A 218,745-nucleotide genomic window follows, 5' to 3' on the forward strand; every position below is an offset into this window, starting at 1 on the left:
TGATCCGCGAAGCCCGCGTTGGAGATGAAGGTCTTCGCGCCGTCGATCACAAAATCGTCGCCGTCCCGCGTGGCGGTGGTGGCGGTGGCGGCCACGTCAGATCCGCCGTCCGGCTCGGTCAGTGCGAACGCGGCGACGGCCTCGCCACGGCGGCAGCGATCGAGATAGCGGGCCTTCTGCGCATCGGTGCCATGCTGCTGGATGGCGAGCGTGCCGATCCCCTGCATTGTGAACAGCGCATCGAACAGCGCCTCGTCATAGGTTAGCGCCTCGCGGATCACGCACAGCGAGCGCACGTCGAACGCATCGAATGCGGGCGGCACGACATGCGCGAGCAACCCCGCCTCGCCCAGCGAGCGGACGATTGCCCGGTTGCGCGCCAGTGGATCGCCATCGCCTTCGAAGCGGCCATGCGCGTCGGCCAGCCAGCGCTGCACCTGTTGGGCCAGCCCATAGTGGGCGGGCTCGAAGAAGGGCCAGTCCCACAGCGTCCAACGCTGGTCGGGCAATGTGTCGGTCATTATCGCACCGCCTCGGGCGCGCCCTTGAAGTTCGCGTCGTAACGCCCTCCCGCCGCGCCACCCACCGGCAGGATGTCGTCGAGCCGCGCGAGCGCCTCCGCATCCAGTGAGACGTTCACCGCGCCGACATTCTCCTCCAGATATTTGATGCGCTTGGTGCCCGGGATCGGGATCACGTCCTGCCCGCGATGGAGCAGCCACGCGATCGCCACCTGACCCGCGGTGCAGCCCCGTTCCTCAGCCAGCGCGCGGACCTGCGCCACCAACGCCTGGTTGCGATCGAAATTCTCGCCCTGGAAACGCGGCGATGTGAGGCGGAAATCATCCTGCGCCAGCGCCCCGGCAGATGGGATCGCCCCGGTCAGGAAACCGCGGCCGAGGGGACTGTACGCGACGAAGGCGATGCCGAGTTCGCGGCACGCGGGGAGCACGTCCAGCTCGGGCTCACGCGTCCACAGCGAATATTCGGATTGCAGCGCCGCGATCGGATGCGTGGCCTGCGCGCGGCGCAGCACATCCTCGGTCACTTCGGAAAGGCCGATGCCGCGGATCTTGCCTTCGTCCTTCAGCCGGGCAAGCGCGCCCACCGTCTCCTCGATCGGCACGGCGGGATCGGCGCGGTGGACATAATAGAGGTCGATCGTCTCGACGCCGAGCCGGGCGAGCGACTCCTCGCAGCATTGCCGCATATAGGCCGGCGAATTGTCGATCCCGCGGTCATAGGTGCTGCCTTCCGGCCCTTCCGGATCGCGTACCACGCCGAACTTGCTGGCGATGGTGATGCGGTCGCGCTTGTCGGCGGCGAACCGGCCGACCAGCTGCTCGTTATGCCCGCGGCCATAGACATTCGACGTATCGTAATGGGTGATGCCCAGCTCGAAAGCGCGTTCCAGCGTGCGCAGCGATTCCGTGTCGTCATGCGATCCATAGAATTCGGACATGCCCATGCAGCCGAACCCCAGGATCGAGCTCGACACGCCGGATTGGCCCAGCTTCAGCTCACGCACCGATACTCTCCCTCAATCCAGCCGTTCGATCACGGTCGCAGTGCCCAGCCCGCCCGCGCAGCAGATCGCCTGGCAGCCATAGCGCGCGCCGCGCCGTTCCAGCTCGTTCAGCAGCGTCGTCATGATACGGGCACCGGTGGCACCCAGCGGGTGGCCGAGCGCAATCGCGCCGCCATTAACGTTCAGCCGATCATGGCCGACGTCCAGCTCCTTCATCCACAACAGGGGTACCGATGCGAACGCCTCGTTGACCTCGAACAGATCGATTTCGTCCAGCGTCAGCCCGGCCCGGTCCAGCGCCTTGCGGGTGGCCGCGATCGGTCCGGTCAGCATCAGTTCGGGATCGGAGCCGACGACCGCCACCGACCGGATCCGCGCACGCGGGCGCAGGCCGAGTTCGGCCGCCTTGTCAGCGGACATCAGCAGCAGCGCCGCCGCCCCGTCGCAGATCTGCGATGCGTTGCCGGCGGAAACGCGCCCGCCATCGGGGCGGAACACCGTCTTCAGCGTCGCAAGCTTCTCGGCGGTGGTGCCGCGGCGGATCGTCTCGTCGGCGGCCAGCGTGCCGCGCGGCGCATCGGCCGGCGCTTCGGCGACATGATCGATCGGCACCTGCACGATCTGGCTGTCGAACCACCCGGCGTCGGCCGCTGCCGCCGCCCGCCGATGGCTTTCCATCGCGTAAGCGTCATGATCGGCGCGCGTGAAGCCGGCCTGATCGGAGATCACCTCGGCTGCCTCGCCCTGCGATGTCAGGTCGAACCGCTCGGTCAGCATCCGGCCGAAAGTCTCGCCATGCACGTCGCGATTGCCGCCCATCGGCACGCGCGTCATGCTTTCCGCGCCGCCCGCCACCATCACGTCGGATACGCCCGCCTTGATCGCCGCATAGGCGACGTGGATCGCGGCTTCGGACGATCCGCACTTCCGATCGACCGTCATGCCCGGGATCTTGTCCGGCCAGCCGGCGGACAGCAGCGCAGTGCGCGCGATATTGCCGCACTGTTCGCCCACCTGGGTGACGCAGCCGAATACGACATCGTCGATCAGCGCGGGATCGACGCCATTGCGCTCCGCCAAGCCGTTCAGGACGACGGTTGCCAGATGATCGGCGCGAACATCGGACAGGGCTCCCTTGAACTTGCCGATCGGCGTGCGCAGCGCATCGACGATGACGACGTCCGTCACAGGCCCACCTTCAGGCCGGAGCCCGGAATCTTCGCGCCGCTGGCGTCATACTCGTAAACGCCGCGGCCGACTTTGCGGCCGTGGCGGCCCGATTTCACCATCTTGATGATCAGCGGGCACGGGCGGAATTTCTCGCCCAGCACCGTGTGCAGATATTGCAGCACCTTCAGCCGCGTATCCCAGCCGGTCAAGTCGCCCAGCTCGAGCGGGCCCATCGGATGATTGAACGCCATCCGCATCGCCTTGTCGACATCCTCGGCGGATGCCACGCCTTCGGCCAGCATGTACATGGCCTCGTTGCCCATCAGCGCGGACATACGGCTGGTGGTAAAGCCCGGTGCTTCGGCCACCACGATATGATCCTTGCCGAGCCCACCGATCCAGCCCTTGGCCACGGCCAGCGCCTCGTCGCTCGTCTCCAGCCCTCGGATCAACTCGACCAGCTTCATCTTGGGTACGGGATTGAAGAAATGCATGCCGATCACGCGGCTGGCATCGCCCACGACGCTCGCGATCTCGCTGATGCTGAGTGCCGAGGTGTTGGTGGCGATCAGGGCGTCGGCGGGCAGCACCGCCTCCGCCGCCCGCAGGATGGCGTGCTTGATTTCCAGTTGCTCGGTCGCGGTCTCGATCAGCAGCGCGGCATCCGCCGCTTGCGCGTCGATCTGCGCGGTGGCCGTGATCCGGGCGCGGGCCGCAGCGGCATCGCTATCGGCGATCTTGCCGCGCGCGACCCCGTCGTCCAGCAGCTTCGCGATCGCGGCTACCGCCTTGTCGCGCTGTTCGCCGCTGGTGTCGACCAGCAGCACCGGATGCCCCGCCACCGCGAAGCCGTGCGCGATGCCGGTGCCCATCAGCCCCGCGCCGACGACGACGACCTGTCCCTCAGTCCTCATTCGATCCCCCGCTGCGGGACGCCCCGGCCCGCCATCATGATCCCGTGAAATTGGGCGGCCGCTTCTCGCGGAACGCCGCCGCCGCCTCGACCCGGTCCGCCGTCCCGGTCAGCAGCGCGAACAGGCTCTTCTCGATCCGGAGACCGGTCGCCAGATCGGTCTCGCTGCCGGTGATCGCGGCTTCCTTGACGTAAGCAATCGCCGCCGGCGGCCGCGATCCGATCAGCTCCGCCAGCCGCAGCGCCTCCGCGATGGCACTGCTGCGATCGTCGGCAAGCCGAGTGACGAGCCCGATGCGGTGCGCTTCCGTCGCATCGATCCGCTCGCCGGTCAGCAGCATGTCGAGCGCGCGCGACAAGCCGATCAGGCGCGGCAGCCGCTGCGTGCCGCCCCCGCCCGGGATCAGCCCCAGCGCAGTTTCGGGAAGCGCGAACCGCGCATTGGCAGCGGCCACGCGGATGTCGCATGCCAGCGCGATTTCCATGCCCCCGCCCAGGCACATGCCGTGCACCGCGGCGATCACCGGCTTCGTCACCCGATCGATCGCCTCGATCCAGCTCGCCGGCATCAGCCGCTTGCGCTCAGCTGCCGGCGATCCGATCGCGCGACCCTCCTTGATGTCCGCGCCCGCGCAGAAGCCGCGCTCGCCCGCGCCGCAGATCACGATCGCGCGAACCGCGGCATCCGCCTCCAGCTCGGCCATCAGCACCGGAAAGCCGGTGCGGATCGCATCGTTAAAGGCGTTGATCACGTCTGGCCGATTGAGCGTGACGAGCGCGGTCGCGCCCCGCCGCTCGATCAGGATCGGGGCATCGCCGTCGCTCATGCTGCCGCCTGCCCCGCGCCGGCATTGAGCCGATCCCAGGTGCCGGCACCTATGCCGCGCTCGCGCAGCTCCTTCTTGCGTACCTTCTCGGTCGCGGTCTGCGGCAGCGCATCGATATATTCGATGTAGCGCGGCACCATGAAGGCGGGCAGCTGGCGTTCGCAATTCGCGATCAGTTCGGCTTGGGCGACGCTTGCGCCGGGCTTCAGCACGACGAACGCCATCACCTCATCCTCGCCCGCCGCTTCGTCCGCGCGGACGCCGACGACTGCGCACTCGGCGACCGCGGGATGCGCGCGCACGCCCGCCTCGACTTCGAACGACGAGATGTTCTCGCCGCGGCGGCGCAGCGCATCCTTCACCCGGTCCACGAAATAATACCAGCCGTCGGCGTCGCGGCGCAGCCCGTCGCCGGTGTGGAACCACAGGTCCCGCCAGGCTTCGACCGTCTTTTCGGGCATGCCGAGATATTCGCTGCAGATGATGCCGGGCGCCTTCGGCCGCACAAGCAGCTCGCCAGATTGCCCCTCGGGAACGTCCAGTCCGGTCTCGGGATCGGCCAGCCGCACCTCGAACCACTGATCGACCAGCACGCCCGATGCGCCGTCCGGCCGCGGCGCGCCAAGCGGCGTCATGAAGACGTTCGAGATCTCGGTCTGGCCGAAGCCGTCGACATAGTCGGACACGCCGAACCGCTCGGTAAAGCGTCGGCCGAGTTCGGGCGCGAGCGGTGCCGCATAGATGGTGCGCACTTTGTGGGTGCGGTCATCATTGCTTGGCGGTTGCGCGAGGATGAAGGCCATCGTCGCGCCGAGCAGGTTGGTAACGGTGGCCCCGGACGTGCGCGCCCGCGACGCCCACTGCGATGCGCTGAACTTTGGATAGAGCACCACCCGCGCGCCTGCGATCAGCGCGGGATAGACCGTAAGGAACTGCGCGTTGCCGTGGAACAGCGGGAACGCCGTCATATACACGTCGTCCGGCCCCAGCCGGGTCAGCTGCACATCTTCCTCGGCGAAGAAATAGAATTGGGAGTGCGGCATCAGCACGCCCTTCGACACGCCGGTCGTGCCCGATGTCATCAGCACCGCCGCCGGATCGGACGGCGTGATCGTGACGCCGGGATCGGAGGCGTCGTCGGACACGATCGCGTCGAAGCCGATGGTACGGATCCGCGCGAACGAAGGAGCCGACACGGGCGAGCCAGCCTCCACCAGCACGATCGTGTGCAGCAGCGGCAGATCATCCTCGATCTCGACCAGCCGGGCGGCGAGATCGGCCGTGCTGACGAGGATGCCCGCGCTGCTCAGCTGAAGCGGATGCGCCAGGAACCGCCCCTTGTAGGCGTCGCTAATCGCAACCTCGACCGCCCCGAGCTTCGCCAGCGCGAACCAGGCCTGGATGAATTCGAGGCAATTCGGCAGCAGCAGGCCGACCATGGCTCCCTTGCCGACGCCAAGCGAGGACAGGCCGTTCGCGATGCGGTTGGTCAGCGTATCGATCTGCTCATAGCTGAGCGTCTCGCCAGTCTCGCCCCATGTCAGGAAAGGGGAAGCGCCGCGTGCCGCGACCTGCGCACGCAGAACGGCCGGCAGCGTCCAGCGATCACGCGGGAAGTGCGGCTCGAAATGCGGGAAGGTCAACATGGCAACGGCATCCTCTGCAGGCCTCGTCGCGAAGCTCGATATATTTTCGATTGGCATTCGTATACGCCGATACGCCGGACGCAAGCAAAAACTCCGGCCGTGCTCCGGTTTCGAGACGAAACTGCCCGGATCTATTCGGTGTCGAGGCTGATCCCGCCGATCGCCATATATTCGGCCAGCACATCGCCCTGCACGGTGACGTGGCGGCGCATGATTTCCGCCGCCAGCGTGCCATTGCCTTCCAGGATCGCCTCCAGGATCCGGCCGTGATCGATCTGGTTGGCATCGGACCGCGCAGGCTGGCGCAGCTGGAAGCGGCGATAGGGCAAGGTATGCAGGGCCAGCTTGTCGGTCGTCTCGATCAGCACGCTGTTATGCGTCGCGCGCATGATCGTGTGGTGGAATCGGCGGCCGAGCCGCGCATATTCCGCCTCGTCCCCCCGCTCCAGCGCCACCGCCGCCTGCTCGTGCGCCTCGATCAGCTGCTTGCGCTCCTCCGGCCGGATGCGGGTCGCAGCGAAGCGCGCGCACAGCGCTTCCAGTTCGGAAATCGTTTCGAACATATGGATCAACCGGGGAAGGTGCAGTCGCGCCACGATCGCCCCGCGGCGCGCGCGCTTCTCGATCAGACCGCTCTGGATCAGCTGCAGCATCGCCTCGCGCACCGGCGTGCGCGACACGCCGAACCGTTCGGCCAGTGCGTCCTCGTCGATCGGGGTGCCGGGCAGCAGCCGCCCGGTGAAGATGTCGCCCTCGATCGCCATCCGCACCGCGCTGGCATGCGTGATGCGCCCCTGCGGCTTGCCGTTGGTTTCGCTGACGGACGCGCTCGACGGGAAATCGCGCTCGGCGTGCGTCAATCCGGTATCGAGGTCGGTCATCGTCGCATCCCGTGCGTCTGGTCTCATGGCTGTTTATACGCGCGCAGCGCCAGAATGCGAGCAGCGACCGGGGCCGGCATGCCGATCTCCACCCCCGCTGCACGGGCCAGCGCATTGGCCGCGCTGATCGCGCCGTCATGATAGCTCGACAGGCCATCACCCATCCGCGCGCCGCGCGCATCCACGGTGGCGCCGGCCAACCCGTCCGCCTCCACCATCTCCAGGCCGGCCATGCCCGAACGCTCGCGCCCGCCGCCGCCATCCGAACAGATGAAGCCGAACGGGCGCACCTGCCGCAGATACGGCACCGCGCTGCGCCCGGTGTGGCCCGCCGTCACCAGCACGTTGTTGACATCCTCGGGCAGCCCGAACGCGATCGAATCGGTGCAGATCACCTGCCGCCCGTTCGCCAGCGTCTCCATCACCGTGCGGTTGGTGACCTGGCCCGCATCGGGTGCGCCCGGCCGGTTGGCGAGCATCAACCGCGCGGCCTCCGCCACCGGCATGCCCACCGCCACGCCGCAATCCTGCGCCGGGCGGTTGACGAAACTCAGCACGCCGCGATCATGCAGATCGGCCCCGTCGCCCAGCCGTACCGTCATCACGTCCGCCACCGCAGCGGGAATGTTCAGCGCTTCCAGATACCAGAGCCCGGCGATCCCCGCCCCCGCCGGTCCGACCGCGCAATCGACGCCGATCGCCCCGCGCGGCCCCTGCGCCCCGATGAAACGCGCCGGCAGCACGCCGCAATAGGAAGCGTTGACGACGACGTCGCGACCGCGATTGGCGGGCTCGACATGATAGGCCGAATCCATCGCCATCACGCGCCCGTCCGCGCCCTGCTGCATCATCCGCTGGTTGGTCATGCGCTGCGCCTCAATCGAATGCGAAGCCGGTGGCGCGCGCATGGAAGAACAGCCCGCTATCCTGCACGATGAACGCCCGCGCCTGACGAGGTCCGCGGTTATGGATGGTATGCCGTGCCGCCGGTGGCGTAATCGTGACGAGGAAAGGCTGCCAATCGAACCGCGCGTCACCGGCGGTGGCATAGGTTTCGTCGCCAACCAGGACCAGCGAGATGGCCGCGGCGTTGTGCCGGTGGGCGCGCTGGTCGCCGCCAGCTTCCAGCGTGTTGATCGCAGCCACCATCGATGGCGTGATCGTGCCGTAAGCGCCCCCGCCCGGCCGGCTGAGGAACAGCGCCTTGCCGGTCAGATCCTCATCGGGATCGCGCTGATAGATGCCGCTCAGCTGCTCCTCGATCTCGGCCGCCGGAAAATGGGTCGCGGCGATCGCACCCGGCTGCGGCTGCGCCCCGTAGAAGCGCAGCGCGGGCGAATCGTCGGCCGCGAACAAGCGCGCCCCATCCGGCCCGGCATGGTGCGTGGCCGGCACCCCGCCCGGCAGCAGGAAGGCATCGCCCGCCGCCCAGCATATCTCGGCTCCACCGGCCCGGCTCGTGCCGCTGCCCGTCATGACATAGTGGATCACGCCGCTTGCCGCCGCTTCGTGCGTCAGCGATTCACCCGGTCTGATCGCCAGATAGGCAGTCATCATCATCGGCGTGGTGGCGGGCCCGTCCGTCTCCAGCGTTTCGCCCAGATCGAGCGGGATCACGCCCGTCTCGACCTCGGGGTCCATCACCCGCGCATGTTCGTCGACAAAGGCGTGGGGCGGCACCGCCGCCTGGCGCGTGCGGAACACGTTGATCGGTGTCAGGTAGCGCGGTTCGGATATCATGGCTGCTCCTCGGCACAACGGCGATAGCCCTCGATCGATCGGCTGAGCATTACCAGCGACAGCGCCCCCGCGGTGCCGACGACCAGCGCCAGCGACAGACCCACTTGCTGCGGGTCGGCGAACACCCGGTCGGTCACGAAGCCGACCAGCGTCGGCGCGAGCGCCAGCCCGGCCAGGCTGGCCGCGACGAAATAGATCGCACCGACGAAGCCGCGCATGCGATCATGCGTCACTTCCTGCAGCGCGGACGAGGCCAGCGACAGCGGCAGCGTGTAGGCAAAGGTCAGCAGGAACAGCAGCACAAGCAGCGCATTGGCCGACGGCATGAACGGGATCAGCACGACCAGCGGCAATGTCATCGCCACACCCATGCGCGCGCCCCTTACCGATGCCTCGCGGTGGCCGCGGCGCTTGGCCAGCGCGCCAAGATAAGGTCCGCACAGCATGCCCGACACACCGGCCACCAGCGAAACCAGGCCCAGCTGCACGCCCACCTGCTCGGTCGTGAGATCGAACCGGCGCGCCAGCAGCGACGGCGCCCAGGCGGGCACCGCATAGATCGCCATGACGTGCAGGCCGATGCCAATGTAGAAATTGCCGTAGAAGCGCGCCCGGTCCCGCAGATAACGGAACGCCGGTGCGAAGCCGGGCGCCGCCACGCCGCCTGTGTCGACCGCGCGTTCGCGCGGGGGTTCGCGCACTGTAAGGATCAGCAGCACCGGCAGCACGCCGCTCGCGCTGATGATGATGAGGGTCATCTGCCACGGGGCCAGCACGCCGACCAGCGGCAGCACGATCGGCCCGGCCCGTTCCAGCGCGCCGATCACCAGCCCGCCGAACAGCAGCGAAAGCCCACCGCCCACGAACGGGCCCAGCAGCATGATGCTCATCGCCCGCGGCAGCCTGTCGCGCGTGAAATAGGCGGCGACCAGTGCCGCACAGGCGGGATAGATGCCGGCTTCCGCCGCACCCACGCCCATCCGCGTGATGAACAGCTGTTCGTAGGTCTGTGCCAGGCCACCGGCCATCGAGCACAGGCTCCACAGCACGCCGCAGCCCAGGATGATCATCCGGCGATTGCCATGATCGATCCAGCGCCCGAACGGGATCGCCAGCAGGATGTGGATGCTGGCGAAGGCAAAGCCGATCAGCATGCTGACGGAAGTGTCGCTCAGCCCGAAATCCGCCTTGATGGGCCCGACCAGCAGATTGATCAGCTGGCGATCGATGAACGACACCATCTGGCACAGCGCCAGTACGCCGGCCGCATACCAGGCGCGCGCATCATCACGCACGAACGGGCGCACGGTTCGTGCCGGCGCTGGGTCGGAAACGGGCAGGACCGCGGCGTCGACGGGCGCGATCATCTGGTCTGGGGTGTTGCGCATGCGGGCGCCATCATCCTCTCCGTCCCGTCGCCCGTCCACTGCAGGCTTGCCGCGCTCTAACAATTTTTACGCGATCGGTGCAAGCACCGTATAAGCTTATTGCCCTTTGCGTATATTTTCGTCATGAGTCGCGCCACAGGCGCCCAAGAAGCGTCGACCAGCGAGAGGACACTATGACCACGATCAGCCGCGTTGCCGCCCTCAGCCTTGCCCTGCTGTCCACAACGACGCTCGCGCAGACCGTGGATGCGCCGGCGACCCCCGCCGATGCAACACCGGCCGAGGCGGATGCGGCAGCGGCCGGCGGCATCGAGGACATCGTCGTCACCGCGCGCCGCCGCGAGGAGTCGTCGCAGAACATCCCGGTCGCCGTCACCGCATTGACCGGCAAGCAGATCGACCAGCAGAATCTGACCAGCTTCGAAAAGCTTGGCGCCTACACGCCGCAGCTGACGATCGCGCGCTCGGCAAACGGATCGGGAGGGCAGATCACGTTGCGCGGTATCGGGTCCAATCCGGGCTCGATCGGCATCGAACAGTCGGTCGCCGTGATCGTCGATGGCGTCTATTATGGTCAGGGCCGGATCATCAATGAAGGCTTCTTCGATCTGGCCGGTCTGGAGATCTTGAAGGGTCCACAATCGCTTTTCTACGGCAAGAATGCCACTGCCGGCGTGATCTCGCTCACGACAGCCAACCCCACCGATACGTTCCAGGCCCGTGCGCGACTGGGTTATGAGTTCAACGCCCAGCAAGTCTACACTGAGGGCTTTGTCTCCGGCCCGATCGGCGAGGATCTGGGCATCCGCGTCGCCGCGCGCGCGTCGAAGATGTTCGGCGGGCTGATCAAGAATGTGTCCAACACGACCAGCTTCAATCTACGCGACGTTGCCACCGGCGCGCTGATCCCGACCACGGCCCCGCCCGGTATCCGCGACGTGCCCGGCGAGCGCGAACTGCTCGGCCGCGTCACGCTGCAGTGGCAGGCCAGCGACGATCTGACCGCAACCTTGAAGCTGAGCGCCAACAGCAACAATACCAACAACCCCGCCTGGAACGGGGTGATTGCGCGCTGTGCGAACGGGTTCAGCTTCCTCGACAAGGTCACGCCCTGCGAGCGCAAGTTCGTGATCCACCAAAATCGTTTTCCGGTGGGCGTTGGCGATAGTTTCCCGATCGTCGGTGCCGATGGCGATACCTTCAACCGGTATCAGAGCTACAATGCCACCGGCACGCTGGAATATGCGGGCGACGCGATCGGGATCACGGGCGTCGTCAACTACAACAAGAATATCAACAAGCTGGCTGTGGATGCCGACAATCAGTCGTTCGGCGCGGTCAACGTTTATGCGACCGAACGCGTTGCCTATAATGCCTTCTCGGCGGAAGTTCGCGCGCTCACCAAGTCCGAAGGTCCGGTCAACGTGCTGCTCGGCGGCTATTATCAGAGCACAAAGCGCGACTTCGACCAGTTCGCCTTCAACGCGAATTTGATGAACAGCGCAGCCCCGGATCCCAAATATACCTATGTCGCCTTCTCCAAGGATTCGGAAACCGAAGGCGAGACACTGTCCGCCTATGGCCAGCTGATCTGGGAAGTGGTGCCGCGCGTCGAGCTCACCGGCGGCGTGCGTTACATTCACGAGACGAAGGACAGCTATTTCTTCCAGCCCTACGTCAATCCCGCGCTCCGCGCACCGACCGGTCGGTTCGTGCAGGGCACGCGCGACACGAACGTGATCGAGGCCGCCCAGACCTTCAACAACTGGTCGCCCGAAGCCACGATCACCTGGCGCCCGACCGACGACCTGACGCTCTATGCCAACTACAAGACCGCCTATAAGTCCGGGGGCTTTTCCAACAGCGCGCTCAACACCGTACTGGGATCGCCGAGCGATCTCGTCTTCGAGCCCGAAAAGGTGAAGGGCTTCGAAGGTGGCGTGAAGAGCACCCTGGCGGACCGTCAGCTGCGCGCCAATCTGGCGATCTACAGCTATAGGTATGACGGCTTCCAGATCGATTTTCAGAACTCGCAGACCTTTGCCTTCGTCACCACCAACGCCGGTTCGGTGAAGGCCCGCGGTGCGGAGCTGGAGCTGCAGTTCCAGCCGCGCGCGGTGCCCGAAGTGACGCTGCGGAGCGCGATCAACTATAACCGTGCGCGCTACGGCGACTTCCTGGCGCCATGCTATTCCGGCCAGTCGCTCGCGATGGGATGCACGCCGGGCTCCTATCGCGGGGGCAATGGCCAGCAGCTGCGCGGCAAGCCCACAACAAATTCGCCCGAATGGACCGCATCGCTCGGCGGCTCCTATGAAACCGATGTCGGCCAGGGCAACATGCTGCAGCTGACGATCGACAGCCGTTACAGCGACAGCTATTTCGCCTCCGCCTTCAACAGCCCGCTGTCACGTCAGGGCTCCTATGTGAACCTCGATGCTTCTTTGCGACTGCGCACACCCGACAATCGCTGGGAATTCGCGGTGATCGGCAAGAATCTGACCAACAATTTCGTGATCACCGGCGCGCAGGATGCGCCCTCCACCGGATCGGGTACCGGCACCAACAATGCGGTGTTGGCTGATCAGCGCAGCTATGTATCGCTGCCGCGCACGGTGCAGGCGCAGGTCACCTTCAATTTCTGATGGCAGCGGCAGGGGCGCTGGCGCAGGATCGAAGGGCATGACCGATCATCCCCTTCGCGATCGCACCGCGATCGTCGGCGTCGGCGCCACGCGCTATTGGAAGCGCGGCCGCAGCGCTCCGCAGACGCTGGACGAACTGATCGGCCAAGCGATCATCGCCGCGGCCGACGATGCCGGCCTGGCCGTGCCCGCGATCGACGGCTTCGCTTATTATGCCGGCGGCTTCGATACCGCGCTGCTGGCTGAGACGTTGGGCATCCCCGAGATCCGCTTCACTGCATCGCTGACCGGATCGGGCGGCGGATCGGCAGGTGCGGTCGGACTGGCGGCGGCCGCGATCGTGGCGGGCATGGCCGAGACGATCGTGGTGGTCGGTGCCAACCAGCAGGGCGCGCAGCGGTTCGGTTCGATCACCGCCAGCTATCCGCCAACGCCCGAGAACGCCTTTTTCGCGACATCCGGGCTGGTCGGTCCGGGCCATATGTTCGCCTTGCTCGCCCGCCGCCACATGCATCTTTACGGCACGACGCGCGAACAGTTTGCCGAAGTAGCGCTTTCGACCCGCCACAATGCTGTCACCAATCCCGAAGCGGTGATGCGCACGCCACTGACGCTGGACGATTATCTCGCTGCGCCGATGATCGCCGATCCGCACTGCCTGTACGACTTCTGCCTGGAAACGGACGGTGCGGTTGCCGTGATCATCACGTCGGCCGAACGCGCGCGCGATCTGCGCCGCCCGCCCGTGTCGGTGCTGGCCAGCACGCATGGCGGGTCGCGCGAATGGGGCAGATCACTCTACTGGATGAACATGCCCGACGAGACGTTCGCGTCCTCCGGTCATGCGCCCGTCGCGCGCAGGCTGTGGGACGCAGCGGGCATTGGGCCGCATGAAGTCGATGTCGCGCAGATCTACGATCATTTCACGTCGCAGGTGATCATGCAGCTCGAGGATTACGGCTTCTGCCCCAAGGGCGAAGGCGGCCGCTTCGTGGCCGATGGCGCGATCCGGCGGGAAGGCGGATCGATCCCGACCAACACCGACGGCGGCCAGCTTTCGGCGGGCTATGTCTGGGGCATGACGCATGTCCGCGAGGCGGTCGAGCAGCTGCGCGGCACCGCGGTGAACCAGGTGCCCGATGCCGATGTCGCGCTCGTCACCGGCGGGCCGTCCTCGCTGCCGCTGAGCGGCCTGCTGCTGAGGCGCGCATGATCGACGACCGCATCGCCCTGCCCCCGCCCGATCTGGGCGTTCCGATCGACATGAACCGCTGGACCGAGCCGTTCTGGGCGGCCGCCGATCGCGAGGCACTCGCGATCCCACGCTGCTCGGCGTGCGGCACTTGGCGGATGCCGCCGACGCCGTTCTGCCCTGCGTGTCGGTCGCAGGCGATCGACTGGGTCGAGATATCGGGCGACGGCATCCTGTTCAGCTATACGATCGTCGAGCGCGCGATCATGCCCGGCACCGAGGCGAGCCTGCCCTATGTACCTGCGATCGTGGCCTTGCCGCAGGCCGGCGGGGTCCGCCTGATCACCAACATCGTCGGCAGCGAGATTGGCCGGTTGCGGATCGACGCCCCCGTGAACCTGATCTGGTACCGGCTGGCGAGCGGACGGAGGCTGCCACAATACCGGCTGGCATGAACCGTTGCGAAATATACGCCCGAAAGGGTATGAATATTCGGATCGAGGAGTAGCGATGTGAAGCGATCGAACGATGCGACCGAGCTGGCGAAGCGCGCGCTCGTCCATTTCCGCGAAGGCACCACCGATCAGGCCGATGCCACGATGCCACTGCCGGTCGATGCCTATCTCGATGGGGATCGCTTCGCGCGCGAGTTCGACGCGATCTTCCTGCGCAAGCCTCAGGCGCTGCTGCTGTCGATCGAGATCCCCGAACCCGGCGACTATGTCGCGCGCACGATCATGGAAAAGCCGCTGCTGTTCGTGCGCGGCAAGGACGGCGTGGCGCGCGTGTTCCTCAACGTCTGCCGCCACCGCGGGGCAAAGCTCTGCGCGGACGGCAAGGGCCGCGCGCCGCGGTTCGTCTGCCCCTATCATGCCTGGAGCTATGATCGGCAGGGCAAGCTGGTCGGCATGTACGGGAAAGACAAGTTCGGCGATGCCGACACCGACGATCTGGGCCTGACCGAGCTGGCATCCGCCGAGCGCGCCGGCGTCGTCTGGGCCACGCTCACGCCGGGTGAGTCGTTCGACATCGACGAATGGCTCGGCGATTTCGCAGCCGAGCTCGAGAAGATGGAACTGGCCGACTGGTATCTGTTCGATCAGCGCACCCTGCCCGGCCCCGGCTGGAAGGTGACGATGGACGGCTATCTGGAAGCCTATCATCACGACAATGTCCACGCCAACACGCTGTCCAAGCACACGATCGGCAACCTGCTGGTGCATGACGTGTTCGGCCGTCACCAGCTGCTGACGATGGCGCGCCGCAACCTGCCCGAACTCGATGCTATGCCCGAGGCGGAATGGGATGCCGGCAGCTATATCCGCCAGATCCACTGCACCTTTCCCAATTTCCAGCTGTCGGGAATCCGCGGCGGGCATTGCCTGGTCAGCCAGATCTTCCCCGGGCCTACGCCGACCGAGTCGGTCACGATCCAGACCATCCTCTCAGCGCGCAAGCCCGAGACGCCCGAGCAGCAGGCGGACAGCGAGGCGTTCAGCGCGATGGCGCTCGAAGCGGTGGGATCGGAGGATTATCCGATCGGCTTCGGCATTCAGGCGGGTCTGTCGTCGGGCGCGAACCGTGCTTTCCTGATCGGCCGCAACGAACCCGGGCTGCAGCATTATCACCGCATGGTCGCACGCGAGGCGGGCGGCGACATCGCGCCGGCGACCCGGCCGACCCCCATCCTGGAAGGAGCAAGCGCATGAGCGTGATGGAACAACGCCAGCAGGTGCTGGATGCGTGCCGCGGCCTGGCCGCCTATGGGCTGGGCAGCGGCATCGGCGGCCATGTCAGCGTCCGCATTCCCGGCAAGGAGCTGTACTGGACGAACGCGCTCGACCGCTCATTCGAGGAGATGACCGCGGACGACCTGTTCCTGCTAGATTTCGAGGGCCGCCCGGTCGATGCCGCGCGCCAGATCAGCCCTGGCATCGATTTCCATCAGGGCATCTACAAGCTGCGCCCGGATGTGAACGCGATCGTGCACACCCATGGCTACTGGATCACCGCCCAGTCCGCCTTCGGCCGCGCGCCGAAAATCTGGCACAATCTGAGCACCTATTTCTACAACCGCACCGCCGTCAGCCCCGACGATACCGTTGCGGCGATCGCCCCCGCCCTCGAACAGAATTGCGCGATCGTGATCCCGTGGCACGGGGCGATCACGATCGGCGCATCGATCGCCGAGGCAGCGGCGCTGCACGTCACGTTCGATTATGCCTGCCGTCTCGACATCACCATGGCCAACAGCGGCGCCGAACCGATGCCAGACGAAGCCTGCCAGCGGATGCAGGGGCTGCTCAAGAAAGCCAATTATCTCGACCACACCTGGGATCTTATGAAGCGCAAGGCCGTGCGCGCGTGGGATGGGGAAGTCATCCACCCGATGCTTGCCGCCTGATCCGAACGCGGGGCTTCAACCCCGATAGGTCAGCGTCCAGCGCTGCGGTACCTTGGTGCCTGCATGATCCGGTGGCGATGCGGCGAGCAACCCGGGCCGGAGCAGCGCCTGGCGCACGATTTCCGGCACCATCGCGCTGGCAATCGCGCGGCCCAGGCATTCGTGGATACCCTGGCCCAGCGTGAACGCATCGCCGAGATCGCGCCCCGGATCGAAACGGTCCGGATCGGGGAAGCCCGCGGGATCGAACATCGCGGCATGGGTCACAGCCAGCACCGTGCGGCCCCGGGGAACGACGCGCGCATGCGGCGTACCGCCAGCCAGTTCGGTATCGCGCGTCGCGGTGCGGAAGAAATAGGGAAAGGCCGGGCGGAAGCGGAGCGCTTCAAAGACATGGCCGTCGAAGCCCGCCCCGCCCCGGGCCGCCGCTTCGGCCGCCTGGCGCCGGGCGGGGTCGGCCAGCAGGAAGGCCAGCGCATTGACCACGGCATGGCTGGTCGTCTCGACCGCGCCGATCAGCAGGCCGCCGGTATTGAACAGGATCTGCTTCAGGTTGATGCGCAGCGCATCCGCACGGTTCAGGCGGATCAGCCGCGACATCGGATCCTCGCCCTCCAGCCCGATCCCCGCGGCGATCGATCGGCGTGCCAGCAGCCGACCGAGATAGAGCGCCATGTGGAACCCGGCCCGCTTGCGATTGGCGATGATCGTCTCCGGCGGCACCGGCCCGGGCGCATCGAACGCCTGATTGTGGAAGGCATCCTGCTGGTTCCAATAGGACCAGTCGATCAGCCGATCGGGATCGCAGTCGCGAAAGCCGAAGAAGCGCTGGACCATCGCAGTCGGCACTCCTCGCCCGATCTGCCGCACGAATTCGATCGATCCGCCGGCTGCCTCTAGCCGGCGCCGCGTCTCGTCGGCGATGAAGGCGCGGATCTCGGGCACGTCTTCGAAATCGAGGATCGATCGCATGATCGATTTCTCGCGCCAGTGCCGGGGGGTATCGTCCTGCGCCATGAAGAAGTCGCCCTGCTTGGGCTCGTATAGCGCGACCGAGAAGCTCTGATGGCGGCGCAGGATCAGCGTGCAATCCGCATGGCGGGTCACGAAATCGAGCTCCGGCAGTTCGAGCACGGGCCGGTCGCGCCGCAGTTCCTCGAACAGCGGCAGCGGTTCGCGATAGAGCCAGTCGCGCACCAGCGGCCAGCGCTGCGCCGGCGGGGCTGCTTCGATCCGGGCCAGATAGCTCATGGCGCGGTCAGCTCCGCCAGCAGATCGGGGCGGGCGGCCCCGATATCGTCATAGATGCTCGCCATCGTCGTCGCCTTGTTCAACCGATCGGTCGGGCATTGCGGGCCGCCACCCTCGAAACCGAGATGGTGGAGCGCGATCATTCGCCCTGTGGTATCGAACAGAGGCGCGCCTGACGCGCCCGGTTCGGTATCGCAGCGGTGGGTGATGTCCGGCCCTGATGTGGCGCTGCGATCATCGGTCCAGGCGCGGTGGCTGCGGCTGACGATCTCGCATCCCGAAAAGCTGACCAGCTTCGGCTTGCACTGCGCGTGATGGATCAGGAATGCGGCATTGCCTGCCGGCAGAACGCGCGAAACAGGCAGCGGTGGCGCGCGCCCGGTCGCGGCGCCCGGCCCGACGATGGGGCGCACGCGCAACAGCGCATAATCGAGCCGCCGGTTCTGGTGCAGCACCGCCGAGCAGGCATATTGGCGGCGGGCGGCGGTCTGTTCGTGCCAGCCCAGATCCAGCACCGTATTGGCGCAGATATCCTGGTTCCAATAGGCGGCGTCCGGAATGCCCTTCGCGCCGCCGCAATGCCAGTTGGTGATATAGATATCCGATGTCAGCATCGCGCCCGAGCAGCACCAGCTCTGCTTGCGCGGGATGCCCTGTTCGTCGATCTGCTGTGCGCCGGTCACCAGCATCCCGACCGCTTCGGCCGCCTTCCGGTAGATAATCTCGGGCCGGGTATAGGGATCGACCCAGTTCGGCGTCGCGCTCTGCGCGGAAAAGACGTTCACCCCCGCGCTGTTGCGGGGCAGCGCCATGCCTGCCACGAACGCCGCGCGCAGCCCGGCCCCGCCGCCGACCAGTTCGGCACCGACCTGAGGGGATTCCAGCCGACCGGTCCACTGCGTCGCCGAACCTTCGCCGGCGAAATCGCGCTCGTCGAGGATCGCCAGCACGCGCAGCGCCGGATCGCGCAAGATCAGTGACCAGCGCTGGCCCGCCGGCGCCGTCACCCGGATCTGCAGCCGCACGCCGACGGCATTGGCGGCGGCGGCATCGGGCACCAGTTTGCGCGCGCTGCGCGTGGCGACATCCAGCGTGACCGCCGGCGAGAACCATTCGCCGAACGACGTCACCGATTCGCCCTTGCTGCACTGCGCGGCGGGCTGCGCGACGGCCGGCCAGCAGCAGAGTGCGGCCACCGCCAGCGCGACTCCACCAGCGGTGGCGTTCACGGCCCGCATGCCGCTGGGCCGAAACCGGCATTGGCGATCACCAGATCGTCGATTTCGGACAGCGGGATCGGCGGGCCCTGGCAGGGCAGCAGCGTCACGTCCGCCGGTGGCTCGAGCGGGCCGTCGCGCTGCACGTCACCCAGGCGATCGATCGAATCGCGCTTGGCCATATCGGTGTAGACGATCCAGCGCCCCGGCTGACCGGACTGCGATATCCTTACGAAGCGCGCGACCGACTTGGCCGGCACCAGCACTTCCGATCCGCCGCCGCCCCGAAAGCTGAGCGCAGGCGAGGAAAAGCCCTTGAGCTGGATCTCTCGCCAGCCGTTGGCGTCCTTGATCCAGTGTACGCGCGGGTTGAGCAGCGCGAGCGCGGGATCGACGATGCCGGTCGCCAGCCGGTTATAGTCGTCGTCGGTATGGCCGGGCCGCTTGTAGATCGGCCATGCCGTCGTCTGGATGCGCTTCTTGACCAGGTCGGCATCGCGATAGCTGTCGCTCCAGCGCCCGATCATCTCCGCGATCACGCCGGCGGTGTAGGCAGCAGCCTGCGACGTGCCATGCGCCTCTCCGACGCCGACGCCATCGAGCCAGCCGACCATCGGCGCGCCGCCTGGCGCCGCGACGTGGACATAGCGTCCATCCGTGCCGAAATTGGCATCGGGCATCAGATGCGCATCGTGGCGGGTGCAATCCTCGCACGCCGTGACCACGAGCACGTTGCGCAGGTCGCCGAGATTCTGCGGCGAGATCGGCGTGGTCGGCGATAGCGCGACCGGCCGATCGGTCTGCCCGGCGGCGACCACGAACAGCGGGCGGAGCTGATCGATACGCCGTTCCACCTGCCGCAGATCGTCGAACCGCACGCGCTTGTCGATCTGGCCGAAGCGATTGATCAGCTCCGCCTGATATTCGGGCAGGCTGGCGGCGATCAGGTACAGGTGCGGTTCGGGCAGGCTGCGATTCTCGCCGATCATATCGGCCAGCCATTCGTTGCGGCCGGGCGGAATCGATAGCCCGCTTTCCGCAGTCGCATCGGGCTGCAGCAATTCATAGGGCACGATGATCGAGCTTGGCGACAGGCCGACGAAGCCCGATCCATTGTCGCGACTGGCGATGATTCCGGCCAGGTGGGTGGCATGCTGCTGGACCGATGCCGCGCCGATCCAGGCACAGCGGCCGGTCGATGCCGGAGGATCACCGGTCGCACCTTCGACTGCGCCGGCAAGGTTCGGGCTCAAGATCAGCTTCACGTCGATCAGGATCACCTTGGCGGGCCGCGCCCCGGGCGGGCGCGTGCCCACGATCGACTTCAGATCGCCGTCGACATCGGCATAGGCCTGGTAATCCACCTTGGGCGGGGTCGGCGGGGTCAGGCTGCAATCGCGCTGATAGAGCGCAGGCGTGGTGGAATAGGCCTTGGCCGCGGCCGCCCGGAAACCGATCGCAGTCACCCGCACGTTCAGCGATCGAAACGGGGTCAGCCGTTCCATCAGCTTCTGCTGGCGGTCGGCATCATTGTTGCCCAGGATCAGTTCATAGGCGTCGAACTCGATCTGCTCGCTGCGCGGCGATTTGGCGGTGCCGGTGCGCAGATGAGACCAGCTTCTCTGGATGGTGGCGGCGCGCGCCTGTTCGTGCGGGATCGCGTTGGAAAAGGTCCGCGCGGTGCGATAGCTGCGTACCCAGACGTCTGGCAGCAGGATCGTCTGCCCGACGCTCAGCCGACCGGACGATGGCCGCAGCTTGGGGTTCAGAAGATCGAGCGCCTTCAGGAACTGCGCGCTGCACGGCCGGGGGATGTTGATCTCGCGGCCCGCCATCAGGCACGGTGTGTCGCCCGGCCCGACGATATAGGGCCGGGTCCCGATCAGGGTTTCGCCTTTCGCCAGCGCCAGCACGACCGCGCCCAGTTCCTCGCCGACCAGCCCCCCCTCGATCGCGACGATGATGTTGCCGGGCTGATATTTCTCGACCGGGGCGACGGCCGCCATCGCCGGCTGGGTCAGCAGCAGGGCAGCGAGATACGCGAACTGGCGCAACCACATGGCGTCCTGTCCTTTCAGGGTCTCCGATAGAGCTGGCGGTGGCCGGCAATGTCGGACGCGGTGAGCTGCAGCGCGCGGGTGCCGCCGCCGCCGCAGAAATAATGCATCACCGATTTCGGATCATAGGGCGTCAGCGCTACCCAGCGGTCATCCTCGAAATGGCAGCCGGTCAGCGCGCGGTTATGCTCGTGGCGATAGCCCAGCACATGGCCAATCTCGTGCCGCAGGATGCCCGCATTGTCGAAGCTCGTCGAGAAGAAGCCGGGCGTCACCGAGACGAACCGCTTGAAGGCGGGATCGTTGGCGAAGAAAGCGATCGCGAGATAATCGAATTGGTCCGGCTGATAGCGCAGCACCAACGTCGGCTGCCCCGCGCCGTCGCCGGGCTGGATCCGGGCAGCGCCCGCCACCTCCCGAAAGCTCAGTCCGCACCCGCCGCAGGCCCGCACCCAATCGCGCGCGGCGGTGGTGAAGAGCTGGCGGGCGGTCGCACACTGCGCCGACGTCTCGAAAGACGCGCAATCCGCCGCCCAGCTGAGGGTGCGCTTGCCGCGCATCCAGTACCCGGGTTGCCCATCGCTGCGCAGCTGCAGCAGCAGCTCCTGCGGTCCGCGCGCCGGCTCCACCCCGGCCTTGCGCGCGAAGATAATCGCGCGGATCTCCTCCGCGCTCAGGGCCATGTCACCTTCCCACACATAGAAGGTCCGCGGCGTGCCGTCGTCGTCGAAGCGGATCTGCGGCAATCCCGACAGCAGCCGATCGAAGGCCGCCTGATCCGCGACATTGGCGTCGACCGCCGCGAAATCGCTGCGTCCGGCGCGCGGCGTATCGTTCATCGCCGCCGCCAGCAGCACAGCGATCGCCGGCGCGAGGGCGGCCTTCACAGCGTTTTCATATATTCGACGAGCGCCCATCGCTGCTCCTCACTGAGCGGGCCGTAATCATGGCCGGCATTGTCGTTGCCCGGGATCGGCTCGCCGGCATCGTCATGCGTGCGGAAAGCGAACGGGTTGTCCGCCGCCTGCTCGGTCGCATAGCCCACCTTGCGCGGATCGAACCGCCGCGAGCCGACATAGAAGAGCCGGGGCCGCTTTGCCGGCGGCTGCAACAGATCGTAGAGCGTCGGCACGGATCCGTTGTGGAGATAGGGTGCCGTGGCCCAGATGCCGGTCAGCGGTCGCGCCTTGTACGCCAGCAGCGGATTGTCGGTCGTCATGCAGATCCGTAGCCGGCGGGCACGCTCCAGTTCCGGATCCACGAATGCGCCGGGCGTTTCGGGCCGCGGAAACGGCGCGCTGTTGAAGATCGCCTTGGCAGCGGCCGTGATCAGCTCGGCTTTCTGCCCGGCCAGCTCACCCTTCACGACGGTTTCCAGCACCTTGGCGGTCGGCTCCACGGCGGCCAGCGGCGGTCCGCTCACCAAGCCAGTCTTGGTGCCCTGCAGGCGCCCGGTGCGGATCTGGTAGGTGAATGCGTTGCACGCCATCCAGGGATCGGTTCCGGGCGGACGGTTGTCCGGCGCATCGGCGCGCAGCAGGCTCATCTTCGCGGCATAGCGCGTCTTCAGGTCGTCGGGCGCCAGATGTTCGTGGCAGGTCGCGCAACGCTCGGCGAACAGCGCCTTGCCGATCGCGGCGCGGCTGTCCGGCCCAGTCGCGATCGGATCCAGCGGCCAGCGCGGTGGGCGCAGCCGGGCCAGCAGCCGTTCCAGTTCGGTCAGCCGCTGCACCTGGATGCTCGACCTGTATCCGCGCAAACCTGCATTCTCGGTGAGCGCGATATCGCCGAACACGCCGGTCACTTCGCCCGCATTGCGGCCGAGCGCACCATAATCGAACCGCTCGGCCCCCGGGATCGGCAGCGTCTGGTTGGTGACGATGCCGTTCCACTGCACCCGATCGGTCTGCGCGATGTTCCAGAGGAAGGGATAGCTGACCGGGGCGGTGGCGGCATTGAAGGTCTGCGCATCCGCCCCCACGAACAGCGCCACCTTGTTGAAGATATGGCGGACGCATCCAGCCGGGCCGGCCCGAAGCGCGGGCCGGGATGCGCCTCCGCGCCGCCATTGTTGGCCAGCCGGACCCGGTCCTCCCAACCGATCAGCCGATCCATCGCGGTCCGCAGCAGATTGCGATTGGCGGCAGCGCGCGCCGGATCGGGGCGCTGTTCCGGCTTTTCGCGCAGCACGATCGCGGCGAAGCGTTCGAATTTGGCCGGATCGGCGCGCGTCGCCTTCAGCGCACGATCGAAATCGATGATGAGTGCCTGGAAATCGGCGGTCGTCGGCCCACCATCCACCCGCACGCGGCGATCGCCCACGCTCAGCTCGGCCGTGTGGCACGCCGAACAGTTCATGCCGACCCAAGGTTCGCGGTCGGTCTGTCCAGCGTACCAGCGCAGCGCACTGTTGACGAAGCCCTCGTCGCGCTGGCGATCGATCGCGAACCCGACCGGAAGCTTGCTCTTGGAAGTCGGTTCCGGCGGCAGATAGCCATAGCGAGCCATGTTCACCGGTGAGAAGAAGCGCACCTCGCCGTCCGCCCGTTCCAGCGCGACCGCCCACCAATAGGGCAGCAGCCGCGATCCCTGGGTCTGTTCGTACCAGAGGTCGCGATCGGCCTGGCTCCAGCCCTGGCCCAAGTCCGCGGTCGCCGCCGGCCGCTGCCAGGCGCAGGAGCCCGCCAGCAGCAGCGCCGCGATCGGCAGCAGGGCGCGGCGCGGCATCACGGCGTGCCCAGCCGGCGCTGATAGGCGCGCACCAGCGACATGTACGGCGTCACATGGCGTAGCCCACTGCCATTGATGTTCTGCAGCATCTCGAAATGCAGGTGGACCGGGGTCGGCGTGCCGCCGAATTCGTCCGCCACCAGCCCGATCCTGTCGCCGGGTTGCACCGCTTGCCCCTGCGTCACCCGCAGCGATCGCTTGCGCAGGTGGAGATAGCGATAGCGTGTGCCGCTCGTACCGGTCAGCTCCACCGAATAGAGCCCGACATTGCTGATCCGGCCGGCTTCGGCCGCGACCGCCCAGAACTTGTCCTTCTCGCCAAGCCCGACGCGGATGTCCTGGCCCTGATGGCCGACGCCGGCGGGGCATGCCGGCGTGCGCCGCGACCGGGTTTCGCAGAAATTGTCCGACCATGGGTAGGTGAAGTTGCGACGGTCCTTCCAGCTGCCGGGCGGGCCGTTGCTGCCGCCGATCATCCAGACCTGCGAGTTGGCATAGGATGGCGTGTGATCGACCGGGAAGACGATGCCGGGCGCATAGACGGTGCCATCGGTTACGCCGCGGGCGCGGGCATTCTGCAGCTTGCCGGCCGGGTTGAACTCGAAGGTCTGCGCCGGCAGCGCCGTGGCGGCCATCAGTGTTGCAGCCAGCGCGATCGCGGGGCGGATCATTGCGAGCCTCCGAACACGCGTAGCGTCCGTTCGAGTTCGGCCAAGCCTTGGTCCGAACAATTGCGGTCACTGGCCTTCACGCATTCGGCCGAGATGACATAGCCGGCGCCATAGCGCGTGAAGCGGCGATCGAGCGTGACGGGACCGGGCGGGTCGGGCTCGACGAAGGCACCGGGATCGGGCTCGTTATCCTGCGCGGCCATTGCACCGGGCGGGGGCAGCACTTCCTGGCGCGATCCGTTGATCCACAGCTTGGCGCCAGGCAGCAGGATTGAAGCGGTGTAGTCGTAGGGCCCGGTGCTGACCACGTCGAAGCTGCGATAGCGCGCAAACCCCGCGGGGATCAAAACGGGCAATCGAACCTGGCGGATCACCGCAGCGATGCGGGCCGGATGCGGCGGGGGCGGTTCGGCAAAGCCGGCCTGCGACCAGTCGACCTCGGCCACGCGACGAGATGGCACCGCATCCTGCGCGGATGCGATGGCAGGCCAGCTGCTGGCTGCCAAAAGAAAGATCGACGCGAAAAGACGGCACCCATTCATGGATCGCCCCCGTGTTCACACGTTAAACGCAAGCGAACCCGTCTTTTCTGTCCCGTTTCTGTACAATACGGGCGCTGCTCTGTCCAGCGGAGGAAGATCTAGCTCCGACAGATCGGTCCTGCTGTGATCCAGCGCATTGTTTGCCGGCTTTCCGTGAGGCCGCCGGCTAGCGGCCGACGACCGCCACCATCGCGCCATCGATCGCGAAACTGCTGCGCAGCGGCGCGGCCGCTATGCGCACTGCGCGCTCGCCGCCATTGTTTACCAGCAGGGCACTGTCCCAGGCCACCGCCGGGCCACCGGTCAGCACGCCTTCGATCGCGGCCGCTGCGGCGACCCGCCGGCCGAGCGGCAGGATATCCACCAGCCGCACCTGCAACAGGCTGGCGCGAACGAACCCGGCCAGGCCGGCAAGCGCAGGATCGACATCGCAGAACGTGGCGCGCAACGTGAGCTGGCCGATGCCGATCTCGCCTTCGGCCGCCAGTGTTGCGCGCAGCGCAGTCTCCACCTCGGCGATGCGGTGCATCTCATGTTCCGCGCCGATCGACCGGAACAGGCAGGCGGCGCCATCCCCATACGGAAAGCTGCGCACGCGGAGCCAGCCGCCCGGGTGGCTGATCGACGGTAGATCGACCTGCGCGACCTCACCTGCCGACAGCGCCCGCGCCAGATGGCCGCGCGCCACGCTTTCGGCCAGATCGCGGCAATGCGCATCGATCGGCCGGCCGATCGCGGCATCACGGCTGATCCGGAAATAGCTCGCCGCCGCGGCGTTCAACTGCACCACCCGCAAGTCTCCATCGACCGCGACGAGGCCGGCATCCAGCTGGTCGAGCAGGATATCGTGGCGGACTGCCAGCGCGCTGTCGTCGTCATCGGGGGCCGGCGCCGCGTCGACCAGCCGATCATAGCTGGCGGCCGACAGCATCACGAGCCGGCGCCGGCCATGATGCGTGACGAACAATGGATCGGCAGAGATCTGTTCCTGCCACGTGCCGAACCGGCGCACGAATTCTGCAGAGGATACGCTGAGGGCTTGTCCCATCTGATCTGCTCCTGATTCTCCTGATTATCCGCAGTGCTAGCTGCGATGATCGTCAAGCGGCGCCGGACCTGATCCGAATCGGAGGGTCGACGGCCGGCTGCACGCCTGGCGGACAGACTTGGGCTGCGGATTGTGTGTATCGCGCGTGGCGACGGGGCGGGAAGCGTCCGCGGTGCATGATGGCGGCATGGCCCAGCAACTGCCCGCACGCCGACACCGCCCACTGGCCCGCGATACACGCGGGGCAGTGCTCGTCGAATTCGCTCTCGCCGCGCCGATCCTGCTGATGATCCTGATGGGAATCATCGGCTATGGCGGCTATTTCTGGCGGGCTCACGCCTTGCAGCAGGCTGCCAACGACGGCGCCCGCGCGGCGCTGGGCGGGCTGACCGCCGCCGAGCGCGCGTCAATCGCGCGCGACACGATCCGATCCGATCTGGCGGCGCTTGGCTCGATCGCGCCGGCCCGCGTCGCCATCCAAGTCGCCGAGCGCAGCGGCACGATCGACGTGGCGATCGCCTATGATGGCTCCGCGGAACCCTTTCTCGCGCTCGGGCTGGTGCCGTTGCCCGATCCGGTGATCCGGCGCGAGGCCTCCGTCCGGCTGGGCGGCCTGTGAGACGCCTCGTGCGCGATACGCGCGGCGCGGTCGGGCTGATCGGCGCGGCCGGGCTCGGCGTCGGGATCGGCTGCCTCGCGCTGGCCGTCGATCTCGGCCAGATCTATGCCGCGAGCCGCGAACTTCAGGGCATCGCCGATGCTGCGGCGCTGTCAGCCGCGGGCAACCCGGCCGCCCCCCGCGCCGCCGCCACGGCGACGATCGCGGCCAACCATGGTGGCAATGTCGCGCTGACGCTGGAGACTGGTCGCTATGCCGCCAACCCCGCGCACACCGCCGCTGCCCGCTTCACCACCGGCGCCGAAGCGGCCGGGGCGGCATCTTCGGACGCGGCGCGCGTGACGCTGACCCGGCCGGTGCCGCTGGTGTTCGGCATCGCGGCGCTTGGCCGTGATCATCTCACGATCAGCCGCAGCGCGACGGCCGCACGCACCGATCTCGCAAGCTTCTCGATCGGATCGCGGCTCGCAGCGCTCGACGGCGGGCTGGCCAACGCCCTGCTGGGCGCGCTGACCGGATCGACGGTGTCGCTGTCCGTCATGGATCATCAGGCGCTGCTCGGCAGCGACGTCGACCTGTTCGCCTTTTCCGATGCGCTGCGGACGTCCGCGAACCTGCAAGCGGCGTCGTTCGATCAGGCGCTGGCCGCGCAGGTGAAGCCGGCGACGGCGCTGTCGGCGCTGACGCTTGCGTTGGATCGGCAAGGTTCCGGCGATGCCGCGGCGGCGATGCGCAAGCTGGTAACCGCCGCCGCCCGGCGCGAGGATCGCATCAGCCTCGATCGGCTACTCAACCTTGGCCCGATCGGCTCCCAGGACCGCGTCGCTCCTGGCCAAGCGATCCGCGTCTCCGCCTTCGATCTGGCGCGCGGGACGCTGGAGCTGGCCAACGCCAACCGCCAGCTCGCGCTCGATCTCGGGGCCGACGTGCCGGGCGTCACGCGGACCCGGGTGACGCTGGCGATCGGTGAACGCGTCGCGACTTCGCCCTGGCTCGCGGTCACCGATCGCGGCGATCCGGTGATCCGCACGGCTCAGTCGCGGCTTTACATCGATGCCACGATCCCGCCCGTCGCCGGGCTTGCCGTCGCCAGCGTGCGGCTGCCGATCTATCTCGAGCTAGCGGAAGCGGAAGCGCGGCTGACGGCGATCTCGTGTCGCGCGAACGGCGCCACCCGCGCGGTGTCGCTCGGCGTGCGGCCATCGCCTGGCCATGCCGCGATCGCGGAGGTCGCGCCGGCCGCGCTGGCCGACCACCGCAGTGCGCCGGCAGAGGGGCCGGCACGGATCGTGTCGGCACCGCTGATCAGCGTCACCGGACAGGCGCGGATCGATCTCGCCAATGGCGGCTGGCAGGCCGTAGCGTTCGACGAGCCGGCGATCGCGGCGCGCAGCTGGCGCGCCGTCTCGTCGAACTCGTTGGTACAGGGCGTCGTCGCATCGCTAGTCTCGCGGCTGGCGCTCAACGTCTCGGTTGCCGGAATAGGGCTCGGCACCGGCGCGGTCGGCCAGGCCGTCGGCGCGACCCTCACCCCGGTCGCGCCGGCGCTGGACGGTCTCGTCAACCGCCTGACCGGGCTGCTCGGGATCCATCTCGGCCAGGCCGACGTGCGCATCAACGGCGTCCGCTGTGGGCAGGCGCGCCTGGTTGGCTAACGGGCGAGCCGGATCGATACCGCCCGTTCATCGCTCCGCCCGCCGCAGCGTTCAGCCAGCTTCCCCAGCGAAGCGTGCGAAGCGGATCTCGATCATCAGGCCGGGGGCGTTGTCGGCCATCCGCACCGAGGCGCCGTGTCGCTTGGCCACCGCCGACACCAGCGCCAGCCCCAGGCCGTGTCCACGGACGTGGCGGGTAGTCTCGCTGCGCGCGAAGCGGGTCATGACCAGATCGCGTTCGCCATCGGCCACCCCCGGGCCGTGATCGGCCACCCGCAGCACCGCCTGGCTTTGCTCGATCGCCACCATGACCAGCACCGCCGATCCCGCCGGTGAGAATTTGATCGCATTGTCGATGATGTTCGCCGCCAGCCGCACGATCAGCATCCGTTCGCCGATGATCGCGGCCGGCGCCAATTCGAGGTCCAGCGCGATCTCCGCCGCTTCCGCCACCGTCGCATAGAGCTCGGCCGCGGCACCGGCCGCCTCATCGAGCCGCATCGGCCGCAGCCCACCCGCACCGCCCGCCTCCACCTCGGCGATATCGAGCAGCGCCTCGAACGTCTGCAGGATCTCGTCGGTCTCGGCCGCGGCCGCGCCGGCATATTCGCGCGCCGATCGCAAGTCCCGCGCATCGGCAGCCATCTCGATATCGCTCTTCAGCCGGGCGACGGGCGTGCGCAGGTCATGCGCGATCCGGTTGGATACGTCGCGCAGCCCCATCACCAGCGTGTCGATCCGTTCCAGCATCGCATTCACGTGCGCAGCGAGCGCCGCGAACTCGTCATCATCGCCTGGCGGCAGCGGCGCGCGTGCGCCAAGATCGCCCAGCCGGACGCGATCGCAGGCGGCGTTGATCGCGGCCACCCGCGCGGTCAGCCGCCGGCCGACCACCAGGCCGATCGCAGCGGCGGACAGCAGCGCCAGCAGCAGCAGCATCGCCGCCACCGCCAGCAACTGCCGCGTGAGCGACCCCTGTGCAAGCTGCCGCCCCACGAGCAGTTCCACCCCCGGCTGGATGGTCACCACCCGCGCGATGGCATTGGTGCCGTTCGCTTCCCAATAGCCGTCGCCGGCCGCATGGAAGCGCAGCGAAGTGGGCGCGCCGGCCAGCACCACCCCGCCTTCGCTCAGCCGATAGATCCGCTCCCCGCCGAGCGCGGTGCGCGCCATCACGATCGCCAGCGCCTTGTCGCGCCGGAGCGCGGGCGGCCCGGCCAGCTTGTCGATCGTATCGCCGAGATCGCCCTCGATCAACGCCGCCGCGCGCTCGCGATCCGCCGCCGCCACGATCGCGACTGCCGCCAGCGCGAAGCCGCCCCCCAGCAGCCCCACGATCACCAGATAGCCGATCAGGATGCGGCGCAGCGCCGACCGGCGCGGTTCCAACGCGACGGCCGGTGCGTTCACGGCTCGGCGCGCGGATCGCTGTCGATCACGAAACCCTGCTTGCGGATGGTGCGCACCAGGGGCGCGCCCGCCACCGCATCCAATTTGGCGCGCAGGCGCGACAGATTGACGTCGATGACGTTGATCTGCGGCGGGATCCGATATTCTGGCCAGCAGGCATTCCAGATCATCTGGCGCGAGACAACATCGTCGGCATTCTCGGCAAGGAAGCGGAGGATCTCGAACTCTTTCGGGCTCAGATCGACATGTTCGTTGCGCCAGTGCACGGTCCGCGCCTTTACACGAATCTCGAGATCGCCCAGCACCAGCACTTCCGGATGCGGGTCGGCGCGGGCCCGGCGTACCAGCGCGTTCAGCCGTGCGATCAGCTCCTCGGCGTCGAACGGCTTGGCCAGATAATCGTCCGCGCCCGCCTCCAATCCCTCGATCCGGTGACGGGTATTACCGAGGTTGGACAATGTCAGCACGGGCGTGCGCACGTCCAGCGCGCGCAGCCTCTGCAGCGCTTCCAGACCGTCCAGCCCATCGTTCATCCGATCCAGGATCAGCACGTCGAACGGCGTGCCGGCCGCCAGGCGCACCGCTTCCTCCCCGCGTGTCACGCTGGTCAGCTGGTGCCCGCCCGCGCGCTCGAGCGCTGCTGCAACCCGCGCCACCGCATCATGATCGTCCTCGAGCAGCAACACCCGCATCGCCACCTCCCCCAAAGCATCGTTGCAGATGTACCAGCCGGAGACACCTCTCCATCTGACATAGACGGTAAGTTGTCTCGCAAGTCGGTGATGTTAAGTTGCCGGCGGCTTCATGGTGGGGGTGGGATGCGAAAGCGGAGTGGCATGCGGATCGTGGCGATCGCTCTGGCGGCGGTGCTGGCCGGCGGGGCCGCGCCTGCACCGCGCGCCGCCGACACCGATCTCGCCACGTTCGAGACGCTGCGCCTATCGGCCGAGCTGGCACGCGCGGCGGAGCGGCGCGGCGATCCGCTGCTGATGCTGGCAGCCGCCCGGCTGCGCCGCAGCGCCGCGGTTCGTCTCGCATCTGCCGATGCGGATCGGAGCCTCGCGTGGATCGCGCAGGCGGAACGGATGGGCAGCGCAGATCCGCGCGTGCTCAGCCTGGCGGCAGACCTGCGGACGGAGGCGACGAAGGGGCGCGCCTCCGGCCCGCGTGTTTCGGCAACCGTGCTGCGCGGGGGCGAGCAGCGCGCCTTTGTCGAACGGTTCGCCGCCGGGCGCCCTGCCGTCGTCTATCTCGAAGGCGATGGTGACAGCGATCTGGCGCTGCGCGTCGGCACGGCCAGCGCGGTCGCGTGCCGCGATCTCAACCCCGGAGACGTCAAGATCTGCGCCTGGACGCCGCGCGGGGCCGATCCGGTGAAGGTAGAAGTCGTCAATGTCGGCACCGTCCAGAACCGCTTCATCCTCGGCACCAATTAAGCGCCGCGCCCGACTGGCGGCGCTCGCCTGCGCCGCGCTGGCATGGGCGGCACCGGCGCTGGCTGATCGCGCGCTGCTGATCGGCACCGGCGATTATCCCGCGCTCGCAGCGGACCTCCGCCTGGCCGCCCCGGCCGAGGATGCCACGCAGCTGCGCGCGGCACTTGTCCGCGCCGGGCTCCCGGCTGCGAACATCGCAATGATGACCGATCGCGAAGGCCCATCGCCGACGCGTACAGCAGTGCTGGCCGCGCTCGACGGGCTGGCGGGCACGGCCCGGACCGGCGAGCAGATCCTCGTCTATTTCTCGGGTCATGGCAGCCAGGCGCCCGCGCAGGACCCAGCGGCCGAGCCCGATGGGCTCGACGAACTCTATCTGATGCGTGATGCCGCAGGCTGGGACGGCGGTCAGGGCCGCGTGCCGGGCGCGATCACCGATTCCGAACTTGCCGCAGCGATCGATCGGATCCGCGCGCGCGGGGCTGATGTCTGGCTGGTGGCAGATACCTGTCATGCCGCCGGCGTCTATCGATCGGGGCTTCCGGCCGGCGTGCGACCCAAGAGCGTGCCGGCCGCCGCGCTGAACATCCCCGCGGCCCGACCCGCATCAGCGCGGTCGACCAGCGTTGCGCGCCCCGAGCCCGGTGGCGGCTTCGCAGGCTTCTACGCAGCCGCGCCCGGATCGCTGGCGATCGAGCGCCGCCTGCCGCTCGGCGCGCCCGAAGCCGTGACGCGGTCGCAGTTCAGCTTCGCGCTGGTGCGGGCGCTCGATTCTGGTCGACTGCGCTCGCTGCGCGACCTGGCGATCGCGCTCAACGCGGCGGACGACATGCTGGGCGGCGGCGCGCCGCAGCCCAGTTTCGAAGGCGCGCTGGGTCGATCGGTGCTAGGCCTGGCAGCGGATCGCCCGCGCCGTTTCCTGGCTGCGCGCGACGGCGATGCGCTGATGCTTTCCGCAGGGGTCGAGGAGGGGCTTGCGCCCGGTATGCGGATGCGGCTGACGGACGCCGCCGATGGCCAGCCCGTCGGCCACGCCACCGTCGCCAGCGCGATGCTCGGCCGTGCCGTACTGCACACCGACGGGGCGGTGGCCGCGGTAATGCTGGAAGCGGAGGCGATCGGCCCGGTCACTGCCGGGGCATCCGGACGCAACGGACTGCTAGCGGAAGTTGCTCCGATCGCAGGCAGCGGGGTCACGCGCGATCTGGTCGTCGAGGCACGGCTCTGGCGGCCGGGTCCGCGCCGAATCTGTCCCGATCTACCCGACCCGGTGCCCGCCGATACCCGGCCGATCGATCTGCTGACCCCGCCGGCGCTGCGCCAGTGCGACGTGGTGCTGGCGACGGTGCGCAACACCGGCAGCGCCCCGATCGATATCTCGCCTTTCTATGTCGATGCCGGCGGCCGGCTGGTGGCGCTGGGTTTTGTCGAGATGGGCGATGTCCGGCTCGCGCCCGGCGAACGGCGCGGCGTCGCGGTGCGCCTGCTGAGTGAGGACCGCGCGGGACGGGCGCTGCCGACCGGCAGTGAGCGGCTGCTGTTCGTCGCCCTGCCCGCCGGCCGCGGATCGCCGGTCGATCTGCGCGGCGCCGCCGATGCCGCGCTCCGTGCCGCCGCCCCCGATCCCGCCGCCGTCGATGGCGCGGGGGCGCTGGTCTACCGCTGGACGGTGGTGCCCGCGCGGCGCTAGCCCCGCCCAGCAATCAGCGCCCGTCGCCCGCGATCACGAATGGTGCCCACAGTGCCGGATCGGCGCGCTCGGGATGCGCGGCATCGTCGATCGCCGCCAACATCGCGGCGCGCAGCGCGGCTGCACGGCCCGCCGCCGGATCCCGTGCCTCGGCAGCCAGCGTACCGGCCGTCAACGCCACTGCCATGTCGTCGCGCACGCGCCAGTGCGACACCAGCATCGCCCGCGCGCCGGCTGAGAAGAAGCCGCGCGCCAGGCCCGATAGCCCCTCCCCCCGCGCCGTCGTCCGCTGCGGTGTTGCAGGCGGACAGGATCACCCAATCCGCCGCCAATGACAGGGTCGATGCCTCGGATGCAGTCAACAGCCCGTCATCCGCGCTGTCGCCGCCAGACCCGGGGGTGAACACCAGCGCAGGCTCGGCCCCCTCCCCCAACTCGCCGGCCAGCAACCCGTGAGTGGCGAACGCCACCACTCTCCGCGCCGACAGATCGGCACTGCGCACCGCAGCCTCCGTCGCCGCGTCGCCGGCCACGATCGCCGTGCTGCCGCCGTCGAATATCGCGGCCAGCCGTTCCAGTTCGGGCCGGGCGCCGGGCAATGATGCGAGCCGACCGATCGGCCCGCCCGCGCCCGACAGCACGGGATCGCCGAACCCCGCGAAGCCCTTGGTCGCGCGGCGCGCGGGCGCGGCACGCAGCGCACGCAGGCTGCCGATCGAAGGCAGCGTCACCAGTGCGTGCCGACGGACCAGCCAGTCGGTCCGCCGCAGTTCGGCCGGATCGCGATCGTCACCGCGCGGCTGGCTGCCCACCAGCACGGACAACGGCAATCCGCCCAGCGCACCGCCCGGCACGACATAGACGGTGCGCGCATCGCCGATGAAGCGTGCGACCGGTGCCCACAGCAGCCGATAGGCCGCATGCGCGAGCGCCCGATCAAATGCCGAGCGGACCCGCCGACGCGCAGGGGCGGCATCCTCGCCACCGCGCGCCGGCCCGCCGGGATCCAGACCGACCCGTAGCCGGCGTACCGTCTCCGCCAGTTCTACCTCGCTGATCGCAGCGCGCTGCCAGCCGCGCCCGCCCGGCCCGATCGCGAACACATAGGTCGCGCCGGCCGTGGGATAGACCAGCAGCAGCGCTTCCTGCCGATCGAGCAGCGCCGCAGCAGAATCGGCATCGACCGGGGCGATGCTGGTCAGCTGCACATAGGCGGGTGCGCGTTCCGCCAGCCCGGCATCGATTGCCGCCAGCAGGATGCGCGCGCGTTCGCCCCGGCCAGCCGCAGCCTTGATCGTCGATCGGTCCGGACGATCTGCCGCGCGAAGGCGGACTTCCTCGGCCTCGGCCGCCTGCAACGCCCGCGCCACGGTCTGCCGTTGGCGGATTAGCGTGCCGATCTCGGGAGTGGCCGCCGCCAGCCGTGCGGCCCCGCGCGAAAGCGACAGGGCGGTGCGCGATCCGATCGCCATCTGCGCATCCTGGAACGCGCTGTCGAACAGCGGCCGATCGCCCGCGCCCGGCGCGGCGAAGGCCGGCCCGGCGACCATCAGAAGCAGCCAGCGGGCGATCCGGCCCCGCCATCCCAATCGCACGCGACACGACCCCACGACTTGCCCTCAATTTGTGAGGCATAAGCGATTTACCGAGCGAGTCGAGCAGGCGGGCAATGGTGCGGATGAGGTGGCAGGCGGGGTTTGCGCTGGCGGTTGCGATCGCGGCGTTGCCCGCGCGTGCCGCCCCGCCCGCCGATCCCGAAGCGGCGCTTGCCGCGGCGCGGACGGCCGGCGATCAGGCCGCGCTGGCGACGGCATTGATGAAAGCAGCCGACGCCCGCCTGGTCGGCGCGCCCGCCGGCGCTGAGTCGGCCGCGCTCGAGGCGGTCGCGATCCGCGATCGTCTCTTCGGCCGCGCAAGCTATGAATCCGCGATCGCCCGCACGATGCTGGCGGTCACGCGCGCGCTGGGCGGCGATCGCGCCGGCCAGATCGAGCCGATGGGCGATGCCGCCCGTGCCGCCGCTGCCGCCGCGCGCTTGCCGGCGGAACGCGAGGAAGCCGCCGTGGCACTGTTGACCGCGGCGCAGTTCGCCGACAGCGGTGGCCGGCGTGAGGCCGCGCAGGCGGCGCGACGGCGGGGGCTGGACCTGCTTGCCCGTGCCGACACCGCCAGCGGATCAAACGCCGCGCAGGCCTATGATATCGCCGCCGATCTCGCGATGCGGTGGGGACGGTTCGATGACTCGCTGACGATGTCGACCCGCGCGATCACGATCTGGCAGGGCGTTGCGGTGGGCGATGCCGAACTCAGCCGATCACTGGGCAATGCGGCGCAGGCGCTGATGCGGCTCGGCCGCCATGCCGACGCCGAACCGCTGCTGCGCCGCGCGCTGGAGGTGGCGGACGAAGCGAAGCCGGCCGGCGTGCACCTGCAGGTACTGGCCTTGCAGAAACTCGCCGCCTTTTACCGCGAGACTGCCCGCCCCGAGCTTGCGGACGCCCTGTTGCAGCGCGCACTGGGGATCGCCGAAGCGATGCCGCGCGGCTTCCGCTATGCGCTGGCGATCGACACTGATCTCGCGACGCTCGCGTTGGAACGCGGACGCCCTGCCGCCGCCCGGCCCTATGCGGCACGCGCGGCGGAACTGGCCGAAGTGGTGCTGGGCACCGATTCGGGGGAGCGCGGCGCGCTGCTCCTGCTACTGGCCGAGATCGATCTGCAGCTCGGCGATCCGACGCGCGCCGAAATTTCGACCCAGCTGGCCGGCGAGGCGTTCGCACGCGCGCTCACCAGCGATGATCCGCGTCATGGCGATCTGCTGGCGGCACGCGCCCGGATCATGGCAGCGCGCGGCGACCCACGCGGCGCTGCCAAGGCGTTCGCGCTGGCAATAGCGGCGATGCAGGAGCGCCCCGCGAGCCATCCCGCGCTGCTTGCCGCCCGGCGTGATATCGCACGCCAGTTGTTGAAGGCAGGTGATGCGACGCAGGGCTGGCCGCAAGCCCGGGCTGCTGCCGATATGCTGACCCGCAGGCTGATCGATCAGGCGCGCCTGATCGATCAGGCCGCGCCGCTCGACGACGCCGCGCGCGCCACCTATGCGGTGTCGGTCGATCTTGCCTGGGCGCGGGCCCGGGGTTCGCGCGGTCAGTAACCCATCAGTTTCAGCACTTCCTGGCGCGAACGCTCGTCATCGCGGAACACGCCCATCATCCGGCTGGTCGTCATCGCGACACCGGGGGTGCGCACCCCGCGCGCGGTCATGCAGGCATGGCTCGCCTCGATCACCACGGCCACGCCTTGCGGCTTCAGATGCTCCCAGATGCAGTTGGCGACTTCGGCCGTCAGCCGTTCCTGGATCTGCAGCCGGCGCGCGAAGCCGTGCAGCACGCGCGCGAGCTTGGAGATGCCGACGACCCAGTTGGTCGGCAGATAGGCGATGTGCGCACGCCCGATGATCGGCGCCATGTGATGCTCGCAATGCGACTGGAACGGGATGTCCTTCAACAACACGATCTCGTCATAGCCGCCGACTTCCTCGAAGATACGGCTCAGGTGGATCGCGGGATCCTCGGCATAGCCCTGGCAATATTCCTTCCAGGCGCGCGCCACCCGCAGCGGCGTATCGAGCAACCCCTCGCGGTCGGGGTCATCACCCGTCCAGCGGATCAGCGTGCGGATCGCGGCCTGCACCTCGTCCGGCACCGCCACCTTGGGCGGCGGGGCGATCAGGTCGCCGTCGCTTTCCCGCTTGTCATCCTCAGCTGTCATCCGCGGCCCTCCTTGCTCCAGCCGGGTGCCACGCGGCCGGGGCCGCGCCAAGAGAAAAGGGCGGCGAGGTCATCGCCCCGCCGCCCTTCTAGCAATGAAGCTGGGTCAGAATCAGGCCTGCTGATCGACCCAGATCGTCCAGTAGCGCGCCAGGCCGGCACGCGGACCGGTAACCGCCGCAAACGCCGCCTTGGCGCCGGCCTTGTCACCGGAGCGGGCGAGCGCCATGCCGAGACGGGTGTTGGCGACGTTGGCGTCGATCCCACCCTTGGCGATCGCCGCCTTGTAGAAGGTCGCGGCATTCGCCCAATCGGCATAACCCAGATACGCGTCGCCGAAGTTCATCAGCGCCTTGCCGGTGGCCGAGGCCGCCGGCGTCTTCGGCAGCGATGCCTTGTCAGCGGCGACCTTGCCCGAGACGATCGTGTTGATCTCACGCGCGTTCTGGCTGGATGCGGTATTGACGAAGCCCGCCTTCACGCCCTCATCCAGCACGGCCTTCGCCTCGCCGGGGTTCCGCAGATAGGTGGCGTTGACATATTCCATATAGTCGGCCTGCCCCTTCAGCGCGCCGGCCGAACGCATCAGGCGATAGATGTCGAGTTCGGTATCCGCATCGACCTTGTTCAGGTCACGCCAGGTGATCAGCGAGTCGCGCCAGTTGGTCGGCTCGCCCGGATAGGCCAGCAGCCACTCCTGGGTCAGCTTCTCCGTCTGCTGCGGCAGCTTGGCCGCATAGCCGATCGCGATGCCGCGGCCGTACCATTCCTTGGGCGCGGGCTTGCCGGTCGCCTTCTGCTTGTCGATGCCAGCCTGCAGCGTCTGCAGCGCCTCCGGGGTCTTGCCCAGCTTCTGCTTGGATTCGACTAGCAGCGCGAACACATTGGGATCGGGCGCACCCGCATCGACCGCAGCCTGCAGATGGCGCTCGGCCTTCTGGAAATCATTGCCCTGATAGGCGATCTGGCCAACGACGGTATTGAAGGTCGCGATCTGATCCGGCGCAACCTTGCCGCTGGACAACATCATCTCGATGGCGGCGCTCTGCGCCTTCGTGTCGTTCGTCTTGCGGCTCACCTCATAATCGACCGAGCCGGTCACAAATTTGTCGTCCGGCGTGGTCGCGGCGGCCTTCGCTTCGGCAACCTTGGCGGCGGCGGTCGCGGTGTCGCCTGCGGCCAGCGCAGTCTGCGCGGCAGAAACCGCCTCGCGCACCGGCTTGCTCAGGTCGTATTTCTGGCCCGCGGCCTTCTTGTCCTTCTTCTGGGCAAGGGCGGGGTTGGTGCCCACGACGGCGGTAGTGCCCAGCGCGAGCGCCATGCCCAGCGCGATCGTCGATACGATTTTCATGCGTTTCAAGCCTCCTCGATGCGGCCGGGGGTGAGCCGCAGTCCCGGCAACGCCTAATCCGCCCCGATACGGGGCACAAGCATCGGCGGCCGCTGACGATCCCCTGTCAGCCAACCGCTGAACCGGCGTTGAACACGGCTCGTCCCGATTGGCACGCCGGCTTTGACCCCCGCCCCGGCGCTGCGCTAACGGCCCGATCATGATCGCCCTGCTCTCGCCCGCCAAGTCGCTCGACTATCAGAGCCCGCTTCCGGCGGTCGATCCGAGCGTGCCCCGCTTCGCCTCCGAGGCGGAAACGCTCGCCGGAGCAGCGGCGAAGCTGGGTCCCAAGAAGCTCGCCGCGCTGATGCATATTTCGCCTAAGCTCGCGAAGCTGAACGCCGATCGCTTCAAGGGTTTCGGCGACGCGCAGGCGCGGCCCGCGCTCTACGCGTTCGCCGGCGATGTCTATCGCGGGTTCGAGGCGGCGACACTCGATCCGCCCGCGATCGCATTCGCGCAGGATCATGTCCGCATCCTGTCCGGCCTTTACGGCCTGTTGCGCCCGCTGGATGCGATCCGGCCGTACCGGCTGGAAATGGGCACGCCATGGGCGCCGGGCCGCAAGAAGACCCTCTATGATTGGTGGGGCACCTATGTGTCCGATGCACTGTCGGCGGAGCTTTCGGCGGAAGGCAGCGGCACGGTGATCAACCTGGCCAGCCAGGAATATTGGCACGTCATCGCGCAGGCGCCGCCCGCCGGCACCCGCATCGTGACGATCGATTTCCGTGACGATGGCCCCGATGGCCCGAAGTTCAACAGCTTCGCCGCCAAGCGCGCACGCGGCATGATGGCACGCTATCTGTGCGAACATCGGCTGGACGACGTCGAGGCGCTGAAAGGCTTCGACTCCGACGGCTATCGCTTCGATGCCGAGACGTCAGAGCCCGATCTCTGGCGCTTCCTGCGCGCCAGGTGAATGCGCTTATCCCCGGCTTGATCCGGGATTCACTTGCCTTGCCTGTCGGGTCGAAAACGGAGCTGAAGCCCGGATCAACCCCGGGATGACGCATTGATGGTTATTCCACCCGCGCCAGCAGCCCGGCGATAGCCGCGCGCACTTCGGGTTCGTCCAGCGTCGGCGCATGGCCGGTGCCGGGCACTACGATTTCTTCCAGCCCCGGCAGCCGCACCGCCATCTCGGCGGCGGTTTCGGCAGACAGCAGGTCGGAAATCGCCCCGCGCACCAGCAGCACGGGCACGTCGCGCAAGCTTTCGAACGCAGGCCACAGGTCGAAGCCCGCTTCCCCGCCAGGCACACGGAACGGCTCCGCGATCTTCATGTCATAATCGAACACGATGCGCCCGGCAGGCGTCAGCCGGCACAGGCGCTTGGCCATCGCCAGCCAGTCCTCGATCGCATAGCCGGGGAAGGCCGCGGCATTGGTTTCCGCGATCGCGCGCGCGGCGTGCAGCCAGGTCGGCCAGCTGCCGCCCCGGCCGACATAGGTCTTGATGCGGCCGAGCCCCGCTTCGTCCAGCCGCGGGCCGATATCGTTCAGCACCGCCGCCGCGATCCGCCCCGGGCCCGCCGCCGACAACAGCATCGTCAGCATTCCGCCAAGCGAGGTGCCGATGGCCGCGAACCGGCCGATCGCCTGATCATCCAGCAGCGCTTCCAGATCCTGCAGATAGACGAGCGGCACATAGCTCATCGGATCCTTGGCGTAGCCGCTGTCGCCGCGGCCGCGCATTTCCGGGCAGATCACGCGCCAGCCCTGCTCCGCCAGCCATTCCGCCAGCGACGCCGCATCGCGCGCGTTGCGGGTCAGCCCATGCAGGCACAGGATCGGCGGCCGGCCCGCCGGCGCATCGGTTGTAGGCAGATAATCGCGATAATGGAGACGGATGCCGTCCTTCGACCACCAATATCCGTCATTCCATGCCGCCATGCTTGCACGCTCCTGCCCCGCACACCCATATCGCGGCATGTCCCGCCCCCCGCAACCCGCCGCCTTCCGCCCCGAAACGCGTATCCTGGCGCTCGCCGACCGCATCGCCGATCCCGTCCGCGCGGCCGACTTCCCGGAAGCGATCCTGCGCTTCCGCAATGATCGCTGGGCGGCCGCTGTCGGCCTGTCCGACCTCCCCGATGATCGCTGGATCGATCATTTCGCTCGTTTTCAGCAGCTGCCCGGATCGCTGCCGCAACCGTTGGCGCTGCGCTATCACGGTCATCAGTTCCGCCAGTACAATCCCGATCTGGGTGATGGCCGCGGATTCTTGTTCGCGCAGTTGCGCGATGCGGAGGGGCGGCTGCTGGATCTCGGCACCAAGGGATCGGGCCAGACCCCCTACAGCCGGTTCGGTGACGGTCGGCTGACGCTGAAAGGCGGCGTGCGCGAGATCCTGGCGACCGAGATGCTGGAGGCGCTGGGCGTCGAGACGTCCAAGACCTTCTCGCTGATCGAGACGGGAGAGCAGCTGCACCGCGGCGATGAGCCGTCGCCGACGCGATCCGCTGTGCTAGTCCGGCTCGGCCATGGCCATATCCGGATCGGCAGCTTCCAGCGGCTGGCGTGGGAACGCGACGCCGATACGATGACGGCGCTCGCAGGTTATTGCCTGGCGGAGCTCTACGGCGTCGAGCCGGGCAATGCGCCCGCCATCGGCCTGCTCGACCGGGTCGTGGCGGGCACCGCACGGCTGGCGGCATCCTACATGGCGGCGAGCTTCGTCCACGGCGTGCTCAACAGCGACAATATCGCGATCACTGCCGAAAGCTTTGACTATGGCCCATGGCGCTTCACCCCGCACTGGCAGCCGGGCTTCACGGCCGCCTATTTCGATCACCAGGGGCTCTATGCGTTCGGACGGCAAGCCGAGGCGATCCATTGGGACGTCGCGCAACTGGCGATCGCGCTGACGACGATCGCCGATGCCGAAACGCTGGCTCCCGTGCTCGACGGCTTTGCCGCTGCCTATGAAACCGCGTTCCGCGACGCGATCTTCGCGCGGCTCGGCATCGCCAGCCGTGGCGACGAAGCCGATCTCGACTTGCTGGCCGCGCTGGAGGCAGCGCTGGTCGACGGACCGGTCGGGATCGATCGCTTCTTCTTCGATTGGCGCGGCGGGCGTCGGCGGGGGCCATCGCCTGCCGATCCTGAATATGCCGGCGAACGCTTCGCGCCATTCGTGGCCGCGATCGCCGACTTCGCGCCCAGTGTCACCCTCGATCACCCCTATTGGTCCGATGCCGAGCCATGTTCGATGCACATCGCGGAGGTCGAGGCGATCTGGAAGCGGATCGCCGAGGGAGACGACTGGAGCGCCCTGGAGTCCAAGATCGGTGCAATTCGGCGGATGGGCGATGCGATGCAGGCTGCAGGCTGACTTGCGCCCGCCGCCCCGCCACGGCAGACAGGCGCGCAGATGACCGCCGAGCTGATCTCCACCGAACCCGCCACCGGCGCCACGCTGTGGCGTGGATCGATCGGGGATGCCGCCGCCGAAGTCGCCGCCGCCCGCGTCGGCTGGCGCGATTGGGCCGCGCGCCCGCTGACCGTACGGGTCGAAACACTGCGACGCTTCGCCAATGTCTTGCGGCAGAAGCAGGATGGCTTCGCCGATCTGATCGCCCGCGAGACCGGCAAGCCGCTGTGGGAAGCGCGCACCGAAGTCGAAAGCGTGATCAACAAGGTCGATATCTCGGTATCGGCCTATGCCGAACGGACCCCGCAGCGCCGGCTTGAAGGCGCAATGGGCGCCAAGAATGCACTGCGCCACAAGCCGCACGGCGTGCTGGCCGTGCTGGGGCCGTTCAACTTCCCGGCGCATTTGCCCAACGGCCATATTGTGCCCGCGCTGCTCGCGGGCAACGCAGTCGTCTTCAAGCCGTCTGAAAAGACCCCCGCGACAGGCGCCTTCCTGGTCGATTGCTATCGCGAGGCCGGCGTGCCCGCCGCCGCGATCCGGCTGCTGGTCGGCGGCCCTGATACAGGCCGGGCGCTGGCCGGCGATCCGGGCATCGACGGCCTGCTGTTCACCGGATCGCCGCGGGCGGGGCTGGCGTTGCATCGCCAGTTCGCCGACACTCCGAACAAAATCCTGGCGCTGGAACTGGGCGGCAATAACCCGCTCGTCGTCTGGGATACGGTCCATATCCCCGCCGCCGCCATCCTTTGCGCGCAATCCGCTTTTCTTTCCGCCGGTCAGCGCTGCACCGCCGCGCGCCGCCTGATCGTGCGCGACGGCGCTTGCGACCAGCTTGTCGAGGAACTGGGCAAGCTGATCGATCGGTTGATCGTGGGCGGCCCGCACGATGATCCGCAGCCGTTCATGGGCCCGGTGATCGACAACGAGACGGCGGACATGGTTCAGGAACGGTTCCTGGATCTGCTGCTGGCCGGCGGCCGCCCGATCAAGCAGCTCGCCCGCCCGCTGGCCGATCGCCCGTTCCTGAGCCCCGCGCTGATCGACGTGACGAACGTGGCCGAACGGCCGGATGCGGAAATCTTCGGCCCGGTGCTGCAACTGGTCCGCGTGCCCGATTTCGATGCCGCGATCGCCGAGGCGAACAATACCCGCTTCGGTCTTGCAGCCTCGCTGATCGCGGATGATCCCGCGCATTATGATCGCTTCTGGTCGAATATCAGGGCCGGCGTGGTCAACTGGAACCGGCCCACCAACGGCGCGCCGTCCAACGCCCCGTTCGGCGGCGTCGGCCTGTCGGGCAATCATCGGCCCAGTGCCTATTACGCGGCGGATTATTGCGCCTATCCGGTCACTTCGTCCGAAACCGAGCAGCCGCGCGCCTCGATCGGCATCGGGCTTCGAGATCAGTAGCGGCGGCGAAAGCACCGCTTCCACCACCCCAAGCAACCGTCGATTGCACCGGGCGCGGGCGCGGCCCATCTGCCTGCCATGGCAAGCTTGCTCGATCCAGCTGCGCACGGGCGCGTGATCCTCGTCGGTGCGGGCCCGGGCGACCCCGGCCTGCTGACGGTGCGCGCGGTCGAGGCGCTGGCCCAGGCGGATGTCGTCGTCCATGACGGGTTGATCGACATGCGCGTGCTCGATCTGGCCCCGGCCGATGCGCAGCGCATCTCGGTCGCCAAGCAGCGCGATCGCCACACCCTGCCGCAGGATTCGATCAACGCGCTGATCGTGGCGCATGTCCGCGCCGGGTCGGTAGTGGTGCGGCTCAAGGGCGGCGATCCCTTCGTGTTCGGCCGTGGCGGCGAGGAGGTGGAGGCGGTCCGCGCAGCCGGCCTGCCGGTCGAAGTTGTCCCCGGCGTCTCGGCGGCACTGGGCTGTGCTGCCGAAGCGATGCTGCCGCTCACCCATCGCGATTGGGCGTCTGCGGTCAGCTTCGTGGCGGGCACCTGCCAGGGATTGAGCGAGCAGGACTGGTCGGGCCTGGCCGGCACTGGCCGCACGCTCGTGATCTACATGGGCGTCACCAATGCCGGCGCGATCGCGGACAAGCTGATGGCGGACGGCGTTTCCCCCGGTTTGCCGGTGGCGGTGCTGGAACGCGGCACGATGGAAGGATCGCGCGCGCTGCGCACTCTGTTGGCCGATCTCGGCGACATGGTAACGCGCGAAGCCGTGAAGAGTCCGGCGATCCTGGTGGTGGGCGAAGTGGTGCTGCTGTCCGATGCGGAGAACCGGCTCGGCTTGCTCGCGCAGACCGCGGAGGCGATGGCGTGAAGATCCTCACCGGAAATGATCTGGTAACGGGCGACGTCATCTGGTGGACGGGCAGCGACTGGTCGCGCCACGTGGCGGATGCGGCCGATGTCGGCGCTGCTGGCGAGGCGATCCTGGCGCGCGAGGAAGCCGCACGCCGCGTCAACGCCAGCTATGCGATCGACGCGGAGCCGACGCCCGATGGCCCCCGCCCCGCCCATATCAAGGACCGCATCCGTGCCGCCGGCCCGACCGTACGGCCCGACCTCTGTCTCAAGCCGGCCGACCCTTCGTCCGGCAGTTGGGTGATCTGATGTACCGCTACGATCAGTATGACCATGCGATGGTCGCCGCCCGCGTCGATGAATTCGCAGATCAGGTCCGCCGCCGCCTGGCCGGCGAGATGACCGAGGATCAGTTCAAGCCGCTGCGGCTGATGAACGGCCTCTATCTGCAGCTGCACGCCTATATGCTGCGCGTCGCGGTGCCCTATGGCACGCTCGACAGCCGGCAATTGCGCATGCTGGCGCACATCGCGCGCAAATATGATCGCGATTACGGGCATTTCACCACCCGCCAGAACATCCAGTACAACTGGATCAAGCTGGAGGATGCGCCTGCTATCCTGGCCGATCTGGCCTCGGTCGAGATGCATGCCATCCAGACCAGCGGCAACTGCATCCGCAACATCTCGTCCGACCAATATGCGGGCGCGGCCGCCGACGAAGTCACCGATCCGCGCATCTGGGCGGAGCTGCTGCGCCAATGGTCCAGCTTCCACCCGGAATTCACCTATCTGCCGCGCAAGTTCAAGATTGCCGTCATTGCCTCCGACGAAGATCGCGCCGCGGTTCAGCTGCACGACATCGGCCTGCAGATGGTGCAGGGTGAAGCCGGCGCGCTCGGGGCCCGCGTGTTCGTGGGCGGTGGCATGGGCCGCACGCCGATGATCGCACCGGTGATCCGGGATTTCGTGCCCGTCGACGATCTGTTGAGCTATATGGAAGCGTGCCTGCGCGTCTATAATCGCTACGGCCGGCGCGACAATATCTACAAGGCGCGGATCAAGATCCTGGTCCACGAAATCGGCGCGGACGAGTATCGCCGTCAGGTCGAGGAAGAGTTCATCGCGGTCAAGGCGCTCGGGATCGATCCCCCGCAGGCCGAATATGATCGCATCGCCGCCTTCTTCGCGCCGCCCGCATTCGAAACCGGGCTGGGCGACGGCGTCGATCGCAGCGATCCCGATTTCGCGCTGTGGCTCGATCAGAACGTCAAACCACACAAGCAACCCGGCTATGCGATCGTAAATATCAGCCTGAAGCCGATCGGTGGCATTCCTGGAGATGCCTCGTCCGCGCAGATCGATCTGATCGCCGACCTTGCCGAGCGCTACAGCTTCGATGAAGCGCGCGTCACCCATGCGCAGAACATCGTGCTGCCCCATGTCCGCAAGGCTGATCTCCATGCCATCTGGCAGGCGCTCGACGGCGCGGATCTCGCGACTGCCAATCTCGACCTGATCAGCGACATCATCGCCTGCCCGGGGCTCGATTATTGCAGCCTCGCCAATGCCCGATCGATCCCGCTGGCACAGAAGATCGCGAACCGCTTCGCCGATGCCGATCGCCAGCGCGATCTTGGGGAACTGAAGCTGAAGATCTCGGGCTGCATCAACGCCTGCGGCCACCATCATGCCGGCCATATCGGCATCCTGGGCGTCGATCGGAAAGGCACCGAGAATTATCAGCTGCTGCTGGGCGGATCGGGTGCCGAGGATGCCAGCCTCGCGCGCATCGCCGGCCCGGGCTTTTCCGAAGATGGCATCGTTGACGCGATCGAGCGCACGGTGGAGCGCTACCGCGCCGAGCGCGAGCCTGGCGAACGCTTCCTCGATACCTATCGCCGCGTCGGCTTCGCACCGTTCAAGGAGGCGATCTATGGCTGATCCGCTCCGCTTCCGCGATGACGAGCCGCACGAGGAACCGGCGGTCACGCTCGACGCCTTTCTCGGCCAGACCAACGCCACCGCCGTCCGCCTGGAATCGGACGAGGATGCCCGCAAGCTGCTGCCGCATCTCGGCCAGCTCGCGCTGATCGAGATCGCCTTTCCCAAGTTTCGCGATGGCCGCGGCTATTCAGCCGGCCGGATCCTGCGTGAAGCCGGTTATACCGGCGAACTGCGTGCGCAGGGCGATGTACTCGTCGATCAGATCCCGCTGATGCGCCGCTGCGGCTTCGACAGTTTCGCACCCGAAGCGGCGATCGACGAAGCCGTGCTGGCCCGCTCGCTCGCGCGCTACGATCATGCCTACCAGCGCGCTGCGGACGATACGCGGCCGATCTGGGCTCTGCGCCATGGGTGAACCGGCGCGTATTCCCGATCTGATCGATACCACGCCGGCCTTCGTGGAGGCAGACGCGGCCGTGCTGAACGCGCGTTTCGCCGGCGTTTCGACCCAGGACATGCTGGCCGAACTGCTGACCGGCGAACTCAGGGGCCGGATTGCCGCCGTGTCCTCGTTCGGCGCGGAATCGGCGGTGCTGCTGCACATGATCGCCGCCGTCGATCGCGACGTGCCGGTGATCTTCACCAATACGCAGAAGATGTTCGGCGAGACGCTGGCCTATCGCGATACGCTCGCCGAGCAGCTCGGCCTGACCGATCTGCGCGTCTATCGCCCCGATCCACGCCTGATCGCGGAGCGCGACAAGACCGGGCTGCGCTGGTCCTACGATCCCGACGGCTGCTGCGCGATCCGCAAGGTCGAGCCGCTGCGCCGCGCACTGGCGCCGTTCGATGCCTGGATCTCGGGCCGCAAGGGTTTCCAGGCCAGGACCCGCGCCACGCTGCCGCGGTTCGAGATCGACGCCGACAATGGCGGCGGCCGCCTGAAGATCAATCCGCTGGCCGATTGGGACAAGCCGCGGCTCGATGCCTATTTCGCCGAGCATGATCTGCCGCGCCATCCGCTGGAGGCCGACGGCTATCCCTCGATCGGCTGCGCGCCGTGCACCAGCAAGGTCCTGCCCGGCGAAGACCCGCGCGCCGGTCGCTGGCGGGGGTGGGACAAGGTCGAATGCGGGATCCACGTGCCCGAGAAGCCGGGCGAGGAACCGGTCTTCTGAAACTTCCACGGCGTTCCCGTTTCCCAAACGACACTGGCAATCGGCAGATAACAGGCATAGCCTCCGTGTCTCACGATGGGAGTGCATTCGATGGCACGGTGGCTTGTCGCGACTTCGCTCGGCGGCCTGGCTCTGGCAGCGCAGGCACAGACACCGCCCGGCCTATCCGATCTTGTGGGCGCCCGCGCGGCAGGGGGCGAGACTCAGCTCGAAGCGCGTGGCTTTCGATCGATCCGAACCAGCACCGATGATGACCGCAAATATTCGAGCTGGTGGAATGCCGAACGTCGGCAGTGCGTCATGGTCGCCACGTCGGACGGACGCTACGCCTCGATCACCACTACGCCAGCAGCGGATTGCGACCAGCGAACCGCCGCGGTCGACCGGCGCGACGACCGCTATCGACCCCAGCCGATCGCACAACGCGGGGCATCGGGCATCCGCCAGTCGCCGAGCTATGCGCAGGATCGCGGAGCGATCCAAGTCGGCGGCAATGAGGTCGATCTCGGTCTGGTTTGCTTCGGCGATGGCCAACGGCCGGGCCTGGCCACCACCTATGGCTGGTCCTGGAACAGCCGACGCGACCGTTACGATTATGGCAACCGCACGGAACTGGAGCCGCAGCAGTTCGACGCATCGGTGATGATCCAGCTGTGGGGGGATGGCGGCCGGATCAGCCTGCCGAAGAAGCTGATCCCGCCGATCAACACGCGCGGGCAGGACGGTTGGTGGGATCTCTATGATGTCGAGACCGGGCCGGATCTGATCCGCGCCAGATATCGGCTCAACGGCCTCAACAAACCCAGCATCACGATCAACCGACGCAGCGGGCAGATCACGATCGTCGGCACGCAGCCCTATGGATTTCGCGGCACCTGCGACCTCATCGACGGAGACGATCATCGCCGGTTCTGAACGCGCCGGTCAATGTACGACGATCAGCGCAATCGCGAGAAAGGCGACTAGCCCCTGCGCGAAAGCCAGCAGGGCCGAGCCGAACCCGCGCAGCAGGCCCCCGCCCAGCACCGCAAACCAGCGCGCCTCGACAAGCAGATAGATAAGTGGCGCAATCACGAAGATCGCGCTTCCGGCCGTACGCAGCGCCGGCAAATGCGCTTGGCTGGCACTGCCGCCGATGCTGATCGCGAGCGCGAAGGCGGCTGTCGGATAGCATTGCGCATAAAAGGGCAGCCGCAAGGTCGATCGGTCCAGTGCGAGTTTGCGGCTGCGCACGGATCGCAGCGCCATCGCCAGCGGGAAGATCGCGAACAGCAGCAATCGCAGCAACAGCAGGCTACTGTCGTCCTTGATCAGCGCCGCCAGTCCGTGGCGACTGGTCACCAAAGCATTCGTGTCTCCCAGTGCCAGTTCGATGGTGTGTGCCAGCAGCAGGCACAGCGCAAGGAACAGCGGCGGGCTGAGCGCTTCCTGATATTGCTCGGTATCCGGCAGGCCGAGCTGGCTGTCGGCATAGGCCATCATCGACAAAGGTCCGGTCAGTACACGCCAGAGCGTGACCGGCAGGAACAACACCCAGCTCATGACTTCGTAGAGCAGTTCGTCGAGCGAGCTCAGCCATTGCATGAAGTTCATGGCGCATCCTTGCGCAGCCGGGGTGTGGGAGCAACGCCGTTTCAGGCGCGCGTTCCAGCCCCTGGCAACGGCGTCGATCGAAATCAGCCCATCGATTCCGGTCGATAGCTGTCGTCAATGTAGTCACTGAACCGCGTGATCCGGCTCTCGAACTTCAGCTTCACCTTGCCGGTGGCCCCGTGGCGCTGCTTGGCGATGATCAGTTCGGACAGGCCGAACGCGCGCTCCATGTCGCGTGCCCAGGCTTCGTGCGCCTCGAATGTCTTGGCATCGTCGCCGTCCATCGGCCGCTTCGGCTCGCGCCCCGCGACATAATATTCCTCGCGGTAGACGAACCACACCATGTCGGCGTCCTGCTCGATCGATCCCGATTCGCGCAGATCCGAAAGCTGCGGTCGCTTGTCCTCGCGCTGCTCGACCGCGCGGCTGAGCTGCGAGAGCGCGATCACCGGCACGTGCAGTTCCTTCGCCAGCGTCTTCAGGCCACGGCTGATCTCGGAGATTTCCTGGACGCGATTGCCGTCGGAGCTGCGACCCGACCCCTGCAGCAGCTGCAGATAATCGACTACGACCAGATTGATGCCGCGCTGCCGCTTCAGCCGGCGCGCGCGCGTGCGCAGCGCCGCGATCGTCAGCCCGGGCGTGTCGTCGATATAGAGCGGCAGCTGCTCGAGCTCGGCCGCAGCCCGCGCCAGGTTGCGGAAATCGATCTGGCTGATCTTGCCCATGCGCAGATTTTCGGAGCTGATCCCCGACTGTTCGGACAGGATGCGCGTCGCCAGCTGATCGGCCGACATTTCGAGACTGAAGAAGGCGACAGCGGCCCCGACCGATTTCTCCTCTTCGATCCCGTCCTCCTTGTCGCGCATCAGCCGCTGGGCCGCGTTAAAGGCGATGTTGGTAGCAAGCGACGTCTTGCCCATACCCGGCCGCCCGGCGAGGATCACGAGATCGGATCGGTGCAAGCCGCCGATCTTGCTGTTCACCGAATCGAGCCCGGTGGTGAAGCCGGACAGGTGCCCGCCCGAGTTCAGCGCGCGCTGCGCCTGTTCCACCGCCAGCCGGGTCGCTTGCCCGAAACTCTTGACGCTGCCGGTCTCGCCGCCCTGTTCGGCCACGCGATACAGCGCGACTTCGGCGTCCTCGATCTGGCTCTTGGGATCGACGGTCTGGCTGGTGTCGACCGCCTTTTCCACCATCTCGCGGCCGACGCCGATCAGTTCACGCAGCAGCGCCAGATCATAGATCTGCTCCGCGAAATCGCGCGCGCCGATCAGCGCCGCGCCCGATCCGGTCAGCTGCGCCAGATAGGCCGGGCCGCCCAGCTCGCGCATATCGGCGTCGGCCTCGAACATGGGCTTCAGCGTGACGGGATTCGCCACCATGTTGCGATCCGCCAGCCGCAGGATCGCTTCGTAGACGCGACCGTGCACGGCTTCGAAGAAATGCTCCGGCCGCAACCGGATCTGGATATCCTCGACCAGCCGGTTGTCGATCATCAGCGCGCCCAGCAGCGCGGCTTCCGCCTCGGCATTGGCGGGCAGCGACGGCGGGGTGCCCCCGGGGGGCTCGGGAATCAATCGGAGCGGTTCGGCCATCCCCCTTCATCGGCGCTCGCGCGGCGCGGCTCAACCGCTTTGCGCCGGGCATCCACAGCCGATCGCCGGGCTGTGGATAAGGCGAGCTTGCAAAGCGTACAGCAAGTCCCGATATTGTAACTATGCTTACAGAACCTCACCAGTCGCTCGGCTTTCTCGCGCATGACGTCGCCCGCCAGTTCCGGCAGCGTTTCGATGAGGAAGCGCGCTCGCTCGGCGTGACGCGGCAGCAGTGGCGGGCGCTGATCCATCTGGCGCGGGTCGAAGGGCAGACCCAGACCGAATTGGCCGACCGGCTGGAAGTGGAGCGGATCACACTTTGCCGGATGATCGATCGGCTGGCCGAAGCGGGGCTGGTCGAGCGTCGCGCCGATCCGTCCGACCGCCGCGTCTGGCGGCTGCACCTGATGCCGGCCGCGCACCAGATCGTCGATCGTCTGGCGGAGATCGGCCGCGGTGTGGAGGCGGAGGCGACTGCGATCCTGTCGACGGCGGAACGGGTCGAGTTGCACCGATTGCTGGGCCGCGTGCTGCAGGGCATGCGCCGGTCGGGCGACGATGATCGGGAGGATGCGGCGTGAACAAGATGACCAGCATCGCCGGCGAGGCTGCCGAACCCGTCGACGCGCCTGCCGTGCGTACCGGTCGCGTCCGCCGCATCGCGATCATGGCATCGGTGCCGCTACTGCTGGCGCTGGTAGGGCTCTATTTCTGGATGACGGGCGGCCGTACGGTCTCCACCGACAACGCGCAGGTCGGCGCGCACGTCGTCAACATCGCGCCCGAAGTCACTGGCCGCATCACCGAAGTGGCGGTGACCGAGAACCAGACGGTGAAGGCCGGCGACCTCCTCTACCGGATCGATCCCGCGCCGTACCGGATCGCACTGCTGCAGGCCGATGCCGCGGTCGGCAATGCCCAGCTGCAGATCGCGCAGATGCAGGGCGATTACGCCGCCAGATCGGCCGATATCGGCATGCGCGCATCGGACGTGGAGCTGGCGCAGGAGACGTTCCGCCGGCAGCAGGAACTGCTCGACCGCGGGTTCACCACCCGCGCCCGTTATGACGAGGCGCGTGCCGCGCTTGCCTCCGCCCGCGCGCAGCGGACCTCGGCCGTATCCGAAGCGCGATCGGCGGGCGCGATGCTCGCGGCCTCGCCGCGCGGGGGTCACCCGCAGGTCGAAGCCGCGCTGGCGATGCGCGACAAGGCCGCGCTCGATCTGTCGCGTACCGAGATCCGTGCGCCGATCGCCGGCCTCGTCAGCCAGGCCGACCGGCTGTCGCCCGGGGCGATGGCCACGCAGATGCTGCCCAACGTCAGCATCGTCGGCGCGGGGGATTACTGGATCGAAGCCAATTTCAAGGAAACCCAGCTCGCCAAGATCCGCCCCGGCCAGCGCGCCGAGGTCGCGATCGATGCGATTCCCGGCCGCCGGTTCAAGGCGCATGTCACGGGTATCGGATCCGGCACCGGGTCCGAATTCTCGCTGCTGCCGGCGCAGAACGCCACCGGCAACTGGGTGAAGGTCACCCAGCGGGTGCCCGTGCGGCTGATGCTGGACGAGCGGCCCGATCGCCAGCTTGTCGCCGGGTGGAGCGCGCATGTCACGGTGCGCGTCGCGGATTGATCGCGGGGCCGGCCCCCTCTCGCCAATCGCGCCGCCCTCGGCTAACCGCGCAGACGTGGCCGATCCGCGTATCATCGCCGTCGATCTCGACGAGAAGACGATCATCTGGCGCAATGCCGATGTCGAGCAGGAACGCCGTATCGCGATCTTCGACCTGCTCGAAGGCAATCATTTCCGGCCGCTGAAGGATTATCCGGGCGGCTATGCCGGGCCGTACCGCGTCACACTGCGGGTCGAGGAAGGGCGGCTTGCGATCGACATCGCTGCCGAGACGGGTGAGCTGCTGGAAACGCTGGTGCTCGGGCTCGCCCGCTTCCGTCGCCCGATCAAGGACTATTTCGCGATCTGCGACAGCTATTTCCAAGCGATCCGCGCGTCCACGCCGCAGCAGATCGAGACGATCGACATGGCCAGGCGCGGCATCCACAACGACGCCGCCGATCTGCTGAAGGAACGGCTGGACGGCAAGATCGAGATCGACTTCGATACCGCACGCCGCCTCTTCACCCTGATCTGCGTGCTTCACATCCGGGGATGACGATGGCCGAGGTTCCGATCGACGAAGTGGCCGGCCACATCCTGATCGATGCCGCGCGCGAGGCGGCCGTGCATGCCCATGCCCCCTATTCGCGCTTCGGGGTCGGTGCGGCGCTGCTGATGGCGGACGGATCGATCGTAACCGGCACCAATTTTGAAAATGCCAGCTACGGCCTGTCGCTGTGCGCGGAGACGGTCGCAGTCGCCACCGCCAACGCCCAGGGCCGGCTGCGCGAAATCGTCGCGGTCGGCGTGATCGGCGGGCGGATCGGACCCAACGGGCTTGAAGGCGATGCGGCGGTCCGCCCCTGCGGCCGCTGCCGCCAGATATTGAACGAGGCGGCGCAGCTGGGTGGTCGTACCGATTTCCTGGTCTACTCCGCCTCGGCCGACGGCAGCGTGATCGAAAAGCGCACCCTGGCGCAGTTGCTGCCAGACGCGTTCGGCCCGGCCGATCTGGGAATCGGCTGAGGGGGAACCTGCTCGCACGCCGGCGATTGATCGTCGGAGACGAGGAGCAAGATGATGGGTGATCCGGACGACAAGCGCGGCAGCGCGGATATCGACCTGCCGATCCGTGAGATTGGTGAGGGCAGCCCCTCCCCCGCCGATGCCCCCGACACGCCGGCCGAAGGCGGCCCGGCCAATCGCATCGGCCCCGGCGGCGACACCGCCAATCAAGACATCGACGCGATCGAATCGGGTCAGCCAGCCGGCGGCCCCTATGATCTGGGCGAGAAGGCGCACGAGCAGGCCCCCGACTGACTGTATCACTTTACTAATACACCAGGGTCTCCTATCCCGTCTCGAACAGGTGGGAGACGGTGATGAAGATTGTTGGGATCATGCTCGGATTGGCACTGGGCGCCGTGGCGACCGCTGCGGCCGCCGTACCCTACAAGCCGGCCTATGATCCGAAGCTCGCGCCGGGGCGGGTGGCCGGCGGCAAGACCCCGCTGCTCGTGCTCGGCACCGCGCATCTGAGCGAATTCAAGCAGATCCGCCCGGATTGGCTGGAACCGCTGCTGACGCGCCTGGCCGCTTTCAAGCCTGCCGTCATCACGATCGAGGGTTTGTCAGGACAGGATTGCGATCGGCTACGGCGCTATTCGGCGCTCTATCCCGAAGTCGCGGACGATTATTGCGCCGATCCGACGCCCGCGCAGAAATCGCTCGGACTGGACGGTCCGGGCGCCGAGGCCGAGATCGCGCGGCTGCTGGCCGCCTGGCCGGCCGCGCCGACCCCGGCCGAGCGGCGGCGGCTGGCCGCCCTGTTCGTGGCTTCAGGCGATCGCGCATCCGCGCTGGTCCAATGGCTGCGGCTGCCCCCCGCCGATCGCATTGCCGCCGATGGCCTCGACGCCGCGAGCCGCACCGTGCTGGACGAGCGGATCGCCTCCAAGCCCAACGAGAATTATTGGATCGCGGCCACGCTGGCCGCCCGGCTCGGCCTGGAGCGCGTCTATCCGACCGACGATCACAGCGCGGACGGCATCGTCGCCACGCTGCCCGCGGCCTATGGGGAAGCGATCCAGAAGGCGTGGAGCGCGCCGAACCCCTATCTCGATCGCTACCGCGCGCGTACCGCGAAGCTGGCCGGCCCGGCGGACATGCTCGATCTTTACCGCTTCCTGAACCGGCCCGAGAACCAGCTCGCCGCCGTCTCCGGCGATTTCAATGCCAACATGGCGGCCCAGTCGGACAAATTGTGGGGTCGGCGCTATTATGCGTGGTGGCAGGCGCGCAACCTGCGGATGGTCGCCAATATCGTCGCGGCATCCGGCACCGATCCGGGCGCGCGCGTGCTTTCCATCGTCGGCGTCTCGCACAAGCCCTATTTCGAGCTCTATCTTGACCGGGTCGAGGATATCGAACTGGTGGATGCGGCGACGATCCTGAAATAGCCGGACCCTTGCAGCCGGCGGCGTGACCGGCGAAAGCGGTGGCTGAGCCGCAACCGGGAGCCTGCATGTCCATCCTGTCCGACCGCTGGATCCGCGAGCAGGCGCAGGCCAGCGGCATGATCGAGCCGTTCGTCGAAAGCCAGCGGCGCGAGGGCTGCATCAGCTATGGCCTGTCGTCCTACGGCTATGATGCGCGGGTGGCGGACGAGTTCAAGATCTTCACCAATGTCGACAGCGCGGTGGTGGACCCCAAGGACTTTGCCGCCAACAGCTTCGTCGATCGCAAGACCGATTGCTGCATCATCCCGCCGAACAGCTTCGCGCTGGCCCGGACGATCGAATATTTCCGCGTGCCGCGCGACGTACTGGTGATCTGCCTCGGCAAATCCACCTATGCCCGCTGCGGCATCATCGTGAACGTGACCCCGCTCGAGCCGGGCTGGGAAGGCCATGTCACGCTCGAATTCTCAAACACGACACCGCTGCCGGCCAAGATCTATGCCAACGAGGGCGCCTGCCAGTTCCTGTTCCTGAAGGGCAACGAGCCGTGCGAGGTCAGCTATGCCGATCGCGCGGGCAAATATATGGGCCAGCAGGGCGTTACCTTGCCTCGGCTGTAAGCCGGTGCGGATCGGCATCGTCACCGGTATGCCGCAGGAACTGGCGGCCTTCGCGCCGGGGGCCGAGATCGACATTGAAGCGATCGGCGGCGTCCATCTGCGCCGATTGCGCTTCGCCGGGCATGAGATCACACTCGCCTGCGCGGGCATCGGGAAGGTCGCGGCCGCCACCGCCGCGACCTTGCTGCAGGCGCGTGGCGCCGAATGGCTGGTGGTGATCGGCACCGCCGCCGCGATCGGCGATGCGCCTGCGCAGGCCTGGGCGATCAGCCATGCGGTCCAGCATGATTATGGCGCGCGTCGGCCGAACGGTTTCGGGCGCTACAGTGCCGGCACCATCCCGGTCGGGCCGGAACGGATCGCGCCGTTCGCGGCCACGCCGCTGCCCGGCCCCACCCTGCCCTCCGCGCGCATCGCCAGCGGTGACATGTTCGTCGAAAGCGCGGCGCATGCCGCCGAAATCGCGCGCGCGCTGGATTGCCGGCTCATCGACATGGAAACCGCCGCGGTCGCACAGGTGGCGCTGCTGACCGGGCTGCCCTGGTCCGCGATCAAAGCAACTACCGATGCCGCGGACGAAGACAGTGCCGTCACCTTCGAAGCAAATCTGCTGGTCGCCGCCGATCGCGCCGCGCGCGCTGCCGAAGCCGCAATGGCGGCGCTGCCGGCACAATTGGTTGATGCCGACTTAATTTCGTAATTCCGCTGTCGCATCCGCCGCTTAGGCCCGCCCCCGGCAACCGCCGATCAAATCGAATCCAATAAGGGGTCTCCCATGCACTTCACCCTCCGCGCGGCCGCGCTGGCCGCCACCACCCTGCTCGTGCCAGTTGCGGCGCAGGCCGTCGTCTATCCTGCCAATCCCACCCCCGTCAGCCTGACCACGCTCAGCTACACCCAGGATTTCGACACGCTGTCCTCGACCAGCGCTTCGTCGGTGCTGCCCGCGGGCTGGCAGGTGTCGGAACTCGGCGGCAACGCGAACGGCACCTATGCCGTCAGCACCGGCAGCAGCGATACCGGCAATGCCTACAGCTTCGGCGCCGCCAGCAGCAGCGAGCGGGCGCTCGGCAGCCTGACCAGCGGCAATCTCAACCCAGTCAGCTACGGTGCCTTCTTCACCAACGATCTGGGTGGCACGATCAATTCGCTGACCATCGCCTATACCGGTGAACAGTGGCGCAACGGCACCACCCCGAACGCCGACACGCTGGCCTTCGAATATTCGCTCGATGCCACTAGCCTGACCGGCGGCACCTGGACGGCGCTGACCAACCTGAACTTCACCGGCCCGGTCACGGGCACCACAGCGGGCGCGATCAACGGCAATCTGGCCGCCAACCGCCTCACGCTGTCCGATACGCTGGCCGGCCTGGGAATCGCCGATGGCGGCAGCTTCGCGATCCGCTGGACCGATCGCACTGCCGCGACGGGCAGCAATGACGGTCTCGCGGTCGACGATTTCTCGCTGACCGCCACGCTCGAAGCCGTCACCGCGGTGCCGGAGCCGGCAAGCTGGGCACTGATGATCGGCGGCTTCGGCTTTATCGGTTCGGCCATGCGCCGTCGGCGGGTTCTCATCCAAGCCTGAGACTTATGGCCCCCGTCGCCAATGACGGGGGCCATAATCATTGTCCCATATCGGGACTAGGGATTAAAACGGGTATTGTGCGTCGCGGTCAATCGGCAGAGCATCTCTGTGCAATCGAAGGGGAATCAGAATGCGCCCGATGCACTACCTTGCTGCACTTGCACCCATCGCCATCGCGCTCGCCAGCCCGGCTGTCGCTGCCACGCTCGTGGTCAGCGGCGATACCACGGGTGAGCCAACCTACAATCGGCCGGTGACCACGACTGCGCTGTCCGGTGTCGGCACCGACGTCAATTACGAAGCCACTGGCTTCTCAGTCGATACGTCCGGCAGCTATTCGCTCGAAATCACCGCGACCGGCTTTCCTGACGGAGACAGCTATCTGTCGCTCTACAGCGGCAGCTTTGATGCCTCCGATCCACTGACGAACCTGATTGCGGTGGATGACGATAGCGGCACCGATCTCCTGTCGCTGATCAATTTCACGCTGACAGCGGGCACCTCCTACATCGCCGTGGTCACTTCGTTCGATAATGGCGTGTTCGGAACCTATGATCTCACGATCAGCGGCCCCGGCGCGATCACGCTGGCGGGCGGCCCGGCCGTGCCGGAACCGGCTGCCTGGGCGCTGATGATCGGCGGCTTCGGCATGGTCGGCGGGGCGATGCGCCGCCGCCAGACGGTCAAAGTCACCTACGCCTGATCGATCGACAGGAAAGGGGCGCTGCCTGATCGCAGGCGGCGCCCCTATTTTGTCAGCGCTTCCGCCCCTGATGGCGGATATTCGCAGGCCGGCCGCGCCGCCCGATCGGTGTGCGCCGATCCTTGCCGCCCCGCCGCGGCGCAAAGCCAGGCCCGCCTTCCGGCAGTTCGAACCGCAGCGATCCGGTGATCGGGTTCGCCTCCGCTAGCCGCAGCGTCAGCAACTGGCCGCGGACATAGCGGGTGCCGCTGTCTTCCCCCTCCAGCGCCTGCGCGGCTTCGTCATAGCGGAAGCGCTCGTCGCCCAGCGTCGAGACCGGCACCAGCCCGTCCCCGCCGAAATCGACCACGGTCGCGAAAAAGCCGAAATTCTGCACCCCGCTGATCTTCGTTTCCAGTAGTTCGCCGACACGCGTCGACAGATAGGCGGCCACATAGCGATCGATGGTCTCGCGCTCGGCCTCCATCGCGCGGCGCTCCGCCCGGCTGATCGTCTCGCCCAGCACGTCCATCCGTTCGGCATCGGCTTCGCTCAGCCGCGTCGGTTCGGCCGCAGGATCTAGCCGATAGGCGCCCACCAGCGATCGGTGCACCAGCAGATCCGCATAGCGGCGGATCGGCGAGGTGAAATGCGCATAGCTGCCGAGCGAAAGCCCGAAATGTCCGGCATTGGCGGGTGCGTAATAGGCCTGGGTCTGCGACCTGAGGATCTGCTCCATGATCTCGGGTCGATGATCGGCCTCACCGACCTGTGCGATGATCCGGTTGAAGGTCGCGGGCTTGACCACCTGGCCCAGCGCGAACGGGATCTCGAACGTCTCGAGATAATCCTTGAGGCTGACCAATTTCTCGCGGCTCGGCGGTTCGTGCACGCGGTACATCACCGGCGCCTTCTTCGCCTCCAGCGCCTTCGCCGCGGCCACGTTCGCCGCGATCATGTAATCCTCGATCAGGCGGTGCGCATCGAGCCGCTCGCGCGGGGCGACCGACAGGATCCGCCCCTTCTCGTCCAGCATCACGCGCCGCTCGGGTAGGTCCAGATCCAGCGGCTCGCGCGCATCGCGGGCGCGCGAGAGCGCCGCCCAGCAATCCCACAGGGGGCGCAGCGTCGCGGCCATGTCCGCGCCTTCGCCCGCATAGGTGCCGTCGATCATCGCCTGCGCGTCTTCGTAGGCGATGTTGGCCGCCAGCCGCACGACCGCGCGGGAGAAGCGCCAGTCCTTCAGCTTGCCATCCTTCGCGATCGTCAGGTGGCAGGCCAGCGCCGCCCGATCGACGCCTTGCTTCAGCGAGCAGACATCGGCCGACAGGATCTCGGGCAGCATCGGCACCACCCGGTCGGGGAAATAGACGCTGTTGCCGCGCTTGCGCGCCTCGCGGTCGAGATGCGATCCCGGGCGAACGTAAAAGCTCACATCCGCGATCGCCACGATCGCCTTGAACCCGCCGGGATTGGCAGGATCGTCGTCGAGCTCGGCCCAGACCGCATCGTCATGGTCGCGCGCATCCGCCGGATCGATCGCCACGATCGGCAGGTCGCGCAGATCCTCGCGCCCCTCGCCCAGCGGCAGCCTTGCCATCCGCTCCGCCTCGGCCAGCAGATCCTCCGAAAATACATCGGGGATGCCATGCTTGTGGATCGCGATCAGGCTGAAGCTGCGCGGCGCGAACGGATCGCCCAGCCGCTCGGTCACCTTCACCGTGATCCGCGGCGGCCGCCCGGTCTTCTCCGCCAGCACCAGATCACCGACATCGGCCTCGCCCGCGTCGGAGACCATCCAGTCACGCCGCTCGCGCTTGTCGACCGGCTTCAGCCACAGCCGGTCACCCTCGCGGTGGAGCACGCCGAGCACCAGTTCTTCGCCGCGTGCCAGCGTTTTCATCGGATGCGCGCGCCAGCCGGCGCCGGCTTCCTCGGTCCGCGCCAGGATGCGGTCGCCCACGCCCAGCGCCGGGCGCTTGCCGCGCTGCTCCATCACGCGCAGCTTGGGTGGCGGCTGATCACTCTCCCAGCGTTCGGGCGTGGCGAAGGCGATGCCTTCGTCGCTCACGTCCACGATCCGCAGCACCGTCACCTTCGGCACCCCGCCCATCTTGTGGAAGGCGCGGCCAGGCGCGCTGTCGATCAGCCCCTCGTCCGCCATGTCCTTCAGCAGCGCCTTCAGCACGATCTTCTCGTTGCCGTGCAGACCGAAGGCGCGCGCGATCTCGCGCTTGCCGGCGGGCGTATCGCTCGATGTGATGAAGTCCAGGATCTGCTGGCGGGTGGGAAGGCCGGGGGGCGGGCGCTTGGGCATCGCTTGCAGATAGGCGCGCGCGCACGTTCCGGCTAGAAGCGATGGCGATGTACGATCTTCTCGTCATCGGCGGCGGCATCAACGGCGCCGCCATCGCCCGTGATGCCGCCGGCCGCGGCCTGAAGGTGCTGCTCGTCGAGCGGGACGATCTGGCGCAGCACACCTCATCCGCCTCGTCCAAGCTGATCCATGGCGGGCTGCGCTATCTGGAAATGGGCGACATCCGCCTGGTGCGGGAGGCGCTGGCCGAACGCGAGACGTTGCTGCGCACCGCGCCGCACCTCGTCCATCCCTTGCGCTTCCTGCTGCCGCGCGGACCGGGATCGCGCAGCTGGCCGGTGCTGCGCGCAGGCCTGCTGCTCTATGATCTGCTGGCGATCGGCGGCAGCCTGCCGCGCTCGCGCGCGCTGTCGTTCCCCGAAGCCGGGCTTAAACCCGCTCACGCCCGCGGTTTCGCCTATTGGGATGCCTGGGTGGACGATGCCCGGCTGGTGATCCTAAACGCGCGCGATGCCGCCGATCGCGGCGCCGATGTCCGCACCCGGACGACGCTCGTCGCGGCTCGGCGCGACGGCGATCGCTGGCTCGCCACGCTGGACGGGTCCGCCGGCCGAACCGAAGTCGCCGCCCTGGCGATCGTCAACGCCGCCGGACCGTGGGTGGCGGAGGTGCTGGGCGGCCGGCTCGGCGATGCCGCGCCGCCCGTGCGCTTGATCCGCGGCAGTCATCTCGTCGTGTCGCGCTTGCCTGCCGGTAACGATGCCGTCCTGCTGCAACAGCCTGACGGTCGCGTCGTCTTCCTGCTGCCTCACGAGGAGGCCTTCACGCTGGTCGGCACCACCGATGCCGCCACAGACGATCCCGCCGCCGCGCATATGTCGGTCGAGGAGCGCGCGTATCTGCTTGCAGCTGCCAACCGCTATCTCGCCGCCCCGATCTCAGCGCCGGACATCGTCGCTGAATATTCCGGCATCCGATCGCTGCATGACGACGGCAAGGCGGAAGCCCGCGCGGTCAGCCGCGATTACACCTTGGTGATAGATGCCGCCGGCCCGCCGCTGCTGTCGGTCTATGGCGGCAAGATCACCACCGCCCGGGCGCTGGCAGAGGAAGCGATGGCCCGGCTGGCGCGCGCCCGGCTGTCCGCCGGGCCGGCCTGGACCGCCCGCAGCCCACTGCCGGGCGGCGATCTCGGCACCGATTTCGACAGCTTCGCGGCCGATTTCGCCGCCCGCCATCCGCTGCTGGATGCCGCCACCACGCGCCGGGTCTCACGTGCCTACGGCAGCCGCGCCGAGGCCGTTTTCGCGCAAGGCACCGGACGGCTGCTGATGCCGGGCCTCTGGGAAGCCGAGGTCGATCATCTGCGTCGCAACGAATGGGCGCGAACCGCAGACGATATACTGTGGCGGCGCACGAAGCTCGGCCTTCGCGCCCTGCCCGGCATGGCTGTCGCACTCGCCGCCCATATGGAGACATCGTGACCCGCACCATCCTCGCCCTCGATCAGGGTACCACCTCCACCCGCGCGATCCGCTTCGATGCCCATGGCCGCCCGCTGCAAATCGCGGCGCGCGAACTGCCGCAGTATTATCCGCGCGCGGGCTGGGTCGAGCATGATCCGGAAGACATCTGGCGCGATGCGCAGGCCGTGATCCGCGAGGCGATCGACGACAGCGTCGCCGCGATCGGCATCACCAATCAGCGCGAGACGATCCTGCTGTGGGATCGTCAGACCGGCAAATGCCTGCACAACGCCATCGTCTGGCAGGACCGCCGCACAGCCGACCTGTGCGCGCAACTGCGTGCCGATGGCGTCGAGCCGATGGTGCGGGGTAAGACCGGGCTGCTGCTCGATCCCTATTTCTCCGCCACCAAGCTCGCCTGGCTGCTCGATCATGTCGATGGCGCACGCGCGCGTGCCGATCGGGGCGAACTCGCCGCCGGCACGATCGACAGCTTCCTGCTCTGGCGGCTGACGGGCGGCGCGGTGCACGCCACCGATGTCACCAATGCCGGCCGCACGATGCTGTTCGATATCGTGCGAATGGACTGGGACGACGAACTGCTTCGGCTGTTCCAAATCCCACGGTCGCTGCTGCCGGAGGTGCGCGGCAATGCCGAGATATTCGGCGAGACGACGCTGTTCGGGCGCGCGCTACCGATCGCTGGCATGGCGGGCGATCAGCAGGCCGCGCTGATCGGGCAGGCCTGCTTCTCCCCCGGCATGGTGAAATCAACCTATGGCACCGGCTGCTTCCTGCTCAGCCATACGGGCGCGGAGCCTGTTATCTCGGACAACCGCCTGCTCGCCACGCCGGCCTACCGGATCGGCGGCGAGACGGCCTATGCGCTCGAAGGATCGATCTTCGTGGCGGGCGCCGCCGTCAAATGGCTGCGTGACGGGATCGGGCTGATCGCGGATGCTGCCGAAAGCGCGGATGTGGCGGCACAGGTGCCGGACGATCATGCGGTCGTGCTGGTGCCCGCCTTCGTCGGCCTCGGCGCGCCGCACTGGGCGCCGCATGCGCGGGGGCTGATCGCGGGGCTGACGCTGGATACCTCGGCGCAGATGATCGTGCGCGCCACGCTCGAATCGATCGCCTTCCAGACCCGCGACCTGATCGATGCGATGGCCGCCGAAGGTGCCGCCCGCCCGCCTGCGATCCGGATCGACGGTGGCATGGCGGCGAACGACTGGTTCGCGAGTTTCCTCGCGGACATGCTGGACGCTACGGTGGAGCGCCCCGCCTGCACCGAAACGACCGCGCTCGGGGCCGCCACCCTCGCCGGCCTCGCCATCGGCCTTCGCCCCGACATCGCCAGCGTCGCCGCCCACTGGCACGCCGATGCGACCTTCGAGCCGACGATGCCGGCCGCCCACCGCGACGATTTGCTGGCGGCGTGGCACAAGGCGCTAGAACGCGCGCTGCTCTAATCCCGTCGCCCCTGCCCTCGCGGCGGTGACAATTGGAAATCCTAAGCCGCCGCGCGCGCCTCGCGTCCCATCCGCCGGCGCAGATCGTTGAGGCAGCGTACCGCTGTCCGCCCGTCCCACAGTGCCGGGCGCTTGCGATCGGCGTGCGGCGTCGCCAGCGCGTCGGCGAGCTCGGCGGCCAGCGTGGCGGGCTTCACCAGTCGGCTGGTACCTTCGCTGATCGTGATGGGCCGCTCGGTATTGTCGCGCAGCGTGAGGCAGAGGATGCCGAGATAGGTCGTCTCTTCCTGCAACCCGCCCGAATCGGTCACGATCGCCGCGGCGGAGGACACCAAACTCATGAAGCGGATATAGGGGATCGGCCCGGTCAGCCGCACACCTGCGTCCTTGAGCGCCTCATCCAGCCCCACCGCTGCCAGCGCTTTCGCCGTGCGCGGATGGACCGGGAACACCAGCGGCAGCTGCGTCTGGCAGGCGATCAGCGCCGCCACCAGCGTGCGCAGCTGGGCGGGATCGTCGACGTTGGAAGGCCGGTGCAGCGTCACCACGCCATAGCCGCCGGGGGCCAGACCCAGCGCGCCCGGCTCGTCCGCCGCCAGGATCGCGGGGCGGACCAGTTCGTAGCTGTCCATCATGATGTTGCCCACGCGGCTGATGCGGTGCGCAGGGATGCCTTCGGCCGCAAGGTTCGTATCGGCATCGGGCGAAGGTGTCCAAAGCACGTCGGCCAGCACGTCGGTGACGAGCCGGTTCAGCTCCTCGGGCATGTCGCGGTCGAAGCTGCGCAGGCCGGCTTCCAGGTGGACAGTCGGCACGCGCAGCTTGGCGGCGGCCAGGCTGCACGCCGCGGTCGAATTGACGTCGCCCACCACCACCAGCCAATCGGGCCGGTCGGCCATCGCCACCGCTTCATAGGCGATCATCACCCGCCCGGTCTGTTCGGCATGGCTGCCCGATCCGATGCCGAGATGATGGTCGGGCGCGGGCAGCGACAGATCGGCGAGGATATCGTCGGACATCGCCGCATCATAATGCTGGCCGGTATGGATCAGCACCGGCGTGAAATCGGGCGCGGCGCTCAGCGCGTGCCACAGCGGCGCCACCTTCATGAAGTTGGGCCGCGCAGCGGCGATCAGGTGGACGCGGGCGGGGCTGGTCATGCCGCCGCTCTAGCAGTGCGCGGTTAAGCATCCCTTGTCTCCACGCTCCACCTGGATGGTGGCGTGGCCGATCCCGAAGCGATGATCCAGATCGTGCGCGATCCGCGCCAGCATCGCGTCGTCCGCCCCGCCCGGCATCACGAGATGCGCGGTCAGCGCGACGTCGCTGGTGCTGGGCGCCCAGATATGGATGTGGTGGACACGCGCCACGCCCGGCATCGCCGCCAGTGCCGCGGTAACCGCGGCCGGATCGATCCCCGCCGGTACCGCGTTCAACGCCAGCGCGAGTGCCTCGCGCAGCAGCCCCCAGCTCGACCACAGGATCACCGCCACGATCACTAGGCTTGTCGCCGGATCGATCCAGCGCACGCCGGTCTGCAGCGTCAGCAGTCCAGCGATCACCACGCCGGCCGAGACGGCAGCGTCGGCGGCCATGTGGAGATAGGCGCCGCGGATGTTGATGTCGCGCTTGCCGCCCTTGGCGAAGAGCAGGGCAGTACCCAGGTTCACGGCGATGCCGATCGCGGCCACCGCCATCACGGTGGTGCTGGCCACCGCGGGCGGATCGGCGAAGCGGCGGATCGCCTCCCAACCGATCGCGCCGCAGGCCACCAGCAGCAGGATGCCGTTGGCCATCGCGGCCAGGATCGACGATCCGCGCAGGCCATAGGTGAAGCGCGGCGAAGGCTTGCGCTTGCCCAGCTGCCAGGCGGCCCAGGCCACCGCCAGCCCCAGCACATCAGAAAGATTGTGGCCGGCATCGGCCAGCAGCGCCATCGAATCGGCGATCAGGCCATAGACCGCCTCGATCGCCACGAACGCGATATTCAGCCCGATCCCGATCGCGAACGCGCGACCGAAGCTGGCGGGGGCGTGGGCGTGCCCGCCGCCATGGCCGGCATGGCCGTGATCATGATGATGGTCGTGCGCGATCGACATCGGGGCTCCTTGCCGGATGCGGCCACGTTCGCCAGAGCGGCGCAATGGTCAAGACCGCGCTCGCCTATCTGCTCGCCGCGCTTGCCGAAATCGGCGGCTGCTTCGCGGTGTGGGCAGTGCTGCGGCAGGGTGCGCATCCGGCATGGCTGGCAGTCGGCGCGCTCGCGCTCGGCCTGTTCGCCTGGGCGCTGACGCTCAGCCCGGCTGCCGCCGCGGGCCGGGCGTTCGCCGCTTATGGCGGGGTCTATATCGCCGCTTCGCTCGGCTGGCTGTGGGCCGTCGAAGGCACCCGCCCCGATCGCTGGGATGCGGCGGGCGGCGCGCTGGCGCTGGCCGGCGCGGCCGTGATCCTGCTGGCACCGCGCGGGTAGATGCCGGCCCCTTACCCGAACCGCGCCCTGAGCGCCTTCTTGTCGATCTTGCCCACGCTCGTGCGGGGCAGCGCATCAACCAGTTCTATCCGGTCGAGCAGCGCGAACTTGCTGATCGCGCCGCTGTCCACCGAATGCCGCAGCAGCCCGTTCACTCCGTCGCGATCCACTGACCCTCCGCTCGACGGCACGATCACCGCCAGCGGCCGCTCGCTCCATTTCGGGCAGGGCACGCCCACCACAGCCACTTCGGCCACTGCGTCATGCTCGGCGATCAGGGCCTCCAGTGCCAGCGAGGACAGCCATTCGCCGCCGGTCTTGATCACGTCCTTCAGCCGATCCCGGATCACCAGATAGCCGTCGGCATCGATCGTGCCGATATCCTGCGTGTGCAGCCAGCCGCCCCGCCACAGCTCGGCCGAGGCAGCATCGTTGCCGACATAGCCCTGCGTCAGCCACGGCGATCGCACCACCACTTCGCCCTGCGTCACACCATCGTGCGGCACGTCACGCATCTCGCCGTCGACCACGCGCAGATCGATCAGCGGCACCGGCACGCCGGCGCGGCACAGCGTCTCCACCGCAGTCGCCTCGTCGGGTTCGTCGCCGCAAGGCCGGGTGATCGTGATCAGTGGCGCGGTTTCCGACATGCCGTAACCGCTGACGACGGACATGCCGTGCGCGCGCGCCTCGGCGCACAGCGCGGGCGTCATCGCCGCCCCGCCGATGATCATCATCCAGCCGGCCAGATCGGCGCCGGTGCGACCCGCCTCCGCCAGCACCATCTGCAGGATTGTTGGCACGCAGTGCGAAAAGCTCACGCCATGCTCCTGCCGCAGCCGGCAGATCAGCTCGGGCTCGTAGCGGCCGGGATAGACCTGCGTCACCCCCAGCATCGTCGCGATATAGGGCATGCCCCAGGCGTGGACGTGGAACATCGGTGTCAGCGGCATATAGACGTCGCCATGGCCGAAGCCACGATCGCCGGTCACACCGAACGGCGCGTTGCCGGCCAGCGCCTGTAGTACGATCTGGCGGTGGCTAAATTCGACACCCTTCGGATCGCCGGTGGTGCCGGTAGTGTAGAAGGTCGTCGCGATCGCATTCTCGTCGAAATCGACGAACTCGAACGGCTCGGCCGACGCCAGCAACGCCTCATACTCGCCGGCGAAGTCCGCGTCCGTGCCCTGCCCCGTCTCGTCGATCAGGATCATCGCGCGTAGACCGGGCAACGGGCCGATCTGCGCGAGCAGCCCCAGGAAATCGCGGTTCACGATCAGCACTTCGGCGCGGGCATGCTCCAGCGTGTAGCGGATCTGCTCAGCGCTCAGCCGCACGTTCACCGTCTGCAGCACCGCGCCCATCATCGGGATCGCGAAATAGCATTCCAGATAGCGGTGGCTGTCCCAGTCCATCACCGCCACGGTCGCACCTTCGCGAACGCCCAACGCCGCCAACGCGCCCGCCAGCCGCGCCAGCCGGCGGTTCATTTCGGCATAGGTGTAGCGATGCGTGTCGCGATAGATGATCTCGCGGTCGGCCGCAGTCGTCAGCGCCGCGTGCAGCAGGTGGCGGATCGTCAGCGGATAATCATAGGCTTCGGGCGTGCGCCGGGCGAAGCGAAGCGGCATGTCAGTTCCTCTCGTCGCGCGCCTCTTGCGGGCGCTGGCGGGGGGGCGGTGGGCCCGGCAGATAAGCTACTTTCCAGCAAATTCAAAGATGACCGAGCGGCTAACCCCCTCCTAACCGCCACGGCGGGATGCGGGGTCGCGCGCCACTTGGCTAACCGATTGGGAGGTCTTGGAAATGGGTGACGCCACGCCAAAGCAACTGTTGCGCTACTTCTATGAACCGAACGATCGCGCCATGCCGTGGGACAGCCCGCGCTTCGTCTACTTCGCTCGCGGCACCGATGGCCTGATCAAGATCGGCTGCGGCTATGTTCCGCGCAATCGGATCAAGGCTGTCCGCGATGCGAATGGCGCGCGGCCGGAGTTCTTGGCAGCCATGCCCGGCAGCTTCGCGCTCGAAAAGCGGGTACACAGTGCGTTTTGGCAAGAGCGACAGCATGGCGAGTGGTTCACCGCCACGCCTCAACTCGAAGCCCTGATCGCGCACATCCGGGATGAGTTTGGCGAACCCGCCAAGCCATCACGCAAGCCGCGCTTTGCCCCCGCCCGCCTCACAAACACGGGGGATGGGAAGTGAGCGAGCTACAGACGCGAGAGCAGATGCTGGCCGAGCTGGAGCGGGCAAAGGTGCTGTTCCAAGCACGCGCGCTGGCAGCCGCCATGGGGTTGCCGCAGCCCGACAAACGCCCCCTCTCCCCTAGCGAGCCGTCGCGATGACCGGCGTAGACAGCGATCTTGGCGAAATCCTAATCGAGGTTTGGCCGCCGCGACAGACTGGCGGGCAGATATGCGGTCCGGGGTCGAGTGGGATCAAAATCACGCATCTTGCCAGCGGCATTGTTGCAATCTGTGAGACCGAGAGAAGCCAGCACGTCAACAAGATGATTGCGGTCAATATGATCGAAGCGGCTATCACTCACCCGCGCTATCGGGGGCCGTCGCGATGACCCCGCCAGACGATATCGCGGCGATCGCGAAGGGGCTGAACAGCTATTTCGGCCTGCGGATCGTCGAAAGCCCGCTCCTAACGATTGGGCCATTCGAGGACTGGTCTGACGTTCGGTCGCCTTCAAGGGCGGCAAGGCGTCGCAAGAAGCACCGGCAGCGCATCCGCTTCTACAGCAAGCCTGATCCCAAATTCTACCGGATCGGCGACACGATCACGGCTCATCCTGCCTCTGTCGCCGCTCTCCGCGCCTACCTGGAGCAACACCCCCATGACTGACACGGATAGCCTGGAAGCGCTGGCGGGACGGCGCGATCGTCGGAGGCCGTCGTCTCGCAGGCCCGTCGAGCCACCACCGCCTCTCATGAGCGGAGTACTTATCGCGGGGCTGAAGCGCGCTCTCCGCGGTGAGCCGATCGTTGCCAGTGCGAAACGCAGGCTCACTGAAATGGGAATGATCGAGAAAGTCCCTGATCGATTTTCAAAACTGACAGCGAAAGGGCTCGCCACCCTCCGCGCCCATCAGGAGCAACAATCATGACCGATACGCGAGCGGTGGAAGTGCCTGCGGGCATGAAGTCCTGGGATGGTGGCGATGCCGCGCCGACCGATTTTGACTGGAAAGAGCCCGCCCTTACCCGGCGCGGGCATGTAATTCTCGGCTTATACGGTCAGCCTCCTAGCCGTTGGAAGCATCTGGGCAGCGTAGATGACATCATAGCCTACACCCCCATCGCACCTGCTGCGGACAGCCGGCCGGTAGGGGGCGAGGATGACCTAAGGAAGAAGATTTCCGGAATACTGCTTGGCTTCCATGTTCGGGGCATTGACGCCCATGACGAATACACGGACGCCATCCTCGTCGCCCTCCGCCCCACCGACGCCACCCGGATCGAGGCGGAAGTCGTGGAGCGGTGCGCGCGGTTAGCCGAGAAATGGCGCGACGAGAACAAGGCGTCGGCAGCGAAGGCTCGGAAGTCGCACAGCGAAGGTTCGCGTAGCATGGCCGAAATGCTCGATGGTGCCGCTATCGAGTGCAACGCTATCGCACAGGCCATCCGCGCCACGCTGACCGAGGGGAGGTGAGGATGGGCGAAAAGCTGACAGTCGGCCAGAAGCTGTGGTTCGTGCCGTTCCAGCCTCGACACATGAGCCCGAGCGAGATCACGATCAGGAAGATCGGCCGCAAATGGGTTTACGCCGATCGGATGCGGATCAACCCCGAAACGCTGGAAGTCGATGGCGGCGGCTATACTTCGCCCGGTTCCTGCTGGTTGAGCGAAGCCGATTGGCAGGCCAACACCATGCGCTCTGAGGCTTGGGACCGCCTGCGCCAGATGATCCGCGGTCAGTGGCGCGCGCCTGACAACCTATCGGCCGACGACATTCTCGACATGATCGATCGCTTCAAGGAACCCCGCCCATGAGCGCCCCTCCCCAACCCGACGAACGGATCGAGGCTATGGCGCGGAGGCTGTCCTTCGCCGAGATGGCTGCGCTCCAACAAGCGATCAGCGACCCCGGCTCGCGCGTTCCTCGCCTACGGGCAACCGACGGTAGCGTTGAGTTGCTGTCTCACTGGCAGGCCCGCGCCGCCCTATCAGCCATCCCCGCGACCACGCGAGACGAGGTGCTGGAGGAAGCGGCGAAGGTAGCGGAGAGCGCCTTCTCTGACATCGCGATACCGGCGTCGTGGGCTGCCGCTGGCGACTCGATCGCCGCCGATGTTCGCGCGCTCAAATCCACCCCCGACGATCTACAGAAGGGAGGCGACCATGCCAGGTGATCTCGTGGAGCGGCTTAACGGTGCGCCAGAATGGGGCTATCGCTGTGTTGCGGAAGGCACGTTCATTTCGGACGATGCGCCTTTCACAGCCGCCGACCACATCGCCGCCCTGCAAGCGCGGGTCGAAAGGTTGGAGGGGGCTTTGACCTACGTTGGCGAGTGCTTCGATGCTGCCGTATCCGAGGGGCTTTACGAACGCATAGCGGAGGCCAGCGACAGCGAGGAACCGGGGTCGCTCGCGGGTCTGTTCGCCCGCCGCATCAATCACGGCTATGAGGCCGTCCGTGCCGCCCTCGCCGAGCCCACCGAAGGAGTGCGGGAGTGAGCGACAAACCGAGGATACGGCCGAATTTCCGCCCTGACGGGAGGTGCTATTGGTTCAAGATATTTAGAGGCGATGGCTGGGTGTGGAGCGTTGATGTTGACGGGTTCCCATCGCCAGAACAGGCATGGGCGGAGGCGCTCGCTTGGTATCGGGGCGGCCAACCGCCGATGGGCCACAGGAACATCGACCGATGACGACCGGCGAACTTTGGGCGGCCTGCATCTTGATGGTAACCGTTGGTGGCTTGCTGGGCCATACGATTGGGTTTAGCCGTGGCATCTGGCGGGAGCGCGAACGCAGATGGAAGGACCGCCTATGACTCTGCTGGACGCCGCGAAGCAATCCCGCCCGGTATATCAGCAGATGACCGTTCCTAACCCGGAGCGGCGTTGGTATACTCCGTGGCGCGATAAGCAGGTTGTGGTCAATGGACCATTGCTGGCGGTCGAAACGATGCGGGACACGATCGTTCGCGGCCTCAGCGAGGAAAGCCCGTTCGCTGCCTACATGGAGCACCCATGACAGACCTATCCACCGCCATCGTCGTCACTTAGCCGCCAGCGCCTGATCGACCGCCTTATCGCGTGCCTCGCGTTTGGCCTTGTAATCGCGGCGGTTCAGCATTTGCTCTCGGGGAGTTGCCCAGCGGCAATTCTCTGGCGAGTATCCTCCATCACCGTCGATGCGATCAATCGTTAGCTCGGGCGAATAGCCGCTACTGCGCGCCCATTCCTCAAACGACTCAAAAGCCTGCCACGCATCGCAAACCGTTATCCCTCGCCCACCGTATAGCGCCCAGTGGGAGTGCTTCGGTCGTGAACAGCGCGATTTCATGCTTTGCCAGATGCTGTAGATTCGAGTGTTTCGCATCCCATGCTTGGCATGCCCGCATGATTTGCAATGCTTAGACTGCCCCGCTCGCAAAACGCCGGTGGTCGCTCGCGTTTCAGCGCCGCAGTCGCAAATCAACATCCAAGATGGCTGGCCATTCCCGTAACGCGGCCCATGGCCGATCACTACTAGCGAACCAAACCTGTGCCCGATAAGATCATATTTAGCTGCCATGCTACTAGCCCTAGATGGTGGTTAGGGTCGGCCCGGTGTGTCCAGCACCGCGTCGACCCGTATTACCTATCATATCTTTAGAATATTTGCCACCATTTGCGAGTTTTAAGCGCAGCGTCGATTTGCTGGTCGCGGGCCTCACAAGCCTTTACGATAGATATGGCTGCCCCCTTGAATGCGTTCGACTTGTCCAACTGGGCGGACTGAGCATCGGCGAACGAGATCCAATCTCCTGCTGTGTTTCCTTCTGGTATAGGAGCGCTCGGCACGTCATCGCTGATTTGCGGTGGGACCAGGGTTGAGCAAGCGAGCGCAGACCGGATCACGAGCGGCTGCCCGGCGCATGCAGACAGCCCGCCGGCCAGCATCGGCAACGCCGACATCGAGAATAGCTTCCGCACCTGGCGCGCGTCGTATCGCATTTTCGCTTTCCCTCGTCTGTTGGTCGATCGCGGCGGAATTGGTCAACACGTCGGCTGTGATGCCCGTGGCGTCGGTCGCGGCTTTTACTTGCCCGTCAGCGCGCGCTGTGTCGGCTTGCGCCTGTGCGGCCTCTTGGCGGGGTTTCTCGGCACCGCAGGATCGCAGGTAGAAGATGATGCCGACCACCAGCACTGCGAGGATGATCCAGCGGGCGATACGCCAAGCGTTCACCATTCGTCGTTCCTTCCGAAACCGATCGGATTGGGATCGCGCCAGATCGTTGACCCGTCCGCCCAAAGCAGCCCGGTATCGACCGACTCATGATCCGGCACGGTCAGATCCGGGATCAGCGGGGGATCGTAATCCTCGTCATCGCAGGCGCGCGGGGGACGGCGGCTGTAGCGGCTCATGGCTGCGGCTCCACAGGAATGGGATCGCTCGGCGGGTTCGTCACCGTCACCGCCTGCGCTTGATCCGGCGCGGTGCTGCGCGGCTTGAATGTGCCGCCCAGACCGATCAATCCGGTGATCGCGCCACCCAGCGTTGCCAGCGCGGCGGCCATACTCGCGTCCGGTTCCTTGACCAGCAACACGACAGCGACCGCGACCAGCGACATCACGACGATGGCGATGATGACCGACAGGAAGGCGATCAGGCTGTGGCGGTCGCTCATGTCGCGCTCTCCAGCTGCGCTTCATAATCGCGCTGGATTTCCGCCATCGTGCTATTGGGGAAAGCCAGCAGCCGCGTGCCGTTCATGTTCATCGACACCGGGATATCGAGGCGCTTGGACACAGCGATCATGTCACGAGCGATGTCCTTCACGGACGAACCTGCGAGCCCCTCTAGCGGCAGGATTAGGTTGTAGCGGCTCATACCCCCCACTCCCGCCACCATGCCGTGCCGGGCAGGAAGGACCGCGAACGGCTGTTCCAACCCTTCAGGAACTGCGGCTGCCCCAGTGACGTGTCGAACTTGATCCGCACGTCGGCCCATTGGTGGGCGGCGGCTTCCTCGCCATGTCGGCCAAGCCAATCGCGATAGGCCGATGCCGTAGCCGGGCCCATCTTGCCGTCATCGGCCACGCCTACCATGCGCTGGAGCAGCTTGATCGCCTGCGCCGGTCCCGAGCCCCAGCCCTTGTCCACCACGCTGGCCGTCACCCGGTTCCAAGGCAGCAGGTCGAACCGCGGGCGTTCGTAATAGCCTCGCACGCCCACCTTGATCGCTTCTTCGATGGTCAGGTTCGCGATGTCGTCGGCAGTGATGCTGTAAGGATCGACGCCGCGATAGGCCGCCAGCGCGGGGCCCGTCACACCGAACTTGCTGCCGATCAGCTTGCCGACGCCGCGCCTCCCTCCCTGGTAATTCCCGTTGTCATCGGCGCGCATGGATAGCCCGCCCTCGTGCGCCCGGATGAAGCCGCCGATGAACTCCGCAACCGTAGGCGGCGGCTTGTCGGCCACCAGCCCCAGCGCGCGGTTGATCTCCAGCACATCCTCTGTAGACAGCGGCCCGCCCTTCACCGTGCGGATCGCGTCGAACAGGCGCTTTTGGTCCAGGATCGCTGTCATGGCATTCTATCCAGTAGATCACGCATATCTTCCGGCGTCTCGGTGCGGGCGCGATATGCTTGGTGGAGGGCATGGGCGACGTTCATGAAGGCCCCCGCGGCCAAGCGAACATCGAACACGGCTGTCGTCATCAACAGCGTGCCCAGCACGATCAGCAGGGTTGCCATCATTTCGGCTTCCTCTGTTCCATGAGAAAATCGAGCTTGGCTTCGATCCGGGCGGTGCGGACGTTCATTGCGCTGATCGCGTCGGTCCGCGCTTCCTCGCTGGCTTCCAGCTTGGAAATCCGCTCAGTGCTGCGGTTCACCTCGCCGGTGATCTGCCCACCCTGATAGACGATGCCAGCGACTGCAAGAAACAGGCCTGCCCACGGCACCCATTCCTTCTTTTGCTCTACGCGACTCATGGGTTTAGGTCTCTTGCTCTTCGGAACTGGACAACCACCGGATCAGGCAGTTCAGGAACAGTAGATATGCCCCGCCTGCGATGATGACGACCGATATAGTCTCGATAACCCCCATGGCCGATCCACCCAAGCATGACCAATGCCTGACAACAGGCGAGTATGAAGAGCCGCCACCACCAGTCATACTGCGCGTGATCGCCCATAGAGGATGCCCCGAACGCGCAATGGATCACGAGTTCGAGGCCATAGATTGATGAAATCATAATCGGGAAGCGCGAGTTGGCGCGCTCCAATATAAAAGCGCCCGTTGCGAAATCGACCGCAGCGAACGCTTGCCAGGCGTATGGATTGCCTGTTGCTTCGACGATCGCGGTGTTGACGAACCAGTTTGCCAGCAGCGCAATCGCGACCCGCCGCCGCTCCCATGACCGCCCCGAAAGGAGGCAGAGCGCGAACAGCGTAGCCGCCAGCGCAAATGGGAGGGGCAGCATGGTGCGTCACTTGTCCTTAGGGGGTGGCGGTGGTGGAGAATTGCCACCACTGTTCTGCGGCTGCGGGGGCTTCACCGTCTTCAGATATTCCGCCTGCAGGTCGTCGATCGCCGCGCGGACGCTCGCCAGCTTCTTCATCACCTGGTCGGCCATGTTCAGTCCTCCTGTTGGATTTGCGAGCAAATGAGGATGGGGATCATCATGGCTTCGTGACCCGGACACGCACGGTCCCGCTGGCCAGATCGACCGTGGTATTGTTGTTGTTGTCGAACCGGAAGGCGACGGTATCGGCCGCGCTCACATAGGCGGACAGGCGCACGCCCTGCAGGCTGTTCGAAAAGGACGCCTGCACGAAATCGCCCAGCGCAGCGCCAGCGACGGTGATCGTCCCGGCGGACGCCGAATTGTTGATCAGGCTCGGCGGATCATAGGTCGTCGACCCGTTCAGCACGACCGCGGCCATCAGCTGTTTCCAACCGGTGTTGCCGTTCGTCGTCTTGGTGTATTGGCCGCCGGCGGAGAGATCGCGATAGGTCGAGCCGATTCCGCCGGTCACCACGCCTTCGGGCGATCCGAACCCGGCGGCATCGATCGTGCCCTTCAGGTAGCGGCGGCCCTGTACATAGTCCTGCACCGTGGCGTCATCGATCGTGGTCGCGGTCAGGTTGTCGACGATGGTGTGGACCGAGCCGCCCTTCACGATGTTGCGCAGTGTCCAGGCCTCGGTCCCGCCGTTGAAGAAAACGACCGTGTTGACGTTGTTGTCGGTGGTGAAGCCGTCCACCGTGTCGAGCGTGCCGCCGCTGTTCGACAGGCAGGCGACGACGGTGTTGCAGCGCTCGCCGTGCAGGCCTTTCGCGCTGATCGTGGTGCAGGTGGAAAATTCGAACGCATTCTGCATCTTGAACGCGTTTTCGCCCAAGCCATCGAACGGCGAGGCATCGTTGCCGCGCGCGCCGACGACCGTGATGTTCGCCAGCGAGATGCCGGCGGTGGCTTCAACCTTCACCCCGGTGGAAGTCGTCTGCTGCTGGGTCGCGGACGGGTAGCATTCGACATCACGGATGCCGAGGCCGACGAATGAACCCTGCACATGCACGCCATGCTTGCCATAGTTGCGGATCAGCACGTCTTCGATCCGGCAGCCTTCGTTGGCCTTCGTCGTCCAGATGCCGGTGGTGCCTGGCCGGTTATTGCCGTCCAGCACCAGGTTGACCGCCTGCACCCGGAACACGATCGCCTCGCCCACGCCGAGCTTGACCATCGCAGTCGCAGGAAAGGTGGACGAAGCGATCAGGCCACCTTGCTCACGCTGCGCGCCGACCAGCTTCACCTGGTGCGGGATCGAGATCATCGCATCAATCGGGAAGATCCCGACAAGCTGGACCGTGCCGCCGCCCTTGTTCGTCGCGACCCAGTCTAGTGCCGCCTGGATCGCAGCGCGGTTGGTCGCAGCAGACGCACCGACCGATGCGCCGAACTGGCGCGCATCGACCGTGATCAGGAAATTGTCGAGGGACAGGGCCGTCGATCCGCCCGCGCCCTTGTTGGCGATCGCGACCAGCGACGTGCCGCCGGTGCCGGCTGATAGCCCCAGCTTGCCGACGATCGCGGTCGCCTCGGCCGCCTTGATCTCGTCGACGCCCACCGTTTCGTCGGCCAGCGGGCCGCTCGGCAACCCGCGCGGTCCCGGCGGCCCACCGATCGTGACCGCGATGATGCTCTCGCCGACCTTGATCACCGCATCGCTCATTGCGTCACCCCCGCGCGAACCGTGAATGTGCCGGCCAGCCAGCGTTGCTTGAGGCCGCCGGAAGGCGTGACGTGCATGTCCCAGTAGAGCAGTGCGTCGGCACCGATCTCATCAGGCAGAGGCAGACCCTCCATCGTGGTCTCGTTGATGCGGATGCCGACGATCGAGGTGGTGACCCCGCCGGTGGTGGCCACGCTGATCAGCCGCAGCCCTTCGGTGCTAGCGGACGTGACGGTCGGCAGGTCCACCAGCGGCGTGCCAGCAATGTCAGGCAAAAGCCGAACCTGAGCGCGCAGTGTTGCTCCGGTCAGATCAAATCCTTCGAACGAAAGCGTCGCCACGAACGCCGTCCATCGGTCCGCCACAAGGGGCAGACTTCCAACCTGTCGCATCTATGTTCCTTGAGGCTAAGCGTTGATCCGCACGACCGAGCAAGTCAGCGCGTAGCTGTTGCCGATCGCGAGTAGCGGGGCGTTCAGGCTGATCGTGATCTGGCCGGCGGTATTGCAGACGGCATCAATCAGGGCGTAGCCGGCGGGCCGACCGACAACCGAGGCAGCGCCATTCAGCCGGTAGCTATCGCAGAACGCAAGATAGCGACCGCCCTTGACCGTGCCCGCCAGCGCGACAGTCACCTCTCGAATGCCGAGCGCGATGGCAACCGTGGCAGTCTGGGCCAGCGTGACCGTGCCGACCAAGGTTGCGCCTGCTGGGCCCACTGCCCCCTGCGACCCAGTTGCCCCAGCCGCACCAGTTGGCCCCGTGTCACCCTTGTCGCCCTTCGCCCCCTTCAGCGTCGGGTCAGCAGACGGATCGGTCACAACCTCGACCTCGACCGGCCAGCCTTCGGGCAGCACACCGCGCGAAAATAGGATCGCCATCATCGGCGCGCTCTCGTCAGGCGGCTGCCGGGACAAGCCCAGCTCGAACCGACCCGCATTACTGGACGGGCGCAGCGTAAGGTAGAGCCGCGCATAGCGAGGCGGTGGTGGAGGCGGTGCAGGCATTGTCAGGGTTCCTGCTCGTAAGAGCCGGTGCCGCCCCAACCACCGCCCGGCGACGGCGACGCAGGATAGACACCGCCATCGGACGTGGCCTGCCGCCCAAGGAACACATATTTCGATTGCGCCATTAGCGTTGCCGCCGGCGAGATCTCGGTTTCGTAAGCGTCAGTTTCGAGGTTGTAGAACACACCGTAAGGCGTGCCCGCAGCCAGGCCAGGAATGGTGCCCGCCGGAAAGCTCACCGTCTGGCCGTCGTCGATCACGCCTGAGAATGCGACGATCGTGATCGTGTCGTCGTCGGCGGACACTGGATAGGGCACGGTCTGGCTTAGGATGCGGTAGGCACCGCGGGCACTGACCTGTTCGATGGCCTGCACGAGCGGGGAATTGAGCGGATCATAGACGGTCGGGTCGGCCGGTTCGACGGCCGGCGCTTCTTCAGCGTCCCACGCATAGATATCAGGATGCTCTTCGCGCAGCACCATCGGCACACGGCCATCAACCCGAATGTCACGCGCCTCCACGCGGAACAGCTTGTTGACGAAGCCGAGCGCCGGGAAGGTCAGCGTCACTACGCTGCCCCGCGGACAAGCCCAGCCCCGCGCGTTGAACTCAGCCGAAAACCGACCCTGATATTGGTTGCGCTGCAACTCCTGCTTCGAAAGCCTCTGGGCCTGCGATGGCGACTGCACAGTCGTATAGTCCAGCGTCGTCGGGCGATCCTTCCCGTCCAAGCTCGCAATGGCAATCTCGGGGTAATCGACGAGCTGGTAGAGGCTCTTGTCGGACGGATCGACGAACCGCCCGCGCACGACGTTGAAGCTTTCGTCGATTGGCCCGATCGGCTCCCAGTTGAACGGCCCCAGCACATCATCCGGCCCGAACGCCATCACCGGTGTCGCCAGATCGTTGTGCAGGACCGCTAGGGTCAGCTTACCATTCAGGTCGCGCAGCCGCCCATTCATGGCGGCTTCCAGCGTTGAGATGACGACTGTCGGCTCGTCATCCTCACTGAACACGCCATCGCTGCGGTAGCGCGGCTCCGTTCCGCCGATCGCCAGAGAGACGGGCTCGTCGCATAGGTTGGCCGCGGTAATAAAGCTGTCCAAGTCGATCCGATCGACCGGCGTCCCGCTACCGACTGCCAGCTTGCCGTTGATCCGCCAGCCGAGAAGCCACCAAAGCATCTGGAGGGCAGGGTTGCGGGCGGCGTCATCGTCCCACGTCCAGGTCGTCTGATCCTCTGCGTCCTGCCCTGCTTCCCGCGGGTCAAACACCAGCGCAGACTTGCCGATGATCGTCATCCGCGTGGGGATAGAACTGGCGAACGGGCTTTCGGCCTTCTTGCTGTTGCCCGTCCGCTTGAAGATGAAATGGACATAGGCGCAGCCGGTATAGCGGCGCGTGCTGCCCATCCGCGCCGAAATGTTGATCGCGTTAGCGGCCGAGCCCTCTTCGCGCGTGGCAACAGTTAGATACCCGACGTAATCGCCCTGCACCCCGCCGCTGGAGGTCCAAGCCTTCTTGTCCTCGAACCAGATTTCGTCATGGCTTTGGGTCTTGTGCGAAGCCGTCACGATGAAGAGGTGACAAAACTCCTGATCCGTGCCGAGATATTCCATGTCGCGAATGTCGGTGTTGAGCGCGGTGCGTCCGAAAGCGATCTTGCGAGGTGTGGCAGGGACGATGCTTGCATTGAGCCGGTCAGTCGTTGCGCGGCTCGCCTTTGCCGCCTTCGGACCAATGCCGACGCCCTTGACGATATCGCCTATGCCCGACGCGATCAGTGCCGACGAAATGAAGGGGCCAACCACTGGGATTTGGCTCGCGAGGATAGCCAACCCGATTTTGGCGACGCCCCGAACGATCTTGCCCATTTAGACCGCCCAAGCCTTTATCCAGCGCGAGCGTGGTTCGCGGACCAGTGTGGGCCCGTCTTCCTCGCCTACGAACAATGCTTCACCGCCGATGCACACACCGATCGCAGCCGTGCCGTCGCTGGCCTCGCCCATCACAAGATCGCCCCGCTTGGCCTTGAACGGCGAGATGGCCGGAAAGCGATCGTCCACCATCGCCTCCAGCCCGCCATGCTCGGCGAGGATGCGGACCCTGCCTGTCCCTGTCTGCGCACGTCGCCGCAGACCCTTCATCGGATCACGCCCCGTCACTGCCCGCGCCGCGCCAGCCGCGAAGAAAGCGCAATGCTCCAGTTCACCGTCGCGGGCATAGGTCATCGCCCCGGCGAGATACTCTGCCAGGCGCGCTTCCCAGTCCGGCCGCCGCATTAGACCGCGTTGACCTTCGTCTGATTGATGACGAAGTTCAGCAGACCGCTGGAACCCCCACTAGTGAGCCCGGCCGTGCCGCCCGCCTGCGACGTGCCGTTTGCAATCGCAATGGCCGCGCGCGCAGATTGGTCACCTGCATCGAATTGAGCCGCATCAAGATAGGTGCGACGGCTTGGGGCCGAGAGTGCCGCCAGATAGCTTTCGATCGACAGGCTTACGGTCTGTGTCGCATCGTCACCGTCGATGATGAAGCTCGTCATCCGGCCGGTATAGTAGGGCCAGACTGCGCCCTGCTGGACGCCCCCCATGTTTCGCACCGCTTGCCACAAGCGAGCCGTGCGCAGACGCCAAGAAGCAGGATCTCCCAACAGGTTCAGCAGATCGCTGTCCGGCCCGATGATCCCCGATAGGGTCGCGGTCAGCGTTTCCTGCCCCCCTTCCTGTTCGCGAAGCTCGCCGACCTCCACCAGCCGCGGATCGATCGCCTCGAACGTGTAACCGTCCAAATCATCGTCGCCGGTGCCGCTGAAGGTCACGTCGCTGCCCCAGGTCGTTACGCGCACCGGGTCCCCATCAATGTCCAGCCAGCAAAAGAACGCGGGACGAATGTCGCCGGCGAGCGCCGCAATGGCGGTTGTATCAGGCCCCGCCATCAAACCAGTTCCTCTAGCGACACCGACTGCGAATAGACCTGTCCCGGCTCGACGGTCCAAGCGACCATCGGCTCTGCCAACGTCATCTCGCACCAAGGCCGCACGGCTTCGATATCGGCGTTGTCAGCGGGAACTGAGCGCAGGCCAGGCGCAAATGCGATTGTGGCCTCACCGGCGGCACTGGCAACGAAAGGCGCAATCAGAACCACGAGTTGCCCGGCGATCGTCAGCAAGTTGCCTTCCAGCATCTGCATGTTCGGGTGCCATCCGTCTGTCGCCAGCGTGCCGGTCAACGCCGCGGTCTGCCCTCCACCGTTCACCTTAGGCGCGATCGAGAGATTGAATTGCGGCCCCTCGGTCGCCGGCACCCGGAAGCTATTCTGGATACCGCGCAACTGCATCCAGAACGACCGCAAAGGCCGCTGATTGCGTTCGCCGACGATTGCCACGAACTCGCCTTCAGCCATCCACATCGTGGCGCCTGGCAGGCCCACCACCTGCCGCTTGCTCGTCCAAATCGAGCGGTTTGCCTGGGCTGGTGTCCGGTGCGTCCAGCGCAGGTTGCGAAACTTCGCCCCTTCCGGCAGCGCGATGGTCGCCATTAACTGCTCATCCGCTTGCGGCTCGTTGCGGCCATGGTGTTGCGGGTCGCGGCCTGGACGATCTGGGGGGCGGCGTTGGCAAGCTCGCGCCGGATCATGCTGACAGTCTCCGCGGTCGCGCCGGGCGCGTTGATCGTCAAATTGACTGACGCGCCCGCGCCGCCATTGTCATTGCGCGGCACGACGCTGATCATCTCCCCGCGCGAAACACGCGCAACCGGCCGACCGTTGATGCTCATCAGATTTGTATCGATGCCGGGGTTCATACGGATCACCCCGCCGACTGCCAGACCGGGCGTCTTCTTCCCGAAAATGCTGCCGACCGCACCGGCGATCAGTCCGCCAATGCCTCCACCACCGTTCGCGCCCTGAAGCGGAGACAGCACGTTTTTGATCAGCGCATTGCCGATGCTGAAGATGACTTGGAGCGCTACGTCTTTCCATGACAGAAAGCCGCGCATCACCCCTTCAAGCCCCCGGCTCAGATCATCGTTAATCGTGCGAGCCAGATCAAACACCGCTTCAGTTGAAAACTTCCATCCCGCGTTCATCGCGTCGATCTGGCCGCCGACCTCAGCGATAGTGCCACCCAGGCTATCCATCACCGCGCCACTTTCCAGCAGCGAAGGTGTATCGATCACTTTGATCGGCTCGGCTTGGCCGGCGTCTACCATGCCCTTCAGCTGGGCGCGGATATTCTCAATCGCGGTCGCGTGTTCGTCCGCGGTGATGCGGCCAGATGCAAGCGCCTTGTTAAAGGTCTGTTCGGCAGCGTTAGCCGCCTCGATCGCGGAACGCAGCGGGAGATATTGCTCGAGAAGTCCCGCCAGCGGGTCGGCTGCTCTAGCGCCACCCGATGAACTACCCGGCCCCTTCGGGTTCGATGGCAGCTTGGGCAGTGCCGCGCCCCCACCCCCACGCGTCCCAAACATTTTATTTAGCCCGGCCGCACCACCAAACATGCCATTCACGATGGACGATTGGGTCGCTCGGTTCTGGCTCTCCCATTGGCGTTGCTGTTCTGGCGTCACACCTGTCAAGACAGCCGCCATGCCGGGCATCGCCCCAAGCTTCAGCAGCATGTCACGGCGGGCAATTGCTGCCACCTGAGCGGCCTTTGCCTCCTCATACAGCTGCGAGGTGCGGGCTACGCTCTGCTGGATCGCCGAATTAGACGCCGAACTGTCAGCTAGTACCCCATTTAGTAGTTCAGTCTGGCTCTTAAGGGCCGAAACTGCCTTCTCTGCCTCATTCGCGCGCTGATGCAACAGGTGGAAAGCTGCCGCTACTCCAAGAATAGTTGCGCCGATCGGACCGCCAATCAGCAGCAACGCACCGCGCAACAGGGCCATAGCGCCGGCTGCTGAAGTCGCGGCTGCGGCCATCGCCGTGAGCGCGCCGGTGACGAGTGCGATAGCGCGCATGGCAAGCGCAACAGTCACAAACCGAGCCATCAGCGCGACGACAGTCGCCATTGGATTGATCAGTAGACCCAGAGCAATAGCAAAGGGCCCAAGCCGTGCCAGCACAAGGGGTAAAACAACTGACCCGACTGTGCCGAGGACCGCCAGCAATGGTCCGATCGCAGCGGTAACAGCACCAACCACAGTACCAATCTTTAGAAAAATCGGCTCGATTTGCGCGAGCCCACCAGCAACGCGCGCCAAGGCGTTGTTGAAGGCCGTAAGCGCTTGGTTCAGACCGGCATTGCCGATCGCAATCTTCAGTGTCTCAAAGGCCGCTGCCCGGCGTCTAGCTGACGCTTCCAGGCCTTCGGTCATCTTGTTAACCTGAGTGTCGGCAGAGGATGCCTCGATCGTATTCCGCAGATCAACGAAGCCGTCTTTGCCGCGCTTCATAAGCTCGATGGCGGTGCGCATCGCATCAGTGCCAAAGAGCGTTTTCAGCGCGTCGTTCTGCGCCTCTTGGTTGAGCCCGCCCAGCCGCGACTTCAGGATGCCCGAAATCTCGGCAAGATCCTTCATGTTGCCCTGCGCATCGAAGAACTTGATGCCCAGCGACTCCATAAGGGCCGCCGCCTCCTTCGACGTTGGGTTGAGCGAGGTTAGGAACGTCTTGAACGACGTGCCCGCGTCAGAACCTGACGAGAATGACGAACTGGTGGCCGCGATCGCAGTTGCGAAATCAGTGAAATTGACGCCCAGACCGCCGGCCACACCACCAGCCTGTCCCACCGCCTGCTGAAAATCCTCAAAGCCGAACTTGGACGCATTCATCGCGCCCGTCACCTGATCGACCACCCGCGGCAGTTCGCCGGCCGATTTGCCGAACTGCTGCATTACGTCGGTCGTCAGGTCGGCAGCCGGTGCAAGCTCAGCGTTGCCAGCCGTCGCCAGCTTCAGCGACGCGGACAGCGCCCCACCCATGATCTGGGACGCGCTCAGGCCATTCTTCGCCAGCATCTCAATGCCGGACGCCGCCTCGATCGCGCCGCGAGCCATGGATGGGCCAAGTTCCTTGGCGCTAGCCGCCAGCTTGTCGAGTGCAGCTGGATCGGCGCTCCCGATAGCGGCTTCAACCCGCTTCATCGCGGCCTCGAACGATCCAGACGCCTGCGTCGCACTGCGAGCGACAAGACCCAATGGGGCCGTTACCCCGACAGTCAGGCCGACACCGACTTTGGCGATCGTGCGCCCAAGGTCGCGGACCTGATCCTGCAACTGGCGCAGCGCGGCGCTTGCGCTGCCGATCCCGTCGTCCCAAGCTCGGCTGTCGAGCCCAAGGGTGACGCGGAGGGCTCCGATAGTATCGACCATGGGAGTCTCCAATGAACAGTGCTACGGCCCATCCGCCATCGCAGGCGTGGAACATCTGGGGATCGCTGCTGATTTTGGCCGGGCTAGGCCTGGTTGGTTATGCTTTCCTAATGCCAGTCGGAGTGACTTCCGGGTCAATTTACGGCCCCAGCGAAGTCATCAATATTGGCAAGATAGCAGACCGCGATTTGGCTTTTGGCGGAGGCGCACTGTGCCTACTGCTTGGCCTTATCTGTTGGGGCATCAGCGAGATTGCTGAACGCCTTCATCGTGTTTCCCTGGCGATCTATCATGGGCAAGCCGCTAACCGCGCGTCTGCCGAACCCATGCCCGCATCGCCGCCAGCAACTGATCAGACGACTGGGCGGCAGCAGCCGGACGCTTGATCCCCATCAGCTTGTCGAGGGTCGGGAATTTCTTCCCTGGCATCTGGGCCAGCGCTCCCGAATGCCAAGCCAGCCACGCGCGCCCTTGCTGTTCGCGCTCCGCAGCCCGCCGCCTGCCTGCCATGATCGCGCCGTAACTGGCCGGGGTCTGCCGCCAGAACTGATCAGGTGGCAAACCCTCTTCCGCCCATACGCTGATTAGGCTGAACCAGTCCCACCCGGAAGCGTCGCCGCGGGCTTCCGGGCCTTGGGAGGGCGCGCCGTATCGGCCTTCGGCATCACCGCTGCAAACAGGCGATTGAAGGCGTCCCCGAACCCATCGAGGCCGATGGCGGAGATGAGCCGGCCAGCATCCCGCGGCGTCACGTCCGGGTGTTGGTCGAGCAGCGTTGCCCAAAACACTGTCTGAACCAGCTTCGCGCTGGGACTGTCGCTCAGCGCCGGACCCAAAGCCTGCATATCCAGCCCGGTCGCTTCCTCGATCTCGACGAAGGTGTTGAAATCGAGAGTGAGCGTGTAGCGCTGGCCGTCAGCCTCGATATCGATCGCGCCGCGGAAGGGGTTACCCATTAGGCAGCTGCCGCCTGAGTCACGGCACCCGCGATGCGAACCGTCAACGTCGCCATCTGGGCTTCGTCAGCGACCAGGCCCGAACGCTCATAACCCTTGATGATGCCGTTGAACGTGAACTGCTGATCGCCACCCGTCGCCGGGACGACGATCTTCATCGCCACCGCCACCGCATCGGCTTTCGCCTCGGAAATAAGATCGTCGCTAGCCGAGCCGGCGATATAGTTCATCTCGATCGTGATCTCGCCCGGATCGATCATGCCAGCGATATACTCGCGCGTCCGGTTCGGGCTTTCGAGGTGAGTGACCTCGACGTCATCAACCTGCTCGTTCGGCAGGCTGATACTCGTCACCTCGGCAATCTTGGTGAGCGCCGTGCCATTGTGGATCCAGAACTGGCCACCATAGCCGATCTTCGCGTCCGACATTTCTTCCTCCTTCAGATAGGTGAGTGCCAGACCGAAAGGTCGAGCATGGTGCGATAGGTTGTGCCGCCGGGTTCTCCGGAGACTTCTTTGCGCCGGTCACTGTCCCCCCGGCGATTGGCGATGAACGAGCGATCGACGCGCACGCCGGCCGCTTCAAAAGTAGCTTCCACGGCCGCGACCACCGCGTCCGCCAGATCATCCGCCGCGCCCCGGCCTGCTGCGAAACAGTCGATCTGAATGCGCGACCGCTGGTAATCCCGGCGTCCGTCCAAGGTCGACACCGCGGGCGATGAAACGAGGTAGATCACCGCCGCTGGAAGAGCGGTTCCTTCCGGCCTTTCGTCACGATAGACGCGTCCGCCCGCTACCGACTGAGCTTTCAGCCGATCGCGGATCGCAGCCGTGATAGACATCTACGCGTCCGCCGCTCGCTTGACGCTTCCCCGCATGTGCTTTGAGACAATGCGCTGCGCGTCGTCGCGCTGTTCTTCCCAAGCTGGGCGAAGGAACGGCTGCGGCGGCATGTTCACGGTTCCGAACTCGATATAATTGTCATAGAAACCCTGCGGCTCGCGTGCGCCGACAATGGCGGTGGGCGCGTTCCCGCTGGGCAACTGGACTTCGATACTGTCCCGCAAAGCGCCCGTATCGACCGGCACCAACTCCTTTGCCCGGCTCGCGATTACCTCGCCACCTGCCTTCAGAGCTGCCCGAACCTCGCCAGCGGCAGCGGCGCTGCGGAGCTTTTCGAGCCGCGCCTCAACATCCTTCAGCCCATCGATCCGAACGGACATGCGCATCAGTCCGCCCTCCGATCACCGATAATTTCCAGCGCCACACGCCGACCGAGCGGGCTAACGGACCGCACATCATATTCGACACCATCGCACCTGACGCGATCCTTGGGGCTGATGTCTTCCGTCAGGCTCGACCAGCGGACCGTGAACACCATCGGCGCAATCGCCCCGGTCTGCGCACTGCTGAAGCGCTCACTCCCCGGCGAAGGCCGCTGCTTTGCCGACACCGTGGCGGCCTCTGTGTATCCGGGGCGATCGTCACCGTAGCTATCGGCCGCTGTCCCGAACTTCAGGATCGTCAGTCGCCGGTCCAATTCCCCCGACTTCAGCACATATTCGGCCATGCCACCTCCCTAGAGGAGCCGTGGCACCTCCATCTCCCAAGGCATCTTCGCGTTCTTCCGCTGATTGCACTGTGGGCACGAAATCACGATATTCTCAGGTCCGTTCGATCCACCCCGCGCTAGCGGGATACGGTGATCGACATGGTATTTTCCAACCTTACGGCAGCACCACCAACACAGGCCTCGCTGGCCGGCTAACTGCCGTTTGATGTCGGCGTCGGTGTGCCGTCCGGCCGCGCCGCGCTTCCTCGCTCGGTAGGCCCTAACCCTCGCCATCGCCTTTTCGGGAAAAGCCAGGCGGTAAGCCCGCCCCCATGCCAGCAACGCTTCACGGTTTCGGACATACGATCGGCGGCTTGACGCGCGAACCTTGTCCGGGTTGGCCGCCGCCCAATTCCTCCAATACTCCCTGATCTCGTCTCTGCGATCCTCACGCCGCCGCCGTGCAGCCTCACGATGGCGCTCGATATCTCGGTCCCGCCATGCCCGCTTACGCTCGTTGCAGACTTCCCGATTGTCTTTCTGATACTCTGCGACACGCTGGATCACCGCATCGCGGTTGCGTTCGTATTTGGCGCGATCGGCGGCTTGAGCCTTTTCCGGGTTCTCCATTCGCCAAGACAGAACATGAGCCCGGTTACATGGGTGGCAAGGCCCTTCCCATCGTCCCGACCTACCCTTGCGCGGCTTCCTCCAACTGAAGTTTCCCGCCGTGGCTTCCCGTTCGATCCCGCATTTACTGCAGCGCTTTGTCAGCACGGTTTCGATCGTAAGCATGTTGCCAAATGTTACTTCGTCGGGCGACTCTGGTCTAGCTAAACAGCAATCCGCCGATGCCGTTCAAGCAGCCAGTCGAGCGTCCGCCCTGCGTCATCCGGGATCGCGCCGCGGTTGTCGTAAATCGCGCTCACCAAAATCTTGACCGCCAGCCGGATATCGTCGGGCACGTCAGCCGGATCGCCGAACCCGACCACCGCAGTTACCGTGATCTGGCTGCCATATTGCCGGTTCGGCCACGTCGCGTTGCTCGCCAGCACGATCGACGGATACATGCCGGTCTTGCGCACCACGTAGCTGTCCGGGTCCACCGTGCCGGTCGTTCCAGCCGTGTCGATATACTCGATACCGGTAACGTTTTGGATGGGCGAGACCGGCAGCCGCCATAGCTGTTCGGTCGTGTCGGTCGTGAAGCTGACTGTCTGCGTGACAAGCCGCTGGCCGGTGTAGGTTTCGATCCAGTGGGTGGCCGCGTTGATCGCCTGTTCCAGGAAGGCATCTTCGCCGGTGCCGTCGATGCGGCACTGCTCGCGCGCTTCCTCGACCGAGATTGGGGTGTCGGTAGGCGGGGTGATTAGGGTGATCACGCGGCGATCAGCGCTTGCTTGGCGGCGATCATGCCGGGGGCGTTCATCACCTCAAACCGATACCGGGCAGTGGGATGTGTGCCGTCCGCCGTTTCAATGAACACGACCGGCGTCCCGATCGGGTGCGCCTTCACAATCTTGACGTTGCTCTGGTTGCCCACCACCCAGTTGCCCCCCGAGGGAGTGGCGGCATTGGCAACGCTCGTGCGGAATGGGCCTTCCTGATTGGCCCCGCCCGGATCGATCACGTAATACTCGCCCTTCAAAGGCTGGACGCCGGTCAACGTGATAGTCGAGGGGCCGTTAGCGTCGTCGATCGTGGCGACTGCCATCGTTGCGGTCGGGCCGACCTTCCACAGTCGCTGGTTCGGCGAAGCCGGAGCCAGATTTACATCGTGATCAAAGACACCGCGATAGCGCCCACCCAACAGCGACCGGGTTTGCGTCATGAAGGTGTCGCGTTCGGCAACGCCCTGCGGGATGACCGCCTGCATGTCAGCGGTAACTGCGAACTGCGTTGCCGGCGTCGTGCCGCTGATCCCGGTGCCCTGCACATACGGGTAAGGTGTGTGCCCCCAGATGCGAACAGTCGGGTCCTTCGCCCAGATCAGATCGATGAAGGCGTTGGTGACGGTCGCAGCGGTCCCGCTCATGTTGCGGAAATGCTCATTGATCGCGTCGGTAAACGGCCAATAATTCTGGTTCGCGCCGGGGATCGCCGCCAGCACCGCCTCCTGGAACTGTGCCCCGTTCATGTAGGTAGCCAGAGGCGTGGTCAGGAAAGTCGAGAGATTGGATTGCGACAGGCAGTCGCCGGAAACCGCCACACGCCCGCCATTGCTCGCCAGCGTCAACAGCTCGCGGATCGGCCCGTGATTGTAATTGTTGTTCGAGCTGTCCGAGAAGCGATCCTCGATGCTGTCACCCAGCACCAGCACGGCCTTGCCAGTCTTCAGCACTGCCAAGAATGCGGACGGCGCAGTCGTGTGGCTGAATACGCGGCCGGTGGGGATCGTCCCATCGAAAGGCGTGGCCGATGCGCCGCTCGTTTCGCCCGTCACCATGCCGGAGCTCGGGGCGACTGAAATGGTCCGCTGGCCGCCGACCGGCACATAGTCATGGCCGCGCCAGAGATATTCGCCAGCCGCTAGAGCGCCGACACGAACTGCGCGGATGCTATTCGCCGGACGCGTCCAGACGTTGCCGGGGCCGATGGGGTTGCCATTATCGGGGTGCTGAACCTGTGTGATAGCACCACCCGCCACAGCCTCGACAGTCATCACCCGCCAGTCCTGCGCGGTGTTGCCGGGCGCGACGTGCACATTCGCACCAGCGCCGTTCAGAGCCTTGTCGCAGAAAATGAAATAGCCGTGGTCGCAGGCTTCCGGCAGCGCAAACCACTTCTTCATGAAGCTGTATTCGGTGCCGGACGTGACGGCCTGGAAGGCAATAGGCGGGTTGAGGCCAGCAGCCGCGTAGACATAGCGAGGCAATGCCCCAGCCCCACCGCCACCCGCGGCAAACACAGCGCGTGAGTAAGCCTTCCGCCCCTGCGTGCCAAAGCGGGCGTAACGCTGCGATCGTGCCATATCAGCTCACCACGACAGGGCCGACCGGGAGGGTCGCCACGCCACCGCGCGCGTCCGTCACCCGGAGGGTATAGTTGAATGTGCCAGCGCCGCTGTGCGTGCCGGTAACGGACAGGCCGACGATCGATCGGCCAGTGGGCAGCGCGCCGCTCGCCAGTGTCATCGTGAACGGCGCAAGGCCGCCTGCGATGGTGGGCGTGAACGCTGCCGAGGAATTGAGCGCGACTGCCGTCTGGTTACCGGACAGTCGCAGGCCGGTAGAGGCCGCGCGGGCATAAGCCTTTCGGCCGGGTGAGCCGAATTTAGCGTAACGCACGGCCCTTGCCATTACTTGGCGGCCGACTTCGCGGAAGGCTTTCGCGCGGTAGGCTTCGCCGGCTTTTCTTCGCGCGAGACATCCTTGGCGTCAGCCGGCGGATCGACCGGATCGGTCTGAGCGACCACCTTGGCGCCGTCATCAGCATCGGGCGCTTCGTCGCTGACCGGCTCAACCGCGCCAAGCCCGACAAGATAGTTGTAGTCGTGCTTCGAAAGCTCGACTTCCGCGCCGGCATCCTCGCCGTTCAGCGGCTTCTTCGTGACCGTCTTGATCATCGCTTCTCTCCCAACAGGAAAGGTTGGGGAGGGATCGAAACCCCTCCCCGTTCAGGCTCAGGGAACGCGACCCAGATCGCCGTAGACCAGCGCGGTCGTGCGGTAGATCGCGAGCGCGAGCCGCTCTTCCGCGCGGATGGTCACCTTGTTCTTGACGAAGTTGTCCTGATCCTCGGTCGAAACCTCGACCGTCGCGTCCTGGCGATCGAAGATCTGGGCAGCGAGGTTGAACGCGCCGACCAGCGCCTTGTCGACGCCGATCGCCTGCGTCTCGACCACCGGCAGGCCCCACAGGGTCTTCTGGATCATGCCCTGCGGCTGACCGATGATGTAGCCACCGGCCGAGTCCTTCGCGATCTCGATCGCCGCCATGTCGATCGGGTTCATCACGATGCCGTTCGCCGGATATTCGGCCAGCGCTACCTGCAGGATCATCAGGCGAACCACATCCAGCGGCGTGGCAGCGGTGATGCTGCCCGGTGCCGAGTATGCAGCCGCGTTGGTGATCAGGCCGGGAAGGTTCTGGCCGGTGCCGGAACCCGTCAGCAGCTGGACTTCCTCGGCGTAGGCCAGGCCATAGCGCAGCCGCTGGTCGATCATCGAGCGCAGGCCCGGCGCGTCGGCCAGGATCTGCACCGATGCCCGCATCCAGTGCGCAATCGTTCGCACGCTGGCGGTGACCTCTTCCACCTGCAGTTCGGACTGCGGCTTCAGCACGCCTTCAGCGACCGGCGCAGCAGCGTTCGTGAACGCCTTCTCGCGATCATATTCGATCGACGAACTGCTGGTCGTGCCGGGCGCGAGCAGCGAGCGGATCGTCATGCGGCGCTGCTGGAGCATCACCGGGCCGACCTGCTGCGGCTCGACCATCGCACCGACCGAACCGGCGGCGTCGGTCGTCAGCGAGGTGATGTCCTTCACCTCGATAATGCAGCGCCCACGCGGATGCGCTTGGCCGGCGAACGACTTGAAGCCGTCGCTTTCGATGAACCGCTGGCCGGCCGAAGTCGGACCACGCTGCTCGGTCTGTTCGGACGCGATGCGCTGCTCCAGCTGCGCCAGCAGGCCTTTCGCCTCGTTCGCAGTGGTGAGCGCTTCGTCAGCCTTCGCCTTGAAGTCGGCGGAAAGCTGCTCGCCCTTCTCGGTCATGCCGATCGCACGTTCGGCAATCGCCTTCACTTCGTCGAACTTCTTCTCGACAAGCGTCTTCGTTTCGGCCGCCAGCTCGGCGACCGACTTGGTCTCGGTAGTCATCTTGGTGCCCTTTCGGCAAATGGTGATGTCAGACGCGCAGCGCTTCCAGGAAAGCCCGCGCTTCGTCGTTCGCCGTGCCGTCAGGCTCCCCCTGACCCGTCTTGAGGTTGATGCGCACGGCGCGCTCAGCCTCGCTGTTCGAAAGCCCAAGCGCCTTGAAGAAGGCGTCGAACTCCCGCTCCGTCAGCCGATCCCCGGCTGCAAGTCTTGCCCTGGCGTCCTCGATCCCCTTCACGCTGGTGATCAGCGCCTTCGCGTTCATGGGGATGGTCACCAGGCTGATTTCGTGGAGAGCGACTTCAAGCAGATGCCGAGCCTTGCCCACCAGCTTGTCGCGCAGCGTGCGGTAGCCGATCGACAGGCCGCCGTAGGCGCCGTCCTTCGCCATCGCATGAGCCTCGCGACCGTCGACGGTCGACATGGCAAATCGGCCCTTGGATAGCAGGCCATCGGAGGTTTCTTCGAAGCCCGTCCACACGCCCACTGGCCGGCGCTGATCGTGGAACAGCAGCATCGGAAGCGACTTACGGCCATCCAGCGACTTGGTCGCCGAGCCCGGCAGCAGAACGTCGCCGCCATAATCAACATTGCCATAACCCGCGGCCAAGCCAACGATTGTGCCGTCAGCGTCGATCTGCTTCAAGTCGAGCGGGAAGTCGAACTCGTTCATACGACGGCCTCCTCGCCGCTTTGTGTGATTGCTACGTTCTGTGATTGCATCCGGGGCACGTCACCGCCCGGAACTGGCGGCATGTTTTCCAACCGGCGGACCTCGTTGATTGTCATCCAGCCATTGTTGAGACCGGACTGGTAGAAGGACGCGCGACCAGCGCTATCGCCGCGCAGCAAACCTTCAAGATTGAACTCGATTGTGATGCCAGCGATACGATCTGCAGGTGTTAGGAGCTGCTTTTCGACAGCCTGCTCGATCCGCTTGAGCCGGCGGCGAAGCGAAAATTTGACGAAACCCAAGGTCTGCTGTTCGAGCCCGGTGCCCCAGCTGGTGCTATTCTCGGTGTGGCCCACCATGTGGGGTGGAACCCCAAACACGCGACATATTTCCTCAACAGAAAACCGCCTGCTTTCAAGCATTTGCGCATCGACCGGATCGATAGTCAGCTGGTCCCACTTCAGTGCGTTATCCAGCAACATGGGCCGGCCTGCATTGATCGAACCGACGAATTTCTCCTGCAGCAGCGCCTCCAGTTCGCGGCGCTGGTCGCCATTCAGCGACTTATCAGTGGACAACACGCCGCTCGGCCGCGCTCCATTCCGGAACACGGTCCCGGCAGCCGAGTCCGCCGACTGCGCGGTATCGAACGCCCCCCGGCAAGCGGACAGGGTGGAAAGCCCGGATAGCGCATCGCCCAAAGGTCCGCGGATGTGCAGAACGTCAGTGCCGGCGCGAATAATCGCTCCGTCTTTGCCGTTCCAGGTGTAGCGCAACCGGCCGCCAACACGCTCTGCGCGCACCAGATCCGGGCGAACCGGCGTCAACGAATAGACAGAACCGTCCGCGCGCTTCTCGATCGTCGCATAGGCATTGCCCTGCAACTCGACCGCCGCCGCCATATACTCCCAGAAATCAAGGGCTGTTTGATCGAAATTCGGGCTATCGTGCAGCACGTAATACAGCGGATGCTGGCGCGCGACGCTGCGGACGCCCTGTGTATCCGTCTGATAGACCATGAGCGGCAAGCTGGAGATTGTGCCCGCCAGCAGATTGACGCACGCCCAGGTTGCGGAATGACCAAGCGCGCCGCCCCCGGCACTCGCGCGCCAGTCGGCATAGTCGGCAACCGTCACCTGGTTGGTGACGAAGTTATTGCCATTCTCCGAAGACGCAGCGCCCCCCCGCCACGGCTCGATATCCTTGGTTTCTACCTCGTTCAGGCCAACGAGCTTGCGCCACCAGCTCACGCGGCGAAGCTCTTGATCCAGTCGTCCACGCTCGCTTCCGGGATCGTCATTGCTTCAATCCCTTCCGCCATCGCCAACGCCACCATGCCGTCGATCCGGCCCGTCGCCTTGCCCTTCACCAGCTTCCGGTTTCCCGCCGGGTCCGCTGTCACCACCGCGTTCGCGGCGCACATCGTCAGCACCGGGTTGCCCCCATGCCGTAGTCGGCCCTGCAGCAAGTCCGCTTCCAGCGCGTCCAGCGCCGGCGACATATCCTTGAAGCCTTGCCCGTATGGCTGAAGCGGCAGCACGATACCCAAGCGGTCCAGTTCAGCCTTCAGCCGATCCATCCGCCAGCGGTCGAACGCGACCGTCGCCACGTTCAGGCCCGCGCAGATCACCGCAATATCGTTCGCCACGAACTCGTAATCGACCACCGGGCCGGGCGTCAGCCGGATCAGTCCGTCCCGCGCCCACACGTCATACGGTGCCCGGTCGCGCTTCGCCGCGGCCTTCACGGTCGCTTCCGGCATCCAGAACCACGAACGGACGTGCAGCAGGCCATCCTGTCGGCTCGTCAGCACCAGCGCGGTCAAGTCGGTCGTCGATGACAGGTCCAGCCCGCCATAGACGGCGCATGTCCCGAACTCTGCTGGCTCGTCGTTCCCCGCCTTCCAAACGCTCGCCGAAACGAACGGGCTCATCATGTTCACACGCTGGTTGAGGTAGAGAACGCGGAAAGCGGATTCGCCGGACGGCATCCGCTTCGCTTTCTCAGCCTTGTCCGCCACGTCAGCCTTAGACCTGAAGAGACCCAGCGCTGGGTTGGCAGCTTTCCAGGCAGCCTCGTCATCCAACTCGCAATCTTTCGGCGCGCGGTAGACGTGGCAAACAATCGAAGGATCTTCGGATCGCTCGGCATCGTCAATCATGATGCTGAGCATGTCAGCATCCGTTGGCGCTTGCGTCGAAATGACGATCAGTAATGGGTTTTCGTAAGCTCCCTGAGACGTGATGATAGCATCGACGAAATCGTCTTGCGGGCCTTTTACCTGACCAAGCTCATCCAAGATCGCTACGATGGGCGAACCGCCGTGAGCCGTCTTACCTTCCGCGGCGAGCGCTTCGTATTCGACGTTCATTAGCAGGCCGATCAAGCGCTTCCCGCTCGGCACTGGCTTGATGATCGGCCGAAGAGTGTCGCTCAGCGCGACCATCTTTGATGCGTAATTGTAAACTTCCGCTGCCTGCTTCCGCGACCGGGCACCTGAGCTGATACGACTGTTCTGAACAGCCTCAGGTCCAGCAATATGAATGATGACGATCAGCGCGATCGTAGCTGTTTTCGAGTTCTTCCTGGCCATCGACAAGATGGCTGTCCGGGTCAGAACCTCATTGTCATAAACCGCGTAGAAGAAATCTTCCTGGAAATCCGCGAGTCGGATTTTCTGACCGACCTTATCGCCCTCCGGCACCCGGCAGTGGTTTTCAGCGAACCTCATATTCTTCTCAGCGCGGGTCAGCTTACCCAACGGCAGACTGCGCCACTCGCGCCGAACCGGCACTGGGCCGGACAAAAACGGACTAATGAGTCGTGGGGCGTGCGATGAGGTCGTCTTCGTCCGCGACTCTTGTAGCCGCATCTTCGCTCACCCTTGCTTGGCTGCGGCGCTTATCCACGTCCCGCTGCTCGCCATTCTTTCCGCGGTTATGAATGCCTAGCGTCTGCCGGTATTTCATCACGCGCGAATGAAGATCAGAAACGATGCGGAGCCGGGGGTTTGCCGCCAAATTGCCGCCAGTAGTCGTCACCACCGCATCCTCGCCGCTCAGTGCGAGTTCTTCGTCGCGCAGCCGGCGCATTGCGATGGCAAGCATGGCGGCCAGTTCAAGATCGTGCCCGGTCCACTCAGCCTTGGTCTTTTCAGAAAGAATGGAACACCAGAAGGGCTGATCAGCTTCGACTAATGGAACGTGAGCAGGTGCCTCGATGGTCACGACCGCAGCCTGCATCACCTCGACCTGCGCGGTTACGCTATCGACCCGCTGGCGGCGCTTGGTCATCAAACCTCCATCGCGCGGGCGAGAAACTGTGTTAGCGATAAGAGAAAGTTATGCGGCGGTGTCGAGCAATGAAGACTGTGGAGAATAACCCTCCCGCCCCCTATGCAGCGACACTGAACAGGCTTGGTTGTCCGTACACCCGATCAGACTTCGCCCCATTGCACTGCCTACAAGCGCAGGCGGTGTTTGCCCGCGTGTGCGAGCCACCCTTCGCTAGAGGAACGATGTGATCAAGCTCTGGTGCGCTCGGCTTGTATGAGCCGCGCAACCTCTTGGGGGTTGAACGATGGCACAGATGGCAGCGCCAGCCGTCACGCTCAAACACCTCAAACGGATCAAAGCGTTCAGCATCCGCGCCTCGCTCTATCGCCCTACGTTCAGCACGATGTTTGCGCTTGGCAATCCTGTAAGCTTCTGACCCTCTGTTCTTCAAACGGACAGTTGTAGACGCTTGCAATCGACAATCACCACAGCGCTGCTGCCACTTGTCGACCTGAGTGCCACAATCTCGGCATCTCTTACCTGCCTGCGCTGCCTTAGCCTCAGCACGTGCCCTAGCCTTCACTGCGCGAGACCATCTGGCGAACTCGACCTTAGCCGCTTGCACCCGCCTCGATTGCTCGCCCCGCATTCTGATCAGCGCGAACCCGCATTCACGCGAGCAGCACAGCCCAGCGTCACGATTGATTGAGCTTCGGCGAAATAGTGCAGAGCAGACTACACAAACCCGCTCGACCTTTTGACGCAACACCCTGGCGACAGAGCCATTCGCTCTTGCCCGAAACGTTTCGCCGCATTTTAACGAGCAGAAGATTCTCTTCCGGCCTGGTTTATTTAGAACAGTCTCAAACGGAGCGGCACATTGCGCGCACGTATGCGTCACCGCTATGGGGACAGAAGCCATATCGAACCTCGCACGTTCGGTTGGTTAGGCCCGGCTTGGTGTTACAGCACCTTGCCGGGCCGCTTATTTCTAGCCGACTTCGTGCCAACCATCCAGGCCAATGCGAACCACCTTGCGATGACCAAACTGGGCAGCGGTGGCGTCTCGATCGCATTCCCTGCACAAGTTGCGCGTGTTGCTGTCGTTGTCGCTGCCACCATGGGCAAGGGGCACGATGTGATCGACCACTGTGGCGATGGTCGCGATGCCCTTGGCCCTGCAATGCTCGCATAGGCCCTGAGTGCGTTCGAGCCGGCGCAGGCGTTGCGCCTTGCCAGCGCTCCCACGTAACCGCTTGATCACCTCCCCTCCATCCTGAACGCGATCGATCTGACCTCGTGGGCCAGTTCGTTCTTCTCAAGCAGGTAGCGTTCGGGATCGCCTCGATATGGGGTGAGACGATCGATGCGCTTGGCGATGACGTGAAGGTATGCCGCATCAGACGCAAGTCTGGAGCATGACGGATAGCTGCCATGAACGCGCCGCTGTGTCAACGGTCTTCATTCGCAGGGATCAGCAGGAAGTCAGCAAGCCGGGAAAGGGCCACGGCCAGATCCTTCAGCGTGCGCTGCCCTGCCCTGTTGCGCCTGTCTGGCATGGCGTCGTGCAGCAGGAGTCGATCGACATAGCCGAGCATGTGGGCCGGGATGTGCCGCCGTGCGTCGTGCAGCACCTTGCGCGCCTGAACCTGCTTCTCAGTGCGTGCCAGGCCATAGGACGGCTCGCCATTGCTGGTCATGCCGCCATAGTTCGCCACCACGCTGGACGTGAACCGGCAGGCCTCGTGCTGTCGCTGATACCATCCGCCCGCATACCAGCAGCGCCAGTCGATCCGGTCCGCCTTGTAGAGCCGGTCGAGATGGGATGCTGCAAACCGGCGGGTCAGACCGATTGGTTGTTCGGCGCTGTCGATCTCGGCCGGGTTCACGAATGCGAAGTCGTCGCCCTTGGCTAGTCGCTCGGGTGTCGCGTCGATATGCTCGGCCGTGATGATGATCCGGCGCTTCCGTTGCGAACGCTGCTTGGCCATCACCATTCCCCCACAGGAAGATCGCGGTAGGCGGGGATGTCGAAGGGATTTGTATCGACCATTCCCGCTTCTCCGATTTTGCCCCACCTGCGCATCACCAGCGGTTCCGCGCCACCACACCTGCCCCACCTGCCCCACCCACCCCCCTTTAGGGGGGGGGTGGAGAGGGGCTGTGGGGTGCGGTGAGGCATGTGATTTGCCCCACCTGCCACACCTTGCCCCACCTGCTGTTTTTCGAGGTGGGGCATCACAATTGAGCCCAGTTTCCGACGACCACGAACGGCCGTTTGTTACGCTTGCTGTCTTCCATTTCGACGATCTCGAGCGCACCTTCGCGGACCCAGGCTTTAATCAGGGCGGCGACGCGGCTGCGCTGTTTGCGATCGTTCAAGTCCAGCCCAAGAGCTTCCGAAACGGGCTTTCCGACCCATGCGAGAGCCTGGCTGTTTTCCCGCCATTCACCGGCCCCAACGGCCTTCTGAACGCGGATCAGGTCGTGGACCGAGATGCCCTCGAAGACGTCTGGGGCAGTCCACGGGCAGGCAACGCCGACGCTATCCCCATTGGGTAGATCGACGTTGTTCATGCGATACCAGGTCGTCGAACCGGGCGGCGCAAGATTGGCTTTGTCGTTATCGACGCGGAAGTAGAAGCGGGCCTCGTCCTCTGCGACCTGGACCTTCTCCGCCTCTTCCTTGGACATGCGGTTGAAGACCATGACGGAGCGCGCCGCGCCGATCAGCGATGACGCGCCGCGCGCGCTGTCCGCGGTCGCTTCGGACCCGTTCTGCTTGCGGACGTGATGCACCAGGTTGATGCTACAATTGCAGACATCGGCGATGCGCGCCCATTCCTTCACGACGACATCGATCGCCATGTTGTCATTCTCTGACACAGCGTGCGAGCTGACGAACGGATCGATAATCAGAACGTCGATCTTCCGATCGAGGATCTCTGCGATGATCGCATCGACGACCGGGCGCACGACCTGCACGCCTCCCTGCGTTTCCTCTGCGATGACACAGCGCTGATCGCGGCCGCTATCGACATAGAGACGCTGACCGAACACCTGCGGTTCGAGTTTGAACCGATCGGCTGTCGCATAGATGCGGCGCTCGGTTTCCTCGGTCGGGTCCTCGAGGTTGTAGAGCCAGACGGTGTGTGGCCCGCCGTGGAGCCCCTGCGCATAGAGATCGCGTCCGGACGCCATCGCCAGCGCCTCACCGATCTTCAGCGATGATTTGCCGACACCACCAGCCGCCACGTCCACAGAGACGAACTTGCGCAGCAGATGCTTGCCGTAGATCCATTCACGCTTAGGAACGGTCGCCGGGTCACGCCACACGAACGGAGAGGCCCGCACAGGCCGATCGCTGGATACCAGCGGCTCCGGCGCACGAAACATCGCCGCCACATCCTCGAGCCCATAGTGCCCGGCCTGATCGTTGAAATCGGTGCCGTCCGCGCCTTGCAGGTCCGGCACGATCACACGGCCTGACACTGCCTTGGCCGCAGCCTCCGCGGCCTCGAGGCCATTGGTATCCGCGGCAATGATGATCTCGCGGCCGGGATAGCGACGCTGCGCGATCTGGGCCGTCCGCTTCAGCGCGCCCTTGGAGAAACCGACCAGCACCAGCAGCCCGGATGCAGCCTGGATTGTCGCGCCGGTGGCAAATCCTTCGACAATGACGATCGGGCCCTGGTCCGCATCACCGAGCGCGAGCGTGCCGCCGGCAACAGGCGCACCGGCATGAAACAGTTTGCGCGCACCGGGTTCGGCAGGGATCGACTGCACCGACATGATAAGGCCGGCGTCATCATAAATCGGCACCAGCAGGTTATCGCCTTCACAGCGCGTACCGTAGGGCGCGACACCCTTGCGCTCGAGATAGGCGTTGCCCTTGCCGTTGATCGCGTGCGCGCGTGCCCAGCGGGCTCGAGCGTCCAGCGTGGCATTTTCCTGCCGCTTCTTCTGTTGCGCTTCGCGGTGACGGGCTTCGCGTTCACGGCGTTCGCGGTCTGCGTCGTCAAGCCGCGGGGCTTGGCCGCCAGTCAGAAAGCGGATGCTTTCGCCGATCGACAGATGCTGGGTGCCAGCGACGAAATCAATCACGTCGCCATGCGCGCCGCAGCCAAAGCAATGATAGGTGTCATCCTTGTAGATGACGAGGCTGGGGCTCCGGTCCGGATGGAACGGGCACACCGCCACCTTGTTCGCGCCGGCTCGCTTCAACGGCAGCGCCTGGGACACGACCTGCTCGAGCGGATATTCGCGCCGGATCGCGTCGAAATCGATCGCCATGGTCATGCGGTCTCCAGCATGTTCGCCGAGATCATGAGCGTCGCATCCTCTCGAGAGATTGCCTCGCAGGCCCCCGCCGTCACGATCAGCGCCTTGCGGTCCTCTGCCGTGGGGCAGCGGTTCACCAGTAGTTGCAGCGCCTCGAGATGTTTAGGCAGGCAGGTCGCGATGGCATTGATGTTCACGCCGCGATCTCCCCGATGAACGGGGCGCCGGCGCTGCGCAGGAAGGCCAGCGCATGGTCTGGGTCGCGGGAAACGGTGGCCGGAAAGCCGAGCGCGGTGAGCCGGTCCAGCCATTCGGATTGATTGTCCGACAGCCTACCCTTAGCCGACTTGAATTCGACGAAAGCGATCCCGCCCGGCCAGATGCACATCACATCCGGGAAGCCGGTTGCCATGCCTTCGCGCTTGGCCTGCTGTGCTGCCCACCGGGTGCGCTTGGCAGCGTTCGGAATGGCGACGATATGCACGCGCGGGCACAGCATCCGGGCGCGGCCGCGGAACTGCGTCTGGATGACGATCTCGGAGCGGGTGTCAGCCGGCACGGGCGCGCCTCCCCTGCTCGAGTGTCAGAAGATATTCCGCCGTCTTGGGCTTCAGCCGATAGAAGTGGGCGAGCCGGTCCACGTCCCAGCCCTCGAGCGAGCGCGCGTTGCACAGGAACGTCTTGGCGTTTGCCTGCGCAGTCGGGCTGTCGATCGACGGCATCTGATATTCGGGGCGGTACTGCCTACGCATCGGCCACCTCCACCACACCCGACGCTTCCCGCTCCGCCACGACCTCAGCCATGAGCGCGCGGATATCGGCTTCCTGGCGTCCAAAGTTGGCGGCCCAGAGATGAGGCTGAATGACACCCCAGCGCTCGTCAGGGATCTGGGACAGCATGGTGCGGATGGTGGGATCGCCGGTCATGCCGCGATGCCGATCGGCTGTGCGAGAATACCAAGGCCGGCGCTTTCAGCCCGCCGCAAAGCCAGCACTCCGCGGTTGCCGCTGGCGAACAGCGCTGTCCCGCACGACGGGCTTTTGCCTTCCGTCCCGTCCGGACGAATAAACCGGATCTTGCGCGTGAACAGCACGGCGTCAGCCTTGCGCCATGCCTCCCAGAACCACGGCGCGGACGTGCGGTCCGGCGTCAGCGCGATGCCGTTGCCATGCGCGAAGAACCGATCGAGCCAAGGGACGATGGCGTTGCGGCCACCGAAAGGCGGGTTCATCCAGACGAAGCCGCGCCACGGTGCGTCGAGGCTTCCAGCGCAAATAAAACCGTCCGCCGGAACATGGGTCGGCTGTGCGGGGGCGGCTACGTCCAGATCGAAGCGACACCCCAGCGCTTCGAAGACGTGCGGCGGGGTATACCACTCGTCAGATCCCCCCTGATTTTCCCACGCGCTCACAGCGCCACCTCTTCACTGCGCAGCTTGGCGATCATGTCGGCGTTGGTGGCGGACTTGCGGCGGCGGTCACGATCGCGGCGCATGGCGAGGCGCAGTTCTTCCCGGCGCTTAGCTTCGCGCAATTCTTGATCCGCCTTCGCCCACTTGTCGGCGATCATGGTGGCGCTTTCGCAATGGAACGCGGCCAGTTCACGCAGCCGGGCGAACTCGTTCCACGGCCAGATGTTGGACAGCACCCCCATCACGCCACCTGCCGCATATGATCGCAGCCAATGTCGCGGCGGACGCCACAGCACGGGCATGGATCGCGATCGATATAGGTGCCGGCGGGCTTCGAAATGTCGCGCGGGTGTAGCCGGTTCGGGCGCGTCGGCATCGAAGCGCGAACCCGAGCAACGCGAGCAACGTCCACGTCTAGGCCGCGGCTGAACCGCAGATAGTTCGCGACCGACCTGTCAGACGTTAGCGTCCGGCACAGATGCTCGATCTCGCTGCGAGCAGCGGTCATAGCCCGCGCTCCCGCATGATCATCCTGACACGGGCTTTCGTGGTGTTTGCGTCGCGACCGATGCGATGAGCGATCTTGCTCCAGGTCAGCCCATCGACACGCATGGCGATAACGGCCTCGAGCAGATCAGCCGGCCAAGCCGATACGGGGCGGCCCATCATGCGACCACACTCAGCGACCGCGGAGAATGCAGCCGAGCGCGCAAAGCATCGATCGCATCGCCCAAGCGCTCAATCTCGGGTGCCATGTCTGCGAGCTCGTCGTCGTCGATCAGGCCGTCGTTTTCGAGCGCGATGGCGACTTTCAGGCTGACTTCGGCCAGCTTGGTCGAGATGCCCTTAGAGGCCTCTTCGGATGTCTGGATGCGAACCGCTTTGCAATTGGCGAGGGCCAGCACCTTGTTCGCGAACCGGCCGTTCCAGGTGTTCAGCGCCGAGATGAACGACACCAGCCCCATGTCGGCTTCAGCCAGTGTATAGGCGCGGGCGCGATCCTCGCTCTTGCCGAGAGCGCGGCCGAGGTCGGAGAAAGTGAGCGAGTCTTCCTTGCGGATGGCGCTCAGACTTTCACCGGCAGCCTCAAGGATCAAAGACGCGGGAATTAGGACCCGCTTGCCGTGGAATTGCGGTGCCGTACTCACTTATCCACTCCTTCATGTTCGAAGCTCGCCACATCGCCGACCTGATTGCCGAGCTGCTGGCGGGTGTTGTCGTCTGCGAGGAACTGGGCGATGCGGTCGTCAGCCCGGCGTGCAGCGAGGCACAGCGCGAAGGCGAAGATCGCGATGACGAAGAATGTGATGCCGAGCGCCCAGGCCATTATGCGGCCTCCCTGTCGGAGCGGCGGATATGAGCGCCCCACTGATCCGCCATCGCATCTGCAATGCCGGCGAAGGTGCGGCTGCGCTCCTTCCAGCGATTGGGGCCCGGGGGCATCTTGTGAATGCGTGCCTCACGACCCTCGACGATGTTGGTGGGCAGCAGCTTGGGGAGGCCCTTCAGCCAGAGGCAGGTCGCCTTCGTCTCGCCATGCCCGAACTGCCATGGCTGGATGATCTGGTCGGGCTTGCGGATCGCGCTGCTGATGATGCTGATCGGGTTCTCGACCGCGATATGCGGGACAGGTGCTTCCATGAGCAGCCGCACGAACTCGAGAGAGCGCTGTTGCCGACCGTCCGCGCGCTTGGCCGGGAAATGCCGGGCGCCGCTGACAGCCAGATCGGTGCAGGGCGGATGGCCAATCAGCAGATCCCATCCATCGCGCAGGATCGCGGAAACATCGTCCTGGATGTGCCAGCGGGGATCGCCCTCGGTCGGCAGAAGGTCGCACGACCACGCATCGAACCCCTGGGCACGGAAGGCATCGCGCACGGTCGCGCTGTATTCGCAGGCGATCAGGACGCGCATCTACCGCCCTCCCCCACGAACCGAGACGGGCACGACCTTCATGTTGGCCACGTCCCATTCGGTGGTGCGGGGCTTTACGGGGATGAAGATCATCGGCTGCGGAGTGGCGGGCTCGAGCCGGGTCACGCGGCTTGGCCTTGTTCGGGGGTGGTGGGGCGGCGGGCGGCGGGTCGCGTCTTGTATGTGTATGGCTTGTGATAGCGTGCGCGCTCAGCGACGTAGTTTGGATGCGCTGGCCGACGCTTCAGTTCGGCCGCATAGTCCAGCAAAACGGCTTCGTGATCGGTCATGCCCGACGTGTCGGACGATGCTCGCCATTCCTTCAGAATGCGGTTGATGTGCGCGGGACGGTCGGGATTGTCGCCGTAAGGGCAGGCTCCGAACGCGCGCTTTTCCGCCCATATTACAGTGACGGTGACGCCCTGCTTCCGCGCTGTGATGCCGCTTTTCGAACGATTGAGACGATCGCCGGCCGACAGATCGATCGCCTCTTCCACTGGACACCCTGCTGCCAGCTTCACGATAAGCGCGCGAAGTTCGGGCGTCGGCCGAAACCACTCATTGCGCAGGAAATGGTTCTGGAAATGACCGTGGAGGGCGCGCTCCAGATCAAAGCCGCCCGGCGTGGTCGCGACGATCTCAAGCGGAAACGGCGACCAATTCATGATCGACCGCAGCCGGTTCTCAGGCTGATCGGAGCATCCGATCTTGATCGGGCCGTCCATACCGACCGGCTTGATGAAATAGACGTAGCGGGTGCGGTCACGATCGCGTGCGTAGAAGTTGCTCATGCCGCGACCCCAAGGCCAAACCGGCGCACGATCTCCGATTGCCATAGCTCCATCGGAACAGCGCCGCCGGTCGCGGCTGCAATCTTCTCCGCGATCTCGCGTGTGGGGAGGCGGCCGTTAGCCCAGCGATGGACGTTCGGCTGCGAGGTGCCGATCGCGCTGGCAAGGCCCGCTTGGGAGTTGCCATCTGCTTCGACATACCGCTTTAGGGCGCTGCAGTAGTTCGTCATGCCATGTGCATATACCGATATGGCATATCGACGCAATACCGGATCGGATATTCCGCTGCGCTTTCTTTCAGGCCAACCGATGCCAATGGGGTATCTCGATCGCCTAGCCGAATTGCGGAAGAAGCGCGGTTTCACGCAAGCATCGCTGGCCGAACGCTTGGGCGTCGAGCAGCCGACAGTTCAGCGTTGGGAAAAGGGCAAGCGCGAACCGGATTTGAAACAGCTGATCGAACTAGCAGCGGTGTTAGGTGTCGAGCCGGGCAATCTACTTGGAGGCGACGAAGCCGCGCCGATTGGTCCACGTCTTTTCGTGAAGGGCGAGGTTGCCGCAGGGGTGTGGAGGGCCGCAATTGAGCTGCCCGAAGATGAATGGCAGACGTTTAATGGGCGCTCCGACGTGACGACCGATATTCAACATCGGTTCGGTCTGCGCGTAGTCTCGGACAGCATGGACCAGGTTTATCCGATCGGGACGATCGTTGAATGTGTGTCGCTTTTCGGTCGTGCTGAGGCCGTCCCAGGCAAGCGCGTAGTCGTGGTTCGCATGAATGACGACGGCGAATATGAAGCCACCATCAAGGAACTGGTTGAGAAAGACGGCGAGCTTTGGCTGGTGCCCCGGTCCAGCAACCCCGCCCACGTTCCGTTCCGACTATCCGATCGCGCTCCGGGCATCATCGAAACGCGGATCGCTGCCGTCGTCGTATCGTCGGTCAGACCAGAATAGCAAAATAATATGCCAAAGCGGTATTGACCGCTAATACCGTTTCGGCATATCACACCTCCATCGCCGGTGACCCCCGGCATGGAGATAGACGATGGCGACCTCGCCCTCCCCGCCGCCGACCTTCAGCTACGAAGACGCTCGCCGGTTAAAGCGCGAATGCCTCGGCGATCCGCGCGACCATAAGGCTGTGATCGACTGCCAGCGCGAGACGCAGGCCATGATCGACATGATCTGGAAGGCGTCGTTCGCCTCGCTGCGCTCGGGAAGCCTTGGCCTCACCGAATGCCACGGCGATCCGCTGCGGAGGGTGGCGTGATGGTGCGCTTTGCCGAAGAGCGCGCTGCTGCTGCGCTTGCTGATCTATGCGGCTGTCCGGGCTTGTTCGCTGGGCAATACGAAGATCTGGACCTTGTTCCGGCTGAATATGTCGAGCGTCGCTATGATGGCGCTGCTGGCTTCATGGGTTTGGCGAAGGCTTACCCCACCTCGGCAGGCCTAGCCGCCCTCACCGAATGCCACGGCGACCCGCTGCGGAGGGTGGCGTGAGCGCGCTGCTGGACCTCGCCGATCGCGTGGAGGGTTTGGAGGGCCCGGATCGTGACATTGATCGCGAGATCATGGCCCTCTTGCGACTGCCGCCTGACTATGCCGCAGACTGGGGGCCACAAGACAACTGCAGGCCCGCACCCTTCGCCTACACCGCCTCGATCGATGCCGCTATAGCCCTTCTCGATCAGTACGGTGTGCTGCTCCACCTTTCCGACATTGGCGCAGACGGTCTGCCGTTGGCACGAGTTGGCAGGCCTGATCTGGATCAGGTTCCGATTTTCACAGGTATCTCTTCGCAGATAGCACTTAAAGCCACGCCGGCCAGTGGATTGGCAATCGCCCTCTGCGCCGCTGCCCTTCGCGCTCGTGCCGCACAGGTGCCGGAATGACCCTCCCCGCCCTACCCATCGCACCCCGGCGCGCGGTGATCGCTGCCGCCATTCAATTCAACAGGAGAAACCCCAATGCTGACTGACACCATTGTTGCGCCCAGCGACGTGAAAGCTTTCATGCTCGGCTGCGATATTCCTGATCTGTCTATTCGCCTTAGCGGCTCGCAGATTTCGGCAAGTTGCACCTGGCCTCATGGCGATGTGGTGCGCGGCAAGTTCTGTCACGGACAGAGCGTCGACCTTGCCGAAGCTATCGCACAGCTGCGCGCCGAACTCGACAAGGCAAAGCTCGCCGCCAAGAAGCTCAAGACCGCCGCCGAATGCAAGGAAGCGGTTCTCGACCTGATCCGCGAGCATGACGCCGCGCCCGCATCGTTCCGCGATGCCGTCGATCAGCTGCAGGTGCAGTGATGGAAGACGAGTTGCATCAGGCGCTTAGCGTCGCCGAGCGATGGGCACAGATGGCCATGGATGAGTGCCGCCCCAACAGCGATCGATACGAGACTGCCCGCTACGATCGCGACTGGGCCCGGCGGATTAAAGCCGAGCACCTCCGCCGAGCCTTGGCCCGATGACCCGCTATTTCGAGGCCCGCGACGACGCGCGGCCTGCTCAAGATAGGGAGACGAGGTGATGGCGACGCATACGCCGGGGCCGTGGTTTCCGCACGGGTTCACATATCCTGAGGGCGTGGTGGGCGACGTATTCGCACACGACCACACCAACGTTCTAGCTTGCACGCCGATCTGCCGGGTCGTCGAGCCAGTTTCGAAAATGGATAGCGATCTTCGTCGCCCTCCAATCGACGCGCTGCGGGCTGTGGCCAGAAAAGAAGCGGCACGCCCTGTAATTGAAGCCAACGCCCGCCTGATTGCCGCCGCGCCGGAATTGGCGAAGGCGCTGGCCCCGTTCGCCGCAATTGCTGCTGTCGATATCGGTGACGATGAACACGACAGCGATCTGGTGCGGCCGATGAAGCACAATCACGCGCCTAACATAACTGTCGGTATGATCCGCGAAGCCCGCGCCGCCCTCCAGAAAGCAGGTGTGGCATGAGCGCGGCAAAGGCCAAGACCACTGTTATCGGCATCGAGATACCGCGCGATCAGCTGGCACTCGAAATCGCGATTGCCTGTCTTGGAATGAAGCCCCCGGCAGGGGCTACTCCTAAGCAAGCCTTCGACCAAATGGCGAGGGTTGAGCCTGCCATGGTGTCAGGTTTCTACGCGGCTGCCGATCGCGCGGTGATGTTCTTTCACCAGTGCGTGAACGACGCGAGGCAGCCGTCATGACCGCCCGCACCCCCTGGACAGCACAGCGCACCCGAGACGCGGAAATCGCCCGGATGCCGATGGCCAACGTCTCGCGATCCGAAGCGATCGGGACGCCGCTTATCACCGCACTGTTCCTGGTGATCGGCATCTTCGCTCTTGTGATTGGAGGATAACCATGGGCGTCACCTATCACGCGGATCTGATCCAGGGCTCGGACGAATGGCTTGCCGCGCGCTGTGGCCTGCTGACCGCCAGCGAGATGAAGCTGATCCTGACGCCGACGTTAAAGGTCGCGAACAACGACAAGACGCGGGCGCACATGTGGGAACTGCTGGCACAGCGGATCACCGGCTATGTCGAGCCGCACTATGTCAGCGACGACATGCTGCGCGGGCAGGAAGACGAGTGGGAAGCGCGCCGTCTTTATGGCGAACACTTTGCGCCGGTCGAGACGACGGGCTTCATCACGAACGACAAGTGGGGCTTCACGCTCGGCTATTCGCCCGACGGCTTGGTGGGTGATCATGGCCTGATCGAGTGCAAGTCACGCCGGCAGAAGTTCCAGATCCAGACAATCGCGGCCGGCGATGTGCCGGACGATTTCTGGATGCAGGTCCAGACCGGGCTGCTGGTCTCCGAACGCGAGTGGCTGGACTTCGTCAGCTATTCCGGCGGCCTGCCTATGTTCGTGATGCGCGTCGAGCCGGACGAACACACGCAAGGTGCGATCATCGAAGCCGCCGCCGAGTTCGAGGCGCGCCTAGCCGATGCCGAGAATGATTACCGCGGCGCGCTTGCCGCGATGCCCAAACTGATCCCGACCGAACGGCGGGTAGAACAGGAGATGTTCGTATGAACGATATGAGCGCAGTGATCGTGCCGAAGTCCGATCAGGTCACCGCCGAGGATTTCATCGCCGGGCCACGCACCTTCACGATCGAAGGCGTCGCGATCAACGCCGGCACAGAACAGCCGGTGTCGATCAAGCTGGCAGGCGAGCCCCGCGTGTTTCGGCCGTGCAAGAGTATGTCGCGCGTGCTGGTCGGCGCGTGGGGAGCGGATGCCAGCAAGTATGTCGGTCGATCGTTCACGCTCTACCGTGACCCCAAGGTGAAGTGGGGCGGCATGGAAGTGGGCGGCATCCGGATCAGCCACATGACCGACATCGAGCGCGAGATGATCATGGCGCTCACCGCGACGAAGGGGAAGCGCGCGCCACATGTCGTGAAGCCGCTGACCGCACCTGCTGCCAACAAGCCGGCGCCCGCCCGCCAGTCGCCTGCTGATTGGGCCTGCGCTGCAATCGCGCGGATCGAAGCCTGCGAGACGACCGAGGAACTGGACGCGCGCCGAAAGAAGGACGAGCGCGCTATGGCGAAGCTCGAAGCGGAACACCCCGACCTGCACAAGCGAGTCGAGCAGGCCGATACCGCCCGGTTCATCGCGCTGTCGGCCGAACGCAAGCCGGACGCGGATCATGGCGACGGGTTCGACGGTGGCGACATGATCACCGACGATCTGGTTGAGGCGGATCAATGAGCTTCGACCACCTGAAGCGCGAGGCCCACCACAACGCCAAGCTGCGCGAACCGGATATCGTCGTGATCCGCAAGCGTCGGGCTGCCGGGGAAAGCCAGCCTCGCATTGCCCGCGACTTCAATGTGTCGGCCATGCAGATCAGCCGGATCGTCCGCGGTCTGCACTGGCCGGGCTAACCTCCACGCGCCCGGAGCAACAAATCTAGGGTCAGCCTCTCCGGGAATTACGGGGCTGCCCTGGTAGGGATAGAGAGATGCAGAAGCTGATTAGCATAGCCGCAGGCGGGCTTGGTGTTTCCCTAGCAGGCATTGGTCACGCGATCGAAGAGGGTACGCGCTGGCCAACTAATGACACCAAGCGCGATTTGCGTGGACGCAGCAGCTTCGATCCGCGGGTCAGCCGCTGGACCGGCAAGCCACACGAACACAAGCGCGAGATTGCTCGCCGTCTTCACCAGCAGGCCAAGCGCGAACAGGTGCCCGCATGACGCGCCCTGCAACCCCGATGGGGGAGGGGAGCCTGGATTACCGGGTTAGCTGGCCGCGACCGGCGACACCGTGCGATCTGGTGCCGCTCTGGAAGGGCGAGTTCGCCAGTCATGCCGATTGGGTGAACTTTGCCACCAAGCGCCTCACCGGCACGCACAATGGCCGCTCGGAGGTAAAGGCGATCTGCGTCGATGCTTTCGGCCGGCGGTGCCACGATGGCGGCGACTTCATGCGAGCCGATCAGGATGGAGCGTTCCCTGTCCGCTATTTTTGGGAATGCGTCCCCACGTCCAAGGACACCCCCAATGACTAGCCCCACGATCGACCGGACGCGGGAGGCAGCGCCTTGCATGATCTGTGGCGGGCCTGTCAGGGCTGACCGCTACGATCCCGATGATGCGCATCCTGAGATGGCGATGAATTGCGAGGGTTCATGCCAGAGCATCTTCATCCTGCCAGAAGTGAAGGCGTATGATGACGCGGGCTTACTCGCCGCCTGGAACACCCGCGCCACCCCCGCTGTGCCCGAAGGCATGGTGCTGGTGCCGAGGGAGCCGACAGAGGCGATGATCGAAGCTGCGCGTATCGACATCCAGTGCCGCCGTGACTGTATTGTCTCGAAATGCACCGCTAAAGCCGCCTACGCCGCAATGATCGCAGCCGCTCCCCCCGCCCCCGCTGTGCAGGGCTGGCAGCCGATCGAGACTGCGCCGAAGGATGGGACGGCCTTTCTATTCTGTATGGCTGGCTCAAGTCCAACCTACATTGGCAGATATGGCCGGCCGCAGGTTAGCGATGTCACGCACGAAAGATGCTTGTGCTACCTGTCGTATACCCCGACGCATGATCGAAATTTCTTTCGCCTCGGCGGGATGATCAAGTGCGGTATTCAAGCCACCCACTGGATGCCCCTCCCCGCTCCCCCCGCCCCTCTCGATCGGGAAGGACAGGCGGATGGGTGAACAATCGTTCGCGCGCTTCAAGCAAGCCGATCTGACCCGCGCCGTGAAGGGCGTGGAGGCTGCCGGTATGCGCGTGGGGCGTGTGGAGATTGATCCCACCGGCAACATCGTCATCATCGCGGCAGATGCGGCACCGGCCCGCCGCGGCAACAGCCTGGATCGCTTTCTGTGAGGAAACGCCTCTACCCGCCCAACGTCACGTCGTTCAAGGATCGCCACGGGCGCGAGAGGCTGCGCTATCGCAAGACCGGGCAGCCGGCCTACTATTTCAAGCATCGGTTCGGCACCGCGGAGTTCGCAGCCGAGCTGGACGCGTGCAAGAAGGGTGAACCGCTGCCGGCTGTTCCGATCGGGCAGTCCCGCATCCGCCCCGGCACGGTCAACGATCTGATAGCCCGCTATTACCGATCGGGCACGTTCAACGCTGGCGGCGCGACGACGCAGGAAAAGAACCGCGGCATCTTCGAAGGCTTCCGCGCGCTGTGCGGCAACGACATGGTTCGCGACTTCAAGTTCCAGCATCTGGACGCGATCATCACCGAGAAAGCCAAGCGGTATCCGGCCGCGGCGCGCAACCTACGCAAGCAGCTTCGCCGGCTGTTCGAATATGCGGTCAAGATTGAGATGCGCGCCGACAACCCGGTTGAAAAAACCGACCGCGTGAAGGTCAAGACGAAGGGGCACCACACCTGGACCGAGGATGAGATCGCAGCCTATCAGGCGCGGCATCCGGTCGGCACCATGCCCCGGCTCGCACTCGAATTGATGCTGTGGACCGCCGCCCGCAAAGGTGACGCAACGAAGCTCGGCATGGCGAATGTCGAGGATGGCTTCCTGACCTATGTGCAGGACAAGACCAGTAAGACGATCAAGCTGCCAGTTGCCGAGGATCTGCGCCAGGCCATCGTTGCGATCGAGCCCATGCCCGACGTGCCGACGTTCCTGCGGACCAGCTTCGGCAAGTCGTTCACGGTGGACGGGTTCGGCGGCTATTTCCGTCGCCAGTGCGATGCCGCCGGTCTGAAGCACTGTTCGGCTCACGGGCTGCGCAAGGCCATATCGCGCCGCCTCGCCGAAATCGGGATGAGCAATCAGGCGATCAAGGCCATCACCGGGCACAGCGGAGACGCGGAAGTGGCCCTCTACACACGCGGAGTCGAGCAGGCGAAGCTCGCCCGTGATTCGATGGGGGCACTTGAGAATTGGGCTAACCCCCAAAACGGGGTAGCCAAAACACGCTCGGAAACCCGCAGAAATCTGCGAAAAGGAGTAGACAGCGGTGGGCCCGGCAGGATTCGAACCCGCAACCTAGCCGTTATGAGCGGCCGGCTCTACCATTGAGCTACAGGCCCCCCGCCACCGCTGGCGATAGCGGGCGATGGGCGATGCTGGCAAGCGTCAGCCGCGGCGCGCGGCAGCAAGGATATCCTGCGGGCGCGCGCCCGCGATGCCGTGCCGGGCGAAGCGATCGAACACCCCGTCCCACCAGGCCCAGAAGGTCGCCAACTCGCCCGCGTCGCGCACATAGGGGGTGTGGCCGGGCACCAGCGATGGCGTGTGGAACGACAGGCTGAACAGCTGCACGCCATCGTCGATCAGCGCCTCGATCGCATCCAGCGCATCGGCCAGCGGCACGTCCTCCGGCGTCAGTGGCACGCGCTGCGCCAGCCGCGTGCGCGCCAACACGCCGCGCAGGCTGGGCAACCGCGGGAACCGCACCCGCCGCCGCATCGCGCCGACCATCGCGACACTTAACGGCACTTCCAGCAGCGGCCCCGCCCACCAGGGCCGCACCGGATGGTCCGAGAAGTCGGGCCCGCCCTCGGCCGAATAGTCGAACAGCGGTCGGGTCGAGACATCGATCCCGTACCCCGCCTCCGCGATCAGCCGGCCGGTGTTCGGCCCCACACCATAGCGCCCGGCACGGAAGGCGAGCGGCGATCGCCCAAACCGCCGCGCCAGCAGACCGGTCAGCGCAGTGATCTTCGCTCGCTCCAAATCGATCGCAAGATTGCCCGCAAAACTATTGTGCCGGTTGACTTCTTCCTCGTGCGGCGGCGTGACCCACGGGTGCAACTGCGCCCCGACGTCGCAGCGATCGTCCGTCACCAGATCGACGATCGCGTCGCCCGCTTCCGCCACCGGCCAGTCGATCATCCAGGTCGGCACCACCCCCATCGCATTGAAGCGCAGATTGGCAGCGGGCAGCGCCACAAGCGATGTCGTGGCGGTCTGCGATCGATCGAGCGGCCGTTCCCAGTCAAACTCCTCCTCGGCATCGGCCAGCACGCAGAAGCGCCGGCCGAACCCGCGGTCCAGCCTGGCGATCGCCTCACGGGGCGGTGGCCGATCGAGGCGGATCGCCCGCGGCGGCCGATCCGGCGAACGCGCGATCGGCCTTACCCCTGCCGCTCTTCCTCGCCGCGCACCGGCGCGGATTGCATCGGCAGCCGCAGGACGAACTGGTCCGGCTCGATCGCCAGTGTGCCATGCGCGGCATCGGCGATATTGCGCACCAGCCGCAGCGCGAAGCCCAGCCCCAGCAGCGGCGCATCCGGCCAGTCGCCATCCGGCGAATAGCCGGGATCGAGCAGCGCATGATCGTCGCGCCCCGCCAGCGCGGCCGGCCGGTCGACCGCAAAGATCATGTCCCCGCCATCACGCGTCAGCGTCGCGGTAACCGTCTCGCCGGCACCGGCGACGGCGATCGCGGAGGCGAGCAACCGGCCCAGCATCCGCTCCACTGCGACCGGATCCGCGCCGACCGGCGCCGCATCGGTCGCGATCCGCAGCGTCAGCCGCACGCCGCGCCCGGCGGCCAGCGTCTCGTGCGCATCGTGCAGGCGGGCTAGAATGCGGGCAGGATCGGTGCTGCCGGCCGCAACGTCCCACCGCCGCGTATCGACCCGCGCCGCGGCATCGAGGTCGTCGACCGCATCGAGCAGCCTGCGACCCTCGCTGGCGATCTCACGCGCACGATCTCGATAGAGCGCTGCGGCCGGGCCGAGCACTTGACGATCGATCATCTCGGCAAAGCCTACGATCGCGTTGATCGGGGTGCGCAGTTCATGGACCAGCTGGCGCAACGAATCGGGGGCAAAGCCGACGCCGGGCATCGTCGCCTGGGAATTGACGGGCGCCGCGCTTTCATCCGCGCGCGGACGGCGTGCGGTGCCGCGATAGCCCGTGAAGCGCCCACCGGCGGGATCGAAGAACGGCACCGCCGAGATCCGCCATTCGCCCGCGGTCGGCCCGTCTCCCGCTACCGACAGTCGCGCATCGCGGAACGGCGCGCGGTGCCGGAACGCGCCTGCCACCTGCCCGTCCACGCCCTGCCCGGAACTCGTTGCGGCAATCGCGAGCGTTTCGCCGACCAGCGCCTCGCGCGGCGCGCCCTCCACCCAACGCAGCACGCCATCGGCGCCGGTTTCGAAGCGAAAGCTCTCGGCCCGCGTCTCGCGATCGATCGCCGGCTCGCCAGCAAGCGGTGCGCCGGGAAACGGCTTGCGACGGCGAAACGCGTCGATCCGCGCCACCAGATCGCGGATCTGGGCATCGCCGCCCGGTGTCGGCGTACGATCATCCTCGATGCGCGGCGCCTCAGGCTCCAGCAGCTCGGCGACCGGGCCCGACATCACGAGATCGATGGCGCCGAACGCGCCTAGCGCCTGCACCACGGCCAGCGGCAGATCGCGCCGGTTGCGGACCACGCCGCGCGTTGTCGGCCCAAGCGCTGGCAGCAGCGCCATCCAGGCCGCGGCCGGCAGGGTCACCCCGGCCAGCAGCGGCGCAGCGATCGCGGGGGGTTCCTCGGCGAACAGCCGTACCAGCGCTTCCGGTATCTGCCGCCCGGCGAGCCCGGCGGCGACCGCGGCGCGCACGCTCAGGGGTACCTCGTCGCGCAACGCGCGCAGCCGATCATAGGCGTCATCGGTCGCCGCCCCGCCGCGACCCTGCGCGAGGACATCGACGATCTGGACCCACGCCGCGCGCTTGGCGGCGGCAGAATCCAGTCGCTGCGCGAGCAGGGTCGCGAGCATGTCGTCGAAACGCACTGTGGATGATCTCCCGGTTCTCGGCGACCCGCTTGATTACGGTTCCGTTGCGATCACGTATCAGTTCGTTAACGCGCGAGCTGCCCTTGGGGAAGCATCCAATTTGGGGCGTTGCAATGTGGGACAATTGCCAAGACCCGCAATAATATTCTAACAAGCTGATACACGGCTGAAGGGATGTGGCGTGGCCGCACAATATCCGCTCGATTCGATCGATCGCATCATATTGCGCTCGCTGCAGGAAGATGGCCGCATCACCAATGTGGACCTTGCGAAGCGCGCCGGGCTCACTGCGCCGCCTTGCTTGCGGCGCGTGCGTGCGCTGGAACAGGCCGGCGTGATCGAAAGCTATCATGCCAAGCTGGGGGCGGCGGCACTCGGCTATGGCATCATGGTGTTCGCGCTAGTCAGCCTGCGCAGCCAGGCGGAAGAGGATCTGCGCGCGTTCGAGGCGCATGTCGCCGTGCTGCCCGAAGTGCGCGAATGCCATATGCTGAATGGTGAGATCGATTTCATTCTGAAGATTGTGGCGCACGATCTGCAAGGCTTCCAGTCCTTCCTCACCTCGCAACTGACCACCGCTCCGAATGTCGCGAGCGTGAAGACATCGCTCACCATCCGCACCTCCAAGGATGCGTCCGGCATCCCCGTCGACACGGATTAGCGGGGGAACCTCGTCGCCGGACAGGCGTCTCTGGATTTGACCAGGAGACGCCCCATGACGCTGACTGTCCAGCCGATCAATTGTACGCTGAAAGCTTCCGGCGAGAGTTCGACCGATGCGATGATCACGGTGCTCGCCGATCAGTTCAAGAGCCTGGATGTTACGGTGGCCGACACGATCCGCATCGCCGAACATAATGTGCTGCCGGGCGTGAAGTCGGACGAAGGCGATGGCGATGAATGGCCTGCGATCCGCGAGAAAATCCTGGCAGCGGACATATTGGTGTTCGGCGGCCCGATCTGGATGGGTCAGATCGGCAGCGTCGCCAAGCGCGTGCTGGAACGGATGGACGCGTTCCTCAGCGAGACCGACGATCGCGGCCGCATGCCCAGCTACGGCAAGGTGGCGGTGGCCGCGATCGTGGGTAATGAGGACGGCGCGCACTGGTCGTCCGCGCAGCTGTTCCAGAGCCTGAACGATACCGGCTGGACGATACCGGCGGTCGCCGCCTGTTACTGGGTGGGCGAAGCGATGGGCTCGGTCGACTTCAAGGATCTTGACGCTACGCCGAAGAAGGTCAGCGAAACCGCCAAGATGGTGGCGGGAAATGCGGCCCATCTGGCGCGCCTGCTCAAGGACGAACCCTATCCAGGCTGATCCCGGTCAGGCGGCCCACTCCGCGCGCGGATAGCCCTGCGCGTAGAGCAGGGTCGTCAGGTCGCCATGCTCGATTCGGGCGTCGGCTGCGGCCGCCGTGCGGGGCTTGGCGTGATAGGCTACGCCCAGCCCCGCCGCCTCGATCATCGGAATGTCGTTCGCGCCGTCGCCGATCGCGAGCGTCTCGGCCATCGCGATTCCCATGCTCGCCGCTTCGGACAGCAACGTCGCCCGCTTGGTCTCGGCGCCCACGATCGGCCGGGCGACCGTTCCCGCCAACCCGCTCCCGTCGATCTCGAGCCGGTTCGACAGCGCATGATCGAAGCCGATCCGCGCCGCCACCGGATCGGCGAAGGCGGTGAACCCGCCGGAGACCAGCACCGCCCGCGCGCCGTTGGCCCGCATCGTACGCACCAGCGCCTCGGCCCCGGGCATGATCCGCACCCGCTCCGCCAGGCAGCGCGCCAGCACGCCGGCATCCAGCCCCTTCAGCAGCGCCACCCGCGCTTCGAGCGCCGCCTCGAAATCCAGCTCGCCGCGCATCGCGCGCTCGGTCACCTCGGCCACCTGCGCCTTGATACCGCCGTAGTCGGCCAGCTCGTCGATGCATTCGACCGTGATCATGGTCGAATCCATGTCGGCGACAAGCAGCCGCTTGGCCCGCCCCACCGCGGGCTGCACGACGATGTCGACGCCCGCGATCAAGCCTTCCAGCGCCGCGCGGACATTGGCGGAGTCGGCACGCGCGAAGCCAAGGTCACAGGCGCTGCCGGGCTCGATCCAGCGCGCTTCGCCCGGCACGCCGCCGACACCGGCGATCGCATCGCGCGCCTTTTCGATGGCCGCGTCGCGCAGCGCATCCGCTGCTATCAGTGTCGCGATGAACATTGCCGAATCCCCCGCGCCCAAGCCGGTCGCGCTCATCGCAGGGCCGACTGCCAGCGGCAAGTCGGCGCTGGCGATCGCGCTGGCCGAAGCGGTGAGCGGCACCGTCATCAATGCGGACGCATCTCAGCTCTATGCCGATCTGCGCGTGCTGAGCGCCCGGCCGTCGCCAGAGGAAGAGGCGCGTGTGCCGCACCGCCTGTTCGGCACGCGCGACGGTGCCGATCCCGCCTCCGCCGCCGATTGGGCGGAAGATGCGCGCGGTGCGATCGACGAGGCCCATGCCGCTGGCCGCGTGCCGATCCTTGTCGGCGGCACCGGTCTGTATCTGCGCACTTTGATCGATGGGATCGCACCGGTCCCGCCGGTCGACCCCGATGTGCGCTCCGCGGTGCGCGCGCTGGCCGTGGCCGATGCCCACGCGGCGCTGATGCAGGAAGATCCTGCCGCCGCCGCTCGGCTGCGTGCCAGCGATACGACGCGGGTCGCGCGCGCGCTCGAAGTCGTGCGCTCATCCGGTCGCCCGCTTTCGGACTGGCAGCTTGAGCGGCAGGGCGGGATCGGCGATCGCATCACGCTTGCCGCGACCATATTGCTGCCCCCGCGCGAATGGCTGCGCGCGCGCTGCGACGCCCGGTTCGAGACGATGCTGTCAGCCGGCGCTATCGACGAGGTGCGCGCGCTGCTCGCCCGTGATCTAGATCCCGCAACACCGGTGATGCGCGCGATCGGGGTGCGTGAGATCAGCGATTGGCTGACCGGCACGATCGATCGTGATGCGATGGTGGCACGGGCCACGGCCGCCACGCGCCAATATGCCAAGCGCCAACATACCTGGTTCGCCAATCAGCCGCCTCCATCATGGCAACGTCAGGCCGCGCAACTCGATGAGGATTCTATGCGGTATCTCGTAAGAAAGTTGCGCGAAAGGCTGTTGACCTATTAGTTTGATGCTTATAGACGCGCAGCCTCGCCGCCCCGAGCATCCGATGCTAGGGCGGCGCATCATTGTTGGCCGGGATCCAGCCGGCGCTGCGGGACGAGCGTGATGACGACCGAGTTGAGCGGAGCCGAGATCCTGATCGAGACGCTGACCGAGCTCGGCGTCGAGGTCGTGTTCGGCTATCCCGGCGGCGCCGTGCTTCCGATCTACGATGCGCTGTTCAAGCAGAAGCGCATCCGCCACATCCTCGTTCGCCAGGAAGGCGGCGCGGCGCATGCGGCCGAGGGCTATGCCCGCTCCACCGGAAAGCTCGGCGTCGTGCTCGTCACCTCCGGCCCGGGGGCCACCAACGCCGTCACCGGCATCGTCGATGCGCTGATGGACTCGATCCCGATGCTGGTCATCACCGGCCAGGTGCCGACCGCGCTGATCGGCACCGATGCCTTCCAGGAATGCGATACGATCGGCATCACCCGGCACTGCACCAAGCATAATTATCTGGTGAAGGATCCGGCGAAACTGGCCGAGGTCGTTCACGAGGCGCATCATATCGCGACCTCCGGCCGCCCCGGCCCGGTGGTGATCGATCTGCCCAAGGACGTGCAGGTCGCTTCCGCCCCGTTCCGTCGCGGCGCGGCGGGCGGCACCCAGCAGCATCGTTCCTATCGCCCGCAGGTCAAGCCCGATGCCAAGCTGATCGAGGCCGCGGTCGAGATGATGGCGGCCGCCGAACGGCCGATCCTCTATACCGGCGGCGGCATCATCAATGCCGGCCCCGCCGCCAGCCAAATGCTGCGCGAACTGCAACGCATCACCGGCGCGCCGGTCACCTCCACGCTGATGGGGCTCGGCTGCTTCCCGGCCAGCCATCCGGACTGGCTGGGCATGCTGGGCATGCACGGCACCTATGAAGCCAATATGGCGATGAACCAGGCCGATCTGATCGTCTGCCTGGGGGCGCGTTTCGATGATCGCGTGACCGGCCGGCTCGATGCGTTCAGCCCGAAATCGAAGAAGATCCACGTCGATATCGATCGGTCTTCGATCAACAAGAATGTCCGCGTCGACCTGCCGATCGTCGGCGATGCCGGCCGCGCGATGGAAGACATGGTCAAGCTGTGGAAGGCGCGTCAGCACCAACCCGCCGATCAGGCCGAATGGCGATCGCGCATCGCCGGCTGGCGGCTGGTCAAGTGCCTCGAGTTCAATCAGCAGGGCTCGGACATCCTGCCCCAGCATGCGATTCGCCGGCTGTGGGAAGCGACCCACGCGAAGAAGCCGATCATTTCGACCGAAGTCGGCCAGCACCAGATGTGGGCCGCCCAGCATTTCGGCTTCGAGGCGCCCAACAAGTGGCTCACCTCAGGCGGGCTGGGCACGATGGGCTATGGTCTGCCCGCCGCAATCGGCGCGCAGCTCGGCAATCCCAACGCGCTGGTAATCGACATCGCGGGCGAGGCTTCGATCCTGATGAACATCCAGGAGATGTCGACCGCCACCCAGTACAATCTGCCGGTCAAGGTCTTCATCCTCAACAACGAATATATGGGCATGGTCCGTCAGTGGCAGGACCTGACCTATGCCGGCCGCCATTCGCAAAGCTATTCCGAAGCGCTGCCCGATTTCGTGAAGCTGGCCGAGGCCTATGGCTGGACCGGCCTGCGCATCGAGAAAGCGGACGAGCTGGACGACGGCATCGCCGCGATGCTGGCCGTCGACGGACCGGTGATGGTCGATTGTCGCGTGTCGAAGCTCACCAACTGCTTCCCGATGATCCCGAGCGGGGCCGCCCATACCGAGATGATCCTGCAGGCCAACGAAGTCTCGGGCGAGATGGACGACGAGGCGAAGGCACTGGTGTAGGGACTGGCGTCATCCCGGCGAAAGCCGGGATCTCCCGGAAATTAATGCCCTTGCGGCACCAGTCCCGGCTTCCGCCGGGATGACGAAAGCGAGACGATGCGTATCAGAACCGAAGCTGCGGAGCGCCACACGCTCTCCGTGATCGTCGACAACGAGGCGGGCATCCTCGCCCGGATCGCGGGCATGTTCGCGGGTCGCGGCTACAATATCGAGAGCCTGACGGTGGCCGACGTCACCGAGGACGAGAAGATCAGCCGCATCACCATCGTGACCAGCGGCCCGCCCGCGGTGATCGATCAGGTGGTGGCGCAGCTCGATCGGCTGGTGCCGGTCCACAAGGTGACCGATCTCACCGAGCTCGGGCCCCATGTCGAACGCGAGCTGGCATTGGTGAAGGTGAAAGGCGTCGGCGATCACCGGATAGAGGCGCTGCGCCTAGCCGAGGTCTACCGCGCCCGCGTGGTCGATGCCACCACCACCAGCTTCGTATTCGAAGTGACCGGCGGCAGCGAAAAGATCGACAAATTCACCGAACTGATGCGCGAGGTCGGCCTGATCGAGGTCGCGCGCACCGGCGTCGTCGCGATCTCGCGGGGGAACGAGCCGGCCTGACCAGCGGATATTTTCAGCCGTCACCCCGGCGAACGCTGGGGTCCAGAGCCACAAGCGCCGCCGTCCGCGGCCCTGGATCCCGGCTTCCGCCGGGATGACGAGCGGCACGAAAGGGAAGAACATGCGCGTCTATTATGATTCCGATGCCGATATCGGCCTGATCAAGGGCAAGAAGGTCGCGATCGTCGGCTATGGAAGTCAGGGCCATGCCCATGCCCAGAATCTGCGCGACAGCGGCGTCTCCGAAGTGGCGGTCGCGCTCCGCCCCGGCTCGGCGACCGCGCAAAAGGCCGAGGGCGCCGGCTTCAAGGTGCTGAGCGGAGCCGAGGCCGCCAAGTGGGCCGACATCATCATGGTGCTGGCGCCCGACGAGTTGCAGGCCGCGATCTACAAGGACGATCTGCATGACAATATGAAGCCCGGTGCGGCGCTCGCCTTCGCGCATGGCCTGAACGTGCATTTCGGGCTGATCGAGCCGCGCGCCGATATCGACGTGTTCATGATCGCGCCCAAGGGCCCGGGTCACACCGTGCGGTCCGAATATCAGCGCGGCGGCGGCGTGCCCTGCCTGATCGCGATCCATCAGGATGCCAGCGGTAACGCGCATGATGTTGCGCTGTCCTATGCATCCGCTGTCGGCGGCGGCCGTTCGGGCGTGATCGAGACGACCTTCAAGGAGGAATGCGAGACCGATCTGTTCGGCGAGCAGGCGGTGCTGTGCGGCGGCCTCACCCACCTGATCCAGGCCGGGTTCGAGACGCTGACCGAGGCGGGCTACGCCCCAGAGATGGCCTATTTCGAGTGCCTCCACGAAGTGAAACTGATCGTCGACCTGATGTATGAGGGCGGCATCGCCAACATGCGCTATTCGATCTCGAATACCGCCGAATATGGCGACATCACGACTGGCCCCCGCATCATCACCGACGAGACCAAGGCCGAGATGAAGCGCGTGCTGGCCGATATCCAGCAGGGTCGCTTCGTGTCGAAGTTCGTGCTCGACAACCGCGCCGGCCAGCCGGAACTTAAGGCCAGCCGCAAGCTCGCCGCGGAGCATCCGATCGAAAAGGTCGGCGCCGAACTGCGCGCGATGATGCCGTGGATCGCCAAGAACCAGCTGGTCGACAAGGCGAAGAACTGATCATCGGCGCGTTCCCGCGCAGATGATCACCCCGGCGAAGGCCGGGGTCCAGCGTCTAAATCGCCGCCGCAGCGGGGGAGGTCCGTCGCCCCTGCGTAGGCAGGGGCCCATGGCTGGCCGATGTGCCACGCGAGATAGCCATGGGCTCCTGCCTGCGCAGGGGCGACGATTTCCAAAACCCGACCCTTCCGTTAACCCTCTTTCCGCCGACGCGGCGGCGCTCTAGCGTCGCGCTCCTCAACAGGAGTCGTCCCCATGCGCAAAGCCCCGTTCGTCGCCTTCGCCATCGTCGCCGGCACCGCCGCCATCGCCCAGCAGGCGATGCAGGCCCCCGGTACGCCAGATCCGTCGCGCATCACCGGCGGCACCTACACCGCCGATGCCGGTCACACGCTGGTCGGCTGGCGCGTCAACCATCTCGGCTTCAACGATTATTTCGGCATCTTCGGCGATGTCGCCGGCACGCTGGTGCTGGATCCGAAGAAACCCGCCGCGGCGAAGGTCGATGTCACTATCCCCGTGGCAAAGGTCACCACTGCCAATGCCGGGCTGACCAGCCATCTGCTGCGCGCGGGCAAGGATGGCGGCAAGCCCGATTTCTTCGGCCCCTCGCCGGCCGACGCGCGCTTCGTGTCGACTTCCGTGGCAGTCAGCGGCACCACCGCGAAGATCAGCGGCAATCTCACGCTGAATGGCGTCACCAAGCCGGTCGTGCTCGATGCCAAGTTCACCGGCGCGGGCCCCAGCCCGATGGGCGGCGCGGAAACGGTCGGTTTCGAGGCGACGACGACAATCAAGCGCGGCGAATTCGGGATCGGCTACGGCATCCCGATGGTGTCGGACGAGGTCGAACTCGACATCACCGCCGCGTTCGAAAAAAAGGGCTGATCGCAGTCGGCCGAGCGCTCAGGCGGTCTTGAGCTTCGCAAAGCCGCGGAACAGCTCGCGCGTGTTCAGGTCCGGCACCGTGTCGGTCAGCCGGTGGATCGCCTCGGCAAGGCTGCCCTGCTGCTGCGGGGCCGCCACCTGCTGGCACGCCATCGCCCATTCGCCGAATTCACGCGCGTCGATCTGGCGCTCCGAAAGCCGTACGATCGCGCGGTGGCGCGGATCGGCCGCGATCCGATCGAACGTGATCCGCACGGCATCCGGCTCGCCTTCCAGCGCCTGCAGGAAGCGGCGCCCGTCGAACAGCAGCAGCCCGGTCACACCGGCGGCGGCGTTGCGGCGGCGCGATGCCGCCAGGATTGGTTCGACGATTGTGTCGCCGAGCCCCCGCGTGATCGTACTGATATAGGTCAATTGCAGCATGGCAGGCCTCGATCGCTTTCGATTCCGGCCTAGGCTCAATATCTTACCCGCCCGTAAAGCGCCCGACGCGAAAAGGCGTTGCACTTCGTAAACCATTGCGGGATAGGCTCGGGCCATGACGTCGCATCGCGGCCTGCTCCTGCTTCGACTTACCCGCCCTTAGGCGGGATCGGACCTGCGCGCCCTCTGCGGCCGCGCACCTCGCCTAAGGGCCAAGCCCCCTTCCCCGCCACCCACGGTGGCGCGTCTGCGAGTTGAACCCATGTTGCGCGATCCTTCCGTCAAGTACCGCCCCTTCCCCCAGATCGACATTCCCGATCGCACCTGGCCTTCGAAGATCATTGATCGCGCGCCACGCTGGCTGTCGACCGACATGCGCGATGGCAACCAGGCGCTGATCGATCCGATGGATGCGGAGAAAAAGCAGCGCTTCTTCGATCTGCTGGTGAAGGTCGGCGTCAAGGAGATCGAGGTCGGCTTCCCCTCCGCCGGCGCCACTGAGTTTGATTTCATCTCGGGCCTGGTCCGCTCCGGCGCGATCCCAGACGATGTCACCGTGCAGGTGCTTACCCAGTCCCGCCGCGAACTGATCGAAAAGAGCTTCGAAAGTCTAGAAGGCGCGCGCACCGCGATCGTCCACCTCTACAACGCGATCTCGCCCGCCTGGCGCCGGATCGTCTTCCAGATGGAAAAGTCGGAGATCCGCCAGATCGCGATCGACGGGGCCAAGCTGCTCCGCGACGAGGCAGCCAAGCGCCCCGAAACCGACTGGCGCTTCGAATACAGCCCCGAGACCTTTTCCACCGCCGAGACCGATTTCGCCGTCGAGGTGTGCGCATCGGTGATGGATGTGCTGCGGCCCACGCCCGAAAAGCCGATCATCTTCAACCTGCCCGCCACCGTCGAATGCGCCACACCCAATGTCTATGCGGATCAGATCGAATTCTTCTGCCGCAACATTCCGAACCGCGATGCGGTGATCGTCAGCCTCCACACCCACAATGATCGCGGCACCGGCGTCGCCGCCACCGAACTCGGCCTGCTGGCCGGGGCGGACCGGGTCGAAGGCTGCCTGTTCGGCAATGGCGAGCGCACCGGCAATGTCGATCTCGTGACGGTCGCCCTCAACATGTACACGCAGGGCGTCGATCCGGGGCTCGACTTCTCGGATATCGATGCGGTCATCAAGACGGTCGAATATTGCAACGCGCTGCCCGTCCACCCGCGTCATCCCTATGCAGGCGATCTGGTGTTCACCGCCTTTTCCGGATCGCACCAGGATGCCATCAAGAAGGGGTTCGCCGCGCAGGCCGCGCGCAATGATCAGCTGTGGGACGTGCCCTATCTGCCGATCGATCCAGCCGATCTCGGCCGCAGCTACGAAGCCGTCATCCGCGTCAATTCGCAATCGGGTAAGGGCGGCGTCGCCTGGGTGCTCGAGCAGGACAAGGGGCTGAAACTGCCCAAGCGGATGCAGGCTAGTTTCTCGACCGTGGTGCAGGCGCTGGCCGACGAGACCAGCCGCGAGCTCAACGCGGCCGATATCTGGCAGGCGTTCCAGCGCCATTACCGGCTTGGCGGCGGCGCGATCGAGCTGGTCGACTATCAGGAAAGCGGCTTGGCCACCGATCGCATCTTCGTGGGCCGCATCCGCCAGGATGGTGTCGATCGCTCGATCAGTGGGCGCGGCAACGGCCTGATCTCGAGCGTGATCGGCGCGCTGGCGGACGAATGCGGCATCGCGATCGACGTGGTCGACTATAACGAGCACGCGATCGGCCACGGCACGGATGCCCAGGCCGCCGCCTATGTCGAGGCGAAGACCGCCGATGGCCGCACCGTGTTCGGGGTCGGCATCGATCACGACGTGGCCACGGCCTCGGTCCGCGCGGTGCTGAGCGCGGCCAACTCGACGCTGGGATGATCGCCGAGCTCTAATCCTCCCAGGCGAACAGCGCGTCGATTGGAAGGGCGAAGACGCGCGCCAGCCTGAATGCGGATTCCAGCGACGGGGAATAGCGCCGCTGCTCGATGGCCGCGATCGTCTGGCGGGTCATGCCGATCTCGGCCCCGAGATCCGCCTGCGTCATCCCGCGCGCCTCGCGTTCTTCGCGCACGCGGTTGCGGATCGGCAACGTCACAGCGTGCGGTGGTGCAGCGCGAGGAACATCGCCTGTCGCCCGCATTCGGCGATCACGATCGCCAGCAGGATCGCGTTGGCCATCCGCGATGCCCCCGCTCCCACATGCACCAGCGCCGCGGCCGCCAGCGCCGCTACGATCAGCAGATAATAGCCGACCGCCGTCGCGCGCCGGTCGATCGCGCGTTCGCGCTCATCCATCGGGGCATGGCAGTCGGGCGAAGTTGCCGCCAGCAGGATATGGCCGATCACCAGCACCACCACGAGGGCGATCACGGTGCCGAGCAGCAGCGGCACTGCCTGCTCACGGGCCACGCCATTCGCGACCCGAGCGAAATACCAGGCATAGACCGCGATCATGCTGATCAGCGTGACCAGCGCACTCTTGTAGCGAAACGACATCGCCCCCTCCGATGTTAAGAATCTATAACATCGCGCTACCCTCGGGCAGCCGTGATGTCAAACATCTTTGACATGACGGCCAGGGCTGGACGCATCCCGCCCACGCGCTACGATCCCGCGCATGACCCTTGCCGATTTCATCGCAGGCCTGCCCAAGGCCGAGCTGCACCTTCATATCGAGGGCAGCCTCGAGCCTGAGCTGATGTTCGCGCTGGCCAAGCGCAACAAGGTGGCGATCCCCTATCGGTCCGTGGCCGAGGTCCGCGCGGCCTATGCCTTCTCCAACCTGCAGGATTTCCTCGACATCTATTATGCGGGGGCAGACGTGCTGCGGACGCAGGAGGATTTCCACGATCTGGCCTGCGCCTATTTCGATCGTGCTGCCGCCGATGGCGTGCGCCATGCCGAGATCTTCTTTGATCCGCAGACCCACACCGATCGCGGCGTGCCGTTTGCGGCCGTGATCGAAGGGCTGCTCGCCGCGATGGCAGACGCCGAGAGCCGCCACGGCCTGACCTCGCGGCTGATCCTCTGCTTCCTGCGCCATCTCGACGAAGACGCCGCATTTGCCACGCTGAAGGCGGCCGAGCCCTGGCTGCACCGCATCGCCGGGGTCGGGCTGGATTCATCGGAGGTCGGACACCCGCCGTCCAAGTTCGCGCGTGTGTTCGATGCGGCCGGCGCGCTCGGCCTGAAGCGCGTTGCCCATGCCGGCGAGGAGGGTCCGCCGGCCTATGTCCACGAGGCGCTCGATCTGCTCGGGATCGACCGGCTCGATCATGGCAATCGCGCGCTGGAGGATCCCGCGCTCGTCGATCGGCTGCGCGCCGAAGGCATGACGCTCACCGTCTGCCCCTTGTCCAACCTCAAGCTCTGCGTTGTGGATAGCATCGCCAACCACCCGATCCCAAAAATGCTTGAACTGGGCCTGCGCGCGACGGTCAATTCGGACGATCCCGCCTATTTCGGCGGTTATGTAAACGATAATTTCCGCGCGCTGGCCGCGGACAGCAGCCTCACTCGCGACGATTTCGCCACGCTTGCGCGCAACAGCTTCACCGGTTCGTTCCTGCCCGAAGACAAGATCGCGGACCATGTCGCTGCGGTCGACGCCTATCTGGCGGCGAACCCGGCATGACGCCGACGCTCACCCCCGTCCCCTACGAACAGTTCCTCGCCGATGTCCGCGCGCTAGCCGTGATAATCCGCGATGGCGGCTGGCGGCCCGACTATATCGTCGGCATCGGCCGCGGCGGTCTCGTACCGGCCGCCTATCTCAGCCACGCGCTCGATCTGCCGCTTCTCTCGGTGGATTTTAGCGCGGGCGTGCCCTGTTTCGGCCAGGATCTGCTGGTCCGCATCGCGGAACGCAGCCATGGCGGTGAAAAGCTGCTGATCGTCGACGACATCAACGACAGCGGCCGCACGCTGGCCGCGCTTCGGGCCGCGGTCGATGCCGCCGGTGGCGATCCCGCCAACCTGCGCACCGCCGTCACCATCACCAATATCCGGTCAACCCAGCAGGTCGATTACGCCGCCCGCCAGATCGATCGCGATGTGGTGAAGGACTGGTTCGTGTTCCCGTGGGAAGCGATGAAGGACGATGGCGCACTGATTGCGGATGCCAATGCGGTGCCCGAACGGATCGCCTGATCAGAATCCCATCCGCACCGAGAGCCGCACCTGCCGCGGCTCGACCGGATGGATGTGCCGGTCCTCCACGCCCTCGGACGGTTCGCCCGGCAGCCGCGATGCATAGAAATAGCTGATGTCGGCGTCACGCGCGCCGAACAGGTTCAGCACGTCGATCCCGATCTTGAAGCGGCGCGCGGTGTAATAGCTGCCGAGGTTCACCAGCGTCGTCGCGCGCGATCGCACGCTGCCATCCTCGATCAGCGGGGCCGAGCCGAAGTGCCGCAGCCGGATCGATCCGCTGAAGCCGTTTCCCAGATCCACCGCCGCCCCGCCCGCGATCACTTCGTTCACCGCCCCCGGGATGCGCGTGAAGCCCGGCTCCACCCCGCGGAAGCGCGCATGGGTCAGCGCGGCGGAGGCATCCAGCGTCAGCCAGCCAGTCGGCCGCCAGAATAGGCTCGCCTCGCCACCGAACCGCCGGGTGGCGTCGTTCGGCTCGGTCGATCCGCCGTCGCCCACGAATACCAGCTCCGATCCCAGCGACAGCCAGAAGCCCACGATCGATGCCGTCAGCCGTGGCGTTTCCAACCGCGCGCCGAGCTCCGCCCCGCGCGCCTTCACCAGCACCGGCACCCGCTCCACCGGGTCCAGCGTCACCGGATCGAACCGGATGCTGGCCCCGCGCACATCGTTGGAATGAAAGCTCTCGCCATAATTCGCATAGAGCTCGATCGTGTCGGTCGCGCGCCAGGCTAGCGCCGCCTTCGGGCTCAGCATCGCGTCCGATCCGCTGCCCGAATTCGCCGCCAGCGTCTGCGCGGTCACGTCATACCCATAGAGATCGCCGCGCAGGCCCAGCGTCAGCCGCAGCCGGTCGGTCAGCTTGGCGGTGCCTTCCGCGAAGATCGCGCCGCTATATTCGTCCAGCCGGTCCTGCCGCACCGTGCCGATCGTGACGTCGCGCGCCGATGCATAGAGCCCGACCCGGCCGACATGATCCCACCGCGCATCACCGCCGATCGCCAGCGCCACCGGCATCCCGCCGATCATGATCGCGCTGTCGTGCCGCACCGATCCGCCGAACACGCCGCGCCGGTCCCGCTGCTGGAACTCGTCGCCATTCACCGGGTCGTTCAGGAAATAGGTGAAATTCGATGTCAGGCCGAAGCGATAATAGGTCGCGAACAGGTTGATGCTGGTATCGCCGAGCTTCGCGTTCCCGGTCAGCCCCAGCCGCGTCGTCCGCCCGCCCAGAAACGGATCGATGTTGCCGAACCGGCCAATCAACCCGCTTTCAATCGCGCGTTCGGGTACCTGGTCGGTCGCGTTCCAGGTCGCGTGATAGCCGCTCAGCCCCAGGCTCCAGTCGCGTCCCGATAGCTTCACCAGCGCGTTGATCTTCTCGAGATCCTCATCGAGATCCCAGGGTCCGTTGGAAAGCGTGCCGTCCACCGCCACCAGCAGATCGCCCGCGCCCGTCGCCATGCTGCCCGCCGCGAGCGCCCGATAGTAGCCGTAGCTGCCCACCGTCGCCTCGATCAGCGGCGCCGGCAGCCGATCGAGCGTCTTGAAGCGCACCGTGCCGGCAGCAGAAAAATCGCCGACGTCGGCGAAATAGGGGCCCTTGCGATAATCGATCCGTTCGACGAGCTCGGGGATCAGAAAATTCAGGTCCAGATAGCCCTGGCCGTGGCCGTGGCTGCGCATGTTGATCGGCACGCCATCGACAAAGCCGGCGAAATCGGTGCCATGATCCAGGTTGAAGCCGCGCAGGAAATACTGGTTCGCCTTGCCCGTGCCCGAATGCTGCGTCGCGATCACGCCCGACACATTCTCCACCAGCTCGCCCACCCGGCCGAGCGGCTTGTCCTCGAAATCGAGATAGCCGACCACGCCCTGCGACCCTGAAATCGCGGTGCCGATCTGCGCCAGTCCCCTGCCATAGACGATGATGTCGCTGTCGGCCGGCGGCCGGTCCTGCGCCAGTGCCGGCACTGTCACGCACAGTAAAGCGCAAGCAAGCCATGTCCGCACGACTATTCCCCCCGGAAGTGCGGACTGCTAATGCGAGCAAAACATCAGCTTTGGCTACTCGCATTTGGAAGACGCCATCGATGGACGTGCAACCGCGCAAACAGCCGCGCCAGGATCGCGCCAAGGCCACTGTCGATGCGATTCTCGATGCCGCCGCTCACATCCTGGCCGCGCAGGGGCGTGAGGCGGCGACCACCAACGCGGTCGCCGCGCGCGCGGGCGTCAGCATCGGCTCGCTCTACCAGTATTTTCCGAACCGCGATGCCGTGCTCGGCGCGGTCGTCCACCGCCACGGCCACCGCATTCACCGCATGGTCGCCGAATGCCTGGCCGATCCGCCGCCGGCCACGCTGGCCGATGCGGTCGCGCGGATCGTGGCGGCGGTGTTCGATGCCCACCGGCTCGATCCGCATCTCCACGGCGCGCTCGATCATGATTTCAACGCCGCGCACGACCACGGCCACGGCCATCCTTCCACCAAGACCGCGGTGCGCCAGCTTTTCGCTACGCTGCCACCGCCCGTCGCGGCCGAGATCGGGGTCCGCTCTCCCGATGCGGCGCTGGTCGTCACCGAGACGATTCACGGCCTGGCCCATGCCGCCTATGTCCACCCTGGGCCGGGCGCGGACGCCGCGGCGCTGCGCACGCAGGCGGCGGCGGTGGCGCTAGCCTATCTGCGCCACGGCTGATCGCGATCCGCGCCTATCCTGCGGCGCGATGGCTCCAACCGCGCGCATCGGCGTTCCTTCAGCCGAACCTTGATCCCGCAGCGAAGGAGTAACCAATGCCCGTAGACGTCAAGTACAGCACCAAGGCCACCGCCACCGGCGGCCGAGACGGCACCGCCAAATCGGAAGATGGCAAGGTCGATCTGACGCTGTCGACGCCGAAGGAACTTGGCGGCGCCGGCGGAGACGGCACCAATCCCGAACAGCTGTTCGCTGCGGGCTATTCGGCCTGCTTCATCGGCGCGCTGAAGGTTGCGGGTCAGCAACTGAAGATCAAGGTGCCGGATGATACGCGCGTCACCGCCACGGTCGGCATCGGCCCGCGCTCCGAAGGCGGCTTCGGCATCACTGCCGATCTCGAAGTCGACCTCCCCGGCCTCGACCGCGAAGAGGCGCAGAAGCTGGTCGACACCGCCCACCAGATCTGTCCCTATTCCAACGCCACCCGCAATAATGTCGACGTCGGCCTGACGGTGGCCTGATCTAGGATCGGCGCCCGATCGCCGGGCGGGCGTCGAAACGTCGCGCGAAGGCTGCGAGAGGCCGCATCACTCCACCGTCACCGATTTCGCCAGGTTGCGCGGCTGATCGACGTCCGTGCCCTTCGCGACTGCGACATGATAGGCAAGCAGCTGCACCGGCACCGCATAGACGAGCGGGGCAATCAGCGGGTGGACGGCAGGCATCTCGATCGTGGCGATCGCGCCTTCGCCGGCCGCGGCGATCCCGTCAGCGTCGGAGATCAGCACCACCTGCCCGCCGCGCGCCTGCACTTCCTGCATGTTGGAGACGGTCTTTTCGAACAGCGGGCCCGATGGCGCTATCACGATTACCGGCACCGCCTTGTCGATCAGCGCGATCGGGCCATGCTTCATCTCGCCGGCCGCATAGCCTTCGGCGTGGATGTAGCTGATTTCCTTCAGTTTCAGCGCGCCTTCCAGCGCCATCGGATAATCGGGCCCGCGGCCCAGATAGAGCACGTCTCGCGCTTCCGCGATCAGCGGGGCCATCGCCTCGATCTCGGCATCATGCGCCAGCGCCGCGTTCATCGCCGCCGGTGCCTCGGCCAGATGGCCGACGATCTCGCGTTCCTCGTCCGCGCTCAGCCGGCCGCGGGCGCGCGCCAGGTTCGCGGCCAGCGCCGCCAGCACCGCCAGCTGGCAGGTGAACGCCTTGGTCGATGCCACGCCGATCTCGGGCCCGGCATGGGTCGGCAGCAGCAGATCGGCCTCGCGCGCCATCGAACTGGTCGGCACGTTGACGACGACCGCGATCTTCTGGCCGCCTTCGCGCGCGTGGCGCAGCGCCGCCAGCGTGTCCGCAGTCTCGCCGGACTGGCTGATGAACAGCGCCAGCCCGCCATCCTCCATCACCGGATCGCGATACCGATATTCGGACGCCACATCGAGCTCGCAGGGCAGCCGCGCGAACCGCTCGAACCAGTATTTCGCGACCATGCCGGCATAGAAGCTGGTGCCGCACGCCACGATCGTCACGCGGCGGATCTCGGCGAAGTCGAACTCGGGGATCGGCAGCGCAACCTGCCCGTCGAGCGGGCGGAGATAGCTCTGAAGCGTCTGCGCCACCACCACCGGCTGCTCGAAGATCTCCTTCTGCATGAAGTGGCGGTGATTGCCCTTGTCGATCAGCGCGCCGGTCACGCCGGAAATCGTGATCGCGCGCTCGACCGGCCGGTCGTTCTTATCGAAGATCTCGGCGCCGTCGCTGGTGACGATCACCCAATCGCCTTCTTCCAGATAGGCGATCCGCTGGGTCAGCGGCGCCAGCGCCAGCGCGTCCGACCCGAGATAGGTCTCGCCGTCGCCATAGCCGACCACGAGCGGCGATCCGAGCCGCGCTCCGATCAGCATGTCCGGATGCTGGCGGAACAGGATGGCAAGCGCGAACGCGCCGTGCAGCCGCTTCAGCACGCCGGCGGTGGCGGTGCGGGGGTCGTCGCCCGCCTCGATCCGCTCGGAGATCAGGTGCGCCACCACTTCGGTATCGGTCTGGCTCTCGAAGGTGCGGCCGCGCGCGATCAGCTCGTCGCGCAGCGGCTTGAAATTCTCGATGATGCCGTTGTGGACCAGCGCCACCTGTTCGGTGGCATGCGGGTGGGCGTTGCTGGTCGTCGGCCCGCCATGCGTGGCCCAGCGCGTGTGTGCGATGCCGGTATCGCCCGGCAGCGGATCGGCCGCCAGCACGCGCGCCAGGTTGGCCAGCTTGCCCTCGGCGCGCCGCCGCTCGATCCGCCCGGCCTCGATCGTCGCGATCCCGGCGGAGTCATAACCGCGATATTCCAGCCGCTTCAGCCCGTCGAGCAGCCGGTCCGCCACGGGTTCGCGCCCGACGATGCCGATGATTCCGCACATATCAGCTCTTCGCCTTCTTCCGGGCCGTCATGATCTCGCGAAAGCGGGCCGCCCAGCCCGGCTTCTCGCGCTGCTCGGGCCGCACCAGCACCAGCGCGTCGGCCGCTACGTCCGCCGTCACGACCGATCCCGCCCCCACGATCGCGCCGGCGCCGATTGCAACCGGTGCCACCAGCGCGCTGTTCGATCCGATGAAGGCCCCCGCGCCGATCACGGTGCGATATTTTAGGAAGCCATCATAATTGCAGGTGATCGTGCCCGCGCCGATATTCGCCTTCGCGCCAACCTCGGCATCGCCGATGTAGGACAGGTGATTGGCCTTCGCCCCCGGCCCCAGCCGCGCCTTCTTGATCTCGACGAAATTGCCCACCTTGGCCCCCTCGCCGATCTCCGCGCCGGGCCGCAGCCGCGCATAGGGGCCGATCTCCGCCCCCGGCCCGATCGCGCAGCCCTCCAGATGGCTGAAACCGCGGATCATGGCCCCGTCCGCCACCGTCACGCCCGGGCCGAAAATCACGTTCGGCTCGATCGTGACGTCGCGACCGATGGCCGTATCATGCGCGAACCACACCGTATCGGGCGCGATCAGCGTCGCGCCCTCCGCCATCGCCTGCGCGCGCCGCCGCCGCTGCCAGCCGGCCTCGACCTCCGCCAACTCGCCGCGGCTGTTGACCCCCGCCACCTGCCAGTCGTCCGCCTCGATCACGGCGGAGGCGCGGCCGTCCGCCTGCGCCAGCATCACGATATCGGGCAGGTAATATTCGCCGGCCGCATTGTCGTTGCCGACACGCGCCAGCAAAGGCCACAGATCGGCGGCACGCACCGCCATCAGGCCGGAATTGCACAAGGTCACCGCGCGTTCGGCCGCGCTGGCATCCTTATATTCCACCATTTTGGCGATCGTACCGTCGTCATCGGCCAGGATCCGGCCATAGGCCAGCGGATCAGGCGGACGGAAGCCCAGCACCACCACCGCCGGTGCATCCGCAGCATGCAGGCGGGCAAGCATCCGCGCGATCGTATCCGCAGGCACCAGCGGCACATCGCCGTAGAGGATCACGACATCGCCCGTGAACCCGGCCAGCGCGGCTTCCGCCTGCTGCACGGCATGCGCAGTGCCCAGCTGCGATTCCTGCACGGCCAGCGCCGCTGATCCGGCTAGGAACGTCTCCACCTGCTCGCGCCCCGCGCCCGTCACCACCACCTTGGCGGCGGGCCCGAGCGCATCGACGCTGGCCAACAGATGGCCCAGCATCGGCCGGCCCGCGATCGCGTGCAGCACCTTGTGACGGTCGGATCTGATGCGCGTGCCCTTGCCGGCAGCGAGGATCACGGCAGCGAAGGGGCGGTTCATGCCGCGGCCTCTGCCACGAAAATCTTGCCACTTCCATACGAGCGGGGCCAAGGCGGCGCGCATGACAGGCTTTCCCTTCCGCACCGTCGCCTTCGATCTCGATGGCACGCTGGCCGATACCGCGCCCGATCTCACGGCGGCGCTCAATCATGCGCTGGTCGAACTCGGCCGCACGCCCGTTCCGGAGGATTCGGTCCGCCACATGGTCGGCCACGGCGCGCGCGCGCTGCTGACCAAGGGGCTTGCTGCCACCGGCATCATGACCCCTGATCTGGTCGAGCAGGGCTTCCCGATCTTCCTTGATCACTACACCGCCCACATCGCCGATCGCACCCGCCCCTTCCCCGGTGTCGATGCCGCGCTCGACGATCTCGCAGGGCGAGGCGTCGCACTCTCGGTCTGCACCAACAAGCTCGAGGGCTTGGCGCGGGAACTGATCGACGCGCTTGGCTGGCGTGATCGCTTCGCCGCGATCGTCGGCGGCGACACGCTGCCGGTGCGCAAGCCCGATCCCGCGCCGCTGTTCGCCGCGATCGATCGTGCGGGCGGCGGGCCGGCCGCCTTCGTGGGCGATTCGATCACCGATACCGATACCGCGCGCGCTGCCGCCATCCCGTGCGTCGCGGTCAGCTTCGGCTTCTCCGATCGCCCGCCCGATCAGCTGGGCGCGACCGTGTTGATCGATCATTTCGACGATCTCGTGCCTGCGCTTTCGCGGCTCTAGCTCCGTCGCGGCAGATGGATCATCGGATCGACTGGCTTGCGGCCCTGTCGGATCTCGAAATGCAGCTGCGGCTCGCGCACCGTGCCGGTCTCACCTGCGCGCGCGATGATCTGGCCGCGCTTCACTGCCTGCCCCCGTGTCACCAGCAGCTCGCTGGCATGGCCATAGGTGGTGATCCAGTTGTCGCCATGCTTGATCAGGATCAGACCGCCGAACACCGCAATTTCCGATCCGGCATAGGCCACCACGCCATCGGCAGAGGCGCGGATCGGCGTGCCGACCGCGGCGCGGATGTTGATGCCGTCGTTGATCCGGCCGCTGCCATAGGGGCCGAACCGGTTGATGATTGCGCCATCCAGCGGCCAGTCGAACCGGCCGGTAAAGCGCGTCGGCGGCGCGACCGGGCGGGCGGACGGCACCGGGCGGCGTGCGGTCTGCACCGGCGGGGCGGGCCTGGCATTGCTCGCCAGCGCCGGCTCGCCTCCGGTGATCAGGTCGTCGATGTCGAGCATGAAGGCAGCGGCCCTCTGCTCGAGCGACATGTCGCGCACTTCGCCCGTACTCGGCAGCAGCAGGCGCTGACCGGTCCGCAGGATATATGGCTCCTCGAGATCGTTCAGCGCCACGATCCGCGCCCACTCCACGCCATAGGCGCGCGCGATCGCGATGCCCGACTGGCCGGCGCGCACTAGATGATAGCGCCCGGGGGGGATCCGCAGCCGCTGTCCGGCACGGATCAGGAAAGGCGGGGCCAACCCGTTCTCACGCGCGATCGCTTCCGATGCGGCGCCGGTCCGGTCCGAAATCCTGCGCAGCGTATCGCCGGGCTGCACGCGATAGCTGGACGCGGCCACGTCGCGTGCATCGGCTTCGACAGGCGCGGCCGACCAGGCCGGTCGCGCGGCCGCCACTTGCGGTGGCACACTGGCGCGATCCTCGGCCGGATAGGCGATCGAAGGCGGGGGCGCTTGATCGGGGCGGGCCGCCGGTAGCGGCGGCGCGGCCGGCGCATCATAACCGCCGGGCGGATCGGGCTCGTTACCGGGAATGCAGGCCGCAGCCAGCAAAACGATCAGGGGGGAGAAGCGGCGCATCGGGCGAAGCGTATCGATGCCGTGCCGCATCGCCAACCGGATCAGCCAATATGCGCCGCGAGCGCGGCCAGCGTGCTGTCGTCGGTCATGTCGAGCTGGATCGGGGTGACGGAGACAAAGCCGTCCGCGATCGCCTCCAGATCGGTCTGGTGGCCGGGCGTATGCGGCATGTCGCCCAGCGCGTACCAGTAATAATCATAACCGCGCGGATCGGTGCCCTTGACGATCTGCGCGCGCCCATAATCGCGCAGGCCCTGCCGCACCACGCGCACGCCGTGCACCTGATCGGGCGCGAGCGCGGGGAAATTCACGTTCACAAGCGTGCGCGGCGCCACCGGCGCCTCGATCAGCGGGGCCAGCACGCGCGGCCCCCAGGCGGCGGCCGTCTCGAACGGCACCGCATCGCCCAGGCCCTGGCGGCTGTAGACCTGGCTCAGCGCGATCGATCGTACCCCCGCCAGCGCGCCTTCCATCGCGGCGGAAACGGTGCCTGAATAGGTCACATCCTCAGCCAGGTTCGCGCCGCGGTTGACGCCGGATAGGATCAGGTCCGGCTTGGCATCCTTCATGATATGCGCCAGCGCCATCATCACCGCATCGGTCGGCGTGCCCGTCACCGCGAACCGCGTCTCGCCCAGCCGGCGGAGTCGTACAGGCCGTGACAGCGTCAGCGAATGGCCCGCGCCCGACTGTTCCTCGGTCGGCGCGACCACGGTGACGTCGTCGGAGAAGTGCGCCGCGATCTCTTCAAGAACCTTCAACCCGCGCGCGTTGATGCCGTCGTCGTTGGTGATCAGGATGCGCATCAGGCGGGCTCGATCCGGTCGAAGGGCAGATAGGGTTTCAGGGCATCGGGCATCGTCACAGATCCGTCGGCCTGTTGATAATTCTCCAGCACCGCCACCAGCGTGCGGCCGACCGCCAGCCCCGATCCGTTCAGCGTATGGACGAAGCGCGTGCCCTTCACTTCGCCGACGGGGCGATAGCGCGCATTCATCCGCCGCGCCTGGAAATCGCCGCAGGTAGATACGCTGCTGATCTCCCGGTAGCAGCGCTGCGCCGGCAGCCAGACTTCGAGATCATAGGTCCGGGCAGCGGTGAACCCCATGTCGCCCGCGCATAGCAGCATCCGGCGATAGGGCAGGTCGAGCGCTTCCAGCACCGCTTCCGCCGCCGCAAGCATCTCCAGCTGCATCGCATCCGACGTCTCGGGCGTGGTGATCGCCACCAGCTCCACCTTGTCGAACTGGTGCTGCCGGATCAGGCCGCGCGTGTCGCGCCCGGCCGCCCCCGCCTCGGAGCGGAAGCACGGGGTCAGCGCAGTCATCCGCAGCGGCAGTTGGGCTTCGTCCAGGATCTGCTCGCGCACCAGGTTTGTCAGGCTCACCTCGGCGGTCGGGATCAGCCAGCGGCCGTCGGTCGTGCGGAACAGATCCTCGGCGAACTTCGGCAGCTGCCCGGTGCCGAACAGCGCCTCGTCGCGCACCAGCACCGGCGGCGCCATCTCCTCGAACCCGGCCGCCGTCTGCATGTCCAGCATCAGCTGGCCCAGCGCGCGGTTCAGCCGCGCGATCCGCCCGCGCAGGACGGTGAAGCGCGCGCCCGAAATCCGCGCCCCGCCTTCGAAATCCAGCCCCAGCGCCGGCCCGAAATCAGCATGGTCGCGCGGGTCGAAAGTGAAGTCGCGCGGACTGCCCCAACGCTTGACCTCGACATTGCCGCTCTCGTCCTCGCCATCGGGCACATCCGATGCCGGCAGGTTCGGCAGCGAGGCAAGCCGTTGATCGAGCGCCGTACCAAGCGCCGCCTCCTCCGCCTCGATCTCGGGCAGTCGCGCCTTGAGGGCAGCAACTTCTGCCATCAGCGCCTGCGCGGTTGCCTCGTCGCGCTGCGCCTTGGCCTGGCCGATCGCCTTGGAAGCCTCGTTGCGCCTCGATTGGGCAGTCTGCAGCTCGGTCGTGAGTGCGCGGCGGCGCGCATCCTGCGCCACGATCGCCGCTGCAACCGGCACATGTCCACGCCGGGACAGCCCGGCATCGAAGGCTTCGGGGGCGTCGCGGATCAGGCGGATGTCGTGCATGGCCGGCCTATGGCGGCAGCCGCAGAGCGGCGCAACCCGGCCCGCCCCGCGGCGTTGGGAAAGGATCGGCCATGCTACAGGAGATCATCATGAACGTTCCGCACGACAGCCATGTGCTTGTTGCCGATGGCCGGAAGCTGCTTTTCCTGCGCAACGCCGGCGATGCTGCCGCGCCAAACCTGGAGGTGGTCCGCAAGCGCGAGCAGGACAATCCGCCGACCCGCGAGCAGGGTACCGATCAGCCGGGCCGCGCATTCGCCAGCAACGGCAGCGGGCGCAATGCCTATGAACAGACCGACTTTCACGAGATCGAGGAGCAGCGCTTCGCCGCAGAAGTTGCCGACATGCTCAAGCGCCGCGCTCTGGCGAATGAATTCGAGAAGCTGATCATCATTGCCCCGCCATCGACGCTCGGCGAACTGCGCAAACATTACCACAAGGAAGTGCAGGCGCGGATCACCGGTGAGCTGGCAAAAGACCTGACCGGCCATCCGATCGACGAGATCGAACGGTTGCTGATCGCGGCAGAGTGATCGGCGCAAATCACGCCGTCCCGCCAACGCCTCGATTCGTCGGAACCGCAATGACCGGATCCGGGTTTTGAGTGTTGATGCGACTGACAATGCTTTTCCCCAAGGGTTTTCCAAGGAGTTTGTTATGAATTGCAAGATGTTGCTGCTCGCCGGCTTCGCGAGCCTGGCTGCCGCGCCGCTGATGGCTCAGGAAACTGCGCCTTCTCCCACTGCCCCGCCCGCGGCTACTACGCCGGGCGCCACAACGCCCTCGCCTGCCGCCGGTGCGACGGCCGGCACGACCGCCAAGGTGACCGCAGGCGCATCGGTCAGCGATGCGCAGGGTGGTGCGGTGGGCACCGTGGAGTCGATCGATGGTGAGTTCGCCGTCCTGTCCACCGGAACGAACAAGGTCCGGCTTCCGGTCACATCCTTCGCTCAGGGCACGACCGGGCTGGTAATCGGCATGACCAAGGCCGAGGTCGACGCCGCCGCATCAGGTGCCGCCGCCAGCACTGCCGCCGATGCGAAGGCGCAGGTAACCGCTGGCGCATCGGTCAGCGACGCCAAGGGTGGTGCGGTCGGCAAAATCGAATCGGTCGATGGCGAATTCGCGACCGTCGCCACCGCGAACAGCAAGGTGAAGCTGCCGCTGACGGCATTCGCAAAGGGCACCACGGGCCCGGTAATCGCGATGACCGCGGCCGAGCTGGATGCGGCGGCCAAGTCGGCCGCGCCCACCGGCACCAACTGATCCCGCCTGTCGGGTCGCAGGGTGGCTCGCCTCGGAAGAGGCGGGCCATTTTGCTGTCAGGCGATCCCCTCGGAATCCAAGGCATACCCTGCCGAGCGGACCGTGCGGATTACGTCGGGCAGCCCCTCCAGGTTCACGGCCTTTCGTAGCCGTCGGATATGGACGTCGACGGTGCGCGGCTCGATATCTGAATCGCGCCCCCAAACCGAATCCAGCAGCCGTTCGCGGCTGAACACACGGCCTGGATGTTCAAGGAAATGCTTGAGCAGCCGGAATTCGGTCGGGCCAAGCGGCACGGTCGATCCACCGCGCCGCACCTTGTGGCTGACGGTATCCATCTCGATATCCGAATAGATCAGCCGTTCGCCGGCCAGCGCCGGGCGCACCCGCCGCAATACGGCACCGACGCGCGCGACCAGTTCGCGTGGCGAGAAGGGCTTGGTGACATAATCGTCCGCCCCGGTTTCCAGTCCACGCACCCGATCCTCTTCCTCGCCGCGCGCGGTGAGCATGATGATCGGCACGTTTGCGGTATCCGGCATCCGCCGCAGGCGCCGGCACACCTCGATTCCCGACAGCCCCTCGATCATCCAGTCGAGCAGCACCAGATCGGGCGGGCTTTCCTGCGCCAGCAGCAGCGCTTCCTCACCGTCGCCGGTCCGTTCGACTTCGAATTCCTCGCGTTCGAAATGCCAGGCGACGAGTTCGGCAAGCGCCGCATCATCTTCAACCAGCAGCAGGCGGGCGCGGGGCATAAGCTTACTCCGGATCTCGGGCAAAGGGATCGTCGCCGCGCGGCCGCTCGGTCATCTGATGGCCAGTCGCGGCGAAATAGACCATCTCGGCGACGTTGGTGGCATGATCGCCGATCCGCTCGAGATTCTTGGCGATGAACAGCAGATGCGCCGATGCGGTGATGGTGTGGGGATTTTCCATCATGTGGGTCAGCAGAGTGCGGAAGATGGAATTGTAGAAATCGTCGACCGCGCGGTCGCGCTCGCACACCCGGATCGCCGCTTCGGGGTCTCGCGCGGAAAAGGCATCGAGCACGCTGTGCACCATCTCGGATACGACCCGGCCCATCGCCGGCAGGATCGACAGCGGTTCGATCCCCTTCGCATCCTGAAGCACCGTCACCCGTTTCGCGATGTTCTTGGCGTAATCGCCCATCCGCTCGATCACGCCGGAAATCTTGAGCGCGGCCAGCACGTCGCGCAGATCGTCCGCCATCGGCGCGCGCAGCGCGATGAGGCGGATCGCGGCGCGTTCGATATCGGCTTCGAGCGCATCGATCTTCTTGTCGTCCTCTACGATGCGGGCCGCGGCATCGAGATCACGGCGTACCAGTGCCTGCAGCGAATCGGTGATGGCGGCTTCCGCACGCCCGCCCATTTCCGAAACCAGCGCGCGAAGCTCGCCCAGATCGTCGTCGAATGCCTTGACCGTGTGGCCCGTCGTCGTCGCCATGCTGCCGCTCCTCAGCCGTACCGGCCGGTGATGTAATCCTTGGTCCGCGTCTGGCGGGGATTGGTGAAAATGTCGGACGTGTCGCCATATTCGACGAGCGTGCCGAGGTGGAAGAAGGCGGTCTTCTGGCTTACGCGCGCTGCCTGTTGCATGTTGTGCGTGACGATCACGATTGCATAACGGCCGCGCAGTTCGTGGATCAGTTCCTCGATCCGGGCCGTCGCGATTGGATCGAGCGCCGAACAGGGCTCGTCCATCAGGATGACTTCCGGGTCGACCGCAATCGCGCGCGCGATGCACAGCCGCTGCTGCTGTCCGCCCGAAAGCGCCGTGCCGCTTTCCTGCAACCGGTCCTTCACTTCCTCCCACAAGCCCGCGCGCTTCAAGGATTTCTCGACGATCTGGTCCATCTCGGCCTTGCCCGCGGCCAGCCCGTGGATGCGCGGACCATAGGCAACATTCTCGTAGATCGACTTGGGAAACGGGTTCGGCTTCTGGAAGACCATGCCGACCCGCGCGCGCAGCTGCACGACATCCATGTCCGAGGAATAGATGTCTTCGCCGTCCAGCGTGATCTGGCCTTCCACACGTGCCGAGGCGACGGTGTCGTTCATCCGGTTCATGGTGCGCAGGAAGGTGGATTTGCCGCAGCCGGACGGTCCGATGAACGCCGTGACGTTATCCATGCCGACATCGATCGACACGTCCTTGATCGCCTGCTTGGCGCCGTAGAACACGTTCACGTTGCGCGCCGTCATCTTGGGCGCATCCGGCACCGCGGCTTGATGCGCGGCGACTTGGTTCAGGCTTTGATCGTTCATGTCACCAGCGCCGTTCGAAGCGGTTGCGAAGATAGATGGCGATCCCGTTCATCGCGAGCAGGAACACCAGCAGCACGATGATCGCAGCGGACGTCTTCTCGACGAACCCGCGGCTCACTTCGTCCGCCCACAGGAAGATCTGCACCGGCAGCACCGTCGCCGGGCTGTCCAGCCCTGCCGGCGGAGCGGAGATGAAGGCGCGCATGCCGATCATCAGCAGCGGCGCAGTCTCGCCCAGCGCGCGCGCCATGCCGATGATCGTGCCGGTCAGGATGCCGGGCAGCGCCAGCGGCAACACATGGTGGAACACCACCTGTACGCGGCTCGCGCCGATCCCCAGCGCCGCATCGCGGATCGACGGCGGCACGGCCTTGATCGCGTTGCGCCCGGCGATTACGATCACCGGCATCGTCATCAGCGCCAGCGTCATGCCGCCCACGATCGGAGCCGATCGCGGCAGGTGCATTACATTCAGGAACACCGCCAGGCCGAGCAGGCCGAAGATGATCGAGGGTACCGCCGCCAGATTGTTGATCGAAACCTCGATCAGATCGGTCCAGCGGTTCCGCGGCGCATATTCCTCCAGATAGAGCGCCGAAAGCACTCCGATCGGAAAGGCCAGCGCCAGCGTGATCGCCATCGTCAGCAGCGATCCCTTGAACGCGCCCCAGATGCCGACCAGCGTCGGATCAGTCGAATCCGCCGCGCTCAGAAACGGCCAGTTGATGCCGGTGCGCACCGCGCCGGCCTGCGCCAGCCGATCATGCCGCGCGCGCGCCTCAGGCGGGGCGTCGCCCTTGGCGGCCAGGTCGATCGCGGTCGCGGCCGGCACCCACAATTCAGCGCGGCGCGTCACCAGCGTGGGATCGGCCACGATCGCGCTGCGCACCGCCAGCCAGGCACCGTCGGACAGCAGCCGCGCGCCATCCTTGCCATAGGCCTTCACCGCGGCCGCCGCCGTCACGCCTTCGAGGTCCGCCCCCGCCAACGCCGCCCGCGCGCCATCGCCGCGCAGCACCGCCGGCTCGATCGACAGGCCGGACTGCGCGAAATCGATCGGCAGCCTGAGTTCGGTCTGGGTGAAGCCGCGCGCGCCCTGCCCGATCATCGTGACGAGCAGGAAGGCGAGGAAGCCGACCGACAGCAGCACCGAAACCAGCCCCAGCAGGCGGAACCGGCGCTCGGCCGCATAGCGGCGGCGGATGCGGGTCTGCATCGCCGATGTCTTCCAGTCGGTCGGGACGCGCGCCGCGACGGGATGGCCCTCGGCCTGCGATCCGGGCACGAGCACGCTATTCATACGCTTCCCGATACTTCTTCACGACGCGCAGCGCGACGATGTTGAGCGCAAGCGTGACGATGAACAGCACCAGCCCAAGCGCGAACGCCGCCAGCGTCTTGGCGCTGTCGAATTCCTGGTCGCCGGTCAGCAACTGTACGATCTGCGTCGTCACCGTCGTCACGCTGGCGAACGGATTTGCGGTCAGGTTGGCCGAAAGGCCGGCCGCCATCACCACGATCATCGTCTCGCCGATCGCGCGGCTCACGGCCAGCAGCACGCCGCCCACCACGCCGGGCAGCGCGGCCGGCACCAGCACCTTGCGGATCGTCTCCGAAGTGGTGGCGCCCATCGCCAGGCTGCCGTCGCGCATCGATTGCGGCACCGCGGCGATCGAATCGTCCGCCATCGACGAAACGAATGGGATGATCATCACGCCCATCACCACGCCCGCCGCCAGCGCGCTTTCCGATGACGCGCCCGAGATCCCGATCGCGGCGGCGAAGTCGCGGATGGCGGGCGCCACCGTCAGCGCGGCGAAATAGCCGTAGACCACGGTTGGCACGCCCGCGAGCACCTCGAGGATCGGCTTCAGCCAGCGGCGCGCGGCGGGGCTGGCATATTGCGTCAGATAGATCGCGCTCATCAGGCCGAGCGGGATCGCCACGATCATCGCGATGATCGCGCCGATGAACACCGTGCCCCAGAACAGCGGCACAGCGCCGAACGCGCCCGACGATCCCACCTGATCCGCCCGGATCGCCGTCTGCGGGGACCAGCTCGTGCCAAACAGGAACTCGACCGGCGACACGCGCGAGAAGAAACGCAGCGATTCGAACAGCAGCGAACTGACGATGCCGAGCGTCGTCAGGATCGCGATCAGCGATGCGATCAGCAGTGCGGCCATCACCACCCGCTCCACGCGGGTGCGCGCCCGGAACCGCGGCGACAGGCGCGAGAAGGCCAGCGCCCCGGCCGCGAACGCCAGCATCGCCATCAGCGCCGCGCCGATCCAGCCGAACCGCGCCATCGCCACCGAATAGGCCGGCAGGATCGCCTCGGCACGCGGATCGAACGCCGCCGGTAGTGCGCCGGAATGCAGCGCGCGGATTTCGGACAGCACGGCGATCCGCGCCGGCCCGTCCGCCGGCAGCGCAACGTGCGATTGCTCGAGCGCGGCCCCCATCGCCAGGCCCGGCATCAGATAGAGCCACACCGCCAGGAAAGGCAGCGCCGCCAGCAGCGCCCACAAGGCGACATACCAGCCATGCTGCGCGGGGCGGCTGTGCGGCCGCTGATCGGCGGAAACGCCCACGGTCGGGAACTGCGCGGCGCGTGCGCGGCCGGCGATCCATGCGATCGCGGCCAGGCCGATGGCGAGAAGCAGGAGAGCGCTGGTCATCGGATCAGCTGATCGTCGACAGGTCGAGCGGCGCGAACCTCGCCGCCACCGCCGCATTCTTCGCGCGGATGTCGTCTGGCGCGGGAATCAGGCCCCGTCGCGTCAGATAGCCGCCGGGGTTCCAGGCGCGGGCATATTCGGTCACGAACGCGCGCAGCCCCGGCACCGCATCCAGATGCGCCGCCTTGATATAGACATAGAGCGGACGTGCCCCCGGATAGGTATAGTCGGCGATCGTCTGGTAGCTCGGCGCCACGCCCTGCAGCGGGATGCCCCTGATCCTGTCGCCATTCTCCTCGATAAAGCTGTACCCGAAGATGCCGATCGCATCCGGATTTGCAGCCAGCTTCTGCACGATCAGATTGTCGTTCTCGCCCGCTTCGATGAACGCGCCGTCCTCGCGGATCCGCGTGCACAACTGCTTGTGGCGGTCCTCGTCCGATTTTTTCAGCGCCTTCATCGCCGGATCGGCATCGCAGCCCTTCTCCAGGATCAGCTCGACGAACGCGTCTCGCGTGCCCGATGTCGGCGGCGGGCCATAGACGCGGATCGGCAGCGCGGGCAGCGCCGGGTTCACGTCGCGCCAAGACTGCGCGGTCTGCGGGCGGCCATAGGGTGTCGCCGCCAGCGCACGATAGACGTCGGCCTCGGTCAGTTCGAACCGGTTGCCGCGCACGCTTTCGCCCAGCGCGATGCCGTCGATGCCCACCTGCAGCTCGATAATGCCGGCAACGCCGTTCTTGACGCAGTCCTCCACCTCGGACTTCTTGATCCGGCGCGAGGCATTCTCGACATCGGGATAGCGCGCACCCACCCCCTGGCAGAACAGCTTCATGCCCGCGCCCGTGCCCGTCGATTCGACGATCGGGGCCAGCGTATCGGGCAGCCGGCGGCCAAGCTGCTCGGCCACCGCGGTGGTGAACGGATAGACGGTCGACGATCCCACGATCCGTACCTGCGAGCGCGCCGCACCGGCATTCCCGCCGGGCTCATAGGCGCAGCCGGCCATGCCCATCAGGGCCAGACCGGCCAGTATCGCGGTTGCGCGCATCGATCCTCCGAGATGCCGGACGGTCGTCCGACGCAGCCGTCCGCTAGGACGCTTCGATGCGCTCCCCTGTGACGGTTCCGTGACTGTTTGATGACAACGGGGCCGGCGCTGCCGGCAACACCACACTCACCTTCGTGCCGCGGCCGACCACGCTGCTGATATCCAGCCGGCCGCGATGCCGCTCCACGATATGCTTGACGATCGCCAGCCCCAGCCCGGTCCCGCCCAAAGCACGGCTACGGCCGGGATCGGCGCGATAGAATCGCTCGGTAAGCCGCGGGATATGCTCGGGTGCGATGCCCTCGCCCTCGTCGGCCACGATCAGCTGGACCATGTTGCCCGGCGCGCGGCGGATCGAGACTGCGACCGGCGTCCCCGGGCGACCATATTTCAACGCGTTGCCGACCAGATTCTGCACCAGCTGCGAAAGCTGCGCCTTGTCCCCCAGCACCGCCGGTGCCTCTTCGGTCAATTCGATGCGGATGCGCGCGCCATCGTCGCCGGCCGGTGAGCGCGCGGCACCGCGCGCCTCTTCCACAAGCGCCGCCAGTGGCACCGGTTGCTGCGGCACCGAATATTTCTCGGCTTCGATCCGCGACAGCGACATCAGATCTTCGACCAGACGCTGCATCCGCTTGGCCTCACCCAGCATGATCTTGAGGAATCGCGCGCGCGTCGCAGCGTCCTCCGCTGCGTTGCGATCCTCGAGCGTCTCGATGAAGCCGAGCAGCGTCGCCAGGGGCGTGCGCAGCTCATGGCTGGCATTGGCCACGAAATCGACCCGCATTTGCTCGGCGGCGTGCGCGCCGGTTCGATCCGCCAGCCGCACCAGCCGGCGATCATCGTCCAGCCGCCGGATGCTCAGTTCCCAACGCCGCTCATGCTCACCGATCCCCATCAGCGGGATCGGCGGCAGCGCCGCCTCGCCGGGGGCGAGCCGGCCGACCAGCCGTTCCGCCGCCGCCGGGTGGCGGATCGCCAGCCGAACGTCCTGCCCGATCGCGTGGTCGCCCAGCAGGCGCAGGGCGGCGGCATTGGCCGAACTCACCCGCTGGCGATCCACCAGCAGCACCGGATCGTCGATCGCCTCGATCAGATCGGATACCGACAAGGCGGCGTCGTCCGGCTCGCTGGCAGCGATTGCTATCTGGGATGGCGCGGCCGGGCGGGCCAGCGCATAGCCTGCCGCCGCCCCCAGCACCGCACACAGGCCGGCGGCAGCCGGCGGCGCGGCCAGCACCAGCGCCGCCACCGCGGCTGCGACCGCCGCCAGGATCGAGATCAGCACATGCATCGCCAGCACCGGTTGCATCGAAGGAGTCCCGCATAGGGCCGCTCCGGGTTGACCGCCAAATGTTTCAGAATGGCGGCGGCAGACCTTTACGCTTATGAAAGCCAAAGCAGGGCAAGAGGGCGCGATGGACGAGACGGGTTCGGGCGAGGCCGCTGCGGCGGACAAGGGCGGCGGGGCGGATGCCGGCCGCCGTGCGCTGATGCTGGGCGCGCTCGGTGCGTCCACCGTCGTCACCATCCGCCCCGCGCTCGCGCAGGCCACCGGTTCGGTGCTCAATTGCGAGATTCCAGTGCCCGATCCCGCCCGTGCCGGCCAGTGGATCGCGCAGGATGGCACACTGGTGCCGCCGAACAGCGAAGGCGCCTTCCCGCCCGCCGTCCGCCCGTTCAAAGGCGAGGATGTGAAGGCCGCACTGCAAGGCCGCTCGCTTCCGGGCGTCGATTATCGCACCAGCCAGGCCTACACCAACTATATCCGGCGGCTGCAGCAGGGCACCAGCGGCTTCACCTGCTACGCATCGCTGCAGATGCCGCGCGGCTGACCGGCCGGCCGTGCCGATCCGCTATCGCGCCGATCCGCCCGGCGCGTGCCACAGCGTCGCGATCGACGGGCTGACGCTCCTCTATCATCGCCCATCCGGCCAGACCCATATCTTGGCGGACCCCGCCCCCGCGCTGCTTGCCATGCTGGCCGATATGCCGGCCGACGCAGAGGCGATCGCCTGCCGGATGGGCTTTGCCGACGATGCGGCCATGATCGCCGCAATCGTCGAGCGGCTGGCCGAGTTGGAGGCCAGCGGCCTCGTCACGCGCGCATGAGGCACAGCTTCGCGGTCCGGATCGGCCCGGCAGGGTTCCGGGTCGGGTCGGCCTGGCGCGCGCCGATCGTGGCGCTGGAACACCTCTATCGCGGCTATCCCCGCCCGCCCGTGCCGCAGTTCACCGTCCGGCTCGAACCCGAACGGCCGTGGCGGCGCTTCATCCGGCCGTCGGTCGCGATCCGCGGCGATTTCATGCTGCCCGATGCGCTGCCGATGGCGCTGGCGCATGGGCTGCTGGCCGCCGAAATGGCGATGAACCTGCAGCTCGCGCTGGGCGAACGACGCTTCCTGCTGCTCCACGCGGCCAGTGTCGAGCGCGGTGGCCGCGCGCTGATCCTGACGGGCGAAAGCGGGGCGGGCAAATCCACGCTGGCGGCGCTGTTGTCACTGCGCGGCTGGCGGCTAATGGGCGATGAATTCGCGCTGCTCGATCCCAAAACCGGCCTGCTCCACGCCTTTCCCCGCCCCGTCAGCCTGAAGAACGCTTCGGTTGCGGTGGTGGCGGCGGAAGCGGGCGCGGCGCGGATGGGCCCCGCGCTGGCCGGCACGCCGAAGGGCCTGATCCGCCACCTGATCCCCGATGCCACCGCGATCGCGCGGATGGACGAGCCCGCTCGCCCCGCCGCGATCCTGTTCCCCCGCTTCGGCCACGAGACCGCGATCCGTGCCGTCGGCGGCGCGGAGGCATTCGTACGGTTGACCCAGGCATCGACCAACTATGTCGCGCTGGGCGAGGCCGGCTTCGCCGCGCTGACCGGTCTGGTCGCCGCCGCGCCCGCAGTCGCGATCGATTATCCCGATACCACCGCCGCGATCGATCTGGTCGAGCGCATCGCCGCCGAGCTGCCATGACCGCGGCCTTGCTCGTGCGCGCTTTGGCGGATCCCGCCACGACCGCCGGCCTTTCGCCCAATGGATGGACCGCGCTGCTCTGCGCCGCGCGGGCAGAGCAGATGGCCGGCACACTCGCGGATCGGCTCGACGGCCAGCCGGTGCCGGCCGAGGTCGCAGCCATCCTCGCGGCAGCCCGCATATCCGCCGAGGAAGCGCGCCGCGCGGCCTTGTGGGAAGCGGAGATGGCCCGCCGCGCGCTCGCCCCGCTCGCGGTGCCGCTGGTCCTGCTGAAAGGAACCGCCTTCGCCGCCGCTGATCTCGACGCCGCGCGCGGCCGCGCGATCGGCGATCTCGATATCCTGGTGCCCCGCGATAGGCTCGATGCCGTCGAGGCAGCGCTGATTTCGGCCGGCTGGGAATGGGTCAAGGACGATCCCTACGACCAGCTCTATTACCGCCGCTGGATGCATGAACTGCCGCCGCTGATCCACCGTGCGCGCGATCGCATGATCGACGTGCATCACACCATCCTGCCACCCACCGCCCGCCCGAAGCCCTGCGCCGATCTGCTGATCGCGGAAGCCCGTCCCATCGAAAGCGGCCTTCCCGTCCTCCATCCGGCGGACATGATCGTCCACGCGGCGGCGCATCTGTTTGCCGATGGCGATCTCGCCGGCGGCCTGCGCAACCTGTGGGACATCGATCGGCTGCTGCGCCAGCTCCGCACCGATCCCGCCTTCGACATCGAACTGCGCGAACGCGCCATGGCGCATGATCTCGTGCCGCATGTCGCCCGGGCGCTCAGGCTGTCGGCATCGCTCTACGGCACCCCGGTCGATGCCGCGCTGGCCGGCCGCGCCCGACCGGCCGACCGCCTCTACCGACGCCGCCTGCTGGCGCGCGACGGCTGGGGCCGCGCCACCCGCCCCGCCACCCGCCTCGCCTTCTATGTCCGCAGCCACGCGATCCGGATGCCGCCTGCGATGCTGGCGCGCCATCTTTGGATCAAGTGGCGCAAGGCCGGCTGACCGGAACCCGCCTTGCCCCGGAACGTAGGATGAGCGAGCGGAGGGCGAATGGACGATTATCTGATCTTCGGACCCGACGACGTCGATCTCGCGCGCTCCCCGCTGCGCCGATCCTTTCCCGATCCGACATTCGTTCTCGGCGCCTTCAATCCGGGGCTCGCGGTCCTGCCGTCGGGCAACCTGCTGCTGATGGTGCGCGTGGCGGAGGCGCTGCTTCATCCGATTGCCGGTGATCATGTCCGCGCGGTCCGCTGGGAGGCGGGGCATTACCGGCTGGACGCGCATCCGCTATCAGGCGTCGACATGCGCGATCCGCGCCAGTTCAGCCTGCCCGGCGGCCGCCACCGCCTGCTCGCGCTGACGTCGCTGAGCTGGCTGTTGCCGGTCGAGCTGACGCCGGACGGGCGCGAGATCGTCGCCATCCACTATGATCGCGCGCTGCAACCGCCCGCCGACTGGGCCTGCTACGGGATCGAGGATGCCCGCATCAGCCGCATCGACGGCACCTATTGGATGACGGTCTGCGCCGTCAGCCCTGAACGCCACGGCACCGCGATATACAGCTCGCAGGACGGCTCCGACTGGACCTGCCATGGCTTGGTGCTCGATCATCAGAACAAGGACATGATCCTGTTCGAAGGCCGCATCGCCGGGCGCTATTGGGCGCTAACCCGGCCACTCGGCGAGCTTTATTTCGCCTATCCGCCGGGCAGCGAGTGGCTCGGCGGCCCCTCGATCAATCTCGCCACCTCGCCGGACGGGCTGCACTGGAAGCCGGTCGACGCCCCGTTCATCCGCCCGCGTCGCGGAACGCCCGGCGCCATGAAGGTCGGCGGCGGCAGCCAGCCGGTGCTGACCGACGCCGGCTGGATGATGATCTGGCATGGGGTGGAGCAACAGGGGGAGGTCGGGGTCTATCGCAGCTTCTGGTCGCTGCTCGATCGCGACGATCCCACTCACATTCTGCGAATGGAGGACCGCACGCCGTTGCTCGAGGCGAATCCCGCGCTCACCGCGCCGATCGCCGACCGGCTCTACCTGCCGAGCGAGGTTGTCTTCACCACCGGCATCGCCAATGGCGGCGATCACTGGATCGTGGCATCGGGCGAGGCCGATCTCGCCTGCCGCATCACACATATTCCGAAGGAGCGCTTCGCATGACCCGGCCCTGGTGGCAGTCCGCGGTGATCTACCAGGTCTATCCGCGCTCGTTTCAGGACAGCGATGGCGATGGCATTGGCGATCTGGCAGGCATCATCGGCCGGCTCGATCATTTCGCTACGCTCGGCGTCGACGCGATCTGGCTCTCGCCGGTCTATCCGTCGCCCATGGCGGATTTCGGTTATGACGTATCGGATTATCGCGGCATCGATCCGCGCTTCGGCACGATCGAGGATTTCGACCGGCTGGTCGGCGAGACGCATGCCCGCGGCCTGAAGGTCCTGATGGATTTCGTGCCCAACCATAGTTCGGACCAGCATCCCTGGTTCGTCGCCAGCCGTTCCTCGCGCGATGATCCGAAGCGCGACTGGTATATCTGGGCCGATCCGGCCACGGATGGCGGCCCGCCCAACAATTGGATTAGCGATTTCGGCGGCCCCGCGTGGGAGTGGGATGAGGCGAGCGGGCAATATTACGCCCATGCCTTCCTTAAGGAGCAGCCCGATCTCAACTGGCGCAACCCCGACCTGCGCCGGGAAATGCTGGAGACGCTGGACTGGTGGTTCCGGCGCGGTGTCGATGGGTTCCGCATCGACGTGCTCTGGCACATGGTGAAATCGGCTGAATTGAAGGACAACCCGCCAAATCCGGACTGGCGGCCCGGCATGGCGGACATGCTGCGCGTCCACCAGACCGAGAGCACCGATCAGCCCGAAGTCCACGAGATCGCAGCAGAGATGCGCGCGCTGGCCGATCGTCATGGCGATCGTCTCCTGGTCGGCGAGATCTATCTGCCGAACGATCGGCTGATGGCCTATTACGGCACCCGGGATGCCCCCGGCGTGCACCTGCCGTTCAACTTCGCGCTGATCGAGGCGGAATGGACCGCGCCCGCGCTCAGCCGGATCATCGGCGACTATGAAGCCGCACTGCCGCCGGGGGGCTGGCCCAACTGGGTGCTCGGCAATCATGATCGGCCCCGCATCGCCAGCCGCGTCGGCCCGGCGCAGGCGCGGGTTGCTGCGATGCTGCTGCTCACCCTGCGCGGCACGCCCACCCTCTATCAGGGAGACGAGATCGGGCTGACTGATGTCGACGTGCCAGCCGACCGGATCCAGGATCCACGCGAGCTGCGCGAGCCCGGCCTCGGCCTTGGCCGCGATCCGGTCCGTACGCCGATGGCTTGGGATGGCAGCCCGAACGGCGGCTTCACGACCGGCGATCCGTGGCTGCCGCTGCATCTCGACTGGCCGTCACGCAATGTCGCCGCTCAATCGGCCGATCCCCAATCTATGCTGTCGCTCTATCGGCGATTGATTGCGCTCAGGCAGATCGAACCGGCACTGTCGGTCGGGGCGATCCACCTCGTTCCCGCCGCCGCCCCAAGCGAGGGCCGCAACGGCCTGTTGGGCTATGTCCGCGAAACTGGCGGGCGCCGGGTGATCGTGCTGCTCAACCTGGACGATGCCTATGTCCATATCGATCTGCCGCCCTGGGCAAAGGACCACAAGCTGGCCGCGACCACGCTGTCCGGCGTGCCGCTTGCCGCCGGCTCGACACTGGAACTGCGCCCGAACGAGGGCGTAGTGTTCATACCCCCGCGCGACGTTTCATGAGGATCGCGATGCTCGCGCCGATCAGTTGGCGCACCCCGCCCCGCCATTACGGGCCGTGGGAATTGGTCACGAGCCTGTTGACCGAGGCGCTGTTCGCGCGCGGGGTCGATGTCACGCTGTTCGCAACGCTCGACAGTCTCACTGCCGCCCGGCTGGATGGCGTGGTGCCCGCGCCCTATTCGGAAGATCCATCGATCGATGCCAAGGTCTGGGAAGCGCTGCATATCGCCAATGTGTTCGAGCGTGCGGCCGAATTCGACATCATCCACAATCAGGCCGATTTCATGCCGCTGGCCTTTTCCGGCCTCGTCGATACGCCGGTCGTCACCACGATCCACGGCTTCTCGTCCGATCGAATCATGCCTGTCTATCGGCGCTACGACTCGACGACGCATTATGTCGCGATCAGCGATTCCGATCGTGCGCCCGGGCTCGACTACGCTGCCACCATCCATCACGGCATTCCGATCGGCGATTTCGCGTTCGATCCGATCGGCGCGGACCGGCTGCTGTTCTTCGGCCGCTTCCATCCCGACAAGGGCGCTGCAGAGGCGATCGCAGTCGCCCGCGCCACCGATCACGAGCTCGCCATGTACGGCATCGTACAGGACGAAGGCTATTATGCGCGCGAGGTGGCGCCGCATCTCGCGGGCGGGCGCATCCGCCATCCCGGGACCGTCGGCGGTGCAGAGCGGGTGCGCGCGCTGGGCGCGGCCAAGTGTCTGTTGCACCTCATCAATTTTGATGAGCCCTTCGGCCTTTCGGTCATCGAGGCGCTCGCCTGCGGAACCCCGGTAATTGCCATTCGGCGCGGATCGATGCCCGAGCTGATCGACGATGGCGTCACCGGCTTCCTGGTCGATGACGTCGACGGTGCGATCGCCGCGATCGGACGCCTGGGTGAGATCGATCGCATCGCCTGCCGCCAGGCTGCCGAGGCGCGTTTTTCGATTGATCGCATGGCCGACGCCTATCTCGCGCTTTACCGTGAGATACTTGGCGGCTCCGCGAAGCCGTCTTGACCGCGCGCCCGCTTTGCGGGAAGCCCGCCTCTCCAAAACAAGTGGAGGACGTACATGGCGAAGACACCGGCTAAGGCCGCTGGCGAAAAGAAGGCCACTGGCGCGAAGAAGGCCGATGGCCTGTCCAAGCCGCTGACCCCCTCGGCAGAGCTCGGCGCGATCGTCGGCACCGGCGCGATCTCGCGCAGCGACGTCGTGAGCAAGGTCTGGGAGTACATCAAGAAGAACAATCTCCAGAACCCGGAAAACAAGCGCGAGATTCTGGCCGACGACAAGCTCGAGAAGGTCTTCGGCAAGAAGAAGGTCACCATGTTCGAGATGAACAAGCATTTCTCGGCCCATCTGAAGGCCTGATGCGGGATCGGCCGGGCCGGCGGGCGCACTGCCCCCGGCCCGGCAAGCCTCAAGCGGTCAGCCCAGCCTGATCGCCTCGAACGCGGCCCGCCACACAGGCGGGATCGGCACCGGCCGCCGGGTCGCCCGGTCGACATGGACATGGACGAAGAAGCCTTCGGCCGCCGCCGTCTCCGCCTCTTCCGCGAAGATGCCGATCGCATAGCGCACGCTCGATCCGCCGATCGTGTCCACCGCCAGACCAACCTCGACCCGACCCGGATAGGCCAGCGGCTGCGCATAGCGGCACCCCGTCTCGATCACGAGGCCGATCGGGTCGCCCGTTTCCACATCCAGCAGCCCACAATCGATCAGCCAGCCGTTCACCGCGCTGTCGAACCACTGATAGTGCACGGTGTTGTTGACGTGGCCGTACACGTCATTGTCCGCCCAGCGCGTGTCGATCCTGCGCCACTGGCGATAGGCGGCACGCGGTCGGAACGGCGTACGGCTCACAGCGCAGCCTCGTAGATGCGCCGCGCGTCGGCGAGGTCGATCGGGCAGGGATTATTCGCCAGCAACCGCTCCTGCTTCATCGCCTCGCCCGCCAGAAGCTCCAGGTCGCCGCGCCCGATCCCGAGCGCGCTCAGCCGCTGCGGCAATCCGACCGCGATCGACAGCGTCCGCACCGCTTCCACCAGGCCCTGCGCCGCCGCCTGGGTGCCGAGCCGGGCCAGCGACGGATCGACCAGTGGCCCAAGCTCCGCATAGAGCGGCATCGCAGCCCCCATATTGTGGCCCAGCACATGCGGCAGCATCAGCGCGTTCGACAGCCCGTGCGGCAGATGGAAATGCCCGCCCAGCGGATAGGCCAGCGCATGGACGCCCGCCACCGGGGCGTTGGCGAAGGCGACGCCGGCGAGATGGCTCGCGCGCAGCATCGCTTCGCGCGCGGCAAGATCGTCCGGCGCATCGCAGGCGCGGCGCAGATTGGCTGCGATGAGACCGATCGCCTCGCGCGCCAGCAGGTCCGACATCGGATTCTTCAACCGCGCGGACGTATAGGCTTCGATCGCGTGGACCATCGCATCGATGCCAGTCGCGGCCGTCGCATCTCGCGGCAGGCCGATCGTCAATATGGGATCGAGTAGCGCGGTATCGGGAACCAGTGCCGCGCTGCTTACCCCCCGCTTTTCAGCCCCGCCGACAGTGATGACGGTGACCGGCGTCGCTTCGGAACCCGTCCCCGCCGTCGTCGGCACGAGCGTCAGCGGCAGCCGTCGCCCGGTTGCACGCCCGACACCCCAAATGTCGTCGAGCAGGTCGCCCGATCCGATCAGATAGGCGGCCAGCTTGGCGACATCCATCGGGCTGCCGCCACCGAAACCAATCACCCCATCGGCGCCGTGCCCGGCCGCCACCGCGGCCATCACGGTATCGCGAGAGGGATCGGGCTCGACCGCGTCGAAGATCGTGACGTCGCGACCGTCGCGCCGCAGACCCTCTAGCGCGGCATCCGCCAGGCCGAGTCCACGCACGCCCGCATCGGTAACGAACAGGATCCGTTGGCCGGACAGGTGCTCCACCAGCCGCTCGGCAACGCCGGCCCCGGAAACCAGCCGCGGCCCATAGTTGAAGACAAAATGCTCGGGCACTTTACGCTCCCGTCAACCTGCTCCCGGTTAGGGCGCGGAGACGCCGGGCGCAAGCATCAGAAGGCGCGCTCGAGCCTCGTCAGCAAGGTTCGTGCGGGGCTAGACGGCGGCGCCGGCGCGTCGATCTCCTGTTCGAGCCGGCCCACCCGCGCATATAGATCACGGCTTGCCTCGATCAGCTGTCGCGCCGGCGCGGGCAGTTGCGCCACCAGTTCATGATCGCTGTCGGCTGCCTCGCCCAACCGCCGGGTCCGGCCGCTGGTCTGTGCCGCACCAAGTTCCCCAGCATAGACCGCGCGGCGCGCCAGCAGCCAAGCGATGACGTGCATCAGCCGCGTCGTGACCTTCAGCGATTCACAGCTGAAGCCGACCCGCAGGCCGGGCGGCAGCGCATCCCGATCCGCACGCCCGGTCTCATCGAAATAGGCGCGCACCTCATCGGCCAGCAGCATGGCTTCGACGTGCAGCGCATTAACTACGCGGATCGTCAACCTTCCGCTGCTATGCGGCATCTGATCCGGTACATTTCCCATGCCTGATCATCGCACAGCCCGCGCGTGGCCGGAACCGGCAAAAAGGGTGAATTCCGCGCGCACCGTTCCCTCTTGAAACAAGCGACGACGAAACCAGATTCTCCATCGGGACGGCCGCGTCGCCCTTTGCGGGGCGCGGCCGGCCCGGTCCGGCGGCCTGCCGCGGGCCTTCACTCGCTCTGCTTATGAAGGGACTGAGACCTATGCGTACTCTCGATTTTGCGCCCCTGCTGCGCTCCTCGATCGGGTTCGAGAATTTGAACCGGCTCGTCGATTTCGCGACCCGCGGCGAAGGCGATGCCTATCCGCCCTACAATATCGAGAAGATCGGCGACGGCACCTATCGCATCCAGATGGCGGTCGCCGGCTTTGACCGGTCCGAACTTGACCTGACCGTCCAGGAAAATGTCCTGATTGTGGTCGGGCGCACCGGTGACGACAAGGATGCCCCCGAACGCCAGTTCCTGCATCGCGGCATCGCCAAGCGCGCGTTCGAACGCCGGTTCCAGCTAGCCGACACGATCAAGGTGACGGCCGCCAGCTATGACCGCGGACTGCTGAACATCGATCTGGTCCGCGAGATTCCCGAGCACAAGAAGCCGCGCCGGATCGCGATCGATGGCGAAGAAACTCCCGGCGTGATTGAAGCCGACACCAAGTCGCTCGAGATCGCCTGAACCGGCCAGCGCGGCCGGCACATTGCCGGCCGCGCTTTCTTTCCGGAATATTTTGGAACCATCTGGAAAAGGCGCTTCAACGCTACTGACAAGTGCGTATGACAAGGCTATTAAGGTTAAACGACAACCGGGTCGTCGGCGCATGCGAAACCTGGAACGAGAGGATATCGATGCGATCGCGCTCCATCTTTTCTCTTGCCTCGCCGGCCGGCCTTGATGCCGCGCTGGGCCGCGCGCGGCGCGCCGCGGACGACGTCGATCCTCCTCATCCCAATGGATCGTGGAGCGCAGCGCGCGCCTTCATTGTGGCCGGTGTGCTTGCGACGGCGATCTGGGGCGCCTTATTGTTTGCGCTGATCTGATCAGTAGGAACCGCGCACCAGCAGCACGCTGGGGACGGTCATCAACAGGATCCGGAAATAGAGCCGCAGATCGAGCGCGCGGGCGAATGCGACGTCGCATGCGACACGGCGCCGATAAGATACCATATTGCGGCCGCTGATCTGCCAGAGGCCCGTGATGCCCGGCCGGACAGCGCAATAATTGGTATAGTAATGGCCGTAGCGGACGATCTCGGCCTCCACGATCGGCCGTGGCCCGACCAAACTCATCTCGCCTCGCAGGACGTTGAAGAGCTGGGGCAGCTCATCGAGACTGCTCTTGCGGAGCAATCGGCCGATACCGACGATCCGCGGATCGTTCCGCAATTTCTGGTCACGCGCCCATTCAGCGGCCGCCAGCGGATCGTTGCGCAATAGCTCTGCCAGTCGCGCCTCCGCATCGACGGCCATTGTCCGGAACTTGAAGCATCGGAATGATCGGCCACCATGGCCCAGCCGTCGTTGCGCAAACAATATGGGACCGGGATCGATCGCCACCACGAACAGCGCGATCAGCAGGAAGACGGGGGCAAGAAGCACGATCCCGAACAGCGACAGCATGATGTCACACGTCCTGATCGAAACCGCGATCGGACGTGCTTCCCAGCTTGCGGCCGGTGCCGACACCATATGCGGAACCGTATGCACTCGCGACTCCCCAAAACACTCGCGTCGGGCTCGCGCCTGTCCCTACCGCAGTGCAACATACGCCGAATGGGTCGGCCTGTCCAAAGGATCACCGGCCCGTTACCAACGAGCCAACGTCCCCAGCAGCCGGTTCGACGCGGATGCTTAGGTCTGAGGTTCAGAAAATCAGGTTAATACGGAGAATCGGCTGTCGTCAGACTAAGAGCCCGAACAGCGCTGCCCATACCGAGACTGCGATCGTCGTGGCGAGAGCGAAGCCTCTGGCCGGTGCCAATGGATCCAGGTGTCGCTCGGACGTCGCGGCCGCGTGGCGCCCCCGCCCGAATGACAATCTTGTTGACTGAAACGTCGTCATCACTCCGCTCCTGCGAATTGCCCCGTGGACATCGCTCGAAGTGAAACGCTCGACCGTGAATATGGGTTCGGTCTGCGCGTCGCCGGTCAGGTTCCGCGGACGAGAAGAACCGCCGGTACCGTCAGGACAAGAATGCGCAGGTACAGGAGCAGCGATACACCACGGCTGAAACGAACATCGTACGCGACCCGGCGCCGATAGCTGCACGTGTTGCGCGCGCTGATCTGCCAGAGACCGGTGATCCCGGGCCGCACTGCGCAGTAAGCGGAGAAGTAGCGCCCATACCGGGGCACCTCCGCCATGACGATCGGCCGTGGGCCGACCAAGCTCATATCACCGCGCAGCACGTTCCAGAGCTGCGGCAGCTCATCGAGGCTGCTCTGACGCATGAATTTGCCCACGCCGACGATGCGCGGATCATTGCGCAGCTTGTGGCTGCTCTCCCATTCCTGGCGAGCCGCGGGGTCGTTGGAGAGCAATTCGTGAAGCCGCGCCTCCGCATCGATCCGCATCGTACGAAACTTGTAGCAATCGAAGATGCGGCCGCCCGCGCCGACGCGGCGCTGCGCGAAAAAGATCGGCCCCGGTGCCGTTGCCCGCACGATCATGGCGATTACGAACATGATCGGCGCCAAGATCACGAGCCCGATCGCCGACAGGATGATGTCGCAGGCCCGGATCATATGCTGGTGGCGACTGGTCAGTGGAATCGCGTCGGGGCGGACATAGACATCCGCGCGTACCCGCGCCCTCTCTTCCCAGACCAACGGCCGCATTGGATCATTCCCCCAAACCGAGGCAGCGACGCCGCGGCGCAACATAGGCCGATTCGATTGGCGATACAGTGATGAATCGCACTGGAGGGCGTATGGCGGGTATCAAATCGAGACATTTGCCCGCGCAAATCGGTCGTCCCACCGATCGGACGCGCACGCGCCCTTTCCCAGCGACGACGCGCCCGTCGCCGCGCCTCGCGAGTCGCGATCAGGTTTCGGCCGTTCGGTGGGGTCACTTCGGGGTGGCGGGGAACGGCTTCAGGATGAAAATGATGTAGGCCAGCGTCGCGGCGAATACGACGATCGCGATGATCGGCTGCCCCTCATTGCCCGCATAATTGGCAAGTGCGCAGCCGACACATGGCGGCAGATAGGCCAGGATCCCCCCGTCACGCGGATCATCCATCATCGATCGCTGCAGGAACAGCACCACGATACCGGCGAAGATCGCCACGGCCAGCCAATCGAAAACGGTTTCCATCTCATCCCCGCTTTGCGCGCAACGCCATCTGCGCGGTTAGCGCCTTGTAAAGGGCTCGTCGCGCCAAGGTAAGGCGCAAAGATGGTGACCGGAACCGAGCGCGGGTTGGCGGCTGGACCGGGGGGATGTAGATGCCGGCAGGCAGGACCGCTGTCGCGTGGTCCGGCTTGTTGGGAGCGTGCATGGTCACGATGCTTGGTGATCTCGGCCATATCCGCGTTGCGGATGCCCCGCCGACGGACGTGCGTCCGGCGATGGCCGCCCCGTCGGGTGCGACGCACGACGGGTCGGACGCATCCCCGCTTATGACCCATGCGACTGGCTTGCGGGCCTTCGCCTATGCGGGGCTGCTCGGCTGGGTCGTGATGATGTTCAGCAACTACCTGTTCCTCGAAGGCCAGCCGATCGCGATCGATATCCGCGTCTATGTCCGCTATCTGATGTGGCCTGCGATCCTGCTTGCAGCGGCTTTGCACTTCGCTCGGCCGACGCCATCCACAGCGGGACGCGCAATGGGCATGGTCATGCCCTATTTCATCGTGGGCGTGATCGCGGGCGCGGTCGGCGTCTGGCCGATCGGTGCCGCACGATCGCTCATTTTCTGGCTGTTCGGCGTGCTCGCCGCGGCAGTGATCGGCGCGGAACTCAGCCAGCGGACGATGCTGCGCTTCCTGTTCTGGCTCTACGCCATCATGATCGCCACATCGATTGCGGCGGCCGTCGCGCTGCCGGAAATCGGCACCATGGCCGATGGCCGCGCGATCCTGGGCGATGCGTGGCGCGGCCTGTTCAATTCCAAGAACACGGTCGGCCCGATCTGCCTGTTCGGGGCGCTCTGGGCGGTGCTGGCGCCCGACCTGCGGCTGATCGTGCGGCTGGCGGGCGTGGCGCTGGCGATCGTCCTGGTCGTTTTCTCAAACGCGCAGAGCGCCTGGCTCAGCATGATCGCGCTCGCCGGCTATCTCGGCGTCGTGCTCGGGCTTCGGCGATTCTCGATGCCGGCGGGCGCGAAAGCCCTGATTCTGATCGTCGGCATCGCTGCCGGGATCGGCGCGGTGATCGCAGGTCTGCAGCCGTTGCTCGAAGCGCTCGGCCGCGATCCGACGCTGACCGGCCGGACCACGATCTGGTCGACGTGGCTGGATCGCGCGCTGGATCACCCGGTGCTGGGTACCGGCCCCGGATCCTTCACCGAATTGTCGATCACGACGATCGATCTCACCATCAGCCAGCTCTATCTCGGGCGGATCACTTCGCCTCACAACATGTTCATCGCCATCTTCGGCGAAACCGGCGCGATCGGATTGCTTGTCTTCCTGGTCACGGTCGGCCGCGTGGCTTTCCTGCTGCCGTTCAGCAGCGACCGTCGCGAGGCGCTCGTCGCCGGCTCGGTTGCCTTCTCGATGTTCGCGCTGGGCTTTGCCGAGACCCGTGAGGTCTTCAGCCTCGGGCTCAACATGGTGTTCCTCGTCGCGACCTATGCCGGCTATCTTTCGGCGACTGCAGCCGGACGGGATACCGAAGGTCTGCCGCAGCCCGCGCCAGCGCCAATCAATCTCAAGCCCGAGCTTCAGCCGGCCAACGGTCCGAGATTGCTCGGCTGATTAAGATTCGCGGCCCGCGATCCGATTCGCGAGCCTCCGTGACCTTCGAAAAGCTCTAATCCGGCCGCCCCGCCCCGCGCTTTCCCGCGGCCTGCCAAGGTAAAGGCCGCGTCAACCGCGCTGCATTACCTTATCTGAATAGCCGACCGCCATTTTGGCCTCGAAATCAGGATCGAGGCGCGAGATTCATGGCGATCATCAACTACTTCGGAAAGACTCTCGCGGCCAGCACCTGGTCGCGCGTGACGTATACGGCAACGTCCCTAGTCAATTCGACCGTTACGGGTACAAATCAACATGAAGGTTTTTCGGTTGGCGTAGGCAACTATACGCTGGCCGGTGGCGGCGGCGACGATCAATATTATGGCGTCAACAATTCCTACCGCATCGTCGAGCTCGACGACGGCGGGATCGACACTGTCTGGCTGTCGTACAGCTATGTGGCCGCGCCCAATATCGAGAACATCATCGTCGGCTGGGCTCCTGGCGTGGTCGGCAACGCGCAGGACAACTACATCAAGGGCGACGGTCGCTTCTCCCAGATCGAGGGCGGCGCGGGCAACGACGTGCTGACCGGCGGCGGCGGCGGTGATCGGTTCGAATTCAATCGCGGCTCCGGCTATGATGTCATCACCGATTTCCGCACCGGCGCCAGCAGCAGCACGGCAGTATCGCCGGATACGGTGCGGCTCGCGGGTTACACCGGCTTCCAGGATTTCGACGATGTCCGCGCCGCCCTCACCCAGTCGGGCAGCGATGTCGTCCTGACGCTGGCACCCGATGCCGCGATCAAGTTCACCGGCACCCGTGTCGCGGACTTCACTGCCGACAATTTTCTGCTGGCGTTCGATCCCTCGGGCCTGACCAAGACCTTCGAGGATAATTTCGACAGCCTGAGCCTGTGGGATGGCCTCGCCAGTGGCACGTGGCGGACCGATTATGGCTGGGGCAATGATCGCAACGCCCCGATGGCGCGCACCTTGTCCACCAACGGCGAGAAGCAGATCTACGTCGATACCGAGATGACCGGCCGCAATGGGGTCGACATCAACATCAATCCGTTCAGCGTGAACAACGGCATCCTGACCATCGAGGCGGATACCACGCCGGTCGGCATGCAGGATGCGCTGTACGGCTACAAATATACCTCGGGCCTGCTCACCACCCGCAACAGCTTCACGCAGACCTACGGCTATTTCGAAGCCCGCATGGAACTGCCCGCTGAAAAGGGCGCGTGGCCGGCCTTCTGGCTGTACACCACCGGCACCAACGGTTCCGAACTGGACGTGATGGAGAGCCGCGGGACCGACTATACCACGGTCAACGCGCATGATTACTCGACCGGCACTCACCAGGCGCCCGGCAGCTGGATCTACCAGCCGGACCTGGCGACCGGCTTCCACACCTATGGCGTGCTGTGGACGGCCGAGAAGGTGACTTGGTATCTCGACGGGGTCGCTGTGCGCAGCATCGATACGCCGGGCGACATGCACGGTCCGATGTATCTGTTGATCAACCTCGCGCTCGATTCATCGGTGCCGAACGATTTCGACGGTGCCGAAGTGAAGATCGACTATGTCCGCGCATACAGCCTGGACAATCTGCCGGCCGGCCTCGCGGCCGGCGGTACGACGGCCCCTGCGAAGTTCTGGGAATATACCGGCACCGCGGGCAATGATCGCTTCACGATCATCACGCCGCAGGACCGGATCCACGAGGCGGCGAACGGCGGCATCGATCATGTCACGGCCGAGAGCGATTATGTGCTGCCGGCGAATGTCGAGAACATGACGCTGAAGGACTTGGCCAAGATCGGCACCGGTAATGCGCTGGCCAACCGGATCGAAGGCAATGCGCTCGACAATGTCCTGACGGGCTATGACGGCAATGACACGCTGTTCGGCGGCTATGGCGCCGATCGCATGATCGGCGGCATGGGCAATGACACCTATGAGGTGGATAATGTCCGCGACGTCGTGGTCGAGCTGGCCGATCAGGGCACCGACGTCGTCTATTCATCGATCAACTATACGCTCGGCGCGCATCTCGAGCAGTTGATCCTGACCGGATCGGCGATCAATGGCACCGGCAACGATCTGGCCAACAGCATCACTGGCAATGCCATGGCCAACCGTCTGACGGGTGGCGGCGGCAATGACTGGATCGACGGCGGCGCGGGTGCGGACACCATGATTGGCGGCGCGGGCAACGACTCCTACGTTGTCGACAACAAGTCCGACGTCGTGATCGAGCAGGCGGGGTCCGATCAGGACATCATCTATTCCAGCGTCGACTATAATCTTCCCGCCAATGTCGAGCGGCTCGTTCTGCAGGGCAATGCGCTGCGCGGCGGCACGCTCGCTAACGGCGGCCAGGTTACCGGCAATGCACTCGGCAACACGCTGACGGGCATGAACGCGGCCGACTATCTGGACGGCGGCGCCGGCGACGACATCCTCTACGGCAATGGCGGCAATGATCGCCTCGTCGGCGGGCTGGGCAACGATTTCCTGCGCGGCGGCGACGGCAACGATCAGCTCGATGGCGGCCTGGGCGCCGATACCTATCAGGGCGGTGCCGGGCGCGACACCTTTTCGATCATCGACATCACTCACACCGGCAACACGTTCGCGACGGCGGACAAGATCCAGGATCTGGTGCGTTCGGAAGGCGACCGGATCGATCTGACCGGGATCGACGCCAACAGCCTGGCGGCTGGCAACCAGGCGTTCAGCTGGATCGGCACCGGCGCCTTCACCGGTGTCGCGGGACAGCTGCGTGATCAGGTCAGCGGCACCAACCACATGGTGCTGGGCGACGTCAACGGAGACCGCGTGGCCGATTTCATGGTCGTCGTCAGCCTCCATGGCAATCCGCCGCTGCTGGCGACCGACTTCGTATTGTGACGGATGCGGGGGGCTTGACCCGCCCCCCGCTTGGGATAGCCTGCCCCCGACACGCCGCGATGGGGGTTGCGGATGGCCTGGACGGAACGCTTCCGGGCGCTTGCCCGCAACCTTGCGGGACCGCGCCATCATGCGCAGCGCGTGCTGCAATATGAGCTCGCGCACGGGGAGCCCGAGCTGGCGCTGATCCCGCTGCTTTGCGACGATGCGCACGACTTTCTTGATGTCGGCGCCAATGACGGGGCCTATGCGCTGCACGCGCTGGGCTATTGCCGCCACGTCTATGCGGTCGAGGCCAATCCTGCGCTAGCCGCCCCATTGCGCCGGGTGTTGGCACCGCGCGGCACGGTGGTCGCAAAGGCGCTGTCGGATCATGAGGGGATGGCGCGGCTGTCGATTCCGATGTTGAACGGGCGCGATGTGGCGACCCGGTCATCGCTGCAGGGCGATGCCAATCCCGGCTTCGCCAGCCGCGAGGTCGACGTACCGCTCACCACGATCGATGCGCTCGGGCTGGATGCGGTCAACCTGGTCAAGATCGACGTCGAAGGGCATGAACTGGCGGTGCTTCAGGGTGGTCGCGCGACGCTCGACCAGTTGCACCCGATCTGCATCGTGGAGTGCGAGGAACGCCACAATGTCGGCGGAGTTGCGCGAATGGCCAGCTTCTTCTCAACGCTAGGCTATCAAGGCCATTTCCTGCATCGGGGCGCGCTGCGCCCGTTCGAAGCCTATGATCCGGCGACCTTCCAGCGGGTCGATCAGATCAAGGGGGTCGGGGCGGCCCGCAGCGCGGACTATGTGAACAACTTCATCTTCGCGCACCCGGCCAGCAAGGCGGCGATCGACCGGGTTCGCGCAGCCTATCCTGCATCGCTGCGCGGGGCGGGATAGGCGAGATAGGCCAGCCGCCGCGTCTCCCTGCGGCCGCGCACCACCGTATCGAGGATCAGTCCGCAAAAGATGTTGAGCACCGCCAGCGTGACCAGCCCCATCGCCAGGATCGCAGTCGGGAAGCGCGGCACCAGGCCGGTCTCGAGATAGGTCAGCAGCAGCGGAAGCGCCAGGATCGCAGCCACCAGCGCCAGCGCCCCGCCGATCGCACCGAAGAACAGCACCGGCCGCTCGATCCTAAACAGCGTCAGGATGGTTCGAAGGATCCGCCAGCCGTCGCGATAGGTGGAAAGCTTGGATACCGATCCTTCCGGCCGCGCTGCATAAGCCGTGATCCGCTCGGCCACGGGCATTCGCAATTCCAGCGCGTGCACGCTGATCTCGGTCTCGATCTCGAACCCTTCGGACAGGACCGGGAAGCTCTTGACGAACCGGCGCGAGAATACCCGGTAGCCCGACAATATGTCGGTGAAACTCCGCCCAAACAGCCGCGCCAGCATTCCGGTCAGCAGCGCATTGCCGAGGCGATGGCCGCGGCGATACGCCGCCTCGACTTCGGACTGGCGCGCGCCGACCAGCATGTCGAGCTGCTCGTCCCACAGTTGTCCGACCATCGCGGGGGCCGCGGCCGCCTCATAGGTCTCGTCGCCGTCGGCCAGCACGTAAATGTCGGCCTCGATATCGGCGAACATCCGCCGCACGACATGGCCCTTGCCCTGCATTCGCTCGGTCCGCACGATCGCGCCGGCCGCGCGCGCGACCGCCACCGTGCCGTCGCGGCTGTTGTTGTCGTACACATAGATGCGCGCATCGGGCAGCGCGGCGAGGAACGCCGCCACCGTGCCCGCGATTGCGCGTTCCTCGTTGTAGCAGGGCAGCAGCACGGCGATGCTTGGCCGCCTTGCAGCGACAGTCTGGTCGGTCATGCGGGCTCGTCTAGATCGGCTCGCTCCACTTCGCCACCGTCGCGCATCAGGAACGCCGTCGCCCAGAGGATGATCGCGAATAGAGCATGCGCGCCGAGATAGGCGGCGATCAGGCCGGGCACCCCGCCGAGACGCGCACCCGTCGCGACGACGGCCGCGAAACCGATCGAGGCCGCCGCATAGATCATCGCACGGACATGCTGGAACCCCGCGCCGGTCAGCGCGTCCGCCGCTAGGTATTGCAGGCACATCAGCGGCAAAGACAGCGCCAGCCACATCGCCACCCAGCGCGATTCGGCGAAATCACGGCCCAGCGCGAACGGCAGAAGCTGAGCCACGGCCGCAACCGCGCCGGCCGACATCAATCCTGTCGCCAGCATTACCGGCACCTTGCTGACCGCATAGCGCCGCGCCGCCGCCAACCCGCCTGCCCCGCGCCGAAAGAATTCGGGATAGAGGATGCGCGTCATCACCTGGATCGGGAACACGCCGATCGCCATCACCCGCGTGCCCGCAGCGTAGGTGCCGAGGGCAGCATCCCCGGCAAAACGCGACAGTACCACCCGATCGACATTGCCCTGCAACGCACGCGCGGACTGGTTGACGGCAAAGGCGAAGCCGGTGTTGAACTCGCCGGATTGGAGCCGGAAGGCGGGCCTGCCGTAGCGCCGGGTCGCGACGATCAGCAGAGCCAGCGACAGCAAGGTTGCCTGCGTCGCCACCACCCAGATCCAGCCATCCAGCCCGCTCGCCAGCAGGAAGTAGAGTGCAGCCGCGATCAGCCGCGTGCCGGCCGTCGCCACGCGAACACAGCTCGCGGCGAAAACATGGCCGTGTGCCACCATCGCCAATTCGACCGACGACGAAACGCGCCCGACCATGATCTCGGTCAGCAGCGCAAGCGCCAGCAGACCGACCGTGATCGTCGACTGGACCGAGAAGATCGCGATCCAAAGCGCAACCAGCGCCACCGGCACGAGCGTCATCGCGATCAGCAGCAGCATGTTGCCGAAATAGCCGGGAAAGCGGCCGGCATCGCGCGCCACCGCCCGCACCAGCAGATCGGCGCCGCCAAACCCCACGAACTCGACTGCGATCGCCGCCAGCGCGGTGATCGCCGCATATTGGCCGAACGCTTCCACCCCCAGTCCGCGCGCGGTGATCGCGAACGCCAGGAACTGCAGGCCGAGCGCGAAGCCGGTCGGCCCCATGGCCGCCAGGAAGCGGCCCAGTCCGCCGCCTTCGATCATGGCGAAGGCGCGGGCGGCGAAGGCGGATCCGCGCACCCCGCGCCGGGGTGCCGGCGGCGGCTGGCTCAACGGCAGGCCTTTTCGTTGGCGGGCGCGTCGGCGCGGGCATATTCCATGTAGAGCGCGCCGCGATGCGCGTTCCAGCGGCCGCGCACCTTTTCCGCCTCCAGCAGCCAGCCGGTCATCCGCGCCTCGGGCTCGCGCCCCAGCAGCGGATAGAAGGCCAGCCGCGCGGTCAGCCCCATCGTCTTGGCGAGCGCCTTGGCGCGGCCCTGGTCGCGCACTTCCCAGTTCACGGCATGATTACCCACCCGGTAGCGACGCTGCCGCATCCAGCCAAGCGACGCGCGCGACGGCGGCACTTCCTCATAGACCAAGGCCGCATCCGCCCAGGCCATCGGATGCCCGGCATAGAATAGCGATCGGAAGAACACGGTATCGCCCCCACCACTCAGGCCGAAGCGCGGATCGAACAGCGGGCGCGGCATATCCGCCACTGCCGCCAGATCGATCAGGAAATTGCATGTGCAAAACACGAACGGCTTGCCCTCCAGCAGCTGCGGCTGGACCGACCACCAGCGCGCGATCCGCTCCAGCGCCTTCGCGTTGTCCGGAAACACCGGCGTCACCGGCCCGCCCACGATATGTGCACCCGTCTCGCGCCGGCGCGCGTCGAGCGCTGTCAGCCAGTCGTCCGCCGGCCATTCGTCATCGTCGATCATCGCCATGAAGCGCGCGCCGATCGCATCCGCCTTGGCGAACACGGCGTTGCGCGCGGCGGAAATCCCGGGGGTCGGCTCGACGATGAAGTGCAGCACAAGCCCGGCCGCCGCCGCCCGCTCCGCCGCCAGCGCCGCGATCGCCGGATCCTGGCCGTCATTGTCGACCACGATCAGCGCGGGCACCCGCCCCAGTCGCGCAGCCGCCCGGCCGATATGGTCGATCACCCGTGCCAGCCCGTCCGGCCGCCTGTAGGTGGCGAGACCCACTGCCCAGCTGTCGTCCGCCCCGCTCATGCCGCCTCCCGCCCCGCCAGCACCGCGCGATAGAGATCGAGATGCTGCCGCGCCACCCGCGCCGGATCGAACGCCTCCAGCTGCGGCGCGCCGGCCACGCCGCGCCGCGCGCCATCGATCGCGATGCGCAAGCCGGGCCCGTCCAGATCGTCGATCAGCGTCAGCCAGCCTGCGCCCACGATCCCCGCCAGTTCGCGATTGGCCGGCACCTCGATCGCGATCGCCGGCGTGCCCAGTGACAAGGACGAGATCAGCGATCCCGAGTTGAGCAGACCGTCCTGCATCACCAGTGTCACGCCCGCCGCGGCCACCAGCGCGGCATAGTCGGCATCGCTGAGCTCGCCCAGCTGCACCACAACGCGCGGCGTCCGCTCCGCCAGCGCGGTGATCCGTGCCGCCAGCGCCGGATCGTAGCAGGCGCCCGCCACCACCAGCCATTCGTCCTCGCGCGCGATCTCGGCGAAGCGGGCGATCGTCTGCTCGATCCGCTTGTAGGGGCGGACGATGCCCGCCATTGCCAGCACCGTCGCGCCCGCCGGCACCGCCGCGGGCAGCCCGGCGCCCGTGCCGACCGTCGCATAATGATCGCGATAGTCGGGGTGGCGGATCACGCGGATCCGATCGGCCAACTCCGGATAGAGCGCTGCCACCTGCGTGGCCGAAATATCGGACATGCACGTCACGCCATCGGCCTGCGCGTAGATTTTGGCCAGCCAGCGGTCGACCAGCCGGCCGCGCCGGCCGCCGCTGGCCTCGTGCGGGCGCAGATTGTGCGCGGTCCATACGATCGCGCCGCCCTTGGCCTTCACTGCGCGGATCCTCAGGTAGAGCGCCAGGAAGCCCAGCCGCATTGCGATCAGGCTGCGCCGCGCGAACCGGCCGAGCGCGATCCCCTCGGCCCAGTGGATATGCAGGATGGTGTGCGGCCCGCCCTCATTCGGCGCGCGGCCGAAATGCACGGTCGCCCCCAGCGCGCGCAACCCTTCGGCCACGATCGCCAGATAGGGGTTCATGCGGACGTCGGGATAGAAGGTCACTTCCGGCGCGGGCGCAGTCACGGCCTGGGCGCCTCCGCAGGCGTCGCCAGCCGATAGGCCACCACATGGTCGATCTGCATGCGCACCGGCAATTGGGTGGTCGCATCGATGGCACCGCCATAAGCGCCGCCCAGCGCCAGGTTCAGCAGCATGTAAAGCTTCTGGTCGGTAGTCGGCGGGGCCGCCATCGTGCCCACCGGCACGCGGTCGATATAGAAGGTGATCCGGTCCGCCTCCACCAATGCGCCGTAATTATGCATCTCGGACGTGGCGGTCGCCACCGTCTGCTTGCACGCGGCATAGCGGTGCGCATCGCTGCCGGCGGCGCCATAATGAACGGTCTGGTTGACCGTCATCGGCTCACGCCCCTTCATCTCTATGATGTCGATCTCGGGATAGGGGCGCTTCACATTTTCCGGCAGCAGCCAAAAGGCGGGCCATACGCCCTGCCCCGCCGGCATCCGGCCGCGCATTTCGAAATAGCCATAGGCCTGTGTGAACGACCGCCGTGTCGTCAGCAGACCGGATGTGTAGCGCTGCCCGTAGAGGAACGGCAGCGCGGCGTCGGGGGCCTTGTCGCCGGTGATCGTCAGCCGGCCGTCCGCCACCGAGAATGGGTCGATCCCCAGCCCCGCCTTGCCGCTGCCGGGATAGCGGCGATCGACATAGATCTGCTGCTCCTTGTTGCCCGCCAGCCAGCGCTTGACGGGCCAGTCGTAGCGCCCGTCGAAATGCGGTTCCCAGCGCGCAGGCTCGGGATAACGATCGAACGTCTCGACGAAGCTGCGTTCCAGCCGCACGGTGCGATCGGTCGCATCGGGGGCGATGCATTGCAGCGTCACGGCATCGGTCGCCGCGGGCAGATCCAGCCGCTCGGGCAGGCTGTCCAGCTGTGGCGCTGCCGTCGCATTGGAACAGGCGGTGCTGATCGCCGCCGCGATCGCCAGCGACGCCGCCATCCGGGCCGGCCGTTTGGGACGAGCAGGCATCTTGACTCCAATTGCGACAGGCGGTGGACCCGCCGCCGCCTGCTAACCCACAGGCCTTTACGTTGCAACTGCGAACATGATGAACCACAGTGCCGCCTCCGAAATTGACGCTGGCAGCCCGCTCTTGCATCCTATTTCGGAAAGAATGGCATATCTTAATCTCTTCAGCTGATGAAATCACACCATGTCACTAAGAATAACCCGCTCACTTCCGAGCATCGGTTCAATCGCTTCTCCGGTCATGATCGTGTGTTTAGGGCAGACCGGCCTCCTGTCGGCGTCAACCATTAATATTCATCCTTTATGATGCATCGCACAACATAATTGACAATCCAATGCCGATATGATTGATCCGCTGCGAACCGGCAGTTTGCGGAGACGGACGTGAATCACGTGGCAGATCTGTCGGGCCAGGCGGCCACGCCGGCCTTAGCGGTGCCGCCGCTGTTCGCGCCGCCTGCGCTCACCATCGTCGTCCCCAGCTTCAACGAACGCGCCAATGTCGAACCGCTGGTCGCCGCGGTGCGCGATGCCATGGGCGATGTTCCGTGGGAAATGATCGTCGTCGATGACGACAGCCCCGATCGCACGTTCGACGAGGTGCGCCGTGTCGCCCAGTCCGAACCGCGCGTGCGCTGCCTGCGTCGGATCGGCCGGCGCGGACTGTCGTCCGCGGTGATCGAAGGCGCGCTTGGCGCCAATGCCGATGTGATCGCGGTAATGGATGCCGATTTCCAGCATGACGAGCGCATCCTGCCGAAGATGCTGGCCAAGCTGCGCGACGAGCAGTGCGATCTGGTCGTTGCCACCCGCTATGCCGGCGGCGGCGGGGTCGGCGAATGGGACGAGAAGCGCCAGAAGATGAGCGATCTCGCCACCCGGATGAGCCGCCTGATCGTCGGCGATCAGACCAGCGATCCGATGAGCGGCTTCTTCATGGTCCGCCGCAGCGCCTTCACCAACGCGATCTACGGCCTTTCGCAGCAGGGCTACAAGATCCTGCTCGACATCATCAGTTCGTCGCCGCACCCGCTGAAGATCGGTGAAGTGCCCTATACTTTCCGCGACCGGCGCGAGGGCGAGAGCAAGATCAGCCTCACCGTGCTGGCGGAATTCGCGTATCTGCTGATCGAGAAGCTGACCCGCGGGCTGATCCCGGGCCGTTTCGTGCTGTTCGCCGCGGTCGGCGGGCTTGGCCTGTTCGTCCACATGGCGATCCTGTTCGCAGGCAAGTCGGCAGGCTTCGGCTTCCTGACCGCACAGTCGCTGGCCATCATGGGCGCGATGATCTTCAACTTCACGCTGAACAACGAAGTCACCTATCGGGATCGCCGGCTGGTCGGCCACCGCTTCTTCGTTGGTCTCGCCATCTTCTGCATCGTCTGCAGCATCGGCGCGGTCGCCAATGTCGGCGTGGCGGATCTGGCAATTCAGCGGTTCAACAGCTGGTCGATCGCCGGCATCGTCGGCGCGCTGATGGGGGCCGTGTTCAACTTCGGCGCCGCCAGCAGCCTGGTATGGAACCGGAAGCGCAAGCGCGTGGCCGCCACGGATACGGTCGAGACGGTCGCTTGACGCCAGCGAACGGCGCGGCCCCGGCGATCCGCGCTTGGCCTTGGCTGCTGGCGATCCTCGCGATCGCGATCGCGGCGCGGCTGGTCGATATCGGCTATTCGCTGTGGACCGACGAGATCGCCTCGCTGAAGTTCGCCGAACGGCCGCTGGCGCTGCTCTGGTCGGACTGGATGCTGCGGGAAACCAATCCGCCGCTTTACTACACCATGCTCAAGGGCTGGCAGGCACTGTTCGGGCCGACCGATCTCGCGGCACGGCTGCTGTCGGTCGTGGTCGGACTGGCGGGGATCCCGCTCGTTTATCTGATCGCGAAGGCAGCTGGCGGGGCGCGGGCCGGTCTCGTCGCCGCCGCACTGCTAGCTGTCTCGCAACAGCATGTCCTCTACAGCCAGCAGGTCCGCGGCTATATCTTGCTGCACGGTGCCGCGCTGACCGCGATCTGGGGCGCGCAGCTTTTCCTCCGCGCGACCGATACACGATCCCGCAGCGATGCGATCGGTGTGGCGATCTATATCTCGGGCTGCACCCTCGCGACCTATGCCCATACCACCGGCGTGCTTGTGCCGATCGCGATCAGCTTCGGTATGTTCGCCTGGCTGCTCTGGCAGCGCAAGCCGCTGCGATTCCTCCTGATCTGGGCGGCGGCGAACCTGGTCGTGCTGATCGCCTGGGGCTGGTGGGGTCGCATCTCCTATCTCCAGGCGATGGCTCCCAAGACGATCTCGTGGATCGAGCCTACGACGTTGCCGGTGGCGCTGAAGGCCAGCGTGCAGACGCTGATCCCCTGGCAGATCGGTTGGGGCCGGCTGATCTCGCTGCCGCTTGCGCTGATCGCCTTTCTGGCGGGCTGCTGGCGGCTGCGCGGCACGCCCGGCCTGCTGCTGCCGCTGGTCGTGCTGCTGGCGGGCGCGCTGCTAATGGCGATGAGCCTGGTGACGCCCGTGTTCCTGCCGCGCACGATCTTCTGGGCGTCCGGTCCGTTCGTCGCGATCGTCGCGATCGGCATCTGCGGCATTGCGGACCGGCGACTGTTCGCGGCGGCGCTGGCCGTCGCGCTCGCGCTCAGCACCTGGGGGCTGGTCGCTTGGGCGCATCGGCCCGACGATGGCTGGCGCACGGCAGTGGAGACGATCCGCACGCGCGATCCCGATGCACTGGTGATGGTGCAGGGCAAGGGCATGATGTTCATGCTCCGCCACTATTGCCCACCGGATGCCTGCGCGCTGCGCCTGCGTACCGTGCCCATGCCGGAAACCTGGCCCGCCGATTTCCCGGTGGATGGCACGATCACGGAAATACAGGCGCAGGCGCTGCTGCAATACGAAGGCGACGCCTTCGTGGTCGGGCGTGGGCGGCCCGATACGGTGCCCGGGCTGGCCGCCGCCGGCCGCCCGGTGGGGCGTGCCGAGATCCAGCCGGATAACGACCAGCGTCTGTTCGTCACGCGCTGGCAGGCGATACGCTAGCGATTGCCGCACCACCCCCCGCACCCTAGATGACGGTCGGCATGGATCGACCGCCCCACCCTTTCCGCTTTCGCGATTTCCGCAGCTATTTTGCGGCGCGCCTTGCGACCACGCTCGCCCAGAACGCCATGGTCGTCGTCATCGGCTGGCAGGTCTATGATATCGCGCGGCGGACGATGGGCACCCGCGATGCGGCGCTCCAGCTCGGCCTGATCGGCGTCGTCCAGTTCGTGCCCCTGTTGCTGCTCACCCTGGTCGTCGGGTGGACGGCGGACAGGATCGATCGCCGTTGGATCGCGCGCACGGCAGTGCTGCTCGAAGCCGGATGCGCGGCCACCCTCGCCTGGACGACCTATGCGGGCACCGAGACGCTGACCACGCTGTTCGTCGTCGCCGCGCTGCTCGGCGTCAGCCGCGCCTTCGCCAGCCCTGCGCTGCAGGCGCTCGCCCCCAATCTCGTGCCGCCCGCGGTCCTGCCCAGCGCGATCGCGATGTCGTCGATCGCGTGGCAGGTCGGCGCGATCTTCGGTCCTGCCAGCGGCGGCTTCCTTTACGCGATCGATCCCGCCACGCCATATTTCGTCGCGTCCACCCTGTTTGCGATCGCGTTCGTCGCTCTGCTGCTTATCCGCCCGGTCGCCGTCACCACGCTCGATCGCAAGGGCAACCCCTGGGCGCAGATGGTCGAAGGCCTGTCCTATGTCCGCCGCAACCGGCTGGTGCTCGGCGCGCTTTCGCTCGATCTGTTCGCGGTGCTCCTGGGCGGGGCGACGGCGATGCTGCCGATCTACGCGCGCGATCTGCTTGCCGTGGGCCCGCAAGGGCTCGGCCTGCTGCGGCTGTCGCCCGCGATCGGCGCGGTGCTGGTTGCCGCCTGGTTCTCGTTCAATCCGCTGCGCCGCGATGTCGGCCCCAAGCTGCTGGTCGCGGTGGCGATCTTCGGCGGCGCGACGGTGGGCTTCGGCTTATCTCCGTTCCTGCCGGGCGGGCTTGGCATCGCGCTCGGCTGCCTGGCGCTGCTGGGCGCGGCCGACATGGTCTCGGTCTATGTCCGCCAGTCGTTGATCCAGCTGCACACCCCCGATGCGATGCGCGGCCGCGTCGGCGCGGTCTCAACCCTCTTCATCTCGGGATCGAATGAGCTGGGCGAGGCCGAATCGGGCTTCCTCGCCGCCGCGATCGGCCCGGTCGCCGCGGTCGTCGGCGGCGGTATCGGCGCGATCCTGATCGCGGTCCTGTGGAGCCGATGGTTTCCCGAACTCGTCGCAGCGCGTAGTTTCGATCCACCCCAGACCCTTGAAGATGCCCCCGGACAGGAGAAAGCGACATGAAGGCCGCCTCGATTCTCGAAACGATCGGCAATACTCCGCATATCCGCATCAACCGGTTGTTCGGCGCCGATGCCCAAGTGTGGGTGAAGTCGGAACGATCCAATCCCGGCGGGTCGATCAAGGACCGCATCGCGCTGGCGATGATCGAGGATGCCGAACGCTCGGGCAAGCTGCAGCCGGGCGGTACCATCGTGGAGCCGACATCGGGCAACACCGGCATCGGGCTGGCGATGGTCGCCGCGGTCAAGGGCTACAAGCTGGTGCTGGTCATGCCCGAATCGATGTCGATCGAACGGCGCAGGCTGATGCTGGCCTATGGTGCCAGCTTCGATCTCACGCCGCGGGAAAAGGGCATGAAAGGCGCGATCGAGCGCGCGATCGAGCTGGTCGAACAGACGCCGGGCGCCTGGATGCCACAGCAGTTCGAGAACCCGGCCAATATCGATGTCCATATCCGCACGACCGGGCCGGAGATCTTGGCCGATTTCGCGGATGCCCCGCTCGACATGCTGGTGACCGGCGTCGGCACCGGCGGCCACATCACCGGGGTGGCCCAGCATCTGAAGCAGGCCTGGCCCGATCTGAAGATCTTCGCGGTCGAGCCCACGCTTTCGCCCGTGATTTCAGGCGGGCAGCCCGGCCCGCACCCGATCCAGGGCATCGGCGCCGGCTTCGTTCCCGCCAATCTCCACACCCAGCTGCTTGATGGCGTCGTGCAGGTCGATCCCGCCGATGCGAAGGATATGGCGCGCCGGGCCGCGCGCGAGGAAGGGATGCTGGTCGGCATTTCGTCCGGCGCGACGCTCGCCGCGATCGCCGCCAAGCTGAAGGATGAACCCAGCGCGCGCGTGCTGGGCTTCAACTACGACACCGGCGAACGCTATCTCTCGGTCCCCGATTTTCTGCCCGAATAGGGACGACGCGTTGCGCGACGACACTTGCGCCTGCGCGCCGCATCTGCTGTTCTGGAAATCCTGAACCTTGGTGGCGCGAGTCTGCATGGCTCGCGCCCCTTTTTTTGGCCAGTTGAGATCGTGTGCGATCTTTACAAGATAACAGAAATCCGCACACGATCCTGAACAGTCAGACGCCGTAATAAGCCGGCTATGAACTGACATGTCTTGTCGATCGACATACAGGCTCACCCATGAACTCGGGGAGTCTTCGAATGAATTATCAGGAACAGATCGCCAAGGCGGGCAACCTCATCGGCAGCCATCCCGGCGCTTGGGACGGGATCAGCGCCGAGGCGGTGGCCCGCATGCAGCTGCAGAACCGCTTCCGCTCCGGCTTGGATATCGCGCGCTACACCGCCGCGATCATGCGCCGCGACATGGCTGCCTATGATGCGGATCCGGCCGCCTACACCCAATCGCTTGGCTGCTGGCACGGTTTCATCGCGCAGCAGAAGATCATCTCGATCAAGAAGCATTTCGGCACCACCGATCGTCGCTATCTCTACCTCTCGGGCTGGATGGTCGCCGCGCTGCGTTCGGAATTCGGTCCGCTGCCCGATCAGTCGATGCACGAGAAGACCAGCGTCCCTGCGCTGATCGAGGAGCTCTACACGTTCCTCCGCCAGGCCGACGCTCGCGAGCTGAGCCTGATGTTCCGCGATCTCGACAAGGCGCGCGACGCGGGCAACGATATCGAGGCGCAGCGCATCCAGCAGGCGATCGACGGCTATCAGACGCATGTCGTGCCGATCATCGCCGATATCGATGCGGGCTTCGGCAATGCGGAAGCCACCTATCTGCTCGCCAAGAAGATGATCGAGGCCGGCGCCTGCGCGCTCCAGATCGAGAATCAGGTCTCCGACGAGAAGCAGTGCGGCCACCAAGACGGCAAGGTTACCGTGCCGCACGAGGATTTCGTCGCCAAGATCCGCGCCTGCCGCTACGCCTTCCTCGAACTGGGGGTCGAGGACGGCATCATCGTCGCGCGCACCGACTCGCTGGGCGCCGGCCTCACCAAGCAGATCGCCTTCAGCCGCGAAGCGGGCGACATCGGCGACCAGTATAACGGCTTCCTCGATTGCGAAGAGGTGACCGACCTTTCCACCCTTCGCGGCGACGTGCTGATCGAGCGTGACGGCAAGCTTGTCCGCCCGAAGCGGCTGCCGTCGAACCTCTATCAGTTCCGCGAGGGCACCGGCGCCGATCGCTGCGTGCTCGATTGCATCAATTCGCTGCAGAACGGCGCCGATCTGTTGTGGATCGAGACCGAGAAACCGCACATCGAGCAGATCGCCTCGATGGTGGATCGCATCCGCGACGTCGTGCCCGATGCCAAGCTCGTCTACAACAACTCGCCCTCGTTCAACTGGACGCTGAACTTCCGCCAGCAGGTGTTCGATGCCTGGGAAAAGCAGGGTAAGGATCTATCGGCCTATGATCGCGCCCGGCTGATGTCGGTCGATTATGACGGCACGGAACTGGCCGACGAGGCGGACGAGAGGATCCGCACCTTCCAGAAGGATGCGGCCGCCCGCGCCGGCATCTTCCATCATCTGATCACGCTGCCGACCTATCACACCGCCGCGCTCAGCACAGACAATCTGGCCAAGGAATATTTCGGCGAGGCCGGCATGCTGGGCTATGTGAAGGGCGTGCAGCGCAAGGAGATCCGCGAAGGGATCGCCTGCGTGAAGCACCAGAACATGTCCGGCAGCGACATCGGCGATGATCACAAGGAATATTTCGCCGGGGAAGCCGCGCTGAAGGCCGGCGGCGCCCACAACACGATGAACCAGTTCGCGGCCTGAGCTGCGGGAGGGGGGATGGCCGGGTGCCGGAGTGATCCGATGACGCCCGGCCAAACCCCTCAACGCGTCGGGACTGCGCCCTGCCGCTTTGACGTCGAACATCGACAGGCGTTCGCAGCGCGCCGGTCAGCCGTGCAGCCGTTCGAACACCGCGCGCTGGCCGGCAAAGGCGCGCGCATAGGCGGGCCGCGCCTCACCGCGGGCGACATAGCCCAGCAGGTTGGGGAAGCCGGCCAGCAGCGGATCGCCCTCCAGCCGGCGCAGCACCGTTACCATCAGTAGGTCGGCCGCGCTGAACGCGCCGTCGAGCCACTCTGCATCGCCCAGCTTCACTGAAAGCTGCGTCAGTCGATCGAGCACCGGAGCCGCCATGATCGGCTCGCGATCAGCGTGCCAGGGCTTGTCCTGTTCCAGATATCCGGCCGCCTCGCGTGCCACGATCGGCGGCTCGACCGTGTTCAGCGCGGCGAACATCCAGCTGATCGCCCGTGCACGCGCATGATCCTGCGACGGCAGCAGCCTGGCATGGCGCTCGGCAAGATGGAGCACGATCGCGCCCGATTCGAACAGGACCAACCCATGCTCCTCGAAGGTCGGGATCTGGCCGAATGGATGGCGGGCCAGATGCGCGGGCTCCTTCATTGCCTCGAATGACAGCAGCCGCACATCATAGGGCAGCCCGACTTCCTCCAACGCCCACCGCACGCGCATGTCGCGGGCCTGGCCCTGGCCGCGATCGGGTGAGTCCTCGAACGCGGTGATCATGATCGTCATGCCCGGTTCCTTGCCATCGCCCCCTCAGCACTCGACGACGTTGACCGCCAGCCCGCCGAGTGCAGTTTCCTTATATTTGGAACGCATGTCCTCGCCGGTCTGGCGCATCGTCTCGATCACGGCGTCCAGGCTCACGATGTGCGTGCCGTCGCCGTGCAGCGCCAGATAAGCGGCGTTGATCGCCTTGACCGCGCCCATCGTGTTACGCTCGATGCAAGGCACCTGGACCAGCCCGCCGATCGGGTCGCAGGTCAGCCCCAGATTATGCTCCATGCCGATCTCGGCGGCATTCTCGATCTGCCGTGGGGTCGCGCCGAGCGCCGCCGCCAGCCCCGCCGCCGCCATCGAGCACGCCACACCCACTTCGCCCTGACAGCCCATCTCGGCTGCCGAGATCGACGCGCGCTTCTTGTACAGAAAGCCGATCGCAGCGGCGGTCAGCAGCAGCGTGCGCCCACCTTCGCGGGTCGGCGCCGGGGCGAACATCTCGTAATAGCGCAGCACCGCCGGGATCACGCCAGCCGCGCCGTTGGTCGGCGCGGTGACGACACGGCCGCCCGCGGCATTCTCCTCGTTGACCGCCAGCGCCCACAGGCTGACCCAGTCGAACACCAGCGAAGGATCGGCCCGCGGCCCGCGCGCGATCAGCCGCTGGTGCAGATCATGCGCACGGCGCTTCACCTTCAGCCCGCCCGGCAGTTCGCCCCGTCCGCGGCAGCCCCGATCAATGCAGGCCATCATCGCGTCGCGCAGTGAATCCAGGAACGCGTCGGTCTCTGCATCATCGCGCCAGGCCCGCTCGTTGCGGCGAACGATCTCGGCGATCGTGACACCTTCGGCCTCGGCGACCGCCAGCATCTCCGCCCCCGATCCGAAGGCGTGTGGCACGATCCGGTTGGCCCGCACCGGCTCCGCCCCGTCGAGCACCACCGCGCCGCCGCCGATCGAGAACCAGGTCTGCGCGAAGCGGTCGCCGTCTCCGTAGTGCGCCTCCAGCGTCATCGCGTTGGGGTGGCCAGGCAGGAATTCGCCCATCCGGAACGCCAGGTCGCGCGCCGGATCGAATGGCACGGGATCGCCGCCGGCCAGCGCGATGCTGCGCCCCGCGCCGATCTCCGCCACGATCGCGTCGACACGGTCCGGATCGATCGTGTCAGGCCGGTGGCCGGCTAGCCCCAGCAGCACCGCAGTATCGGTGGCATGGCCGCGCCCGGTCAGCGCCAGCGATCCGAACAGCGCCACGCCCAGCCCGACCGGCTTGCCGCGCGCCGCCGCCGCCTCGGCAAAGCGCTGTGCCGCGCGCATCGGGCCCACCGTGTGCGAGCTCGAAGGGCCGATGCCGATCGTGAACAGGTCCGCCACGCTGATCGGCGCGGTCTCACGCGCGCGGTTTGGGGCGATAGTCTCCATTGTTACCGGATGGCAGGCCGCACCGGACGGTGCAAGCGCAGCTCAGCCTTCCTTCGACAACAGACCGTGCCGGCGCAGGCAGTGGCGTAGCTGATCGTAGCTCAGCCCCAGTGCCTTGGCGGTCGCGCGCTGGTTGAAGCGGAAGCGGGCGAGCGCCTTTTCCACCAGCCCGCGCTCATAACGCTCGACGGCCGCCTTCAAATCGTCGGGCTCGCTTTCATCGAGCTGCGCTGCAGGCACTGTAGCCGGCTCCGGCGCCGCTTCGATAGACCGGGCGGTCGGCACTGCGGGACCGGTAGGCCGCCACGGCGATGCGAACGGGTCGAACTCGATCTCCGCGATCGGGCGTTCGGGGTCATCCCAGCGATAGACGGCACGTTCGATCACGTTGCGCAATTCGCGGACATTGCCGGGCCAGCGATGCGCCATCAGGATGGCGGCCGCATCCTCGCTGAAGCCCGGCCAGTGGTTCCAGCCCAGCTCTGCCGCCATCCGCCGCCCGAAATGATCGGCCAGCACCGGCACGTCACCTTCGCGCGCACGCAGCGGCGGCAGCGTGACGACTTCGAAGCTCAGCCGATCAAGCAGGTCGGCACGAAACCGGCCCTGTTCGACCAGATGCGGCAGATGCTCGTTGGTAGCTGCCACTATCCGCACGTCCACGCGCACCGGCCGCGAAGACCCGATCCGAGTGACCTCGCCATATTCGACCGCACGCAGGAGCCTCTCCTGCGCTCCCGACGACAGCGTCGCCAACTCGTCCAGGAACAGCGTACCGCCGTCCGCTTCCTCGAACCGGCCCTGTCGTTGCTTGGTCGCGCCTGTGAAGGCCCCGGCCTCATGACCGAACAGCTCGGCTTCGATCAGCGTTTCGGGCAGCGCTGCGCAGTTGAGAGTCACGAGCGGACCCGACCAGCGCTGCGACAGGCGATGAAGTCGCTCCGCAACCAGTTCCTTGCCGGTGCCGCGTTCGCCGATCACCAGGACTGGTCGGTTCAGTCCGGCGGCACGGCTGGCGCGCTCGACCGAATTGAGGAAGGCCATCGACTGACCGATGAAAGCATTCTCGCGTTCCATGCCGAATTGTTGGCGATATTTCCCAACTCATCGCAAGCATATTTTCGCGTTTGCGGCGGGCGATCGGTAGCCAGCCGCAGAATTCCGCCATTTCCACTGATTGGCACGCACCCTGCAAAGCATCGGGCATCACCGCCGACAACAGGCGGGATAGACCACCGAGGTTCAGGGAGTTTCCACCATGTCCACGTCCGACACCAACGACATCCGCCGCATCGCCACCGCCACGGTCGCCGCGCTGCTGTTGTCGGCGACCTGCGTGGTCGCGGCGGTCGGCCCGGCCCGCGCCGCGGAACCGCGCACCACGATCACCGTGGTCAAGGCGCCCGCCACCGGCCTCGTCGGCGCGGTGCGTTACTGATGAATGCGGTCACGACCGGGATCCTGACCAGGATCGATGGCCCGGCTGCCCGCCCCGTCCCGTTCCTCGAAGGAGTATCAATGATGGGAATCTTCTCCCGTACCCGCGACATCATCGCCGCCAACGTGACCGACCTGCTGGATAAAGCGGAAGATCCGGCGAAGATGATCCGCATGATCATCCTGGAGATGGAAGAGACGCTGGTGGAAGTCCGCGCGTCCGCCGCGCGCACCATCGCCGACCAGAAGGAGATGCGCCGCTCGATCGACAAGCTCGATACGGTCCAGGCCAACTGGACCGAGAAGGCCGAGCTCGCGCTGAGCAAGGGCCGCGAGGATCTGGCCAAGGCCGCGCTGGTCGAAAAGCAGAAGGCGACCGACCTGGCCGACCGGCTGCGCGAGGAGATCGTCGAGCTGGATGATTCGCTGAAGGCCAGCGAGACCGACATCGCCAAGCTGCAGGCCAAGCTGCGCGAAGCGCGGGCCCGCCAGAATTCGATCGTCACCCGCCTGGAAAGCGCCAGCAACCGGCTGCGCATGCGCGAAATCTATGCCGGCCCGAAGATGGACGAGGCGTTCAGCCGCTTCGATCTCCTCGAGCGCCGGGTCGATGACATGGAGGGCCGCGCCGATGCCGCTGGCTTTGGCGCCGCCCCCAAGACGCTCGACGAGGAGATCGCGGAGCTGCGCTCCGCCGAGAAGGTCGATGCCGAGCTGGCCGCACTGAAGGCGCGCGCCCTGCGTGGCCCGGCGGTCGACACCAGCAAGGAGGGTTGATGCGATGATGGAGGATGTCTTCCTGCCGATCGCCATCGTCGGCATGCTCTTCATCGGCGTGCCGTGGATCATCTTCCATTACATCACCCAGTGGCGGAAGACGGGATCGGTCACGGTCGAGGACGAGCAGTTGATGGACCAGCTCTACGAGACCGCCCGTCGGCTCGAGGATCGGCTCCAGACGATCGAGCGCATCATGGCGGCCGATCATCCGGATTTCCGCCCGTCCGCCCCCCGCGATCCGCAGCCGGGCCCGCGCCTGGAGAAGGATCGGCCGCTGCGCGACGACGACTATCGCCGCGATCCGCGCGACCATGATTATGCCGCCCGCGCTCCGCGCGACGAGGATTACCGCCGCGAGCGCTATTGAGCGACCGGCCGGGAACAAGGGAGAAGAACAATGTCTGCCCGCCGTACCAAATATTATCTCGACAAGCGCAACGGCAAGATCCTGGGCGTCTGCGCCGGCCTTGCGGACTATACCGGGCTCGATCTGACGCTGGTCCGCGTCGGGGTGGTGCTGCTCACCATCTTCGCGCTGGGGCCGATTGCGCCGGTCGCCTATCTGATCCTGGGCTGGCTGGCCCATGACAAGCCACGCGAATTCTACGATGTCGATCGCGCCGAACAGAAGTTCTGGCAGACGATGCGCGCCCGCCCCGGCAATTCGATCCGCGACGTGCGCAGCCGCTTTCGCGACATCGACCGCCGACTGGCCGATGTCGAGTTGCACGTGACCAGCCACAACAGCCGGCTGGCCAGCGAGATCGACGCACTGCGCTGATCCGGGCTTGCGGTTGACCCAGCGTCAACCGCTACCGACCGAACGACAAAGGGAGAATGGACATGGGCTGGGGTGGACCTGGTTTCGTGCTGGCGATCATCGCGCTTTCGATGGGATCATGGGTGCTCACCACCTGGATCCGAGCCCGCCACGGTTATGCGCTCGAAGATGAGTGGTCGGGCAAGACCTACAAGTCAGATGGACCGGACGCGGGCCGCAAGTTCGAGCTGCTCGGCAGTGAGAACGAGAAGCTTCGCCAGCAGGTGATCCGGCTCGAAGAGCGGATCGCGGTGCTGGAGCGGATCGCGACTGACAGTTCAGTCCGGCTTTCCAAGGAAATCGACTCGCTGCGCTGATCGAAGCCCGCCTGCGGTTCGTCGAACCGCGCGGAGCCCCGGTCGGAACACTCACCAAGGATCGGCACGATGGAAAAGATCGAATTCTTCCGGGTAATGGGCCCCACGATCGCAATCCTCGCCGCGCTGGGCATCGCCGGTTGGGTCGTCACCACCTGGCTCAGGATCAAGAATGGCTATCCGCTTGACGGTGCCTGGGGGCAGGCCGTCTATCCGAAGACCGATGCCGAACAGGCCGAACGAATCCGCCTGCTGACCACCGAGAACGCCCAGCTGCGCGCGGAGATCGGATCGGTCAAGGACCGGCTGGCTACGGTTGAGCGGATCGTGACCGACGGCAGCTACGCGCTGACCCATGAGATCGAGCAGCTCCGCAAGCCGGGCAACTGAACGTCCACACGGTGATCTTGGGAGGATCGAATGGACCCGTTTACAATGGTTGTGGCGATTGTCGGCATCGTGTCGCTCGCCAGCGTGATCCGCGGCAAGCGTCGCCACCGGCACGATGAGGAAGCGATCGCTTCGCCAGACACAGATCGGATGCGTGAGGAAGTGCGGACGCTGAAGGAACGCGTCGCCGTGCTCGAACGCATCGCCACCGACGCCAACAACCGTGCCGCGATGCTCGATCACGAGATCGAATTGCTCCGCGGCCGCGATTGAGGAAGGAGCCTGTCCCATGCTGACCGAAGCCTCTCTCTGGCTGATCGCCGCCGGCGCCGGCATCGTCGCGCTGCTGATCGCCACTCAGGCCGCGCTGAAGGGCTGGCGCGGCTGGCTCGACCTGCGCCGAATGGAACTGGAACTGGGCCGCGAGCCCGTCGCTGCCAGCGGCCCGTCGACCGCATCACGAATCGAGCTTGCCGACCTCAAGGAGCGAATTCGTAAGCTGGAGGCGATCGCGGCCGGGGTCGACCTGTAACGATCGTCGCTCCCGCGCCGTTTTCGGCGAGCCAGCGCAACACCGCATGCCTTTCCCAGTCGCCCAGCGCAGACCTGGACCTCAAGTATTGGCGAACCGGCAATTAAGACCTTCCGCCAGATGACGACCGTCGCGCGCACTGCTATCGCGCTTGCATGACGACCCTTGCCGATGTTCGCGACGAATATGAGTTCCTCGATGCGGACGATCGCTATCGTCTGCTGATCGACCTCGGCAAGTCGCTCGACCCGATGCCCGATGCGCTCAAGACCGATGCGACGCTGGTCCGCGGTTGCTCCGCCTCGGTCTGGGTCTATCCCACGCGCGGCGGCGATGGCCGGCTGCACTTTCTGGCTGACAGCAACGCCGCGATCACCAAGGGCATCATCGCGCTCGTGCTGCTGGCGGTGCAGGATCGCACGGCCGACGAGATCGTCGCGACCGATATCGCGGCCGAATTGGCCCCGTTCGATCTGAAGAACCAGCTCAGCTCCAACCGCACCCAGGGGATCCCGAACATGATCGCACTGATCCGTGCCACCGCCCAGCGTTACGCCGCATGATCCGCCGCGCGCTATTGCTGGCGGCGCTCGTCGCCTCCCCCGCGGCCGCGCAGTTGCGCGTGGCCGGCGTCGCTTTCGCGCCTGCCGATATCGTCGATGCCCGCGCCAGCCCCGAACCGGGCGGCAAGGCCGGTATCAGGATCACCTTCACCCCTGCCGCCAGCGTCCGCCTGGCGACTGCGACAAAGGCCGCGGTCGGCAAGATCGTCAGCTTCTCGGTCGACGGCAAGACTCTGTCGGAAGCACTGGTTCAGGAACCGATCACGGGCGAAGCGATCGAGATCGCCGCCCAGTTACCCACCGCGGAGGCGGAGGCCATCGCCAAGCGCATCTCGGGCAAGGATCCGGTGCCCGAGGAATTCGAGGAATAGCACCAGACCAATGGAGCGCCGGCGGCGCGGCCGTCGGGTGAGAACGCTAGCTCAGACCGGGCGTGCGCCATCCTCCGCCAAACCGAGTTGCACGGCAAGCGCATCGATCGGTGCACCGGGCCGCACCAGCAGCCATTCGCCGGCGCGGTCGCCATCGACCACGACCACCGCCTGTTTCGGACATATGCCGAGGCAGTCCACCTCCACGATCCCGACCGCAGCCTTGCGCCCCTTGCGGGTACCAAGGTGACGGCGAAGCGCCTTGGCCAGCCGCTCGTCGCGCGGCCCGAAGCCACCGTCGACCTTCTTCGAGCATTTGCGGCAGACAAGCACCGTCTTGCTCCACTGCGACCGGACAAACGGCTTCACCGGCGGCGATCGCCCGCACCTGCGCGGCGCTCCTCGGCGCGGCGCAATATCTCGAACGCGGCCTGCACCGCTTGGAAGCGGACGGCCGCATCGGCATCGCCCGGCCTCACATCGGGATGGTTCGCCTTCGCCAGGCGGCGCCAGGCGGTCTTCACCGTCTCGAAATCGGCGTCGCTTTCCACTTCCAGCGTCGCTAGCGCGCGCAGTTCATCGCGCGATCGACTGCCGTCGCCGGGGCCGCCCCAGCCATAGTGCGATGCCTCGGCATAGCCTGAGGCCGATCGCCGCTCGTCCGCCTCGCGCGCGGCGGCATCCTCGGCGGACAGGCCTTCGAAATAATTCCAGCCGCGATTATATTCGCCGGCATGCTCCTCGCAGAAATACCAGCGATCAGGGCTGTTCGGTGATTTGGGCGCGGGCCGATCGCCCTTGCGGTCGCAGCCCTCGCGATCGCAAAGCCGCACGGCTTCCGCCTCGCGGGAGGAGCCATAGCCCCGCCAGCGCGGAAATCCCCAGTCGTTCGATCGCGAAGTGCGTGTCATCGCGACCTATCTAGGGGCTGGCGACCAGAGTTGCCATCGCCGCAGCGCTGGGGCGGCAAAAAGTCAGAGGGCCTGTAAGCCGGGTTCTGTCCACCCGCCGAAACGGGATGGGCGACCATTCCTCTAGGAACGCGGTCGCCCGCGCCCTCCAGCAACCAACCCGGGCGACGGGGCCGGATCAACCCATATGCCGCCCCTATTCGGTCTTGCTCCCGGTGGGGTTTGCCGTGCCGCCCCCGTTGCCGGGCGCGCGGTGCGCTCTTGCCGCACCCTTTCGACCTGGCCGCGGCGAACCGCGGTGGACTGCTTTCTGTGGCACTTTCCCTGGGGTCGCCCCCGCCGGGCGTTACCCGGCACCGTCATCCTGCGGAGCCCGGACTTTCCTCCCGCGGGTAGCCCCGCCGGCGGCCGCCCGGCCCTCTGACAAGCGATCGCCTAGCGCCAGGATGCACTTAGGTCCAGTCCGCCTTGTAGGGGCCCAGCAGCAGCGCCAGCAGGATCGCACGGCATTCACCGTCGATCACGCCGTCGATCGTCTCCGGGCGAAAGCGGCGTTGGAAGGCGCGCACCGCCGCTGGCCCGTCGGTCACATCATAGCCAAAGCGTTCCGCCGCCAGCAGGAATCCGGCATCAGTCCATCCCGGATCGACGAGCCCCTTGCGCGGTCGCGGCAGCGCCAGCCGCAGCCGCGCCAGCCGTTCCCAGTCGAACAGCTCGCCCGGATCAATCTTGCGCGCCGGCGCCACATCCGAATGGCCGACGATATTGCCGCGGCCGATGCCGTGCCGGTCCACGATCTCCTTCATCAGCGGAATGAGCGCGCTCATCTGCGCCTCGGGAAAGGGCCGATACCCGAATTCGTGACCAGGATTGACGATCTCGATGCCGATGCTGGCCGAATTGACGTCGTCGATGCCGCGCCAGTGGGATCGCCCGGCGTGCCAGGCGCGGTTTGCCTCGTCGACAAGCCGCAGCACCTGCCCGTCCTCGGCCACCAGATAGTGGCTGGAGACTTTGGATTCGGCGCTGGTCAGCCGCTCGATCGCGGATGCCGCGTCCGTCATGCCGGTGTAGTGCAGCACCAGAATCGTGATCGGCAGCGCGCGCGTATCGAAATTGGGGGACGGCGTATCGATGACGTCGGTCAACCGTTCTTCTCCACCTGGCGGGCGCTGCGGATCGTGATGACTGCAACGCCACTCATCGCCACCACTCCGCCCGCGATCATCACCGGCGTCAAGACCGTGCCGAAGAACAGCGATGCCGCAAGCACCGCGATGATCGGCGATGCCAGGGTCAGCGGGGAAATGGTCGAGATTGGATGACGCTGCAGCAGCCAGGCCATGCTGCCATGGCCGATCAGCGTCGATCCAATCGCGGAGAAGGCGATCCAGCCGACCCCGCCCAACCGCAGATCCGGTACTGCCATCAGCGAGGCACGCTCGAAGATCCAGGCCAGCGGCAGCAGCGCCAGCGTGCCGATCAACCCGATCCAGGCGTAGAGCGTCATCACCCGCACGCCGGCCAGCCGCCGCTGAATCAGCGACCCGATCGAAAAGATGAGGGCGCCGAGCGCAGTGAAACCAATGCCCGGCAGCTCATTCGCGGCCGCCGGATCGAACACCAGCATCACCACCCCGGTAAAGGCGAGCGCGATGCCTGCCATTCGCGGCCAGTGAACCTTCTCCTTCAGGAAGACGATCCCCAGCAGCAACGAGAACGGCACGCCGAGCTGGCTCGCGATCGCAAGCGCGCTCACATTCTCGCTGACGGCCAGGCTGAGATTGACCGCGATCATGAACGCCGCGCCGTTGAGCAGGCCCAGCAGCAGCACCGTACCCATCCGCCCCGGCACCAGCCGTAGCGCAGGCGCGCACATCAGGAACACGATCCCCATCCGCAGCGTCGATGCGACCAAGGGCGTCGTGGCCTCGACGCCCATCTTCACCGCGATGATATTGAGGCCCCACAGCAGGTTCATGAGCGCCGCCACCATCAGGTCGCGCGGGCCGAGGCTGGGGGTCCGGGTCACGAGCCGGCCTTAGGTGCCGGCTCCTGCGGCGGCAACCGGCTAGCTGGCGGCCCGGCGATACAGGCCGCGCAGATCAGGATCGGATGCGAATCGCTCGGTCTGGCCGATCACGGTTTCACCCGCGCCCAGCATCAGCACGCCGTCTGGAGCGATCGCGCCTGCCAGCCGATCGAACACCCGCCGCCGCGTCGCGCTGTCAAAATACAGTAGGACGTTGCGGCAGAGCACGAGATCGAACCGGGCGGGCAGCGGCGCGGCATCGAGCAGGCTGTGGACATGGAAGCGCACCCGATCGCGCAGCGCCGGGCGAGCGATCCAGTCGCTTGCACCCTCGCGCTCGAACCAGCGCATCATCAGCCGCACCGGCAGCCCGCGCTGGATCTCCAGCTGCGAATAGCGTCCGCTACGGGCCTGATCGATCGCGCCGCGCGATACGTCGGTCGCGACGATGTCGATCGCCCATCCGGCCAGCCGCGGATCATCGATCACTGTCATCGCCAGCGAGAACGCTTCCTGCCCGGTCGAACAGCCAGCCGACCAGATTCGCAGCCGGCGGGTCTCGGCGCGCGCCGTGATCAGGCGTGGCAGCGCCGCTTCGGCCAGCAGCTGGAACATCCCGGCATCGCGGAAGAAGCTGGTCTCGTTGTTGAGCAACGCTTCGATCACGGCATCGGCCAGCCGCGGATCGCGGCCGCCGGCTACGCGAGACGCCACCGCATCCAGCGAATCGAGCCGCTGCTCGCGCATCAGCTGCTTCAGCGCCAGTTCCATCCGCCAGGCCCGGCCGGGGCCGATCTGCTGTCCGGTCCGCTGTTCCAGCATGCCCGTCAGCATCCGTGCCGAAGCCGGGCTCATCTCCATGCGGGCTGATCCATCCGGCGCGCGATATGCGCGGCGATCGCGGCCGGCGGCAGGATCGCCTGCGCCAGCCCGGCATTGGCGACTGCGCCGGGCATCCCCCAGACCACCGAACTCTGCTCATCCTGAGCGATCAGCTCGCCGCCGCCCTCGATCACGCTCGATGCGCCGATCACGCCATCGCGTCCCATGCCGCTCAGCACCACCGCGACTGCGCTATTGCCGAACAGCGTCGCCAGCGAATCGAACATCGGATCGACCGACGGCAGGCAGCCAGAGGCGGCCGGCGTGCGATCCAGCCGCACGCGCACAGCATCGGCAGTGCGCACCAGGCGCAGATGCGCATCGCCCGGTGCCACCACGATCTCGCCGGCGACCAGTCGGCTGCCGTCGCGGGCAATCGCCGCCGGGCGCTGTGCCATGCCGGAAAGCTGGCTCGCGAAATAGGGCATGAACATCTCGGGTAGGTGCTGGGTCACCAGGATCGGCGCGGAAAAGCTTGCCGGAAGCGCGGCGAAGAAGGCGGCTAGCGCATGCAGGCCCCCGGTCGATGCGCCGATCGCAAGACATTCGATCGGATCGCGCCGCGCCAGCTTCTGCTGCCCCAGCGGCCGCGCAAGCTGCACCGCGGCCTTGCCCTCGCCGGCGATACGAATCAGGCGTTCGGCCAGAACATCGGCGAAGCGGCCGCCGAAACTCGCCGTACCCGGCTTGGGCAGCGTATCGGCCGCGCCCAGTGTCAGCGCGCGAACCGCCTCTTCCGCACCGTCCTCGCAAGCAGATGAGACGATCAGCACGCGCGCACCGCGCGCCTTGGCGATCAGGGCCGGCAAGGCGGTCAGCCCGTCCATGCCCGGCATGGCAAGATCCAGCAGGATCACATCCACCTCGATCCGCTCCAGCAGATCGAGCGCTTCCACGGCGTGCGCCGCTTCACCGATGACCTCGAATTCGGGGCGCGGTGCCAGCATCCGCGAGAAAACCGCGCGGGCGACCACCGAATCATCGACGATCATCAGCCGGATCGGCGATTGGCTGCGACCATGCGGCATGCGCCGCGGCAAGGCTGCCGATCCGATCACGTGGCCGGGCTCAGGCCAGGCCGACGATCTGGAGCTTGGACTGCAGTGTATCCCGGTCGAACGGCTTCATCACATATTCGTCCGCACCGGCCTCGATCGCAGCGCGGATATGGCCCGCACCGTTCTCGGTCGTGCAGAACACCACCTTCGGCCGCGGACTGATCCCGCTTTCCCCAAGCGCGCGCAGGAAATCCATGCCGCTCATCACGGGCATGTTCCAGTCGAGCAGGATCACGTCGGGCGTCGCGGTGGAGCAGGCGGTCAGCGCCTCCTGCCCGTCACCGGCTTCCGCCACGCGGTAGTCGAGTGTCTCCAGGATATGCCTGGCGACCTTACGGATGACCTTCGAATCGTCGACCACCAGACAGGTTTTCATTGTGGTTGCGTCCCGTTTTGCGCCCTTGTGGTCCACCGGTGATAAGCACCGGCGGTAAGCATCGGGTTAAGCTGCCTGCCTGATTGCCAGCCCTGCGATCAAAATCGCGATATCGATCAGCGGCAGCAGATCGCCTTCGATCTCCACCATCGCGGTCGTCACCGGCCGCCAGCCGCCAGCTACTGCGCCGGTAACGGGGAGCGGATCGCGCAGGCTGGTGGTGACATCCTCCACCTCGTCGGCGATCAGGCCGTAGCTGTGGCCATCGATCACGGCGACCACAGCCTGCCGAATTGGCGCTGCCTCGATCGGCGGCAATCCCAGCGCGGCGCGACTGTCGATCACGGTGATGACCCGGCTGCGCAATGCTGACAGGCCGGCGATATGCGAGGCGACCCGAGGCACAGGCGTCACCTCGGTCAGCTCGATCACCGATTCGACGAGATCGGCCGGCACCGCAACGCGCTGGTCGGCGATGCGCGCGATCAGAAACAGGCGATCCATCAGCGGCCTCCCGCGCGGGCGGAGAGCGCGCCGATCAGGCCCGCCCGGTCATAACGGTAGATGCTGGTATCGGCTGGGCCAGCCGGCTGCGGATGATCGCGCAGATGGACGACTACCGGGCCGCCCGGCTCGCCCACCAGCGCGGTATCGCGTGTCAGCACAAGCGTCGGTGGGTCCGTGATCGCCGCGTCCAGCTCGCCGATCGTATAGCCCGCCGCCTCGATCAACGGTGCTAACACGGTCTGCATCCAGCCATCGCTGTCACCGGCGAGGATGCAAAGCGGCCGCCCCGCCGTGCCCTGCCCGGCGGCACCCGCAAACAGCCAATATGGATCGAGCAACTCGACCTGCCGGCCATCGATCAGCGCCACGCCCACCACCGCGCCCGGCCCCAGCGCCGGTTCCAGCGCATCGCCCATCGATACGATGTCGACCACCGTTTGGATCCCGTAGGCCAGTTGCACCGTGCCGTCGTTCAGGCGCAGCAGCCGCAGCTTGCCCGCCGCGGTGATCGGCGCGGAGGCGATCAGCGGCACGATCATTCCGTCCAGCGTGATCCGCAGCCGGCCACCGGTCTCGATCGCCTCGCTGGCCTGTGCATCCTCGATCCGCTCGACCAAGCTCAACCGGATCGCGCGCTCGACACCGTCCAGATCACGGAACAGCAGTGCCGGGAAGCGCGCTTCCGACGCTGTTTCCGTGGTATCGCCGGTATCGACCGGTGTCGCATCCACGCTCAGCACACCTGCTGCCGCAGCCACGCCGGCCGGGTCGAGCAGCAGCATCGGGCGGCTGTCGTCGGGCAATGTGGCGCCAGCGAACAGGCCGCTGGCCATGATCGCGGGGGCGGCCGGCTTCACCACCAATTCCTCATGGTCGTGCACCGCATCGACGGCCAGCGCGAAGCGTTCGCCCCCCGCCGGCTTCAGCACCACCAGTAGCGGCATTTCGCCGGTAGCGAAGCCCATCACCTGGCGCAGCGCGACCAGCGGCACACGCGTACCGCGGATCGCCGCGATCGTGGCGCCGGCCACGGTCTCGATCCGCGTCGCTGCGCCTTGCCCGCGCACGATTTCCTCGATCGTTGCACGCGGGATCGCGAAATATTGTCCGCCGGCGCTCACCGTAAGCGCCGGGATAATCGTCAGCGTCAGCGGCACGCGCAACGTCAGCCGCAGGCCGAGACCCGGCTTGCTCTCGATCTCCACGGCCCCGCCGATCTTCTCGACATTGGCGCGGACCACATCCATGCCGACACCGCGGCCCGAGATCGCCGTCACCGCCTGCGCGGTCGTCAGCCCGGGCTCGAAGATCAGTGCCAGCTTGCGCGACCAGCTCAGCGTCGGTGCGTCTTCCGCAGACACCAGCCCTGCGACCACCGCCTTCTGCACGAGGCGGTCGCCGTCGATGCCGCGTCCGTCGTCGGCGATCTCGATCAGAATCTGGTTGCCGGTCTGGCGCGCGGAAACGCGCAGGCTGCCCTGGCGCGGTTTCCCCGCGATCACGCGATCGGTCGCCGGCTCGATGCCATGATCGATCGCATTGCGCACGATATGGGTCAGCGGATCGCGAATCACTTCGATCATCTCGCGATCGAGCTCGACGTCGCCGCCGTCGATCGACAGGGCCACGCTCTTGCCCAGTTCGGAGCAGAGATCGCGCACGAGCCGCGGCAGCGCCGCAAACAGATGGTCGATGCGCGCCATCCGGGTGCGGGTCACGCTGTCGCGCTGCTCGGCGATGGTGGCGGAGAGTCGCTCGAACGCCGCCTCGACATCAGGATCGGTCGGCACCGCGCGCAGCTTGCGCGCCAGTTCGTTGCGCGCGAGCACGAGATCGGAAACGCCAGCCATCATACGGTCCAGCAGATCGACCGGTACGCGGATGCTGCGCGACGCGGCACGGGGGGCGACCGCGGTCTGGATCGCGATCGGTGCCTGCGCAGCGGCGGCGTCCGGCGCCAGCGCGCCGATCAGTTCCTGATCGTCCGCATCGGAGACTGCCTCCCCGCTTTCCAGCGCATCGGCCAGATCGCCGATCCGATCGATGATCGCCAGCACTGCGGAGACCAGCTTGCTGTCTGCGGTCCGCTCGCCGCTACGCACGGTGGCCAGCGCGTCTTCGGCGGCGTGGCTCAGCCGTTCCAGCCGGGGCAGGTTGAGGAAGCCGCAGCTGCCCTTCACCGTGTGGACGAAGCGGAAGATATGATCGAGGCGCGCACGGTCGCCCGGGTCGGCCTCCCAAGCCACGATCTCGCCCGCGATCGCTTCCAGCGTCTCGCGGGTCTCGGCGATGAAATCGGTCAGCAGATCATCCATACGCCGCGCATCGCACGGCGATGGTTAAGGGGGCGTTGAGCTAATCCTCCCCGGGAGGGAGAGGATCTTCTAGAACGCCGAGATGCCCGTGATCGCGCGGCCCAGGATCAGCGCATGCACGTCGTGCGTGCCTTCATAGGTGTTCACGGTTTCGAGGTTGATCATGTGGCGCATGATATCAAAATCCTCGTGGATGCCGTTGCCACCGTGCATGTCGCGGGCAACGCGCGCGATCGCCAGCGCCTTGCCGCAATTGTTGCGCTTGGTCAGCGAGATCATCTCGGGCGTCGCGCGGCCCTCGTCCAGCAGCCGGCCGACACGCAGCGCCGCCTGCAGGCCCAGCGCGATCTCGGTCTGCATGTCCGCCAGCTTCAGCTGGACAAGCTGGTTCGATGCCAGCGGCCGCCCGAACTGCTTGCGATCCAGCGTGTATTGCCGTGCCGCATGCCAGCAGGCCTCGGCCGCGCCCATTGGCCCCCAGCTGATCCCGTAGCGCGCCTTGTTCAGGCAGGAGAACGGCCCCTTCAGCCCACCAACGTCAAGCCGGTTGCCCGCCGGCACGAACACGTCGTCCATCACGATCTCACCCGTAATCGAGGCGCGCAGCGACATCTTGCCCTCGATCTTTGGCGCGCTCAGCCCCTCCATGCCTTTTTCCAGCACGAACCCGCGGATCACGCCGTCATCATCCTTCGCCCAGACGACGAACACGTCGGCGATCGGGGCGTTGGAAATCCACGTCTTGCTGCCGGTCAGCCGAAATCCGCCGTCCACTGCCTTCGCGCGGGTGCGCATGCCGGCGGGATCGGATCCGGCCTCGGGCTCGGTCAGGCCGAAACAGCCGACCCATTCGCCGCTCGCCAGCTTCGGCAGATAGGCTTCGCGCACCGCTTCCGATCCGAATGCCCAGATCGGGTACATCACGAGGCTGGATTGCACGCTCATCATCGATCGGAAGCCCGAATCGATCTTTTCGATCTCGCGCGCGATGAGCCCGTAGGCGACATGGCTCACGCCCGCGCAGCCATAGCCCTCGATCGTCGGCCCGAGCAGGCCGAGCGCACCCATTTCCGAGAAGATCGAGCGATCGACGCCTTCCTCACGAAACATCTGACGCACACGCGGCATCAGCTTGTCCTGCGCATAATCGCGCGCGGTATCGCGCACCAGCCGCTCCTCGTCGGTCAGCTGGTCCTCGATCAGCAGCGGATCGTCCCACTGGAAGGTCGGCTTGGTCATCGCATGGGCATCGGGCATCGCGGGTCTCGAAACATTGATTGGGGTTGTGGCGTCTCTACCTGCTTTCGTTGCATTTGGCACCATCCGGAACCCGCGGGCAGCCCAGGCTTTGACTCGGGGGCGGAACGAGGGAGCGACGGCAATGGCGGCAAGAGCCTATTGGCAGGGGCAGATCCGCCTCGCGCTGGTCTCAATCCCGGTCGAAATCTATTCCGCCACGAAAAGTGGCGCGACGATCGCATTCCACCAAATTCACGAGCCGTCAGGCAAGCGCATCAAATATGAAAAGGTCGTGCCCGGCATCGGCCCGGTCGATCGCGACGAGATATTGAAGGGCTTCGAGGTGTCGAAGGGCGATTATGTCCTGCTCGACGAGAAGGAGATCGAGGGCGTCAAGCTGGAAAGCAAGAAGACGCTGGAACTTACCCAGTTCGTCGATCGCGACGATATCGACGCCATCTATTTCGAGAAGCCCTATTATGTCGTCCCCGCCGACGATCTTGCCGAGGAGGCGTTCGTCGTGCTGCGCGAGGCGCTGCGCAAGACCCGCAAGATCGGTTTGGGGCAACTGGCGATGCGCGGCCGCGAATATGTCGTCGCGCTCAAGCCCTGCGGCCGCGGACTGGTACTGGAAACGCTGCGCTATGCCGACGAGGTCAACAAGGCCGCATCCTATTTCCGCGAAATAGGCGATGCCAAGCCGGATGAGGATCTGCTCGATCTGGCGACCACGCTGATCGAGAAGAAGGCGGGGAAGTTCGACGCGAGCGAGTTCCACAATCGCTATGTCGATGCGCTGAAGGACCTGATCGAGCGCAAGAAGAAGGGCAAGTCGATCAAGGTCGATGATGATGCGGAAGCGCGTCCGAGCGGATCGAACGTGATCGATCTGATGGCCGCCCTCAAGAAGTCGCTCGACAAGCCCGGCGCCGCATCGACGAAGGCGCCCGCCGCCAAGACCACCACGCGCAAGCCGGCGGCGAAGAAGCCCGCGGCGAAGACTGCGGCCAAGTCGACGACCGCCACGAAGAAGCCCGCCGCCCGCAAGCGCGCCTGATATGGCGCGCAAGCCCGATCCGCTGGCGACCTACAATGCCAAGCGTGATTTCGCGAAGACGGCCGAACCGCGGGGCGCCCGCGGCAAGGCGGCCGGCAACATCTTCATGGTGCAGAAGCACGACGCCAGCCGCCTGCACTTCGATTTCCGGCTCGAGCTGGGTGGCGTGCTCAAGAGCTGGGCAGTCACGCGTGGCCCCAGCCTGGACCCTGCCGACAAGCGGCTGGCGGTACGGACCGAAGACCACCCAATGGATTATGCCACCTTCGAAGGCACGATTCCCAAGGGCGAATATGGCGGCGGCACGGTGATGCTGTGGGATCGCGGCACCTGGACCCCGCACCCCGACAAGGATCCGGTGAAGACGATCGAGGAAGGCCATCTCCATTTCACGCTCGAAGGCGAGCGGATGAAGGGCGAATGGATCATGATCCGCCTGAAGCCGCGCGGGCGTGAGCGTGGCGAGAACTGGCTGCTGCGCAAGGTGGAGGATGAGCATGCCGGCGGATCGGACGATCTGGTCGGCCGCGAAGTCACCAGCATCGCCACCGGCCGCACGATGGACGAGATCGCGGCAGGCAAGAAGGCACCGGCCGCACAGAAGCCGGCGGCGATCAAGGCACGGAAACCTGCTGCCAAGCCTCCCCGGCGCGGCAAGCCGCTGCCCCTGCCCGCCTTCCATCCGCCGCAGCTCGCCACGCTGGTAGATAGCGTACCGGCCGGATCGGGCTGGCTGCACGAGGTCAAATATGATGGCTATCGCACGCTCGTCGCCTTCGCCGGCGGTACCGCCAAGGCCTATACCCGCACCGGGCTCGACTGGTCGGACCGCTTTGCGGCCGTCGTGGAGGCTGCCGCGCAGCTCCCCGGCAGCGGGCTGATCGATGGCGAGATCGTAGTGCTGAACAAGGCGGGACGGCCCAGCTTCCAGGCGCTGCAGGCGGCGCTAAAGGAAGGTGGCGCGCCGCTCGACTATTTCGCGTTCGACCTGATCGAGCAGGATGGCGAAGACCTCACAGCGCTCCCGAACATCGAGCGCAAGGGCCGGCTCGCCGCGCTGCTGGCTAACGCGGAACCGCCGCTCCGCTATGCCGACCATATCGTCGGCGCAGGCGAGAAGCTGTTCGAGGCGCTCTGCGCCGACGACTATGAGGGCATCATCTCCAAGGCGGCCGAAGCGCCCTATCGCGGCCGCCGCGCGCAAAGCTGGCTCAAGATCAAGTGCACCCGCCGCCAGGAGTTCGTGATCGTCGGCTGGCTGCCCAGCGAGCGCCGCACAGGCTTTCGCTCGCTACTGCTCGGCACGCATGAGGGCGGCACGCTGCGCTATGCCGGCAAGGTCGGCACCGGTTTCGATGCCGCCGCGATGGACGCGCTGCTCGTCAAGCTGAAACGGATCGAGCGCAAGACCGCGACCGTCGAAGCGCCACGCGCTGCCGTCCGCAACGCGCACTGGGTGAAGCCCGAACTTGTCGCCGAAATCGCCTATGCCGAAGTGACCGGCGATGGCGTGCTGCGCCATTCCAGCTTCATCGGCCTGCGCGAAGACAAGCCCGCCGCTGACATCAGTCCCGAAAAGGCCAAGCCTGCCCCGAAGGCGAAATCGGCGGCAGACAGCCTAGCCGGCGTCAGGATCAGCAATCCGGACCGCGTGATCTTCCCCGAATCGAAGCTCACCAAAGGCGATCTCGCCGCCTATTACGCCGCGCTCGCCGGTCCGATCCTCGAATGGACCGCGAACCGCCCGGTCAGCCTCGTGCGCTGCCCGCAGGGGCGCGCCAAACAATGCTTCTTTCAGAAGCATGATGCCGGCAGCTTCGGCGATGCGGTCAAGCACGTCCCGATCCGCGAGAAAGATGGATCGACCGAGCCCTATCTCTATGTCGACGACGCCGCCGGCCTCATCACCTGCGTGCAGATGGGCGCGATCGAGTTCCACGGCTGGGGATCACGCGTTGCGGACGTAGAGAAGTCCGATCGGATGGTGTTCGATCTCGATCCGGACGAGGGCCTCGATTTCGAGGATACCAAGAAGGCGGCGGTCGTGATCCGCGATGCGCTGGCCGATCTTGGCCTCGTCAGCTTCGCGATGCTGTCGGGTGGCAAGGGCGTTCATGTCGTGGTGCCGCTCGACGCATCCGCCGCCTGGCCAGCGGTCAAGGATTTCGCCAGCCGCTTCGCGCAGGCGATGGCGCAGGCGCACCCCGAGCGTTTCACCGCGAACATGAAGAAAGTCGAGCGCAAAGGCCGCATCTTCCTCGATTGGCTGCGCAACCAACGCGGCGCGACGGCGATCCTGCCCTACAGCGCGCGCGCCCGCGCCAACGCGCCCGTCGCAGCCCCCCTCACCTGGAACGAGCTGGCCAAGAGCGACAGCGCCGCCCGCTGGACGATCACCGATCAGGCCGAACTGCTGAAGCGGGCAAGCTCGAAAGCGCTGGCAGGCTGGGCCGAGGCCGCGCAGGGATTGCCGGACCTCTGAATCCGTCACCCCTGCGAAGGGGCGACGGCGCGTTTAGCTCTGATACCTCGCCGTCGTCTTCGCCGCGACTTCCTCCGCGGTTACGCCCGGCGCCAGCTCGATCAGCTTGAACGGACTGTCGTGATCCGGCCGCTGGAATACCGCGAGGTCGGTCACGATCATATCGACCACATTCTTGCCCGTCAGCGGCAGCGTGCAGGCGGGAATGAACTTCGGGTCGCCCGCCTTGCTGTTATGCTCCATGACCACGATGATCTTCTTCACGCCCGCGACAAGATCCATCGCGCCGCCCATACCCTTCACCATCTTACCGGGGATCATCCAGTTGGCGATGTCGCCGTCCTCCGAGACTTCCATCGCCCCCAGCACGGTCAGGTCGATATGCCCACCGCGGATCATCGCGAAGCTGTCGGATGACGAGAAATAGCTCGACGACGGCAGCTGGCTGATCGTCTGCTTGCCGGCATTGATCAGGTCGGCGTCCACCTCGTCCTCATAGGGGAACGGGCCGATGCCGAGCATGCCGTTTTCCGATTGCAGGGTGACCGTCATGCCGTCGGGAATATTGTTGGCTACGAGCGTCGGGATGCCGATGCCCAGATTGACGTAATAGCCGTCCTTCAGCTCGCGTGCGGCGCGCGCCGCCATCTGGTCGCGGGTCCAGGCCATCGTCAGTTCCCTTTCGTCTCAATCGTGCCAACGGGCGCGGTCCAGCGCCGGTCGGGTGGAAAGCTCTCGTCCCAGCCGGCGCCCAGGCCGGTGCCATAGACGGGGTTGGGCAGCATGAACCAGCCACGCCCCCACAGCGTATCGAACGGAGCAGCCATCGCCGCCGCGCGCCGCTGGCCGGGTGTCATCGCCACCAGCAAATCGGTGAAGTCCCCCACCTGATCGCCGGCCAGCGCCAGCACGCACCAGCGGTCGGCAATGGCGGCGCGGCGCGCATCCTTGCCCGAACCGCCGCCGACATCGCCTTTCAGAAACAGCGTCTCGCCGTGGCGGAACACGCCCAGCCCCGCGCGCGAAAGTGCGTCGGCGGTTTCGGTCGCCGCGGCAGCGTTGCGGTTGCTGTTGGCGATCACCGTCACGCCGGCGGCCCGCAGCGCCCGGAACGCCGTGACTGCGCCGGGCACCGGCACCACCGCATCGACGCCGCCCTTCTCCCACTGCGCCCAGCGGCCGGCATCATAGCTGCGGCCATTGGCGGCCTCGTCATATTCGTAACCGAGGTTCAGCAGCGCCGTCTCGTCGATGTCGAACACCGCCGCCGCCGGCTTGTCGCCGCATTCGGCAAAGCGAAGCGCATCGATCCGCGACCCGCGCTCCGGCACCACCGAAAGCTGCACGCCCACATCGTGCCGCCGCCGCGCCGCCAGCTTCGCGGTGACATCCGCCACCAGCACGGCATAGGCCTGCTGGCCCAGCGCCGCCGCCTCGGCCGATCCGTAGAGATATTGCATCCCCGGCGGCGGCGCGGCCGGCAGCGCCGCCTGCCGGGCGGGCGGTGCCGTCGTGGCGCAGGCAGTTGCGGACAGGGTGGCGAGGACGCCGGCAATCGTCCTCACGCCGCGGCGCGCTCGCGCACGGTGCGGAACTCGATCCGCTTGTCATAGGGGCTGCCCACGATCATCCGCTTCACATAGATGCCAGGCAGATGGATGCAGTCGGGATCGAGGCTGCCGACCGGCACCACTTCCTCCACCTCGGCCACGCAGATCTTCGCAGCCGTCGCCGCCGGCGCGTTGAAGTTCCGAGCCGTCTTTCGGAAGATCAGGTTGCCGCTCTCGTCGGCCTTCCAGCCCTTGATGATGGCAAGATCGGCGCGGATCCCGCGCTCGAGGATATAGGTCTCGCCGTCGAACTCCTTATGCTCCTTGCCCTCGGCGACCAGCGTGCCGACGCCCGTCTTGGTGTAGAAGCCCGGGATGCCCGCGCCGCCCGCGCGCATCCGCTCCGCCAGCGTGCCTTGCGGGCAGAATTCCACCTCGAGCTCGCCTGCCAGATATTGCCGTTCGAACTCCTTGTTCTCGCCGACATAGCTGGAGATCATCTTGGCGATCTGGCGCGTGCGCAGCAGCTTGCCCAGCCCCTCGCCGTCGATCCCGGCATTGTTCGATGCCACGGTGATGCCGGTGGTGCCCGCGCGCTGGATCGCATCGATCAGCCGCTCGGGAATGCCGCACAGGCCGAACCCGCCCGCGCAGATCGTCATGCCGTCGAACAGCAGCCCTTCGAGCGCCGCATCCGCATCGGCATAGAGTTTGTTCGCCACATCCGCCTCCTGCTATCGGCTCCGCATAAAGGGCCGCCTTGCCAAGGGCAACGGCGCGCCGGTTGCCGAAATCGCAGCCGTGGTTACACGGGCTGCAACTGCCAGACGGAGCTTCGCATGACTGCCTATCCCGCCACGCTATCGCTGCTGATCGATGGCGAATGGATTGCCGCCGGCGCGCGTGACACGCATGCCGTGCTCAACCCCGCGACTGGCGAGACGCTGGCCGATCTGCCGCTGGCGACTGCCGACGATCTCGATCGTGCGCTGGATGCGGCGGCGCGCGGCTATCGCGTCTGGCGCGCCATGTCCGCCGATGCGCGCGGCGCGATCCTGCGCAAGGCCGCCGATCTATTGCGCGAGCGCGGGGATGCGATCGCCACGCTGGCCACGCTGGAAATGGGCAAGCCGCTTGCGGAGGCGAAGGGGGAACTCGGCTACACCGCCGCTTTGGTCGATTTCTACGCGGCGGAGGCGAAGCGCGCCTATGGCCGCGTGCTCGTTCGCCCGGCCGGCGCGCGTTCGGTAGTGCTGAAGGAGCCGATCGGCCCCGCGCTTGGCCTGTGCCCATGGAACTTCCCGATCCTGAACCCCGCACGCAAGCTCGCCCCCGCGCTCGCCGCCGGCTGCTCGATGATCGTGAAGCCCCCCGAAGAGGCGCCCGCCTCCGCCACCGAAGTGGTACGCTGCTTCGTCGATGCCGGCGTGTCGGCCGGCGTGATCGGCATGGTGTTCGGCGTGCCGGATACGGTGTCGCGCCACCTGATCGCCTCGCCCATCATCCGCAAGATCAGCTTCACCGGCTCGGTGCCCGTCGGCAAGCATCTGGCGAAGCTGGCGGCCGATGGCATGAAGCGCGTGACCATGGAGCTGGGCGGGCACTCCCCGGTGCTGGTGTTCGATGATTGCGATCTCGACAAGACGGTGGCGATGCTGGTCGCCGGCAAGTTCCGCAACGCCGGTCAGGTCTGCGTGTCCCCCACCCGCTTCTATGTCCAGCAGGGCATCTATGATCGCTTCGCCAGCGCGTTCGCCGCCGCGGCCGACCGGATCGAGATCGGCGCCGGTACCGCGCCGGAAACGAAGATGGGCCCGCTTGCCAACCCGCGCCGTCCGCAGGGGATCGATGCGCTCGTCAGCGATGCGAAAGCCGCTGGTGCCACCGTGCTGGCCGGCGGCGAGCGGATCGACGGCAGCGGATTCTTCTATCGACCCACCGTACTGGCGAACGTCCCGCTGGAGGCGCGCGCGATGAACGAGGAGCCGTTCGGCCCGCTCGCGCTGGTCCGCCCGTTCGCCGATCTCGACGAGGCGATCGAGCAGGCCAACCGGTTGCCCTTCGGCCTCGCCGCCTATTGCTTCACGGAAAACGGACGCCGCCAGCTGCTGCTGCAGGATGCCATCGAAAGCGGCATGGTCGGCATCAACACGTTGGGCATGAGCGCGGTCGATGCGCCGTTCGGGGGCGTCAAGGATTCAGGCTTTGGTTCGGAAGACGGCCCCGAAGGGATGGATGCTTTCCTGGTAACGAAGACGGTCCACCAGGCTTGACGCCAGGCCGGCAAGTCAACGCCCGGCCGGCACCCCCAGCGCGCGAAGGATCATCTCCTCGGTCCGCACATATTCGGCGGTGCCCGGCGCGATCGGCTCGAAATGGCCCGTCCCGGTAAGGTCGAGCACTTCGACCTTGTCGCCGACGCCTTCGCCATGCGCCTTGTAATTATCGGCATCGCGCTTCGTCAGCACGGGCCCGGCGACCAGATACTGGCGCACGCCCAGCGGCTGCAGCGCATAGGGCGATGCATCGATGTAGCGTTGCGGCTGTTCGGCGGGCGTGCCACCGATCAGCGGCACGATCACCGGCTTGCCGCAGACTTGCGCATCGATCCCGACGAACGGCAGCAGATCGCCCGGCCCGTCGATCGCGATCGCGGCCACCGGCACCAGCGGCGCCTTGCCCTTCAGCGGATGGCCGCGCTTCAGCTTGGGCCGTGCCGCCAGCCACAGCGCGGCATGCGCGCCCGCCGAATGGCCGACGAACGCGACGCGCTTCAGATCGAGCCGGTTCGCCTTCGCGATCGTACGCAGCTTGTCGGCCGCCATCGCCCAATCCTGAAAGGTGCCCGGCCAACCACCTCCGGCATCGCCGACCTGACGATACTCGATATTCCACGTCGCGATGCCCTTGGCAGTCAGCGCGCTGGCCAGCGGCCGGGTGCCCGCCAGCGTTTCGAACCCCTTGGTCCAGCAACCGCCGTGGATGACCATAGCCACCGGAAACGGACCCTTACCCGCCGGCACGCGCAGTTCGCCGACGTTCAAGATGTCGTTGCCATAAGTGATCGTGGCTTTGGCAGGCGTCGATGGCAGGGTGCGCAGGTCGGCAGGCGAGAGTTTCTGCTGAGCGGATGCCCCGCCCGCCACGGCCATAATCGCTGCGGCCGCTGCCAACATCCTGAAAAGCTTCATCGTTCGCTCCCCCAAGCCCGAAGTGCGAACTTGTCACTTCCCCGGGTCTTCGGCAAGCGCTGCTCAGATCGGCAGCCGCAGCTTCACCTTCTTGCCGCGCCAGCGGAGGCGCGCCGGCTCGTCCGCCGGCCAATAGAGATCATCGTCGAGCATCCAACGCTGACTATCGTCCGACGCCTGGGTTGCGGTGGGATGATCGGCCAGATCGAAATCGGCGACGGCCGACGTGCCATGTCCGAGCCGCGGATGATCGACGGGGCTGGCAAGCGCTGCGGCGAACAGGATCAACATCGGGGCGGTCCACTGGCATGATCGTCGCGGTTGAAAAGCATTTCCGCGGCGATCGTTCCGGTCAGGCCACGGCCAGCAGCCGCCCGGCCTGTGCGCGGGCCTCATCGGTAATCTCTGCGCCGGACAGCATCCGCGCAATCTCCTCGCGCCGCGCGCTATCGTCCAGCCGGTGCACGCCGGTCCGCGTCACGATCCCGTCGTGCGATTTCGCGATCAGCCACTGGCTGTCCGCCCGCGCCGCCACTTGCGGGCTGTGTGTCACCACCAGCAACTGGGTCGATCGCGATAGCCGGGCCAGCCGGTCGCCGATCGCAGAGGCGACCGCGCCGCCGACGCCGCGGTCGATCTCGTCGAAGATCATTGTCGCGGCGCCGCCACGCTCCGCCAGCGCAACCTTCAATGCCAGGATGAACCGCGACAGTTCGCCGCCGCTTGCGATCTTCGTCAGCGGTGCGAACGGTGCACCCGGATTGGTGGAGATCAGATACTCGACACGATCGGTGCCGCCCACGCCCCACTGCGCCGGATCGAGCGTGTCGATCGTGGTGCGGAACCGCGCGGCATCCAGCTTCAGCGGCGCAAGCTCGCCTGCCACTGCCGCATCCAGCCGCGCCGCCGCCGCCACCCGCGCCGCATGCACGGCATCGGCTGCCGCCACATAGGCTGCGCGCGCCGCAGCGGTGCGCTGGTCGAGTGCGGCGAGTCCTTCGCCCCCTGCCTCGATCCGCGCCAGCCGGGCGGCAAGTTCGGTCGCCAGCGCCGCTAGCGCATCGGGTTCCACCCTGTGCTTTCTGGCCAGAGCCCGCAGATCGAACAACCGTGTCTCGATCGACTCCAGTTCCGCCGGCTCGAATGCGGTGTCGCGCACCGCCTGCTCCAGCGCCGCCTCACCCTCGCCCGCCTCGATCAGCGCGCGATCGAATGCCGCCAGCGCCTGCGCCAGCAACGGATGATCACCCGCGATCCGGTCGAGCCGACGCGCGGCCTGCCGCAGATTGGCAAGCGCGCCATCCGATCCGTCGAGATGCGCGGTCACTGCCTCCAGATCCTCGGCCAGCCGCGCGCCGGCCTGCATCGCGGATCGCCGCTCGGCCAGTTGCGCCTCCTCGCCCGGCTCGGGTGCGAACGCCGTCAGCTCGGCAACCACATGATCCAGCCATTCGCGATCGCGTGCCGCAGTCTCCAGTTCGTTCGCCGCGGCCTCCCTTGCCGCTGACGCCGCTGCCCAGTCACGCCAGGCCGCCGCCAGCGGCGCGGTGTCGATGCCGCCGAAACTGTCGAGCAGATCGCGATGGCCGCGCGGGTTCATCAACCCGCGATCGTCATGCTGGCCGTGGATCTCCACCAGCAGCGCGCCCAGCTCGCGCAGCAACCCGGCAGAAGCAGGTTGGCCGTTCACGGTCGCGCGGCTACCGCCATCGGCCTTGACGATCCGGCGCACCACCAGCTGCTCGCCCGGATCGCCATCGATGCCATTCTCGGCCAGCACCAGCAGCGCGCGGTGGTCCGCCGGCAGGTCGAACGCAGCGGTCACCACCGCCTGTTGTGCGCCGTGGCGGACGAGGCCGCTGTCGGCGCGCGTCCCCAGCGCCAGGCCCAGCGCATCGAGCAGGATCGATTTGCCGGCCCCCGTCTCGCCGGTCAGCGCGGCCAGGCCGGACCCAAAATCGAGATCCAGCGCCTCGATCAGCACGACATCGCGGATGGCAAGGCTGGCAAGCATCGATCGCCATCTAGGCGATCAGGCGGCCGGAATGAAGCAGGAACGCGTTCAGGCGGTGTTGCCGCTATCCTGCATCAGCTTGAAGGCACGCTGATACCACTCGCTGCCAGGGTAATTGGCGCCCAGCACGGCGGCGGTCTTCTTCGCTTCCTCCGGCACGCCCAGCGCCAGATAGCTTTCGGTCAGCCGCATCAGCGCCTCGGCGGTATGGCTGGTCGTCTGATAATCGTCGACCACCTTGCGGAACCGGACGACCGACGCCAGCCAATCGTTGCGGCGCTGATAGAAGCGACCGATCTCCATTTCCTTGCCGGCGAGATGGTCATTGACCAAATCCACCTTCAACCGCGCATCGGCGGCATAGCGGCTGTTGGGATAACGGCGGATCAGTTCGCCCAGCGAATCCAGCGCCTGCTGGGTGATCTTCTGGTCCCGGGTGACGTCAGTGATCTGCTCATAATAATCGATCGCGATCAGATACAGAGCGTAGGGCGCATCCTTGTTGCCCGGGTGGATCGACAGGAAGCGCTGCGCCGATTGGATCGATTCCGGATAGCTGCGCGCCAGATAATAGCTGAACGCGCTCATCAGCTGCGCGCGCCGCGCCCAGGCCGAATAGGGATGCTGGCGCTCGACCTCGTCGAACAGGGCAGCAGCGATCTTGTACTGGCGCCGGTCCAGCCGCTCCTTGGCGGCGTTGTAGAGCGTGTCGACATCGCGTGCGACATAGCGCGTGTCCGCCTTCCCCTTGGCATTGGTGCTGGCGCACCCGGCGAGCGGAAGCGCGATGGCGGCGAGCGCTGCGATGGCAAGCGGGCGATGGTACGGACGCATGACGACCATCTAGCGGGTCGTGCGGGAGCCGCCAAGGGGCGTCAGCCATAAGCGATCCAGCGGCCCAGTGCAGCCGCGGCCAGCCACAGCCCGATCGACAGGATCGCCATCGCGCGTGCGATCAGTGGCGGTGATCGCAGATCGAACCGCGCCATCCTGAATGCGACCGCATTGGCCAGCGCGAAGCCGATCAGCACCAGTTTGCGCCACAGGATCGGGTGGCAGCCAGCGACCGCGCATCCGCCGCGAACAGCAGTGGCCCGGTCAACACCATCAACGCAAGACCACCGCCTGCGACCGGCGTCAGCGCCCGCGACAGCACGTCGGCCGGCAACTGGCGGAACAGCCCCGCGATCCTGAGGTCGACCAGCCCGATTCCGCCGACCAGCAGCACCAACCCCAGCAGGTGAAGCAGGTTGACGATCGGATAGGCAAGCGGATCGCCGCGCATCCAGACGCCGACGCCAGACGCTTCCAGCGCGCCGGCAAGATCGCCGATCAGCGGAGTTCGACCGTCTTGCCGCCAGCGATCACACGCTCGATCCGCATCTCCGCCGTGCCATCGGATCGGGGATAGCCGATCAGCGTCACTGGCTTGCCAGGCGCCAGCATCGCCTTCGTCAGGCCGCGTGCCTCCATCCGCGCGACTGGTGCCAGTACCACGGCCCATTTCTTCTTCTGGTATGTCACCGTCGCGCTGCCATGCGGGTTGGCCCAGGCGACATCCGCCAGCGGCGCAGTCACGGTAATGGTCTTGGCGGCATCATAGCTGCTCCAGCCATGATGCGCGGCGGCGGCGACCGGCACGGCCAGTGCCGCCAGCATCAGATATCGGAACATCCCGTCCTCCTTCACGATCGATGACGCACCAACGCGCGACCGGGGCGATTTGCGCATTCGCAACCACCCCCTGCTAGGGATGGGACGATGATCCGCGTGCTCACCCTGTCGACCCTGTTTCCGGATGCCGCCCGGCCCGGCTTCGGCGGCTTCGTCGAACGGCAGACCCGCGCCCTCGCTGCGCGCGAAGGCGTATCGGTCCGGGTCGTCGTACCGCGGGGCATCCCGCCCGCCCTGTCGGGCTTGCAGCGCTACGCCGCCATTGCCGCCCTTCCCGAGCGGGAACAACGCGGCGGGCTGCAGATCTATCGCCCACGCTTCCCGACCCTGCCCGGTCCCGGCGCGCGTTTCTCCTCGAGGCTGCTTGCGCGAAGCCTGCTGCCGTTGCTGCGCGAAATACGCCGCGATTTTCCGTTCGACGTGATCGATGCCGAATTCTTCTGGCCCGACGGACCCGCCGCGGTTGCGGTCGGCCGCGCGCTCGGCGTACCGGTATCGATCAAGGCGCGCGGCAGCGACATCGCCTATTGGGGGCAGCGGTCCGGCTGCGGCGACCAGATCGTCAAGGCGGGCCGTGCCGCTGGCGGTCTGCTCGCCGTCAGCGGCGCGCTGCGGCAGGAAATGATCGCGCTCGGGCTGCCGGCCGATAGGATCGCAATCCATTATACCGGTGTCGATCTCGAGAGCTTCCGGCCGGGCGATCGATCCGTGCTGAAGGCGGCACGCGGTGTCAGCGGCCCGCTGTTCGTGTCGGTCGGCAATCTGGTGGAGCAGAAGGGCCACCGCACCGCGATCGCCGCGGTCGCGCGCATGCCCGGTGCTACCTTGCTGATTGCCGGGGGCGGACCGGACGAGCCGGTGCTCCGTCGGCTGATCGATACGCTTGGCGTGGCCGATCGCGTCCGCCTGCTCGGCAGGCAGCCGCATGCGGCGCTACCCGATCTGTTCGCTGCTGCCGACGCATTGGTTCTGCCGACCGCCGGCGAGGGGCTCGCCAATGTCTGGATCGAGGCAATGGCCTGCGGCACGCCGGTGGTGACGACCGATGTCGGCGGCGCGCGCGAGGCGATCGATCGCCCGGCTGCCGGTCGGCTGGTCCCCGCCGAACCCGAACCGATCGTGGCGGCGCTCCAATCGATCCTGGCGGATCCGCCCGGGCCAGCGGCCGTGCGGGCATCGGCCGAACGGTTCACCTGGGCGCGCAACAGCGATGCGCTCGAAGCGCATCTGCGGCGCGTGGCCGCACGCTAGCCCAGCGGCAACAGCCCGGCTGCGATCCAGCGATCCTCGCCGCGCAAGATGGTCCACGCGCGGGCGGCAGCCCGGCTGTCCATCGGCTCGATGCCGATTCCGCGCGCATCGAACATGTCGATCAGCGCCTGGGGTGGGCGGCGCAGCGTCGGGCCCGTCCCCAGCAGGATGAATTCCGGTGCCGGATCGATCCCGGTCAACGGCACCAGCGAGTCCGGGTCGATCGTGTCGAGGCTATCCGCCGTCCATGCCCGAGCCCACAGCGGGGTCAGCAGCACGCCGCCGTCATGCACGCGATCGTCGATGCGGAAGCCGGTCCCCGAAAACCCCCGCACCACCGGCCCGGATGCAATGCCCTCGCGCTCGAAGCGCGGCGGCATCAGACTTCCTTTTCGATCCGGGTCACGCGCTCGCCATCGCCCTTGGCTACCGCCTTGGCGGCAAAGGCGTCGGGGGAGACGTTCAGCCAGAGCAGGATCGGCGCCGCGACATAGATCGACGAATAGGTGCCGATGCCGATGCCGATCAGGATCGCCGCGGTCAGCCCGAAGATCACGTCCGGCCCGATGAACAGCAGCACCAGCAGCGCCATGACCATCGACAGCGAGGTCACGATTGTGCGCGACAGCGTCTCGTTCACGCTCGTGTTCAGCAGCGGGATCATCGCCATCTTGCGATATTTGCGCATGTCCTCGCGGATCCGATCATACACCACGATCGTGTCGTTCAGCGAATAGCCGACGATCGTCAGGATCGCCGCCACAACGTTCAGGTTGAATTCCAGCTGCGTAAGCGCGAAAAAACCCAGCGTCAGCGACACGTCGTGAAGCAGCGAGAACAGCGCGCCGACGCCGAACTGCCATTCGAACCGGAACCAGATGTAGAGCGCGATGCCCAGCATCGCGAGACCCACCGCCCAGGCACCGGTGCGGTACAGCTCGTTCGAAACCTTGCCCGATACCGTCTCGACCGCATCGAAGCGGACCCCGGGATAGGCGCGCTGGACTTCGGCCTGCACCTTCTGCGCCGCCGCGTTGGCGGCCGCCTCGCCGCCTTCGGGCAGCGGCAGCCGGATCGAGATCACCTTGTCCGATCCGAATTCCTGGATCGTCGACTCGCCGAACCCCAGCGCATCTACCCGCTCCCGCAAGTCATCCAGCGCAACCGGCTGGGTGAAGGTTGCACGCAGCATCTGCCCGCCGACGAAGTCGATGCCCAGGTTGAAGCCCTTGGCAACGCACAGCCCGAGCGATGCCACGATCAGCCCGATCGAGATCGCCATCGCCAGCACCCGCCAGCGCATGAAATCGACATTGGTGTTGTCGGGTACGAGTTTCAGCAGGCGCATGGGCTTGTCCTCAGATCACCAGCTCGGTCGGGCGGGTCTTCAACCAGCGCGACGCCAGAAGGCGGGTGACGGTAACCGCGGTGTAGACCGAGGTGACGATGCCGATCATCAGCACGACCGCGAAGCCGCGGATCGGGCCGGATCCGAAGTAGAACATCAGCACCGCGGCGATCACGTTGGTGATGTTGGCGTCGAAGATCGCGGTCTGCGCTTCCTTGTAGCCCAGTTCCACCGCCTGGATCACGCCGCGGCCGCGGCGCTGTTCCTCTCGGATGCGCTCGTTGATCAGCACGTTGGCGTCGACTGCCGCGCCGATCGTCAGCACGAAGCCGGCGATGCCGGGCAGCGTCAGCGTGCCGTTGAACAGCGCCATGATTCCAAGGATCAGCACGGCGTTCAGCACCAGCGCGACCGTGGCATACACGCCGAACCGGCCATAGGTCACGATCATGAAGATCACGACGACCAGCGTGGCCACGATGCCCGCGATCGCGCCCTTGCGGATCGAATCGGCGCCGAGATCGGGGCCGACGGTGCGTTCCTCGATCACCTTCAGCGCCACCGGCAGCTTGCCCGAACGCAGCGAAATGGCGAGCGCGTTGGCGCTCTCCACGGTATAGTTGCCACTGATCTGCGCGGAACCGCCCAGGATCGGCTCGTTGATGTTCGGCGCGGACAGCACCTGCCCGTCGAGGATGATCGCGAACGGCTTGCCCACATTCTCCTGCGTCACGCGCGCGAAGTTGCGGCCGCCCTGCGCGTCGAACCGGATGCTCACGACGGGTCGATTGTCCTGCGGATCATAACTCTGCTGCGCATCCACCAGCCGATCGCCGGTGATGATCGCACGACGCTGCACCGCGATCTTGGCACCCGGCTGGCCCTCACCCGGGGCCATCGGCAGGATCTGGCTGCCCGGCGGGGCGCGACCCGCGGCCACGGCGGCTGGATCGGCGGTCAGGTCGACCAGCTTGAATTCCAACGTCGCGGTCTTGCCGATCAGCGCCTTCAGCGCCTCGGGGTCCTCCAGGCCGGGTACTTGTACCACGATGCGGTCGTCGCCCTGGCGGATGATGGTCGGCTCGCGCGTGCCGAGTTCGTCGATCCGGCGGCGGACGACTTCGGTGGCGACTTCCATCGCCTGGTCGATCGCTGCGGTCTGGCCGGATGCGGTCGGCGTCATCACGATCCGCGTGCCATCGACCACTGCGACGTTCCAGTCGCGCTGGCCGGTCACGCCCACGCCTTGGGTCAGCGTACGCAACCGCTCCACGGCAGCGTCGAGCTGCGCCACATCGCGCACGAAAAAGCTCAGCCGGCCGCCGCTGGTGGAAATGTCTCCGATCTGGATGCGCGGCGAATTGCGGCGCATCTCCTGGCGCACCGTCTCTTCCATCACCTGCAGCCGCTGGCGCGCGACATCGGCGGTGTCCGCTTCGAGCAGGATGTGGCTGCCGCCCGACAGATCGAGCCCGAGGTTGATCCGTGGCAGCGCTCCCAGGCCGAGCTGTCGAGCGGTCGCCTCCGGCATCATGCTCGGGATCGCGAGGATCGTGCCTGCGATCAGCGAAAGGACGACGATCCAGACTTTCCAGCGGGGGAAATCAAGCATCGAGCGATCAATCGTTCGCGGGCTTGGCGGTGGTGGAGCGGACATCGCCGAGCGTCGCCTTCACCACGCGGACGCGGGTGTTGGGTGCGATCTCGACTTCGACCTCCTGGTCGTTGACCCGGGTCACCTTGCCGATCAGCCCGCCCGCCGTCACGACCTCGTCGCCCTTCTTTACCGCCTCGATCAGCGCGCGATGTTCCTTCGCGCGGCGCTGCTGCGGCCGGATCAGCAGGAAGTAGAAGATCACGAAGATGAAGAGCAGCGGCGCGACCTGCAGGAAGAAGCCGGTTGCGCCCCCTGCGGCAGCGGCGCCGCCACCGGCGGCCTGGGCATAAGCGGGGGATGCGAACATGATGAGATCTTCCGAAGGGAGGGGGCAATCGCTACCCCGGATCGAGGCGCGCGCCTAACATGAGAGGCCGAGAGGGGCAACGGGCGACGAAGTCCGCACCGTCCATCTGGAAGTCAGAAAGCTCCTTCTCAAGGGAAGGGGTTCATTCCTCACTCCGTCCTGAGTACGCCTTTCAGCTTGGCGAAGAATCCCGACGCTTGCGGGCTCTCCTCGCCCGTCTCCAGACTGCGGAACTCTTCCAGCAGTGCCTTTTGCCGCGGGCTCAGCTTGGTCGGCGTCTCGACATCGATCTGCACCACCATGTCGCCGAACCCGCGGCCGTTCAGCACCGGCATGCCTGCGCCGCGCTGCTTGATCTGCTTGCCGGACTGAATGCCGGCCGGGATCTTGATCTCGTGCGCCACCTTGTCGAGGCCCGGCACGGTGATGGTGCCGCCGAGCGCTGCGGTGGTGATCGAAACCGGGCAGCGCGCGAACAGCGTCGTGCCTTCTCGGCTGAAGATCGCGTGCCGCTTCAGATGGATGAAGATATAGAGGTCGCCGGGCGGCCCGCCGCGCGCGCCGGCTTCGCCTTCGCCCGTCAGACGGATGCGCGTGCCTTCGTCGACCCCGGCCGGGATGCGGACCTCGAGCTTCTTCTGCTTCTCGATCCGCCCTTCGCCGTGGCAGGCAGTGCACGCATCGGCGATCGTCTGGCCGGCGCCGTGGCACGACGGGCAGACCCGCTCGACCACGAAGAAGCCCTGCTGCGCGCGCACCTTGCCATGGCCCTGGCAAGTGCCGCAGACGCGGGCCTTGGTGCCCGCGCGTGCGCCGCTGCCGTCGCAGGTGTCGCAGGTGGCCGCGACATCGATGGTGATGTCGGATTGCAAGCCGTGGAACGCATCCTCGAAACTGATCTCGAGATCGTAGCGCAGGTCCGCGCCGCGGCGCACGGCGTTGCGCTGCTGCCCGCGGCCGCCCTGACCGCCCATGAACTCGCCGAAGATATTCTCGAAAATGTCGGAAAAGCCGCCGAAATCCTGCGATCCGGCGCCCGCGCCCTGCTGGAACGCGGCCTTGCCGTACCGGTCATAAGCCGCACGCTTCTGCGGATCCTTCAGGCAGTCATAGGCTTCGGAGACGGCCTTGAAGCGTGCCTCCGAATCCTTGCAGCCCGGATTACGGTCCGGGTGGCACTGCATCGCGATCCGCCGGTAGGACGACTTGATCGTCTTGTCGTCCGCTGTCCGCTCGACTTCGAGCAGCTCGTAATAATCACCGTCCAGCATCGGGCCCCCCGGCCTGTAACGGATCGCAATCTTGAACCGTCATTCCGGCGGATGCCGGAATCCGGACGTGCGCGCGAGGCCCAGAAGCGGCTCGCCCGGCGCCCCGGACCCCGGCTTTCGCCGGGATGACGGTCAGGATCGCATCCACCGGTTACGCCTTGTTGTCGTCGACCTCGGAGAATTCCGCGTCGACCACATCATCGTCCTGCTTCGGCGCTTCGTCCGAAGAGGGCGAGGCCGCAGCCTGCTGCTCCTTTTCGTAGATCGACTGCCCCAGCTTCATTGCGACCTGCGCCAGCGCCTGGCCCTTGGCCTGCATCGCATCGGCATCGCCACTTTCGACCGCGGACTTCGCCTCGGCGATCGCACCCTCGATCTCGGACTTCAGCGCGCCATCCACCTTGTCGCCATGCTCTTCAAGCTGGCGCTCGGTGGTGTGGATCAGGCTTTCGGCGTTGTTCTTCGCCTCGGCTGCGGCACGCCGCTTCTTGTCCTCCTCGGCGAACTGCTCGGCGTCGCGGACCATCTGGTCGATGTCCTTGTCGCTCAGGCCGCCCGACGCCTGGATCTTAATCTGCTGCTCCTTGCCGGTACCCTTGTCCTTGGCGTGGACGTTGACGATGCCGTTGGCGTCGATGTCGAACGTCACCTCGATCTGCGGCACGCCGCGCGGCGCCGGCGGAATGCCGACCAGGTCGAACTGGCCCAGCATCTTGTTGTCCGCCGCCATCTCGCGCTCACCCTGGAAGACCCGGATCGTAACCGCATTCTGGTTGTCGTCGGCAGTCGAATAGACCTGGCTCTTCTTGGTCGGGATCGTGGTGTTGCGGTCGATCATCCGGGTGAATACGCCGCCCAGAGTCTCGATGCCCAGCGACAGCGGAGTCACGTCAAGCAGCAGCACGTCCTTCACGTCGCCCTGCAGCACTCCAGCCTGAATTGCGGCGCCCATGGCGACCACTTCGTCCGGGTTCACGCCGGTGTGCGGCTCCTTGCCGAAGAACGCCTTCACCGCCTCGCGCACCTTGGGCATGCGGGTCATGCCGCCGACCATCACGACCTCGTCGATCGCGTCGGCCTTCAGTCCGGCATCGGCCAGCGCCTTCTTCAGCGGCTCGATGGTGCGCTTGATCAGATCATCGACCAGCCGCTCCAGATCGGCGCGGGTGATCGTCTTCACAAGATGCTTCGGCCCGGTCGCGTCGGCCGTGATGAAGGGCAGGTTAACCTCGGTCGTCTGGGTCGACGACAGCTCGATCTTGGCCTTCTCGGCGGCTTCCTTCAGCCGCTGCAACGCCAGCCGGTCCTTGGTCAGGTCGATGCCCTCGGCCTTCTTGAACTCGGCCGCCAGATATTCGACGATCTTGCTGTCGAAATCCTCGCCGCCCAGGAAGGTATCGCCGTTGGTGGCCTTCACCTCGAACACGCCGTCGCCGATTTCGAGGATCGAGATGTCGAACGTGCCGCCGCCCAGATCGTAGACGGCAATGGTCTTGCCGTCATTCTTCTCCAGGCCATAGGCCAGCGCCGCCGCCGTCGGCTCGTTGATGATGCGAAGCACTTCCAGGCCCGCGATCTTGCCCGCATCCTTCGTCGCCTGACGCTGGGCGTCATTGAAGTAGGCGGGCACAGTGATCACGGCCTGCGTCACGGTCTCGCCAAGATAGCTCTCGGCGGTTTCCTTCATCTTCTGCAGCGTGAAGGCGGAGATCTGGCTGGGCGAATAATCCTCGCCGCCGGCCTTCACCCACGCATCGCCATTGGCGCCCTTCACGATGTGATAGGGGACCAGCTCGGTGTCCTTCTTGGTCACCGGATCGTCGAAGCGGCGGCCGATCAGGCGCTTCACTGCGAAGATCGTGTTGTCCGGGTTCGTCACCGCCTGGCGCTTGGCTGGCTGGCCGATCAGTCGCTCGCCATCCTTGGCGAACGCCACGATCGAAGGCGTGGTGCGCGCGCCCTCGGCATTCTCGATAACCTTGGGCTTGCCGCCCTCCATGACCGCCACGCACGAATTGGTGGTGCCGAGGTCGATCCCGATAACCTTGCCCATATCAGTCCTTTCATCCCCCATCTTCACAATGGCGCACCGGCCGGGCCCCCTGCAAACGAGGCGAGCGCCGGGCCAGATGCCCTTACAGAAGCGCGATATAGGTGCGGCGAAACCGGCTGCAAGCTATCGGCCGATGGCGTTTTCGACTCCGCTGCGCTAAGCCCGCGCCGCCATGAAGATGCTGCCCCGCCACGCGCTTGTCGCGCTGCTCGCCCTGCCGCTCGCCGCCTGCCAGCCGCAGGCATCGGACACCGTTTCGGTCACCAATGCCTGGGTGCGGCTGCCCGCGGTGCAGGGCCGGCCGGGTGCCGCCTATTTCACCGTGAAGGGCGGAGCGGCAGACGACCGGCTGGTCGCGATCAAGAGCGCGGTCGTCGGCCGGATCGAACTGCACGAAGGCGGCATGCACGGCGGCATGATGACGATGCGGCCGCTGTCGGAAGTGCCCGTCCCGGCCGGCAAGCCGGTCGACTTCAAGCCCGGCGGCAATCATGCGATGCTGTTCGATATCGATGCGCGGATCACGCCCGGCACCGAACTTCCCCTCGCCTTCGTGCTCGCCAGCGGCAAGACGGTCGAGGTCGAGGCGAAATCGGTCGCGGCCGGCGATGCGGCTCCTATACCCTGACGGGCGTTAACGAGCGATCGTTCACGGCTCGGGATCACACGATGAGGAAAGTGGAAAAAAAGGCCGGCTGTGTGCCGCTGCTGCTGTTCTTCGTAGTCGAAATGGCTGCGCTCGCGATCGTCACCGGGCTCGGCTATCTGTTGTTCGCCGCCATCATCGTACCACTTGTCCCAGCTGCTGAAGCCGATTTCGGCCATGTCGTCTCGGTCTGCCTGGGCCTGATTGCCGCCTGCCCGGTCGTGTTCTGGATCGACCGCCGCTGCAAGGCGATCACCGGCACCAGCGTGCTCGACAATCTGCCGTGGCTGCCATGAGCGATCGACCCCTCACCGTAGGTGAGATCGCGCTCGCGCGCTCGGTCTACGGCGATGCGATCGATTATGCACCGATCCGGATCTGCAACCGCAAATGGGCGTTCTTCCAGCCGCGCCAGGTGGTAATGGCGCCGCGCGGCCACCTCCATTTCCACCCGCACGGGACGCTCTACAGCGATGATTTCGCCGCCGCCCCGCTTGGGCCGCAAGGGCTCTTCATCCACGAGATGTGCCATGTCTGGCAGCATCAACGCGGGCTCTGCCTGCCGCTCGCCCGCCACGCCTTCTGCCGTTATCACTACCGCCTCACGCCCGGCTGGCCGCTCCATCGCTACGGGATCGAGCAGCAGGCCGAAATCGTTCGCCATGCCTTCCTGCTGGGTCGCGGTGCCCCGGTGGCCGGCGCCCCGCCGCTCGATCAATATCGCGGCGTGCTGCCGTTCTGATCGGCTGCGAGCAGGGATCAGCCGCCGAACTGTTTCAGGAAATCGGGATCGATCCAGGCTTTCTCAACTTGGCCGGGCTTCAGTTCCACCGTATCGGGATCGAACGGTTCGATCGCGTTCAGGAAGCTCTCGAAATCGGGAGCGACGTCGATCATGTCGTCCGGCGATTCATGATCCCAAAAGCGCACGCGACCGCCGCGGCGCCCGTCGATGAAAACGTAATTGCCGCCCTCCATCCATGCCACCGGAAAGGCAGCAAGCGGAATAGTCTCGATCCGGTTCCGCTCCTTGATAATCTCGGCGACCGGAATGAACTGATCAACCCCGAGCTCGGTCCCGTTCTCCGCGCGGACGCGGTTGGGCTCCGGACGCGCACCATCCCGCGTCTCGACGAAGGTTCGATAACTTTCGGGAAAATTGACGGCAAGCTGTCGCTCGACCGCGGCGATCGCAGCCGGGTCCGCCGCGCTTCCACCGGTCAGCTCGATCATCAGTCAAAGCCTCCATTCTTGATGACGGACGAACCGCCAGTATGCCGCACGGCGTTATGGATGTCGCGCGGTATCAGCTGAAGCGTGCGGCCGTCCTCGACATGATGCCAGACATAGCCTGCCGGCGTTTGCTTCAGCCCGACGGCCTTGTTCGCCAGCGCAGCGTCGTGGGCATAGTTGCCGTTCAACCCTTTCAATTGAACACTCGCCTTCGAATGGGGCGAGAAGTCGGGAAAGCCGCGTTCGTTGAAGCGCACGCCCGATGGATGGGTCTGGCCTGCATAGCGACTGTTGATCGGCTTGCGGCCATTGATCGTCGGCACCTGGCTCTGCGGCGGGGGCGGCGGCTTGGGCTTGGCTGCGGGGGTTGTCGCCGGCTTCGCGCTGCCCCCGCGAGGCACCCGGTCGGTCGCGCCCGCCCGCTTCGCCTTCGCCTTGCCCAGGAAGCGTGCCAGGAATGCGGTGCCCAGCACGCGGAAGGCGTGGGCATATTCCTTGCCGGCCTGATCGATCTCGCTGGCGGACCGGGCGTCGATCACGTCGATCGTCGTCTCAATGAACTGGCCGATCGCCTTGATGCCCGCGATGCCGGCGGCGGCATAGGCGAAGATCACCAGCACCGCATCGGCGATCACGCCCCAGCCCATCGCGTTGGCCGCCACCAGCGCCAAGATCAGCCCGACCGTGACCGCGACGTTGACCGGATCGATCAGCTCCTCGATCATCCGGCGCATCTCCCCGCCGAGATGGCCGCCCGCTGCCCTGAGCGCCGCGACGATCTTCTCGCTCGCCGTCCAGTCGGCAACGCTTTCGGGCTGGATCAGGCGCGGCTTTTCCGCCGGCCTGGCAACGAAGTTCGATTGGTCGCGCGCAATCAGCATCACCGCCAGCGTGCGCCGCGCAACGCCGTATTCGACATGCTGGATCAGCTGGTCGTCGGTCATCCGCTCGGGCACGGTCAGCAGGCTGATCGCAGCCCATTCGCGGCGCAGTTCCTGCATCGCGGCACTGCTGTGGCGTACCAGATGCAGCACGCGTCGGGTCGCCATCACGTCGGTCTTGCGGATGAACGCGCCGGGAATGGCGCTGATCGGCCCGATCAGCACGGTGCCGTTAGCCACCGGAATGTCGGCGACGCCCCAGCCCATCAGCCGCCTGCCGACCCGACCATGCCGCCCGCTCCCGCTGCCCCGGGAACAGCTATCCGCCCCGGTGCCACCGGTTCAAGCGCAATCGCGGTACCGCCGCTATGCGCGCGGTCACATCGGCGGACGCGGTGATCAGCCCTTCGGCTTGGCGACGCCCACCAGCGCCGGCCGCAGCAGCCGATCGCGCAGCATGTATCCGGGCTGCATCTCGTGCACGATCGTGCCCGGCGCGTCCTCATGCTCCATCTCGATCATCGCCTGGTGGCGATTGGGATCGAGCTTCTGGCCCATCGCATCGATCTTCGCGATGCCGTGGCGCTGGAACACGGCGTCCAGTTCGCGGCCCGTCGCTTCCAGGCCCGTCACCAGCCCCTTCACCTTTTCGTTCTCGCGCAGCTCAGCGGGGATGGCCGCCAGCGCGCGCGCCAAGTTATCGCTCACTGAAAGCATGTCGCGCGCGAAGTTGGTGGCGGCATAGGCAGTCGCATCCGCCTTCTCGCGCTCCAGCCGGCGGCGCACATTCTGCGTCTCCGCCTGCGCGTAGAGTACCTCGTTCTTCAGCTTCTCGATCTCGGCGGAGGCGCGCTCCAGCCGCTCGTCGGCGGCGGGATCAGGCATGCGCTGGCCCAATTCCGTCTCGAAAATCTCTTCGCCTTCGGTTTTCGTGTCTTCGTTCATGCCATCAACCTGCTGAGTGCCTGCGCGGTGAAATCCACGATGGGGACGACGCGCGCATAGTTCAATCGCGTGGGGCCGATCACGCCGACCACCCCCACCACGCGGCCATCGCCGCTTCGGTACGGAGCCGCTATCACCGACGAGCCCGAAAGCGCAAAGAGCTTGTTCTCGGAACCGATGAAGATCTTCATCCCCTTCCCGGCGCGTGCGCTGTCGAGCAAGCGGGCAATCTCCTCCTTGCCCTCGATCTCGTCGAGCAGGTGGCGCACCCGTTCGAGATCGCCGGCCGCAACGGGATCGATCAGGTTGGCGGCGCCGCGCACGATCAGGACCGGCCGCTGCGATCCGTCTTCGGACCACACCGCCAGCCCGCGATGGATCAACTCGGCCGCCGCGGCGTCCAGCGCGGCGCGGCCCTGCCCGATCTCGGCATGCAGCCGCTCGCGCGCCTCGGCCAATGTCAGCCCGGCGAGGCGGGCATTCATGAAGTTGGCCGCCTCGGCCAGCGCGACCGGCGGCATGCCAGGCGGCAGATCGACGACTCGGTTTTCGACCGATCCGTCGCTTCCGACCAGCACTGCCACCGCCTTGTCGCGCGCCAGCGGCACGAAACCGAACTGATGCAGGATCGGCTCGCGCCGCGGCACCAGCACGATGCCGGCGCAGGCCGACAGGCCGGACAGCGCAGCGGACGTCGCCGCCAGTGCATCTTCCACCGGCCCCGGCCCATGCACCTGCGCCTCGATCTGGGCACGTTCCTGGGCGCTGGGCTCGGCCGCTTGCATCATGCCATCGACGAACAGCCGCAGCCCGCTCTGCGTCGGCATCCGTCCCGCCGAAGTGTGCGGGGCCGCGAGCAGACCCAGCTCCTCCAGATCCTGCATCACGTTGCGTATCGAGGCGGGCGACAGGTTCAGGGTCGCGAATTTCGAGAGCGTGCGCGATCCCACGGGCGCGCCATTTTCCAGATAGCTTTCGACGACCATCCGGAAGACGTCGCGCGCGCGGGTCGACAATTCGGTGATCGGGGGCGTCATGCTGCAGATGTAGGCATCTCGCGCCATCGCCTCAACCGCTCAGCCATGGGGTGGCAGCGCGGCCGACTTCGCTCTAAAGCGCGCGGCCAAACCTCAAGGAGTCCATTCATGCGCCCATCCGGCCGCGCCCCCGATCAGATGCGCCCGATCAGCATCGAGACCGGCTTTACCCGCCATGCCGAGGGCAGCGTTCTGATCGCGTTCGGCGAGACGCGCGTACTGGTCACCGCTTCGGTGGAGGAACGCGTCCCACCGTTCCTGCGCGGCAAGGGCCAGGGCTGGATCACCGCCGAATATGGCATGCTGCCCCGCGCCACCCACACCCGCGGCAGCCGCGAGGCGGCCAAGGGCAAGCAATCGGGCCGCACGCAGGAAATCCAGCGCCTGATCGGCCGATCGCTGCGGTCGGTGGTCGACATGGCCGCGCTGGGCGAACGCCAGATCACGATCGATTGCGATGTGCTGCAGGCCGATGGCGGCACGCGCACTGCCTCCATCTCGGGGGCCTGGGTCGCGCTGCGGCTGGCGGTGGACAAGCTGATGGCCTCCGGCGCGCTCGCCAGCGATCCAATCATGGCACAGGTCGCCGCGGTCTCGTGCGGCATCCACGAAGGCACGCCGGTGCTCGACCTCGACTATATCGAGGATTCGGCAGCGCATGCCGATGGCAATTTCGTGCTGCTGGACAATGGCAACATCGCCGAGGCGCAGGCCACGGCCGAGGGCGCCACCTATGACGAGGAAGCGCTGCTGCGCCTGCTGCGCCTCGCCCGCATCGGCTGCACCGAGATCTTCGCCGCCCAGAAGAAGGCAGTCGGCCGGTGACCGCGCCGACCGAGATCCCGATCCCGCATCGCCGGCTCACGCCCGGCAAGCTGGTGATCGCCAGCCATAACGAGGGCAAGGTACGCGAGATCCGCGCGCTGCTGGCCCCCTATGGCATCGATCCGATCTCGGCCGGCTCGCTCGACCTGCCCGAGCCCGAGGAAACCGGAACCACCTTCGCGGCGAATGCCGAGCTGAAGGCGCGGGCTGCCGCCGACCTTTCTGGCCTGGTCTCGCTGGCGGACGATTCGGGCTTGTGCGTGGAAGCGCTGGGCGGCGATCCCGGCATCTTCTCCGCACGCTGGGCGGGTGAGGCCAAGGATTTCGGGTTGGCGATGCAGCTGGTGCAGGACAAGCTCGTCGCCAAAGGCCCTGATGCGGGGCACGACGCGCATTTCATCTGCGCGCTGTCGCTGTGCTGGCCGGACGGGCATATCGAGACGTTCGAGGGCCGGGTCGATGGCACGCTGGTGTGGCCGCCACGCGGTTCGTTTGGTTTCGGCTATGATCCGATGTTCCAGCCCTGGCATCACGAACAGACCTTCGGCGAGATAGATCCGGACGCGAAGCACGCAATGAGCCACCGTGCCGATGCGTTCGCGAAGCTGGTGGCGGCGTGCCTGGGCTGACAGCCCCACACCATCCGCTCGCGCTCTACATCCACTGGCCGTTCTGCGTCTCGAAATGCCCCTATTGCGATTTCAATAGCCATGTCCGCGACGGCATCGATCAGGCGGCTTGGGCCGATGCGCTGCTGGCCGACCTGGCGCATGAGGCGCGCGCCTATCCGGCCGGTCCGTTGGGCTCGATCTTCTTCGGGGGCGGCACGCCGTCGCTGATGCCGCCCGCTACGGTGGCGGCGCTGATCGCGGCGGCCGAGCGCCATTGGGGCTTCCTGCCCGATATCGAGATCACGCTGGAGGCGAACCCGTCTTCGGTCGAGGCTGCGCGCTTCGCCGACCTCGCGGCCGCCGGCGTCAACCGCGTCAGCCTCGGCCTGCAGGCGCTCGACGATGCCGCGCTCGGCTTCCTCGGCCGCGCGCACGATGTCCGCGAAGGACTGGCTGCGCTGGATACCGCGCAGGACAATTTCGCGCGCGTCAGCTTCGATCTCATCTATGCGCGGCCCGGCCAGTCGGAAGCCGACTGGGATGCCGAGCTCAGCCGAGCAATCGGCTTCGGCACCGGCCACCTGTCGCTGTACCAGCTGACGATCGAGCCCGGCACGCGGTTCGAAACTCTGGTACGCCAGGGCACGCTGCAGCCTGTCGATCCCGATCATGGTGCGGCTTTGTTCGAACTGACACGCGACGCCACCGCCGCCGCGGGCATCCCGGCCTACGAAATCTCGAACCACGCCCGCCCCGGCCAGCAGAGCCGGCATAACCTCGCCTACTGGCGCTACGCGAACTATCTGGGCATCGGCCCGGGTGCGCATGGCCGCCGCGATGGCTTGGCGACGCTGCGCCACCGCAAGCCCGAGAACTGGCTGCGGCGCGTGGCTGAGGCCGGCAACGGCCTCCAGTCCGCCGACCCACTATCCGCTACCGACCGTGCGACCGAGGCGCTGCTGATGGGCCTGCGGCTGGCCGAGGGCGTCGATCTGGCACGCGTAGCGGGGACGACAGGGGCGACCAGGCTGGTCGATCCGGACGCGGTGAAGAAGCTCACTACGCTCGGCTTCGTGCGGCAGGCGGGGGACAGACTCCAGGTCCTCGCGCCCGGCATGCAACTGCTGGACGCGATCCTGCCGGAAATCGTTGACGTCGCGGCCTGATCGAAAAGCCTACTTCCCGAAGCCCGCCGGTGCCGGCGATACCACGGTGAAGCCGCCGCCGCGGACCTCGTTCACTTCTAGCGTGCGTTCGGCGATTCCGTCACGCCCGAACCGGAACGCGCCGTCCACCCCGGCGAACCCGCCCGATTCGCTCAGCTCGCGCGCCGGGAACGGTGCGCCGAACCGCCAGTCCTTGGCGATCCGCACGGTCAGCAGCACCGCATCATAGCCAAGGCTCGCCAGCCGGTAGGGCGCCGTGCCGAACCGCGCGCGATACTTCGTCGCCAGCTGGCGATAGCGCGCATCCGGAACGCTGGCGAACCAGGCCCCCGCCAGCGCCGGATTGGCGGCAAGGCCGGGCTCGGTTTCCCACAGCTCGGTGCCCAGCAGCCGCGCCTGCGGGCTGCCGCTCTTGCGGACCAGCGGGGCGGCCTGGATCGCGATCCGACCCGAATCGGCAATCAGGATCGCATCGAACGGCTGGGTGCGCGGGATCCGTGCGATCGCTGCAGTCAGTGATTTGGGGCTGCGGTCATAGCTCTGCATCGAGACGACCTGGCCGCCTGCCTCCTCGGCGGCGCGGATCAGCGCGCTGGATGCGTTGCGGCCATACAGACCGGAGGGAATCAAGGCGGCGAAGCGGGTCATGCCGCGCTGGCGGGCATAGCCCACCACCCGATCGATCGACTGGGCAGGCGAGAACCCCATCAGCCAGGTGCCGCTGCCGGCGACGCTGCTGTCGTTGGAGAAGGCAACTACCGGCACGTTGGCTGCGCGCGCCTGCGCTGATACGGCGCGCACGTCTTCCGCCAGCAGCGGGCCCAGGAACAGCCGGTTGCCGTCCGCCAGCGCCCGCGCCGCAGCGGCGGATGCGCCGGTGGCCGTGTCATAAGTGGTGATCCGCACCCGCGCGCCGCCAGTATCGAGGATCGCGAGGTTCGCGGCATTGGCAATCGATCGGCCAACGGCCGCATTCGGGCCGCTCATCGGCACCAGCAGCGCGATCCTGTGACGTTGCTGATCCTGCGGCAGCGTGCCGGGAGTCGGTTCGTCGGGTACCTCGGCAGGCGGCGGCGGTGGCGGCGGCGCGGGGCGCTTGGGAACGACGGTGCAGCCCGCCAGCGCGATCGTCGCCGCCAGCCAGAGTGCGCGCAACCCGGTGACGACGGGGTTCCGCCGGCCAACAGCCTCTGTCATGACGTCCTTTCCATGTCCGACCCGCAGCCTTCCGGCCTTTCCCCCGGCCTCTACATCGTCGCAACCCCGATCGGCAATCTATCCGATCTATCGCCCCGCGCCGCCGCGATCCTGGCCCAAGCCGATGCGATTGCGGTTGAAGACAGCCGCGTCACCGCGAAGCTGCTCCATCATATCGGCGCGCGCCGGCCGATGGTCCCCTATCATGACCACAGCGCCGATCATGTCCGCCCCCAGCTGATCGCGCGAATGGCGAACGAGGCGATC

The 218,745-nt window shown here is 66.2% G+C and carries 252 protein-coding genes, 1 tRNA gene, 1 other RNA gene and 2 pseudogenes (2 of these 256 cut by a window edge); 112 read left to right on the forward strand and 144 right to left on the reverse strand.

Annotation, left to right across the window (positions count from 1 at the left end; all coding sequences use genetic code 11):
• The 10 genes from ABC347_RS07330 to ABC347_RS07375 form a co-directional block, all read right to left on the reverse strand.
• Positions 1-521: the 5' portion of an acyl-CoA dehydrogenase family protein gene (locus ABC347_RS07330; RefSeq protein ID WP_413245078.1), read on the reverse strand. 658 nt of this gene lie to the left of the window's left edge; 521 of the gene's 1,179 nt are visible here — the first part of the coding sequence; its start codon is at positions 519-521; its stop codon lies beyond the left edge, outside the window.
• A complete protein-coding gene (locus ABC347_RS07335; protein ID WP_413245079.1) occupies positions 521-1,528 on the reverse strand; it encodes an aldo/keto reductase in 1,008 nt (335 codons plus the stop codon). The genes ABC347_RS07330 and ABC347_RS07335 overlap by 1 nt, the downstream gene beginning before the upstream one ends.
• A gap of 12 nt (positions 1,529-1,540) precedes the next feature.
• Positions 1,541-2,716, reverse strand: coding sequence for a thiolase family protein (locus tag ABC347_RS07340; RefSeq protein WP_413245080.1), 1,176 nt, complete (start codon positions 2,714-2,716; stop codon positions 1,541-1,543).
• Positions 2,713-3,612, reverse strand: a complete 900-nt coding sequence (locus ABC347_RS07345) for a 3-hydroxyacyl-CoA dehydrogenase (RefSeq protein ID WP_413245081.1) — start codon at positions 3,610-3,612, stop codon at positions 2,713-2,715. The genes ABC347_RS07340 and ABC347_RS07345 overlap by 4 nt, the downstream gene beginning before the upstream one ends.
• Before the next feature lie 34 nt (positions 3,613-3,646).
• Entirely contained in the window at positions 3,647-4,438 is a 792-nt protein-coding gene (locus tag ABC347_RS07350; protein WP_413245082.1) for an enoyl-CoA hydratase/isomerase family protein, read from the reverse strand.
• Positions 4,435-6,084 carry an AMP-binding protein gene (locus ABC347_RS07355; RefSeq protein WP_413245083.1) on the reverse strand — a complete coding sequence of 550 codons (1,650 nt, stop codon included), beginning with the start codon at positions 6,082-6,084 and terminating at the stop codon, positions 4,435-4,437. The genes ABC347_RS07350 and ABC347_RS07355 overlap by 4 nt, the downstream gene beginning before the upstream one ends.
• A 131-nt stretch (positions 6,085-6,215) precedes the next feature.
• Positions 6,216-6,965 (reverse strand): GntR family transcriptional regulator, encoded by a 750-nt coding sequence (locus ABC347_RS07360; RefSeq protein ID WP_413245084.1) that lies wholly within the window; start codon positions 6,963-6,965, stop codon positions 6,216-6,218.
• Positions 6,966-6,988: 23 nt separating this feature from the next.
• Positions 6,989-7,831, reverse strand: a complete 843-nt coding sequence (locus ABC347_RS07365; RefSeq protein WP_413245085.1) for a hypothetical protein — start codon at positions 7,829-7,831, stop codon at positions 6,989-6,991.
• Positions 7,832-7,841: 10 nt separating this feature from the next.
• Positions 7,842-8,705, reverse strand: a complete 864-nt coding sequence (locus tag ABC347_RS07370; RefSeq protein ID WP_413245086.1) for a cupin domain-containing protein — start codon at positions 8,703-8,705, stop codon at positions 7,842-7,844.
• Complete coding sequence (locus ABC347_RS07375; protein ID WP_413245087.1) at positions 8,702-10,093, reverse strand: MFS transporter; 1,392 nt, start codon at positions 10,091-10,093, stop codon at positions 8,702-8,704. The genes ABC347_RS07370 and ABC347_RS07375 overlap by 4 nt, the downstream gene beginning before the upstream one ends.
• Before the next feature lie 173 nt (positions 10,094-10,266).
• Between ABC347_RS07375 and ABC347_RS07380 the strand changes: the two genes are divergently transcribed.
• Genes ABC347_RS07380 through ABC347_RS07400 form a run of 5 tightly spaced genes read left to right on the forward strand, consistent with a single transcriptional unit; the run spans position 10,267 to position 16,334 of the window.
• Complete coding sequence (locus ABC347_RS07380; RefSeq protein ID WP_413245088.1) at positions 10,267-12,738, forward strand: TonB-dependent receptor; 2,472 nt, start codon at positions 10,267-10,269, stop codon at positions 12,736-12,738.
• Positions 12,739-12,775: 37 nt separating this feature from the next.
• Positions 12,776-13,951 (forward strand): thiolase C-terminal domain-containing protein, encoded by a 1,176-nt coding sequence (locus tag ABC347_RS07385; RefSeq protein ID WP_413245089.1) that lies wholly within the window; start codon positions 12,776-12,778, stop codon positions 13,949-13,951.
• Positions 13,948-14,385, forward strand: a complete 438-nt coding sequence (locus ABC347_RS07390; RefSeq protein WP_413245090.1) for a Zn-ribbon domain-containing OB-fold protein — start codon at positions 13,948-13,950, stop codon at positions 14,383-14,385. The genes ABC347_RS07385 and ABC347_RS07390 overlap by 4 nt, the downstream gene beginning before the upstream one ends.
• A 57-nt stretch (positions 14,386-14,442) precedes the next feature.
• Positions 14,443-15,639 carry an aromatic ring-hydroxylating oxygenase subunit alpha gene (locus tag ABC347_RS07395; RefSeq protein ID WP_413245091.1) on the forward strand — a complete coding sequence of 399 codons (1,197 nt, stop codon included), beginning with the start codon at positions 14,443-14,445 and terminating at the stop codon, positions 15,637-15,639.
• Positions 15,636-16,334, forward strand: a complete 699-nt coding sequence (locus ABC347_RS07400) for a class II aldolase/adducin family protein (protein WP_413245092.1) — start codon at positions 15,636-15,638, stop codon at positions 16,332-16,334. Before ABC347_RS07395 ends, ABC347_RS07400 begins: the two co-directional genes overlap by 4 nt.
• A 15-nt stretch (positions 16,335-16,349) precedes the next feature.
• Here the strand turns inward: ABC347_RS07400 and ABC347_RS07405 are convergent, their stop codons facing one another.
• The 8 genes and pseudogenes from ABC347_RS07405 to ABC347_RS07440 all read right to left on the reverse strand — a co-directional run bounded on the left by ABC347_RS07405 (position 16,350) and on the right by ABC347_RS07440 (position 25,850).
• Entirely contained in the window at positions 16,350-17,585 is a 1,236-nt protein-coding gene (locus ABC347_RS07405) for a cytochrome P450 (RefSeq protein ID WP_413245093.1), read from the reverse strand.
• Entirely contained in the window at positions 17,582-18,814 is a 1,233-nt protein-coding gene (locus ABC347_RS07410; protein ID WP_413245094.1) for a trypsin-like serine peptidase, read from the reverse strand. Before ABC347_RS07410 ends, ABC347_RS07405 begins: the two co-directional genes overlap by 4 nt.
• The gene (locus ABC347_RS07415; protein WP_413245095.1) at positions 18,811-20,862 is read right to left on the reverse strand and encodes a S8 family serine peptidase; all 2,052 of its coding nucleotides are present in this window, start codon (positions 20,860-20,862) and stop codon (positions 18,811-18,813) included. The genes ABC347_RS07410 and ABC347_RS07415 overlap by 4 nt, the downstream gene beginning before the upstream one ends.
• Positions 20,863-20,876: 14 nt before the next feature.
• On the reverse strand, positions 20,877-21,746 hold the full coding sequence (locus tag ABC347_RS07420) for a zinc metalloprotease (protein ID WP_413245096.1): 870 nt from the start codon (positions 21,744-21,746) through the stop codon (positions 20,877-20,879).
• Positions 21,743-23,586, reverse strand: a pseudogene (locus ABC347_RS07425) (di-heme-cytochrome C peroxidase). Before ABC347_RS07425 ends, ABC347_RS07420 begins: the two are co-directional and overlap by 4 nt.
• Entirely contained in the window at positions 23,586-24,260 is a 675-nt protein-coding gene (locus ABC347_RS07430; protein WP_413245097.1) for a M23 family metallopeptidase, read from the reverse strand. Before ABC347_RS07430 ends, ABC347_RS07425 begins: the two are co-directional and overlap by 1 nt.
• The gene (locus ABC347_RS07435; protein WP_413245098.1) at positions 24,257-24,706 is read right to left on the reverse strand and encodes a hypothetical protein; all 450 of its coding nucleotides are present in this window, start codon (positions 24,704-24,706) and stop codon (positions 24,257-24,259) included. Before ABC347_RS07435 ends, ABC347_RS07430 begins: the two co-directional genes overlap by 4 nt.
• A 262-nt stretch (positions 24,707-24,968) precedes the next feature.
• Positions 24,969-25,850, reverse strand: coding sequence for a PAS domain-containing protein (locus tag ABC347_RS07440; RefSeq protein ID WP_413245099.1), 882 nt, complete (start codon positions 25,848-25,850; stop codon positions 24,969-24,971).
• 187 nt (positions 25,851-26,037) lie between these two features.
• Here ABC347_RS07440 and ABC347_RS07445 point away from each other — a divergent pair, with 187 nt between their 5' ends.
• Complete coding sequence (locus ABC347_RS07445; RefSeq protein ID WP_413245100.1) at positions 26,038-26,469, forward strand: TadE/TadG family type IV pilus assembly protein; 432 nt, start codon at positions 26,038-26,040, stop codon at positions 26,467-26,469.
• 8 nt (positions 26,470-26,477) lie between these two features.
• Entirely contained in the window at positions 26,478-28,124 is a 1,647-nt protein-coding gene (locus tag ABC347_RS07450) for a pilus assembly protein TadG-related protein (RefSeq protein WP_413245101.1), read from the forward strand.
• A 51-nt stretch (positions 28,125-28,175) separates the two neighbouring features.
• On the opposite strand, the gene ABC347_RS07455 is transcribed toward ABC347_RS07450, so the two are convergent.
• Positions 28,176-29,534, reverse strand: a complete 1,359-nt coding sequence (locus ABC347_RS07455; protein WP_413245102.1) for a HAMP domain-containing sensor histidine kinase — start codon at positions 29,532-29,534, stop codon at positions 28,176-28,178.
• Positions 29,531-30,226, reverse strand: coding sequence for a response regulator transcription factor (locus ABC347_RS07460; RefSeq protein ID WP_413245103.1), 696 nt, complete (start codon positions 30,224-30,226; stop codon positions 29,531-29,533). The genes ABC347_RS07455 and ABC347_RS07460 overlap by 4 nt, the downstream gene beginning before the upstream one ends.
• Positions 30,227-30,370: 144 nt before the next feature.
• Between ABC347_RS07460 and ABC347_RS07465 the strand changes: the two genes are divergently transcribed.
• Entirely contained in the window at positions 30,371-30,970 is a 600-nt protein-coding gene (locus ABC347_RS07465; RefSeq protein WP_413245104.1) for a hypothetical protein, read from the forward strand.
• Entirely contained in the window at positions 30,927-32,660 is a 1,734-nt protein-coding gene (locus ABC347_RS07470; protein ID WP_413245105.1) for a caspase family protein, read from the forward strand. The genes ABC347_RS07465 and ABC347_RS07470 overlap by 44 nt, the downstream gene beginning before the upstream one ends.
• On the opposite strand, the gene ABC347_RS07475 is transcribed toward ABC347_RS07470, so the two are convergent.
• Complete coding sequence (locus ABC347_RS07475) at positions 32,657-34,255, reverse strand: CHAT domain-containing protein (protein ID WP_459565462.1); 1,599 nt, start codon at positions 34,253-34,255, stop codon at positions 32,657-32,659. The genes ABC347_RS07470 and ABC347_RS07475 overlap by 4 nt on opposite strands.
• A gap of 74 nt (positions 34,256-34,329) precedes the next feature.
• Here ABC347_RS07475 and ABC347_RS07480 point away from each other — a divergent pair, with 74 nt between their 5' ends.
• Entirely contained in the window at positions 34,330-35,814 is a 1,485-nt protein-coding gene (locus ABC347_RS07480) for a tetratricopeptide repeat protein (protein WP_413245106.1), read from the forward strand.
• Here ABC347_RS07480 and folE read toward each other — a convergent pair.
• Positions 35,808-36,431 carry a GTP cyclohydrolase I FolE gene (folE, locus tag ABC347_RS07485; RefSeq protein WP_413245107.1) on the reverse strand — a complete coding sequence of 208 codons (624 nt, stop codon included), beginning with the start codon at positions 36,429-36,431 and terminating at the stop codon, positions 35,808-35,810. The genes ABC347_RS07480 and folE overlap by 7 nt on opposite strands.
• A 111-nt stretch (positions 36,432-36,542) precedes the next feature.
• On the reverse strand, positions 36,543-37,781 hold the full coding sequence (locus tag ABC347_RS07490; protein WP_413245108.1) for a tetratricopeptide repeat protein: 1,239 nt from the start codon (positions 37,779-37,781) through the stop codon (positions 36,543-36,545).
• Between the two features lie 199 nt (positions 37,782-37,980).
• Here ABC347_RS07490 and yaaA point away from each other — a divergent pair, with 199 nt between their 5' ends.
• Entirely contained in the window at positions 37,981-38,742 is a 762-nt protein-coding gene (yaaA, locus tag ABC347_RS07495; protein ID WP_413245109.1) for a peroxide stress protein YaaA, read from the forward strand.
• Between the two features lie 100 nt (positions 38,743-38,842).
• On the opposite strand, the gene ABC347_RS07500 is transcribed toward yaaA, so the two are convergent.
• Positions 38,843-39,715, reverse strand: coding sequence for an alpha/beta fold hydrolase (locus ABC347_RS07500; protein WP_413245110.1), 873 nt, complete (start codon positions 39,713-39,715; stop codon positions 38,843-38,845).
• A gap of 37 nt (positions 39,716-39,752) precedes the next feature.
• Here ABC347_RS07500 and ABC347_RS07505 point away from each other — a divergent pair, with 37 nt between their 5' ends.
• From ABC347_RS07505 to ABC347_RS07540, 8 genes are all read left to right on the forward strand, one after another.
• Entirely contained in the window at positions 39,753-41,156 is a 1,404-nt protein-coding gene (locus ABC347_RS07505; protein WP_413245111.1) for a protein adenylyltransferase SelO family protein, read from the forward strand.
• A gap of 39 nt (positions 41,157-41,195) precedes the next feature.
• The gene (gene astD / locus ABC347_RS07510; RefSeq protein WP_413245112.1) at positions 41,196-42,608 is read left to right on the forward strand and encodes a succinylglutamate-semialdehyde dehydrogenase; all 1,413 of its coding nucleotides are present in this window, start codon (positions 41,196-41,198) and stop codon (positions 42,606-42,608) included.
• 78 nt (positions 42,609-42,686) lie between these two features.
• Positions 42,687-43,475, forward strand: a complete 789-nt coding sequence (cobA, locus tag ABC347_RS07515) for a uroporphyrinogen-III C-methyltransferase (RefSeq protein ID WP_413245113.1) — start codon at positions 42,687-42,689, stop codon at positions 43,473-43,475.
• Positions 43,472-43,768 carry a DUF2849 domain-containing protein gene (locus ABC347_RS07520; RefSeq protein ID WP_413245114.1) on the forward strand — a complete coding sequence of 99 codons (297 nt, stop codon included), beginning with the start codon at positions 43,472-43,474 and terminating at the stop codon, positions 43,766-43,768. Before cobA ends, ABC347_RS07520 begins: the two co-directional genes overlap by 4 nt.
• The gene (locus ABC347_RS07525; protein ID WP_413245116.1) at positions 43,768-45,402 is read left to right on the forward strand and encodes a nitrite/sulfite reductase; all 1,635 of its coding nucleotides are present in this window, start codon (positions 43,768-43,770) and stop codon (positions 45,400-45,402) included. The genes ABC347_RS07520 and ABC347_RS07525 overlap by 1 nt, the downstream gene beginning before the upstream one ends.
• Positions 45,395-45,820 (forward strand): DUF934 domain-containing protein, encoded by a 426-nt coding sequence (locus ABC347_RS07530; RefSeq protein ID WP_413245117.1) that lies wholly within the window; start codon positions 45,395-45,397, stop codon positions 45,818-45,820. The genes ABC347_RS07525 and ABC347_RS07530 overlap by 8 nt, the downstream gene beginning before the upstream one ends.
• Positions 45,813-46,583, forward strand: a complete 771-nt coding sequence (locus tag ABC347_RS07535) for a phosphoadenylyl-sulfate reductase (protein WP_413245118.1) — start codon at positions 45,813-45,815, stop codon at positions 46,581-46,583. The genes ABC347_RS07530 and ABC347_RS07535 overlap by 8 nt, the downstream gene beginning before the upstream one ends.
• A 90-nt stretch (positions 46,584-46,673) precedes the next feature.
• The gene (locus ABC347_RS07540) at positions 46,674-47,498 is read left to right on the forward strand and encodes a hypothetical protein (RefSeq protein ID WP_413245119.1); all 825 of its coding nucleotides are present in this window, start codon (positions 46,674-46,676) and stop codon (positions 47,496-47,498) included.
• Positions 47,499-47,507: 9 nt separating this feature from the next.
• Here ABC347_RS07540 and ABC347_RS07545 read toward each other — a convergent pair whose 3' ends face one another.
• Together ABC347_RS07545 and ABC347_RS07550 are read right to left on the reverse strand one after the other, a co-directional pair.
• Complete coding sequence (locus ABC347_RS07545) at positions 47,508-48,176, reverse strand: hypothetical protein (protein WP_413245120.1); 669 nt, start codon at positions 48,174-48,176, stop codon at positions 47,508-47,510.
• An 83-nt stretch (positions 48,177-48,259) separates the two neighbouring features.
• Positions 48,260-49,774, reverse strand: coding sequence for a replicative DNA helicase (locus tag ABC347_RS07550; RefSeq protein WP_413245121.1), 1,515 nt, complete (start codon positions 49,772-49,774; stop codon positions 48,260-48,262).
• A 122-nt stretch (positions 49,775-49,896) separates the two neighbouring features.
• On the opposite strand from ABC347_RS07550, the gene ABC347_RS07555 reads away from it, so the two are divergent.
• The 10 genes from ABC347_RS07555 to ABC347_RS07600 all read left to right on the forward strand — a co-directional run bounded on the left by ABC347_RS07555 (position 49,897) and on the right by ABC347_RS07600 (position 56,759).
• Positions 49,897-50,355, forward strand: a complete 459-nt coding sequence (locus ABC347_RS07555; protein ID WP_413245122.1) for a MarR family winged helix-turn-helix transcriptional regulator — start codon at positions 49,897-49,899, stop codon at positions 50,353-50,355.
• A gap of 5 nt (positions 50,356-50,360) precedes the next feature.
• Positions 50,361-51,404 carry an HlyD family secretion protein gene (locus ABC347_RS07560; protein ID WP_413247017.1) on the forward strand — a complete coding sequence of 348 codons (1,044 nt, stop codon included), beginning with the start codon at positions 50,361-50,363 and terminating at the stop codon, positions 51,402-51,404.
• Positions 51,405-51,459: 55 nt separating this feature from the next.
• A complete protein-coding gene (locus tag ABC347_RS07565) occupies positions 51,460-51,942 on the forward strand; it encodes a UPF0262 family protein (RefSeq protein ID WP_413245123.1) in 483 nt (160 codons plus the stop codon).
• Between the two features lie 2 nt (positions 51,943-51,944).
• A complete protein-coding gene (locus tag ABC347_RS07570) occupies positions 51,945-52,412 on the forward strand; it encodes a cytidine deaminase (RefSeq protein ID WP_413245124.1) in 468 nt (155 codons plus the stop codon).
• 54 nt (positions 52,413-52,466) lie between these two features.
• A complete protein-coding gene (locus ABC347_RS07575) occupies positions 52,467-52,706 on the forward strand; it encodes a hypothetical protein (RefSeq protein ID WP_413245125.1) in 240 nt (79 codons plus the stop codon).
• 62 nt (positions 52,707-52,768) lie between these two features.
• A complete protein-coding gene (locus ABC347_RS07580) occupies positions 52,769-53,845 on the forward strand; it encodes a DUF5694 domain-containing protein (protein ID WP_413245126.1) in 1,077 nt (358 codons plus the stop codon).
• 65 nt (positions 53,846-53,910) lie between these two features.
• The gene (gene dcd / locus ABC347_RS07585) at positions 53,911-54,465 is read left to right on the forward strand and encodes a dCTP deaminase (protein ID WP_413245127.1); all 555 of its coding nucleotides are present in this window, start codon (positions 53,911-53,913) and stop codon (positions 54,463-54,465) included.
• 4 nt (positions 54,466-54,469) lie between these two features.
• The gene (locus ABC347_RS07590; protein ID WP_413245128.1) at positions 54,470-55,165 is read left to right on the forward strand and encodes a 5'-methylthioadenosine/S-adenosylhomocysteine nucleosidase family protein; all 696 of its coding nucleotides are present in this window, start codon (positions 54,470-54,472) and stop codon (positions 55,163-55,165) included.
• A 75-nt stretch (positions 55,166-55,240) separates the two neighbouring features.
• Positions 55,241-56,056 carry a PEPxxWA-CTERM sorting domain-containing protein gene (locus tag ABC347_RS07595; RefSeq protein ID WP_413245129.1) on the forward strand — a complete coding sequence of 272 codons (816 nt, stop codon included), beginning with the start codon at positions 55,241-55,243 and terminating at the stop codon, positions 56,054-56,056.
• A 139-nt stretch (positions 56,057-56,195) separates the two neighbouring features.
• The gene (locus tag ABC347_RS07600; protein WP_413245130.1) at positions 56,196-56,759 is read left to right on the forward strand and encodes a PEPxxWA-CTERM sorting domain-containing protein; all 564 of its coding nucleotides are present in this window, start codon (positions 56,196-56,198) and stop codon (positions 56,757-56,759) included.
• Positions 56,760-56,811: 52 nt separating this feature from the next.
• Here ABC347_RS07600 and rnr read toward each other — a convergent pair whose 3' ends face one another.
• On the reverse strand, positions 56,812-59,055 hold the full coding sequence (rnr, locus tag ABC347_RS07605; RefSeq protein WP_413245131.1) for a ribonuclease R: 2,244 nt from the start codon (positions 59,053-59,055) through the stop codon (positions 56,812-56,814).
• Between the two features lie 47 nt (positions 59,056-59,102).
• Between rnr and glpD the strand changes: the two genes are divergently transcribed.
• Positions 59,103-60,539 (forward strand): glycerol-3-phosphate dehydrogenase, encoded by a 1,437-nt coding sequence (glpD, locus tag ABC347_RS07610; RefSeq protein WP_413245132.1) that lies wholly within the window; start codon positions 59,103-59,105, stop codon positions 60,537-60,539.
• Positions 60,536-61,993 (forward strand): glycerol kinase GlpK, encoded by a 1,458-nt coding sequence (gene glpK, locus ABC347_RS07615; protein WP_413245133.1) that lies wholly within the window; start codon positions 60,536-60,538, stop codon positions 61,991-61,993. Before glpD ends, glpK begins: the two co-directional genes overlap by 4 nt.
• A gap of 41 nt (positions 61,994-62,034) precedes the next feature.
• On the opposite strand, the gene wecB is transcribed toward glpK, so the two are convergent.
• Together wecB and ABC347_RS07625 are read right to left on the reverse strand one after the other, a co-directional pair.
• On the reverse strand, positions 62,035-63,153 hold the full coding sequence (gene wecB / locus ABC347_RS07620; protein WP_413245134.1) for a non-hydrolyzing UDP-N-acetylglucosamine 2-epimerase: 1,119 nt from the start codon (positions 63,151-63,153) through the stop codon (positions 62,035-62,037).
• Between the two features lie 9 nt (positions 63,154-63,162).
• Complete coding sequence (locus tag ABC347_RS07625; RefSeq protein ID WP_413245135.1) at positions 63,163-64,092, reverse strand: cation diffusion facilitator family transporter; 930 nt, start codon at positions 64,090-64,092, stop codon at positions 63,163-63,165.
• 44 nt (positions 64,093-64,136) lie between these two features.
• Here ABC347_RS07625 and ABC347_RS07630 point away from each other — a divergent pair, with 44 nt between their 5' ends.
• The gene (locus ABC347_RS07630; RefSeq protein WP_413245136.1) at positions 64,137-64,463 is read left to right on the forward strand and encodes a YnfA family protein; all 327 of its coding nucleotides are present in this window, start codon (positions 64,137-64,139) and stop codon (positions 64,461-64,463) included.
• A gap of 11 nt (positions 64,464-64,474) precedes the next feature.
• Here the strand turns inward: ABC347_RS07630 and ABC347_RS07635 are convergent, their stop codons facing one another.
• Positions 64,475-66,094 (reverse strand): long-chain-fatty-acid--CoA ligase, encoded by a 1,620-nt coding sequence (locus ABC347_RS07635; RefSeq protein WP_413245137.1) that lies wholly within the window; start codon positions 66,092-66,094, stop codon positions 64,475-64,477.
• Between the two features lie 175 nt (positions 66,095-66,269).
• Here ABC347_RS07635 and ABC347_RS07640 point away from each other — a divergent pair, with 175 nt between their 5' ends.
• The 8 genes from ABC347_RS07640 to ABC347_RS07675 all read left to right on the forward strand — a co-directional run bounded on the left by ABC347_RS07640 (position 66,270) and on the right by ABC347_RS07675 (position 69,673).
• On the forward strand, positions 66,270-66,671 hold the full coding sequence (locus tag ABC347_RS07640; protein ID WP_413245138.1) for a GIY-YIG nuclease family protein: 402 nt from the start codon (positions 66,270-66,272) through the stop codon (positions 66,669-66,671).
• Between the two features lie 136 nt (positions 66,672-66,807).
• The gene (locus ABC347_RS07645) at positions 66,808-67,041 is read left to right on the forward strand and encodes a peptide chain release factor-like protein (RefSeq protein ID WP_413245139.1); all 234 of its coding nucleotides are present in this window, start codon (positions 66,808-66,810) and stop codon (positions 67,039-67,041) included.
• Positions 67,038-67,319: a hypothetical protein gene (locus tag ABC347_RS07650; protein WP_413245140.1), complete on the forward strand. Its 282-nt coding sequence runs from the start codon at positions 67,038-67,040 to the stop codon at positions 67,317-67,319. Before ABC347_RS07645 ends, ABC347_RS07650 begins: the two co-directional genes overlap by 4 nt.
• Positions 67,320-67,577: 258 nt before the next feature.
• A complete protein-coding gene (locus ABC347_RS07655) occupies positions 67,578-68,126 on the forward strand; it encodes a hypothetical protein (RefSeq protein ID WP_413245141.1) in 549 nt (182 codons plus the stop codon).
• A gap of 2 nt (positions 68,127-68,128) precedes the next feature.
• Positions 68,129-68,467 carry a beta barrel domain-containing protein gene (locus ABC347_RS07660; RefSeq protein WP_413245142.1) on the forward strand — a complete coding sequence of 113 codons (339 nt, stop codon included), beginning with the start codon at positions 68,129-68,131 and terminating at the stop codon, positions 68,465-68,467.
• Positions 68,464-68,826 (forward strand): hypothetical protein, encoded by a 363-nt coding sequence (locus ABC347_RS07665; RefSeq protein WP_413245143.1) that lies wholly within the window; start codon positions 68,464-68,466, stop codon positions 68,824-68,826. The genes ABC347_RS07660 and ABC347_RS07665 overlap by 4 nt, the downstream gene beginning before the upstream one ends.
• Complete coding sequence (locus ABC347_RS07670) at positions 68,816-69,151, forward strand: hypothetical protein (RefSeq protein WP_413245144.1); 336 nt, start codon at positions 68,816-68,818, stop codon at positions 69,149-69,151. The genes ABC347_RS07665 and ABC347_RS07670 overlap by 11 nt, the downstream gene beginning before the upstream one ends.
• Before the next feature lie 315 nt (positions 69,152-69,466).
• A complete protein-coding gene (locus ABC347_RS07675) occupies positions 69,467-69,673 on the forward strand; it encodes a hypothetical protein (RefSeq protein WP_413245145.1) in 207 nt (68 codons plus the stop codon).
• 24 nt (positions 69,674-69,697) lie between these two features.
• On the opposite strand, the gene ABC347_RS07680 is transcribed toward ABC347_RS07675, so the two are convergent.
• The 18 genes from ABC347_RS07680 to ABC347_RS07765 form a co-directional block, all read right to left on the reverse strand.
• Positions 69,698-70,216 (reverse strand): hypothetical protein, encoded by a 519-nt coding sequence (locus ABC347_RS07680; RefSeq protein WP_413245146.1) that lies wholly within the window; start codon positions 70,214-70,216, stop codon positions 69,698-69,700.
• A 270-nt stretch (positions 70,217-70,486) separates the two neighbouring features.
• A complete protein-coding gene (locus tag ABC347_RS07685; protein ID WP_413245147.1) occupies positions 70,487-70,873 on the reverse strand; it encodes a hypothetical protein in 387 nt (128 codons plus the stop codon).
• Complete coding sequence (locus ABC347_RS07690) at positions 70,867-71,049, reverse strand: hypothetical protein (protein ID WP_413245148.1); 183 nt, start codon at positions 71,047-71,049, stop codon at positions 70,867-70,869. The genes ABC347_RS07685 and ABC347_RS07690 overlap by 7 nt, the downstream gene beginning before the upstream one ends.
• The gene (locus tag ABC347_RS07695) at positions 71,046-71,312 is read right to left on the reverse strand and encodes a hypothetical protein (RefSeq protein ID WP_413245149.1); all 267 of its coding nucleotides are present in this window, start codon (positions 71,310-71,312) and stop codon (positions 71,046-71,048) included. Before ABC347_RS07695 ends, ABC347_RS07690 begins: the two co-directional genes overlap by 4 nt.
• The gene (locus ABC347_RS07700) at positions 71,309-71,515 is read right to left on the reverse strand and encodes a hypothetical protein (RefSeq protein WP_413245150.1); all 207 of its coding nucleotides are present in this window, start codon (positions 71,513-71,515) and stop codon (positions 71,309-71,311) included. Before ABC347_RS07700 ends, ABC347_RS07695 begins: the two co-directional genes overlap by 4 nt.
• Positions 71,512-72,213 carry a glycosyl hydrolase 108 family protein gene (locus tag ABC347_RS07705; protein ID WP_413245151.1) on the reverse strand — a complete coding sequence of 234 codons (702 nt, stop codon included), beginning with the start codon at positions 72,211-72,213 and terminating at the stop codon, positions 71,512-71,514. The genes ABC347_RS07700 and ABC347_RS07705 overlap by 4 nt, the downstream gene beginning before the upstream one ends.
• Positions 72,210-72,383: a hypothetical protein gene (locus tag ABC347_RS07710; RefSeq protein WP_413245152.1), complete on the reverse strand. Its 174-nt coding sequence runs from the start codon at positions 72,381-72,383 to the stop codon at positions 72,210-72,212. The genes ABC347_RS07705 and ABC347_RS07710 overlap by 4 nt, the downstream gene beginning before the upstream one ends.
• Complete coding sequence (locus ABC347_RS07715) at positions 72,380-72,619, reverse strand: hypothetical protein (RefSeq protein WP_413245153.1); 240 nt, start codon at positions 72,617-72,619, stop codon at positions 72,380-72,382. The genes ABC347_RS07710 and ABC347_RS07715 overlap by 4 nt, the downstream gene beginning before the upstream one ends.
• Entirely contained in the window at positions 72,616-73,110 is a 495-nt protein-coding gene (locus ABC347_RS07720) for a hypothetical protein (protein ID WP_413245154.1), read from the reverse strand. The genes ABC347_RS07715 and ABC347_RS07720 overlap by 4 nt, the downstream gene beginning before the upstream one ends.
• A 6-nt stretch (positions 73,111-73,116) precedes the next feature.
• Positions 73,117-73,263, reverse strand: coding sequence for a hypothetical protein (locus ABC347_RS07725; RefSeq protein WP_413245155.1), 147 nt, complete (start codon positions 73,261-73,263; stop codon positions 73,117-73,119).
• A gap of 46 nt (positions 73,264-73,309) precedes the next feature.
• On the reverse strand, positions 73,310-74,863 hold the full coding sequence (locus ABC347_RS07730) for a pectate lyase family protein (RefSeq protein WP_413245156.1): 1,554 nt from the start codon (positions 74,861-74,863) through the stop codon (positions 73,310-73,312).
• Positions 74,860-75,204 carry a hypothetical protein gene (locus tag ABC347_RS07735; RefSeq protein ID WP_413245157.1) on the reverse strand — a complete coding sequence of 115 codons (345 nt, stop codon included), beginning with the start codon at positions 75,202-75,204 and terminating at the stop codon, positions 74,860-74,862. The genes ABC347_RS07730 and ABC347_RS07735 overlap by 4 nt, the downstream gene beginning before the upstream one ends.
• 66 nt (positions 75,205-75,270) lie before the next feature.
• Positions 75,271-75,744 (reverse strand): collagen-like triple helix repeat-containing protein, encoded by a 474-nt coding sequence (locus ABC347_RS07740; protein WP_413245158.1) that lies wholly within the window; start codon positions 75,742-75,744, stop codon positions 75,271-75,273.
• Between the two features lie 128 nt (positions 75,745-75,872).
• The gene (locus tag ABC347_RS07745; RefSeq protein WP_413245159.1) at positions 75,873-77,681 is read right to left on the reverse strand and encodes a phage tail protein; all 1,809 of its coding nucleotides are present in this window, start codon (positions 77,679-77,681) and stop codon (positions 75,873-75,875) included.
• A gap of 63 nt (positions 77,682-77,744) precedes the next feature.
• Positions 77,745-78,152 (reverse strand): DUF6950 family protein, encoded by a 408-nt coding sequence (locus ABC347_RS07750; RefSeq protein ID WP_413245160.1) that lies wholly within the window; start codon positions 78,150-78,152, stop codon positions 77,745-77,747.
• Positions 78,152-78,808, reverse strand: a complete 657-nt coding sequence (locus ABC347_RS07755) for a hypothetical protein (RefSeq protein ID WP_413245161.1) — start codon at positions 78,806-78,808, stop codon at positions 78,152-78,154. The genes ABC347_RS07750 and ABC347_RS07755 overlap by 1 nt, the downstream gene beginning before the upstream one ends.
• Positions 78,808-79,410, reverse strand: coding sequence for a hypothetical protein (locus ABC347_RS07760; protein ID WP_413245162.1), 603 nt, complete (start codon positions 79,408-79,410; stop codon positions 78,808-78,810). The genes ABC347_RS07755 and ABC347_RS07760 overlap by 1 nt, the downstream gene beginning before the upstream one ends.
• Positions 79,410-82,187: a phage tail tape measure protein gene (locus ABC347_RS07765; protein WP_413245163.1), complete on the reverse strand. Its 2,778-nt coding sequence runs from the start codon at positions 82,185-82,187 to the stop codon at positions 79,410-79,412. The genes ABC347_RS07760 and ABC347_RS07765 overlap by 1 nt, the downstream gene beginning before the upstream one ends.
• A gap of 11 nt (positions 82,188-82,198) precedes the next feature.
• Here ABC347_RS07765 and ABC347_RS07770 point away from each other — a divergent pair, with 11 nt between their 5' ends.
• Entirely contained in the window at positions 82,199-82,573 is a 375-nt protein-coding gene (locus ABC347_RS07770) for a hypothetical protein (protein WP_413245164.1), read from the forward strand.
• A gap of 198 nt (positions 82,574-82,771) precedes the next feature.
• On the opposite strand, the gene ABC347_RS07775 is transcribed toward ABC347_RS07770, so the two are convergent.
• From ABC347_RS07775 to ABC347_RS07850, 16 genes are all read right to left on the reverse strand, one after another.
• Positions 82,772-83,143 carry a hypothetical protein gene (locus ABC347_RS07775; protein WP_413245165.1) on the reverse strand — a complete coding sequence of 124 codons (372 nt, stop codon included), beginning with the start codon at positions 83,141-83,143 and terminating at the stop codon, positions 82,772-82,774.
• Positions 83,143-83,571, reverse strand: coding sequence for a phage tail tube protein (locus ABC347_RS07780; protein ID WP_413245166.1), 429 nt, complete (start codon positions 83,569-83,571; stop codon positions 83,143-83,145). Before ABC347_RS07780 ends, ABC347_RS07775 begins: the two co-directional genes overlap by 1 nt.
• 11 nt (positions 83,572-83,582) lie before the next feature.
• Entirely contained in the window at positions 83,583-83,984 is a 402-nt protein-coding gene (gene gp17, locus ABC347_RS07785) for a tail completion protein gp17 (RefSeq protein ID WP_413245167.1), read from the reverse strand.
• Complete coding sequence (locus ABC347_RS07790) at positions 83,985-84,371, reverse strand: HK97-gp10 family putative phage morphogenesis protein (RefSeq protein WP_413245168.1); 387 nt, start codon at positions 84,369-84,371, stop codon at positions 83,985-83,987.
• Positions 84,371-84,712: a phage head closure protein gene (locus ABC347_RS07795; protein ID WP_413245169.1), complete on the reverse strand. Its 342-nt coding sequence runs from the start codon at positions 84,710-84,712 to the stop codon at positions 84,371-84,373. Before ABC347_RS07795 ends, ABC347_RS07790 begins: the two co-directional genes overlap by 1 nt.
• A 9-nt stretch (positions 84,713-84,721) precedes the next feature.
• On the reverse strand, positions 84,722-85,489 hold the full coding sequence (locus tag ABC347_RS07800) for an HNH endonuclease (RefSeq protein WP_413245170.1): 768 nt from the start codon (positions 85,487-85,489) through the stop codon (positions 84,722-84,724).
• 38 nt (positions 85,490-85,527) lie between these two features.
• Entirely contained in the window at positions 85,528-86,076 is a 549-nt protein-coding gene (locus ABC347_RS07805; protein ID WP_413245171.1) for a head-tail connector protein, read from the reverse strand.
• Entirely contained in the window at positions 86,073-87,569 is a 1,497-nt protein-coding gene (locus tag ABC347_RS07810; RefSeq protein ID WP_413245172.1) for a hypothetical protein, read from the reverse strand. The genes ABC347_RS07805 and ABC347_RS07810 overlap by 4 nt, the downstream gene beginning before the upstream one ends.
• Before the next feature lie 97 nt (positions 87,570-87,666).
• Positions 87,667-87,981: a hypothetical protein gene (locus tag ABC347_RS07815; RefSeq protein WP_413245173.1), complete on the reverse strand. Its 315-nt coding sequence runs from the start codon at positions 87,979-87,981 to the stop codon at positions 87,667-87,669.
• A gap of 11 nt (positions 87,982-87,992) precedes the next feature.
• Positions 87,993-88,259 carry a hypothetical protein gene (locus tag ABC347_RS07820; RefSeq protein ID WP_413245174.1) on the reverse strand — a complete coding sequence of 89 codons (267 nt, stop codon included), beginning with the start codon at positions 88,257-88,259 and terminating at the stop codon, positions 87,993-87,995.
• Between the two features lie 57 nt (positions 88,260-88,316).
• Complete coding sequence (locus ABC347_RS07825) at positions 88,317-89,513, reverse strand: phage major capsid protein (RefSeq protein ID WP_413245175.1); 1,197 nt, start codon at positions 89,511-89,513, stop codon at positions 88,317-88,319.
• 28 nt (positions 89,514-89,541) lie between these two features.
• Positions 89,542-90,183, reverse strand: coding sequence for an HK97 family phage prohead protease (locus tag ABC347_RS07830; protein ID WP_413245176.1), 642 nt, complete (start codon positions 90,181-90,183; stop codon positions 89,542-89,544).
• Positions 90,180-91,433: a phage portal protein gene (locus tag ABC347_RS07835; RefSeq protein ID WP_413245177.1), complete on the reverse strand. Its 1,254-nt coding sequence runs from the start codon at positions 91,431-91,433 to the stop codon at positions 90,180-90,182. Before ABC347_RS07835 ends, ABC347_RS07830 begins: the two co-directional genes overlap by 4 nt.
• A complete protein-coding gene (locus tag ABC347_RS07840) occupies positions 91,430-92,914 on the reverse strand; it encodes a terminase large subunit (RefSeq protein WP_413245178.1) in 1,485 nt (494 codons plus the stop codon). Before ABC347_RS07840 ends, ABC347_RS07835 begins: the two co-directional genes overlap by 4 nt.
• An 82-nt stretch (positions 92,915-92,996) precedes the next feature.
• Positions 92,997-93,476 (reverse strand): hypothetical protein, encoded by a 480-nt coding sequence (locus tag ABC347_RS07845; protein WP_413245179.1) that lies wholly within the window; start codon positions 93,474-93,476, stop codon positions 92,997-92,999.
• 100 nt (positions 93,477-93,576) lie between these two features.
• Positions 93,577-93,801: an HNH endonuclease gene (locus ABC347_RS07850; protein WP_413247018.1), complete on the reverse strand. Its 225-nt coding sequence runs from the start codon at positions 93,799-93,801 to the stop codon at positions 93,577-93,579.
• Here ABC347_RS07850 and ABC347_RS07855 point away from each other — a divergent pair.
• Positions 93,763-93,894 carry a hypothetical protein gene (locus ABC347_RS07855; RefSeq protein WP_413247099.1) on the forward strand — a complete coding sequence of 44 codons (132 nt, stop codon included), beginning with the start codon at positions 93,763-93,765 and terminating at the stop codon, positions 93,892-93,894. The genes ABC347_RS07850 and ABC347_RS07855 overlap by 39 nt on opposite strands.
• 555 nt (positions 93,895-94,449) lie before the next feature.
• Here ABC347_RS07855 and ABC347_RS07860 read toward each other — a convergent pair.
• The 14 genes from ABC347_RS07860 to ABC347_RS07925 form a co-directional block, all read right to left on the reverse strand.
• Positions 94,450-94,722 (reverse strand): HNH endonuclease, encoded by a 273-nt coding sequence (locus ABC347_RS07860; protein WP_413245180.1) that lies wholly within the window; start codon positions 94,720-94,722, stop codon positions 94,450-94,452.
• 187 nt (positions 94,723-94,909) lie between these two features.
• Positions 94,910-95,449 carry a hypothetical protein gene (locus ABC347_RS07865; RefSeq protein ID WP_413245181.1) on the reverse strand — a complete coding sequence of 180 codons (540 nt, stop codon included), beginning with the start codon at positions 95,447-95,449 and terminating at the stop codon, positions 94,910-94,912.
• Positions 95,450-95,696: 247 nt separating this feature from the next.
• Complete coding sequence (locus ABC347_RS07870) at positions 95,697-97,757, reverse strand: AAA family ATPase (protein ID WP_413245182.1); 2,061 nt, start codon at positions 97,755-97,757, stop codon at positions 95,697-95,699.
• Entirely contained in the window at positions 97,754-97,936 is a 183-nt protein-coding gene (locus ABC347_RS07875; protein ID WP_413245183.1) for a hypothetical protein, read from the reverse strand. The genes ABC347_RS07870 and ABC347_RS07875 overlap by 4 nt, the downstream gene beginning before the upstream one ends.
• Entirely contained in the window at positions 97,933-98,298 is a 366-nt protein-coding gene (locus ABC347_RS07880; protein WP_413245184.1) for a VRR-NUC domain-containing protein, read from the reverse strand. Before ABC347_RS07880 ends, ABC347_RS07875 begins: the two co-directional genes overlap by 4 nt.
• A complete protein-coding gene (locus ABC347_RS07885) occupies positions 98,288-98,491 on the reverse strand; it encodes a hypothetical protein (protein WP_413245185.1) in 204 nt (67 codons plus the stop codon). Before ABC347_RS07885 ends, ABC347_RS07880 begins: the two co-directional genes overlap by 11 nt.
• Positions 98,484-98,666, reverse strand: a complete 183-nt coding sequence (locus tag ABC347_RS07890) for a hypothetical protein (RefSeq protein ID WP_413245186.1) — start codon at positions 98,664-98,666, stop codon at positions 98,484-98,486. The genes ABC347_RS07885 and ABC347_RS07890 overlap by 8 nt, the downstream gene beginning before the upstream one ends.
• Entirely contained in the window at positions 98,663-99,151 is a 489-nt protein-coding gene (locus ABC347_RS07895; RefSeq protein ID WP_413245187.1) for a DNA N-6-adenine-methyltransferase, read from the reverse strand. Before ABC347_RS07895 ends, ABC347_RS07890 begins: the two co-directional genes overlap by 4 nt.
• Positions 99,148-99,453, reverse strand: a complete 306-nt coding sequence (locus ABC347_RS07900; RefSeq protein WP_413245188.1) for a hypothetical protein — start codon at positions 99,451-99,453, stop codon at positions 99,148-99,150. Before ABC347_RS07900 ends, ABC347_RS07895 begins: the two co-directional genes overlap by 4 nt.
• Positions 99,454-99,816: 363 nt before the next feature.
• Positions 99,817-100,299 carry a hypothetical protein gene (locus ABC347_RS07905; protein ID WP_413245189.1) on the reverse strand — a complete coding sequence of 161 codons (483 nt, stop codon included), beginning with the start codon at positions 100,297-100,299 and terminating at the stop codon, positions 99,817-99,819.
• Positions 100,296-100,478, reverse strand: coding sequence for a hypothetical protein (locus ABC347_RS07910; protein ID WP_413245190.1), 183 nt, complete (start codon positions 100,476-100,478; stop codon positions 100,296-100,298). The genes ABC347_RS07905 and ABC347_RS07910 overlap by 4 nt, the downstream gene beginning before the upstream one ends.
• On the reverse strand, positions 100,478-101,065 hold the full coding sequence (locus ABC347_RS07915; protein ID WP_413245191.1) for a class I SAM-dependent methyltransferase: 588 nt from the start codon (positions 101,063-101,065) through the stop codon (positions 100,478-100,480). The genes ABC347_RS07910 and ABC347_RS07915 overlap by 1 nt, the downstream gene beginning before the upstream one ends.
• A gap of 122 nt (positions 101,066-101,187) precedes the next feature.
• On the reverse strand, positions 101,188-101,856 hold the full coding sequence (locus ABC347_RS07920; RefSeq protein ID WP_413245192.1) for a GIY-YIG nuclease family protein: 669 nt from the start codon (positions 101,854-101,856) through the stop codon (positions 101,188-101,190).
• Complete coding sequence (locus ABC347_RS07925) at positions 101,853-102,086, reverse strand: helix-turn-helix domain-containing protein (protein WP_413245193.1); 234 nt, start codon at positions 102,084-102,086, stop codon at positions 101,853-101,855. Before ABC347_RS07925 ends, ABC347_RS07920 begins: the two co-directional genes overlap by 4 nt.
• A 19-nt stretch (positions 102,087-102,105) precedes the next feature.
• Here ABC347_RS07925 and ABC347_RS07930 point away from each other — a divergent pair, with 19 nt between their 5' ends.
• The 16 genes and pseudogenes from ABC347_RS07930 to ABC347_RS08005 form a co-directional block, all read left to right on the forward strand.
• Positions 102,106-102,813 (forward strand): helix-turn-helix domain-containing protein, encoded by a 708-nt coding sequence (locus tag ABC347_RS07930; protein WP_413245194.1) that lies wholly within the window; start codon positions 102,106-102,108, stop codon positions 102,811-102,813.
• 91 nt (positions 102,814-102,904) lie between these two features.
• Positions 102,905-103,129, forward strand: coding sequence for a hypothetical protein (locus ABC347_RS07935; protein ID WP_413245195.1), 225 nt, complete (start codon positions 102,905-102,907; stop codon positions 103,127-103,129).
• Positions 103,129-103,359, forward strand: coding sequence for a hypothetical protein (locus tag ABC347_RS07940; protein WP_413245196.1), 231 nt, complete (start codon positions 103,129-103,131; stop codon positions 103,357-103,359). Before ABC347_RS07935 ends, ABC347_RS07940 begins: the two co-directional genes overlap by 1 nt.
• Complete coding sequence (locus tag ABC347_RS07945; protein ID WP_413245197.1) at positions 103,356-103,751, forward strand: hypothetical protein; 396 nt, start codon at positions 103,356-103,358, stop codon at positions 103,749-103,751. Before ABC347_RS07940 ends, ABC347_RS07945 begins: the two co-directional genes overlap by 4 nt.
• Positions 103,752-103,826: 75 nt before the next feature.
• Complete coding sequence (locus ABC347_RS07950; RefSeq protein ID WP_413245198.1) at positions 103,827-104,165, forward strand: hypothetical protein; 339 nt, start codon at positions 103,827-103,829, stop codon at positions 104,163-104,165.
• 222 nt (positions 104,166-104,387) lie between these two features.
• A complete protein-coding gene (locus tag ABC347_RS07955) occupies positions 104,388-104,810 on the forward strand; it encodes a hypothetical protein (protein ID WP_413245199.1) in 423 nt (140 codons plus the stop codon).
• Positions 104,807-105,046, forward strand: coding sequence for a hypothetical protein (locus tag ABC347_RS07960; RefSeq protein WP_413245200.1), 240 nt, complete (start codon positions 104,807-104,809; stop codon positions 105,044-105,046). Before ABC347_RS07955 ends, ABC347_RS07960 begins: the two co-directional genes overlap by 4 nt.
• Complete coding sequence (locus ABC347_RS07965; protein WP_413245201.1) at positions 105,043-105,201, forward strand: hypothetical protein; 159 nt, start codon at positions 105,043-105,045, stop codon at positions 105,199-105,201. Before ABC347_RS07960 ends, ABC347_RS07965 begins: the two co-directional genes overlap by 4 nt.
• 2 nt (positions 105,202-105,203) lie before the next feature.
• Complete coding sequence (locus ABC347_RS07970; RefSeq protein WP_413245202.1) at positions 105,204-105,884, forward strand: lambda exonuclease family protein; 681 nt, start codon at positions 105,204-105,206, stop codon at positions 105,882-105,884.
• Complete coding sequence (locus ABC347_RS07975) at positions 105,881-106,567, forward strand: hypothetical protein (protein WP_413245203.1); 687 nt, start codon at positions 105,881-105,883, stop codon at positions 106,565-106,567. The genes ABC347_RS07970 and ABC347_RS07975 overlap by 4 nt, the downstream gene beginning before the upstream one ends.
• On the forward strand, positions 106,564-106,743 hold the full coding sequence (locus ABC347_RS07980; RefSeq protein WP_413245204.1) for a hypothetical protein: 180 nt from the start codon (positions 106,564-106,566) through the stop codon (positions 106,741-106,743). Before ABC347_RS07975 ends, ABC347_RS07980 begins: the two co-directional genes overlap by 4 nt.
• Before the next feature lie 77 nt (positions 106,744-106,820).
• On the forward strand, positions 106,821-107,054 hold the full coding sequence (locus tag ABC347_RS07985) for a hypothetical protein (RefSeq protein WP_413245205.1): 234 nt from the start codon (positions 106,821-106,823) through the stop codon (positions 107,052-107,054).
• Complete coding sequence (locus ABC347_RS07990; RefSeq protein WP_413245206.1) at positions 107,051-107,368, forward strand: hypothetical protein; 318 nt, start codon at positions 107,051-107,053, stop codon at positions 107,366-107,368. Before ABC347_RS07985 ends, ABC347_RS07990 begins: the two co-directional genes overlap by 4 nt.
• The gene (locus tag ABC347_RS07995; protein ID WP_413245207.1) at positions 107,361-108,017 is read left to right on the forward strand and encodes a hypothetical protein; all 657 of its coding nucleotides are present in this window, start codon (positions 107,361-107,363) and stop codon (positions 108,015-108,017) included. Before ABC347_RS07990 ends, ABC347_RS07995 begins: the two co-directional genes overlap by 8 nt.
• Positions 108,010-108,189: a hypothetical protein gene (locus tag ABC347_RS08000; protein WP_413245208.1), complete on the forward strand. Its 180-nt coding sequence runs from the start codon at positions 108,010-108,012 to the stop codon at positions 108,187-108,189. Before ABC347_RS07995 ends, ABC347_RS08000 begins: the two co-directional genes overlap by 8 nt.
• Positions 108,190-108,782: 593 nt before the next feature.
• A pseudogene (locus tag ABC347_RS08005) lies at positions 108,783-109,109 on the forward strand (tyrosine-type recombinase/integrase); the annotation flags it as partial.
• 188 nt (positions 109,110-109,297) lie between these two features.
• Here ABC347_RS08005 and ABC347_RS08010 read toward each other — a convergent pair.
• The 3 genes from ABC347_RS08010 to ABC347_RS08020 form a co-directional block, all read right to left on the reverse strand.
• A tRNA-Ile gene (locus ABC347_RS08010) sits at positions 109,298-109,369 on the reverse strand.
• Positions 109,370-109,415: 46 nt separating this feature from the next.
• Positions 109,416-110,306 carry a polysaccharide deacetylase family protein gene (locus ABC347_RS08015; RefSeq protein WP_413245209.1) on the reverse strand — a complete coding sequence of 297 codons (891 nt, stop codon included), beginning with the start codon at positions 110,304-110,306 and terminating at the stop codon, positions 109,416-109,418.
• Positions 110,307-110,416: 110 nt separating this feature from the next.
• Positions 110,417-112,072 carry a histidine kinase dimerization/phospho-acceptor domain-containing protein gene (locus tag ABC347_RS08020; RefSeq protein ID WP_413245210.1) on the reverse strand — a complete coding sequence of 552 codons (1,656 nt, stop codon included), beginning with the start codon at positions 112,070-112,072 and terminating at the stop codon, positions 110,417-110,419.
• 184 nt (positions 112,073-112,256) lie between these two features.
• On the opposite strand from ABC347_RS08020, the gene ABC347_RS08025 reads away from it, so the two are divergent.
• Together ABC347_RS08025 and ABC347_RS08030 are read left to right on the forward strand one after the other, a co-directional pair.
• Positions 112,257-112,736 (forward strand): Lrp/AsnC family transcriptional regulator, encoded by a 480-nt coding sequence (locus ABC347_RS08025; protein ID WP_413245211.1) that lies wholly within the window; start codon positions 112,257-112,259, stop codon positions 112,734-112,736.
• Between the two features lie 54 nt (positions 112,737-112,790).
• The gene (locus tag ABC347_RS08030; protein ID WP_413245212.1) at positions 112,791-113,393 is read left to right on the forward strand and encodes a flavodoxin family protein; all 603 of its coding nucleotides are present in this window, start codon (positions 112,791-112,793) and stop codon (positions 113,391-113,393) included.
• Positions 113,394-113,399: 6 nt separating this feature from the next.
• Here the strand turns inward: ABC347_RS08030 and serB are convergent, their stop codons facing one another.
• Complete coding sequence (gene serB, locus ABC347_RS08035) at positions 113,400-114,281, reverse strand: phosphoserine phosphatase SerB (protein ID WP_413245213.1); 882 nt, start codon at positions 114,279-114,281, stop codon at positions 113,400-113,402.
• Between serB and miaA the strand changes: the two genes are divergently transcribed.
• The 5 genes from miaA to ABC347_RS08060 all read left to right on the forward strand — a co-directional run bounded on the left by miaA (position 114,274) and on the right by ABC347_RS08060 (position 119,725).
• Positions 114,274-115,224, forward strand: a complete 951-nt coding sequence (miaA, locus tag ABC347_RS08040) for a tRNA (adenosine(37)-N6)-dimethylallyltransferase MiaA (RefSeq protein WP_413245214.1) — start codon at positions 114,274-114,276, stop codon at positions 115,222-115,224. The genes serB and miaA overlap by 8 nt on opposite strands.
• Positions 115,225-115,326: 102 nt before the next feature.
• Positions 115,327-117,084, forward strand: a complete 1,758-nt coding sequence (locus ABC347_RS08045; protein WP_413245215.1) for an acetolactate synthase 3 large subunit — start codon at positions 115,327-115,329, stop codon at positions 117,082-117,084.
• A 96-nt stretch (positions 117,085-117,180) separates the two neighbouring features.
• The gene (gene ilvN / locus ABC347_RS08050) at positions 117,181-117,696 is read left to right on the forward strand and encodes an acetolactate synthase small subunit (RefSeq protein WP_413245216.1); all 516 of its coding nucleotides are present in this window, start codon (positions 117,181-117,183) and stop codon (positions 117,694-117,696) included.
• Positions 117,697-117,817: 121 nt separating this feature from the next.
• Positions 117,818-118,837, forward strand: a complete 1,020-nt coding sequence (gene ilvC, locus ABC347_RS08055; RefSeq protein WP_413245217.1) for a ketol-acid reductoisomerase — start codon at positions 117,818-117,820, stop codon at positions 118,835-118,837.
• 255 nt (positions 118,838-119,092) lie between these two features.
• Positions 119,093-119,725: a YceI family protein gene (locus tag ABC347_RS08060; protein WP_413245218.1), complete on the forward strand. Its 633-nt coding sequence runs from the start codon at positions 119,093-119,095 to the stop codon at positions 119,723-119,725.
• Positions 119,726-119,743: 18 nt separating this feature from the next.
• On the opposite strand, the gene ABC347_RS08065 is transcribed toward ABC347_RS08060, so the two are convergent.
• Entirely contained in the window at positions 119,744-120,148 is a 405-nt protein-coding gene (locus ABC347_RS08065) for a BLUF domain-containing protein (RefSeq protein ID WP_413245219.1), read from the reverse strand.
• Positions 120,149-120,410: 262 nt separating this feature from the next.
• Here ABC347_RS08065 and leuA point away from each other — a divergent pair, with 262 nt between their 5' ends.
• Positions 120,411-122,072, forward strand: coding sequence for a 2-isopropylmalate synthase (gene leuA / locus ABC347_RS08070; RefSeq protein ID WP_413245220.1), 1,662 nt, complete (start codon positions 120,411-120,413; stop codon positions 122,070-122,072).
• A gap of 10 nt (positions 122,073-122,082) precedes the next feature.
• Here leuA and ABC347_RS08075 read toward each other — a convergent pair whose 3' ends face one another.
• Positions 122,083-122,265: a helix-turn-helix transcriptional regulator gene (locus tag ABC347_RS08075; RefSeq protein WP_413245221.1), complete on the reverse strand. Its 183-nt coding sequence runs from the start codon at positions 122,263-122,265 to the stop codon at positions 122,083-122,085.
• A 20-nt stretch (positions 122,266-122,285) separates the two neighbouring features.
• Positions 122,286-122,690 (reverse strand): hypothetical protein, encoded by a 405-nt coding sequence (locus tag ABC347_RS08080; protein ID WP_413245222.1) that lies wholly within the window; start codon positions 122,688-122,690, stop codon positions 122,286-122,288.
• A gap of 121 nt (positions 122,691-122,811) precedes the next feature.
• Between ABC347_RS08080 and ABC347_RS08085 the strand changes: the two genes are divergently transcribed.
• Both ABC347_RS08085 and ABC347_RS08090 read left to right on the forward strand, forming a co-directional pair.
• A complete protein-coding gene (locus tag ABC347_RS08085) occupies positions 122,812-123,828 on the forward strand; it encodes an adenosine deaminase (RefSeq protein ID WP_413245223.1) in 1,017 nt (338 codons plus the stop codon).
• Positions 123,825-124,343, forward strand: coding sequence for a phosphoribosyltransferase (locus ABC347_RS08090; protein WP_413245224.1), 519 nt, complete (start codon positions 123,825-123,827; stop codon positions 124,341-124,343). Before ABC347_RS08085 ends, ABC347_RS08090 begins: the two co-directional genes overlap by 4 nt.
• On the opposite strand, the gene ABC347_RS08095 is transcribed toward ABC347_RS08090, so the two are convergent.
• Complete coding sequence (locus tag ABC347_RS08095; RefSeq protein ID WP_413245225.1) at positions 124,344-126,326, reverse strand: TonB-dependent receptor; 1,983 nt, start codon at positions 126,324-126,326, stop codon at positions 124,344-124,346.
• A 113-nt stretch (positions 126,327-126,439) separates the two neighbouring features.
• Here ABC347_RS08095 and ABC347_RS08100 point away from each other — a divergent pair, with 113 nt between their 5' ends.
• Entirely contained in the window at positions 126,440-127,048 is a 609-nt protein-coding gene (locus ABC347_RS08100) for a TetR/AcrR family transcriptional regulator (RefSeq protein ID WP_413245226.1), read from the forward strand.
• 95 nt (positions 127,049-127,143) lie between these two features.
• Positions 127,144-127,569: an organic hydroperoxide resistance protein gene (locus tag ABC347_RS08105; protein ID WP_413245227.1), complete on the forward strand. Its 426-nt coding sequence runs from the start codon at positions 127,144-127,146 to the stop codon at positions 127,567-127,569.
• Positions 127,570-127,635: 66 nt separating this feature from the next.
• On the opposite strand, the gene glmS is transcribed toward ABC347_RS08105, so the two are convergent.
• A complete protein-coding gene (gene glmS / locus ABC347_RS08110; protein WP_413245228.1) occupies positions 127,636-129,459 on the reverse strand; it encodes a glutamine--fructose-6-phosphate transaminase (isomerizing) in 1,824 nt (607 codons plus the stop codon).
• A gap of 1 nt (position 129,460) precedes the next feature.
• Positions 129,461-130,813: a bifunctional UDP-N-acetylglucosamine diphosphorylase/glucosamine-1-phosphate N-acetyltransferase GlmU gene (gene glmU / locus ABC347_RS08115; protein ID WP_413245229.1), complete on the reverse strand. Its 1,353-nt coding sequence runs from the start codon at positions 130,811-130,813 to the stop codon at positions 129,461-129,463.
• 61 nt (positions 130,814-130,874) lie between these two features.
• Here glmU and gph point away from each other — a divergent pair, with 61 nt between their 5' ends.
• Entirely contained in the window at positions 130,875-131,537 is a 663-nt protein-coding gene (gph, locus tag ABC347_RS08120; protein ID WP_413245230.1) for a phosphoglycolate phosphatase, read from the forward strand.
• Here gph and ABC347_RS08125 read toward each other — a convergent pair.
• The 3 genes from ABC347_RS08125 to serS are packed head-to-tail and all read right to left on the reverse strand — an operon-like array spanning position 131,534 to position 134,711.
• Positions 131,534-132,661 carry a peptidoglycan DD-metalloendopeptidase family protein gene (locus tag ABC347_RS08125; protein WP_413245231.1) on the reverse strand — a complete coding sequence of 376 codons (1,128 nt, stop codon included), beginning with the start codon at positions 132,659-132,661 and terminating at the stop codon, positions 131,534-131,536. The genes gph and ABC347_RS08125 overlap by 4 nt on opposite strands.
• Before the next feature lie 11 nt (positions 132,662-132,672).
• On the reverse strand, positions 132,673-133,437 hold the full coding sequence (gene surE / locus ABC347_RS08130) for a 5'/3'-nucleotidase SurE (protein WP_413245232.1): 765 nt from the start codon (positions 133,435-133,437) through the stop codon (positions 132,673-132,675).
• Positions 133,437-134,711: a serine--tRNA ligase gene (gene serS / locus ABC347_RS08135; RefSeq protein WP_413245233.1), complete on the reverse strand. Its 1,275-nt coding sequence runs from the start codon at positions 134,709-134,711 to the stop codon at positions 133,437-133,439. Before serS ends, surE begins: the two co-directional genes overlap by 1 nt.
• A gap of 89 nt (positions 134,712-134,800) precedes the next feature.
• On the opposite strand from serS, the gene ABC347_RS08140 reads away from it, so the two are divergent.
• Together ABC347_RS08140 and ABC347_RS08145 are read left to right on the forward strand one after the other, a co-directional pair.
• Entirely contained in the window at positions 134,801-135,244 is a 444-nt protein-coding gene (locus tag ABC347_RS08140; protein WP_413245234.1) for a host attachment family protein, read from the forward strand.
• Between the two features lie 124 nt (positions 135,245-135,368).
• A complete protein-coding gene (locus ABC347_RS08145) occupies positions 135,369-135,977 on the forward strand; it encodes a hypothetical protein (protein ID WP_413245235.1) in 609 nt (202 codons plus the stop codon).
• A gap of 56 nt (positions 135,978-136,033) precedes the next feature.
• Here the strand turns inward: ABC347_RS08145 and phoB are convergent, their stop codons facing one another.
• From phoB to ABC347_RS08180, 7 genes are read right to left on the reverse strand one after another with little or no spacing between them, the layout of a single operon-like run.
• Positions 136,034-136,732, reverse strand: a complete 699-nt coding sequence (phoB, locus tag ABC347_RS08150; protein ID WP_413245236.1) for a phosphate regulon transcriptional regulator PhoB — start codon at positions 136,730-136,732, stop codon at positions 136,034-136,036.
• Between the two features lie 4 nt (positions 136,733-136,736).
• Positions 136,737-137,444, reverse strand: coding sequence for a phosphate signaling complex protein PhoU (gene phoU, locus ABC347_RS08155; RefSeq protein ID WP_413245237.1), 708 nt, complete (start codon positions 137,442-137,444; stop codon positions 136,737-136,739).
• Positions 137,445-137,455: 11 nt separating this feature from the next.
• Positions 137,456-138,265: a phosphate ABC transporter ATP-binding protein PstB gene (pstB, locus tag ABC347_RS08160; RefSeq protein ID WP_413245238.1), complete on the reverse strand. Its 810-nt coding sequence runs from the start codon at positions 138,263-138,265 to the stop codon at positions 137,456-137,458.
• 1 nt (position 138,266) lies between these two features.
• Positions 138,267-139,565 carry a phosphate ABC transporter permease PstA gene (gene pstA / locus ABC347_RS08165; RefSeq protein ID WP_413245239.1) on the reverse strand — a complete coding sequence of 433 codons (1,299 nt, stop codon included), beginning with the start codon at positions 139,563-139,565 and terminating at the stop codon, positions 138,267-138,269.
• Entirely contained in the window at positions 139,558-140,946 is a 1,389-nt protein-coding gene (gene pstC, locus ABC347_RS08170) for a phosphate ABC transporter permease subunit PstC (RefSeq protein WP_413245240.1), read from the reverse strand. The genes pstA and pstC overlap by 8 nt, the downstream gene beginning before the upstream one ends.
• Positions 140,947-140,950: 4 nt before the next feature.
• Complete coding sequence (locus ABC347_RS08175) at positions 140,951-141,997, reverse strand: substrate-binding domain-containing protein (protein WP_413245241.1); 1,047 nt, start codon at positions 141,995-141,997, stop codon at positions 140,951-140,953.
• A gap of 43 nt (positions 141,998-142,040) precedes the next feature.
• Complete coding sequence (locus ABC347_RS08180; protein WP_413245242.1) at positions 142,041-143,309, reverse strand: ATP-binding protein; 1,269 nt, start codon at positions 143,307-143,309, stop codon at positions 142,041-142,043.
• A 106-nt stretch (positions 143,310-143,415) separates the two neighbouring features.
• Between ABC347_RS08180 and ABC347_RS08185 the strand changes: the two genes are divergently transcribed.
• The 8 genes from ABC347_RS08185 to ABC347_RS08220 are packed head-to-tail and all read left to right on the forward strand — an operon-like array spanning position 143,416 to position 150,126.
• Complete coding sequence (locus tag ABC347_RS08185) at positions 143,416-143,832, forward strand: hypothetical protein (protein ID WP_413245243.1); 417 nt, start codon at positions 143,416-143,418, stop codon at positions 143,830-143,832.
• 10 nt (positions 143,833-143,842) lie between these two features.
• Positions 143,843-144,109, forward strand: coding sequence for an HPr-rel-A system PqqD family peptide chaperone (locus ABC347_RS08190; protein WP_413245244.1), 267 nt, complete (start codon positions 143,843-143,845; stop codon positions 144,107-144,109).
• Positions 144,106-144,963 carry an HprK-related kinase A gene (locus ABC347_RS08195; protein ID WP_413245245.1) on the forward strand — a complete coding sequence of 286 codons (858 nt, stop codon included), beginning with the start codon at positions 144,106-144,108 and terminating at the stop codon, positions 144,961-144,963. The genes ABC347_RS08190 and ABC347_RS08195 overlap by 4 nt, the downstream gene beginning before the upstream one ends.
• Complete coding sequence (locus ABC347_RS08200) at positions 144,960-145,973, forward strand: nucleotidyltransferase domain-containing protein (RefSeq protein ID WP_413245246.1); 1,014 nt, start codon at positions 144,960-144,962, stop codon at positions 145,971-145,973. Before ABC347_RS08195 ends, ABC347_RS08200 begins: the two co-directional genes overlap by 4 nt.
• 48 nt (positions 145,974-146,021) lie before the next feature.
• Positions 146,022-147,134 carry a glycoside hydrolase family 130 protein gene (locus tag ABC347_RS08205; protein WP_413245247.1) on the forward strand — a complete coding sequence of 371 codons (1,113 nt, stop codon included), beginning with the start codon at positions 146,022-146,024 and terminating at the stop codon, positions 147,132-147,134.
• Positions 147,131-148,750: an alpha-amylase family glycosyl hydrolase gene (locus tag ABC347_RS08210; RefSeq protein ID WP_413245248.1), complete on the forward strand. Its 1,620-nt coding sequence runs from the start codon at positions 147,131-147,133 to the stop codon at positions 148,748-148,750. The genes ABC347_RS08205 and ABC347_RS08210 overlap by 4 nt, the downstream gene beginning before the upstream one ends.
• Positions 148,747-149,772 carry a glycosyltransferase family 4 protein gene (locus ABC347_RS08215; RefSeq protein ID WP_413245249.1) on the forward strand — a complete coding sequence of 342 codons (1,026 nt, stop codon included), beginning with the start codon at positions 148,747-148,749 and terminating at the stop codon, positions 149,770-149,772. Before ABC347_RS08210 ends, ABC347_RS08215 begins: the two co-directional genes overlap by 4 nt.
• A gap of 54 nt (positions 149,773-149,826) precedes the next feature.
• The gene (locus tag ABC347_RS08220) at positions 149,827-150,126 is read left to right on the forward strand and encodes an SWIB/MDM2 domain-containing protein (protein WP_413245250.1); all 300 of its coding nucleotides are present in this window, start codon (positions 149,827-149,829) and stop codon (positions 150,124-150,126) included.
• 57 nt (positions 150,127-150,183) lie between these two features.
• Here the strand turns inward: ABC347_RS08220 and ABC347_RS08225 are convergent, their stop codons facing one another.
• From ABC347_RS08225 to ABC347_RS08235, 3 genes are read right to left on the reverse strand one after another with little or no spacing between them, the layout of a single operon-like run.
• Positions 150,184-150,621, reverse strand: coding sequence for an acyl-CoA thioesterase (locus ABC347_RS08225; RefSeq protein ID WP_413245251.1), 438 nt, complete (start codon positions 150,619-150,621; stop codon positions 150,184-150,186).
• Positions 150,618-151,760 (reverse strand): iron-containing alcohol dehydrogenase, encoded by a 1,143-nt coding sequence (locus ABC347_RS08230; RefSeq protein WP_413245252.1) that lies wholly within the window; start codon positions 151,758-151,760, stop codon positions 150,618-150,620. The genes ABC347_RS08225 and ABC347_RS08230 overlap by 4 nt, the downstream gene beginning before the upstream one ends.
• 56 nt (positions 151,761-151,816) lie before the next feature.
• Positions 151,817-152,251, reverse strand: a complete 435-nt coding sequence (locus ABC347_RS08235) for a DUF1465 family protein (protein WP_413245253.1) — start codon at positions 152,249-152,251, stop codon at positions 151,817-151,819.
• A 245-nt stretch (positions 152,252-152,496) separates the two neighbouring features.
• On the opposite strand from ABC347_RS08235, the gene ABC347_RS08240 reads away from it, so the two are divergent.
• Together ABC347_RS08240 and ABC347_RS08245 are read left to right on the forward strand one after the other, a co-directional pair.
• Complete coding sequence (locus tag ABC347_RS08240) at positions 152,497-152,970, forward strand: Hsp20 family protein (RefSeq protein ID WP_413245254.1); 474 nt, start codon at positions 152,497-152,499, stop codon at positions 152,968-152,970.
• 92 nt (positions 152,971-153,062) lie between these two features.
• Positions 153,063-153,332: a hypothetical protein gene (locus ABC347_RS08245; RefSeq protein WP_413245255.1), complete on the forward strand. Its 270-nt coding sequence runs from the start codon at positions 153,063-153,065 to the stop codon at positions 153,330-153,332.
• Here ABC347_RS08245 and ABC347_RS08250 read toward each other — a convergent pair whose 3' ends face one another.
• The 3 genes from ABC347_RS08250 to ABC347_RS08260 all read right to left on the reverse strand — a co-directional run bounded on the left by ABC347_RS08250 (position 153,333) and on the right by ABC347_RS08260 (position 155,610).
• On the reverse strand, positions 153,333-153,998 hold the full coding sequence (locus ABC347_RS08250) for a sugar transferase (protein ID WP_413245256.1): 666 nt from the start codon (positions 153,996-153,998) through the stop codon (positions 153,333-153,335).
• Between the two features lie 441 nt (positions 153,999-154,439).
• Positions 154,440-155,129 carry a sugar transferase gene (locus tag ABC347_RS08255; RefSeq protein ID WP_413245257.1) on the reverse strand — a complete coding sequence of 230 codons (690 nt, stop codon included), beginning with the start codon at positions 155,127-155,129 and terminating at the stop codon, positions 154,440-154,442.
• A gap of 232 nt (positions 155,130-155,361) precedes the next feature.
• On the reverse strand, positions 155,362-155,610 hold the full coding sequence (locus ABC347_RS08260) for an XrtV sorting system accessory protein (protein ID WP_413245258.1): 249 nt from the start codon (positions 155,608-155,610) through the stop codon (positions 155,362-155,364).
• A 182-nt stretch (positions 155,611-155,792) separates the two neighbouring features.
• Between ABC347_RS08260 and ABC347_RS08265 the strand changes: the two genes are divergently transcribed.
• From ABC347_RS08265 to ABC347_RS08275, 3 genes are all read left to right on the forward strand, one after another.
• Positions 155,793-157,214 (forward strand): O-antigen ligase family protein, encoded by a 1,422-nt coding sequence (locus tag ABC347_RS08265; protein ID WP_413245259.1) that lies wholly within the window; start codon positions 155,793-155,795, stop codon positions 157,212-157,214.
• Between the two features lie 188 nt (positions 157,215-157,402).
• The gene (locus tag ABC347_RS08270) at positions 157,403-160,120 is read left to right on the forward strand and encodes a family 16 glycosylhydrolase (protein ID WP_413245260.1); all 2,718 of its coding nucleotides are present in this window, start codon (positions 157,403-157,405) and stop codon (positions 160,118-160,120) included.
• Positions 160,121-160,192: 72 nt separating this feature from the next.
• Positions 160,193-161,014, forward strand: a complete 822-nt coding sequence (locus tag ABC347_RS08275; protein ID WP_413245261.1) for an FkbM family methyltransferase — start codon at positions 160,193-160,195, stop codon at positions 161,012-161,014.
• On the opposite strand, the gene ABC347_RS08280 is transcribed toward ABC347_RS08275, so the two are convergent.
• Genes ABC347_RS08280 through ABC347_RS08300 form a run of 5 tightly spaced genes read right to left on the reverse strand, consistent with a single transcriptional unit; the run spans position 160,984 to position 166,232 of the window.
• Positions 160,984-161,940: a glycosyltransferase family 2 protein gene (locus ABC347_RS08280; protein ID WP_413245262.1), complete on the reverse strand. Its 957-nt coding sequence runs from the start codon at positions 161,938-161,940 to the stop codon at positions 160,984-160,986. The genes ABC347_RS08275 and ABC347_RS08280 overlap by 31 nt on opposite strands.
• Complete coding sequence (locus ABC347_RS08285) at positions 161,937-163,259, reverse strand: lipopolysaccharide biosynthesis protein (RefSeq protein ID WP_413245263.1); 1,323 nt, start codon at positions 163,257-163,259, stop codon at positions 161,937-161,939. The genes ABC347_RS08280 and ABC347_RS08285 overlap by 4 nt, the downstream gene beginning before the upstream one ends.
• Entirely contained in the window at positions 163,256-164,206 is a 951-nt protein-coding gene (locus tag ABC347_RS08290) for a glycosyltransferase family 2 protein (protein ID WP_413245264.1), read from the reverse strand. The genes ABC347_RS08285 and ABC347_RS08290 overlap by 4 nt, the downstream gene beginning before the upstream one ends.
• Complete coding sequence (locus tag ABC347_RS08295; protein WP_413245265.1) at positions 164,203-165,264, reverse strand: glycosyltransferase; 1,062 nt, start codon at positions 165,262-165,264, stop codon at positions 164,203-164,205. Before ABC347_RS08295 ends, ABC347_RS08290 begins: the two co-directional genes overlap by 4 nt.
• Entirely contained in the window at positions 165,261-166,232 is a 972-nt protein-coding gene (locus tag ABC347_RS08300) for a glycoside hydrolase family 16 protein (RefSeq protein WP_413245266.1), read from the reverse strand. The genes ABC347_RS08295 and ABC347_RS08300 overlap by 4 nt, the downstream gene beginning before the upstream one ends.
• Positions 166,233-166,616: 384 nt before the next feature.
• Here ABC347_RS08300 and ABC347_RS08305 point away from each other — a divergent pair, with 384 nt between their 5' ends.
• The 5 genes from ABC347_RS08305 to ABC347_RS08325 all read left to right on the forward strand — a co-directional run bounded on the left by ABC347_RS08305 (position 166,617) and on the right by ABC347_RS08325 (position 173,368).
• On the forward strand, positions 166,617-167,807 hold the full coding sequence (locus ABC347_RS08305; protein WP_413245267.1) for a glycosyltransferase: 1,191 nt from the start codon (positions 166,617-166,619) through the stop codon (positions 167,805-167,807).
• Positions 167,804-169,273, forward strand: coding sequence for a glycosyltransferase family 39 protein (locus tag ABC347_RS08310; protein WP_413245268.1), 1,470 nt, complete (start codon positions 167,804-167,806; stop codon positions 169,271-169,273). The genes ABC347_RS08305 and ABC347_RS08310 overlap by 4 nt, the downstream gene beginning before the upstream one ends.
• 41 nt (positions 169,274-169,314) lie before the next feature.
• Complete coding sequence (locus ABC347_RS08315) at positions 169,315-170,604, forward strand: MFS transporter (protein WP_413245269.1); 1,290 nt, start codon at positions 169,315-169,317, stop codon at positions 170,602-170,604.
• Positions 170,601-171,518: a cysteine synthase A gene (cysK, locus tag ABC347_RS08320; RefSeq protein WP_413245270.1), complete on the forward strand. Its 918-nt coding sequence runs from the start codon at positions 170,601-170,603 to the stop codon at positions 171,516-171,518. Before ABC347_RS08315 ends, cysK begins: the two co-directional genes overlap by 4 nt.
• A gap of 254 nt (positions 171,519-171,772) precedes the next feature.
• The gene (locus ABC347_RS08325) at positions 171,773-173,368 is read left to right on the forward strand and encodes an isocitrate lyase (RefSeq protein ID WP_413245271.1); all 1,596 of its coding nucleotides are present in this window, start codon (positions 171,773-171,775) and stop codon (positions 173,366-173,368) included.
• A gap of 126 nt (positions 173,369-173,494) precedes the next feature.
• Here ABC347_RS08325 and ABC347_RS08330 read toward each other — a convergent pair whose 3' ends face one another.
• From ABC347_RS08330 to pspF, 3 genes are read right to left on the reverse strand one after another with little or no spacing between them, the layout of a single operon-like run.
• On the reverse strand, positions 173,495-174,142 hold the full coding sequence (locus ABC347_RS08330; protein ID WP_413245272.1) for a glutathione S-transferase family protein: 648 nt from the start codon (positions 174,140-174,142) through the stop codon (positions 173,495-173,497).
• 24 nt (positions 174,143-174,166) lie between these two features.
• Positions 174,167-175,552, reverse strand: coding sequence for an L-serine ammonia-lyase (locus tag ABC347_RS08335; RefSeq protein WP_413245273.1), 1,386 nt, complete (start codon positions 175,550-175,552; stop codon positions 174,167-174,169).
• 42 nt (positions 175,553-175,594) lie between these two features.
• Complete coding sequence (pspF, locus tag ABC347_RS08340) at positions 175,595-176,629, reverse strand: phage shock protein operon transcriptional activator (protein ID WP_413245274.1); 1,035 nt, start codon at positions 176,627-176,629, stop codon at positions 175,595-175,597.
• 181 nt (positions 176,630-176,810) lie between these two features.
• Here pspF and ABC347_RS08345 point away from each other — a divergent pair, with 181 nt between their 5' ends.
• From ABC347_RS08345 to ABC347_RS08390, 10 genes are all read left to right on the forward strand, one after another.
• Positions 176,811-176,990: a hypothetical protein gene (locus ABC347_RS08345; RefSeq protein ID WP_413245275.1), complete on the forward strand. Its 180-nt coding sequence runs from the start codon at positions 176,811-176,813 to the stop codon at positions 176,988-176,990.
• Between the two features lie 83 nt (positions 176,991-177,073).
• Complete coding sequence (gene pspA / locus ABC347_RS08350; protein WP_413245276.1) at positions 177,074-177,766, forward strand: phage shock protein PspA; 693 nt, start codon at positions 177,074-177,076, stop codon at positions 177,764-177,766.
• Positions 177,767-177,770: 4 nt separating this feature from the next.
• Positions 177,771-178,136, forward strand: a complete 366-nt coding sequence (gene pspB / locus ABC347_RS08355) for an envelope stress response membrane protein PspB (RefSeq protein ID WP_413245277.1) — start codon at positions 177,771-177,773, stop codon at positions 178,134-178,136.
• Positions 178,137-178,166: 30 nt separating this feature from the next.
• Complete coding sequence (pspC, locus tag ABC347_RS08360; protein WP_413245278.1) at positions 178,167-178,550, forward strand: envelope stress response membrane protein PspC; 384 nt, start codon at positions 178,167-178,169, stop codon at positions 178,548-178,550.
• Between the two features lie 62 nt (positions 178,551-178,612).
• Positions 178,613-178,906 carry a hypothetical protein gene (locus tag ABC347_RS08365; RefSeq protein ID WP_413245279.1) on the forward strand — a complete coding sequence of 98 codons (294 nt, stop codon included), beginning with the start codon at positions 178,613-178,615 and terminating at the stop codon, positions 178,904-178,906.
• Between the two features lie 69 nt (positions 178,907-178,975).
• Positions 178,976-179,296: a hypothetical protein gene (locus tag ABC347_RS08370; protein WP_413245280.1), complete on the forward strand. Its 321-nt coding sequence runs from the start codon at positions 178,976-178,978 to the stop codon at positions 179,294-179,296.
• A 30-nt stretch (positions 179,297-179,326) separates the two neighbouring features.
• Positions 179,327-179,569: a hypothetical protein gene (locus ABC347_RS08375; protein WP_413245281.1), complete on the forward strand. Its 243-nt coding sequence runs from the start codon at positions 179,327-179,329 to the stop codon at positions 179,567-179,569.
• A 19-nt stretch (positions 179,570-179,588) separates the two neighbouring features.
• Positions 179,589-179,828 carry a hypothetical protein gene (locus ABC347_RS08380; protein ID WP_413247019.1) on the forward strand — a complete coding sequence of 80 codons (240 nt, stop codon included), beginning with the start codon at positions 179,589-179,591 and terminating at the stop codon, positions 179,826-179,828.
• Between the two features lie 155 nt (positions 179,829-179,983).
• Positions 179,984-180,391 (forward strand): SufE family protein, encoded by a 408-nt coding sequence (locus ABC347_RS08385; RefSeq protein ID WP_413245282.1) that lies wholly within the window; start codon positions 179,984-179,986, stop codon positions 180,389-180,391.
• Positions 180,388-180,762, forward strand: a complete 375-nt coding sequence (locus tag ABC347_RS08390; RefSeq protein WP_413245283.1) for a SecDF P1 head subdomain-containing protein — start codon at positions 180,388-180,390, stop codon at positions 180,760-180,762. The genes ABC347_RS08385 and ABC347_RS08390 overlap by 4 nt, the downstream gene beginning before the upstream one ends.
• A gap of 51 nt (positions 180,763-180,813) precedes the next feature.
• Here the strand turns inward: ABC347_RS08390 and ABC347_RS08395 are convergent, their stop codons facing one another.
• The 11 genes from ABC347_RS08395 to ABC347_RS08445 form a co-directional block, all read right to left on the reverse strand.
• Positions 180,814-181,131, reverse strand: coding sequence for a (2Fe-2S) ferredoxin domain-containing protein (locus tag ABC347_RS08395; RefSeq protein ID WP_413245284.1), 318 nt, complete (start codon positions 181,129-181,131; stop codon positions 180,814-180,816).
• Positions 181,128-181,673, reverse strand: coding sequence for a J domain-containing protein (locus ABC347_RS08400; RefSeq protein ID WP_413245285.1), 546 nt, complete (start codon positions 181,671-181,673; stop codon positions 181,128-181,130). Before ABC347_RS08400 ends, ABC347_RS08395 begins: the two co-directional genes overlap by 4 nt.
• 59 nt (positions 181,674-181,732) lie before the next feature.
• Positions 181,733-182,097: RNase P RNA component class A (gene rnpB, locus ABC347_RS08405), an RNA gene on the reverse strand.
• Positions 182,098-182,125: 28 nt separating this feature from the next.
• Positions 182,126-182,821, reverse strand: a complete 696-nt coding sequence (locus ABC347_RS08410) for an N-acetylmuramoyl-L-alanine amidase (protein ID WP_413245286.1) — start codon at positions 182,819-182,821, stop codon at positions 182,126-182,128.
• Positions 182,818-183,705, reverse strand: a complete 888-nt coding sequence (locus ABC347_RS08415) for a DMT family transporter (protein WP_413245287.1) — start codon at positions 183,703-183,705, stop codon at positions 182,818-182,820. Before ABC347_RS08415 ends, ABC347_RS08410 begins: the two co-directional genes overlap by 4 nt.
• Positions 183,706-183,744: 39 nt before the next feature.
• Positions 183,745-184,566, reverse strand: a complete 822-nt coding sequence (locus tag ABC347_RS08420; RefSeq protein WP_413245288.1) for a CheR family methyltransferase — start codon at positions 184,564-184,566, stop codon at positions 183,745-183,747.
• Entirely contained in the window at positions 184,557-185,579 is a 1,023-nt protein-coding gene (gene cheB / locus ABC347_RS08425; protein ID WP_413245289.1) for a chemotaxis-specific protein-glutamate methyltransferase CheB, read from the reverse strand. The genes ABC347_RS08420 and cheB overlap by 10 nt, the downstream gene beginning before the upstream one ends.
• 76 nt (positions 185,580-185,655) lie before the next feature.
• Positions 185,656-186,021: a response regulator gene (locus tag ABC347_RS08430; protein WP_413245290.1), complete on the reverse strand. Its 366-nt coding sequence runs from the start codon at positions 186,019-186,021 to the stop codon at positions 185,656-185,658.
• Positions 186,022-186,087: 66 nt separating this feature from the next.
• Positions 186,088-186,525, reverse strand: a complete 438-nt coding sequence (locus tag ABC347_RS08435; RefSeq protein ID WP_413245291.1) for a chemotaxis protein CheW — start codon at positions 186,523-186,525, stop codon at positions 186,088-186,090.
• Positions 186,525-188,843, reverse strand: coding sequence for a chemotaxis protein CheW (locus ABC347_RS08440; protein WP_413245292.1), 2,319 nt, complete (start codon positions 188,841-188,843; stop codon positions 186,525-186,527). The genes ABC347_RS08435 and ABC347_RS08440 overlap by 1 nt, the downstream gene beginning before the upstream one ends.
• A gap of 69 nt (positions 188,844-188,912) precedes the next feature.
• Positions 188,913-190,082, reverse strand: a complete 1,170-nt coding sequence (locus ABC347_RS08445; RefSeq protein ID WP_413245293.1) for an acyl-CoA dehydrogenase — start codon at positions 190,080-190,082, stop codon at positions 188,913-188,915.
• A 142-nt stretch (positions 190,083-190,224) separates the two neighbouring features.
• Here ABC347_RS08445 and ku point away from each other — a divergent pair, with 142 nt between their 5' ends.
• Positions 190,225-191,139 carry a non-homologous end joining protein Ku gene (gene ku, locus ABC347_RS08450; protein ID WP_413245294.1) on the forward strand — a complete coding sequence of 305 codons (915 nt, stop codon included), beginning with the start codon at positions 190,225-190,227 and terminating at the stop codon, positions 191,137-191,139.
• Position 191,140: 1 nt separating this feature from the next.
• Positions 191,141-193,621: a DNA ligase D gene (gene ligD, locus ABC347_RS08455; RefSeq protein ID WP_413245295.1), complete on the forward strand. Its 2,481-nt coding sequence runs from the start codon at positions 191,141-191,143 to the stop codon at positions 193,619-193,621.
• Between the two features lie 33 nt (positions 193,622-193,654).
• Here ligD and ABC347_RS08460 read toward each other — a convergent pair whose 3' ends face one another.
• Genes ABC347_RS08460 through ABC347_RS08470 form a run of 3 tightly spaced genes read right to left on the reverse strand, consistent with a single transcriptional unit; the run spans position 193,655 to position 195,893 of the window.
• The gene (locus ABC347_RS08460) at positions 193,655-194,290 is read right to left on the reverse strand and encodes a 3-oxoacid CoA-transferase subunit B (RefSeq protein WP_413245296.1); all 636 of its coding nucleotides are present in this window, start codon (positions 194,288-194,290) and stop codon (positions 193,655-193,657) included.
• A gap of 2 nt (positions 194,291-194,292) precedes the next feature.
• Positions 194,293-195,186: an HAD family acid phosphatase gene (locus tag ABC347_RS08465; RefSeq protein ID WP_413245297.1), complete on the reverse strand. Its 894-nt coding sequence runs from the start codon at positions 195,184-195,186 to the stop codon at positions 194,293-194,295.
• Positions 195,183-195,893: a CoA transferase subunit A gene (locus ABC347_RS08470; protein ID WP_413245298.1), complete on the reverse strand. Its 711-nt coding sequence runs from the start codon at positions 195,891-195,893 to the stop codon at positions 195,183-195,185. Before ABC347_RS08470 ends, ABC347_RS08465 begins: the two co-directional genes overlap by 4 nt.
• Before the next feature lie 117 nt (positions 195,894-196,010).
• Between ABC347_RS08470 and ABC347_RS08475 the strand changes: the two genes are divergently transcribed.
• Positions 196,011-197,444 (forward strand): NAD-dependent succinate-semialdehyde dehydrogenase, encoded by a 1,434-nt coding sequence (locus tag ABC347_RS08475; protein ID WP_413245299.1) that lies wholly within the window; start codon positions 196,011-196,013, stop codon positions 197,442-197,444.
• 15 nt (positions 197,445-197,459) lie between these two features.
• Here ABC347_RS08475 and ABC347_RS08480 read toward each other — a convergent pair whose 3' ends face one another.
• The 7 genes from ABC347_RS08480 to ABC347_RS08510 form a co-directional block, all read right to left on the reverse strand.
• Positions 197,460-198,362, reverse strand: a complete 903-nt coding sequence (locus ABC347_RS08480; RefSeq protein ID WP_413245300.1) for an alpha/beta hydrolase family protein — start codon at positions 198,360-198,362, stop codon at positions 197,460-197,462.
• A 63-nt stretch (positions 198,363-198,425) separates the two neighbouring features.
• The gene (locus tag ABC347_RS08485) at positions 198,426-198,653 is read right to left on the reverse strand and encodes a hypothetical protein (protein WP_413245301.1); all 228 of its coding nucleotides are present in this window, start codon (positions 198,651-198,653) and stop codon (positions 198,426-198,428) included.
• 61 nt (positions 198,654-198,714) lie between these two features.
• Entirely contained in the window at positions 198,715-200,376 is a 1,662-nt protein-coding gene (gene recN, locus ABC347_RS08490; protein WP_413245302.1) for a DNA repair protein RecN, read from the reverse strand.
• Between the two features lie 48 nt (positions 200,377-200,424).
• Positions 200,425-201,210, reverse strand: a complete 786-nt coding sequence (locus ABC347_RS08495; RefSeq protein WP_413245303.1) for an outer membrane protein assembly factor BamD — start codon at positions 201,208-201,210, stop codon at positions 200,425-200,427.
• A gap of 41 nt (positions 201,211-201,251) precedes the next feature.
• Positions 201,252-201,407 (reverse strand): hypothetical protein, encoded by a 156-nt coding sequence (locus ABC347_RS08500; RefSeq protein WP_413245304.1) that lies wholly within the window; start codon positions 201,405-201,407, stop codon positions 201,252-201,254.
• Positions 201,401-201,661 (reverse strand): hypothetical protein, encoded by a 261-nt coding sequence (locus tag ABC347_RS08505; RefSeq protein ID WP_413245305.1) that lies wholly within the window; start codon positions 201,659-201,661, stop codon positions 201,401-201,403. The genes ABC347_RS08500 and ABC347_RS08505 overlap by 7 nt, the downstream gene beginning before the upstream one ends.
• A 47-nt stretch (positions 201,662-201,708) precedes the next feature.
• Positions 201,709-202,050 (reverse strand): DUF6152 family protein, encoded by a 342-nt coding sequence (locus ABC347_RS08510; protein WP_413245306.1) that lies wholly within the window; start codon positions 202,048-202,050, stop codon positions 201,709-201,711.
• 87 nt (positions 202,051-202,137) lie between these two features.
• Here ABC347_RS08510 and ABC347_RS08515 point away from each other — a divergent pair, with 87 nt between their 5' ends.
• The gene (locus ABC347_RS08515) at positions 202,138-203,301 is read left to right on the forward strand and encodes a glycosyltransferase (protein ID WP_413245307.1); all 1,164 of its coding nucleotides are present in this window, start codon (positions 202,138-202,140) and stop codon (positions 203,299-203,301) included.
• Here ABC347_RS08515 and ABC347_RS08520 read toward each other — a convergent pair.
• The 6 genes from ABC347_RS08520 to dnaK form a co-directional block, all read right to left on the reverse strand.
• The gene (locus tag ABC347_RS08520; protein ID WP_413245308.1) at positions 203,298-203,681 is read right to left on the reverse strand and encodes an Mth938-like domain-containing protein; all 384 of its coding nucleotides are present in this window, start codon (positions 203,679-203,681) and stop codon (positions 203,298-203,300) included. The two genes, ABC347_RS08515 and ABC347_RS08520, sit on opposite strands and share 4 nt — an antisense overlap.
• Positions 203,681-204,649, reverse strand: a complete 969-nt coding sequence (secF, locus tag ABC347_RS08525) for a protein translocase subunit SecF (RefSeq protein ID WP_413245309.1) — start codon at positions 204,647-204,649, stop codon at positions 203,681-203,683. Before secF ends, ABC347_RS08520 begins: the two co-directional genes overlap by 1 nt.
• Positions 204,650-204,659: 10 nt before the next feature.
• The gene (secD, locus tag ABC347_RS08530) at positions 204,660-206,261 is read right to left on the reverse strand and encodes a protein translocase subunit SecD (protein ID WP_413245310.1); all 1,602 of its coding nucleotides are present in this window, start codon (positions 206,259-206,261) and stop codon (positions 204,660-204,662) included.
• A gap of 7 nt (positions 206,262-206,268) precedes the next feature.
• A complete protein-coding gene (gene yajC / locus ABC347_RS08535) occupies positions 206,269-206,613 on the reverse strand; it encodes a preprotein translocase subunit YajC (RefSeq protein WP_413245311.1) in 345 nt (114 codons plus the stop codon).
• Positions 206,614-206,762: 149 nt separating this feature from the next.
• The gene (dnaJ, locus tag ABC347_RS08540) at positions 206,763-207,884 is read right to left on the reverse strand and encodes a molecular chaperone DnaJ (RefSeq protein ID WP_413245312.1); all 1,122 of its coding nucleotides are present in this window, start codon (positions 207,882-207,884) and stop codon (positions 206,763-206,765) included.
• A 151-nt stretch (positions 207,885-208,035) separates the two neighbouring features.
• Positions 208,036-209,937 (reverse strand): molecular chaperone DnaK, encoded by a 1,902-nt coding sequence (dnaK, locus tag ABC347_RS08545; RefSeq protein ID WP_413245313.1) that lies wholly within the window; start codon positions 209,935-209,937, stop codon positions 208,036-208,038.
• 172 nt (positions 209,938-210,109) lie between these two features.
• Between dnaK and ABC347_RS08550 the strand changes: the two genes are divergently transcribed.
• Genes ABC347_RS08550 through ABC347_RS08560 form a run of 3 tightly spaced genes read left to right on the forward strand, consistent with a single transcriptional unit; the run spans position 210,110 to position 211,325 of the window.
• A complete protein-coding gene (locus ABC347_RS08550) occupies positions 210,110-210,565 on the forward strand; it encodes a copper chaperone PCu(A)C (RefSeq protein WP_413245314.1) in 456 nt (151 codons plus the stop codon).
• Positions 210,566-210,606: 41 nt separating this feature from the next.
• Positions 210,607-210,879 (forward strand): hypothetical protein, encoded by a 273-nt coding sequence (locus ABC347_RS08555; protein ID WP_413245315.1) that lies wholly within the window; start codon positions 210,607-210,609, stop codon positions 210,877-210,879.
• On the forward strand, positions 210,876-211,325 hold the full coding sequence (locus tag ABC347_RS08560) for a vgr related protein (RefSeq protein WP_413245316.1): 450 nt from the start codon (positions 210,876-210,878) through the stop codon (positions 211,323-211,325). Before ABC347_RS08555 ends, ABC347_RS08560 begins: the two co-directional genes overlap by 4 nt.
• A 17-nt stretch (positions 211,326-211,342) precedes the next feature.
• Here ABC347_RS08560 and ABC347_RS08565 read toward each other — a convergent pair whose 3' ends face one another.
• From ABC347_RS08565 to hrcA, 4 genes are all read right to left on the reverse strand, one after another.
• Positions 211,343-211,816 carry an SMI1/KNR4 family protein gene (locus ABC347_RS08565; RefSeq protein WP_413245317.1) on the reverse strand — a complete coding sequence of 158 codons (474 nt, stop codon included), beginning with the start codon at positions 211,814-211,816 and terminating at the stop codon, positions 211,343-211,345.
• The gene (locus ABC347_RS08570) at positions 211,816-212,964 is read right to left on the reverse strand and encodes an HNH endonuclease (RefSeq protein ID WP_413245318.1); all 1,149 of its coding nucleotides are present in this window, start codon (positions 212,962-212,964) and stop codon (positions 211,816-211,818) included. Before ABC347_RS08570 ends, ABC347_RS08565 begins: the two co-directional genes overlap by 1 nt.
• Positions 212,965-213,096: 132 nt before the next feature.
• Positions 213,097-213,642, reverse strand: a complete 546-nt coding sequence (gene grpE, locus ABC347_RS08575; RefSeq protein WP_413245319.1) for a nucleotide exchange factor GrpE — start codon at positions 213,640-213,642, stop codon at positions 213,097-213,099.
• Positions 213,639-214,679, reverse strand: coding sequence for a heat-inducible transcriptional repressor HrcA (gene hrcA, locus ABC347_RS08580; protein WP_413245320.1), 1,041 nt, complete (start codon positions 214,677-214,679; stop codon positions 213,639-213,641). The genes grpE and hrcA overlap by 4 nt, the downstream gene beginning before the upstream one ends.
• Positions 214,680-214,787: 108 nt before the next feature.
• Between hrcA and rph the strand changes: the two genes are divergently transcribed.
• Genes rph through hemW form a run of 3 tightly spaced genes read left to right on the forward strand, consistent with a single transcriptional unit; the run spans position 214,788 to position 217,281 of the window.
• Entirely contained in the window at positions 214,788-215,504 is a 717-nt protein-coding gene (rph, locus tag ABC347_RS08585; protein WP_413245321.1) for a ribonuclease PH, read from the forward strand.
• Positions 215,501-216,133 (forward strand): RdgB/HAM1 family non-canonical purine NTP pyrophosphatase, encoded by a 633-nt coding sequence (rdgB, locus tag ABC347_RS08590; RefSeq protein ID WP_413245322.1) that lies wholly within the window; start codon positions 215,501-215,503, stop codon positions 216,131-216,133. Before rph ends, rdgB begins: the two co-directional genes overlap by 4 nt.
• On the forward strand, positions 216,130-217,281 hold the full coding sequence (hemW, locus tag ABC347_RS08595) for a radical SAM family heme chaperone HemW (protein WP_413247020.1): 1,152 nt from the start codon (positions 216,130-216,132) through the stop codon (positions 217,279-217,281). Before rdgB ends, hemW begins: the two co-directional genes overlap by 4 nt.
• Positions 217,282-217,290: 9 nt before the next feature.
• On the opposite strand, the gene ABC347_RS08600 is transcribed toward hemW, so the two are convergent.
• Positions 217,291-218,478, reverse strand: coding sequence for a penicillin-binding protein activator (locus ABC347_RS08600; RefSeq protein ID WP_413245323.1), 1,188 nt, complete (start codon positions 218,476-218,478; stop codon positions 217,291-217,293).
• Positions 218,479-218,490: 12 nt separating this feature from the next.
• Between ABC347_RS08600 and rsmI the strand changes: the two genes are divergently transcribed.
• A protein-coding gene (gene rsmI / locus ABC347_RS08605; protein ID WP_413245324.1) for a 16S rRNA (cytidine(1402)-2'-O)-methyltransferase crosses the window boundary here: on the forward strand, positions 218,491-218,745 show its start. 597 nt of this gene lie beyond the right edge of the window; only the first 255 of its 852 coding nucleotides appear in the window; the start codon lies at positions 218,491-218,493; its stop codon lies off the right edge, out of view.

This window comes from Sphingomonas canaveralia (assembly GCF_047238125.1).
In the GTDB taxonomy this organism is placed as follows: domain Bacteria; phylum Pseudomonadota; class Alphaproteobacteria; order Sphingomonadales; family Sphingomonadaceae; genus JBDFMH01.

Bases quoted from the DNA above. Each gene is read 5' to 3' on its own strand.
- dnaK (WP_413245313.1), bottom strand. From the start codon at position 209,937: ATGGGCAAGGTTATCGGGATCGACCTCGGCACCACCAATTCGTGCGTG.
- ABC347_RS08255 (WP_413245257.1), bottom strand. From the start codon at position 155,129: ATGCGGCCGTTGGTCTGGGAAGAGAGGGCGCGGGTACGCGCGGATGTC.
- ABC347_RS08365 (WP_413245279.1), top strand. From the start codon at position 178,613: ATGGGCTGGGGTGGACCTGGTTTCGTGCTGGCGATCATCGCGCTTTCG.
- ABC347_RS08195 (WP_413245245.1), top strand. From the start codon at position 144,106: ATGAGGCACAGCTTCGCGGTCCGGATCGGCCCGGCAGGGTTCCGGGTC.
- ABC347_RS07345 (WP_413245081.1), bottom strand. From the start codon at position 3,612: ATGAGGACTGAGGGACAGGTCGTCGTCGTCGGCGCGGGGCTGATGGGC.
- ligD (WP_413245295.1), top strand. From the start codon at position 191,141: ATGGCGCGCAAGCCCGATCCGCTGGCGACCTACAATGCCAAGCGTGAT.
- ABC347_RS08140 (WP_413245234.1), top strand. From the start codon at position 134,801: ATGAACGTTCCGCACGACAGCCATGTGCTTGTTGCCGATGGCCGGAAG.
- ABC347_RS07360 (WP_413245084.1), bottom strand. From the start codon at position 6,965: ATGACCGACCTCGATACCGGATTGACGCACGCCGAGCGCGATTTCCCG.
- miaA (WP_413245214.1), top strand. From the start codon at position 114,274: ATGAACATTGCCGAATCCCCCGCGCCCAAGCCGGTCGCGCTCATCGCA.
- ABC347_RS07840 (WP_413245178.1), bottom strand. From the start codon at position 92,914: ATGAGGTTCGCTGAAAACCACTGCCGGGTGCCGGAGGGCGATAAGGTC.
- ABC347_RS07505 (WP_413245111.1), top strand. From the start codon at position 39,753: ATGTCCCGCCCCCCGCAACCCGCCGCCTTCCGCCCCGAAACGCGTATC.
- ABC347_RS08495 (WP_413245303.1), bottom strand. From the start codon at position 201,210: ATGCGTCCGTACCATCGCCCGCTTGCCATCGCAGCGCTCGCCGCCATC.
- ABC347_RS08100 (WP_413245226.1), top strand. From the start codon at position 126,440: ATGGACGTGCAACCGCGCAAACAGCCGCGCCAGGATCGCGCCAAGGCC.
- ABC347_RS08475 (WP_413245299.1), top strand. From the start codon at position 196,011: ATGACTGCCTATCCCGCCACGCTATCGCTGCTGATCGATGGCGAATGG.
- ABC347_RS08570 (WP_413245318.1), bottom strand. From the start codon at position 212,964: ATGGGCTGGGGCGTCGCCGACATTCCGGTGGCTAACGGCACCGTGCTG.
- ABC347_RS07775 (WP_413245165.1), bottom strand. From the start codon at position 83,143: ATGGGTAACCCCTTCCGCGGCGCGATCGATATCGAGGCTGACGGCCAG.
- ABC347_RS07400 (WP_413245092.1), top strand. From the start codon at position 15,636: ATGAGCGTGATGGAACAACGCCAGCAGGTGCTGGATGCGTGCCGCGGC.
- ABC347_RS07645 (WP_413245139.1), top strand. From the start codon at position 66,808: ATGACCGGCGTAGACAGCGATCTTGGCGAAATCCTAATCGAGGTTTGG.
- ABC347_RS07765 (WP_413245163.1), bottom strand. From the start codon at position 82,187: ATGGTCGATACTATCGGAGCCCTCCGCGTCACCCTTGGGCTCGACAGC.
- ABC347_RS08460 (WP_413245296.1), bottom strand. From the start codon at position 194,290: ATGGCCTGGACCCGCGACCAGATGGCGGCGCGCGCCGCACGCGAGCTG.
- ABC347_RS07690 (WP_413245148.1), bottom strand. From the start codon at position 71,049: ATGAGCCGCTACAGCCGCCGTCCCCCGCGCGCCTGCGATGACGAGGAT.
- ABC347_RS07725 (WP_413245155.1), bottom strand. From the start codon at position 73,263: ATGGCCGACCAGGTGATGAAGAAGCTGGCGAGCGTCCGCGCGGCGATC.
- ABC347_RS07780 (WP_413245166.1), bottom strand. From the start codon at position 83,571: ATGTCGGACGCGAAGATCGGCTATGGTGGCCAGTTCTGGATCCACAAT.
- cobA (WP_413245113.1), top strand. From the start codon at position 42,687: ATGGCAAGCTTGCTCGATCCAGCTGCGCACGGGCGCGTGATCCTCGTC.
- ABC347_RS07390 (WP_413245090.1), top strand. From the start codon at position 13,948: ATGATCGACGACCGCATCGCCCTGCCCCCGCCCGATCTGGGCGTTCCG.
- ABC347_RS07940 (WP_413245196.1), top strand. From the start codon at position 103,129: ATGGTGCGCTTTGCCGAAGAGCGCGCTGCTGCTGCGCTTGCTGATCTA.
- ABC347_RS07760 (WP_413245162.1), bottom strand. From the start codon at position 79,410: ATGGCGACCATCGCGCTGCCGGAAGGGGCGAAGTTTCGCAACCTGCGC.
- glmU (WP_413245229.1), bottom strand. From the start codon at position 130,813: ATGAACCGCCCCTTCGCTGCCGTGATCCTCGCTGCCGGCAAGGGCACG.
- ABC347_RS08000 (WP_413245208.1), top strand. From the start codon at position 108,010: ATGGGTGAACAATCGTTCGCGCGCTTCAAGCAAGCCGATCTGACCCGC.
- ABC347_RS08240 (WP_413245254.1), top strand. From the start codon at position 152,497: ATGCGTACTCTCGATTTTGCGCCCCTGCTGCGCTCCTCGATCGGGTTC.
- ABC347_RS07855 (WP_413247099.1), top strand. From the start codon at position 93,763: ATGGCACAGATGGCAGCGCCAGCCGTCACGCTCAAACACCTCAAACGG.
- glpD (WP_413245132.1), top strand. From the start codon at position 59,103: ATGTACGATCTTCTCGTCATCGGCGGCGGCATCAACGGCGCCGCCATC.
- ABC347_RS07740 (WP_413245158.1), bottom strand. From the start codon at position 75,744: ATGGCGATCCTATTTTCGCGCGGTGTGCTGCCCGAAGGCTGGCCGGTC.
- ABC347_RS07375 (WP_413245087.1), bottom strand. From the start codon at position 10,093: ATGCGCAACACCCCAGACCAGATGATCGCGCCCGTCGACGCCGCGGTC.
- ABC347_RS07995 (WP_413245207.1), top strand. From the start codon at position 107,361: ATGACTAGCCCCACGATCGACCGGACGCGGGAGGCAGCGCCTTGCATG.
- ABC347_RS08370 (WP_413245280.1), top strand. From the start codon at position 178,976: ATGGAAAAGATCGAATTCTTCCGGGTAATGGGCCCCACGATCGCAATC.
- rph (WP_413245321.1), top strand. From the start codon at position 214,788: ATGCGCCCATCCGGCCGCGCCCCCGATCAGATGCGCCCGATCAGCATC.
- ABC347_RS08515 (WP_413245307.1), top strand. From the start codon at position 202,138: ATGATCCGCGTGCTCACCCTGTCGACCCTGTTTCCGGATGCCGCCCGG.
- ABC347_RS07555 (WP_413245122.1), top strand. From the start codon at position 49,897: ATGCTTACAGAACCTCACCAGTCGCTCGGCTTTCTCGCGCATGACGTC.
- ABC347_RS08205 (WP_413245247.1), top strand. From the start codon at position 146,022: ATGGACGATTATCTGATCTTCGGACCCGACGACGTCGATCTCGCGCGC.
- ABC347_RS08045 (WP_413245215.1), top strand. From the start codon at position 115,327: ATGACGACCGAGTTGAGCGGAGCCGAGATCCTGATCGAGACGCTGACC.
- ABC347_RS07675 (WP_413245145.1), top strand. From the start codon at position 69,467: ATGACTCTGCTGGACGCCGCGAAGCAATCCCGCCCGGTATATCAGCAG.
- ABC347_RS07550 (WP_413245121.1), bottom strand. From the start codon at position 49,774: ATGGCCGAACCGCTCCGATTGATTCCCGAGCCCCCCGGGGGCACCCCG.
- astD (WP_413245112.1), top strand. From the start codon at position 41,196: ATGACCGCCGAGCTGATCTCCACCGAACCCGCCACCGGCGCCACGCTG.
- ABC347_RS07710 (WP_413245152.1), bottom strand. From the start codon at position 72,383: ATGATGGCAACCCTGCTGATCGTGCTGGGCACGCTGTTGATGACGACA.
- ABC347_RS07795 (WP_413245169.1), bottom strand. From the start codon at position 84,712: ATGGCCGAATATGTGCTGAAGTCGGGGGAATTGGACCGGCGACTGACG.
- ABC347_RS07680 (WP_413245146.1), bottom strand. From the start codon at position 70,216: ATGGCAGCTAAATATGATCTTATCGGGCACAGGTTTGGTTCGCTAGTA.
- ABC347_RS08565 (WP_413245317.1), bottom strand. From the start codon at position 211,816: ATGATCGAGCTGACCGGTGGAAGCGCGGCGGACCCGGCTGCGATCGCC.
- ABC347_RS07650 (WP_413245140.1), top strand. From the start codon at position 67,038: ATGACCCCGCCAGACGATATCGCGGCGATCGCGAAGGGGCTGAACAGC.
- ABC347_RS08260 (WP_413245258.1), bottom strand. From the start codon at position 155,610: ATGGAAACCGTTTTCGATTGGCTGGCCGTGGCGATCTTCGCCGGTATC.
- serS (WP_413245233.1), bottom strand. From the start codon at position 134,711: ATGCACGACATCCGCCTGATCCGCGACGCCCCCGAAGCCTTCGATGCC.
- ABC347_RS07405 (WP_413245093.1), bottom strand. From the start codon at position 17,585: ATGAGCTATCTGGCCCGGATCGAAGCAGCCCCGCCGGCGCAGCGCTGG.
- gp17 (WP_413245167.1), bottom strand. From the start codon at position 83,984: ATGTCTATCACGGCTGCGATCCGCGATCGGCTGAAAGCTCAGTCGGTA.
- ABC347_RS07700 (WP_413245150.1), bottom strand. From the start codon at position 71,515: ATGAGCCGCTACAACCTAATCCTGCCGCTAGAGGGGCTCGCAGGTTCG.
- ABC347_RS07695 (WP_413245149.1), bottom strand. From the start codon at position 71,312: ATGAGCGACCGCCACAGCCTGATCGCCTTCCTGTCGGTCATCATCGCC.
- ABC347_RS07580 (WP_413245126.1), top strand. From the start codon at position 52,769: ATGAAGATTGTTGGGATCATGCTCGGATTGGCACTGGGCGCCGTGGCG.
- ABC347_RS07430 (WP_413245097.1), bottom strand. From the start codon at position 24,260: ATGATCCGCCCCGCGATCGCGCTGGCTGCAACACTGATGGCCGCCACG.
- ABC347_RS07355 (WP_413245083.1), bottom strand. From the start codon at position 6,084: ATGTTGACCTTCCCGCATTTCGAGCCGCACTTCCCGCGTGATCGCTGG.
- pstC (WP_413245240.1), bottom strand. From the start codon at position 140,946: ATGACCAGCGCTCTCCTGCTTCTCGCCATCGGCCTGGCCGCGATCGCA.
- ABC347_RS08210 (WP_413245248.1), top strand. From the start codon at position 147,131: ATGACCCGGCCCTGGTGGCAGTCCGCGGTGATCTACCAGGTCTATCCG.
- ABC347_RS07570 (WP_413245124.1), top strand. From the start codon at position 51,945: ATGGCCGAGGTTCCGATCGACGAAGTGGCCGGCCACATCCTGATCGAT.
- ABC347_RS08435 (WP_413245291.1), bottom strand. From the start codon at position 186,525: ATGGATCGCCTGTTTCTGATCGCGCGCATCGCCGACCAGCGCGTTGCG.
- ABC347_RS08550 (WP_413245314.1), top strand. From the start codon at position 210,110: ATGAAGATGCTGCCCCGCCACGCGCTTGTCGCGCTGCTCGCCCTGCCG.
- ABC347_RS07770 (WP_413245164.1), top strand. From the start codon at position 82,199: ATGAACAGTGCTACGGCCCATCCGCCATCGCAGGCGTGGAACATCTGG.
- ABC347_RS07720 (WP_413245154.1), bottom strand. From the start codon at position 73,110: ATGCTGCCCCTCCCATTTGCGCTGGCGGCTACGCTGTTCGCGCTCTGC.
- ABC347_RS08385 (WP_413245282.1), top strand. From the start codon at position 179,984: ATGACGACCCTTGCCGATGTTCGCGACGAATATGAGTTCCTCGATGCG.
- secD (WP_413245310.1), bottom strand. From the start codon at position 206,261: ATGCTTGATTTCCCCCGCTGGAAAGTCTGGATCGTCGTCCTTTCGCTG.
- pstB (WP_413245238.1), bottom strand. From the start codon at position 138,265: ATGAACGATCAAAGCCTGAACCAAGTCGCCGCGCATCAAGCCGCGGTG.
- ABC347_RS08485 (WP_413245301.1), bottom strand. From the start codon at position 198,653: ATGTTGATCCTGTTCGCCGCAGCGCTTGCCAGCCCCGTCGATCATCCG.
- ilvN (WP_413245216.1), top strand. From the start codon at position 117,181: ATGCGTATCAGAACCGAAGCTGCGGAGCGCCACACGCTCTCCGTGATC.
- ABC347_RS07890 (WP_413245186.1), bottom strand. From the start codon at position 98,666: ATGACCGGCGATCCCACCATCCGCACCATGCTGTCCCAGATCCCTGAC.
- phoU (WP_413245237.1), bottom strand. From the start codon at position 137,444: ATGGCGACGACGACGGGCCACACGGTCAAGGCATTCGACGACGATCTG.
- pspC (WP_413245278.1), top strand. From the start codon at position 178,167: ATGTCTGCCCGCCGTACCAAATATTATCTCGACAAGCGCAACGGCAAG.
- ABC347_RS07445 (WP_413245100.1), top strand. From the start codon at position 26,038: ATGGCCCAGCAACTGCCCGCACGCCGACACCGCCCACTGGCCCGCGAT.
- ABC347_RS07900 (WP_413245188.1), bottom strand. From the start codon at position 99,453: ATGCCCGTGCTGTGGCGTCCGCCGCGACATTGGCTGCGATCATATGCG.
- ABC347_RS08290 (WP_413245264.1), bottom strand. From the start codon at position 164,206: ATGAGCGGGGCGGACGACAGCTGGGCAGTGGGTCTCGCCACCTACAGG.
- ABC347_RS08090 (WP_413245224.1), top strand. From the start codon at position 123,825: ATGACGCCGACGCTCACCCCCGTCCCCTACGAACAGTTCCTCGCCGAT.
- ABC347_RS08600 (WP_413245323.1), bottom strand. From the start codon at position 218,478: ATGACAGAGGCTGTTGGCCGGCGGAACCCCGTCGTCACCGGGTTGCGC.
- ABC347_RS07500 (WP_413245110.1), bottom strand. From the start codon at position 39,715: ATGGCGGCATGGAATGACGGATATTGGTGGTCGAAGGACGGCATCCGT.
- ABC347_RS08275 (WP_413245261.1), top strand. From the start codon at position 160,193: ATGGCCTGGACGGAACGCTTCCGGGCGCTTGCCCGCAACCTTGCGGGA.
- ABC347_RS08335 (WP_413245273.1), bottom strand. From the start codon at position 175,552: ATGGAGACTATCGCCCCAAACCGCGCGCGTGAGACCGCGCCGATCAGC.
- glmS (WP_413245228.1), bottom strand. From the start codon at position 129,459: ATGTGCGGAATCATCGGCATCGTCGGGCGCGAACCCGTGGCGGACCGG.
- ABC347_RS07885 (WP_413245185.1), bottom strand. From the start codon at position 98,491: ATGCGTAGGCAGTACCGCCCCGAATATCAGATGCCGTCGATCGACAGC.
- pspF (WP_413245274.1), bottom strand. From the start codon at position 176,629: ATGGAACGCGAGAATGCTTTCATCGGTCAGTCGATGGCCTTCCTCAAT.
- ABC347_RS07350 (WP_413245082.1), bottom strand. From the start codon at position 4,438: ATGAGCGACGGCGATGCCCCGATCCTGATCGAGCGGCGGGGCGCGACC.
- ABC347_RS07655 (WP_413245141.1), top strand. From the start codon at position 67,578: ATGACCGATACGCGAGCGGTGGAAGTGCCTGCGGGCATGAAGTCCTGG.
- ABC347_RS08065 (WP_413245219.1), bottom strand. From the start codon at position 120,148: ATGCTGCAATTGACCTATATCAGTACGATCACGCGGGGGCTCGGCGAC.
- ABC347_RS07640 (WP_413245138.1), top strand. From the start codon at position 66,270: ATGGGTGACGCCACGCCAAAGCAACTGTTGCGCTACTTCTATGAACCG.
- ABC347_RS07480 (WP_413245106.1), top strand. From the start codon at position 34,330: ATGGTGCGGATGAGGTGGCAGGCGGGGTTTGCGCTGGCGGTTGCGATC.
- recN (WP_413245302.1), bottom strand. From the start codon at position 200,376: ATGCTTGCCAGCCTTGCCATCCGCGATGTCGTGCTGATCGAGGCGCTG.
- ABC347_RS07960 (WP_413245200.1), top strand. From the start codon at position 104,807: ATGAGCGCGGCAAAGGCCAAGACCACTGTTATCGGCATCGAGATACCG.
- ABC347_RS07685 (WP_413245147.1), bottom strand. From the start codon at position 70,873: ATGGTGAACGCTTGGCGTATCGCCCGCTGGATCATCCTCGCAGTGCTG.
- ABC347_RS07930 (WP_413245194.1), top strand. From the start codon at position 102,106: ATGGCATATCGACGCAATACCGGATCGGATATTCCGCTGCGCTTTCTT.
- dcd (WP_413245127.1), top strand. From the start codon at position 53,911: ATGTCCATCCTGTCCGACCGCTGGATCCGCGAGCAGGCGCAGGCCAGC.
- ABC347_RS07970 (WP_413245202.1), top strand. From the start codon at position 105,204: ATGGGCGTCACCTATCACGCGGATCTGATCCAGGGCTCGGACGAATGG.
- ABC347_RS07915 (WP_413245191.1), bottom strand. From the start codon at position 101,065: ATGCGCGTCCTGATCGCCTGCGAATACAGCGCGACCGTGCGCGATGCC.
- ABC347_RS07985 (WP_413245205.1), top strand. From the start codon at position 106,821: ATGCAGAAGCTGATTAGCATAGCCGCAGGCGGGCTTGGTGTTTCCCTA.
- ABC347_RS07635 (WP_413245137.1), bottom strand. From the start codon at position 66,094: ATGCCGCTTCGCTTCGCCCGGCGCACGCCCGAAGCCTATGATTATCCG.
- ABC347_RS08445 (WP_413245293.1), bottom strand. From the start codon at position 190,082: ATGACCAAGCCGACCTTCCAGTGGGACGATCCGCTGCTGATCGAGGAC.
- ABC347_RS07365 (WP_413245085.1), bottom strand. From the start codon at position 7,831: ATGACCAACCAGCGGATGATGCAGCAGGGCGCGGACGGGCGCGTGATG.
- ABC347_RS07950 (WP_413245198.1), top strand. From the start codon at position 103,827: ATGCTGACTGACACCATTGTTGCGCCCAGCGACGTGAAAGCTTTCATG.
- phoB (WP_413245236.1), bottom strand. From the start codon at position 136,732: ATGCCCCGCGCCCGCCTGCTGCTGGTTGAAGATGATGCGGCGCTTGCC.
- ABC347_RS07370 (WP_413245086.1), bottom strand. From the start codon at position 8,705: ATGATATCCGAACCGCGCTACCTGACACCGATCAACGTGTTCCGCACG.
- yaaA (WP_413245109.1), top strand. From the start codon at position 37,981: ATGATCGCCCTGCTCTCGCCCGCCAAGTCGCTCGACTATCAGAGCCCG.
- ABC347_RS07975 (WP_413245203.1), top strand. From the start codon at position 105,881: ATGAACGATATGAGCGCAGTGATCGTGCCGAAGTCCGATCAGGTCACC.
- ABC347_RS08125 (WP_413245231.1), bottom strand. From the start codon at position 132,661: ATGCGGCACGGCATCGATACGCTTCGCCCGATGCGCCGCTTCTCCCCC.
- ABC347_RS08390 (WP_413245283.1), top strand. From the start codon at position 180,388: ATGATCCGCCGCGCGCTATTGCTGGCGGCGCTCGTCGCCTCCCCCGCG.
- ABC347_RS07750 (WP_413245160.1), bottom strand. From the start codon at position 78,152: ATGCGGCGGCCGGACTGGGAAGCGCGCCTGGCAGAGTATCTCGCCGGG.
- ABC347_RS07530 (WP_413245117.1), top strand. From the start codon at position 45,395: ATGGCTGATCCGCTCCGCTTCCGCGATGACGAGCCGCACGAGGAACCG.
- ABC347_RS07535 (WP_413245118.1), top strand. From the start codon at position 45,813: ATGGGTGAACCGGCGCGTATTCCCGATCTGATCGATACCACGCCGGCC.
- cheB (WP_413245289.1), bottom strand. From the start codon at position 185,579: ATGATCGTCGATGATTCGGTGGTCGCCCGCGCGGTTTTCTCGCGGATG.
- gph (WP_413245230.1), top strand. From the start codon at position 130,875: ATGACAGGCTTTCCCTTCCGCACCGTCGCCTTCGATCTCGATGGCACG.
- ABC347_RS08300 (WP_413245266.1), bottom strand. From the start codon at position 166,232: ATGCCTGCTCGTCCCAAACGGCCGGCCCGGATGGCGGCGTCGCTGGCG.
- ABC347_RS07865 (WP_413245181.1), bottom strand. From the start codon at position 95,449: ATGGCCAAGCAGCGTTCGCAACGGAAGCGCCGGATCATCATCACGGCC.
- ABC347_RS08420 (WP_413245288.1), bottom strand. From the start codon at position 184,566: ATGGAGATGAGCCCGGCTTCGGCACGGATGCTGACGGGCATGCTGGAA.
- ABC347_RS07575 (WP_413245125.1), top strand. From the start codon at position 52,467: ATGGGTGATCCGGACGACAAGCGCGGCAGCGCGGATATCGACCTGCCG.
- ABC347_RS08185 (WP_413245243.1), top strand. From the start codon at position 143,416: ATGGACGAGACGGGTTCGGGCGAGGCCGCTGCGGCGGACAAGGGCGGC.
- ABC347_RS08345 (WP_413245275.1), top strand. From the start codon at position 176,811: ATGTCCACGTCCGACACCAACGACATCCGCCGCATCGCCACCGCCACG.
- ABC347_RS07730 (WP_413245156.1), bottom strand. From the start codon at position 74,863: ATGAGCGATGCGGTGATCAAGGTCGGCGAGAGCATCATCGCGGTCACG.
- ABC347_RS07980 (WP_413245204.1), top strand. From the start codon at position 106,564: ATGAGCTTCGACCACCTGAAGCGCGAGGCCCACCACAACGCCAAGCTG.
- ABC347_RS07955 (WP_413245199.1), top strand. From the start codon at position 104,388: ATGGCGACGCATACGCCGGGGCCGTGGTTTCCGCACGGGTTCACATAT.
- ABC347_RS07465 (WP_413245104.1), top strand. From the start codon at position 30,371: ATGCGGATCGTGGCGATCGCTCTGGCGGCGGTGCTGGCCGGCGGGGCC.
- ABC347_RS07460 (WP_413245103.1), bottom strand. From the start codon at position 30,226: ATGCGGGTGTTGCTGCTCGAGGACGATCATGATGCGGTGGCGCGGGTT.
- ABC347_RS07845 (WP_413245179.1), bottom strand. From the start codon at position 93,476: ATGACCAAGCGCCGCCAGCGGGTCGATAGCGTAACCGCGCAGGTCGAG.
- ABC347_RS08175 (WP_413245241.1), bottom strand. From the start codon at position 141,997: ATGCGCGCAACCGCGATACTGGCCGGTCTGGCCCTGATGGGCATGGCC.
- ABC347_RS08265 (WP_413245259.1), top strand. From the start codon at position 155,793: ATGGTCACGATGCTTGGTGATCTCGGCCATATCCGCGTTGCGGATGCC.
- ABC347_RS07935 (WP_413245195.1), top strand. From the start codon at position 102,905: ATGGCGACCTCGCCCTCCCCGCCGCCGACCTTCAGCTACGAAGACGCT.
- ABC347_RS08145 (WP_413245235.1), top strand. From the start codon at position 135,369: ATGAATTGCAAGATGTTGCTGCTCGCCGGCTTCGCGAGCCTGGCTGCC.
- ABC347_RS08440 (WP_413245292.1), bottom strand. From the start codon at position 188,843: ATGGATGATCTGCTGACCGATTTCATCGCCGAGACCCGCGAGACGCTG.
- ABC347_RS08480 (WP_413245300.1), bottom strand. From the start codon at position 198,362: ATGAAGCTTTTCAGGATGTTGGCAGCGGCCGCAGCGATTATGGCCGTG.
- ABC347_RS08105 (WP_413245227.1), top strand. From the start codon at position 127,144: ATGCCCGTAGACGTCAAGTACAGCACCAAGGCCACCGCCACCGGCGGC.
- ABC347_RS07825 (WP_413245175.1), bottom strand. From the start codon at position 89,513: ATGACTACCGAGACCAAGTCGGTCGCCGAGCTGGCGGCCGAAACGAAG.
- ABC347_RS07925 (WP_413245193.1), bottom strand. From the start codon at position 102,086: ATGACGAACTACTGCAGCGCCCTAAAGCGGTATGTCGAAGCAGATGGC.
- ABC347_RS08180 (WP_413245242.1), bottom strand. From the start codon at position 143,309: ATGCAACCGGTGCTGGCGATGCATGTGCTGATCTCGATCCTGGCGGCG.
- pstA (WP_413245239.1), bottom strand. From the start codon at position 139,565: ATGAATAGCGTGCTCGTGCCCGGATCGCAGGCCGAGGGCCATCCCGTC.
- ku (WP_413245294.1), top strand. From the start codon at position 190,225: ATGGCGGCAAGAGCCTATTGGCAGGGGCAGATCCGCCTCGCGCTGGTC.
- ABC347_RS07705 (WP_413245151.1), bottom strand. From the start codon at position 72,213: ATGACAGCGATCCTGGACCAAAAGCGCCTGTTCGACGCGATCCGCACG.
- ABC347_RS08085 (WP_413245223.1), top strand. From the start codon at position 122,812: ATGACCCTTGCCGATTTCATCGCAGGCCTGCCCAAGGCCGAGCTGCAC.
- ABC347_RS07965 (WP_413245201.1), top strand. From the start codon at position 105,043: ATGACCGCCCGCACCCCCTGGACAGCACAGCGCACCCGAGACGCGGAA.
- ABC347_RS08325 (WP_413245271.1), top strand. From the start codon at position 171,773: ATGAATTATCAGGAACAGATCGCCAAGGCGGGCAACCTCATCGGCAGC.
- ABC347_RS07665 (WP_413245143.1), top strand. From the start codon at position 68,464: ATGAGCGCCCCTCCCCAACCCGACGAACGGATCGAGGCTATGGCGCGG.
- ABC347_RS07600 (WP_413245130.1), top strand. From the start codon at position 56,196: ATGCACTACCTTGCTGCACTTGCACCCATCGCCATCGCGCTCGCCAGC.
- ABC347_RS07560 (WP_413247017.1), top strand. From the start codon at position 50,361: ATGACCAGCATCGCCGGCGAGGCTGCCGAACCCGTCGACGCGCCTGCC.
- hrcA (WP_413245320.1), bottom strand. From the start codon at position 214,679: ATGACGCCCCCGATCACCGAATTGTCGACCCGCGCGCGCGACGTCTTC.
- grpE (WP_413245319.1), bottom strand. From the start codon at position 213,642: ATGAACGAAGACACGAAAACCGAAGGCGAAGAGATTTTCGAGACGGAA.
- wecB (WP_413245134.1), bottom strand. From the start codon at position 63,153: ATGACCAGCCCCGCCCGCGTCCACCTGATCGCCGCTGCGCGGCCCAAC.
- ABC347_RS07820 (WP_413245174.1), bottom strand. From the start codon at position 88,259: ATGATCAAGACGGTCACGAAGAAGCCGCTGAACGGCGAGGATGCCGGC.
- yajC (WP_413245311.1), bottom strand. From the start codon at position 206,613: ATGTTCGCATCCCCCGCTTATGCCCAGGCCGCCGGTGGCGGCGCCGCT.
- ABC347_RS08080 (WP_413245222.1), bottom strand. From the start codon at position 122,690: ATGTCGTTTCGCTACAAGAGTGCGCTGGTCACGCTGATCAGCATGATC.
- ABC347_RS07380 (WP_413245088.1), top strand. From the start codon at position 10,267: ATGACCACGATCAGCCGCGTTGCCGCCCTCAGCCTTGCCCTGCTGTCC.
- ABC347_RS07790 (WP_413245168.1), bottom strand. From the start codon at position 84,371: ATGCGCATGTCCGTTCGGATCGATGGGCTGAAGGATGTTGAGGCGCGG.
- ABC347_RS07755 (WP_413245161.1), bottom strand. From the start codon at position 78,808: ATGGCGGGGCCTGATACAACCGCCATTGCGGCGCTCGCCGGCGACATT.
- ABC347_RS08330 (WP_413245272.1), bottom strand. From the start codon at position 174,142: ATGACGATCATGATCACCGCGTTCGAGGACTCACCCGATCGCGGCCAG.
- ABC347_RS07800 (WP_413245170.1), bottom strand. From the start codon at position 85,489: ATGCTTACGATCGAAACCGTGCTGACAAAGCGCTGCAGTAAATGCGGG.
- ilvC (WP_413245217.1), top strand. From the start codon at position 117,818: ATGCGCGTCTATTATGATTCCGATGCCGATATCGGCCTGATCAAGGGC.
- serB (WP_413245213.1), bottom strand. From the start codon at position 114,281: ATGTTCATCGCGACACTGATAGCAGCGGATGCGCTGCGCGACGCGGCC.
- ABC347_RS08375 (WP_413245281.1), top strand. From the start codon at position 179,327: ATGGACCCGTTTACAATGGTTGTGGCGATTGTCGGCATCGTGTCGCTC.
- ABC347_RS07830 (WP_413245176.1), bottom strand. From the start codon at position 90,183: ATGAACGAGTTCGACTTCCCGCTCGACTTGAAGCAGATCGACGCTGAC.
- ABC347_RS08555 (WP_413245315.1), top strand. From the start codon at position 210,607: ATGAGGAAAGTGGAAAAAAAGGCCGGCTGTGTGCCGCTGCTGCTGTTC.
- ABC347_RS08430 (WP_413245290.1), bottom strand. From the start codon at position 186,021: ATGAAAACCTGTCTGGTGGTCGACGATTCGAAGGTCATCCGTAAGGTC.
- ABC347_RS07920 (WP_413245192.1), bottom strand. From the start codon at position 101,856: ATGAGCAACTTCTACGCACGCGATCGTGACCGCACCCGCTACGTCTAT.
- ABC347_RS08505 (WP_413245305.1), bottom strand. From the start codon at position 201,661: ATGCGCGGCGATCCGCTTGCCTATCCGATCGTCAACCTGCTTCACCTG.
- leuA (WP_413245220.1), top strand. From the start codon at position 120,411: ATGTTGCGCGATCCTTCCGTCAAGTACCGCCCCTTCCCCCAGATCGAC.
- ABC347_RS07670 (WP_413245144.1), top strand. From the start codon at position 68,816: ATGCCAGGTGATCTCGTGGAGCGGCTTAACGGTGCGCCAGAATGGGGC.
- ABC347_RS07545 (WP_413245120.1), bottom strand. From the start codon at position 48,176: ATGAACTTCATGCAATGGCTGAGCTCGCTCGACGAACTGCTCTACGAA.
- surE (WP_413245232.1), bottom strand. From the start codon at position 133,437: ATGCGCATCCTGATCACCAACGACGACGGCATCAACGCGCGCGGGTTG.
- secF (WP_413245309.1), bottom strand. From the start codon at position 204,649: ATGCGCCTGCTGAAACTCGTACCCGACAACACCAATGTCGATTTCATG.
- pspB (WP_413245277.1), top strand. From the start codon at position 177,771: ATGATGGAGGATGTCTTCCTGCCGATCGCCATCGTCGGCATGCTCTTC.
- dnaJ (WP_413245312.1), bottom strand. From the start codon at position 207,884: ATGCTGGACGGTGATTATTACGAGCTGCTCGAAGTCGAGCGGACAGCG.
- ABC347_RS07540 (WP_413245119.1), top strand. From the start codon at position 46,674: ATGGCACGGTGGCTTGTCGCGACTTCGCTCGGCGGCCTGGCTCTGGCA.
- ABC347_RS07910 (WP_413245190.1), bottom strand. From the start codon at position 100,478: ATGGCCTGGGCGCTCGGCATCACATTCTTCGTCATCGCGATCTTCGCC.
- ABC347_RS08220 (WP_413245250.1), top strand. From the start codon at position 149,827: ATGGCGAAGACACCGGCTAAGGCCGCTGGCGAAAAGAAGGCCACTGGC.
- pspA (WP_413245276.1), top strand. From the start codon at position 177,074: ATGGGAATCTTCTCCCGTACCCGCGACATCATCGCCGCCAACGTGACC.
- rnr (WP_413245131.1), bottom strand. From the start codon at position 59,055: ATGCCCAAGCGCCCGCCCCCCGGCCTTCCCACCCGCCAGCAGATCCTG.
- ABC347_RS08510 (WP_413245306.1), bottom strand. From the start codon at position 202,050: ATGTTCCGATATCTGATGCTGGCGGCACTGGCCGTGCCGGTCGCCGCC.
- ABC347_RS08315 (WP_413245269.1), top strand. From the start codon at position 169,315: ATGGATCGACCGCCCCACCCTTTCCGCTTTCGCGATTTCCGCAGCTAT.
- ABC347_RS08560 (WP_413245316.1), top strand. From the start codon at position 210,876: ATGAGCGATCGACCCCTCACCGTAGGTGAGATCGCGCTCGCGCGCTCG.
- ABC347_RS08520 (WP_413245308.1), bottom strand. From the start codon at position 203,681: ATGCCGCCGCGCTTCGAGCGCGAGGGCATTGCATCCGGGCCGGTGGTG.
- cysK (WP_413245270.1), top strand. From the start codon at position 170,601: ATGAAGGCCGCCTCGATTCTCGAAACGATCGGCAATACTCCGCATATC.
- ABC347_RS08060 (WP_413245218.1), top strand. From the start codon at position 119,093: ATGCGCAAAGCCCCGTTCGTCGCCTTCGCCATCGTCGCCGGCACCGCC.
- ABC347_RS07715 (WP_413245153.1), bottom strand. From the start codon at position 72,619: ATGAGTCGCGTAGAGCAAAAGAAGGAATGGGTGCCGTGGGCAGGCCTG.
- ABC347_RS07595 (WP_413245129.1), top strand. From the start codon at position 55,241: ATGCACTTCACCCTCCGCGCGGCCGCGCTGGCCGCCACCACCCTGCTC.
- ABC347_RS08280 (WP_413245262.1), bottom strand. From the start codon at position 161,940: ATGACCGACCAGACTGTCGCTGCAAGGCGGCCAAGCATCGCCGTGCTG.
- ABC347_RS08270 (WP_413245260.1), top strand. From the start codon at position 157,403: ATGGCGATCATCAACTACTTCGGAAAGACTCTCGCGGCCAGCACCTGG.
- ABC347_RS07415 (WP_413245095.1), bottom strand. From the start codon at position 20,862: ATGTGGTTGCGCCAGTTCGCGTATCTCGCTGCCCTGCTGCTGACCCAG.
- ABC347_RS07525 (WP_413245116.1), top strand. From the start codon at position 43,768: ATGTACCGCTACGATCAGTATGACCATGCGATGGTCGCCGCCCGCGTC.
- ABC347_RS07440 (WP_413245099.1), bottom strand. From the start codon at position 25,850: ATGGGACAAGCCCTCAGCGTATCCTCTGCAGAATTCGTGCGCCGGTTC.
- ABC347_RS07385 (WP_413245089.1), top strand. From the start codon at position 12,776: ATGACCGATCATCCCCTTCGCGATCGCACCGCGATCGTCGGCGTCGGC.
- ABC347_RS08400 (WP_413245285.1), bottom strand. From the start codon at position 181,673: ATGACACGCACTTCGCGATCGAACGACTGGGGATTTCCGCGCTGGCGG.
- ABC347_RS07870 (WP_413245182.1), bottom strand. From the start codon at position 97,757: ATGACCATGGCGATCGATTTCGACGCGATCCGGCGCGAATATCCGCTC.
- ABC347_RS07470 (WP_413245105.1), top strand. From the start codon at position 30,927: ATGTCGGCACCGTCCAGAACCGCTTCATCCTCGGCACCAATTAAGCGC.
- ABC347_RS07990 (WP_413245206.1), top strand. From the start codon at position 107,051: ATGACGCGCCCTGCAACCCCGATGGGGGAGGGGAGCCTGGATTACCGG.
- ABC347_RS07630 (WP_413245136.1), top strand. From the start codon at position 64,137: ATGGTCAAGACCGCGCTCGCCTATCTGCTCGCCGCGCTTGCCGAAATC.
- ABC347_RS08200 (WP_413245246.1), top strand. From the start codon at position 144,960: ATGACCGCGGCCTTGCTCGTGCGCGCTTTGGCGGATCCCGCCACGACC.
- ABC347_RS07490 (WP_413245108.1), bottom strand. From the start codon at position 37,781: ATGAAAATCGTATCGACGATCGCGCTGGGCATGGCGCTCGCGCTGGGC.
- ABC347_RS08030 (WP_413245212.1), top strand. From the start codon at position 112,791: ATGACGCTGACTGTCCAGCCGATCAATTGTACGCTGAAAGCTTCCGGC.
- ABC347_RS08215 (WP_413245249.1), top strand. From the start codon at position 148,747: ATGAGGATCGCGATGCTCGCGCCGATCAGTTGGCGCACCCCGCCCCGC.
- folE (WP_413245107.1), bottom strand. From the start codon at position 36,431: ATGACAGCTGAGGATGACAAGCGGGAAAGCGACGGCGACCTGATCGCC.
- ABC347_RS07660 (WP_413245142.1), top strand. From the start codon at position 68,129: ATGGGCGAAAAGCTGACAGTCGGCCAGAAGCTGTGGTTCGTGCCGTTC.
- ABC347_RS07625 (WP_413245135.1), bottom strand. From the start codon at position 64,092: ATGTCGATCGCGCACGACCATCATCATGATCACGGCCATGCCGGCCAT.